Raw genomic sequence first — 227,198 nt, 5'->3', positions numbered from 1 at the left:
CCTGGCGCTGGTGACGGCGCTACAGGCGCTCAGAATCACGGGGGAGGTGATTACCACTCCCTATTCTTTCGTCGCGACATCCCATTCCTTATTATGGAACGGTATAAAACCCATATTCGTCGACATTGATCCTGTTACCTGCAATATCGATCCTGAAAAAATCGAATCCGCCATCACGCCTACCACCAGTGCAATTTTACCCGTTCACTGCTATGGCATTCCCTGCGATGTCGAACGCATTCAACGTATTGCCGACAACTACGGTCTGAAAGTCATCTACGATGCCGCGCACTGTTTTGGTGTTAAACAAAAAAACGTCAGTATCCTGAATCACGGCGATCTTTCTGTTTTAAGCTTCCATGCGACAAAGGTATTTAACACGTTTGAAGGCGGCGCCATTATCTGCCCGAATGAAAAAATCAAACGACGTATTGATTATTTAAAGAATTTTGGCTTTGCCGATGAAACCACGGTGGTTGCGCCGGGTATCAATGGCAAAATGAATGAAGTTCAGGCGGCATTTGGATTACTCCAGCTGAAGCATGTGGATTCAGCGCTGGCTAAGCGTAAAGTCATCTACGAAAAATATCAGCAGGCATTAGGGCATATACACGGACTTACGCTACTACCGCTCGTTGATGAAACCGACTGGAACTATGCGTATTGCCCGGTCTTTGTTCACGCGGGATTATTCCCGATGACGCGTGATGAACTGTATCATCACTTCAAAAGCCAAAATATTTATGTCAGACGGTATTTTTATCCGCTCATCTCCGATTTCCCGATGTACAAAGGCTATGAATCATCGGCTCCTTCAAATTTGCCGGTGGCCAGTCAAATTTCTCAGCAGGTGTTGTGTTTACCGGTGCATCCAAACCTGGCGGAAGCGGATCAGGATGAGATTATTAACATTATTATGCGCGCCAGCAATGTGAATGCTGCGTAAGGCTTCAATCCGGATCTTTACAAGCCCGTCAGGCAAAAGGGAACATGCGTTTGCCTGACGCTGCACATCTCACATGCTTTCCATCTGCACGATCTTGCTTTCTTAATCGTTTCTCATCTCAAAAAATCGTTGCTGACAGCGGTATATCGAAAAAGAAACGGGAAGGGCACAGACGACGGATACAGGTAATGAGAACAACTCTGCCCGGCTGATACGCGAGAGCCGGGCTGATGCAAAAAAATCAGGCAGGAATCGCGTACAACACCAGTTCAAAAGCATGAACAGGATGATGGGCGCGGAGATAAAATCGATACCCGGGCATAATGCTTTTGATATAAGCAGGAATCTTTATAAGATCATCCGGTTTGTGATAAGCGCTGATTGCCAACAGTGGGTAACAGCGTTGAATACTGTTTTTCGCCCCCTCCAGCGCAGAAAGCTCAGCGCCTTCAATATCCATTTTGATAAATGTCACCTTACTGTCCGCAATAACGCTATCGAGTGTGGTTAATGCGATACTGTTAGTCGTGACCTTTTCAGTAATTTTTGAATCCAACGCTTTTCCTGAGTCGAAATACAGCGTTGTCTCTTCACTCCATACGCCTGCCTGGTGGCATTCACAATACGCTTTATCCGCTGTAGCGGCACACAGCAACGGATAATTGACGTCGTCAGGTTCGAAGGCAAAGATTTTTTTCGGCGAAGGGAGTCCGCGGGTGGCCAGTGCGGCTTCGAAAGCATTCACGCTGTCACCATTATAAGCACCACAGTCAACAAAAACCTCGGACTTACTCAACGCGACAATATCGGTTGGGAAGTAATGGTTCTCATCATACACTGTTTTAATATAGTCAGGGCGTGCGCTAATACGCTGATTCATGAATGCGATAAACGTCTCGCGAGATTTATCATCACCAAGACTTTCATATAAGGAATGCAGGGCGTCAGCATGGGTCTGACAAAAATCATAGGAAATAATATCTTCGGTGTTTACGCCTGTAAAAGAGGGGTCATAGACCAGCACTTCAGATTGAACGTCTGATAATGAATTTAAAAACGCCTGCTCCACATACTGTAGTGCAATAATAAAATTATATTTTTTATTGGTGTTGAGCAAACTTTCCAGAGGGACAACAGTCAGTTCGTTTAACGTTTGACCAGGAGAAAAATACATTTCATTGACCGCTACATAATCGATATGCAAGTGATTACGCGCCATATATTCACTGGTCTTGGTAGCCAGACAGCCTGCGCCAATGAGGACTACCGGATTACCGTTTTGGTACATTTTCTCCAGCGTAACGAGAAAATGGTTATTTTTCTCGACTATTTCACTAAGAAAACTCATGAGGAACTCCGTTATATTTTATCTTTTTATTGTTTAAAGGGTACATTTTTGCTGACTTGTTGCACTTTTCGCGGCACTTTCAAGAAAGTGAAGCCCGCGAGCCGCAACGTCTGAACCCATCACGTAATCGTTAGGTTCCCCTCTCAATGCAGAGGCAATGTCAGCATAATAATTGGCAAATGCTTCAATAAAGCCAGCAGGGTGACCCGCTTTAAAACGGCAGTAACGTGCATCAGCAGCAACAATGTTGTCATTGGCTGTGCGATCAATAACAGAACGACTGCCTTGCAAACCGCTGACATACAGGAATTCAGGATCCATCTGGAGCCATTCTGCGCTGCCCTGACTTCCCATGACGCGAATCCGCAGGCCATTTCGGTATCCCAGAGCGGCTTTGCCATACCAGTAATTACACGTCATACCGCTTTGATAACGCGATAAGATATGAACGGTGTCGATAACGCCGGGAATTTTGGCGTACGTATCATTGATCGCATAAATATCGACGGCGTGATCCCCGGTGATAAATTCAATAAGCTGGTGAACATGAACGCCAAGATCGAGCGAAACGGTTGGAATGACGGCATCCTGCTGCCGCCATCTCTGCGGTTTTGGCACATCGCCATGCTGATTATGGCGTGCAAAACCTTCCTGAGGCATTTCAACCATGACCTGCTGAATGGCCCCGAAATCGCCGCGCTGTACGCGCTTTTGCAGTTCGCGCACCATGGGATAGCCACTGTAATTGTAAGTGACAAACAATTTTGCCTGATGTTGGTGCTCGCTGTTCATGATGTGCAAAGCGCTTTGATGGCTTTCAACCATTGCCTTTTCGCAAATTACAGCCAAACCGTTTTCGAAACAGGCGGTGATAATTTCATGATGGTCAGGGGTAGGTGTTAACACCGCAACTGCGTCAAGATGGTGGCGCTCCTGTAAAATAAACGCCTGAATACTGTCGTAAATGCGTTCAGGATGAATATTCCAGCTCTCACCCGTGTGACGATTCTGCTCAGGATTGCGACTAAAACAGCCCGCCACAAGCGTAAAATCCCCGTCGAGCTGTGAGGCAATTTTATGGGTAAGACCAATAGCCGAATTCGCGCCACCGCCAATAAAACCAAGTTGTAGTCGTTTTTTCATATCGGTTTCCTAGTACTTACCAAGCGTAAAAAAATTTTTTAACTGTGGTGTGAAGCGGGCCAGTTCATCACGTTGGTGGAATTCAGCAAAAATAAGCGCGGCGCGATCGTGAGGCGCGCGCTGGATTCTCTCGCCTGTTTTCTTAAGTGGCAGAAAAGAAAGGATATTGGCCGGTAATGCTGCGAAGCTGACGGAGGTAAAGGTTTGTTCCTGATCAACAGACACAGTATGGCGAGCGATTAATCTGACATGTTCGGGACGCCGATTGGCTGGCGTAAAAGGTGTGCCGGTAAAGGCATGGGTGAACCAGAGTGAATAAGGTGTGTCTGTAGAATATTCAATGAGTTGATTATACAGGTCACCCGGGCATCGGCGTGTCATTTCTATCAGAGAAAAGCTTTTACCATCCGAGATAAACTGAGTGTGCAGTAAACCATCACAAAGCCCGAGCTCATCAACGAGTGCCTGTATACAGTCGCTGACCTGGTCTTTTATCGACGCAGGAAGATTGAGGCTGAGGCTACTACTGTTTACCTGCCAGGGGTAAACGGTACAAAATTCATCGACAAAGTATTCGACCGCCACTTTTCCATTCACGATAAAAGCGGAGTGGCTGTGTAAATCACCGGCTATCCAGCGCTCTATAAGCGCCTGGCCACAGGATGATGCCGCACAGGCGTCTCGCCAGGCGGCGGAGATGTGTTCGCGCTCAGCCACCAGTGAAATCCCTAATCCGCTGTAGGAATCGACAGGTTTTATCATCAACGGTAACGGAAGTTGCGCCGCCTCTTCAGGACAGCTCACGGCCACAGGGACTGGATAACCCTTATTCTGTGCCCACTGGCGGAAGATGTCTTTTTTAAAAATAATTTCTGCTACATCAGGTCGATCAAAACCGCGTAAGCCCATTGCCTCAGCGACACTGGCACCCGTAAGGTAAGACACATCGGTAACACCAGGCAGAAGTGATGTAATATTGAGGGATTTCGCCAAGGTCAGTACGTCCTGTACATTGGCATAATTCAGGCAAAAAGAGTGGGCCGCGAGTTGATGACCCGGATCCTGCGGTTTGCCGCTGCATACGGCTGTTTCATAACCGGAATGCTTAAGTGCCATCAAAAGAGGCATGGCAGCAAAACCGGCATCCAGCATAAGTGCTTTTTTATTACTGCTCATTATGATTTGCCTGAGGTGGTGCAGCTAACACATTGTTTAGCTGGCAAAGTTTTTTCCTGGTATGGATGGGGTGCCAGGCGCGCTTTTATAGCAGATTGTAATCCCGGCAGGCCGAACTGATGCCGTAAATAAAGCCCTTTTTAGTGTGTATTTAACGCAAACGGGGACAGGCAGGCTCGTCAGGAACCGCGCTTCTTTCTGGCGGCAACGTGAATGTTTTATGCAGAGTCATAATGACCGGAATGGCAGAGACAGGCAGACGCCACAAAGCGATATAACGCTGTATTAATACAGTAAAGCAACATCGCAGTATTGATTGCATTGCCGCCGTGACTGAATGGTACTGTTTTGTGTGCTGACAAGCCTGATCGATAAGATGCATCTTCAGGCTTACAGCAAAGGCTCAGAGATTTTGATAGCCGGATTTCAGGCTACGATAATAAGTGGAACGCAGTAAGGCTTCTGAGAGTTGTTCACGCGGTTGTGAAGAAAAGAAGTGATAGTTAATTTTACAGGCCAGAGAAAGCCCTGTTTCGCGCATCATGAAATAATGCTGTTCGCCACTGCCTACCTCTGGAGCAATATAGTTTTTAAGCAAATCGTTGCCGCCAAGATCGAAGTTCTTATTCTCTTTAAATAAATCAAAAAAGATTGCACTAAAGAAAATGCTTAAATGTTTGTTATTGGGGTGGCTTACCGTGCTGTAGCAATGTTTATCTTTTAACAGGGCGTCCCGATAAAAGTCTGAATAATCAAACGCCACCTTACCTTCTTTGAACAACCGCTGGTAGCGATTAGCGTCGTCCATGATCATGTTATGCTGCCTGGCCTCGTCGTAACTGACATTGTGGTACGCAGCAACGGCATCCGCACAGGCATGTGCGGTCAAATAGAGATGCAAAAAACGGTAATCAACATACACCATTAAATCGGGCACGGCAGCAGAATAATACCCTAGCTGCGGTGCTGATACGCTTGATTCCATTGTGGGTAATATGCGGATATCGAAATACTCGGTCAGTTTCGCGGTTGACAGCAAACCCCAGCGTTCAGAATGAAACTGCATATAAATATGATCGCAGCTTTCAAGTTCGTGCATCAGATTGATAATGTCTCGCTGAGCATCAAGTTTATACAGAGGTGTATTAACAACGTGTGTTATTGCGCCACGATGAAGCTCAGAATAATTACTTAATAACTGACCAACGACTTCGAGCTGACAGTTACCAATCGTTGCTACTTTCATTACATTATCTCCTTATAAAGTATTCGCGTAGGGAAAGGGGGTCGCCAGGTGATTCAGACAGAGGCGAAGTTTATCCTGCCAGTCTGAGGGGGGGATGCCGATGGTGCTGAGAGCGTCGCTGTTCATCACACTGCGCGCCGGCCGAATCGCCGCAGACGGATAGTGCGAGCTGATAATGCCATGCACGACCACGTCCTGTTGCGCCGCGACAAAGATTGTCTGAGCGAATTCGCACCAGCTGACGGCAACGTCGCCACAATAATGGTAAAGACCGTGCTTTTCGGGCATGTCGGCGAGCGTGATCATGGCCTGGGCTAAATCACCCGCGTAGGTCGGACAACCATACTGATCGTTCACCACATGTAACTCGGAACGTGTCTGCGCCAGACGAAGCATGGTACTGACGAAGTTATTACCGTATTCGCTGAACATCCATGAAGTACGGATCACGATCGCCTCGGGCAGGACCTCAAAGACGCGCTTTTCACCTTCCCACTTACTCAGGCCGTAAAAATTAATCGGGCAGGGCGGATCCTGTTCGGTATAGGGCGTTTTTTTCACCCCATCGAAAACATAATCTGTGGAAATATGAATGAAACGCGCCCCGATCATTTTGGCGGCCTGAGCCAGATTTTCAGGGCCAATCGCATTGATCTTTAAGGCACGTGTCCGGTCGGTTTCTGCTTTATCAACGGCGGTATAAGCCGCTGCATTCATAATGACATCGGGCTTAAATTTTTTAACCACGCGCACAACGGCAACGCGATCGGTAATATCCAGTTCCGCCGAACCACACGCCAGCGTGATCCAGTCGGCGGGAAAACGATCCAGTAAACAGCGCCCCAACTGACCATAAGCACCTGTAAGTAAAACGCGCATTACACCAACTCCTGCAATGAGAGTCCTTGTTGATTTTTCACCGATAATATCGGCTGTTCGACAGACCATTGAATCGCAACATCAGGGGCATTCCACATCAGGCAGGCTTCATCCTTAGGATTGTCATAGTGAGGACAGGTATATTCAAAATCAGCAATGTCCGGGCGCGAGACGAATGGATGCAAGTGCATCAAGAGTGAAAGGCGAAGAGAGAGCATGGGCTTGTCATAGACCGGCAGCAGTTGCTCAGAGACGCCACAGGTCACCGGATGCAGTCGGGAACCGGTTCCGCCTGCCAGTACTATGCCTTTCATCATTCGCTTCCTTCATAACTCGTCTGCGCGTGCAGCGTGATGGTGAAAGAATACGAGTGTTCGAGTGAAAGTAATGGCACGAATAACCGACAAAAAAGCGGGTAAAGTCAAGGATAAGTCCGTCCCCGCATCCATAGCGGCTAATGAAATAAATCAGCATAAGCGAAGCGGGCACATTTTATCGCGTAGTAATGCAAATCGCGTCAGCCAGACGGAAGTGATTGTGGATTAGAGTTTTCGGCGCGATAAAAGTTGGATAAACGTTACAGTTCATACAGATGATGCCGATAACACTCTTCAGGATAAGTTTAATTTGGCTACAACTTCGCGTGTTCTGGGGTGGTTATGCGCTTCAACTATGACCTGCTACCGGGTGAACGGCTTTCCTTCGAGGAGATCGCCCGGCGCTATGCACAGCAATACCCTGATGAGAAAGAATTAACAGCGCGAGCGCTGCTGAGTCCTTCGACCAGCTTTCGGACGCTAAAGATTCGTGCTGTCTTCGCACAGGAAGAGAGCAACAGTCCGCTGGAAGACCTGTTATTTATTGCGAACGACAATGAACGTAAAAATTACCTGCGCCGTTTTGAGTATTACCTGAAGCAGCAGGCTCCTTTTCACTATTTCCGCCGGGGAGAGCAGGACAAAGCGGAGAATTTGTGGAAAGTGATTGGCCAAAGCTACGTATATGCCATGATCGATCCCCATTCAGCACAGGCGCAGAACCTGATTAACAGCCGGGGATACAAACTGGTGCTGATGCGAGAAGATGGCGACGATGCCTGGTGGCAGTTGTTTAACATGCACTCCAATCCGTGCTTTCCGCAATCACAGCGTATCCAGTTTATTGTGGTACTGAGTACACCCGGACATAAAACACCCGCCGCAGTGATGCCTGGTACTGAAGTCGGGCGGCGGGTAAAGGCTAAAGTGCTGCAGCGAGCCAGCCAGGCCGAATTTATGGCCGCCGTGAAAGCCCGTTATGGTGCCTGTGTCATTACCGGCACCAGCCTGATCGATCAGCATCCGTGGCCATGGGTGGAAGCCTGCCATATTGATACGCGAGAGAATGATGAAGGTTTTCTGGCGGATAACAGTGTGGATAACGGATTGTTCCTGCGCAGCGATTTACAGCGACTTTTTGTTAACCGAATGATTAGTATTGATGGTGATTCCGGCAAGGTCCGTTTTAATGGGGATGAAAAAACCCGCGAAAGCATTAGCCCTTTTTATCAGGAAATGGAAGGGCAGGTTTGTGCTTTATGGGACAGCGTGCCCTCCGCCACTCGTCAACGTTTACTGTCATTAGGTTAGCCTGTTGAGACAGAGCGGAATCTTCCGCTCTGAAACATCACAAATTTGAAATAACCTCGGTTTATCCCGCCTATTCTGCCAATCGAAAGTCCTACAGAATTGCATAATCATGCCGATAACTTCATTAACGCAGGGTAGTCAACGTGAACGATCTCTATACCGCCGAAGGCGTGATGGACAAACATTCGCTCTGGCAGCGCTACGTCCCACTGGTGCGTCATGAAGCACTGCGCTTGCAGGTTCGCCTGCCTGCCAGTGTGGAACTTGACGATCTGCTGCAAGCCGGGGGCATTGGTCTGTTGAATGCGGTGGAGCGCTACGACGCGCTTCAGGGTACCGCCTTTACCACGTATGCAGTCCAGCGCATTCGTGGCGCAATGCTTGATGAGCTTCGCAGCCGGGATTGGGCGCCACGCAGCGTCAGACGTAATGCACGTGAGGTAGCCGGAGCCATGCATCAGGTTGAGCAGATGCTGGGTCGGGCCGCTTCCGAGCAGGAAGTCGCGCAACAGTTGAATGTTTCGATAGAAGAGTACCGGCAGATTCTGTTGGATACCAACAACAGTCAGCTCTTTTCATACGACGAGTATCGGGAAGAACACGGTGACAGTGCGGAGCTGGTGACGGAAGGGCACGAAGAGGCCAATCCACTTCATCAGTTAATGGAAGGGAGTCTGCGTGAACGCGTCATAGAAGCGATCGAGGCGTTGCCTGAGCGCGAGAAAATGGTGCTGACACTGTACTACCAGGAAGAACTGAATCTTAAAGAGATTGGCGCGGTACTTGATGTCGGGGAATCCCGGGTCAGCCAACTGCACAGTCAGGCGATTAAACGCTTGCGTGCCCGACTTACGGGAGCGCGCTAGAAGGCTCAGTTCCTGGAGATCTATAAATATAAGAAATCGGGGACTCAACAGTGGGAGCCAAAACCAAAGCCAGACCTTTAAGTCGCTATCTTAAAGACTATAAACACAGCCAAACCAATTGTTCACACTGTGGCAAAGTACTAGACCGAATGGCGCTGGTTTTTCGTGGCCAGATCATCAATAAAGAGGCCATCGCACGGATGGACCAAATGATTGATGAGCCACTCTGGCTAAAACTGCAGCCAGAATTAACGGCACTTTGTCGTTTTTGCAGCGATATTTTTTGTAATACACATCCTAACTATTTTGACATTATGGCGTTTAAACAATATCTGTTCGAGCAGACGGAAATGAGCCCAAGCACGATTCGTGAGTATGTGGTTCGGTTACGTCGGCTTGACGATATGCTGAAGGCGCGAAATTTTCCGGCAGAAAAACTGAAAGGCAATAGCTGGCATCAATGCCTGGAACAAGATTTACCCGACGCAGGCAACAATAATTATCGAATTGCGCTGCGCAAATACGACCAGTTCTTAGGCTGGCAGCAACGTTAAGGGAAAAATGCCGGGCACAGGATGCACGGTCAGTCGATTTCCCGCCCCACGTTTCTTCTCACCATCGGAAGAAACGTGGGGATGTTGTGCATTCCCGTCTTCCACCTTCCTGACCTCAATTCAGGATGATCCTTTCTTCATCTTCTGTAACACTGTAATGATAACTGCTCTGTGCCTGACTGGAGGCCGCATTGTCTTTACATCTTATTCATCAGTTTCCCCGTATTGAACTTCTGGGTGCGCCCACGCCTCTGGAATTTTTGCCCCGTCTGTCGGACTTCTTAGGTCGTGACATTTTTATCAAACGCGACGATGTAACGCCGCTGGCGCTGGGCGGCAACAAACTGCGCAAGCTGGAGTTCCTGGCGGCCGATGCGCTGCGTGAGGGGGCCGATGTGCTGCTCACCGCCGGTGCGATCCAGTCCAACCACGTGCGTCAGACCGCTGCGGTCGCGGCCAAACTTGGGCTGAAATGCGTGGCATTACTCGAAAACCCCATCGCGACCCAGAGCGAGAATTACCTCACTAACGGTAACCGGCTGCTGCTGGAACTGATGGACGTTGAAGTAGTGATGGTTGATGCACTGACCGATCCTGCCGCACAACTGGCGGAACAGGCGGAACGCCTTGAGGCGCAGGGCTTTCGACCCTATACCCTGCCTGTTGGTGGATCAAACGCGCTAGGCGCGCTGGGTTACGTAGAGTGCGCCCAGGAGATCGTGCATCAAAGTGAAGGCGTGGTGGATTTTGCTGCGGTAGTTGTCGCGTCTGGCAGTGCCGGAACCCATGCGGGGCTGGCCATTGGGCTGGAACACCTCATGCCGCAAACCGAGCTGGTGGGCGTGACCGTATCGCGTCAGCGTGATGAACAGCTGCCGAAAGTGGACGCTATTCGTCAGGCGCTGGCATCGCAGTTGTCGGTAGAGGCAAAGGCGCCGGTGACGCTGTGGGATGACTACTTTGGGCCACGCTATGGCGAGCCTAATGAAGAGGGCACAGAGGCGATCAAGCTGCTGGCCCGGCTGGAAGGCCTCCTGCTCGACCCGGTTTATACTGGCAAAGCGATGGCGGGGTTAATTGACGGGATCAGTCAGAATCGTTTCCGCCGCGAAGGACCGCTCCTGTTTGTGCATACCGGCGGGGCGCCCGCGTTATTTGCTTATCACCCTTCGGTCTGAGACGTCGCGAAAAAAAGGTTTATAATCCGGCCGTTATTTTGCTGTCTCAGGTAAATAACGCCCATAATGACAGAGCGGCAAACGGGGTTTAGCCGCTCAACAGCACACTCACGAATAATAAATGGGGTACACATGGCTTTCTCACAGATTCGTCGCCAGCTGGTGACGGGAATGATGGCGGTTGCGCTGGTTGCTGGCGTTAGTGTTAAAACCTTTGCCGCAGAAGATTTGCTGCAGCAAGTGAAAAGTAAAGGCGAACTGCGTGTGGGCCTGGAAGGCACCTATCCGCCTTTCAGTTTCCAGGATGAAAAAGGCAAGCTGACCGGATTTGAGCTGGAGTTCGCCCAGGACCTGGCGAAACACATGGGTGTGAAAGCCGTGCTGAAACCGACAAAATGGGATGGCATGCTGGCCGCGCTGGATTCCAAACGTATCGATGTGGTGATTAATCAGGTCACCATTTCCGATGAGCGCAAAAAGAAATATGACTTCTCCACGCCGTACACCATTTCGGGCGTGCAGGCGCTGACGCTGAAGAAAAATGCCGGCAGCATCACCCGCCCCGAAGATCTGGCAGGTAAAAAAGTGGGCGTCGGTCTGGGCACCAACTACGAGCAGTGGTTACGTGCAAACGTGAAAGGTGTCGATGTTCGTACCTATGATGACGATCCTACCAAATACCAGGATCTGCGTTCAGGTCGCGTTGATGCGATTCTGGTGGACCGTCTGGCGGCACTGGATCTGGTGAAGAAAACCGGTGACACGATGGCCGTTGCTGGCCCTGCGTTCTCGCGTCTTGAAGCGGGCGTTGCACTGCGTAAAGGTAACGAAGATTTACTGAAAGCCATTAACCAGGCGATTGCAGAGATGCAGAAAGACGGCACGCTTAAAAAGCTGTCTGAGAAATGGTTTGGCGCGGACGTTACGCAATAATGCAGGAAAGTTTACAACTGGTGCTGGATTCAGCACCATTCCTTCTTAAAGGCGCGCTGTTTACGCTTCAGCTCAGTATTGGCGGGATGTTTTTTGGGCTGATACTGGGCTTTGTGCTGGCGCTGATGCGCTTGTCGCGCTTCTGGCCCATCAGCTGGCTGGCACGTATCTACGTGTCGATTTTTCGTGGCACGCCGCTTATCGCTCAGTTGTTTATGATCTACTACGGTCTGCCCCAGTTTGGCATTGAGCTGGATCCAATTCCTTCCGCGATGATTGGCCTGTCGCTGAATACAGCAGCCTATGCATCGGAATCGCTTCGTGGTGCCATTGCGGCGATTGAGCGCGGCCAGTGGGAAGCGGCGGCCAGCATTGGCATGACGCCGTGGCAAACGCTGCGCAGGGTTATTTTGCCTCAGGCTGCCCGTACCGCCTTACCGCCATTGGGTAACAGCTTCATCAGCCTGGTTAAAGATACCTCACTGGCGGCGACCATTCAGGTACCGGAGTTATTTCGTCAGGCCCAGTTGATTACCTCACGTACGCTGGAGGTATTTACGATGTATCTGGCGGCCTCGGTTATCTACTGGATCATGGCTACCGTGCTGTCTGCCTTACAGAACCGGCTCGAAGCTCACGTTAACCGTCAGGATCAGGAGGCGAAATGAGTGCCATTGAAGTACGCCAACTGGTGAAACAGTTTAACGGCCAAACGGTACTGCACGGCATCGATCTGGATGTTGCGCCGGGTGAAATTGTGGCGATTATCGGCCCGAGCGGATCCGGTAAAACGACGCTGTTGCGCAGCATCAACCTGCTTGAAGTGCCTGAGTCCGGGCGCATCAAAGTCGGCGATATTACGATTGACGCCAGTCTGGGGATCAATAAGCAGAAAGAACAGGTGCGCCAACTCCGTCAGCAGGTGGGGTTTGTGTTTCAGAACTTCAATTTGTTTCCGCATCGCTCGGTGCTGGAAAACATTATTGAGGGGCCGGTCATCGTCAAAGGCGAAACCAAAGCGGACGCGGTTGCGCGGGCGCGTGGCCTGCTTGAAAAAGTGGGATTGCAGGGTAAAGAAGACAGCTATCCACGTCGTCTTTCCGGCGGACAGCAACAACGTGTTGCCATTGCCCGCGCACTTGCCATGCGGCCTGAAGTCATTTTGTTTGATGAACCGACCTCGGCGCTGGATCCCGAGCTGGTGGGCGAAGTGCTGAATACGATCCGGGCGCTGGCGCAGGAAAAGCGCACGATGGTGATTGTGACCCATGAGATGAGCTTTGCCCGTGATGTCGCTGACCGGGCGATTTTCATGGATCAGGGCCGCGTGGTAGAACAGGGCCCGGCCAAAGCGTTGTTCAGCGCTCCTCAGCAGGCACGTACCCGACAGTTTCTGGATAAATTTCTTAATCAATAATCCCCAAAATGCCGCCCGACACGGGCGGCGTTTTATTTATTTTTTTCCTGCCTGCGCGCTCAGTTTCTTCTGAAAATTTACGGCTGGTCTTTCCTTAACCTGTTGTTATCGCTTCGGTTATACGGAGTGATGTTTCAATGACGTAACAGAGTGTAAATTTTAAGACCTCCCCGATTGAGGTGACAGTGAAAATATTAATAATTCTTCACAAATTCATCGCGCTGTCGGGACGTTATAATGACTCACCCCAGGAAGGAAATCCTCTGGATCAATACCCTCAAAGGAGGGTGCATTTTACTTGTCGTACTGCATCACGCCATCATCACCACGTTCGCACCCTCGCTTCATCATCTGACCGCGGGTCTGCTACCGGCACAAGGATGGGTGGCGTTTAATACCTGGCTCTCGCCGTTGCGTATGCCCGCTTTCTTCTTTGTGTCTGGGTTGCTGGCCGCTAACGCGGTCGTGAAGAAAAGCTGGCAGGAAGTGTTTACGAAAAAATTCAGCAATATTGTTTACCTCTACCTGCTGTGGGGCGTGATTCAGTGGCTGAGTATCCACTACATTTCCACCCATTTAGGCGAACGGCTGTCCAGTAGCAAAAATGCCGCCTATGCGGATTCGCCTCTTGAGTTTATTAAGCTGCTGATGCTGTCGATGACCAGCCTGTGGTACCTGTACGCGCTGGCAGGGTTTTTCCTGGTGACTAAGCTTTTCCATCAACAGAAAAGGGTTCTGCTGGCGGCGGCGATAGCGGCGAACTACGCTGCGCAGTTTAACCTGATCCCCGGATGGGGCCCGGCCAGCGTGGCGCAGAACTATCTGTATTTCCTGCTGGGCGTATTTTTCAGCGCGAGGCTAATTGAACTGAGCGCCCTCAAGGGACGTCACTGGCTGTGGCTTGGCGCGATTGCACTTGTCGGCATCGCCCATCATGCAGGTGGCATCTATAAAAACCCGTTTTACAGCCTGCTGACGATCGTGTTTGGCATCGTGCTGTGTCGTTTTCTCAATGCGCATTTCAGAATGACCTGGCTGAACGCTATCGGTCGAAATACATTACAAATCTATGTGTTACACCGCATTTTTATCGAACTGCTCGGACTGAGCGCTATCACACTGGCGCTGCATTTCGGCTGGTTCGGCAATGCCGGCTTTAGCTGGGCCTGGGCGCTGCTGATGCCGGTGACCGGTGTGGCGGTATGCACACTGCTGTCGCTGCTGGTCTGGTCGTTACTTAATCGCGGGCCAGGACGTATGTTGTTTCTCCATCCATGCCTGGTCAGTCAGCGTCAGCCTGAAACGCAAACCTTATCCTGAAGATCCGGGCCAGCGTGCTGGCCCCTTTTTTCATCCGCCAGATCACCTCTCCGTTGCCCGTCATGCCCGCGTGCCCGCGTGCCCGGAGCCAGGTCAGCGCACGCCTGACTGTGAATCCATTTTTTATCGGGAAAACGGTATAAAAGCGCCTACGTCAGTCCCAAAGGTACGCCTGTTGAAAGCAGAGCAGGGCCTCGGTTTATGTCATAAGGATAACCAGACAGGAAAGGAAAACGCGCTTGCCGGGCGCAGTGTCAATAAATCCTTTTAAGTGTAAAGTACGGTTCGAAACGCACCGCAACGCGGGTATTTAAGACTTTCGCTACATTCAGCAGAAAGAACATACGGAATACTTTTCGCACAAGAGAAGGCGATGTGAATTGCCGTTTCACCGCAGCGGAAATGTGCCGATGATGAGCAAAGAAAAAGAAGAAATTGCCTGGATTAATACACTCAAAGGCCTGTGTATACTGCTGGTTATTCTGTATCACACGGTATTACCCGGCTTTGATGATACGGTAACACATCTGACCGCGGGCCTGCTCCCGGCTGAACTGTGGGTCCGGTTTAACCTGCTACTGTCGCCGCTGCGCATGCCCGCCTTTTTCTTTGTATCGGGTCTGCTGGCCAGTCATGCCATTCTTCACCGGCCCTGGCAGTCTGTCGCCACCAGCCGCATTATGAATCTGTTTTACCTTTATCTGTTATGGGGCGTTATTCAGTGGGGATCCATTTCCGGCATCGCGACGGAAATTACCGGACAGCGTATTTCGCAAAATCTTAATGCGGCCTATGCAGGTTCGTTTTCAGAATTTCTCAGACTGACCTTTCTCGCCATGAGTACCGCCTGGTATTTATATGGTCTGGCACTCTATTTCCTGTGCGCCAAATGGTTTCAACATTACAAAATCCCGCTGCTTATCGTAGCCGCTGTGCTGAACTATCTGGCGGTCGAAAAGAGTATTCCGTTCTGGGGACCGCAAAGTCTGGCGCAGTATTTTATCTTTTTTGTATTGGGCGCATTTTGGTGGGCACCCATGCTACGACTGAGCGAAGGGCGACGGGAGAACAGGTTGCCGTGGCTGTTACTGGGACTGCTGGCTGTACTACAGGGCCTGCTTGATTTGAACAGCCGTCTTTTTCTCTGTCTGATTGCCATTCTGGCCAGCGTGGCCGCCTGCCGATGGTTAAGCCAACTGGGCTGTATGGCCTGGCTGAACTGGACAGGCCGCCATACCTTACCCCTTTACGTTATTCACCGTATTTTCATTGAATATTTCGGGATGACGGCGATTTTATATGCGCAACGTCACCAGCTTTTTGAGCTGACAGGCTTTTCATGGCTTTGGGCCTGTCTCTATCCTCCGGTGATGGTTACGATCTGCGCCTTGTGCTCCATGGCGGTCTGGTCATTGCTGAATCGGGGACCGGGACGCGCGCTGTTTCGCTTGCCACATCTGATGAAACGGCCTTCCATTCCGGCAGCCTGACCGTTGTACGCATGTCAGCCACCTGTCTCTGCGGCGCGTCCGGATTGCGTATGCGGGGGATGTGCGCGCAGAGACCACCTGATAGCGCGAATCCCTTCGCACTTCTCCACTGCTGAGGCGCTCAACGGCCGCGGGTTTTTCATCCGTCATAAAAAAGGTTCATGCCAGGCATGAACCTTGATCACAACCAGAATGAAACGCGCCGACAGTTAACCGATCGTCATCAGGCTGGCGTTACCGCCCGCGGCGGCGGTGTTGACGCTCAAAGAGCGTTCAATCAGCAGGCGTTCCAGTAACAGGTTGGTTTCACCGCGGGCAAATCCCTGTACCGAGACAATCGCACCTTCACGCGCCGCAATCTGCTCGCACAGGCTGCGGAGCTGGTCGGCATCACCATGATAAATCACGGCATCAAACTGCGCGGTCAGCGGATCCTTCGCCAGGGTAATACGGCTCTTCACCGCTGCCGGTAAGGTATTAAGCAGCGTACGATGCAGGTCATCATCCGGCCACAGGGCCTGACTGCCGACGCTGGTTACCGCAGCCAACTGAATCAGCGCATCGTCGTTGTTATCTGCCAGACAGAGCACCTGTTCGCGCGGGAGTAACAGGAAGGTGTTGCGCTCTCCTGTTGGGCCCGGCAGCAGACGAACCGTACCGGCCTGCGCCAGCTGTTCATAATGCTGACACAGCGCAGACAGCTGTGGCTTATCTTTTGCCCAGTCGGTCAGTGCCTGATGCGGCGCTAACAGGCGTTGACGCTGACTGTTGTCTGCGGGACGTTCCGCATCCTGACGGGCGAGGGTGGTGCTCAGCGCCTCATCCGGGCGGTGAGCCAGCAGACGATAAAGATACAGTGGGCCGCCCGCTTTTGGACCGGTACCTGAGAGGCCTTCGCCCCCAAAGGGTTGCACACCGACGACCGCGCCGACCATGTTGCGGTTAACATACAGGTTACCCACTTTGGCACTGGCGGTGACCTGCGTGATGGTTTCGTCGATGCGCGTATGAACACCCAGGGTCAGGCCATAGCCTGTGGCGTTAATCTGCTCAACGATCTGCGGCAGGTTGCTGCGGGTAAAACGCACCACGTGCAGGACAGGACCAAACACTTCCTGGGTCAGATCGCTGACCTTATCCAGCTCAATCAGCGTTGGTTTCACAAAGGTGCCTGTGGCCCATTCTTTGCTGTCCTGTGGGTTATCCTGTGCCGTCTGGTAGACCTTAAAGCCTTTATTACGCATGGCCTGAATATGGCGTTCGATGTTGGCTTTGGCTTCCTGATCGATCACCGGACCGATGTCGGTGGACAGGCGTTCCGGGTTGCCCATGCGGCATTCCGCCATCGCGCCACGCAGCATTTTTAACGTGTGGTCTGCGACGTCTTCCTGCACGCAGAGCAGACGCAGGGCGGAGCAGCGTTGTCCCGCGCTGTCAAAGGCCGATGCCACGATGTCGACAACCACCTGTTCGGTCAGCGCGGAGGAGTCCACAATCATGGCATTCATTCCGCCCGTTTCCGCAATCAGCGGTGTCGGACGGCCCTGCGGATCGAGTCTTCCCGCAAGATTGCGTTGCAGCAGCGTGGCAACGGCGGTGGAGCCGGTAAACATGACGCCGCGCACCCGTTCGTCGCCGGTGAGCTGTGCCCCCACGGTTTCGCCCTGACCCGGCAGCAGTTGCAGTACACCGGCGGGCACGCCAGCGCTCAGTAAAATATTGACGGCCTGTGCGGCAATTAACGGCGTTTGCTCGGCGGGTTTCGCCAGCACGCTGTTACCTGCCGCCAGAGCCGCGGCGATTTGGCCAGTAAAAATGGCCAGCGGAAAGTTCCACGGGCTGATGCAGACTACCGGGCCAAGCGGACGGTGGGTTTCGTTATCGAAATCATGGCGCACAATGCCGGCATAGTAATAAAGGAAATCGACCGCTTCACGCACCTCGGCAATGGCGTTGTTATAGGTTTTTCCGGCTTCACGCACCAGAAGACCCAGCAGTTGCTGTAGCTGGCTTTCCATCAGCTGTGCGGCGCGCTCCAGAATGGCGGCACGCTCCTGCGGCGGCGTGGCAAACCAGATAGGGCCGGCATTAACGGCGGCCTCAATGGCCAGGGAAACCTCCTGTTCGGATGCCTGGCGCACGGTGCCCACCACATCCGCAGGGACGGCCGGATTGAGCACTGGCTCGCTTTCCCCTCCCGTTAAAGGGCCGTCGATAAGCGGTTGCGCCACATACGTTTCGGTAGCACCGCTCAGCAGCGCGCTGGACAGTGACGCAAGACGATGTTCATTCGCCATATCAAGACCGGCGGAGTTCACGCGGTCCTCACCATACAGGTCACGTGGTAACGGAATTTTCGGGTGCGGCAGGCCCAGTGTTCCTTCGCTGAGACCCAGTTTTTCCACTTCGGCAACCGGATCGGCGACCAGTTCGTCGATGGGCAGTGACGTATCGGCGATGCGGTTAACGAAGGAGGTATTCGCGCCGTTCTCCAGTAAGCGTCGCACCAGATAGGCGAGCAGCGTTTCATGCGTACCGACCGGGGCATAAATACGGCAGGGACGATTAAGTTTACCGTCTGCGACCTTGCCGACCACCTGTTCATACAGCGGTTCACCCATGCCGTGCAGGCACTGGAACTCGTACTGACCCGGATAGTAGTTATTGCCTGCCAGCTGATAAATGGCGGCCAGGGTGTGCGCATTGTGCGTGGCAAACTGCGGATAGATCAGGTTCGGCACCGCCAGCAGCTTGCGCGCGCAGGCCAGGTACGAAATGTCGGTATACACTTTGCGCGTGTACACCGGATAGCCCTCCAGGCCTTCCATCTGGGCGCGTTTAATTTCGCTGTCCCAGTAAGCGCCTTTCACCAGACGAATCATCAAACGGCGGCGGCTACGTTGCGCCAGGTCGATCAGCTCATCAATAACAAACGGACAGCGCTTCATATAGGCCTGAATGACAAAGCCGATACCGTTCCAGCCCTCCAGTTCAGGCTCAAAACACAGCCTTTCGAGCAGATCAAGAGAGAGTTCCAGGCGGTCGGCTTCTTCTGCATCAATATTAATGCCGATGTCGTAAGAGCGGGCCAGTAGCGTCAGCGACTTAAGCAGCGGATACAGCTCATCCATCACCCGGTCGTACTGGGCACGGCTGTAGCGCGGGTGCAGGGCAGAGAGCTTAATTGAAATGCCCGGGCCTTCATAAATGCCGCGGCCATTGGAGGCTTTGCCAATCGCATGAATCGCCTGCTGATACGAAACCAGATAGGCTTTCGCATCGCTGGCGGTCAGGGCGGCTTCGCCCAGCATATCGTAAGAGTAACGGAAACCTTTCTCTTCAAGCTTACGGGCGTTAGCCAGTGCTTCGGCGATGGTTTCACCCGTCACGAACTGTTCACCCATCAGGCGCATCGCCATATCCACGCCTTTACGGATCAGCGGTTCACCACTCTTGCCAATGATCCGGTTGAGCGAGCGCGACAGATTCGCTTCGTTATGCGTTGAGACCAGGCGGCCGGTAAATAACAGGCCCCAGGTGGCGGCGTTAACAAACATGGACGGACTGCGGCCCAGATGCGACTGCCAGTTGCCGTTACTGATCTTGTCACGGATAAGCGCATCGCGCGTCGGTTTATCCGGAATACGCAGCAACGCTTCCGCCAGGCACATCAGCGCCACGCCTTCCTGTGAAGATAATGAAAACTCCTGAAGCAGACTTTGCACCATACCGGCGCGTCCGGTTGCCCCTTTTTGGTGCCTGAGCTTCTCTGCCAGGGTAAAGGCGAGCTGCCGGGTTTTTTCAGCCAGCGGAGCGGGAAGGCGGGCTTGCTCCAGCAACATGGGAACGGCATCGGTTTCCGGTCTACGCCAGGCGGCCGTCACGGCCGAACGGGCTACCGACTGCGGCAGGATGTGCTCTGCGAAGTCAAGGAACGGCTGAACCATCTCGTCCGCAGCGACCTCATCAGAAGCCGATTCGTTGAGCTGCAGGGGAATCTCTTCCACTGTTTCACCGGCTTCTAACTGCACGAGATAGTTAAAGATCGCTTGTTTAATCAGCCAGTGCGGCGTGCGATCCATTTTCTGTGCCGCCAGTTTAATGCGACTGCGGGTGGCTTCATCCAGCTTCACCCCCATGGTCGTTGTTCCCATGATTTCTGTTCCTTAAAACGTTTTTTACCAGAGCAAGGGCTGCACTATCACTCATGTTGCAACTTTGTGCAACCGTGTTAAATGTGACCTTGCTTCCACACTTTACCGCCGCTTTTGCCATTAACATTTAAAAGCGGCACAAATCTTGCTGCAAGAAACTCGCCAATGTTGCAACCCCCTTCAATTTAAACAGGGTTGTGGTGGTAAAGGTGCAACTTAAGTGTGAGCGGGCGCAACCTGTGAACATTTAAAACAGGGAGAGAGGTGAAACTGATGTAACGGATGTGTTAAATGCATTGTGTAGAACGTGCCTTTACGGCAGGATACCGCGCCTTAAGGGAAACGGGACTTTTATCGATGCGGTAATACGCTGACGCTACCCCGTTCCGGTGGCGCAGGAAAAGATTTCTCTTAAGAGATCGGATAATAACGGAGAAACACATGACAGTAAGTACACCCATGCTGGTGACCTTTTTAATTTATATCCTCGGGATGGTGCTCATCGGTTTTATTGCCTGGCGCTCAACCAAAAACTTTGATGACTACATTCTGGGCGGTCGCAGCCTGGGCAGTGTGGTTACCGCGCTGTCAGCGGGTGCCTCTGACATGAGCGGCTGGCTGCTGATGGGCTTACCCGGTGCCATTTTTCTCTCCGGCATTTCAGAAAGCTGGATCGCCATTGGTCTGATTATTGGTGCCTGGCTTAACTGGAAAATTGTCGCGGGTCGTTTACGCGTCCAGACAGAACATCATGATAACGCCTTAACCTTGCCCGACTTTTTCACCAGCCGCTTTGAAGATCGCAGCAAAATTCTGCGTGTGATTTCTGCGGTCGTCATCCTGATGTTTTTCACCATTTACTGTGCTTCCGGTGTGGTTGCCGGTGCTCGCCTGTTTGAAAGCACCTTTGGAATGGACTATGCCACGGCCTTATGGGCCGGTGCGGCGGCGACCATTCTCTATACGCTGGTGGGCGGATTCCTGGCGGTAAGCTGGACAGATACCGTTCAGGCCAGCCTGATGATCTTCGCCCTGATCCTGACGCCGCTTATCGTCATCATGGCCGTCGGCGGTTTAAGCGATTCGCTGGCAGTCATTCAGGCTAAAAGCACGGAAAACCTGGATATGTTCAAAGGACTGAATGTGGTTGCGGTCCTGTCGCTACTGGGCTGGGGATTAGGTTATTTTGGCCAGCCCCATATTCTGGCCCGCTTTATGGCGGCGGATTCACACCGGTCAATTCGTACCGCGCGCCGTATTGGTATGGCCTGGATGATTTTGTGTCTGGCCGGCGCCGTCGCGGTTGGCTTCTTTGGTATCGCCTATTTCCAGAACAACCCGGGCGAGGCCGCTGGTGTAACTCAAAACGGCGAGCGTGTCTTCATTGAGCTGGCACGTATTCTGTTTAACCCCTGGATTGCCGGGATTCTGCTGTCAGCCATTTTAGCGGCCGTCATGTCGACACTCAGTTGCCAACTGCTGGTGTGCTCCAGCGCCCTGACCGAAGACCTGTATAAAGGCTTTTTGCGCAAAAATGCCAGCCAGAAAGAACTGGTCTGGGTCGGTCGCCTGATGGTGCTGCTGGTCGCGCTGATTGCCATCGCGCTGGCCGCCAACCCTGAAAACCGGGTATTAGGCCTGGTCAGCTATGCATGGGCGGGCTTTGGTGCGGCGTTCGGGCCGGTTGTGCTGTTCGGCGTGTGCTGGAAACGTATGAACCGCAATGGCGCATTAGCGGGCATGGTTGTCGGTGCGGTGACCGTGGTGGTCTGGAAGCAGTATGGCTGGCTCGGTCTGTACGAAATCATCCCGGGCTTTATCCTGGCCAGTCTCGCCATCGTCGTCTTTAGCCTGGCGAGTCGCGCACCGTCAACCCAGGCGATGGCACGTTTCGATGCCGCTGAGGCCGAGTTCCAGACGAAGTAATCGCCTTCTTTTTTCCACCGCCTGCCCCCGTGAGGGCAGGCTTTTTTTTGCGCGTTATCTGGCACAGACAGTTACGAAATTATTTCGTTGTGGAACTTGTATTTTTTTGAGTGGTAATGATAATCGGTATCGTTCGTTTTTACGTAACTTTACGCGTCGTTGACGCCGGTTAACATTTAAGAGGTTGGCGATGTTCGTTCCGTTTCTCATTATGCTGCGCGAAGGGCTTGAAGCCGCGTTGATCGTCAGCCTGATCGCCAGTTATCTAAAGCGCACTCAGCGCACTCAGTGGTTTCCTGCGATGTGGGCAGGCGTCTTTATTGCCGCCGCACTCTGCCTTGGGCTGGGTATCTTTATCAACCAGACCACGGGTGAGTTTCCGCAGAAACAGCAAGAGCTGTTTGAAGGTATCGTGGCGGTAATCGCGGTCGTTATCCTGACCTCGATGGTGTTCTGGATGCGCCGGGTCGCGCGCAATATCAAACGGGAACTTGAACACGCCGTCGACGAGGCATTGCATAAATCGGCCGGCGGCGGCCTGGCGCTGGTGATGATGGTGTTTCTGGCCGTCGCACGCGAAGGGCTGGAATCAGTGTTCTTTCTGCTGGCCGCGTTCACACAGGATGTCGGTTATGCGCCGCCGTTGGGTGCGGTGTTGGGGCTGGCCACGGCGGTGGTGCTGGGCATGCTGATCTACTGGGGCGGCCTGCGGCTCAACATGGCGCACTTTTTCCGCTGGACCAGTATTTTCATTCTGCTGGTGGCAGCAGGCCTGGCGGCAGGGGCTATTCGCGCTTTTCATGAGGCAGGGCTGTGGAACCATTTTCAGCAGGTGGCCTTTGATATGAGCCCGATCTTGTCCACGCATTCGCTGTTTGGCACAGTGCTGGAAGGCATGCTTGGCTATCAGGAAGCGCCCAGCGTCAGTGAAGTCGCTGTCTGGCTGCTCTATCTGATCCCCGCTTTATTATTGTTTGTTATGCCTGCACGCGCTGATACCTCAGCAGCTGCGCGCTAACGCGTTTACCCGGCGCGTCAGCCGCGCCTCTGACTGAACAGGGAAAAAATATGATGATGCGTTTTAACCGTAATGCGGTACTGGCTTCTCTGCTGGCGTTTTCTGGCTCTTCACTGGCTGCAGCCATTCCGCAGGTCAGCGTCACTGTGACGGACAAACAGTGTGAGCCCATGTCAGTTACGGTACAGGCCGGTAAAACTCAGTTTCTGATTAAAAATAACAGCCAAAAAGCGCTGGAATGGGAAATTCTCAAAGGCGTGATGGTGGTCGAAGAGCGCGAAAATATTGCGCCGGGCTTTAGCCAGAAACTGACGGCCAACCTGGAAGCCGGGGAATATGACATGACCTGTGGCCTGCTGACGAACCCGAAAGGCAAACTGATCGTGCAGGGCACCGGGAGCAAAAGTGCGCAACAAGGCAAACCCGAACTGATGCAACTGGCGGGTCCCATTAATGCCTATAAAGCCTATGTCACTGAGGAAGTGAGTCAGCTGGTATCCGGCACGCAGGCGTTTACGGATGCGGTGAAAGCCGGTGATGTGGCTAAAGCCAAAGCGTTATTTGCGCCCACCCGTCAGCACTACGAGCGCATTGAGCCGATCGCCGAGCTGTTTTCTGACCTTGATGGTCGTATTGATGCCCGCGAAGATGATTACGAGAAAAAAGCCGACGATCCGAAATTTACCGGCTTCCATCGTCTCGAAAAAGCCCTGTTTGCAGATAACACGACGAAAGACATGGCAGGCTATGCCGACCAGTTAAATCACGATGTGCATGACCTGCAACAACGCGTGAGTGAACTGGCATTTCCTCCGGCGAAAGTGGTGGGCGGAGCCGCCGGGCTGATTGAAGAGGTGGCGGCGACCAAAATCTCTGGCGAAGAGGATCGCTACAGCCGCACGGATCTGTGGGATTTCCGCGCGAATGTGGATGGGGCACAAAAAATTGTCACACTTTTACGTCCGGTACTGCAGCAGGCGAACCCACAGCTTTTAGCAAAAATAGACGCTAACTTCAGTAAAGTGGATGCGATTCTGGATAAATACCGCACGCAGCAAGGTTATGAATCCTATGAAAAACTGACCCAGGCTGACCGCACGGCGCTGAAAGGGCCGATCACCGCTCTGGCGGAAGATCTTTCCCTACTGCGTGGCACACTGGGCCTGAACTAATCATGGACAAGGATCAGGAATTACAGCAGCCTGCGCGACGGCGTTTATTAAAAGGGCTGGGCATGCTGGGCGGCGCGGCTGCGGTAGGCGCGGGCTGTCCGTTTCATGCCGGGGCTGCTGAGCAGCCCGACAGTTTTGCACCGGGCACGGTCACGCCGAACGCGCGTCAGCAACGACAGCCTTTCTATGGCGTGCATCAGGCGGGCATTATTACCCCACAGCAGGCCGCCATGATGCTGGTGGCGTTTGATGTGCTGACCAGCGACAGGCGTGAGCTGCAGCGGTTGTTCCAACTGCTGACACAGCGCATCGCGTTTTTAACGGCGGGCGGCAAGGCCCCCGCCGTGGTCAACCCACAGCTGCCACCGATGGATTCCGGTATCCTGGGGGCCGAGATTGCCCCCGATAATCTGACCATCACGGTGTCAGTCGGTAACGCGCTGTTTGACGGACGGTTCGGTCTGGCTGCGCTCAAACCCGCGAAGCTGCAGCCGATGACCCGGTTCCCTAATGATTCGCTGGATGCCAGTCAGTGCCATGGCGATCTGCTGTTGCAGATTTGCGCCAATACCCAGGACACGGTGATCCACGCGCTGCGCGATATCATCAAACATACGCCGGATCTGCTGGGCGTACGCTGGCGGCGGGAAGGGTTTATCTCCGATCATGCCGCGCGCAGCGCGGGCAAAGAAACGCCCATTAATCTGCTGGGCTTTAAAGACGGCACGGCAAATCCGGACACGCACAATCACGCCTTGATGGATAAGCTGCTCTGGGTCACCGCGGATCAGCACGAGCCAGCCTGGGCGCGGAATGGCAGCTATCAGGCGGTAAGGTTGATTCGTTTCCACGTGGAAATGTGGGATCGCACACCGTTGGGCGAACAGCAGACCATTTTCGGTCGCGAAAAGCTGAGCGGCGCGCCGCTGGGTATGAAAAATGAACATGACGTTCCCGATTACCGTAACGATCCGGATGGCCAGATAATTGCGCTGGATGCGCATATTCGTCTGGCCAACCCCCGTACGCCCGCCACGGAAAGCAGCCTGATGCTGCGCCGGGGATACAGTTATTCGTCCGGTGTTTCCGCTTCAGGTCAACTGGAGATGGGATTACTCTTCGTCTGCTATCAGCATGATTTGGAATTGGGTTTCCTTACCGTCCAGAACCGCTTAAATGGCGAAGCGCTGGAAGAGTATATACGTCCGTTTGGCGGCGGTTACTTTTTTGTCTTACCCGGCGTGGTGAATGAAAACCATTATTTAGGCCAGTCCTTACTGGAAATTTGATTAAATTTTAGGCACGGCATTCTGTGTCTGACAGCGCAGCGTGCCGTGTTTTCATATTGCCGTTTTTTCCCCGTACGGCTTTTTTATCGCCCCGTTTAACACGCTTTTTAACGTGACGTAAAATATACTAACCCTCTGTAATAAATCCGTAATTTAATTTAAGTAAGGTCTTCGTTAACGGCCGGTTGAATATTTATTTTTCATGAAAGTGAAAATACTGTTGCAAAATACCAATAAGATGGTTCACTTTACTATGAAAGCGTAATCGGGCGTGTTGATGTCTCACACTGGAGTTCGCGCATGGATAGATGTTTTTACAGCCGTTTAGCAGTAAACAATATCGCACTCACCCGTGAGGGACGTTCTTCCTCAACCGCTTTTACATCTCAATGTGTTTTCTCTCTTCAACTTCACTCCTTTTTTACCGGTATACGGTCAGGCTGTTTTGCTGCCGGATATCAATCGTCATGGCCTGTCACGGCTCTAAAGGAAGCCAACTGAAACCTCTAAAGCGTTCACGTAATCGCAACGGGCGTATTGCCTGAAGCGGGAAATGAAACCAACTGTAAGGTGCCACTATGGGAAGACAGAAAGCAGTGATCAAAGCGCGTCGAGAAGCAAGACGAGTGCTTCGTAATGACTCACGCAGTCATCGTCAGCGTGAAGAAGAATCGGTCACTTCGCTGGTGCAAATGGGTGGGCTTGATGCAATTGGCATGGCACGCGATGTGCGTGACCGTGCGCCGATTGAAGCCCGAAATGAAGCTCAGGCGCATTATCTTAACGCCATAGAAACAAAACAGCTTATCTTCGCCACGGGCGAAGCGGGCTGCGGCAAAACCTGGATTAGTGCTGCGAAAGCAGCAGAGGCCCTGATTCATAAGGATATCGACAGGATTATCGTTACGCGCCCGGTGCTACAGGCGGATGAGGATCTGGGATTCCTTCCCGGTGATATCTCAGAGAAATTCGCCCCCTATTTCCGCCCGGTTTACGACATTCTGGTTAAACGTCTTGGCGCATCCTTTATGCAATATTGTCTGCGTCCGGAAATCGGCAAAGTGGAAATTGCGCCTTTTGCCTATATGCGCGGCCGCACCTTTGAAAATGCGGTAGTGATTCTGGACGAAGCGCAGAACGTGACGGCTGCGCAGATGAAAATGTTCCTGACCCGCCTTGGCGAAAATGTCACGGTGATTGTTAACGGCGATATTACCCAGTGCGATTTGCCCGCTGGGGTGCCTTCCGGTCTCGCAGACGCGCTGGCGCGTTTCGAAGAGGACGAGATGGTTGGCATTGTCCGTTTCGGCAAAGAGGATTGTGTGCGTTCCGCGCTGTGTCAGCGCACTCTGCACGCGTACAGCTAGCGTTCGATTGAGTCATGTAGCGACCAAACCCGGCTCCGGCCGGGTTTTTTTGTGTCTCAGATTCGCCGCCTGGCCGCGATCATTCACCGCTGCCGATCTGCCAGATAAAGGTCGGATCGCGCCGGTTCACTTCCCAGTCGCCGACATTTCGGCTCTTGTATATCACCGGATTGTGGGACGCGATGGTTCGGGCATTGCGCCAGTGCCTGTCCAGCGCGTTTATCACCCGCGTATCTGACGCGCCCAGCGCATTAAATAACTCGCTGGCCGCGCGGGTAATCCATTCAACGGCGACGACCTGCGCTTTGGCGGCCTCCACTTCGGCCTGCACGTTGGCGGCGTGAATCAGGCTTTCTGCTTGCCCTTGTTGGTGCGCATCAAACGCAAGCTGGAGCGACGGCGTGGCCTGCTGCACGGCGGCATCTGTCGCCCAGACCCAACTACTTATCTGGCCGACAACCTGCAACACCTGCACATCCTGTTTGACCTGGCGGGCATTACCGTGGCTGTAAATACGTTTTCGTTGTGCAACGCTCCGGGACACATCCCGCACAATAGCGCGACCAATGCCGGCCAGGGTCGCGAGTAAGACATGCTGATAAAAAGCCGTCTGATAGCGAAAGCGTTCACTAAAGTCATACACATGCGCAGGCTCCACGTGCGCCTCGCGAAAGCGCGTAGTGCCGCTACCGGTCAGGCGTTGCCCAAATCCATCCCAGTCATCGTCCCGCTCAACGCTGTCCTGATGAGTGCTCACCACCGCAATCACGTCGCGCTGGTTGTCGGTGCGCTTAGCGTACACATCAATCCAGTCGGCATAGAGTGTGCCGGTGCTGTAAAACTTTTCGCCCGTCAGTTGCCAACCGTGCCCGGTAGGGGAAACGGTGGTATTCACGTCTCCCAGCCTGACGCTGCCCGTTTCACTCCAGCCACTGCCGACGATGTCGCCATCAACAAAGCGGCGAAACCAGCGTTGACGGTCTTCGCTGTCAGGTTGATTGAGGCGATCCTCGACAAAGGCCATATGGGCGCGCAGAGCCTGAGGCAGATTGGAATCCGCTTCTGCCAGCTCGGTGAGCAAACGAAAAAGCTGCGGCAGCGAGGCTCCCAGGCCGCCATTAGCCGTTGGGATACGCAGCGTGCCAAAGCCCGCCGCCTTAAGCCAGTTTATCGGCTCATGCAACAGTGTCCGGTCGCGTTCGCGTGCAGCGGCCCCGTCGGCGATGCGGGCAAAAACAGGACGAAAGCGTTCTGCCAGACGGGTGTAATCAGGTTCAGACATGGTGTTCTCCTTGAGCTGACGGGTCATCAATATCGTGGCGCGTCGGTTCAAAGCGCACCACAAGCAGGAAAATGATGGGGATGAGAGCGGCCAGTGACACGATCCAGAACAGGTTGGTGCCATAAGCCGCCTGCAATATCGGCAGAATGAACAGCGCCAGTGCGCTTCCTGCACCAGAGATCGAACGGCTAAACCCGACGCCGGTGGCGCGAATAGATGTGGGATAGGCGAGGGCGGGATAGATCATTAACTGCGCACCGGGTCCGAACCCTTCGGCAAACAGCCACACTCCCAGCAGCAGAATGGCAAAGACCACACCGTAAGTGGCTTCAGGATGCCCGATCAAGGCCAGTGAAATCAGGGCGATAAACTGTAGCGCAAACCCCGCGATGGCCACATGACGAGAGGGAAATTTCCAGGCCAGTCGCATGCCCAGCAGGCCGCCGGTAAAGGCGAACAGCGCATTAAGTCCCAGTGAGGCGGCAATGGTTTCGAACACGCCCGCGCCCAGAAACTGCGCCAGAATCGAGGGGAGGAAAAATGCGATAGCCGTATATTCAAAAGCGATACAGGCGTTCATCACCGCTGCCACGATAGTGCGTTCGCGATATGGCTTCTGGAACAGCACGCGGAAACTGACCGCCGGTGCGACAGGCTCGATGGCAGGGGACTTATCTTCATGTGCCTGGATGCCATAGGACTCACGCAGAATACGGACCGCACCGCGTAAATCTCCCTGATTAGCCGCCCATAAAGGCGATTCGTTCATAAACTTGCTGCGCACGGCAATAATCAGCAGGGCAGGCACGGCACCAAACAACAGCGATGCCCGCCACAGCCAGTCAATGTGCTGGGCTGGCAACAGGAAGTAGAGGGCGAAGATGATGAAAAAGCAGACCGACGAGGCGGCATACCACATCGGGCACCAGGCCGCCAGTCGCGCAGCTTTGTTGCCTTTACCCGAAAACTTCGAGAATTCGGCCAGATAGGCCATGGCCACAGGCAAATCCATTCCCACACCAATGCCCATCAAAAAGCGCGCCCCGATCAGTACCCAGACATTCGGAGCCAGACCGGCAGCGAGGGCAGAAACGACGAAAAAAAGCATGTCTGCCATAAACACCGAATAGCGACCGTATTTATCGGTCAGCCAGCCGCCAGCCAGGTTGCCCACAATGGTGCCGATCATAATGGAGGAGGTGACCAGCCCGGTTAAGGTTGGCGTTAAGCTAAACGTCTTAACGACATCATCGATGCCGTAGGACAGCGTCGTGAGGTCATAGGCATCCAGAAAAACGCCCCCCAGCGCCAGAAACACGATCCAGCGCGCATAGCTGTTTTTGTCACTTTGCGTATTGATCAGTCGGGCCACATCGTTGACGGAGCGAACCGGTGTGGAAGGCGGCGAGGGGATCGCCACATCATCATCGATATTGAGAGTGCTCATGTTATCCTCGTTATTGTCTGTACAGGTGCTGCCTTTATAAGCAGTGCATACGCAGTAAACAAACAAGAAAAAGTGATAAGGATTGCTTTAATTTCAATAAGTTATTTTTTATTCTCAGGCATGAAAAAGACCGGAAACGTGGGCACGCTTCCGGTATGGATTGGGTGAATCAGGTTAACGAAGCCGTCTCGTTATGTTATGAGGCTTCAGCAGGGACGATCAGGCCCGCTGACGAGGGCGTGCGTCGGTAGCTGGCACCAGGATGAGGATGAGTAAGGCGATCGCCCAGCCCAAAAAGCTTCTCACGTAACGTGCCGGGCTGGTAATCCTGCTTATATACGCCGCGTTTTTGCAGTTCCGGCACCAGCAGGTTCACGACGTCAGCAAAGGTTTCATGAGTAACGGCATAAGCCAGATTAAAACCGTCAACGTCTGTTTCCTCCACCCAGCTCTGTAGTTCATCTGCCACGGTTTCGGTGCTGCCCACCAGCAACGGCCCAAAGCCGCCAATGCCTACCCAGTCGGCCATGTTTTGCACCGTCCATTCACGCTGCGGATCGGCGGTCGAGAAGCTCTCTACAACAGACTGAATCGCATCGGTATGAAGATGTTTAAACACCTGATCGGGTTGATACTGACTAAAGTCAATGCCGGTCCAGCCGGAAATCAGGGCAAGGGCACCTTCGTGGCTGACATAACGTTTGTAATCCTGCCATTTGGCCTGGGCCAGCTTATCGGTCTCGCCCACGATCACGGTTTGCATATTGAAAATGAGAATGCTGCGCGGATCGCGTCCGGCCTCCTCTGCGCGCCGACGAATATCGGCCACGGTTTTCCTGAGCAGCACCTTAGACGGCGCGGCAACAAACACGCACTCGGCATGTTGCGCGGCAAAAGCTTTACCGCGGCTGGAGGCACCCGCCTGATATAACACCGGCGTGCGCTGTGGTGACGGCTCACACAGGTGAATGCCCGGCACCTGGAAAAAGGTGCCCTGATGGTTGATCGGATGGACTTTGTTCGGATCGCTGAAGATATGGCGCTTCCGGTCGCGAATAACGGCGTCGTCTTCCCAGCTGCCTTCCAGCAGTTTATAAACCACCTGCAAATACTCATCTGCATAATCGTACCGGGCATCATGACGGGTTTGCGTGGCCTGGCCCAGATTGCGTGCGCCGCTTTCCAGATAGGAGGTGACGATGTTCCAGCCAATCCGCCCTTTGGTAAGATGGTCCAGCGTCGACATCCTGCGCGCAAACGGATAAGGATGTTCAAACGAAAGCGAGGCGGTCAGACCGAAACCGAGATGCTGAGTGACCATCGCCATTGGGGTGATCAGCGCCAGCGGATCGTTAACCGGCACCTGAGAGGCACTGCGAAGGGCGGCATCATTGTTGCCGTTAAAGACATCATAAATGCCCAGTACATCGGCGATAAACAGGCCGTCAAATTTACCGCGCTCCAGCAGCACGGCTAAGTCTGTCCAGTATTCCAGGTCTTTGTACTGCCAGGAGCGATCGCGCGGATGCGCCCACAGGCCGGGTGACTGATGACCCACGCAATTCATATCAAAGGCATTTAAGCGGATTTCACGTTGTTTAGGCATAGCAGGCTCCTGAGCGGATGCGGCACGCCGGTGCCGCCCACTTTTTAGGGGGATAATAAACAGGTAAGTGATTAGTCAGTCAGTGAAAGGGGACATCGCTCGTTTAGCGTAGCGGTTGTGAGATTCAGCAGTTGACGGGCAACCGCTTCCGCATGCATTGCCACCTGCGGCAGGCCCATCAGTTCACCAAACCGACCGCGGGCCGCGGGACCGACCACATACAGATGGGAATTGCTGTGGCCCTGTGCCGTTCGCGTCTGCGACAGGGCATTGACATCAATGCCAAGCGCTAAAGGATCGGGCCGGATGACGCCGTCATCACACAACTGGCGTAGCAGGGCATCATGTTGTACCAGTTTCCCGTGCGCCGGGCCGGTGGTCACGATCACCTTATCCACCTCCCGCGTCACGACTTCGCCCGAGCGAGTTTGCAGATGCAGCCGTACCGCAGAATGGCTGGACTCTGCCGCCGTCAGCCGCGCCGCCATCACCTGCAACGATCCGTTTTCCTGCCGCGCGTTCAGCACCTGGCCTGCCTGTGGCGCAATGCGGTAGCGGTGCACATCCCACCACGGCCGCAGATGGCGCAGAAAGCGCCGTTGCTCATTCAGTGGCAGGCTCTGCCAGAGGGTCTGGCCCTGCCGACGAACCTCATCAAAGACGACCTGCCACGGAAGCCCGCGCGCCGCCGCCTGACGCATGTCCTGGCGGATGCGCCGTAACCAGCAGCGCACACCCGCTGGCCTGGCAAGGTGCCCTTCAAGCGACCAACTGAGGTCATGCTGACTGATATTGGGCCGGGGAAGTTGTCCACGGCGTGAAAACACGGTGACAGGGCCGCGGTGCCCCTGGCGATCCAGCGTGGCCACCATATCCGCCATCGTTAAACCGCTGCCCACAATGGCGATGCGCTCCTCCGGACCGACAGAGGCGAGGGCGTTCTCCTGCCAGGGATCGGCGATGATGGCGGGATGGTCAGCCAGTGCGGTTAACGCGCCAGGCAACGACGGCGCGGGATGACTGACGGCCAGGACCACAATGTCGGCGGCAAGGTGTTTGCCGGCGGCGGTGCTGACCGTGCCGTCCCGGAAAGCCACAGCGCGATCATGCAGATGCGCCAGAACGACAGGCGACTCACGTTGTGCCGCCTCGAACTGTGCATTGACCCAACGGGCAAACTGCCTGCGCTGAGGATAGACATGACCATCGTGCCAGCGCGCGGCGGGATCGCTGACATATGCATCAGAGGCGCGATACCAGCGATCAAAGCTGCCTTCTTCCTCTCCCGCCAGCTGCATGCGTGACGCGGGTACATTAAGGCGGTGAGCCGGATCGGCCGTCGAGTAGGCAACGCCCTGCGCCAGCTGCGACCGGGGTTCGATGAGCGTGACGCGCAGTCCGGCCTGGCCCAGACGACCCAGATGCACGGCCAGCGCTGTCCCGCTAAATCCACCGCCCACGATGACAATATGCTGCTCTGACATAAACCGCCTCATTTCTTAGCTGGCACTGGCGCTTTTTTCGGGACGACGATCGCCACCGATAGTTTCACCAAAGGGACCTGTATTCACGCTGCGCTGTGCTTTCCCGGCGTGCGTCGACAGCGGCAGCAGTGGCATCAGTAACTCGGCTACCCGGTGCGCTTCTTCCAGATGCGGATAGCCCGACAGAATAAAGTTATCAATGCCCAGCGCCTGGTATTCCCGAATCCGCGCTGCCACCTGCTGAGGGTTGCCGACCAGTGCAGTGCCCGCGCCGCCGCGCACCAGTCCGACGCCTGCCCATAAATTGGGGCCGATGCGTAAGCCTTCGCGTGAACCGCCGTGCAGTGCACTCATGCGCGCCTGGCCCGTCGAATCCATACGGGCAAAGATCTTCTGAGCGGATGCGATGGTTTCATCATCCAGATGAGCTATCAGTTTATCGGCTGCCGCCCAGGCTTCCTCTTCGGTTTCACGCACAATAACGTGCAGTCGAATGCCGTAGGACAACGCCCGGCCAAGTTCCTGCGCCCGCTGGCGCACAACGTCCAGTTTGGCGGCAACCTGCTCAACGGGTTCGCCCCAGGTGAGATAAGTATCGACCTGACTGGCGGCCACGTCGACCGCATCGTCCGACGAACCACCAAAGTAGAGCGGTGGACCGTCGGCCTGCACAGGCGGAAACAGAATTTCAGCGCCCTCCACACGAATATGTTCACCGTGGAAGTCCACTTTCTCGCCTTTCAGCAAACGGGAATAGACCTCCAGGAACTCCCGCGTGACCTGATAGCGTTCGGCATGACTCAGGAAAATACCGTCGCCTTTATTTTCCACCGGATCGCCACCCGTCACCACATTGATCAGTAAGCGCCCGTCTGACAGACGGTCCAGCGTTGCCGCCATGCGCGCCGCCAGGCTCGGCGGCTGCAACCCCGGCCTGACCGCCACCAGATAACGCAGCTGTTTAGTGATGGGGGCCAGAGCCGCCGCCACCAGCCAGGAATCTTCACAACTTTTACCCGTGGGGATCAGTACGCCGTAGAAACCCAGATTGTCTGCCGCCAGGGCGACCTGTTGCAGATAGGGCAGATCGACCGCTCTTCCGCCCTGGGTGGTCCCCAGATAACGTCCGTCACCGTGGGTGGGTAAAAACCAGAACAGATTAATGTTTTTCTCAGAGGCTTCAGGCATTAGCAGATTCCTTTATAACGATATTTGAAATTGGCAAATGAAAAGCAATCTTTCAGTTATAAAGCCATTAGCAGAATACGTGCCAACTGTGTCTGGTCATTTTTTCCTTTGAATTTATAGCGTTATGATTTCAGCTTTCAGGTACGCGCTGTTGCACATGCAGCAGGCGTTGAACTTCAGTGCTGCATTTGCAGCACAGGGGCTCAGCCCGTGGCTCGTTTCCCTTCACGCTTAGCGTTATCGTGAGCGCTCAGTCACTTTGCAGGTATTCGCTATGGAACACGCTGGTCCCGATTTAATTGACCCGGCTTCTCTGGCCTTCAAAAGTATCCTGGATCGCCTGGCACCCACGGATGCCACGGTGTTAATCATTGGCGAAACCGGCACCGGTAAAGAGGTGATGGCGCGCTATCTGCATCACCACAGCCCGCGCCGCCGCGCGCCCTTTGTCGCCGTGAACTGCGGCGCACTGACGGAAAGTCTTGCCGAGTCAGAACTGTTTGGGCATGAGAAGGGCGCGTTTACCGGTGCCACGGAACGTCATCGTGGCTGGTTCGAGGCGGCGCAGGGCGGCACGCTGCTGCTGGATGAGATCGGTGAACTCAGTTTGCCGCTCCAGGTAAAACTGTTGCGCGTATTGCAGGAGAGAGAGATTACCCGGGTAGGTTCATCTCAGGCGATAAAGGTAAATGTTCGGGTGCTTGCCGCCACGAACCGCGACCTGACCGGTGCGATTGCCGAACGGCGCTTCCGCGAGGATCTCTATTACCGGCTGAATGTGGCCAGCGTGGCGCTGCCGCCTCTGCGCGAGCGCCGTGAGGATATACCGGTGCTGGCCGCGTATTTTCTGCAACACTATGCGCGCCGACTGGGCCGACCTCAGCTGCGTCTGAGTGAGGAGGCGATCGCGACGTTAAGCCGGTACGCCTGGCCGGGCAATATTCGGGAGCTGGAAAACACATTACATAATGCTGTTCTGCTCAGCCAGGAAACACTTATTGGCCCCCAGCATCTGCGTCTGGGCCGCGTGATTGAGGCTGAACCGGTGCCTGAACAGGATGTGATTGATCAGTTTATCCGGCAGCAACTGCAGCACAGTGAAACGCCCCTGTATCCCAGAATTATTGAATCCTTAGTGCGGAATGCCTATGCGCTGAGTCAGGGAAATCAGCTCCAGGCGGCAGCGCTGTTGGGGATCAGCCGTCACAGCCTGCGCACCCATCTGGGCCACTGCGGCATCATTAAGCCGCGCCGCAGCAGCGCCATCGCGCCATCGCGTGTTTTGACAGACTCTGTGGTGCAGGAGCGCGAGTTGCGTATTGGTTACCAGAAGTTCGGCAATCTTGGCATTCTCAAAGCCCGTCAGCATCTTGAGCAGCAGCTGGTGGGCCAGAATGTCCGCGTGTTGTGGAGTGAATTTCCTGCGGGGCCACAGTTGCTGCATGCTCTGCGCGATCAGGAAATTGACTTTGGTACGACAGGCGAAGTTCCGCCCCTGTTTGCCCAGGCCGATCAGGGCACCATGGTCTATGTGGCCTGGGAACCGCCTGCGCCGCAAAGTGTTGCCCTGATGGTCGCCAGACACAGCGCCATCACGACGATTGCCGATCTCAAAGGCAAGCGCATTGCGGTGAATAAAGGTTCTAACGTCCATTTTTTGCTGCTGCAGATCCTCGATGAAGCAGGCCTGACGCTGGACGACGTGCGTATCGTGTATGCCCCACCGAAATATCCGTTAACCGCCAGCGACCTGAATGCGGTCGATGCCTGGATGATGTGGGACCCTTTACTGAGTGAGGCCGAACGTGGCGATCAACTGCGCGTCATTGCCGATGGCGTGGGCCGGGTCAGCAACCATCAGTTCTATCTGGCGGATCGCCAGTTTGCTACGCATTCACCCGATTTACTGCGCCTGTTGATGACCGCGCTGGAGCAGACTGGCCAGTATATCGATGCCCATCCGGCCGAGGCTGCCGGGTTACTGGCAAAGGAGTTGGGCATGTCCGACAGCGCATTACGTCAGGCGCTGGCGCGGCGTAGTCATCGAACTCAGGCGATGAACTTAGCGATTATTCGCGAGCAGCAGAGAATCGCCGATCGTTTCTATGCGCTCGGTCTGTTTCCCCGCGCCATCAACGTCCGGGACAGAGTCTGGCCGCAATGACGTTTTATGACTAAGGACAGAACTTATACGCATTAAGCCCTCAGGCACGGATTTGTTATGTTGCGCTGACAACACCTTCGTTCAGGACAAAAAAATGAGAAAAATAGTGATAAGCGCACTGATTGCGCTCGCTCAACTTGGCACCTTCGTGACAGCACAGGCGGAAGACAAACCCCAGGTCGTGAATATCGGTTTCCAGAAAGCGAATATTTTTGCGCTGCTGAAATACCGTGGCACGCTCGACAGCGAATTTAAAAAGCAGGGCATTGATGTGCGCTGGGTGGAGTTCCCGGCAGGCCCGCAGATGCTGGAAGGGCTTAACGTAGGCAGTATCGATCTGGCGGCCACCGGCGATGCGCCACCTGTCTTCGCGCAGGCGGCACAGGCCGATCTGGTCTACCTTGGCCACTCGCCGGCCAACCCGCAGACCGAAGCCATTGTGGTGCCGGCCGATTCCACGATCAAAAGTGTCAAGGATTTGAAAGGCAAGCGCGTGGCGCTGAACAAAGGATCGGATGTTAATTATCTGCTGGTGACTGCGCTGGAGCAGGCGGGGCTGACGTATAAAGATATTACGCCGGTTTATCTTCCGCCTGCCGATGCCAGGGCCGCCTTCCAGCGCGGTGCTGTCGACGCCTGGGTTATCTGGGATCCGTATCTGGCCGAAGTCGAAACCACGGCCCATGCGCGCCTGCTGAAAAATGCCGAAGGCTTAGTGCCGCATTACACCTTTTTCCTGGCCAGCCGCAAATTTGCTGATGGTCATCCCGAGACGGCGAAACAGGTGCTGAACGCGCTGAGTCAGCTGAGCACCTGGGCAAACAGTCATCAGGCTGACGCCGCAAAAATCCTTTCCGGCTCCACGGGGTTGCCTGTACCCATCTGGCAGCGCGCGCTGGCCCGCATGCCGTTTGGGGCGGAACGTATGACGCCCAACGTGTTTAACGAACAGCAGGCGCTGGCCGATAAATTTACCCAGATCGGTCTGTTGCCGGTGAAGGTGAATGTCAGCAGCGCGACGTGGGCACGGGATAAGCAGTAACGCGTGAGCGCGAGTGCTTTAAGGGCCTGCGGGTGAACCAGCAGGCCTTTTTTATTGGGTGCGACAGAGGACGATAAAGAGGGATTCACTCGCTGCGCTCGCCCTTCGGGTGGCCTGGCGGTCATGCAAAACGGCGTTGCCGTTTTGTCGCCCCCCGGTCGGGGGTGCTCATCCCCCCTCTCAGGAGAATATGCAAAAAAAAAATCCAGAGGTGAGTCTGGACGCTTCTTCAAATCTGGCGGTGAGAGGGGGATTCACTCGCTGCGCTCGCCCTTCGGGTGGCCTGTCGGCCATACAAAACGGCGTTGCCGTTTTGTCGCCCCCCGGTCGGGGGTGCTCATCCCCCCTCTCAGGAGAATATGCAAAAAAAAAATCCAGAGGTGAGTCTGGACGCTTCTTCAAATCTGGCGGTGAGAGGGGGATTCACTCGCTGCGCTCGCCCTTCGGGTGGCCTGTCGGCCATACAAAACGGCGTTGCCGTTTTGTCGCCCCCCGGTCGGGGGTGCTCATCCCCCCTCTCAGGAGAATATGCAAAAAAAAGTCCAGAGGTGAGTCTGGACGCTTCTTCAAATCTGGCGGTGAGAGGGGGATTCACTCGCTGCGCTCGCCCTTCGGGTGGCCTGACGGCCATGCAAAACGGCGTTGCCGTTTTGTCGCCCCCACGTCGGGGGTTCTCATCCCCCCTCAGGAGAACAGGCAAAAAAAAAAGTCCAGAGGTGAGTCTGGACGCTTCTTTGAATGTGGCGGTGAGAGGGGATTCACTCGCTGCGCTCGCCCGGCGGGTGGCCTGGCGGCCATGCAAAACGGCGTTGCCGTTTTGTCGCCCCCCCGGTCGGGGGTTCTCATCCCCCTCTCAGGAGAACATGCAAAAAAAAAAGTCCAGAGGTTAGTCTGGACTCTTCTTTGAATGTGGCGGTGAGAGGGGGATTCGAACCCGCGAACAAACCTCCGCAATATATTGTAATAAATAGTATTTTTCATATCCCACTTTCCCACGTGCATTTTACGTGCACTTTCTTTTCCATAATGGTCTATTCGCTGCCTGACTTGAGTCCGGGCCGTGAAAGATTCCCGTCATAGTCTGCCAGATATGAGCCATAGTTTCTGAACAGCATATCCGGTCCCTTATGTCCCATCTGCTTACACAACCAGAAAAGGTTGACGCCTGCGCTGATATGCATCGTCGCGAACGTGTGCCGGGTCTGGTACGGATTGCGGTACCGGATTTTTGATGCCCTCATGATGTGGCGCCACGCTTTCTGTCGAATGTCGCCCGAACCTGACCAGGGCTGGCCGTTACTTGGATCCTCAAAGACAAATTCACTCTTCATCAGCGTGAACTGTTTTTGTTCGTTCAGTGCCTGGATTGCCTCGTCATTAAGCTCAATTTTGCGGGTACCGGATTTGGTTTTTGTCCCTTTGAAAATGCCTTCAACAATGGCGTTCTGAACAAAGGCGGTTCGTCTCTGAAAGTCGATGTCTGCCCATTTCAGCGCGCACAGTTCGGATGGCCGGACGCCGGTATTAAATGCAAACTGAAACGTGGTTTTCCACTGCAGGTATTTGCAATTCAGGTAGATGATCCGTATCTCGTCGGGCGTGAATGGGTCTACCTCGTACTCCTCTGTATTGCCGGACTCGACAGAGAAATATCGTGATGCGCTAATATGGGCGACAGGGTTATCAGGTATAAGGCCATCTGTAACGGCTTCATCGATGGCGCTGCGCAAAAATGACAGCCGGTTACGGATGGTCTTTAGTTTGGTTTTTCTGCTGGCCACCCAGTGTTTCAGTGCTGATGGCGTCAGGTCGGTTACACAGATTTTGTGCAGCTCACTGAGCGCGCGCAGGCATTTGCGATAACCGTCCATGGTGGAGGGTGAGAGGTTCCGGTTTTCGCAGATCACCAGATACTCTTCAAGATAATCCTTCACCGTCTTTTTCTTTTTTTCATGACCGAAAAGAGCCGCTTTTTTTGAGCGGGGGAAATAACTCAGGTAGTGAAATGCCCCCGTAGCGATCCGGTTTTGTATTTCCCCCAGGTACCTCTCAGCGTATTTTATATTGCGTGGGTTAACTTCCATTCCTGAAAGGGGCTCACGGCACAGAACCCCTTTATAAGTGAATGTCAGCTGAAGTGTGTCTCCGGTTTTGTGTTGCCGCACGGTTATTCCGCGCGGTAAAGCGGATCCTTGCTGTTTCTTGCCCATCTGTTCACCTCATCAAGATCAATCCAGCGTTCACGGACGCCGTCCACTTTTAATACGTGAACACCTTCCTGCCAGATCTTCCTTTGTATCCGTTTGTTAATGGCTTCGACCGATTCGCCGGTGTTTTTGCAGTAGGTGGAAAGGGGGACACAATGTAGGTTCATGCTACTTTCTCCACTTTAAATAGCTGCGCTGCTCTATTGATCTGTGCAATTAACGCGGCGCCACGTGATTCAAGATGGTCGCGACTGACATAATCAAATTTTTGACCTCTCCATAATTTATCGAAAACAGCTATAGCGGCCCCGAACCCGGCGGAAGATTCACTGGGTTGGCCTTCCTCAGGCCGGTACCAGGCGGGCAGGTCAAAGCTAATTCGGCCGCGAATGAATGCTATATGGTCGGCATCTTCTGGCCACCAGACTTCGCCAGTTGCCGCTTTAATCAAAAAGACATAGCGACCGCCAGCCTCACGCATTGCCAGCGTATGGGCCATTATCTGGCGCATGCCGGTAATGTACTGCCCGTCGTACTGCGAGGCGCGGGAATAGGGTGGGTTTGCGTATGCAGCGCCGTTTAGCTCTGCCAGGCGTTCCGACCAGTTCTGCGAAAGTGCGTTATCTTCGGCGCTGTAATACGCTTCGCATTTTGCATTACTCTCATCGGCGAATAGGTCCAGCACGCACGGGCCGAACATCGAATTTATGCCCCACCAGAGCGGATCAGGCGTGCGCCATTGATCGCCGATCTGCTTTAACTTATGGTTTGGTTGATTTCGGATGTTAGTTAAGGCAATACAGTAATTATTAACTTTTATATTTCCCATAAGATTATTATCCTTTTTGAATATTTAACTTGATGTTTTAACTATAAAATCGAGATAAGGTAGAGGAATATTTTTTTATTGAAAAGGTTATTTAATTTATTGTTATGAGATGGTAGCTTGACGAAGTTAAATTGGTCATGTTGAATTTCAGTAAGTAAGGTGTTGTCTGTGTAAATATAAATTCTATTTTTCTGAGTGATTTAAGGAAGGATTTATGAAGCGTTATGACATACCGCTCGTAGGTAATGAGTATTATTATGAAGGTTTCAGAGCTAATATTATGTCTTTCGTAGTGGCTCTTATTGGTGTCGTAATTTATTCGTTTATAAAACTATATCCAAGTCCAGACTTCACAAATAACCCATCATGGATAGCACTCGGAGGAGTAATATTATCATTATTGATAATTTTTGCGTGGACGAAAAAATTCTCGAATAGATTTTATGTTTTTAACAAATCAAAAGTTCCTACTTACAATCCTATGCGCGCTAAGTTTTGGTTCGGAATATATCAATTGACAATAGGGGTTTTTTGCTCTTTCTTCTTTGATATTTTGTTTTCTGAAGTGACTCTTAGATTGACCATAACCACTTTAGTATTTTTATTTATTTTTGCGATTAGTTTGAACGGATATTCTAAAAACGCTGTTAAGATGTCGAATCTTATTGAGTAGCCGATAGTAAATGCCATTTGTCCTCTGACTTATTCCTATACGGCCATGGTTTGATAGATGTCTGCGCTTACAGGAACGAGCAGTACAGAGGAAATGATAAGAAAGAAGCCGATCAGCATAGCGATCACTTATTTACGGGCGGTTTTACATAGCCCGCTCTTTCCAGTTCCAACAGCGACACGCCCAGCGCATCAGCATATTTTTTCACAGGTCGCGGTGCTGGGCGAATCACGTTTTATATTTTGGTAAACTGCACACTGTTTATCGCCACAGTTGACTGCCAACTGGTGGATAGAAAGGCCGTTTTTGCGACAGAGTTTTCGCACTCCCAGATTGAGCGAAAATTTCTCAGTCATGCTGCGCGCCCCTTTTTCTGTTGAGCTGCTGGATTAAGCCACAGGCATTCTGTGCGAACCTTTGTCCCTCTGCCTGCGCTGATACGTGACGATTTTTCAGTCTTGTTCCAGCCTTTGAGCATATCGTTGTAAACTTCAGAATCATACCCGCTGATCATTACCATTCCTGATAACGTACCGGCGACTGCCAAAAGCTGGGTGTGGCCTTCATCTGTCATTTCGTGGTTATAGTAACGATTGCCTGCAACACGGGTTTCGGGCATATAGGGCGGATCTAGATAGTGAAGGGTTGTTATCGCATCATGTGTACGCATGACCGTCAGTGCGTCTTTATTTTCGATAATTACACCTTTCAAACGCTGACAAATTGAAGACAGATGTGCCGGATAACGTTCCCAAAGATGCGCTGGAGTAGCATATTTACGCTTACTGTCACTGCGAAAACCGGAATTGCCGCCGACTCCAGCAGCGGATCCAAATCCCATACAAGCTCTGACAACCATTCTCCGAGCTCGCTCCACAGGTTCATCGTTGAAGTCATGGGCAGAGTAAAATTCATCGCGAGAATAGGGAGTTAGAAAGCAGGCATCTTGCAGTTTTTGATTCAAAACTGGATCACGAAGTACCCGAAACAAATTGACAATTTCACCATCCATGTCGTTATAGACTTCAGCATAAGAACGTGGTTTTTGTAGCAGCACGCTGGCCGCGCCCCCGAACGGTTCTACATAACAAACATGCTCTGGCATTTGACCGATAATCCATGGCGCCAGGCGGAACTTACCGCCGTGATAACGGATTACAGGATGTTTTATTTTATTATTCATAATTATCACCATTTCTAATTTTCAATACTGCTCTGAGCACGAAAGGACCGAACATCGAATTTATGCCTCACCAGAGCGGATCAGGCGTGCGCCATTGGTCACCAATCTGATTTAGTCGATGACTATGCTGTGTAATTAAATGATTCAGTTTTGCGCAATAACTTGTTCCCATAATCGCTACTCTTAGTTCTATTAACGACAAAATGTAGCTTGACAATTTCAATATAATTTGGCATTGATAATGAACTTATAAAGCCATGCTATTTAGGACGTTATTTTTGTGAAAGGTTTAAAAATAGAGTTCCCTGTTGCCGCATTTCTTACAGCAGCAATATATTTAAATGCTTATTTTTTTCAGGTTGGTGTTTTGGGTTTTTATGGCTATCCAAACATTACAGGTAATCTTAGTGTTTCAATGATTGTTGAAAATGTTGTTCCAGGCTTAATGTTTTATTTCTTTTCATTTGCCTTTTTTTTATCCACTTCTATAATTAGATATAAGTTTATTGTTTTTTTGTGGAGTTAATTCCAGCGGTTGTTTTCATGTTCTGGTTATATGTAATAAATGATTTTGAAAAAGCGATAGGTGTTGATAGATTTAGTGAAATGTTTAATGTAACTCTCCTATTGCTTGCATTTTATTCAGTTAGGTGGTGGGTTGCAGGATTTAAAATTATATCAATGCAGACATCGACATCTAATTACATATTTATCGGAATGCTTATGTCTTCTATCGTTTTTTCAGGGTCGGCGCTGGGCAGAATGTCCGCTTATTTTTTAAATGACGTGTATAAAGTTGATGGTAAAGATAATAGTTATATACTTAAAGTCTATAACGATAGAGTGATAATAGCTGAATGCGATATTTCTCACCTAAAATATACCCTTGAATCAGATTTATCTAAGTATAAAATGACTAGGCTACAGGATAAAGAAGAAAAATTAAAATTGAGGGGGTGCTTGTTAAAACATGTTAAAAACTTAGTTGTTTGAATTCAAAAGTAATGATTTCTAAAGAGTAAATTTTAGGGGGAAGGGTAAACCCCGACAGAGCAAGATTTAATATTTATCTTGATCGCGTTTATCTTGCTCTGGATTCCTCTCAGGTCCGCATATACCGTAGGACCATTTTCCACCAAGATTTTTATTGGCCCACAAAAGTGCAGAAGGGGCACGTTCTAGGTCTAGATGCTATTGGTCTTCCTCCTTCTCATCAAGATATGTACTCCCTTTAAATTGCTGTTTAGCATTGTTGTAATGCTTAGATTCTCCCTCTAGAGAGCCTGTCACATGTATAAGTTTTTTTCGCATCAACTGACAGGCTCTCTGAAAGCAGAATATTTTATCAATCCTAAAATCTTTATGTGTGATTTATCTCGTCTTAAGGAAAATTTTAGTTTTTTATTTTGTAAATGATAGAATTTAAAAAATAGTTGTCATTTACATTGATTTGATAAGCTTTTCTTATGTAAATTAAAGACTTGATATTCATTCTAGGTTATTAATATGGCAAATAAACAAAGCACAGACAATCAACTTTCTGCAGAGAATGAAGTAGTAAGACTACAGGACATTAAAATTGGCTATGTTATGCCGATTGCAAAAACTGATGGTTATCCTGACTCTCACTGGTCTGATGTCATGAATATTATTAGTGATACTTTGACGAGGATTGGAGCCAGGCCAGGACGCATGGTAAGTGATGGTGGTGAAATCACAACAATTCACTCAAGAATAGTTAATAATCTAAATGATGATGATCTGATTATTTGCGATGTAAGCTCAAGAAATCCGAACGTAATGTTTGAACTTGGAATGAGGATAGCATTTGATAAACCAGTCATAATAATAAAAGATGATGTGACAGATTATTGTTTTGACTCTGGGACCATTGAGCATATTGGCTACCCGAAAGATTTGAGACATGGTTTAATAAATAAATTTCAAAATAGTCTCGCTACTAAAATCAATGCTACTTTTGAGGCGTTCATAAAAAGCAAAGCGGTAAAAACCAGTCCTATCCTTAAGAATTTTGGCTCTTATGATAAAAAAGATATAAAGCTTGAAGAGTTGAGTGCTAACGAGATTCTTATAAAAGATATTCAGTCAATTAAGAATAGCTTAGTTAGCTTGCAGATGATGTCAAGTACAGCACCTAAGAATCAAAAAAGCACGCCGCGGTTTGCCGATGGAACTATTGCAATGTGGTCTGGTAATAATGCTAGTGTAAACTTATCTTATTTAAATCCTATAGCTACAGCTCGGTTAATAATATGGCTAGATGAAAAAAATTATGACTATATTATTGAGGATGGCAGGGAAGAATTAAATGTACGTATTATCAATAGAGAGCAATATAAAGAAATGATGGATGTGATAAATAGCGTGCGTAACTGAAAATTTATAAAAAGAGCTGAGTTGAAATCAGCTCTTTTAAATATTTTTTTAAAAAGGAATATCATCGTCGAAGTCAGGTGGAGGATTGCTATTATTACGAGGACCGCCACCAGCAGCCTGAGCTAATCGTGACTGTGGCTGTTGCGATTGGCCCCATCCATTGTTAACACCGCCACCTAACATTGAGCCCGTACCACTGTGTGTTTGCTGCGGCTGGCGTTCGTCTTTGTCAGTCAGTGAGGCAACGAGTTTATCCACCACCTCAGCGGGTAGGTTTTCTGTCGCTTCTTTATATGTTTTGCGGGTTTGTGGTCCAAATGCCTGGCGAATTTCGAAGCGGTAACCGTCTTTTCCGTCCTGTTTGGTATAGAGAACTTTTTGCAGAACAAATCCGATGGGTTTGCCTTCCAGATCCTTGCAGTGATATTCGACTTCATTTTTGTCGTTACGGACTTCTGTAGCGTGTAGGGCTTTTGTTTTGGTCAGGCCCATAATCGCCTGAATCATTGCGTTCCCGCTGCGTAAGGGATTGCCGTCACGACCAACATAAGAAACACGCAGAAAGTTGATAGTGCCAACATCAGAATCAAGGGAAAACTCCATGGACTCTGATTTCGATTCGGCGTCTCGCGCCTGGGTAAAAATGGCTGATTTGATGGTACCAGCGTAAGCGCCACCCTCAGTTGCGCCAGAAGATCCGGCCGTCTTGGCTGATTCAGGATCGAATGTGAAAATTGGTTGCTGCATTATGCGTTTACTCCGTCATTAAGTTCGTAATAGTCCCGGATCGCCGTATCAACAGCGTTCAGGTCGTTATCAATCTGGAATTGGTCAAACAGGCCGATCGGGGATTTAACCGGGTCTGTGCCGTCTGACTGGGTGGTAAAGTAATAGCGACCGTCAGACACGCCGGTGCGCAGGGCAATACTGAACATCCCCTCAACCGTGATTTTCTCGTCCAGCATTTTGCCGATCGTCTTCATCTTGATTCGGCCGGCTGGTGTCTCTTCCGTGTGAGCGAGGAAATACACAATTAAATCGTCTTCCGCTGCCTGTGCTGCGCGAATTACGTCCCAGGCACCGCCCCCGATCTCGGTGAACTTTTCGAACGACTTTTCACTGCGGCGCCGCATGAACTGATTACCCATCACATACTGAAAATCGTCAACCACAACGAATTTCTTACCGGCGCGGCGGGCGTGAGTGATGATCAGTACAATGTCGCCAGGCACATCAGTAAAAAAAACGTTGCCGGTTTTGGCGGTGAAATCGCGGGGTTTCCAGCCAGAAGATTTAAACGGGAGACGTTTGTTTTCCGGGTTAACCAGAAAACCATCGTCAGGTTTCAGGTGCATCAGGCTGGCTGACTTGCCGGAGCCGGAATCACCCAGGATAAGAACCGGAATGCCCATATCAGCCCTCCAGGTAATGTTGCATGGTAAATTTCTGGTCTTCATCCAGATCCATATTTGCCAGCGCCCAGCGAAGATAACCCTGGTCCTGTCCGGCAATCTCTTCGAAGGTTTTGCCCTTATGCTTGCCAAAGCGCATCGTGTGAAGCAGGGAAGGCCGTGCAGATATGTCGCGCATCTGGGCTATCGTCAGGCGCGCGTCACGGTTCAGACGTAGCAGAAGCGCCGCTGTAACGAAACAGTCGTACAGCGCCCGGTGCGCGTGAAGGTTTTCAGGCACATCAACATCGAGCATGAAGTGATAACGCAAATACTGGTTGGAATGGCTTTCCAGCTCCGGATAAAGCTTGCGGGCCAGTTTGAGCGTGCAGATCCACGGCGCGGTTATCTGTGGCAGCTTTGGCCGGTCAAACGCGGCGTTGTGCGCCACGTAAACGTCGGCTCCCAGATAACGGTCAATTACATCGCTGAGCGGCGGGGCATCGGCAACCATCGCATCAGTGATGTGATGCACTGCCATGGCGCCAACGGTAATCGGCTCGGGGGGCTTAACAAAATCGCTCATAGGGTTACACAGTTTGCCGCCAACGATGTCGATACTGGCCAGCTCACACACGCCGCCCTCAAAGCTGGTGGTTTCCGTATCAATTACTCTTATCAAAGCCATAATTTCATTTCACCCACGCGTATCGGGCGCCTGATTTGATGTTGGTGATTGCTGTGCGCGAAAGCCCGTATTGAATGCCAATAGCACGATGTGTATCAGTGCTCATCCTGATTGCCCGCACGTCATCTTCAGTAATTTTTTGCACACCATACATATTGACCGTCCTGCACTTACGAGAACGGTCAATCATATTTGCCTGGTGGTTGCCTAAAGACAGGTGATTCACATTGCAGCACCAAGGGTTGTCACATGAATGGAGAACGTCAGAATGCGGTGGTGCGTCAGCTATGACGCGGTGAACTTTGACTGTGATTTTGCCAAATCTGACATGACCGTATCCGTCTTTTGTTAAAGATCCTTGCCACTCAAGGCAACCTTCAGCAGAAGGAGTGCAACGGCTCAATATGTATGCTTTTAACTCATTGATGGTTCTTTGCATAAAAGTCCTTCAATGTTGAACGGTCCGCGTTTGCTTCACGCTGGGCCAGCTGGTGGGCCAGCATTTCCAGATCTGCCGGACTGATTTGATTTTGTTCGCACAGCGTGAGGATGGTACTCAGCGCCAGCGAACGCATGGCCTCGTTGAGGGCGAATTCAGTGGGGATGGTTGTCACTGTCATAGCAAACACATTCCCGCCACCACACACAGTGCGATAAGCAACGGCGTCAGCCAGTGGCGTGGCTTCGGGTGGAAATCAGCGCCCGTCAGGCGATGTTTGAACTGCAGGCGATCTACAGGGCTCATGAGATACGTCTCCTTGGTTTGCCCTGGCGCGCAGCCGGGACGCGGATTGTTTGCTGGTAAAGGTTTGCGCAGCCTTTGTCGCTGCAAAAGGACCGGACTTCGCTGCGGTTCCAGAACCGGATTACCGCCTGCTTTATGTCCGTGGGATGCCGGAACCGGGCGCAGTATTCGCACAGTTGTGACTCAATGAATTCGGTACCTGACTCGAGTAACAGCCATTCGAAATGTCGATGCCGCTTGCCGTCCGCATCGATGTAATAAACAAAGGTTTCATCCTCGCCCTTGTAATTGGGCTCAATGCTGCAGCCATCGAAAACGACGACGCTGTTACCGATGCGGATCGGTGTGCCCTCTGGCAGTTCGCTAATGCGCTGCCGGGTCAGTTTTGGTATGAATTTCATGGATACCTCGGAGCGCTGATGAGCAGTCAAAAAAATGCCCCCGAGGCGGGGGACAAAGACTACACAGCAATGTGGGGTTGTGGTGCCAGGTGCTGATCTTCTGGTTGTCTCGATGGACTGCAATTCACCACAACGGGGAGAGCGCTACCTTTGACCACCTTACGCCGCAAACCCGTAACGCTGCCTTTGCGACCTAACTACCACGCCGCCAGGGGAGGTTACACAGGGGCTGACACGCATATCCGGTGTAGCGCTCTTTCCGTTGTGTGCTGGCCCCATCCTCCAGCTTCAAGCCCGCGTTTACTTTTAAGTCCAACTAAACTGCTGCGGTATTCCGGACTTTGCCCTGGTGAGGCGTTAACCTTTCTTGGCTGGTGCTAGAGCTTCGCAAAACTCGGCAAAGCTCAGCACTTCTTCGCCTTCTTTCAGGCTTTCAAAATATTCTTCGTAGGCTTTATCCATCTTTAATTTCCTCATTCGATATGCTTGCCAGTTCGTTTTGATGCTGCGCCTGCTATCTCATGCAGCTCAAAAAAAACTGAATCACCACACTGTCCGCCGCATGCCTGGGATGCCTTTACCCCGTGAGGTCAGGGGATGCCAGGGTGCTGAGTTCGGGCCTCTCAGCCACCAGCGCGGTGATTACATGTTCATTTGTTAAAGAGCAGAACAGCTGTCTGCGGTGGGCTGCGTCTTGCTGTGATTGGAAGTTTATTAAACTATAAACAATATAGTCAAGTAAACACTAAACATAAAGGCGGAGTTAACTATTAACTAATTAAAAGTTAAGTGAATTTATTTTTGATTGAGGGGAAAAAGCAACACACCAGCCGAAGCTGGTATGTATTAAGGGAGGTTTGTTATTTTTGCATCAACAACAACACCAATGATACGGCAGTTGCCATCAATCTCTGTCATTGGGTACTGAGGATTAAGCGGTTTGAGAAATTTTCTACCTGCATCCATTACCAACTTCTTGAAAGTAGCTTCATTTTCAGAATCTAGTTTAGCTACCACGAGCTTGCCGCTTCTAGCTTCTACCTCAGGGTCTACTAGGATCATCATCCCTTCAGGAATGCTTAGGCCAACGGGTGATGTCATTGAATCGCCCTTCACCTCAAGCCAGAAGGAGTATTCAGAACAATCAACAGTGGTTTCATACCATCTATCAATACTTTTGCGATGGTAAGGCTCTATTGCCTCAGTCCACTCGCCAGCGCTAACCCAGCTGATCACCGGAAATTTCCCTTTAGGTTGGTTAGGTCCCTTATAAACCACGTTTGCGTATGGCGTCTCTACGGTCTCAGCCACCTCATCAAGATAACCTGATGGCATGCCATAAGTAGTCTCAATCCTACGCGCGGCTTTTTCTCCAAACGAGGCTTTTCCTCCCATTAACTGGGATAAATAGCTTTTCTCATTTGCTGGAAGCGTTTTGTTTGAAAACCACGCTTTAAGGCGCATTCGCCTGTTGTCAGTAATGTTCATTTCGCCATTTTGATTAGTAATAACTAAACAAGCAAATGCTTGACGTTAAGTTTAGTGTTTAATAAACTCCAACAAAAAATGAGGTGTCCTATGGATCTTAAAAATTACATTGATGCATTAGAACGTGGCGAAGCAAAGAAGTTAGCAACCGCTTTGGGCGTATCAAGTTCGTTCCTCTCTCAAATGGCTTCTGGTCGTAGTCCTATTTCACCTGCTCGGTGCGTTGAAATTGAGCAGGCAACAAACAAAGCAGTTACGCGCAGAGAACTGCGGCCGGATGACTGGGAACGGATCTGGCCTGAGCTTTCTGCATCTTAATTCACTGACTTAAAGGAAGAAAATAAATGGAATCGTCTGCAATTTCGAGCAATTCGGTACGTGTTAATTGTAAGCCGGAAACGCTGGAGAGCTTTTTTCACCGTGAGGCAATCACTCAAGGTAATAAGGCCCTGGCGCTCGATATGGGGATTCATCCTTCTGGTCTCAGTCGTCAGAAGATCCGCATCTGCCAACTGGCATGCCGAATGATTCACCAGCTGGGTTTGCCAGAGGGATGCATCGCGGCGCCGGGTTGTGAGCAAAACGTGATTTTGACGGGTGAAGAGGCGCGAACGCTCTTATCAATGCTTGAGCACATTCGTTTGAAAGAGGGGGGCGCTGGTGGATGAAAGGTTTGTTGAAACCGACAAGCGCTTTCGGGACAAGCGCGGCATTGTCGTGCGCATCATCAGTTACGACAGGCAGGAACGTAGGGTCATCTTCATGCGTCCTGACTACGAACACCTGTGCTGTGTACCGAAATGGTACTTCGAGAAGTATTTCACCGAGGTGGGAAAGAGCGACTGAACAGCGGGAACTGTCCAGTCGTGTACAGCGTTGCTTTTGGGAAGCGAGGTTGATTATGCGACAAAAACGCCGTAAGCCGCAACAGGAAACTACTGTACATAAAGACATGGCGCGGGATGAACTCGCACGCCAGTATTCACCTGATGCCTGTCGGCTGCTACGTCAGGCACTGGAGCAGGCGAAGCGGGAGAAGTCCGGCCATGAGTAATACCGCAGAAATAATCCAATTCAGCGCCCGTCCGGGGCGTGAGGAGCAGCGCGTGGCCGATACCGATGATGGCTTCATGCGTGTCGCTAATGAGCTTACAGATCAGCTACTACAGGCTGATCTTACTGCTCGTCAGTTAAAAATCATGCTGGCCGTGATGCGTAAAACCTATGGTTTCAACAAGTCTATGGACCGGATTACCAATACCCAGATCGCCGCAATGACGGGCATTCACCATACACACGTTTGCTCTTCTAAGCGTCAGCTTATCGAGCGAGGTTTTTTAGTCCAGGGTGGCTCGAAAGTGGGTATTAACAAGTATGTCTCAATGTGGGATATGAAGAAGATTAGCCAGGTCAGCGAATGTTTAGCTGAGTCAGCTAATAAAAGTTTAGCCGAAACAGCTAATGCCCATTCGCTAAAACAGCTAAACACAAAAGACAATATTCAAAAGACAATAAATACAGATCCCCCTAAGGCCCCCAAGGGGGAATTTTCGGAGGAAGTTTTATCACAGGCAAAACAGGTCCTGGAGTATTACAACGAGGTCACAGGCACCACCTGCCGCTCTGCAGAAGCTTTTGCCGTTTTACTTACTGAACGACCATCCCGCGAAGCCTACACCGTTGATGACCTCAAGCTGGTGGTGCGCTGGGTCGCGGAGACGTGGAAACGTCGTAACGGTACGGTCGCTAAGCCCGCGAACATCTGCCGTGTAAACCGCTTTGACGGCTATCTGGCTGACGCCACCCAATGGAATGAAAATCAGGTTGAAGTTGACTGCGATGCCGTGATCGATGCGTACAACGATTTAGCGGCCGGCCGTCTGATGTATGCTGAAATTGACGAAGACAGAGTGAAGGCTATCCGCCGTCTGGCAACACACTTCCCGCGCAGCAAGCCTGCTAACGAATGCTTTCGCCATTATTTCAGCGCTTTTTTTAATGAAGCCCGCGACTCGTACTTTGGCAAAAGCAACAGCGGCTGGCATGCCAACTTCGACTGGCTGATGAAGCCTGACACGCTGCTGTTGGTACGGAGGGGCAACCATGTCTGATCTGTATCTCGAAGCCAGTGTGCTGGGTTGCCTGCTTCATTCCGGTTTGACGCCTGATGCATACGACGTACTGGCTACCGTCGAGCCAGCAGCATTCACGAACCCGTTTTACTCAAGGCTGTATACCGAGATTAAGCGCCAGGCGACGCAGAAAAAAATGATTGATGCGCTGCTGGTGGCAGAGGCCATGGGCAGTGAAAACGGTATTTTTGCGGACGTCATGGAAACCATGAAGATGGTGCCGAGCGCGGCAAACATGAAGGGCTATGCAAAAAGCCTCAATGAAAAATACATGGTCCGGGGCTTTGTCAGCCTCATGGAGAGCCATTACGAGAAGATTACCAGCGCTTACAACCACGATACCGCGATGGAAGGTATCCAGGACTTTACGCGCCAGCTGATGAACATCAGTCGGCCAGATGAAGAAGTGCTGCCGATCCGCGCCAGTGAACTGCTTGACGGGTATATGGATACGCTGGAAAAACGTGTGGCCGATGATGAAGAGTCGAACACCATCAAAACGGGCATTGATGATCTGGACGAAATCACAGGTGGATTAAACGACACCGACCTGATTGTGATCGCTGCCCGGCCGGGAATGGGTAAGACCGAGCTGGCACTGAAAATCGCCGAGGGCATAGCCCAGCGCACTGTTTCGCTCGGTACTGAGCGGGTGCAGCGCGGTGTTCTGATTTTCAGCATGGAAATGCAGGCAGGCCAGATCATCGAGCGCCAGCTGGCGAATGCGTCCAACGTATCCGTTTCCAAACTGCGCAAAGCCAGCCACCTTGACGATGAGGACTGGGGCCGGATCTCCATGGGGCTGGCTGAGCTTGCGAATCTCGATGTCTGGGTTGTCGATGCAACAAACCTCAGCATTGAACAAATCAGAGCGATGGCCACACGTCATAAAAACCGTTATCCGGGCCTGTCGCTTATCCTGGCTGACTATCTGGGGCTCATCAAAAAGCCATCGGCAGAACGTAATGACCTGGCGATCGGTGAGATTACACGCGGCCTTAAAACCATGGCGATGGAGCTTAATACGCCCGTTATCTGCCTTAGTCAGCTGTCGCGCGAAGTGGAAAAGCGCCCAAACAAACGCCCGTTGAATGCCGATCTGCGTGACAGTGGCAGCATTGAGCAGGACGCAGACGGCATCTGGTTCATTTATCGGGATGGTGCCTATAACCCAGACAGCCCGGCCGCGCACCTGGCTGAAATCATTATCGGTAAAAACCGTCATGGCCCACAGGGCGGCGTGGTTTATCAGGAATTCCGAAACGGCCATTTCCGTGAAACGGATCAGGCTATAGCGGCGCAGCTTGCCCGCGAGAGACCGGCGCAGGCTGGCCGGGATAAATCATCACGCAACGGTAATGAACCAACGGGGAGACTATTTTGATCAAAATTTATGACATCACACCGCTGGGCAAGCCCCGTCAGACTCAACGTGACCGCTGGGCAAAGCGGCCGGCTGTTCTCCGGTACCGGGCATTTTGCGATGAGGTGTGCTTAAACCAAATCAAGTTGCCTGACAGCGGTTGTCACATCACGTTTGTATTGCCCATGCCCGACAGCTGGAGCAAAAAGAAGCGTGCGCAGTTCAGCGGCCAGCCCCACCAGCAAAGGCCCGATGTCGATAACCTGCACAAAGCGTTGATGGATGCCGTATTTGAAGAAGACAGTGCCGTATGGGATGCACGTATCACAAAAATCTGGGGAGAGAAAGGGCAGATAAGGATCGAGAGCATTGCCTAAAAGGACCACAAGAACACACAACAAAAGGGTGAAGAGATTATGATCTATCCATCAACTACCGGAAAAGCAGACGGAAAAGATTTACGCTTACGCACCATGGAAAGTGTCTGGCTACAGGGTAAGTTGAAAATGTGGGGGCGCTGGGCTACATACAGCGATATGCCGGAAGCAGTAAATATGTTTAAGCGCATGCTTTCGCGGGGGAAGGTGACCCACGATGATCTCGTTAAAGCTATGCAGAAGTTAAAAAAGCTGGTCTCAGCAATATCGAACTGGAGCAGTGGATGTTCCAAATGCAGGAGGAAAGTGTTGTCAGCAGCCTGGTATTTTGTAGCAATGAAGAAGGCGCATTGATGGACAGGATTATCGGGACCACACTGATAAATACGCCGGGACTGCTCAGCATCGTCAAGCAACGTTATCTTGGGCGCGGTAAAAAACAGTCAGAAATCGCGCGCGATTTAAATGAGTGCCATCCAGAGTTATCATTTCGCACGTGTGAAAGGCGAGTCAGCGCATGGCTTAACGCTGCAGAGTATTCTCTCTATCATCCTTTGAATGACGCGTTCAGTTTGAACAGCGAAAGATTTTCATTGCAGGCTGTCGTAAAAACTGGTTGAATCTCGTTATGCTTCGCAAAGCTGTATCGACAAGCAACAGAATTCATAGCCCCGCCATCGTGCGGGGCTTTTTGTTTTTGGCGGGTTTGTTGTATTGGTGCCTGCGCAATGAAGGAAAAATAGTGCCAGATAAAAAAATTCCCGCCAGCTACAGGCACGCAACTGGCAGGAAATGGACTGATTTGAGGTTACTTATATTTTTCATAGTGTTGTCTTTACCACGCACTGGAAGGGTAGATTATTTCAGTAGGTTTTAATCAAGTAAGTAGATTAGGTTTTTGAGTGATAATCACGCGATTGACGTTTTTAATGCGGCCTGAATCTTTTTTATACTGGTACTAATGCGGTGAATCCCCCTAAGCGGCGGGGCAAAACCAGTAAACCCTAAATGCTGCGGGTCAGGTGCTGGTTTTTCTGACTCACCGGGAGGCACCCGGCACCGCAGACATATAGCTACAATTTTCAGCACTCTAAGCCCCACTACGTTGGGCCTTTTGAAATGCTCGCAACAAATTTTCAACAATGTGATTTTTTGCCAAGCATCAGACGTTAGATGGTTGTAATTTTAATACGCCCCTTCAAGAGCTAAGCCATTGCGAGTGCCGGAGACAAGCGCCGGGTGGGGCAACTAACAAATTTAATATGCGTTTAAAACGCATCCATAAAAGGTCGCCTCGGGTGGCCTTTTTTATTTCCCCTCCTTCTACTGACAGCTTCCGTAATCAACGGAGGTACTCACATGGTCAAAATTATGCCTGACAAAATTTCGACAGCCACGAACTACAGCGTGACGGGCGGCTTGGTATATGGCGGTCTGCAGGGCTGGTTCGGCTGGCTGCACGGTCTCGACTGGAATCAGGTAGCGTTGATCGGTGGCTTCGTCATCGCGATCCTGACTTTTATCACGAACATGTACTTCAAGCGTCGCCAGACGAAGGCTTATGAGAAAGCGCTCGACAGGGGCTATGTCACTCCGCCACCGCAGGATGACTAATGATGGCTATTTCACCCGCTTTGCGTAAAAGCCTCATTACAGCTGCTGGTGGCGGTGCGTTAGCCATCGCGGCTGTTCTGATCCCGAACCTTGAAGGCAATTCCTATACGCCATACCGTGATGTGGGTGGCGTCTGGACAGTATGCAACGGCATAACTGGTCCGAACGTGATTCAGGGGAAAACATATACCCAAAAAGAGTGCGACGCGCTTCTGCAAAAGCACCTGCAGCCCTATGCCCGATCAGTGGAAAGGTCCGTAAAGGTTCCGTCAAATGCATATCAGAAAGCCGCTCTTATCAGTTTTAGCTATAACGTCGGTGTTAATGCATTCGAGCACTCATCGGTACTGCGCAATCTGAATGCCGGGCGCTATCAGCAAGCCTGTGATGGCCTTCGTAGCTGGGTATATGTTGACCGCGTGAGGATTCAGGGGCTGGCGAACCGCCGTGACGTTGAGCGGGAGATCTGCAACTGGAGCCTGAACCCATGACCTGGTTAATTATTAACTGGCGCGTTGTGCTGGCGTTCCTGCTGGTGGTGTTGATAGCGGCTTTATTGCTTGCTGCTGCCCACTACCGTGATTCAACACTCAGAGTGGAGCAACAGCGCGATGCGGCAATCCAGCAGACAAAATCAGCCGAGGCTGTCACCAACAATGTTATCTCTGCCGTTCGACTGTTTAACGACATTGCGGCCTCAACGCAGGGACAGAAACAGCAGGCCAACACCGACAGCGAAAACCGAATTGTTGTTATCCGTAAGGCGCTGGAGACAGATAAGTGCGCTGCTTTGCCTGTTCCTGCTACCGCTGCTAACGAGCTGCGCACGCACAGAAACCAGATTCGTTCAGGTTCCACCAGTCCCGATCCCGGTGGAATTAACCGCTGATTGTCCGGTACCGGAAATTCCCGATCCACTTACGTGGGGCAGCAGCCTGGAATTAAACGAAAGGCTGTTAACCGTGCTGGGAAACTGCAACAAGGACAAGGCCAGCATCCGCAAAATCGAATTATCCCGACAAGGTAAATAGCATCATGTTCACTACTACTGCACTCATTACGTGGGCGCTGATTGCGCTCGTCACTGGTTTCGCTTCTGGCTGGCTGGTGGGCCTGTTCCGCTGGAAAAACAGTCCTGTTAAAGCTGAGGCTGAATCAACAGCTATTCGTGACGGCTGGCACGATGTAGAGCAGCGCTTTCAGGCTCAGATTGACGAACTGAAAAGCAAACTGGATGAGCAGGCCATCGCTCAGCCGCAGGAGGCGCAGAGTGAAACGCCAAAAAAGAATTAAGCTACGCCTGGTTAAGTGACTGGGCTTTACTAAAAAAAGAGGAAGTAACGATGTCCGAACCACTGTATGAAGGTACTACCGTGACCACTGCACAGCCGGTCACAGCAACAACCGATAAAACTGATGCCGTACTGGCAAAGGTGAAAGAACTGCTGAAAGTTGCAGGCCATGACGTCGATACTGTATTCGATGATGTGGCTTCACTGGCTAAAAAGCTGGCGTAATTATCACAAGGCGCATTTGCGAGTGCGCCTGATGATGACAATTGCAAGGCTTGTGTTTATCATTCCTCAACATTGAGGAGGCCCAAATTGCTCACTTTAAGTCATATAAAAAACCCACTTACGATAATAGGCATTTTCGCCGGAATAGTTGAAATATCGGCTAATTCGGTTTTGCCCTTTCTGGAACCATCTCAACAATCTTTATACCTCTGGTTTTTGATGCTTTTCCCGGCAGGTTTGGTGTTGATTTTTTTTCTCACTTTAAATTTAAATCATGTGGTGCTTTATGCGCCAAGTGACTATAAGGATGACGGCGCTTTCATGGATGCCAGCGGCGTGGTGCGCAATAACACAGTTGAAAATACAGCACCAGTTAAGGGGTTTGAAATCTCATGAATAAAAGTATTCGTTCTATATATGAAGATACCACGGTAAAACTTGATAACACCGCTTTTGAAGATTGCACCTTTAAAAATTGCTTGTTGATATACGCTGGAACAACTGGTTTAAGCTTAACGGGTTGTAAGATCATCAATTGCAATTGGAAACTTGAAGGACCAGCATCAAATACAATAATGTTTTTAAAATCAATGTATAAAGACATGGGGCCTTTTGGTAAGCAAATGGTTGAAGCAACATTCGAAAATATTAAAAAATAACCGCCTTAGGGCGGTTTTTTATTGGAGCATATATGTCACGTCTTAGAGTCGATATCCTCCCCCCATCCAATGCCGCTATTAACAGCGTGCTGGGTGAGATGGAGCGTAAATATGCTGGTAAGCCTGCAACACCAGGAATGATTGCTGATATGGAGCGCGAAGCCGCCAGGCTGATTCGACGCCTCATTACCACCAAAGTGACTTTCGTCAGGAACTGATATGAGTGACCGACCTATTCCACCACAGGAATTGGTAGAGGAATTTAAGCCTTACATCTCTCTCATTCCGGCTAATGAGGTCCTGTATTGGGTGCAGGAGCAAATCATCAGCAGTGATGGCCGGTTGCATAATTCCGATCATGCACATCTTGCTGAGGCTGATATAGCATTTTTGTGGGCCGCTACTGCCTTTACTAAAAAAGGGCGCACCGTGCTTGGGCAGGCCGAAGAAGTGATGATGCGTGCCGGGGGCTGGCAAAAAGCCCGGATGGAACAGCAGTTGTATGAATGGTTTGGCCGCAAGCCTGATTTCATTATCACCCTTGCTGCTGACTTCTGCATGAACTGTAGCGATCTGGAGTTCTGCGCGCTGGTGGAGCATGAGCTTTATCACATTGCGCAAAAAACAGACGAATTTGGCGCGCCCGAGTTCACGCGGGATGGTCAGCCTAAGCTTTGCATGCGGGGGCATGACGTCGAAGAGTTCACGGGCGTTGTTCGCCGCTACGGCGCAAGCGAAGAAGTTAAGCAACTTATCGACGCTGCCAGCCAACCGGCAGAGGTGGCCAATATCGACATAGCCAGGGCATGCGGCACATGCATGTTAAAGCTGGCTTAATTCTTGACTGATTATGACGGGCAGGTATCACATGGCGACACTTAAAGGTGAGGTCAAAGCCTTCATCGTTCAGTCGCTTGCCTGTTTCGATACCCCATCAATGGTGGTGGAGTCCGTCAAAAAAGAATTTGGCATTTCCATCACGCGCCAGCAGGTGGAATCCCACGACCCCACAAAGTCGAACGGCAAGGGACTGGCAAAGAAATGGGTGGACATGTTCAACGACACCCGCAACAGGTTCCAGTCAGAAATAGCGGATATCCCGATCGCCAATAAGGCTTACCGTCTTCGGACGCTTGACCGCATGGCGACGCGCACCGAAACCATGAAAAACTTTGCGCTAACTGCCCAGTTGATTGAGCAAGCAGCGAAAGAGGTGGGCGACGCGTACACTAACAGGCTGAAGGTGGAAAGCACCGGGGCTAATGGTGGGCCTATCAAAACCGAGAACGTTTCGCTGACCTCTGACGAGGCCGCAGAGCTTTACCGCAAAATGATGGGATAACAGCCGGAAATAGCGGTTTCGTTACCTTTTACGCCTATGCATTTTCGGGCAGCTTTTATGCACCAATTATGCAGTCCGTTTTCAGCATATCCGCTATGAAATCATCAGGAAATACGCCTTTGACAGCTAACTGCGCGTGAGTGCTGTTTCGCCAGGGCGGGTAATGTCTCTTATGTTAAATAGGGCTGAATTCAGCCCTATTTATAAGTTTATTGATTAGGTTTCATCAATGATGGTTTTTGATGGTCCGTTAGCCTGTACAGAGGCAATTCCGGTTTCAGCGGCCTGTTTCGAAGAGTACATTTCACTTGTGGCAATCACTTTGTGATTCTCCGCCTTAAGAACGAAATAATATTCGCTATTAAGCATATGATTTTTTGGCACACTCTTTTTTATGACGTAATAACCCATGAGGTATCTCCTTTTTTGCCGTCGCACCATGCGTCGGTTAAACAATATTCAATCATTCACAAAACTGTTCAATTGATACACCTCATTATTTTGGGTAAATCTGATGCCGATCCCGTTCCCGTTCGATTTCAAGAACCCTGATTACACGCAGGTGTTTGAATGGCGCATGGAGAGGTTGCAGCGCATCAGGCAAAACCCCGGCATGCTGCCCGCAATGAAGGCTTTTTACCGAGACAATCCGGCCCAGTTTATCATCGACTGGGGCATGACGGTGGATCCGCGCAACGTTGAACGCGGCCTGCCAGCGCGAATTCCGTTCCTGCTTTTCCCCAAACAGGAAGAGTGGATAGAGTGGTTTGTGGAGCACTGGCGCACTTCAAAGCCTGGTATTACCGAAAAAACGCGTGATATGGGCATGTCCTGGCTGACCGTGGGTATGGCGGCATCGCTGTGCCTGTTCAATCGCGGCATCATTGCCGGCTTTGGTTCTCGCAAAGAGGAATACGTAGACAAAATCGGTTCGCCTAAGTCGCTGTTTGACAAGGCACGTAATTTCATTGGCCTGCTGCCCGTTGAGTTCCGGGGCGGCTGGAATCCCAAAGCACATGCGCCGCACATGCGGATCCTCTTCCCTGAGAATGACTCAGCGATGACGGGTGAAGCCGGTGACGGCATCGGGCGCGGTGACCGTACATCGTTCTATATCGTCGACGAGTCCGCGTTCCTTGAGCGCCCTTATCTGGTAGACGCCTCACTATCGGCAACCACAAACTGCCGTCAGGACATCTCAACGCCAAACGGTATGGCGAACTCATTCGCTGAGCGCCGCCACAGTGGCAAGGTGGACGTGTTTACTTTCCACTGGCGTGATGATCCGCGCAAAGATGATGCCTGGTATAAAAAGCAGTGCGAAGAACTCGACGCCGTGACCGTAGCGCAGGAAATCGACATCAATTACAGCGCGTCTGTGGAAGGCGTGCTGATCCCCTCCGCCTGGGTGCAGGCGGCTGTCGATGCTCACATTAAGCTGGGCATCCAGCCCACTGGCCAGCGTATGGGCGCACTCGATGTCGCTGACGAAGGCAAAGACACCAACGCCTTTACTTCGCGTCACGGCTTTCTGCTGGAAGATATCGAAGAGTGGTCAGGTAAAGGCGACGACATCTTTGGCACCGTCCAGAGGGCTTTCAGCATTTGCGATCAGCGCCGTCTTGAAATGTACCGGTTTGACTCTGACGGACTCGGGGCGGGTGCGCGCGGCGATGCCCGCGTCATCAACGAGCAGCGCAAAGAGCGGCGGGAGCGCCAGATTACCGCCACGCCATATCGTGGCAGCGGATCACCTGCCAATCCGGAAGATGAAGCGGTACCGGGTGAATATGGCCAGCAAGGGCGTCTAAATAAAGATTTCTTCGCGAATGCCAAGGCGCAGGGCTGGTGGCGGCTGCGCACCCTTTTCCGTAATACCTGGCGTGCCGTCGAAGAAAAGATGCCGTTCAGTCCTGACGAAATCATTTCGATATCAGGCAGCATGCCGCTCAAAAACAAACTTATCGTCGAACTCTCACAGCCCACCTATTCGGTGAACGGCGTGGGCAAAATCGTTGTGGACAAAAAGCCGGACGGCACCAAATCGCCGAACCTGGCTGACTCCGCGATGATTGCCTACGCCCCGATGGAGTTCACCTCGATGGATATCTGGGATTTACTGGCAAGGGGTAAAAATGGCTCGTAAGAAACGCCCGCGCCAGCACAGTGCGGCACCGACTAAGACGATCGACGGTTACGATAACTTTGTATCCCGCCTGGGCCTCCAGTCCGGCAACCTCAGCGGTCACGGCACCTATATGCCGAACTTCACATCACGTAACCGCGTGCTGCTGGAGTTCGCTTACCGCTCATCATGGATTGTGGGCGCGGCCGTGGACACCATTGCCGATGATATGACGCGCAAGGGCGTCACCATCACGTCGCAGATGGACCACAAGGCAAAAGCCCGACTGACCGGCCGCTGGGAAGAACTGTCACTGTGGGAAGGATTAAGCGACACGATCAAGTGGTCACGCCTTTACGGCGGGGCGGTGGGTGTGCTACTGATTGACGGTCAGGATATGTCCTCACCCCTTCGTATGGAAACCATCGGTCGCGATCAGTTCAAAGGCATGCTGGTGCTTGACCGCTGGATGCTGAACCAGACCATCACGGAAATTATCACCGAGCCCGGTCCCGACCTGGGCAAGCCAAAATATTATGAGGTGGTGGCCGCGCAAAACGGCATTCCAGCGTGGAAGATTCACCACAGCCGCCTGATCCGCATGGACGGTGTTGGCCTGCCTTACCAGCAGGCGTATACCGAAAACGGCTGGGGCATGTCGGTGGTTGAGCGTCTTTACGATCGCATCATGGCGTTCGACAGCGCATCAACTGGCGCGGCGCAACTGGTGAATAAAGCACATCTGCGCACCTACAGCATTGAAAATCTTCGTCAGATTCTGGGCTTTGCCGATGAACGCGAAGCGGTGCTGATGAAGCACATCGACATGATTCGCCTGTTTCAGTCCATCGAAGGCATGACGCTGATGGACAAAAACGACGAATTCCAGACGCACAGCTATTCGTTTGCGGGCCTGTCGGACATCCTTTCGCAGTTCGGTGAGCAGATTGCCGGTGCAACCGGTATCCCGCTGATCCGCATGCTGGGCCAGTCGCCAGCCGGTTTCAGTACCGGCGAATCTGACCTGGCTAACTACTACGACAACGTGGGGTCGCTGCAGGAACGGCGGGAGCGTCGCCCTGTCCGGCGACTGTTTGAAATCCTTCACCGCTCTGAGTTCGGCACGCCGCTGCCGGATGATTTCGACTTTGAGTTTAACCCGCTGTGGCAGATGTCAGACACTGACCGATCCACTGTGGCAAAAAACACGGTTGATACGCTTAATGCGGCCATCGACAGCGGCCTGATGCCGTTGCACGTTGCTATGGCGGAACTGCGCGAATCATCCCGCGTAACGGGCATTGGCTCAAACATCACCGATGAGGATATTGAGAATGCCAAAGGGGCCGAGCCGCCAGGGTTCACCGAAGAAAGTGATGACGACGCGCCGGATCCCGAAACAGGTGCAAATCAGCTACACCACACAGCTACGCAAGATAGCGCGGGCGGTGGGCGACATCGTAAATGGCCGCTACGATGGTTCAAATGACAGCGTCACCGAAATTATGGATGCGCTGGAGCGCTACAGCGAAACCATTGACGGCTGGGCTAATCAGGTCGCCACGGGCTTTGCGGCATCCGTAGCGCGGCACAGTGAAAGAGAGTGGCGCGAGAACAGCCAGCAAATCGGCGCTGAGCTGCGCCATATCATTAACAACACGCCTACCGGGCATGTCATGCGCAGCATCGTGACCGAGCAGGTGAAATACATCAAATCGCTGCCGCTCGAAGCCGCAGGCCGCATTTATGACATCCAGAACCGCGCGATTGAAACCATGGCGGCGGGTGGCCGTGCTGATGCGTTTGCGAAAGAAATCGCGGCATCCGGTGATGTGGCGGCTTCACGGGCGAAACTCATCGCGCGAACCGAGGTCGGGCGGGCTGTTACTGCGCTGACGCAGGCGCGAGCAACGGCCAGTGGTTCTGTGGGCTACATCTGGCGAACGGCTCATGATGGCGATGTCCGTCACTCCCACGCTGAAATGGAAGGTCAGTTCGTTTACTGGACCAGTCCGCCCACGCTGGACGGTATGACCGGCCATGCAGGAGCGTTGCCTAACTGCCGATGCTGGTGTGAGGTAGTTTTCAAAGATTCTGATACATTCTGAATTCCATGGAACATCAGAGGTTTGATTCACATGCAAACATGGTTCGTTGCTTACGAATATGAGGATGAATTAGGGAAGGTAATTAAAGACAGTCTTTTTATAGAAGCACGCGATGTAAATGGTTTGAGGTCTGAAATTAATGAGATGCAGTTCGATCATGCCAGGAAATATTCGAATTGTGGCAAATTAATCATAACCACTGTCAACTTAATCTGAACTTACCCACCGTACAAGGCCGCTAATCAGCGGCTTTTTTTATGCCTGAATTTCGCAGGTGGACAATGAAATATTTCTTTAATACCCGGCTCGGTCCTAACCGTTACCTGCTGGGCGATGGCTCGTTGCTGTGTAAAGACGTGCCGATCGCCCGCCTGGGTGACCAGGCCTACCGCGCAGAGGATTTACCGGAACTCACGCCCGACGATGACGGGGAAATTATCGTCACCCGCTCAGCCGATGAGGTGTTTTCGCCCGAGGCGATGGCGTCCTTTGAAGGCATGACCGTGGTGATCCTCCATCCCGAGGACGAGGCGGGCGACATTCTTTTTGTGGATCCGGTCAACTGGCGACAACTCGCCATTGGTCATGCTGCCAATGTCCGGCGCGGTCAGGGTGACCAGTCAGACCTACTGATTGCCGATCTCGTCATTAAAGACGCCCTGGGCATTCAGGCAATCAACGATGGCCTTCGTCAGGTTTCCTGTGGCTACAACGCAGAGTATGACGAAACCGCCCCCGGACGGGCTAATCAGTATGACATCCGGGGTAATCACATCGCGCTTGTTCCTAATGGGCGGGCCGGTATTCGCTGTTCAATAGGAGATGCAATAAGCATGGCAAGTAAAGCAAAGCAGTGGTTATCCAGCCTGCGTAAGGCGGTGAAAACCAGAGATTCAGCGGCTGCCGAAGAGTTGCTGAATAACGCACCGGCCAACATGGTCGGTGATGACGATGACGACGGCGTAACCACTGTGGTAGTGAAAGTAGAAGGGCTGGATACGGCTGTTCCGCCTGTCGCGCCCGCAAACGCTGTCACGGATGAAAGTAGCGACATCGAAACGCGCATTGCCGCTATCGAAGCCGCTGTGAAAGCGCTGACCGATAAGATGGCACCCCCAACGGGTGATGCTGATGACGACGACGAGAAAAAGGAAGAGAAGAAGATGACCGGCGATGCCGGCTATCAGCAGGACGTTCTCTCACGTGCAGAACTCATCCTGCCGGGTTTCTCGCTGCCGGAAGGCTCCAAAATGGGCACGCTCAAGCGCGAAGTGCTGGGCGCTGCGCTGCGCACCGCAGACGGCCTGAAACTTATCGAACCGCTGTCAGGTAAAAATCCTGATTTCGCCAAAATGAGCATGGCGACCGTGGACAGCATTTTTAACGGCGCATCTGAACTGGCAAAAAGCCGCAATAACAGCGGCCTGAGCCTGGCGGTGTTTACCGCAAATTCGCAGTCCGGCGATGTGGCCGCGCTGAATGAGAAAAACAAAGATTTCTGGGCTAAGAAGGGGGCCAAGTAATGACAGGTCAGTCCATTTATTTAACGCAGCCGTTCAGCTACGCCGGTGCGCTAACCCGTCCTAATCACTCAACGGTAGAGCCTGTCGTGATGGACACCACCAACCCGTTCGCCGGTGACGGCCTGCCGGGGAAAAAAGTGAACGGCAAATTTGTGCCTCTGGCGGCCGGTGACACCGCCGCCGTGCTGTACGGCATCCGCGTTCGCTCCTATCCGTTCACGTCTGACAAAGACCTGGCCCGCCAGCTGACTAACCCGGCGAACTACACCGGCGATGCGCTGGTGCGAGGGTATATCGGCGTCAAAGTGAATGCCGGTACCGTTGCGGACAACGGGGCGGTTTACATCCGCGTGGGCGGTGCAACGCCAACACAGCCGATCGGCGGTTTTGAAGCCGTGGCGGATGCCACCGCAGCCAATACCGTGCTGGTGACCAACGCGCACTTTATCGGTACCACCGACGCCAACGGCATCGCCGAACTGGCATTCAATATTTAAGGAAAGCACTGAATATGATCACCTACGACCGACAGACCATCGATAATTCTGGTGCGTTCCTGATTGGGCAACTGGAGCGTTTCGATCCGGTTCTCAACATGCCGCTGCTGGCGTACACGTGGAGCCGTGACGTTGACCTGCGCGAAGACGTCTCCATTGCTGACGAAATGTCGAGCTTCTCAAACAGCAGTTTCGCTGCACCCAGTTCAGTGGGTACCGAAGGCGAATCGTGGATCAGCAACAGCACTAACGTGATTGCCGGTGTGGATCTGGATATCCAGAAAACCACGCTGCCACTGACGCCCTGGTCGCGCCAGCTGTCATGGACGGTTTTCGAACTGGCCTCCGCGCTGCAGATGGGACGCCCGATTGACTCCCAGAAGCTGGAAGCGATGAACCAGACCTACCAGCTGAACGTTGACCGTCAGGTTTACGTGGGCAGCACCATCCTGGGTGTGAAAGGGCTGTTTAACCAGGCGGGCGTTAAGGTCATCAACGCCGCGAAGACGTGGGCCAGCAGCACGGCGATGGAAATTGTTAAATCCATCAATGACGGGCTCACCACGGCCTGGAAACAGACCGGGCGCGCCGTGGTACCGGATTCGCTGCGCCTGCCGCCTGACCAGTATGCGCTGTTATCCAGCCTCATCGTATCCGATGCCGGTAACCGCTCGCTGCTGGACTACCTGAGCGAAAACACCATCGCATACAAGCAGAACGGCAAGCCGCTGGACATTCAGCCGGTGAAATGGCTGGAAGCGGGCGCGATGCAGAACGTTAACCGCATGGTGTTCTACACCAAAGACCGGAAATACGTTCAGTTCCCGCTGGTGCCGCTGCAGCGTACCCCGATGGAATACCGCGACCTGCGCCAGCTGGTGACCTATTACAGCAAGGTAGGTGCGGTCGAGCTGCGTTACAGCGACACCATGCTGTACGTGGACGGTATCTGACAACCGGCCCCGCAGGGGGCCTTTTCTTTCAGGAAAATCCATGAAACGAATCCGCGTACATACCCCTTTTACGTTCAACGACACCGATTACACCAAAACGGATTTTGATGTCGGCGTTCATAACGTGAAAAACGACATTGCCGATCACTGGTTTACGCAGCGTCATGCCGAAGTGCTGGATAAGACAGACAACGGCGGTGACGGGGCGAACCAGGGTAAAATCGACGAGCTGAATGCCAAAATTGCTGAGCTGACCACTCAGAATACTGAGTTAACGGCTAAAAATGGAGATCTGACCGCGCAGGTCACAGCCGCTGCCGAAGGTCTGACCGAGCGTAATGCGCTTATCGAAGAGCAGAAGCAGAAAATTGCTGAGCTGACGGAGCAGGTCAATGGAGCTAAAAAACAGTAATCTCCCGACCGTCGAGCAGTTCCGCACCGATCTCCCGCAGTTCAATAACTCAACCCTCTATCCCGATACCCAGATCCAGTTCCGGCTGAATCTGGCTGATATTCAGCTGGATCAGAACCGGCTCGGGCGTCTTTTCCCGTATCTGGTGGAACTGTTCGTCGCGCATTACCTCACGCTGCAGGCGGGTGACAACCGTTCCGCAGCACTGGGGCGTGCGGGTGGCTCCAGCAACGGGATCGTTTCATCGAAATCCGTGGATAAGGTGAGCGTGAGTTATGACAACGCATCGACGCTCAACCCTGCCGCGGGCTTCTGGAACAACACACGTTACGGCGCTGAGTTTTACCAGACAATCTGCATGTTCGGTGCGGGAGGGCGGCAACTGTGAAATCCGGCCTTGTGCTCCGTGCGGACAATGCTCAGGCGGTGCTTGATGCGCTCAAAACGCTGGGCAACCGCGATGTGCTGGTCGGCATTCCGTCTGACCGTGCCGAACGTTCAGACGGGATGGAAATCAACAACGCCGAACTGGGCTACCTGCACAGCTTTGGCGGCACCATCCGCGTGCCGGAGCACATGACCACGGTTTACCGCCAGATTGCTGACGATGGCAGTTTCAAGCGCAACGGGCAGTTTGTGCAGCAGGCGAAAAGCAATTTTGCCACGCAGCATAAAGTCGCCGCCTACAGCGTTCAGCTGCCGCCGCGTCCTTTTCTGCACATGGGGGTGGCGCAGTCGCGCGAAAAGGTGGCTTCGCTGATGAAGCAGGCGGCCTTTGAAGTCCTGAGCGGTAATGCGTCCGCTGCCGAAGCGATGCTGAACCGCGCAGGGACTGAGGCGGTAAATGCTGCCAGAAACGTTATCACGGCCGGTGACCAGCTTACCCCGCTTGCCGAAGCCACGCTACGCGCCCGCCGCAGCCGGGGCCGCAGAGGCACAAAACCGCTGTATGACACCGGGCAACTGCTCCGCTCGATCACCTACGTTGTGAGGGATAAAAATGCCGGTTCTTGACGTAACAGACATTCTTTTCGATCCCGACTTCTGCGACACCACCTTGGTTGTAAAGCGCCGCAGCATGGCCGTTGATGATGACGGGTTCGGGAAAAATACCGTCACGAGTTCCCCTTTTGCTGGCGTGGTGACGGTAGATAAGTCGCTGGAAAGCCGCAGGCTTGAGGCGGGGCAGGTGGTGCATGGTGCAATCCTGATCGTCACCACCGAACGCCTGACGCAGGGCCAGACCGGACGGGATGCGGACATAGTGACGTACCAGGGGCGCGATTACCGCGTGTCGTTTGTCGATCCGTACACCGCATACGGCGCGGGCTTTGTTCAGGCGCACTGCGAACTGTTGCCGTTTGACGGAGGGACGCCCGTTGAGCAGTAACACCACGGGCCAGCCCGGCTGGCTCACCCCGCAGCAGGCCGCGACCGACTATGACACGCCGCTGGACGTGCACCTGAGCCAGTGGATCCGCAGCTTGTCGGGGCTGGCAGCCGGGCGCGTCATTGCCCGCTGGCAGCCTGACCAGCCCGCCATTCCCCCTGCCGATGTTAACTGGTGTGCATTCGGCATCACGGGCATTGCAGCTGATGCCGGTCCCGCGTTTGTTAACCAGACCGACGCTACCGCCGAACAGTGGCGGCATGAGCTGGTGGAATGCCTGGCCTCGTTTTACGGGCCAGCCGGCCAGCAGGTCGCCGCGCAGTTTCGGGACGGGCTCGCCGTTAACCAGAACAACGACACGCTGGGCCAGTGGGGATTAACGCTGGCGGACTGCGACAGCATCCGGCCCGCGCCGGAACTCATTAACAACCAGTGGGTACGCCGTTACGACGTGATGGTTCGCCTGCGCCGCAAAGTCATCAGCACCTGGGGCATCCAGTCGCTGACCGACGCCCCTTTCAGTATTTCAGGAGAATAACCCATGCCGCAGGGCTTACCCGTTTCAAACGTTGCCAGCGTGGACATCATTATGTCGCCGAGGGCGGCGGCGGGCCGTAACTTTGGCTCACTGCTCATCCTGGGTAGCGCAACCATCATTCCGCTGACCGAACGTATCCGCCTGTATACCTCGGCGGCCAGCATCGGAACTGACTTCGGTACCAGCAGTGAGGAATATCTTGCCGCCGTGGCGTATTTCTCACAGTCGCCGACGCCTTCGCAGGTGTATGTTGGTCGCTGGGCGAAAACGCTGGCGGCGGCCGAGGTCGGAAAAGTAGAGACGCTGCTCGATGGCGTCAACGCCTGCCTGGGCTTTACCAGCTGGTACGGTCTCGGGGTGACGTATGACGCCGACCGTAAAGACGACGACCTGCTGCCGGTATGCGCCGCGATTGAGTCCTCATCGTTAAGCCGTATCCTTGCCGTTACCACGAAAAACACCGATGCGCTGCTCATTACAGTGAACACCGATATCGCGTCAAAAGTGAAAGCGTCGAAATACAGCCGCACGTTCGTGCAGTATTCATCCACCAGCAATTACGGGGCAATTTCGGCGTTTGGCCGTGCCTTTACCGTGGACTTTAACGGATTCGGTACCACCATCACGCTGAAATTCAAGCAGGAGCCCGGCATCACCTATGAAAGCCTGACGCCTGCACAGGCGGCCGCGCTGGATGCGAAGAACTGCAACGTTTACGTGTACTACGCCAACGACACCGCCATTCTGCAGCAGGGCGTCATGGGCAACGGCGATTTCTTTGATGAGCGCCACGGCCTCGACTGGCTCCAGAACTACGTACAGACCAACCTCTTTAACCTGCTGTACACCAGCAGAACGAAGGTGCCGCAGACCGATGCGGGTAACACGCGCATCATGGCAAACGTGGAAGCCTCGATGGACCAGGCGGTGAACAACGGTCTGATCGCACCCGGTGTCTGGAACGGCGGCCAGATTGGCCAGCTTTCCCCGGGCGATACCCTGACCAAAGGATATTACGTCTACATGCCCGCTATTTCGTCTCAGGCACAGGCTGACCGCGAAGCGCGTAAGTCGGTACCGGTTCAGGTGGCCTGTAAGCTGGCGGGAGCAATCCACTATGCCAGCGTTCAGATTAACGTCATGCGCTGAGGAAAATAATCAATGAGTGGTGCATACAGTTTTATGGATATCACGGCCTCGCTGACGGGGCCGACCGGCATTATCGATCTGGGTTACGGTTCCGCAAACTCTGATGAGGGGATCGTGGTCACCATGTCGGAGGCCAAAAACACCATGACGATCGGCGCTGACGGTGAGGTAATGCACAGCCTGCATGCAGGTAAAGCCGGGACAGTAACCGTCAACCTGCAGAAAACGTCACCCGTGAACAAGAAACTGTCCCTGATGTACAACGCGCAGTCGGTTTCGTCCGCGCTGTGGGGCAATAACGTGATCGTCCTGCGTAACAAGGCATCCGGTGACATCGTGACCGCACGCGCCTGCGCGTTTCAGAAACAGCCAGACTGGAACAACCCGAAAGTGGCCGGCAACGTCTCCTGGGTGTTTGATGCGGGCAAAATCGACGAAATCTTAGGGGAGTTCTGATAATGCAGTTTGAAATTAAAGGCATCCGCTACAGCGCGTCAAAGCTTAGCGTGTTCGACCAGCTTAAAGTGTCCCGCAAGCTGCTGCCGGTGCTGGCCGGTATGCTGGGAGATTTTCAGGCGCTGCGCGAATCGTCACAGGGTGGCAACGTCAACAGCACCATCGAAACGGTGCTGCCAAAAATTGCCGATGCGGTGGCGGGGCTCAGCGAAGAAGACACCAACGCGATCATCTTTCCGTGCCTGGCAGTGGTACAACGTGCGCACGGCAAAGACCGCTGGGTGCCGGTAATGCAGGGCAGCGATCTGGCGTTCGATGATATCGACCTGTTCAGCATGCTGCAGATTGTCGGTCGCGTGGTGGGCGACAGCCTGGGAAATTTTTTGCCCGCACCCCCAGACAGCGTGACGGAGGGCCAGCCGCCGCAGGGCTGACGCTCGACACGTTGCCGGACGGCGAGGATTTTCTGATGCGCCCTGTCACTGAGGGCGTGTGTCGCTATGAATCCCTCACAGACGGTAAGTTAGACCTCGCCGATTTTGCCCGTATGAACGACTGGCTGGATATGAAGGCCGACAATGAAGCCCGTATAGCCCGCTGGAGAGCCGCGAATGAACGCTGATGTAATCAAGGATTTCCTGATCTCCCTGGGTTTTCAGGTGGACGAATCCGGCGCGAAAAAGTTTGACGCCACGATAGCGGCCACCACGCTACAGGCGGTAAAGCTGGGTGCGGCGGTCGAGGCGGCGGCGCTGTCGGTGGTGGCGTTTACGGCGAAAATCGCCAGCGGGCTGGATAACCTCTACTGGATGTCGCAGCGCACCGGGGCAACGGTGGCGGGCATTCAGCAGATCGGTTTTGCCGTGTCCCAGATGGGCGGTACCGTTGACGGGGCGCGCTCATCGCTTGAAAGCCTCGCGCACTTCATGCGTAACAATCCGGGCGCTGAGGGCTTTCTCAACCGCCTGGGCGTGCAGACGCGGGACGCCAGCGGCAACATGCGCGACATGGCCAGCATTTTTACGGGTGTCGGCGATAAGCTGCGCAATATGCCGTATTACCGCGCCAACCAGTACGCGCAGATGCTGGGCATTGATGAAAACACGCTGATGGCAATGCGCCGTGGCGTGGGCCAGTTCTCCGCGCAGTATACGCAGATGGCAAAAGCCATTGGCTATAACGCCGATGCGGCCGCCGTGAGTTCTAACCGCTTTATGACCTCTTTGCGGTCATTTGGTGAAATGGCGGGCATGGCGCGGGACAAAATCGGCTCAAACCTTGCGGGCGGTCTGGCGGGCTCCATCGACAGCCTGCGTAAACAGGTCATCGATAATTTCCCGAAAATTGAAGCGGCGCTGACGGGCGGCATAAAACTCATTCTGTGGCTGGCTGACACCATCGGAAAGGTGGTTTTCCGGCTCATTGAGGCTGCGGGCGACATCCGGGACTGGTGGAACACGCTGGACAAGAGCACGCGCCAGCTTATCGAAATTTTCGGCGGCCTGGTGGTTGCCTGGCGCGTGCTGAATTCTGCTTTTCTGATGTCGCCTGTGGGGATCGTCACCGCGTTAGGCCTGGCAATCTTCGCACTTTATGACGATTACAGGGTGTGGAAGGAAGGCGGCAAAAGCCTGATTGACTGGAAAAAGTGGCAGCCGGATGTTGACGCTGCCCTGAAAGCCATAAAGGAACTGAAAACGTCGCTCAGGGACGCGGGCGATCAGGTTGCGCGCCTGCTCAACATCGACCTTAAAAACTGGACGCTGAAAAGTGACATCGCCAGCCTGACAAAGCAGTTTGGCGAGTTCGGTAAAATGCTGTCGATGATCGGCGACCTGCTCAGCGCCATTAACGAGGGCCGATGGTCTGATGCCGCCCGCATTGGCAGTCACATACTGCACCAGGGTAAAGAAAATCCCGATGCGCTGCCTGTGGTGTCATCCAGCGCAAACAATGCCGCCGACTGGTTTAAAGACAAAACCGGCTTTGATCCACGCAGCATCGGCCAGACCGTTAACGGCTGGTTCGGTGATGGCAAACGTCCGCAGCCGACAAAAGACGGTGCCGTGCTGCTGGGCTGGATGCAACCGGCGATGCAAAGGCTGGAACAGCTTTACCGGCTGCCGGAAGGTTTGCTGCGCAGTGTGGCAATAGCCGAATCCTCCGGTAATCCCAACGCCGTTTCCGGTGCCGGTGCGCAGGGGCTTTTTCAGCTGATGCCGGGTACCGGCCGCGATATGGGGCTGGGCCGTGGTGAAGCGTTCGACCCGATGAAGGCCGCACAGGCGGCAGCAAAGTACCTTTCTCAGTTGCTGAAAGCCAACGGTGGTGACCTGACCAAAGCGCTGGCCTCGTATAACTGGGGCCTGGGCAACGTCCAGAAGTATGGCATGGCACTGATGCCGCAGGAAACGCGCAACTACGTTCCCCGTGTGCTCAGCAATATGCCAGGTGGTGGCCACACCGTTCATCAGCAGAACACCTATAACATTTATGGTGGCAACGCTCGCGAGATTGGCGATCAGGTAGGCCGATCAGTGAATGAGAAAGCGATAAATATTGGTAAAAATAAAGTGGGGGCTGGCTGATGGATATCCTTTCTACGCTGTTCCGGCTCCAGTCGCGCAAAATCGGCATTATCGTTCCCAGCGTCGTGGTGTCTGAAAAACACAGCGATCGCCTGGAGATAACCGAGCATCCTGTTGAGGTGGGCGCGTCCGTTTCTGACCACGCATACAAGCGACCGTCTGAGGTGGTGATGCAGGTGGGTTTTGCCGGTGGTGGTTCCTTGCTGGACTTTGCCAGTAACCTGACGGCCACATCGTTGCTCGGGATCAGCCCGCGTGAAGTGTACGAACAGCTGCTTAAGCTGCAGTCTGACCGGATGCCGTTTGACGTGGTAACCGGCAAGCGGCTGTACAGCAATATGCTGTTACAGAATCTGGAAGTCACCACCGACCGTTTTACCGAAAACGTGCTGTCTGCCACGCTAACCCTTCGAGAAATCATCATCACCAGCACGCAGAGTATCCAGGTAGCGGATAAGTCGGACATGAAAGCGGGCGCATCCACGTCCGCCGTAACCAATACCGGCTCGAAAACTCCCCAGCCTGTCAACGTGTCGATCCTCAAATCATCGGGTGCGCTTGACGGGCTGAAAGGTACCTCAGCCGGTAATCTGATAGGGATCCAGTAATGGCAATCAGTGAAATTCTGCTTTCGCCAGACAATCAGCAGTTCAGCATGGCGGTAAAAGGGAGAAGTTATTCATTTCGCGTTCTGTGGCGCGATATCTGCTGGGTGCTGGATATCTCAGACGGCACAGGGTCAGCCATTATTTCAGGCATACCGCTGGTCACCGGCACGGACCTTATGGAGCCGTTTAATTACCTCGGACTGGGATTTTCGCTACTGGTGGTCTGTGACGTACCCGGTCAGGACTACCCGACAGAAACCGATCTCGGTACACGCAGTCACCTTTACATCATTACGGAGTAAGCATGTCACAGAACTGGATGCGTCATTTTGAACTGCAGGTGGTGGACAAGGACGGCAAGGGTATTGACCTGGGCGACTTCAAGGTGACGTTTAATATCGACTGGTTCAACCTCAGCAGCCAGACGCGTGTCGGGACGTTTCGCATTTATAATCTTGCGCCGGATACCGTGCAGCGCATCATGGGTGAGGAATTTTCCCGCGTCCGGGCCATTGCCGGTTATGACGGGATAGCACCGGACGTCAGTGCGGATCAGGTTGGCGTGGCGCGGTCTGTCGATGCCAACAAGGTGGGCCAGCAGGACGGACGCAACTACGGCGTGATCTTCGATGGCGAAATCCGCTATTCGCTGACAGGCAAAGAAAACCCGGTTGATTCTTTCGTGCTCATCCAGGCAGTTGACGCGCACCAGGCGTATTCGACCAGCATAACCAGCATGACGCTGGCGGCGGGGTACACCACGGCGGATGTACAGAAAGCGCTGATGAAAGATTTTGCGGCCAAAGGCGCGGAGCAGGGCAACTTACCGGCAATGCCGCCCACTGTTTTCCCGCGTGGCCGCGTGCTGTTTGGCATGACGCGCGACCTGATGGACAACGTGGCGCAGCAGTGTACCGCAACCTGGATGTTCGTTGACGGCAAAATGGAAATGGTGGGCGATAATGAAGTGGTGCATGAGGCCATTGAGCTGAACAGCGATACCGGGCTTATCGGTATGCCGCAGCAGACTATCGGTAACGGCATCAACGTGCGCAGCCTCATCAATCCCAACATCCGGGTTAATGGCCTGATAAGGCTGAATCAGGGCGATGTGGTGATCAATCGCGCCGCATTGCCGGGCAGCGACATCAGCATGTCACCGGGAAGGATTACCGACCAGACCACCAACGGTAATACGACAACAAGCGGAACAGTTTCAAATCCTGCCAGTATCGCAACAGACGGCGTTTATAAAGTTGTCGCTATTATGTACACTGGCGATACCAGAGGTCAGGCGTGGTACATGGACTTAATGTGTGAAGCGCGCGGAGCTCAAGATTTGCGGTCAGCAGCGTCTTTACAGCAGAAAGGCTAAAAATGAAAAATTGGATCATCTTGGGGTTTTGTCTCATGTCGGGTGTTACATCCGCCTCAAATAATGGTGGATTAACATTAAGATGCGCTGGTTATAAGCTGGATCTGATCCCTAACTCGATGTTTAAAATTAATGGCGAGTATGTAACCTCTCAGAAAATAACTGACTTGGGTAAAGCTGGGCTGAGAGTCCAAATGGGGCTAATGCCAGCGCGTGACGGCAATAATTACGGATTTGAGTATGTCCATCCTGATGGTAGCGACTCACGCTTTCTAAACGTCCAGCTGCTGCAAGCCAGCATGGACGCACCGCGCGTGATCGGCTCGTTCCCGTGCGTGAAAGTGGCGGATTGATCCCTCTCTACAATATGCGATACTCTGGCGCCACTAAAGTATGCATCAATAATAGGTGAGTTTATGATTGGCTTGAGTGCAGCGTTGGCATTTACACCGCCGAATGCTCCAGCAGTCGATAAATTTATGGAATCCTTCTCCAGAAAGATTGAACGTTCTTTTGGGGAGTTTGACCGTGCTCACTCAGAATCCCTGTCAAAAAAACAAGTCAGGGACATAATGAAGATGGCTTACCAGCGTATCGACCTGGCTGCTTCTAAGGCAGAGGAAGGTAATGCTTATCTGCAAATATTACTGCATGGCTCTGCTGAAGAGATGCAGGAGTTGCGTATTGATGATGTAGATCAGGAACAATTAATCGATATTGCTCAAAGGCTTAATGTAGGAATAAAAAGGCTTAAGTATGCTTTTTTCATGGCCTCAGCCTCTCCTGCTTGGCGTCCGCATATGGCTACCTTGAAACATCTTGAGATTAAGACTCTTAAAGCATTTAGCGATTATTATAATGCAGTTAAGGGGTTAACGGAGATACTCCCTAATTTCATTGAATCTGATTATCCAGTTGGTATCCAGATTGATAAGATTGAGAATGCTCTATCTGAACCAATGGTGGAACACCCATCTTGGGTCAACTCGGGGGACGATTTCGTAAAATGGATTAAAGGAATGAAGGGGTAGGGATGCAGATCACTGTTTTGTATTCAAAAAGTTTCCTTAAGGAAATGGCTTCACTCTCTGATGATGAGTTGAAATTAATTGGTGATTTTACTGTTTCTTTAAATAATACGGGTTTTGATGATCTACCGGGACGGAATAAACCTTCTACCGGTGTGAGCAAAAGTCATGCGCAGCGTGAAAAGCTAATCCAATTTGCAATTAAAAACAGGCTCTGGCATTACCATATTGGTCATACTGAATACGATAAAAGTAGAAGTTTTGGGGACTGGACATCTAAGTATGTAGTTCAATATCAGAACAAAATTAATGAAGTACGTTTTGTTAGTTACGATGCACACCCCCCATTTAAGTTACCACCATCAACCTCCCTCGATTGAAAGATGACCATAACCCGCTTTGGCGGGTTTTTTTTATGCCCGGAGAAAAGCACATGACCGTATCCAGCCAGACCCGCAGCGGTGAACTGTCTGAAGTCCTAAAAACTGAGCGCAACGTGATAAACAATCAACTGCGTGTGGCATTACCTGGAATCGTACAGTCATTTGATCCCGATACTGTCACGGTGGTGGTGCAGCCTGCCATCCGGTATATCGAGAGGGACAGTGACGGGAATGAGTCTACACATGATTACCCGCTACTCACAGATGTGCCGGTGTACTTCCCGCGCGGCGGCGGCTGCACCATCACTTTCCCGGTTAAAGCTGGCGATGAGTGTACGGTAGTTTTTGCAGACCGGTGTATCGATTTCTGGTGGCAGAATGGCGGCGTTCAGGAGCCTGTCGATCCGCGTCAGCATGATTTATCCGATGCGTTTGCCTTCGTTGGCCCACAGTCACAGGCGCAGAAGATATCCGGCATCAGCTCCACGTCCGTGCAGGTTCGCACCGACGATGGCAGCAGCTTTATCGAACTGATGCAGGGCGGCAACGTGAACATCACCACACCACTGCTTACAGTGAATGGCAACGTTCAGGTTAACGGTACCGTGACATCAACCGGCGATCAGGTAGCGAAGGGCATCAGCCAGACCGGACACGTTCACTCTGGCGTGCAGTCGGGCAGCAGTCAGACGGGCGGCCCGCAATGAGATACCGTCGCGAAGACACTGACGGCGATTACACATTTGGCCGTGGCGATGATACCTGGCTGATTAACTCACCCGAGGCGGTGGCGCAGGCAGTGAAAACGCGCTTTCTGCTCTGGTACGGTCAGTGGTTTCTTGATACCACGGCTGGCACCCCATAGATACAGTCGGTACTCGGAAAGCAGAAGCCGGAAACGTACAGCCTCGCCATACGCCAGCGCATTCTTGAGACACGGGGCGTTAAATCCCTTATCTCTTTCGATACCAACCTGAACACCACCAGTCGCCGGGTAATCTTCACCGCGACGATCGACACCATCTACGGGACGACTACCGTTACAAGCGAGGCTTAATGGCTCTCAACCTAGACACGCTGGGGCTATCGGCAACGGTAACCGCCCAGGGAATCAGTGCGCCTGCTTATCAGACCATCCTCACCACCATCACCGGCTACTTTCAGCAGATTTACGGTACCGATGCCTATCTGGACCCGGACAGTAAAGACGGTCAGATGGTAGCTCTGGTGGCGCTGGCCATTCACGATGCCAACAACACCGCCATTGCGGTTTACAACTCGTTTTCGCCGTCAACAGGTATGACCGACGCGCTTTCACGTAACGTTAAAATTAATGGTATCAGTCGCCGGGCGGCCACGAACTCAACTGCTGACCTGACGCTGAGCGGTACGGCGGGTACCACGATTACCAACGGTTCGGTCAAGGACGCCAACGGCATTATCTGGAACCTGCCTGCCAGCGTGACCATCGGCCCGGGCGGTACCGTGATTGCCACTTCCACCTGTGCGATGTCAGGCGCTGTTGCCGCTGTGGCGGGCTCGGTCAGTAAAATTAACACGCCCACGCGCGGCTGGACGAGCGTTACTAATGCGTCAGCGGCCACGGTTGGAAGTGCAGCAGAATCGGATTCAGAACTTCGCATCCGCCAGCGGCAGAGTGTTGCGCTTCCGTCCCTGACGCCATTTGCAGCGCTGGACGGGGCGATCGCGAATGTTACCGGCGTGACGCGTCACAAACTCTATGAAAACGACACCGGGAGCCAGGACGCAAACGGACTGCCTGCGCACTCCGTAGCGGCAATTGTTGACGGTGGAGACGTGAACGCCATTGCTCAGGTGATCCAGAGCAAAAAGGGGCAGGGCGTCGCCACGTTTGGCAGTACCTCCGTTACCGTGCCTGACGCGTGGCAAAACCCCCACACCATCAGTTTTTCAAGGTCATCGCCGGTACCTGTTTTTGTGGCCATCACGCTTAAGGTGTTTCAGGGCTACACGACGCAGGTCGGTAATGATATCAAAAAGGCGATTGCGGATTACGTTAACTCGCTGGATATCGGCGATGATCTGCTGCTGAGCCGGGTTTACTCACCGGCAAACCTCGGCGTGGTGAGCGGGGGTGAGAGTCGGTATTACGACATCAACAGCCTGCAGATCGGGCGTTCGGCGGCAACGGTCGCACCGGCCAATATCGTGACGGCGTTTAACGAGGCCGTGACCTGTTCAGTGGACAAAATCACAGTTACGGTGGCGTCATGAGCAGATACACCGACCTGATAACGAATTATCACCGGACTAAGCCTCTTTTTACACAGCATGTCGATTTGTCCACACGCCCCCTCACGGATACCGGCAGTGCCATGGACGGGCTACTGACGGCCTTTGATATCGATCAGGCCGTGGGCGTTCAGCTGGACACCCTCGGGGAATGGATAGGCCGGAGCCGCACGGTGGCCATACCTATTTCAGGGGTTTATTTTTCCTTTGATACGGATGGTCTGGGCTGGGATCAGGGTGTCTGGCAGGGGCCGTATGATCCGGACAGCGGCTATACCCGTCTCAGTGATGAAACCTACCGGATTATCCTCAAAGCCAAAATCGCTATTAACAACTGGGACGGCACCAACGGTTCGTTAAAAGGAATTCTGGATAACGCGCTGGCCGGTTCCGGCCTGACAATGCAGATCGTAGACGGGCAGGACATGACTGTCGGGCTTTGGGTGTTTCCTGAAAAGGATATCAGCCTGGTGTCGAGAGAACTCATTGCGGCCATCCGTCAGGGCTATCTGACAGTAAAAGCAGCGGGCGTATTTGCCGGAAATATTCAAATCCCCTCGGTCATCACACCGTCTGAGGGAAGCACATTTTTTGGTTTCGATATGGAAAACGAGTTCATATCGGGCTTTGACAGCGGCGCATGGGAGACGAAACTCTGATGTCAGTGAACAATTTTAAAGCTTTCGCAACGGACGCAAGTGCGAACGTCACATCGCAGGGTGACTATGAAAATCTCCCTGCACTCCAGACGGGTTTTCAGTCGGGCAAGGCTTCCTCAGCACAAATCAACAAGGCGCTGAGGCAGTCCACAACAGTGGCTGCAATGGTAGGACAGATTATTGCTGCTGCCGGACTGGACGCAAAAGACAATGGCGACATTGCCACGCTGTTAACTAATTTCGTGTCCGCTCTTATTCCTGCTCTGGGGATCGACAGATATGAGCAGACACCCGACGAAACGCATATCCGTTCACCGGACAAAAAAAGCTACATTCTCGTAAATAACGGTGGCTGGGGCGCATGGAATACCGATACCGGTATTATTCCGCTGGCCCTGGGCAACGGCGGAACCGGCGCGAAAAACGCATCTGATGCCCGTAAAAATCTAAACTTACAGGGCTTCTCGTCAACCAATGACCAGTCTGCCGGCGCTTATAACTACATGCTGTCGCCCAATAACAATTACTCGCTTGTTATGGCCAACAGCGGGACGTGGGGCGCTCAGGATTCAACAGGCAAGACTATCCCCCTGCCAGTAGACCGGGGAGGCACGGGCGCGGTAAAACCGGCAGATGCGAGGACTAACCTCGGGCTGGGAGCGCTTTCAGTCCAGGATACAGCGCCTGTCGCAAACGGCGGTACAGGAGCAACAACAGCCGACGCCGCGAGAACTAATCTCGGGCTGGGTCCCGTCGCAACAATGACCACGGTTCCGGTAGCAAGTGGAGGGACTGGCGCGACAACGGCTGCGGATGCAAGGAATAACCTCGGACTGGGTAATGCCTCCACTTATACTGTGGGTTCTGGTCCGAATCAGATCCCGGACATGAATTCATTTACCAAAGGAAGTGGGTGGCAGAAATTGCCGGGCGGTAAAATCCTGCAGTGGTTTCAGGTTACCACAAGTACGTCAGCGGCTGTTCAGGTAAGTTTCCCCATCCCGTTCATGTCCGGTGCCAATATGATTGTTGCCTCTCCTGTCGATGTGAATGTGCCTAACTGGGCATCAGCAGCGATTTATAACGCCAGCTCATGCCTGGTTTCAGCGTATGACGGCAGCAAGGTTCGCGTCGCCACCACCGTTTATATTTTCGCCATAGGGGAATGATCGATGTACATGTACAGTGCCAAAAACAATGCCTTTTACCCTCTGTCACTGAAAGAAAATTACGAGGCTGCAGGTTCATGGCCGGATGACGGGAAAGAGGTAGATGAGGAAGTGTTCAGTACATTCACGAATGCACCGGCAGGAAAAATAAGGGTGGCAGGGGCAGACGGTTTGCCTGCCTGGGGAGATATTCCACCGCCTACAAAAGAGGAACTGGTGGCTGTGTCGGTGACGAAAAAAACAAACCTGATGGCTGCAGCGACTGTCGCAATCGATCCACTCCAGGATGCTGTCGATCTGGATATGGCGACGGGTGCGGAAAAAGCGCAGCTGAACGACTGGAAGAAATATCGCGTACTGCTCAACCGTGTGGATACGTCAACTGCACCGGATATTACCTGGCCGGTGAGTCCGGCAGAGGCATAATTTTTTGTTTCAATTAGACACAAACAGAAAAGCCTCTGACGTTAATCAGAGGCTTTTTCTTTGAGCCCAAAGTGCGCGTGCATTTCACGTGCATTATTTTGTGCTTTTTTTGTAGTGCCGTTGTCTCTGTGTAGTCTCGGAATCCAGTCTACACGGGACTTTGTCCCTGTAACGTCCTACTATATGTGGCGGTGAGAGGGGGATTCGAACCCCCGATACGTTGCCGTATACACACTTTCCAGGCGTGCTCCTTCAGCCACTCGGACACCTCACCGCAAATTGTTGCTGACCGCGCTGGGTCAACGGGGCGCTACTATAGGGAGTCGACCTGAAACGGTCAAGCACTATTTTTTTCTTTTTTTCTATTCGCTTAAGCTCTGAACGAATCGCGTTAAGGCTGCGCAAAATCGGGTTTTTTAATCACAAAACGCCCGTTTTTACGCAGTGTAAAGTCCGCTCAGCGGCAGGCGGTTACTGGGCGGTTTTAACCCGACTGGCAAAACTCTTACGCAGCTTTTGCAATTTAGGGGGAATCACCGCCGTGCAATAGCCGTTTCGCTGGCCGGCACCTTCCCAGTAGTCCTGATGATAACCTTCTGCCGGATACCAGGCCTTTAATGGCTCAATGGTTGTGACAATCGGTTTATCATGATCCTGCTGAGCGCGTGCAATCGCGGCACGGGCTTCAGCTTCCTGCTCGGGTGTTTCGGGGAAAATGGCGGAGCGATACTGAGTGCCGATGTCATTGCCCTGGCGATTAAGCTGTGTTGGATCATGCGTGGCAAAGCTGATGTCCAGCAAATCGCCATAGCTGACCTTCTCAGGATCAAAGCCAATGCGAATGGCTTCTGCATGACCGGTGGCGCCACTGCAGACCTGCTCATAGGTCGGATTAGGGCGCTCGCCGCCGGTGTAACCGCTTTCGACTGACTCAACGCCAATCACGTCTTTAAAAACCGCTTCTGTACACCAGAAACAGCCGCCTGCGATTACTGCATATTCGATTGCCATAAATGTTACTCCTGTCTGGTCTGAAGGAAAGAGGTGGGGATGACGTCAGGCATTTTCAACATCTCTGAAGACGTCAGCGTAAAGAGAGCCGCGTTAAACGCCGTCTGATGTGGGGCCTTTTTGTCACACGATGCGTTTAGCGTAGCAGGGAACAGGGCAAGCGGTGGGCACCCTGTCGGGAACGTTTAAGCCGCGACAGGGAATGTGGCGCTTAATGTTTCCTTAACACAGGGCAGCGATACTGAGGTGGATTCTACAGGAGACGCTATGAAAACCACGACTGTTACCGCCACCTCTTTCGTATCACGCCCATTCAGCGAGTACGTTGCCGTTATTCTTGCCGTCAGCGCTGTCATCAGCTTTCTGGCCTGCTGGTTTGTGAACTGAATCAGTCCACCGCGAAAAGGACCCTGGCCAGGCAACCTGAACGGTCAGGGCGATTTTCCAGCAGAAACTGTCCATGATGTAACTGCACAATCCGACTGACGATACTCAGGCCCAGCCCAATGCCACCATAGCGCGTGTCCATGCGGACAAAGGCTTTGCTTAACTCGCCGCGCCTGCTTTCATCAATGCCGTCACCTTCGTCTTCCACGATCAGCGCCGGGCCTGGTGTATTTTCAAGCCGCACGGTGATATTACTTTCAGATGGGCTGTAACGGTGGGCGTTTTCCACCAGATTGCGCAGAAGCATTCGTAACAGGATCGCATCGCCTTTCACCCTGAAGCTGTGCTCAACATCAAGGGTTAACGTTTGATGACGCACGGCAAGCATCGCACTCAACTCCGCTTCCATAGGCACAATCACTTCATCGATGAGGGCAACCTGCTGGTAGCTGCCCGAGGTAAACTGCTGGCCGGCACGGGTCAGCTGCAGCAACTGGGCGACATTTCCTGTCATCTGATCCAGACGATGTAATAAAGGTTGCGTATCGACGGCCTGATTTCGTTGTAGCAACTCAAGATGTAAGCGTAAACCTGCCAGCGGCGTTCGCAGCTCATGGGCCACATCGGCCGTAAACAGGCGTTCACGTTCCAGACTGTCTGTCAGACGTGCGACAAGGCGATTCACAGAGTGCGTAACAGCGTCAATCTCCTGCACCGATCCGGAAAAGGTGATAGGTTCCAGGTTTACCTCGCTCCGGTTCTCCAGTTCACGCTGCAACTGATAGAGCGGGCGGGTAATCCAGCGTACCGCCTGATAGCACAGGAGCAGCGTCAGCGTAATCATCACCAGACTGGGCAGGGCAAGACTCATCACGGCTTCGCGGACTTCTTTATGGACATGCCGGTCCATGTTGCGGTTCTGCAGATGCGCCTCAACTAAAAATTGCACCTGTTCCTGACTTTCATGCCAGAGCCAGGCCACGCTGATGAGCTGGAAAAACAGCATAATGAGGCCAATCGTGAGAAGCAGCCGAAAACGCATGGTCGTCCCGGTGCGGTCAGTATTCATGTCTCGGGCATCTCGTTATCAGTTTGGGAGGGGGACAGGGCATAGCCGAAGCCGCGAACCGTTCTGATCATGCTTTTGCCGATCTTGTCACGCAGGTTGTGGATATGCACTTCCAGCGTATTGGTCGAAGGCTCGTTATCAAAATTGTAGATATCCTGATACAGCAATTCGCGGTGCACCGGATGGCCCGCTTTGAGCATCAGGCGAGACAGAATCGAAAACTCTTTAGGGGTGAGATCAAGCAAGGCGTTATCCAGATGGATCTGGCGATGTGTCATATCCAGCGACAGGTTGCCCACCTCCACGCGCGTATCCCCCTGGTTAACATGACGTCTGATAAGGGCACGAATCCTTGCCAGCAGTTCATCCAGCGCGAAAGGCTTGATCAGATAGTCATCGGCACCTGCATCCAGCCCGGCGATGCGCTCATCAATCGTGTCACGCGCGGTAAGAATCAATACAGGCTGCATCTGCTTCTGACGGCGAAGACGCTGCAGAAAGTGCAGTCCATCCTCATCCGGCAGGCCGACATCCAGCACGATCAAACTGTAAAGCCCGCTGGCAAGATGAGCTTCCGCGGAACGGACCGTTGAAACCGCATCGCAGACATAGCCCGTGCCTTCCAGCGCCAGAACAAGACCTTGCAGCAGCAGAGCATCGTCTTCAACAATTAATATTTTCATAAGCGCTTAACAGGATACCTCTTTTGTATCAGTACCGATGACCGGACACAGCAATAGCGGGTCGCTCTTGCGCGAACTCACCTTGACAACCTTGTCCGGCAAGTGGATAAGGCAGGCCGTCCCGGTTTCGTCGGCTGTGCCTGCTTTGGGCAAACATGCCGGGATTGTTGCTGACATGACGAATGTTGTCACTCAACTTAGCTCAGCGGAAACGTTAATTAAAGATGAGATAAAGGGCTGCAAATCAGCCCCTTTTCGTCTCGCCCGGCATAATGCCTTAACCCGTAATAAGACGTTTTATCAAATGCGAAAGGGCAACATGACGGACTGACTATTAATATAAAGTCGGAATAATAAAAAATGTTATTTTATCCGGGTTGAATCATTAGTGAATGTCTCCATTATTATTGCGCTAATACATTCGCATTAACGCGCAACAATGAAAGTCAGACGGTAATAAGTGAACAGTATGGATAAGAAAGATTAGGAAAACCTTAAACAGGACCATTTATTACATTTTTATTTCTTTTTTGCGGGCGCAAAATAAGTCGGCGTGAGCAGGCCGTTAATCGCCGTTATTGCCAGCAGCAGAATTAAGCGTGACGGCTGGCACAGGAAATGCATATTTCTGGCAGAATGCAGGATTGCGTCTACACTTTATGGGGCGACAACGACAGTCAGTGAGTTTTTCAGCACTTAACGCGTATGTTTTTGGAGAAAGAGTTACCGAATTGCAGGGTTTTACCGCGCAGTCTCCTTACTTCATTCGGCCTTGCGCCGACCTCTTGCTGAACGCTCTCTGCTGCGATGTCCTGATGATGAACCCGTTTACAGGAGAAGACACGTGACCCAGACGGCAGAAAGTAATGCCTCGTTTCCGTCATTGAGCGGCGGTCTGTATGCCTTCTTTTTTGATGTTGATGGCACGCTGGCAGCGATACAGCCCCAGCCGGATGCCGCTTTCATTCCAGAACAGGTTGTAGCAGAGCTGCAACGCCTCTCTTCTTTATGCCACGGCGCGCTGGCGCTGGTATCAGGTCGTCCTGTTGAGCAACTGGATGCGCTTGCGGCACCGTTGCACGCGCCGGCTGCCGGCGTGCATGGCGCTGAGCGTCGAGACGCGGAGGGCAGGGTACACCGCGTGTCACTGCCCGAAGAGACTGAACGTCAGCTGAAACAGATGCTAGAAGCCGAAATGGCCCACTGGCCAGATACGCAGCTTGAAGCGAAAGGGATGGCGTTTGCCCTCCATTATCGTCGGGCGATGGCACATGAGCAGGACATATTGCACCTTGCGCAGGCCGCCGTCGAACGTTTCTCGGGTCTGACGTTGCAGCCCGGAAAGTGTGTGGTTGAAATTAAACCGACCGGCATTGATAAAGGCGCGGCTGTGCAGGCATTTATGCAGGAAGCCCCGTTCGCGGGACGTATTCCGGTGTTCATCGGTGACGATCTGACCGATGAGAAAGGCTTTGCCGCCGTCAATGCCATGCACGGGATTTCCGTGAAAGTGGGAGAAGGCGAAAGCCAGGCACGTTATCGTTTACATGACGTTACGGATGTCTATGCCTGGCTGGAAAGAACACGATTACAATTAGAGCAAGATAACGTTGGTAAGGAGTTTAGGTTATGAGTCGTTTAGTTGTTGTATCTAACCGTATCGCCATGCCAAATGGGAACAAAACCAGCGCGGGCGGCCTTGCCGTTGGCATCCTGGATGCGCTGAAAAGCACGGGTGGACTGTGGTTTGGCTGGAACGGTGAGATAAGTGAATTTTCGGGTGAGGAAGAAAACCCGGTATCGGTAACGGAGCATGATGGTATTGAATATGCCTCCTTCCCGCTGAGCCAGAACGAGTACGATCTCTATTATTGTCAGTTTTCTAATACCGTTATCTGGCCTGCTTTCCATTACCGCTTAGACCTGGTGCAGTTCCAGCGTGAAGCCTGGGAAGGATACTGCGAAGTTAATGATGCCGTCGCGCAGCGCCTGAAACCGCTGATCAAGCCTGACGACATTCTGTGGATTCATGACTACCACTTCCTGCCGTTTGCCGCCGCGCTGCGCCGGGCAGGCATCAACAACCGCATCGGTTTCTTCCTGCATATTCCTTTCCCGACGCCCGAAATTTTCAATGCGCTGCCGCCGCACAGAGAACTGCTGGAAATGTTGTGCGAATACGATCTGTTAGGATTCCAGACGGAATCTGATCGCGTCGCCTTCCTCGACAGTTTGAGCCAGCTGACGCAGTTGCAGAATAAAGGTGACAAAAAACATCGCGCCTATGGCAATACCTTTATGACGGAGGTGTACCCGATAGGGATTGAACCTGACAGCATTAAGGAGATGGCTGAAGGGCCATTGCCACCCAAAATGGCGGCGATGAAGAAGGAGCTGGGCGATGTGCGCAATATCATTGCCTGCGAACGTCTGGATTACTCGAAAGGCCTGCCGGAACGCTTCCTGGCTTATGAAGCGCTGCTGGAAAACTACCCGCAGCATCACGGCAAGATTCGTTACTCGCAGATTGCGCCAACGTCTCGTGGCGATGTGCAGGCCTATCAGGATATTCGTCATCAGTTAGAAACCGAGGCAGGGCGCATCAACGGGAAATACGGCACCCTGGGCTGGACGCCACTCTATTATCTTAACCAGCACTTTGACCGTCGTTTATTGATGAAAATTTTCCGTTTAACGGATGTCGGCTTAGTGACGCCGTTGCGTGACGGGATGAACCTGGTGGCGAAGGAGTACGTGGCGGCGCAGGATCCGGACGATCCGGGTGTGCTGGTACTGTCCCGTTTTGCCGGTGCGGCTAACGAGCTGACGTCCGCGCTCATCGTGAACCCTTATGACCGCGATGAAGTGGCCGCGGCGCTGGATAAAGCGATTACCATGCCCCGTACCGAGCGTATCTCACGCTATAACGATATGATGGCGGTACTGCGTAAAAACGACATCACCGCATGGCGCGAAAACTTCCTGCGTGATCTTGAGAAGATTGCCCCGCGGAGTGCCGATCACGGCATGGCAAATAAGGTTGCCACCTTTCCGAAACTCGCCTGACAGCAGAGCAAGCCAGGGACGGCTTGCTGTGCGTTACATCCCGCCGCTTTTGCATACACGCTGTTGCTAATGATTGTCCCCTAACTCAAAAGCGCTTTTGCGTCGCCAGGCGTCCGTCTGACGGCAAAGTGGCGTAAAAATGTGCAATTAACACCACCATTCACTTTCTTTACCTGGTTAAGCTAAAGTTCTCTTCATTCCTGCCGATAGTTAAAATGCATAAAACTCTCCTGCCTGCAATTCATTCATATCCTTAATGTAACTCCTTGTTACATCGGTGTACGCTCTCTAAACGGGTTGCTTTCAGCCTTTACGACGGATTGTCAGAAAGCGCGTAATCAGAATTGTCGGCCTTCTGCCCCTGTTTTCCCTTTTTTTTGTCTTATCACCTAACTGACTAATTTAAATACAAATAATGCGCGCCATGGGTAGCATATTCCACTGGTTTTATGGTTTTGGCTGGTTCTAAATAGGGTGCAAATTCCATTCATTGAGATAAACAGGAATTCTGCCTGCCTTACAGAATCATCCCTGATTTTTGTAGCCAATTAAGTCCAGCTCAGGACAAATCCCTGTAAAAAAAACGTCAAATTGTGCAAAAAACAGACAGTGAGGAAGGGATAATAAAGCGTTACTGAAGAAAATAGAGGCAAAAGTGTGATCTGCGTCACACTTTATCTAAAATTTCACCGAACTGTCGTTGTATGTAAGGATCATCCGATATAGATTTGCCTTGTTTTCGGATTAGTCTTAAAAAAAGCAAGCGAGCCTCAGGGAAGAAGGTTATCGACTTAAGAATAAGGTGGACTGAAAAGATTGACTTCTGACCGGACAGACAGGGTCGCAAAAAGAAGCAGAACTCAGAACCATTGCTTTTTATGTTTAATTATTTTGCCATCTTTAGATTTACCAACCAGCAGCTCGATACGCAGAGATGTCATCTGCGGTAAGTTACGTCGCGTCTCTCAGGATGGAAAAATGGGTACATCTGAATTACTAAAACATATTTACGATATCAACTTGTCATATTTACTGCTCGCGCAGCGATTAATTAACCAGGAAAAAGCTTCTGCGATGTTTCGCCTCGGGATCGATGAAAAGATGGCTGACGCATTGTCTGAATTAACCTTACCTGAAATGGTGAAATTAGCTGAGACCAACCAACTTGTGTGTCAGTTTCGTTTTACCGATAGTACCGTTATTAATCGCCTGACGCAGGAATCACGTGTGGATGATTTACAACAAATCCATACCGGGATTCTTTTATCCAGCCGTTTATTACGCAGTGCGTCGAAAGACGCCGCGCCTACTAAAAAGAGGGCGGTATAATGGGTGAGAAAAGTATTGTTCAGGAAGCGCGTGATATTCAGCTCGCTATGGAGCTGATCACACTGGGTGCGCGCTTACAAATGCTGGAGAGCGAGACGCAGCTGAGCCGCGGTCGCTTGATCAAACTCTATAAAGAGTTGCGTGGCAGTCCACCCCCTAAAGGTATGTTGCCATTCTCGACTGACTGGTTCATGACCTGGGAACAGAACATTCATGCCTCAATGTTCTGTAATGCCTGGACGTTTTTACTGAAAACCGGTTTGAGCAAAGGGATTGATGCGGTGATTAAAGCCTACCGCCTTTATCTCGAGCAGTGCCCGCAATCGGACGAGGGCCCGCTGTTGGCGCTAACACGCGCCTGGACCCTGGTGCGATTCGTTGAAAGCGGTATGCTGGAATTATCAGATTGTAAATGCTGCAGCGGCAGCTTTATTAATCATGCACATCAGCCTGTTGGCAGCTTTGTCTGCAGCCTGTGCCAGCCACCATCACGTGCCGTAAAAAGACGTAAACTTTCTGCAGATACTGCCGATATCTTTCCACAACTGCTGGATGAACAGGTTAAACACGCCGTTTAAATTTGTTCGCAATGTGGAAGTCATCCAGCAGCGGTTAATCCCGCTGCTTTTTTTTTGCCTCCACAGGGTGAACATCTCCGGTTTCTCTGGCTTAACGTCGACCAACACGTTACGGACGTAAGGATTTTTCTGTGCTGATAATTTTAGGTTACATCGTTGTATTAGGTTCCGTGTTGGGCGGATACGCTTTAGTGGGCGGCCATCTTGGCGCGCTTTACCAGCCTGCAGAACTGCTGATGATCGCCGGGGCGGGCGTCGGCGCGTTTCTGGTGGGCAACAACGGTAAATCGATCAAGAAGACCCTCAAAGCTCTGCCGCTGCTGTTCCGCGGCTCGAAATACAACAAAGCGGTGTACATGGATCTCATGGCACTGCTTTACCGGCTGATGGCGAAATCTCGCCAGCAAGGCATGTTATCGCTTGAGCGTGATATTGAAGATCCCGCCCAGAGTGAAATTTTTGCTAATTATCCCCGCATCTTAGCCGATAAACAGTTAGTCGACTTCATCACCGATTATTTACGCCTGATGGTGAGCGGCAACATGAATGCTTTCGAAATCGAAGCATTGATGGATGAAGAGATTGAAACCTATGAACACGAGTGTGAAGTGCCGGCACAAAGTATCGCTGCCGTCGGCGATGGCCTGCCCGCTTTCGGTATCGTTGCGGCGGTAATGGGCGTGGTTCATGCCCTGGCGTCAGCTGACCGTCCAGCCGCCGAGCTGGGCGCACTGGTGGCACATGCCATGGTGGGAACGTTCCTCGGGATTTTACTGGCATACGGTTTTATTTCGCCTCTGGCGTCGGTATTACGTCAGAAGTGTGCTGAAACGACCAAGATGATGCAGTGCGTGAAAGTGACATTGCTTTCCAGCCTTAACGGTTATGCACCGCAGATCGCCGTCGAGTTTGGTCGTAAAACGCTTTATTCAGCTGAGCGTCCATCGTTCAGCGAACTGGAAGAACACGTTCGCAACGCGAAGAACCCGGCTAAACAGACTTCGGATCAGACCTCATGAAACATGGCAATCGCCCAATTGTGCTGATTAGAAAGCGCAAACATAAAAAACATGAAGGAGGACATGGCTCATGGAAAATCGCCTATGCCGACTTTATGACGGCGATGATGGCATTTTTTATGGTGATGTGGCTGCTGTCGATCGCCAGCCCACAACAGCTTATCCAGATAGCAGAGTATTTTCAGACGCCCTTAAAAGTGGCGCTGACGGGTGGACAGAGAAGTAGCGACAGTAGCAGCCCGATCCCAGGCGGAGGAGACGATGCTACGAAGAAAGAAGGTGAAGTCAAAAAGGTTGTGGATATGGATGCGCAGAAACGCAAGCTGGATGAAATTCGCCTCAACCGCCTGCGTGAAAAGCTCGACCAGTTAATCGAAGCTGATCCGCGCCTGAAAGCGCTGCGTCCGCACCTGATTATTAATATGGTTGATGAAGGGCTGCGTATTCAGATCATCGACAGCCAGAACCGCCCGATGTTCAAGACCGGCAGTGCAGAAGTTGAACCTTATATGCGTGATATTTTGCGCGCGATTGCCCCGATTTTGAATGACATCCCTAACCGTATCAGTATCGCGGGCCATACGGATGACATTCAGTATGCGACCGGAGATAAAGGGTACAGCAACTGGGAATTGTCAGCGGACCGTGCCAATGCGTCACGTCGTGAACTGGTGATTGGTGGGCTGGATGGTGGAAAGATTCTGCGTATCGTCGGCATGGCGGATACCATGAAACTGAAAAATCGCGGCGGCGATGATGCCGTTAACCGTCGTATCAGTTTGCTGGTGTTGAACCATGATACCGAAGCCGCGATTGAGAAAGAGAACGCAGAAAGTGACGCGGTTCAGATTAGCGATCCCTCTGCCTTAGAAAAAGTGACCGCGCCGTCAGCACCCGGCAGTAATGCGGCTGATAAAACATCTTCCAAACCTGCAACTGCCACGTCGGCGGATGCAGTGAAAACAGCGAACTCCGCACCGTCAGCCGCATCGACGAGCGCAGAGAAAGCCGCGACCGCCGCCTCGTCAGCGTCATCGACGAGCGCGGTGAAAACAGCAGCCTCCGCATCGTCAGCCTCACCGGCGGTCGCGGCGAAAACAGCGACCTCCGCGACGTCAACCTCTTCGGTTCGTGCGGTAACAACAATAACGCCTGCACCGTCAGCCCTACCGGCGGATGCAACGAAAACAACCTCCGCACCGCCAGCGTCTTCGGCAGGTGCGGTGAATACAGCAGCCCCCTCACAGCCGAGGTGATTCCCGTGAGCATGGACATCAGCGATTTTTACCAGACGTTTTTTGATGAAGCCGATGAGCTGTTAGCGGATATGGAGCAACACCTGTTGGGACTCGATCCCCAGGAGCCAGACTCTGAACAGCTTAACGCCATCTTCCGCGCCGCCCACTCGATTAAAGGCGGAGCCGGAACCTTTGGTTTTACGGTTTTACAGGAAACAACCCACATCCTGGAAAACATTCTGGATGGTGCTCGTCGCGGCGAGATGCAGCTCAGCACCGACATCATCAATCTGTTTTTGGAAACTAAAGATATTATGCAGGAACAGCTAGATGCTTATAAAACCGCGCAAGAGCCTAACGCGGAAAGCTTCAAGTATATCTGTGAAGCATTACGCCAGCTGGCGTTAGAGGCGAAAGGTCAGCCGGTTGAAGCACCGGTTGTGGTTGCGCTTGAAACGCCTATCAGTCAGGCAGAATCCGCCTCCACTGATGCTGAAGGTGTTCACCTGCAGTTGGTCGACCTGAAAGAAAAAGATATCGACCTGATGCTGGAAGAGCTGGGTAATCTTGGCACGCTCAGCAACGTGAAGAAAGGCAGCAATACGCTTGAGTGCCACATTACCGGCGTAGGCAAAGACGACATTATTGCTGTGCTGTGTTTCGTTATTGATGAAGCGCAGATTCGCTTCCCGGGTGCTGATGCTGCCGCGGCGGTAGCCGAAAGCGTGGATGCGCCTGCGGTTGCCGATGTTCAGACTGCGACCGTGACCGAATTGCCGGTTGCCGCAGTGAAACGCGAAAGCAAACGCGCTGCCGCGCCCGCGAAGACCAGCGAATCAAGCAGCATCCGTGTTGCGGTTGAGAAGGTTGATCAGCTGATTAACCTGGTGGGTGAACTGGTGATTACCCAGTCAATGCTGGCACAACGTTCAGGTGAACTGGACCCGGTCGCGCACGGCGAACTGTTGAACAGCATGGGGCAGCTTGAGCGTAATGCGCGTGACCTGCAGGAATCTGTGATGTCGATTCGTATGATGCCTATGGAGTACGTCTTCAGTCGCTTCCCACGTCTGGTGCGTGATTTGGCCAGCAAGCTGGGCAAAGAAGTTGAACTGACGTTACTGGGTAGCTCGACGGAACTCGATAAGAGCCTGATCGAACGTATCATCGATCCGTTAACGCACCTGGTGCGTAACAGTCTTGACCACGGCATCGAAACCCCGGAAAAACGTATTGCGGCAGGTAAGGTTGCCACAGGTAATCTGACGCTGTCAGCAGAACACCAGGGCGGCAACATCTGTATCGAAGTGTCAGATGACGGTGCGGGCCTTAACCGCGAACGTATCCTGGCAAAAGCTCTGTCATCGGGCCTGCCGGTACATGAAAACATGAGCGACGAAGAAGTCGGCATGTTGATTTTCGCACCAGGTTTCTCAACGGCAGAGCAGGTCACCGATGTATCTGGCCGCGGTGTGGGCATGGACGTGGTGAAACGTAACATTCAGGAAATGGGTGGCCATGTTGAAATTGCCTCAAAACAAGGCAAAGGCACCACCATCCGTATTCTGCTGCCGCTGACGCTGGCGATTCTGGACGGCATGTCAGTGCGCGTAGCGAACGAAGTCTTTATTCTGCCGTTGAATGCGGTGATGGAATCGTTACAGCCGCGTGCTGAAGAGCTGAAACCCCTGGCGGGCGGCGAATGTGTTCTGGAAGTGCGCGGCGAATACCTGCCACTGGTTGAACTGTGGAACGTCTTTGACGTGAAAGAGGCGAAAACCGAAGCGACGCAGGGCATTGTGGTGATTCTGCAGAGCGCGGGCAAGCGTTACGCTTTGCTGGTGGACCAGTTAATCGGTCAGCACCAGGTTGTGGTCAAAAACCTGGAAAGCAACTATCGCAAAGTTCCAGGTATTTCAGCCGCCACCATCCTCGGCGATGGCAGCGTGGCGCTGATTGTAGACGTTTCGGCGTTGCAATCACTTAACCGTGAAAAACGTGTGGCCGGCGCTGCCGCCTGATTGATAACGAAAGGGTAAATAACATGAGTGGAATGGCAACCGTGACAAAAATTGCTGGCGAAACCGTTGGACAGGAGTTCCTGGTCTTCACGCTGGGTGATGAAGAGTACGGCATCGATATTCTGAAGGTTCAGGAAATTCGTGGTTACGATCAGGTAACCCGCATTGCCAACACGCCTGATTTTATTCGCGGCGTGACAAACCTGCGCGGCGTTATCGTGCCAATTATCGATTTGCGCGTGAAGTTTTCACAGCCAGACGTTGAGTACAACGAAAATACCGTGGTGATCGTGCTGAATCTCGAAAACCGCGTCGTCGGTATCGTGGTTGACGGTGTGTCGGATGTCCTGTCGCTGACGCAGGAACAGATCCGTCCTTCACCTGAGTTCGCTGTGACTATGTCAACAGAGTACCTGACAGGTCTGGGTGCACTGGGCGAGCGCATGTTGATTCTGGTCGACATCGAAAAGCTGCTGAGCAGCGAAGAGATGGCGCTGGTCGACAACCTGCGTACCGCGTAATCGTTAAACACGGGCCAGCCAACGCTGGCCCGTGTTGTTATTCTGCACGCCGAACCTGTCATCACCGCCTTTCCTTCACCCGTCGACCTTTCAAAAAACACGCTGTCTGTGATCCTGCTCCAGGATTAGCATATTGCTCTGGTTTCAATAATTACAAAAGTCATTTGAACCCCTTTTTAAAAGCGGAATGGCTAAAACATCCTGCGTTGCCGCCGATACAGCCCCTGCACGTTACTTATTTAGTCGGGGAAAAAGATGTTAAAACGGATAAAAGTGGTGACCAGTCTGATTACGGTACTGATGCTTTTCGGTGCCCTGCAACTGCTGTCAGGCAGCCTGTTTTGGTCAGCGCTCAATAATGATAAAGCGGCGTTTGCCTTGTCGCAGATTTCAACACGCAACGTGGCGGCCATGACGGATGCCTATATGGCTTTGAACCAGTCACGTACTACGCTCAACCGCGCCATGTTGCGGTTACAAACCAGTCTGGCATCGCAAATGAACGGCGGTCAGCTGGACAGCCTGACGGACAAAGCCATTAGCGAAGCCAATAAAGGTGAGCAGTATCTTGCCGAGTTTAATGCCATTCCGGAAACGCCAGGCGCGGATACCGAAATGCGCGATCAGTTACAAAACCATTTTGCCGCCTATCTGACCGGTCTGCGCGGGATGATCGCCAGCCTGAAAGCCAAAGATCTGGAAGGCATGTTCAAACAGAACATTGAACAGAAGCAACAGGCCATGCAGGCCACCTATACGGCCTGGCGTCTTAAGCAGAGCGAGCTGTCTTCCCACGGTGCAGAACAAAACCAGCAAGCCTTTACTCAGATGATGTGGTTGCTGGGCATGGTCGGCGCCCTGGTGGTCGTGGTGATCATCGGTTGCTGGTTTGGCCTGCGCCAGGTGCTGATTTATCCCCTGCAACGTCTGCTGGTGGATATCCGCACGATTGCCTCCGGTGATCTGACGCAGCCAGTGAAGGTAGAAGGCCGTAATGAGATGAGCCAACTGGCCGCCGGGATCCGTGAGATGCAACAATCTCTGGTGACAACGGTGGGTGAAGTCCGCAGCGGTTGCGATGCGATCTTTACGGGTGCCAGCGAAATCGCCGCGGGCAATAACGATTTGTCCGCACGCACGGAAGAGCAGGCGGCCTCGCTTGAGCAGACCGCCGCCAGCATGGAGCAACTGACCGCCACGGTGAAACAAAATGCGGATAATGCGCGTCAGGCTTCACAACTCGCCCATACCGCATCTGAAACCGCCTTGCAGGGTGGCAAAGTTGTGGATGGCGTCGTCAGCACAATGAAAGAAATTGCAGACAGTTCCAGGAAAATCGCTGACATTATCAGTGTGATCGATGGTATTGCTTTCCAGACGAATATCCTGGCGTTGAACGCCGCCGTCGAAGCGGCGCGTGCAGGCGAGCAGGGCCGTGGCTTCGCGGTTGTCGCCGGCGAAGTACGTAGCCTGGCGCAGCGCAGTGCGCAGGCCGCCAAAGAGATTAAAGGGCTGATTGAAGATTCTGTTGCTCGTGTTGACAGTGGTTCGCAGCAGGTCGAGAGCGCGGGTAGCACCATGAATAATATTGTGGGTGCCGTCACCCGCGTGACCGACATCATGGGTGAAATTGCCTCGGCATCGGATGAACAAAGCCGCGGTATCGATCAGGTGGGGCAGGCGGTGACAGAAATGGATCGCGTGACGCAACAGAACGCCTCGCTGGTGGAAGAGTCTGCCGCCGCCGCTGCCGCGCTGGAGCAACAGGCGAGCTCACTGTCCCAGGCCGTTTCCGTCTTCAAAATCTCCCGTACTTAAGCGTTCTGACAGTTTTTACTGCCAGCGTGATGATCAATTCACGCTGTCAGTAAAGTTCCGCCTGCGCGGGCCGATAAACAGAATCGAATTGCTAATGAATGAGGTTTCTATGTTTAGTCGAGTACGCGTTGTCACCGGCCTCCTGTGTGTACTGGGGCTTTTTGCCTTGCTGCAGGTTTTCTCGGGTGGGGTATTTTTCAAAACGGTTACGGAAGATAAAGAAAACTTTGCTTATAACCAGCGTCTTAGCACCTTGCAACGCGCCATGGGAACGTCATGGGTTGCGCTTGTCCAGGCACGTAATACCTTAAACCGTGCGGGCATTCGTTATTTGCAGGATGGGCAGATGGCAGGTTCGGGAGCTACCGTAAAAGAGCTGGTGGCGCTGGCTGACAGTGAGCTGAAACAGGCTGAAAAGGGCTATGAATTATTCAATGCCAACCTGTCAGAGAAAGGAAAAAGTGCGGCTAACGTGCTGACGCTACAGGCCAATTACAAACAATTCCACGATGGTCTGGCGGAACTGATTGTGTTTCTGGGCAACGGCAACTTTAAAGGGTTTGTTGATCAGCCGACACAAAGTTATCAGGACAAATTCCAAAAAGATTATGACGACTGGCTTAACTACAACCTGGTACTGAGCCAGAAAGGCATCGATGCCAATAATGCCGCTTATCAGCGCATGATTATGCTGGTTGCGGGGACGCTGGTCGTTACGCTGCTGGTGATCGTGCTGGTGTGGAATCTTATGCGCAGCCTGCTGATTCGCCCGTTAAAACAGAGCATCGATCATATCCAGCATATCGCACGGGGTGACCTGACGCAGCCTATCGCCATTACCGTACGTAATGAAATTGGCGATTTGCTGACGTCTCTGCAGGAGATGCAACGTGAACTGGTCCGTACGGTCAGCACCGTCCGTGATGGGGCCGATGCGATCTATACCGGCGCCAGCGAAATTGCCGTAGGGAATAACGATCTGTCGTCGCGAACAGAGCAGCAGGCGGCTTCGCTGGAGCAAACCGCTGCCAGCATGGAACAGCTTACCGCGACCGTGAAGCAAAATGCTGAAAATGCCCGTCAGGCGTCGACGCTGGCGCTGAATGCCTCTGAAACCGCACAGCAGGGCGGCAAAGTGGTGGACGGTGTCGTGACCACGATGAAAGAGATTGCGGGCAGTTCCAGAAAAATTGCCGATATCACCAGCGTGATTGATGGCATTGCTTTCCAGACCAATATCCTGGCACTGAATGCGGCCGTGGAAGCGGCACGCGCAGGTGAGCAGGGCCGTGGCTTTGCGGTGGTTGCCGGTGAGGTGCGCAATCTGGCACAGCGCAGTGCACAGGCGGCGAAAGAGATTAAAGGGCTGATTGAGGACTCCGTCAGTCGCGTGAATACCGGTTCAGTCCTGGTTGAAAGCGCAGGCGATACCATGAACGAAATCGTCAGCGCCGTCACGCGCGTCACCGACATCATGGGAGAGATTGCCTCTGCTTCAGACGAACAGAGCCGTGGCATCGACCAGGTTGGCCTGGCCGTGACCGAGATGGATCGCGTGACACAGCAGAACGCCTCGCTGGTTGAAGAGTCGGCCGCCGCCGCTGCGGCACTGGAAGATCAGGCCAGCAACTTAAAACAAGCGGTTTCTGTCTTCAATATTGGTAAAGAAATTGTCACGCAGGCCGTTAACAAGACAACGGCGGCAAAAAGTTTACGTTTAGAAAGTCCGTCAGAGGGCATTCGCCAACCCTCATCACGCAGTGATGAGAACTGGGAAACCTTCTAATTGCCTGGATGGCCCAACCGCTGATGTGCGGTTGGGCATAGCAGCAGACGTTTAACAGGTGTAGTTCAGGCCAGGTGCAAAGATGAAGAAATCGACGTTATTAGATCAACCAGAGGCGACAACGCTGCTCTCACAGATGGTGCAGCGGCTGCCCCTCTCCGATACCCATTTTCGCCGTATCAGCCAGCTCATCTATCAGCGCGCGGGTATCGTGCTGGCCGATCATAAGCGCGAGATGGTTTACAACCGTCTGGTACGTCGTCTGCGCACGCTGAATATTGATGATTTTGGTCGCTACCTGGCCCTGCTGGAGAACGATCCTAACAGTGCTGAGTGGCAGGCGTTTATCAACGCTCTGACCACTAACCTGACCGCTTTTTTCCGCGAGGCGCACCATTTTCCTATCCTGGCGGAACATGCACGTAAACGTCAGGGCAATTTCAGCGTCTGGAGCACGGCCGCCTCAACGGGCGAAGAACCTTACTCTATCGCGATTACCTTGGCCGAAACGCTGGGAACCGGACCCGGTAAATTCCAGGTCCATGCCAGTGATATCGATACCCAGGTTCTGGAAAAAGCCGTGGCGGGCGTTTACCGCCAGGAAGAATTACGGACGCTGTCGCCTGCACAGCTACAACGTTTCTTTTTACGGGGTACGGGCCCGCATGCTGGCATGGTGCGTGTGCGCCCCGAACTGGCGAATATGGTGAATTTCAGTCAGCTGAATTTGCTGGCCAACGACTGGAACCTGCCGGGTCCGTTCGATGCCATTTTCTGCCGTAACGTAATGATCTATTTCGATAAAGAAACACAAGAAAAAATTCTACGTCGTTTTGTTCCACTGCTTAAGCCTGGCGGCATCCTGTTCGCCGGACACTCAGAAAACTTTAGCCAGATTAGTAAAGAGTTCTGGCTGCGTGGGCAAACCGTTTATGGACTGACGAAGGAAAGATGATGAGCAAAATTACCGTGATGTGCGTAGATGACTCTGCGCTGATGCGGCAACTGATGACAGAAATCATCAACAGTCATCCTGATATGGAAATGGTGGCGACGGCCCCGGATCCATTAGTGGCCCGCGATTTAATTAAACAGTTTAATCCGCAGGTGTTGACGCTGGATGTTGAAATGCCGCGCATGGATGGACTGGATTTTCTTGAAAAACTGATGCGTCTTCGCCCGATGCCGGTCGTGATGGTGTCATCACTGACGGGACAGGGTTCAGAAATCACGCTGCGCGCGCTCGAGCTCGGTGCGGTGGATTTCGTGACCAAACCACAGCTAGGCATTCGTGAAGGTATGCTGGCTTACAGCCAGATGATTGGCGATAAAATTCGCGCGGCTGCCCGGGCACGTCTGCATGTGCGCACCACCATGCCTGCCCCGGTCACGCTGAAAGCCGGTCCGCTGCTGAGTAGTGAAAAGCTGATTGCGATTGGTTCATCGACGGGCGGTACAGAAGCCATCCGCCACGTATTGCAGCCGCTACCGGCCACCAGCCCTGCGCTGCTGATTACGCAACATATGCCACCGGGATTTACACGTTCGTTTGCCGAGCGGCTAAACAAGCTCTGCCAGATTACGGTGAAAGAGGCCGAAGATGGTGAGCGTATTCTTCCTGGCCATGCTTATATCGCGCCCGGCGCGATGCACATGGAGCTGGGTCGCAGTGGTGCGAACTATGTCGTGAAGCTGAACGACGGTCCGCCAGTTAACCGTCATAAACCGTCAGTCGATGTGTTGTTTAAATCGGTGGCGATCAACGCCGGGCGAAATGCCGTTGGCGTGATCCTGACCGGTATGGGTAACGATGGGGCAGCAGGCATGCTGGAAATGCATCGTGCCGGCGCCTGGACCATCGCGCAAAATGAAGCAAGTTGTGTCGTTTTTGGCATGCCACGCGAGGCGATAGCCAGCGGCGGTGTGAGCGAAGTAGTGGATTTAAGCAACATCAGCCAGCACATGCTGGCGAAAATTAGCGCCGGACAGGCATTGCGTATTTAACAGGCCCGTCCTGCCGGGCGAGATAACACAGGAGTAGATATGGCTGACAAAAATATGCGCTTTTTAGTGGTGGACGACTTCAATACGATGCGTCGTATTGTCCGTAACCTGCTGAAAGAGCTGGGCTTCAATAACGTAGAAGAAGCGGAAGACGGCGTCGATGCGTTAACCAAACTCAAGGCAGGTGGTTTCGATTTCGTTATCTCCGACTGGAACATGCCTAACATGGATGGCCTGCAACTGCTGCAGACCATTCGCGCAGATGCGGCCATGGCCAGTCTGCCTGTGTTGATGGTGACGGCTGAAGCGAAAAAAGAAAACATCATTGCTGCCGCTCAGGCGGGTGCAAGCGGCTATGTCGTTAAGCCGTTTACGGCCGCCACGCTTGAAGAGAAGCTGGGCAAAATTTTTGAAAAACTGGGTATGTAAGGAGATGTGATGAGCGACCTTCCGAAATCAGCTGAGCAAGCCGCGGCACAAGATATCATTTCCCGCATCGGTTCACTGACACGCATGCTGCGTGATAGTTTGCGTGAGCTGGGGCTGGATCAGGCCATTGCAGAAGCTGCTGAAGCCATTCCTGACGCCCGTGATCGTCTGGACTATGTAGTGCAAAAGACCGCTCAGGCGGCCGACCGGGCGCTGAACAGCGTCGAAGCAGCGCAACCGCACCAGGACAAAATGGAAGCGGGAGCGATTGCGCTTAAAGGACGCTGGGATGCATGGTTTGAGAATCCTATTGAACTTGCCGATGCGCGCGAGCTGGTGACGGATACGCGTCAGTATTTAGGGGAAGTGCCTGAGCACACCTCTTTTACTAACAAGCAGTTGCTCGACATCATGATGGCGCAGGATTTCCAGGACCTCACCGGTCAGGTGATCAAACGCATGATGGATGTGATTCAGGAGATCGAGCGCCAGCTGTTAATGGTGCTGCTGGAAAACATGCCAGAAGTGAGCGCCGAAAAACGTCAGGTTGGCACTACGCTGCTTAACGGTCCTCAGGTTAACGCTGCCGCCCCTGGCATTGTTGCGAACCAGGATCAGGTGGATGACCTGCTGGACAGCCTCGGTTTCTAATCACCTGGCTGTCTCGCCATCGCGACGTTGCGATGGTCCCTTCTGAAAAGTGGCCTGCTCACCGCGGGCCACTCCGCTTTTCTCTTTTGCTATCCGTGAAAGAGCACGTGTTTTTCACGTTTTATCCACGCTTTAACCAAACTCAAATTTGGCATTCTATGCTCAGAATTCCTGCCAACCGAGGTTTGTGGTGTCAGAAAACAGTGATGAGGACAAAACAGAATCGCCCACGGCCCACCGACTTGAAAAAGCGCGTGAAGAGGGCCAGATTCCGCGTTCGCGCGAGTTAACCTCACTATTGATGCTGTTGGCAGGCATCATGATTTTATGGGTTGGCGGAACGGCAATGGCCCATCGACTGGCGGCAATGGTGTCAACCGGACTCAGTTTCGACCACGGCATGGTGACCGATGACAAAATTATCATCGCCCATGTCGGTAATCTGATCATGCAGGCCATTGCCGCGCTTCTGCCGCTTCTGGGCGGGCTGGTTCTGGTGGCCATTGCCTCACCGATGCTGCTGGGCGGTGTGGTCATCAGCGGCAAATCTATTAAAGTGGATTTTAGCAAGCTGAACCCGTTGCCAGGCTTCAAACGCATGTTCGCCGCGCAGGCCTGGACGGAGCTGTTTAAAGGCATTCTGAAAACCATTTTGGTGGGCTGCGTGGCAGGCTGGTACATCTGGACGCACTGGCCCGATATGCTTCGGCTGATTGCCGAGTCGCCGACCACAGCCGTGATCCATGGCATGGACATGATCGCTATCTGTTGTGCGCTGGTCATGCTCGGCCTGATCCCCATGGTGGGATACGACGTTTTCTGGCAGCTTTACAGCCACTTTAAAAAATTGCGGATGTCACGTCAGGAAATTCGCGATGAGCACAAGCAGCAGGAAGGTGACCCGCACGTGAAAGGGCGCATTCGTCAGCAGATGCGCGCGGCAGCCCGTCGTCGCATGATGGCCGATGTGCCCAGGGCCGACGTGATCGTTACCAACCCAACACACTATTCGGTTGCGCTGCAATATAACGAGAAGAAAATGAGTGCGCCCAAGGTTATTGCCAAAGGCGCTGGCGAGATCGCCTTACGCATTCGTGAACTGGGCGCAGAACACCGCATTCCGGTTCTTGAAGCACCGCCGCTGGCGCGTGCGTTATACCGTCATACCGAAATCGGGCAACACATTCCTGGCGCCCTTTATGCGGCCGTCGCGGAAGTGTTGGCCTGGGTCTGGCAGCTTCGCCGCTGGAAGCGCGAAGGTGGCCTGGTGCCCGTAAAACCTAAAGACCTGCCGGTCCCGGCAGAGATGGACTTTGCAGGAGAGAGCAAAAACGATGGCTAATCTGGCCGCTAAACTACGCCTTCCAGGCAACTTCAAAGACATGCAATGGCAGGTCCTTGCGGGTCCGGTGCTGATCATCATGATTTTGTCGATGATGGTTCTGCCCTTACCGCCGTTTATCCTTGATCTGCTGTTTACTTTTAACATTGCCTTGTCGATTATGGTGCTGCTGGTCGCCATGTTTACCCAGCGCACGCTGGAGTTTGCGGCCTTTCCCACCATTCTGCTGTTTTCGACCCTGCTGCGCCTGTCGCTGAACGTAGCCTCTACGCGTATTATTTTGCTGGAAGGGCATACCGGTGCCGCGGCGGCGGGACGGGTGGTGGAAGCCTTTGGCCACTTCCTGGTTGGCGGAAACTTCGCCATCGGGATCGTGGTGTTTATCATCCTGGTGATCATCAACTTTATGGTTATCACCAAAGGTGCGGGCCGTATCGCCGAAGTGGGTGCGCGCTTTGTGCTTGACGGGATGCCGGGTAAGCAGATGGCTATCGACGCCGACCTGAATGCGGGTCTGATTGGCGAAGATGAAGCGAAGCGTCGTCGCGCCGAAGTGACTCAGGAAGCGGACTTTTACGGTTCGATGGACGGTGCCAGTAAGTTTGTACGCGGGGATGCCATCGCCGGTATTTTGATCATGGTCATCAACGTGATCGGTGGTTTACTGGTGGGGATCGTTCAGCATGGTATGGATGCGGGCCACGCGGCAGAAACCTATACGCTGTTAACCATCGGTGACGGTCTGGTCGCACAGATCCCTGCGCTGGTCATCTCTACCGCGGCGGGTGTTATCGTGACGCGCGTGGCAACCGACCAGGACGTCGGCGAGCAGATGGTCGGGCAACTGTTCAAAGATCCGCGCGTCCTCATGCTGAGTGCCGGCGTAATCGGTTTGCTGGGGCTTGTGCCTGGCATGCCTAACTTTGTGTTCCTGCTGTTTACGGCGGCCTTACTGGGGCTGGCGTGGTGGTTACGTGGCCGCGAGATGCAGCCGAAGAAGAATGTCGAATCGCCGAGCAGCATCGCAAAATCCATGGAAACGCCTGCCTCTGCCGAAGCCTCCTGGACTGATGTGCAGCTTGAAGACACGCTGGGCATGGAAGTGGGTTACCGCCTGATTCCGATGGTCGATCACAACCAGAACGGTGAGTTGCTTGGTCGTATCCGCAGTATCCGTAAAAAAGTGGCGCAGGATGTCGGCTTTCTGCCGCCGGTGGTGCATATCCGTGACAACATGGAATTGCCACCCGCGCGCTACCGCATTTTAATGAAAGGCGTGGAGATCGGCAGCGGTGATGCCTATCCCGGACGCTGGATGGCGATTAACCCCGGCACAGCCGCGGGTACCTTGCCGGGTGAAGCAACCGTCGATCCTGCCTTTGGCCTGGCGGCGGTGTGGATTGACGGTGCGCTCAAAGAGCAGGCTCAGATTCAGGGCTTTACCGTAGTAGAAGCCAGTACCGTTGTGGCGACGCACCTTAATCATCTGATTGGCCAGTACGCCAGTGAGTTGTTTGGCCGACAGGAAGCGCAGCAACTGCTGGACCGCGTCTCCTCAGAGATGCCGAAACTGACCGAAGATTTAGTGCCTGGCGTGATTACGCTGACAACGCTGCACAAAGTCCTGCAGAACCTGCTGGTTGAGCGCGTTTCGATTCGTGATATGCGCACCATTATTGAAACGCTGGCAGAGCATGCGCCGGTTCAAAGCGATCCGCAGGAACTCACCAGCGTGGTGCGCGTGGCGCTGGGCAGAGCGATTACGCAGCAGTGGTTCCCGGGCACGGGTGAAGTGCAGGTGATTGGCCTGGATGCGACACTGGAGCGCCTGCTGCTGCAGGCCTTGCAGGGCGGTGGCGGACTTGAGCCAGGCCTGGCCGATCGGCTGTTAGCCCAGACGCAGGAGGCCCTGCAACGGCAGGAAATGATGGGCGCGCCGCCTGTCCTGCTGGTCAATCATCCGTTACGCGCTTTACTGGCACGCTTCCTGCGCCGTAACATGCCGCAGCTGGTGGTGCTGTCCAATATGGAATTAAGCGATAACCGTCAGATTCGCATGACCGCAACCATCGGTGGCAAACAATGAGATCGCTAATGCTGTTTTCGCTGCTGCTTCCGCTGTTTGCTCAGGCCGCTGACGGTGCCTGGAGCGCCAGCGCGGCGGGTCCACTGATGGCGAACCGGGGAAGCTGGCAGTCGTCGCAGCCGCTGACCCCGCCAGGTCAGGTCAGTGGGGCGATCACCGTGGTGAACTGGCGTTATCAGTTTACCCAACCGGTGCCTTCCGGTTTACAGGTCCGGCTCTGTGCAGAACAGCGTTGTACCGAACTGGACGGTGCCAGCGGCAGCACACGCGGTCTGGCTGAGGTCGCCGCCGGTGAAACGTTACATATGGTGTTTGGTTTCGCCGGTGGCGGAAGTTTGCCGCCGGGGCTGAAGGTCGTCAGCACAGCGGTGACGGTCAACTACCACTAAGCCTTTTTCGCCCTGTTCATGGCAGACTGACAAGCATCATCAAGAGACTGATGCTGTCGGTCTGCCCGATCACTCCCGATGTCATAACGCGGTTCAGGCTACGCGTCTTTTTGCAGCAGAAAGCGGTAAAGCCATCCCCCCGCAACGCCACCGGCTATCGGTACCAGCCAGAAAACCCACAGCTGCCGTAACGCCCAGCCTCCCTGAAAAACAGCCATCGCGGTACTGCGTGCCGGATTCACCGAGGTATTGGTTACCGGGATACTGATTAAGTGAATGAGCGTTAATGCCAGACCAATCGCAATGGGAGCGAAACCCGCCGGCGCGCGTTTATCCGTCGCACCCTGAATAACCATCAGGAAGAACGCGCTGAGTACGAGTTCAGTGATGACGGCCGCGCAGAGGGAATAGCCGCCTGGCGAGTGCGCCGCAAAGCCGTTGGCAGCGAAACCCTTATCTGCCATCGTAAAGTCAGCCTGACCACTGACGATCAGATACAGCACGCCCGCCGCCGCAATACCGCCAGCCATCTGTGCCACGATGTAGGGCAAGATGGTCTTGCTGTCGATGCGGCCACCGGCCCATAAGCCCAGGGTGACGGCGGGATTAAAGTGACCGCCCGAAATGTGGCCTACCGCAAAGGCCATTGTCAGTACGGCGAGGCCAAATGCCAGAGACACGCCCACAAACCCAATCCCGGTTTGGGGAAAATTCGCGGCGAGCAGGGCGCTGCCGCAGCCTCCGAATACCAGCCAGAAGGTGCCGAACAGCTCGGCAAACGCTTTTCTTAACATCAACTTATTCTTCCTTTCTCGTTAACACGTTAAACCTGATAAAACGCGGGCTTATAGTAGAGCGCGGGAATAAGAAAAGAATTTTGTCCCGACAGGACCTTGATATACGCGACATCAGGGTTGCCTGAGCGGGTTTGCACGGCGCGTGCTGCGATCATCTCTGGTGCTGAAATACGAATTAACGCCTTTGTATCGTGGAGACAGGGAGGGCAATGTCAAAGATGACGCTACACGAAGGAAAATTGTGCGGGTGACGGGCAGAGCGGGAAGGGCGAGGTTGAGGCAGGCGCTGAGAACAGTCAGCTCTCAGCGCCTTAACAGATTACATGCGATCGACCGTTTTGATCCCCAGCGTATCCAGACCCAGTTTCAGGGTTTTTGCGGTCAGTGCCGCAATCTGTAAACGGCTCAGGCGCGTCACGTCGTCCTCTGCGGCCAGAATCGGACAGTGCTCGTAGAAACCGGAGAACAGGCCCGCCAGATCGTACAAATAGGCACACATCACATGCGGTGTGCCATCGCGTGCCACCTGGGTAATGACCTCTTCAAACTGCAGCAAACGCGTTGCCAGCAGGGCTTCACGGTCATCCGTCAGCACGATTTCTGCCTGAATCGCATCGGCGTCGATACCGGCTTTACGGAACACGGACAGCACGCGCGTATAAGCATATTGCATGTAAGGCGCCGTATTACCCTCAAACGCCAGCATATTATCCCAGTCAAAAATGTAATCAGTGGTGCGGCTTTTTGACAGATCGGCATATTTCACGGCGCTGATGCCGACGACTTCCGCGAGCGTGCTGACTTCCTCTTCCGTCATGTCCGGGTTTTTCTCGCGTACCAGCGTGTAGGCGCGTTCATAGGCTTCATCCAGCAAATCTGACAGCTTAATGGTGCCGCCACTGCGGGTTTTAAACGGACGGCCATCTTTACCCAACATCATACCGAACGCATGATGTTCAAGTGGAACGGACGCAGGCACATAGCCGGCTTTACGGACAATGGTCCACGCCTGCTGTAAATGCTGATGCTGACGTGAGTCGATGTAGTAAATTACGCGGTCCGCATGCAGGGTTTCATAGCGATACCTGGCACAGGCAATATCGGTGGTGGTGTAAAGATAGCCGCCATCCTTTTTCTGGATGATCACGCCCATCGGCTCACCTTCTTTGTTCTGGAATTCTTCCAGGAATACCACGGTGGCGCCTTCACTCTCGACGGCCAGACCTTTGGCTTTCAGATCGGCCACAATTTCCGGCAGCATGTCGTTATAGAGGCTCTCACCCATCACATCATCACGCGTCAGGGTGACGTTCAGACGGTTGTAGATATGCTGGTTTTGCGTCATGGTGATATCAACCAGCTTTTTCCACATCTGACGGCAGTAGTCGTCACCGCCTTGCAACTTCACGACATAGCCGCGCGCACGCTCTGCAAACTCAGGATCTTCATCGTAAGTGCGCTTGGCTTCACGGTAAAAACCTTCTAAATCCGCCAGCGCCATCTCCGCGTGGTTTTCATTTTGCTGTTTTTCAAGAAACGCAATCAGCATGCCGAACTGCGTACCCCAGTCGCCCACATGGTTCGCGCGGATCACGTTGTGGCCCAGGAACTCGAGGGTGCGCACCGCGGCGTCGCCAATGATAGTGGAACGCACATGGCCGACGTGCATCTCTTTCGCCACGTTGGGGGCAGAGTAGTCCACGACGATTGTCTGTGGTTCGACCGGGTTCACGCCAAGGCGCGGATGATTCAGCGCCTGCCGGGCATGGTCGGCCAGCCACTGACGATCCAGGAAAATGTTGATAAAGCCCGGCCCCGCGATCTCCACTTTGCTGGCAATGCCAGTGAGGTCCAGATGTTGAATCACGGTTTCAGCTAATTGTCGTGGCGCCTGGCCCAGTTTTTTCGCCACGGCCATGATGCCGTTAGCCTGATAATCACCAAACTGAACTTTAGCCGACTGACGAACCTGAGGTTCACAATCGGAGGGAGCACCAGCCAGCACCATTGCCTGACTGACTTTTGCGGAAAGAAGCGCCTGAATATTCACCGGGTTACCTTACATATGCAGAGAAAAGCACGCTATTTGGGCAGCGGGCTGTCGTCATGATTCTGCCGGGTGCAATGACCACAGGTCCTGGCCCGGCAAAAGGAAAAAATGAGGGAAAAAGTATACGTGAATTGTCAGCGTGAGTCAGTAGCGGGATAAAGGCAGGGAAACAGAGCCGAAGATGTTTCCCGCAGAGATTAGCGACGACGCGCGCGGCGCGCGTTTTTAACACTTTTGTCTGCACGCACCTTCCAGTGGCGCGCAAGGGCAAACCCCATCAGTGCAATTAAGATGGCAACTACGATGAGCATCGTCATAAAAACTTTCCTTATAATAGTGTTAATGCAAATTTAATAGAAAGCTATGCAGGCTGCAATCATGCCACTGTTAAGTAAGACTTATCTTATTGTTTTAATGATAACCAAACAAAACAGTAACTTAAGTTGCTTTTGTCAACGAAAAGGTGGATCTAACCAGAAGATTAATCTGAATTAAAAGCGTTAATTTTTTGCTTTTCTCGTAAAACGCCAGCCAAATAAGATGAATCTTACCCTTTTGTTCATTACGATAGTTCAGTAACAATGAGTTACGGCATTCCCTGGTCATAAAAAAGTGAGGAGACAGCTTACGGTGAGCATGATATTTCCACCCGAACTGGACGATTTACAGGCCGATTTAGCGGCTTTCGAAGAACGGTTACAAAATTTTTCACAGCGTCTGGGATTAAACCCCACAGACCTCGATGTCGATCATGTGGCCGTGCGGTGTCATCAGAATGCGACGGCCGAACGCTGGCAAAAAGGGTTTTTGCAACTCGGGGAGCAGTTCTCGGCGGCGATGATTAACGGACGACCGGTATGTTTATTTAAGCTGCACCAACCGTTAATGATTGCCGGCTGGGCGATAGACGTCGTTGAGCTGCCCTGGCCGGGTGAAAAACGCTACCGCCACGAGCGCTGGGAACATATTGAGGTGGTATTACGAGGCGAGCCTGAAACACTGGGCATGCGTGCCATGGCGCTGCTGTCCGATCAGGCACTCACACAGCCGGGTATTTCATTCAAAACCAGCTCACCGAAAGGGGAAAACGAGCGTCTGCCGAATCCTACGCTGGCAGTGACCGATGGGGAAACCACGATTAAGTTTCACCCATGGCGACTGGACGAGATTGTGGCCAGTGAACAGCGCTAGCCCCGGGCTTCAACCGCGCGTCTGAGCCGTCTGACGGCTTCTTCCAGCAAGGCGCGGGGACAACCGAAATTGATCCGTACAAAGCCGTCATCACCAAAGTCGCGCCCTGGCGAGAAGCCAAGCCCGTGTTTTTCAAAGTACAGCGCCGGGCTGGCAACCTGGAGTTCACGCGCATCGATCCAGCCCAGATAACTGCCTTCCGGAGAGGTCATTTTGAGGCCGGGCAGCGCATTGACTTCGGAAACCAGCCAGTCCCGGTTGCCGCGCAGATAATCAAGCTGGGCATCAAGCCAGTCATCACAGGCCCGCCAGGCGACTTCCGCCGCAACCAGGGCCAGAATATCGACTGAGGGCACAATGCCCTGGCGCACGGCGTTGAATCGCGCCCGTAGTTCAGGATCCGGGATCACAGCGACGGATGCGCCCAGCCCGGCAATATTGAAGGTTTTGGATGGCGAAAGCAGCGTAATGCTCCGTTGGGCCGCATCATCACTCAGGGAGGCAAAGGGGATATGTTGCAGCCCCGGCGTTAACAGTAAATCGCAATGAATTTCATCAGAGCAGACGATTAAATCATGGTGCTGCGCAAAGGCCAGCTGCGCTTCAAGTTCTTCCCGGCGGTAAACCGTGCCGCCAGGATTCTGCGGATTGCAAAGCATCAGCAAGGTTTTGTCCTGCATGTGGCCGTCTGCTGCAGTGAGATCCATGACCCAGCGGCCTTCCTGCAACGTCAGAGGCAGATTCAACTGATCTCGTTCAGCCAGCTTCGCGGCTGAACGGAAAGGGGGATAAATGGGATGCGGCGCGACGGTACCCTGGTGCGGCGCGGTAAACGCCCGCACGGCCAGATTTAACCCGCAGACTACGCCGGGCAACACGACCACCCATTCCGGTTTAACTTCCCAGTGATAGCGTGATTTACAGCGGGCAATCAGTGCATCGATAAATCCCTGAGGCTTATCGCCATAGCCGAAAACACCATGATCAACGCGGGCTTTAATGGCCTCAATGATGGGGGCAGGCGATCGGAAATCCGTATCCGCTACCCACAACGGCAGAATATCCTGGCCCGCATATTTGTGCCATTTAAGGCTATCACTGTGACGGCGGTCTATCCGTTGGTCAAAATTGAATGTCATAGTTAGTTTTCCACGTAAACTGTTCTAAGGGATAAGCATACCTGACGAATTTGGCGTGAACAGGACGTCATGTAAAGGAGAAGAGAATGACCACACTGGAAATTTGTTGCTATGGGGTGGATTGTGCCTTAACCGCTCAACAGGCGGGGGCCGATCGAATTGAACTCTGTGCGGCACCGCGTGAAGGCGGCCTGACACCTTCTGCTGGCATGCTGGAAGTCGCCCGTCGTGACATTTCTGTTCCGGTGCATCCTATTGTCCGCCCGCGCGGCGGAGATTTTTGCTATTCCAGCCGGGAGTTTGAGGCAATGAAATCGGATGTCGCGCGGATTCGCGAACTGGGCTTTCCGGGCGTAGTGTTAGGGATGCTGGATGAAGATGCCCATATTCATGTGGGGCAGATGCGGCAGATCATGGCGCTGTGCGACGGCATGGCGGTGACCTTCCATCGCGCCTTCGATCTCTGCCACCGGCCAAAACGTTCGCTCGATGTTTTAACCGATTTTGGCGTGAAACGTATCCTCACTTCCGGGCAGCAGCAGAGCGCAGAAAACGGAATTGCATTATTGAGGGAACTTAATGAATACAGCAGCGGTCCTATCATTATGGCAGGTGCTGGTGTTCGTTTAAGTAACCTGCAAAAGTTTCTTGATGCAGATATTCGTGAGGTACACAGCTCGGCAAGCCACCTGGTGGCATCACCGATGCGTTACCGCAAAGCGGGTGTTTCCATGTGTTCCGAAGCCGAAATTGATGAGTTCAGCCGTTACTGCGTCGATGGTGATGTTGTAGAGGCAATGAAAAGTGTCATGCAAATGAATACCGCCCGGGTGGCCTGACTCATAACCAGTTTTGCCGCGCAGCACGCCGATTGATGACGTGATGTTTGCAAGTACCAAACCCCAGCACATTTGCTGGGGTATTTTTTGTCCGGTATTCCGCTATAGTGGATGATGAAACAACGCATTGCGTGCATTCTGTGTCGCCGTTTGCCGTCAACGCGGCTTTGCTTTCCCTGTTCTGTTCCCCGGTTGCGGGTCATCAGCTTAACCCTAATCGACATTGATGTCAGAGGCCCTGCCATGCGATGCATTCTGCTTTCCGCTGTTCTCACCGTGATGGGATGCCATGCGCCCTTAACCTTTGCCGCGTGCAAATCAAACAGTAAAGCGGTCTCTGACAGTAATAACTGGATTCTGCTGGGCGGCAGTGCGAAAGGGGCGGTACGTCAGGTTGTCGCAGGGGAGTTTGGCAAAGACGTCAATTCGCAAAAGCGGGTGCTGGGGCAGTTTGATCCCTGTGGCGACCTGCTGGTGGCGGATATCAGTTATGACAAAAATGAGCGTAACGTCATTCTGAGCATGGAACAACATCTGGTGCGTGTGCAGGAAGGTTGGGTGGCCGAATATGCGTATCTGGTAAAAGTGCTGAAACAGGGAAAGGAAGTGGTGGTGGATAACCGACAAGGCACCATCAACTGGCATAAGGGAAAAAACGGCAATATTATCAGCGCTTCAGACAAATTCATCAGCATGGGCAAATCGGGATTCACGGACACCACGTACCGCTACGATAAACACTATCGTTTGCTGAAAAGCATTGCGCGCGGAACCGATCCCGTCAGCAACGGGGAATACCGTTACACGTGGAGTCCGCAGGGCCTCGTCACCCGCACCACCTCTGCCCGGCGAAAAGACACCTATACCTATGACGATAAAGGGCGGGAGCTGCGCCTGAACGGCACGGCATCAACCGACGTCAGCACTCTGCGCACCGTGGATGAATGCCAGTTCTGGGATGACAAGGGCAACTGCACCCTGAGTTACCTGAATGAAACCGAAGTTTTTGAGAAAGGCACGGTGCAGCGTCACCTCAGTGCGGTTTATAAGTATCAGTACTGGGACAAACCCACTGAGGCGACGGAATAGCCCCTATTTTACCGTTTTACTGAACGCATCCAGGCCCAGCAGCGCATGGGCGATCTGTTCCGGTGCCAGGTTAGGATTGAGGTTTTTCAACGTATCGCCTTCGCTGTTCGCCAGCGCGCCGATTTTTACCAGATCTTCCCAGCTCACCCCGTCCAGATGCATCTCTTTTAACGTGGTCGGCATATTGATCGAACGGTAGAAGCGGATGTAGCGGGCAATTTCTTCATCGGGACGCTGCTCAAGCACCATCTGAGTTAACGTACCGTAGGCCACTTTTTCACCGTGAGTAAGATGGTGGATATCGCCGTCAATCGCGGTGAATCCGTTATGAATCGCGTGCGCACCTGCCAGACCGGCGTTTTCAAAGCCTAAACCGGACAGCAATGTATTGGCTTCCACTACCGCTTCTACCGCTGGCGTGACGCGTTTTTCCGAGACGGCGATATAGGCACTGTAGCCCCACGTCAGCAGCGTCTCTTCACAGGCCCGTGCAATGGCAAGACCGGCAATAGTCGGATCGCCATTGACCATCGATTTCGCATGGCTACGGGCCACCGCCTGGGCTTCCACCCAGGTCGCCAGACCATCGGCGATGCCGGACGCGAACAGGCGGGCGGGCGCGGCGGCGCACACGGCGGTATCAATTAACACCAGATCGGGATTTTTACTGTAGAAACGGTAGCTTTCAAAAACGCCACTGTCGGAATAGATAACAGACAGCGCGCTACAGGGCGCATCGGTTGAGGCAATGGTGGGCACAATCACTACCGGCTGTTTGAGTTCATCGGCCACGGCTTTTACCGTATCCAGCGTTTTGCCGCCACCCAAACCAATCACCACGTTACAGCCCTGCTGCTGCGCATGCTGACTTAACCGGGTAATTTCATTACTGGAGGCTTCGCCATTGAACTGCTGACGGCTGAGGGTAATGCCTGCTTTTTCCAGCGTAGACTGCGCCCGCTCACCAATCAGCCCCCAGACGACATCGTCAGCCACCACGAAAGCGTGATTGCCCAATTCCGTGACATACTCTCCCAGTTCATCGAGCACGCCCGCACCCTGTACATATTTGCGAGGCGAAGAGAAAATAAATTTACTCATGATCGTAGCTCCTGGTTTTTCAATTGAGACCGTTACCGGCCCGCTAATAACGCCACTAAAAAGCGTAGCAGTTAATCGCGCCTGGCTGTCTGTACAGCGTGAAAAACGCTTGTTATTGTTAAGCACTTCTAATCAGGAGTACGCCTGTGACGACTTCATTCCTCTCTTTTCTGTTTGCGATCATTATTTTGACCCTGACGCCGGGGTTCGATACGGCATTAATTTTGCGATCGGCGGCGGCACAGGGCTGGCGACGAGCCAGTGCGACCGCGCTGGGCGTGGCGACGGGCTGTCTGTCGTGGGGCATTGCGGTCGGGCTGGGGCTGGGGGCGCTGCTGCTGGCATCGGAAACGGCGTATAACCTGCTGAAGTGGGCTGGCGCAGCCTATCTGCTCTGGCTGGGCGTCAGGTTACTGTGGCATCCGCGTCGCCAGAATGCAGCGCTGCCCGCCGAAACGCCGTCGCAGCAAACGCATCTGGCCTGCTTTCTGCGTGGGTTACTGGGGAATCTGTTGAATCCTAAAGTGGGCGTTTTCTACGTAACATTTTTACCGCAGTTTATCCCTCAGGGCGGCTCGGTCCCGGTCTGGTGCACCCTGATGGCCCTGACACATATGGTGACTGGATTGATCTGGAGCAGCGTGCTGATTGGCAGCAGTCACTATTTTGCGGCACAGCTCAGTAAGCCACGCGTGTTGACAATCATGGATCGTTTGACGGGCTGCGTCTTTATTGGCTTCGCGGCGAAACTGGCGCTGTCTCGCCGCTGAGCATTACGGCTTGGTGGCGACCAGCACCGCACGCAGCGGTGCGGGATAACCTTCAACGGTTTTGCTGCTGTCCGCAGGATCAAGGAATTCCGCCAGCGATTCGCTGGTCATCCAGTCGGTCCGGCGCTGTTCATCTGTGGTCGTTACGGCAAAGTCCACAATGCGCACATCGACAAAGCCGCATTTCTCCAGCCAGCTTTTCAGCGCCTCGGCGGAGGGGATAAAGTAGACGTTGCGCATCTGAGCATAGCGTTCGCCCGGCACCAGCACCTGATTCACATCGCCTTCAATCACCAGCGTTTCCAGGACCAGTTCGCCGCCGCTCACTAACTGATTTTTCAGCTGCATCAGATGATCCAGCGGCGAACGGCGGTGATAAAGCACGCCCATGGAAAACACGGTATCGAACGCCTGAAGCACCGGCAGCTGTTCGATGCCGAGCGGCAGCAGGTGGGCGCGGCGGTCGTCATTTAACAGCTTGCGGACGGCTTCGAACTGGCACAGAAACAGCTGCATGGGATCGATACCGACCACAAGGTGCGCGCCTGCCCCGATCATGCGCCACATATGGTAGCCACTGCCACAGCCCACATCCAGTACAGTGCGTCCGGCTAACGAGGAGATGTGTGGCAGCACGCGATCCCATTTCCAGTCTGAGCGCCATTCCGTATTAATTTCGGTGCCGTAAAGCGAATAGGGGCCTTTGCGCCAGGGCATCAGATTACGCAGCAGTTTCTCAATGCCCTGACGGTGCCGATCGCTGATATCGTCCCGATCGGCGCTGACGCTGTGCAGCAGGTCCAGCCGCTGAGGTTCCAGCTGGGGTAAATATTCCAGCGACTTGTACCAGTCACGGAAGTGCCCGTGCAGATTTTCACGCTGCCACTCGCTGATTTGCGCAGGCAGCATCTCCAGCCATTTTGCCAGGGGACCCACGGCGATTTGCTGATAAAAACGGCCAAAGTCGATCATTTTAATGCCACCAACGAACCAAAATTAAAACACTGAAACCACAGCTCAGCATGAGAAAAGCCGGCCTGTTTCAGGCGCGCCTTGTGCGTTTCTACGCTATCGGTGAGCATCACATTTTCCAGCATGCTGCGTTTCTGGCTGATTTCCAGTTCGCTGTAGCCGTTGGCGCGCTTAAAGTCATGATGCATGTTGAACAACAGTTCACCGACGTCACGATCTTCAAAGCTGAACTTCTCAGAGAGCACCAACGCGCCGCCGGGATTCAGCCCCTGCCAGATTTTGGTCAGCAACGTCAGGCGGGCTGGCGGTTCAAGAAACTGCAGGGTGAAATTGAGCACCACCAGTGACGCATTCTCAATGGCGATATCGCAGATATCCGCTTCGACGACCGTAACCGGCGTAGCCGCCCGAAACGCATCGATATGACGGCGGCAGCGCTCCACCATGGCCGGCGAATTATCCACAGCAATAATCTGACAGCCGGGCACATGAATATTGCGGCGCACCGAGAGCGTGGCAGCGCCTAGTGAACAGCCCAGGTCAAATACCTGGCTGTTGGGCTGGACGAAACGTTCTGCCAGCATGCCAATCATCGAAATGATGTTGGAATAGCCCGGCACTGAGCGCTGAATCATGTCGGGAAACACTTCAGCCACGCGCTCGTCAAACGTCCAGTCGCCCAGTTTTTCAATGGGCGCAGAAAAAAGTTGATCGCGATCAGACATAACGAAAATCCGAAGAGACGGCGGAAAGGGCGCTATTCTGGCAGAAACTGCCGCGGCCTGCACCCTTTACGCCGTTAACATTAACGCAAGCTGAGCAAGAGTGGCCAGGGCAGGTAAATCAGGTTAAAAATTACCATACCGGACAGCGAGAATAACGTCAGCATCATGCCATATTTGCGTTTGCTCATGACATCGTTGCGCAGGCCCTGTGCATGCAACACCCGGCCAATGAAAAACAGGATGCCGGTCAGGTGCACCATCCAGATATTCGCGCCGTTCATCTCCAGCACAATCAGCAATAATAACCCCAGCGGGATCGTTTCAATGGCATTGCCGTGAATCCGGATGGCCATGTGTAAATCGTGATGACCGCCATCGCCATAAGCCACATGATGCTGTCGCCGTAAGCGCACAACATTCAGGGTAAATTTCATGATCAGTAAGGCCCCGATCACCACATATAACGCGCTTATCATTATTGATTCCTTATTTTTACTTTTGCCAGAGGTGTGATGCTGCCGGTCGCTATCAGAATAGCGAATCCTGTTGCGGCCAGTCCGGCCCGGGACCGATGCTGGCATCAATTTTTTGCAGTTCAGGCCACAAGGCCTGCACCAGCGGAAAGACCTGGCCCATGTCGGGCGTGTGAATGAAGACCAGCGGTTCACTTTGCGTATGCCATTCAGCCAGTTTCGTCAGCCAGATGCGAAACAGCGGCAGGCTTTCTTCAAGACTATCGCTGCCGACAAAGCGGATCATCGGGCGCGGTCCTGTTAACAGCGCATGCGGCGGGACGCGCGGCTTTTGCTGGCGGGCGTGCAGCGCCGCCGCGCTTTGTGACGTTGAGGCGTGAACCGGACGACTGTCCAGCACCACACGATTGACGCCGCGCTGGAGCAGGCCACGATTCAGCGCGCGCTCAGCCTCACCTTTCGCGAAAAAAGCGGCATGCCGCACTTCCACGCCATAGGAGAAAGAGGCGGGCAGACTATCCAGAAAACGCCACAGATCGCTGAGTTGGGCGGGAGAAAAGCTGGCAGGCAACTGGAGCCAGTACTGACCGATGCGATCGGCAAGCGGATGCATCAGGCGAAAAAAGTCGGTCAGTAAGTCATCGGTGTTTTGCAGTGCTGCCTGATGGCTGATTGTGCTGGGGAATTTAAAACAGAAGCGAAACTGTTCGTGCGTCATATCCCGCCAGCGCAACACGGTTTCGGGATCCGGCAGTGCATACAGCGTGGTATTGCCCTCAACGGTCTGGAAATAACGCGCGTAGTCCGCCAGGGTTTCAATTCCCCAGCGTTTCCAGTGTGCGTGGTGCCATTGCGGCAAACCGATACGAAGTGTCACGCCTGACTCCTGTCGTTGAGTGTGATGGTAATTATCCTGTAAGGCAGTATATTGACGCAACCCGGTGAAAAGGGAACAGGAAATGCCGTGCTTTAGCGTGGCTCCACTTATCCTGTCAGCCTTTTTCAATTATAATAGCGGCCTTTTTTGCGACAGCACCTGATAAGGTTACGCGGCCTGGTGCTGTCTGCTGCAGCGGCGAAGTTAAAAGGATAGTGTTATGCGTACAGAGTATTGTGGACAGCTCAATCTGTCTCATGTGGGTCAGCAAGTTACGCTTTGCGGCTGGGTCAATCGCCGTCGCGATCTGGGAAGCCTGATCTTTATCGATATGCGCGACCGTGAAGGCATCGCCCAGGTGTTTTTCGATGCCGATCATCAAGAGGCGTTCCAGCTGGCATCTGAACTGCGTAACGAATTCTGTATCCAGATCACCGGTACCGTCCGTGCCCGTGACGAAAAGAACCGAAACAGCGACATGGCGACCGGCGACGTGGAAGTGTTCGCCCACGCGCTGACCATCATCAACCGTGCTGACCCTCTGCCGCTGGATTCTAACCAGACCAACAGCGAAGAAGCGCGTCTGACGTATCGCTATCTGGACCTGCGTCGTCCGGAGATGGCGCAGCGTTTGAAAACCCGTGCGAAAATCACCAGCTTTGTGCGTCGCTTTATGGATAACGAAGGCTTTCTGGATATTGAAACGCCGATGCTGACTAAAGCAACGCCAGAAGGCGCGCGCGACTATCTGGTGCCCAGCCGTGTGCACAAAGGGAAGTTCTATGCGCTGCCGCAGTCACCGCAGTTGTTCAAGCAGCTGCTGATGATGTCCGGCTTCGACCGCTATTATCAGATCGTTAAGTGCTTCCGTGATGAAGACCTGCGTGCTGATCGTCAGCCAGAGTTTACCCAGATCGACGTTGAAACCTCCTTCATGACCGCCGAACAGGTGCGTGAGAAGATGGAGCGTCTGATTCGTGAACTGTGGATGGACATCAAAGGGGTGGATCTGGGGGCGTTTCCACAGATGACCTTTGCCGAAGCCATGCATCGCTTTGGTTCGGATAAGCCTGACCTGCGCAACCCGATGGAGCTGGTGGACGTAGGCGATCTGCTGAAAAGCGTCGAATTCCAGGTCTTCGCGGGTCCCGCTAATGACCCGAAAGGCCGCGTAGCTGCGCTGCGTGTGCCCGGCGGTGCGGCGCTGACGCGTAAGCAAATCGACGAATACGGCAAGTTTGTTGAAATCTACGGGGCCAAAGGGCTGGCGTGGATGAAGATTAACGAACGTGCCAACGGCTTCGAGGGCGTGCAGAGTCCGGTGGCCAAGTTCCTCAGTGCCGACATCGTGGAAGCGATACTGAACCGCACGGGCGCACAGGATGGCGACCTGATCTTCTTCGGTGCCGATCGCGCGAAAGTCGTGGCGGATGCGCTGGGTGCGCTGCGCCTGAAAGTCGGCCGCGATTTGCGGATCACCGACGAAAACGCCTGGGCACCGCTGTGGGTAATCGACTTCCCGATGTTTGAGGAAGATGAAGAGGGCGGTCTGGCTGCGATGCACCATCCGTTCACCTCACCGAAAGACATGACCGCAGAGGCGCTGGCCAGCGATCCGGTTCAGGCGGTGGCAAATGCCTACGACATGGTGATTAACGGCTACGAAGTGGGCGGCGGTTCCGTGCGTATTCACAACAGCAAAATGCAGCAGACGGTGTTCAGTATCCTCGGGATCACCGAAGAGGAGCAGCGCCTGAAGTTTGGCTTCCTGCTTGACGCGCTGAAATACGGTACACCACCGCACGCGGGCCTGGCATTTGGTCTGGATCGCCTGACGATGCTGCTGACCGGCACCGATAACATTCGCGATGTTATCGCATTCCCGAAAACCACCGCCGCCGCGTGCATGATGACCGAAGCACCGAGCGAAGCCAATCCTGCCGCGTTGCTGGATCTGGGCATTCTGGTGGCGCCGAAGAAAGAAAAGTCAGAGAACAAGTAATGGGCAATAAACATCCGGTATCGGTGCTGGTGGTGATTTTTGCGCAAGATACTGGCCGGGTGTTAATGCTGCAGCGACGTGATGATGCCAGCTTCTGGCAGTCGGTCACAGGCAGCCTGGAAGTCGGGGAAACCCCGCGCCAGGCGGCCGAGCGTGAGGTGTCAGAGGAGCTGTCCATCAACATTGCGGACGAAAAGTTAGTGCTGGAAGACTGTCACAAACAGATCGAGTTTGAAATTTTCCCGCACTATCGCCACCGTTACGCACCGGGTATCACGCATAACCGTGAACACTGGTTCAGGCTGGCGTTACCCGCAGAGCGCGACCTGGTGCTTACCGAGCATCTTGCCGCGCGCTGGCTTGAGCCCGCCGCTGCTGCTGCCCTGACCAAGTCCTGGAGTAACCGCCAGGCGATTGAGGAATTTATCTGAATGCCTGCCGTAACGCGTTTTTCAGGCGGCAGTAACGTTAAATTTCACGAATTCGACGAAGCTCATCCTTCGTTCCCTAAACCGGGTGCCGGTGATAAACCGGCGCCGTTAAAATTGAAGAGTCGGGCATCATCGGTATCGCGAAGCCGCGACTGTCAGTGCAGCGCAACCGGAACGTTTATAACGACGTGAGGATGGCAGGCACTGTCGGGAGGCGGATCGTAAGTCAGATAGCCCGTGCGATTGTTAAGATCGGAGAATATGCAAGATGGCTGGACATAGTAAATGGGCGAATACCAAGCACCGCAAGGCTGCTCAGGATGCCAAGCGCGGTAAAATCTTTACCAAAATCATTCGCGAGCTGGTGACCGCCGCGAAACTGGGTGGGGGCGATCCCGGTTCTAACCCACGTTTACGTGCTGCCATGGACAAAGCGCTGTCTAATAACATGACACGCGATACCATGAACCGTGCGATTGCACGCGGTGTGGGCGGCGAAGATGATTCCAACATGGAAACCATCATCTATGAAGGTTACGGTCCGGGGGGATCGGCTATCATGATCGAGTGCCTGAGTGATAACCGAAACCGTACGGTGGGTGAAGTGCGTCATGCGTTCACCAAAACCGGCGGCAACCTGGGAACCGATGGCTCCGTGTCTTACCTGTTCAGCAAAAAAGGCGTGATTTCTTACGCGCCAGGTCAGGATGAAGATGCGGTGATGGAAGCCGCGCTGGAAGCCGGTGCAGAGGACGTGGTGGCGTATGATGATGGCGCTATCGATGTCTTCACCGCCTGGGAAGAGATGGGCACCGTGCGCGATGCGCTGGAAGCCGCCGGTCTGAAAGCGGATACGGCGGAAGTTGCGATGATTCCATCAACCAAAGCGGAAATGGATGCGGAAACCGCACCGAAACTGCTGCGTCTGATCGATATGCTGGAAGACTGCGACGACGTGCAGGAGGTTTATCACAATGGTGAGATCTCCGATGAGGTGGCGGAAACGCTGTAATGCTGTACCGCTTTCATCGCTGGCTGGAGACGCGTCATGTCTATTATCCTGGGGATTGACCCCGGTTCACGCGTCACCGGTTACGGGGTGATTCGTCAGACCGGCCGCCAGCTCACCTATCTGGGCAGCGGCTGTATCCGCACCAATACGACAGAATTGCCGGCGCGCCTGAAACTGATCTATGCTGGCGTTTGCGAAATTATCACGCAGTTTTCGCCTGATTTTTTCGCCATTGAGCAGGTGTTTATGGCGAAGAACGCCGACTCGGCGCTGAAGCTTGGCCAGGCGCGCGGTGCCGCCATCGTCGCGGCGGTAAACCATGACCTGCCGGTGTTCGAATATGCCGCACGTCAGGTGAAGCAGACGGTTGTCGGAACCGGCGGGGCAGAAAAAAGTCAGGTTCAGCATATGGTCAAATCCTTACTGAAGCTTGCAGCCAGTCCGCAGGCTGATGCCGCCGATGCGCTGGCTATCGCGATTACGCACTGCCATGTTGCACAGAATGCCGCGCGCATGAGTGAGAACACGCTGGTGCTGACCCGCGGCCGGCTGCGGCAGCGCTAACGGCAATCCCCGCAATATGCCCGTCAGGCTGGATATTCATCCAGCCTTTTTTATGGTATAAATTCCGCCACATACGTTGAATAAGGAAGGCATCAGGTGATAGGTCGTTTACGGGGAACCATTCTGGAAAAGCAGCCACCGCTGGTCCTGCTGGAGGCGCATGGCGTTGGTTATGAAGTCCATATGCCAATGACCTGTTTTTATGAACTGCCTGAGCTTAATCACGAAGCGATAATCTTTACGCAATTTGTGGTTCGTGAAGACGCGCAACTGCTGTTCGGCTTTAACAGCAAACAGGAACGTGCCCTGTTTCGTGAACTGATAAAAGTCAACGGCGTTGGGCCGAAACTGGCGCTCGCTATTCTGTCGGGCATGTCCGCTCAGCAGTTTGTCACGGCGGTGGAAAAAGAAGAGATTGCCGCGCTGGTCAAACTGCCGGGTGTGGGCAAGAAAACCGCCGAGCGTCTGGTTGTCGAGATGAAGGATCGCTTTAAAGGGATGCATGGCGATCTGTTTGGCGGTGACTCGGCCTTTACGCTGACCACGCCGGGCCCGGAACCCGAAACCAACGACGCCGAAGCGGAAGCGGTTGCAGCGCTGGTGTCCCTGGGTTATAAACCGCAGGAAGCGAGCCGCATGATCAGCAAAGTGGGTCGCCCTGACGCGGATTGTGAAACATTAATTCGCGAAGCGCTCCGCGCCGCTATTTGAGGTAATTCATGATTGAAGCCGATCGCCTGATCTCCGCCGCCAGCGTTAGCGAAGAAGAGAGCCTCGACCGCGCCATCCGGCCTAAGATGCTGACCGAGTATGTCGGCCAGCCGCAGGTGCGGGAGCAAATGGAAATTTTTATCAAAGCGGCCCAACTGCGTGGCGATGCGCTGGACCATTTGCTGATTTTTGGCCCACCCGGGCTGGGAAAAACCACCCTGGCGAACATTGTGGCTAATGAGATGGGCGTCAATCTGCGCACCACCTCCGGTCCGGTGCTGGAGAAAGCGGGCGATTTGGCGGCGATGCTGACCAACCTTGAGCCGCATGATGTGCTGTTTATTGATGAGATTCACCGCCTGTCACCGGTCGTTGAAGAAGTACTGTATCCGGCGATGGAAGACTATCAGCTGGATATCATGATTGGCGAAGGTCCGGCAGCGCGATCGATTAAGCTTGATCTGCCGCCGTTTACGCTGATTGGTGCCACTACGCGCGCGGGCTCACTGACGTCGCCCCTGCGCGATCGTTTTGGTATCGTGCAGCGGCTGGAATTCTATCAGGTGAAAGATTTGCAGCATATTGTCGGGCGCAGTGCCGCCTGTCTGGGCCTGGCGCTGAGCGAGGAGGGGGCCCTTGAAATCGCCCGTCGCTCTCGCGGCACGCCGCGTATTGCTAACCGACTGTTACGCCGGGTGCGTGATTTTGCAGAAGTGCGGGCAAACGGTAACTTAAGCGGCGAAGTCTCAGTGACCGCGCTGGACATGCTTAACGTTGACAGCGAAGGTTTCGACTATATGGATCGTAAACTGCTGCTGGCGATTATTGATAAATTCACCGGCGGGCCGGTGGGGCTGGATAACCTTGCGGCGGCGATTGGTGAAGAGCGGGAAACGATTGAAGATGTCATCGAGCCCTTCCTGATTCAGCAGGGCTTTATTCAACGCACACCGCGCGGCCGGATGGCCACGCAGCATGCTTACCGTCATTTCGGTATCACCAAAGAGGCGTAATCACAGCGCCGGTTTGCGCACCATACTGACGATAAACAGTATGGCTGCGCACAGCACCACAGACGGCCCCGCAGGTGTGTCATAGAACGCCGAGAAGGTTAACCCGCCGGTCACTGCCATTACCCCGATCAGCACCGCAATCGCGGCCATCATTTCCGGTGAACGTGCAAAGCGTCGCGCCGTCGCAGCCGGGATAATCAGCAGCGAGGTGATGATCAGCGCCCCGACAAATTTCATCGCCACGCCAATAGTCAGCGCGGTCACCAGCATCAGGATTAACCGGGTGCGTTGAATATTCACGCCATCGACCTGCGCCAGTTCGGGGCTGATGGTCATCGACAGCAACGGGCGCCACTGCCAGGCCATGACCGCTAAAACACAACCTACGCCTGCAGCCATTGCCCCGAGATCGGCAGGGGTGACCGCCAGCAAATCGCCGAACAGGTAGGCCATCAAATCGACCCGCACATTCGACATCAGGCTGACGACCACCAGTCCCAGTGACAGCGCACTGTGCGCCATAATGCCCAGCAAGGTATCAATGGCCAGATGCGGGCGGCGTTCCAGCCAGACCAGCCCCAGCGCCAGACAAACCGTGACCAGAATCACGGCATAATAAGGATTTACATCCAGCATTAAACCAAACGCAACGCCCAGCAGTGAGGCATGGGCCAGCGTGTCGCCAAAGTAAGACATCTTGCGCCAGACGACAAACGAACCCAGAGGACCGGCGGCCAGCGCCAGCATGACGCCGCCCAGCCAGCCCGGTAGCAATAATTCAATCATAGTGGACCCGGTCCCTTGCGAAGTACGATACGTCCCTTTAAGTCGTGACGATGATTATGGTGATGACGATAGATAGCCAGTTCCTGCGCGCCGCGTGGCCCAAACATGGCAATAAATTCCGGATGCTGAGAGACAGCCTCGGGCGTGCCGGAACAGCAGATATGATGATTTAGGCACAGCACTTCGTCTGTCTTGGCCATGACCAGATGCAAATCATGAGAGACCATCAATACCGCACAGTTCAGCTCATGACGAAGCTGGTTAATCAAATCATAGAGCGCGACCTGACCATTGACGTCCACGCCCTGTGTCGGCTCATCCAGCACCAGCAACTGTGGCTGATTAAGCAGCGCACGCGCAAGCAGGACGCGCTGCATTTCGCCACCGGACAGTTTCTGCAGGGGAGAGGTCAGCAGGTGACCGGCCTGAACGCGTTTGAGCGCAGGCAGAATGTCCTGATGACGTGCACCACGTGACAAACGCATAAAACGCTCGACAGTGACCGGTAACGTCGGATCGATGTGCAGTTTCTGGGGCACATAACCAATACGCAGGTTCGCACTGCGATGCACCTGACCGGATGAGGGCGCGAGCAGGCCGAGTACCACGCGCACCAGCGTCGATTTACCCGCGCCATTGGGACCCAGCAGCGTCAAAATTTTACCAGGATGAAGCGCCAGGCTCACGCCAGACAGGACGGTGCGTTGAGCAAACTGGATGGAGACATTTTCAAGTGTGACAAGTGATGGCATAAGATTTACAGGTTGCGCAGAATTTCGAATGTTATAATATCACATCCAATCTGTTGATGACGAAGGAATGACGCATTATGTTACATAATAAAAAAGGGGTGGGTTTTACCCTGGCTGCGCTTGCTTTTGCTACCGCCGTTGCTTTGCCCGCTCATGCCAATGTTGTGGCCTCCATTAAGCCTGTTGGCTTCATTGCCTCTGCGATTGCGGACGGGGTAACACCGGTGGAGGTCTTGCTGCCTGATGGCGCATCCGAACATGATTATGCCCTGCGCCCGTCTGATGTAAAACGCTTACAAAACGCGGACTTAGTGGTCTGGGTGGGACCAGAAATGGAAGCGTTTATGACCAAATCAGCCGCCGCCCTGCCAGAAAAAAAGAATCTTGAGATAGTACAAATTCCCGGCGTAAAAACGATGTTACTGCGGGGCGGTGAAGACGATGATCACGATGACCATGAGGCAGCAGAGCACGATCACGATGCAGAGCATCATCACCATCACGGTGAGTTTAATATGCACTTGTGGATGTCACCTGAAATCGCGCAAAAAACCGCGGTTGCAATCCATGAAAAATTATTGGAACTTATGCCGCAGGATAAAGCCAAACTTGACGCCAACCTGCAGCATTTTGAGGCAGAATTAGCGGACACAGATAAGCGCATTATCTCACAGCTTGCCCCCGTTAAAGATAAAGGGTATTTCGTTTTTCACGACGCTTACACGTACTTTGAAAAACACTACGGTCTCTCGCCCACCGGGCATTTTACCGTTAACCCAGAAATTCAACCGGGTGCACAGCGCTTACATCAAATTCGAACACAGTTGGTTGAGAAAAAGGCCGTTTGCGTCTTTGCTGAGCCACAATTCAGGCCGGCGGTCATCGATGCTGTTGCCCGTGGAACGCAGGTGCGTAAAGGCACGCTCGATCCACTGGGCACAGACATCAGCTTAGGAAAAGACAGCTATGTGAAATTCCTCTCACAGCTGTCGAGCCAGTATGAGACCTGCCTGAAAGGAGCATAGAGGAATAGTTTAACGTGCAGCAGATAGCCCGCTCTGTCGCCCTCGCATTTAATAATTTGCCGCGCCCCCACCGCGTTATGCTGGGATCGTTAACCGTTGTTACTCTGGCCGTCGCAGTCTGGCGGCCTTATGTTTACCATCCGAATGATGATGTTACGCCCATCGTCAAAGCCATTGAGTTAGACAAAAACGAGTTTCGCACACTGCTTCCTGAAGCCAGTGAACCTATCGATCAAACCACGCCCGAACCCGATGAAGAACTGCCTTCAGACGACGTCGATCAGGATGTCGCCGATACGGCAGGCACGCACGATTACACCGTCTCCTCGGGTGACACGCTCAGCAGCGCACTGAACCAGTATGGCATCGACATGAGCGACATTAATGCGCTGGTGGCTAGCGATAAAGATCTGCGTAATTTGCAGGTCGGTCAGCAGCTCAGCTGGACGCTCAATGATGCCGGCGCACTGGATACCTTTACCTGGGAAATCTCGCGTCGTGAAACCCGCACCTATACGCGCACCGATAAAGGTGGCTTTAGCATGCAGTCGCAGATGCAAAAGGGTGAATGGCGCAACAGTGTGATTCAGGGCGAAGTCCGCGGCAGCTTCGCCGCCAGCGCTATGCGTGCCGGTTTAAGCAGTGCAGAGGCCAGCAGCGTGATTAAAGCCATGCAGTGGCAGATGGATTTTCGTAAGTTACGCGCGGGCGATAAATTCAGCGTGCTGATGTCGCGCGAAATGCTGGAAGGTAAGAGCGCGCAAAGCCAGCTACTGGGTGTGCGTTTGCGCAGCGGCGGCAAAGATTATTACGCGTTTCGGGCCGAAGACGGCAAATTTTACGACCGCAGCGGTGCGGGCCTGGCGCGGGGCTTTATGCGTTTCCCCACCGTGAAACAGTACCGTGTCTCGTCGAACTTTAATCCGCGCCGTCTTAATCCGGTGACGGGCCGAATTGCACCGCACAAAGGTGTCGATTTCGCGCTGCCGGTTGGTACGCCTGTGCTGGCTGTGGGCGATGGCGAAGTCGTGGTGGCCAAAAACGGCGGTGCCGCCGGTAACTATGTGGCCATCCGTCACGGCCGTCAGTATATGACGCGTTACATGCACCTCAAAAAAGTGCTGGTGAAACCGGGGCAAAAGGTAAAGCGTGGCGATCGCATTGCGCTCTCCGGCAATACCGGCCGTTCAACCGGACCGCATCTGCATTTTGAGATCTGGATTAATAATCAGGCTGTTAATCCCCTGACGGCCAAGCTGCCGCGCATGGAAGGTCTGACGGGCAAAGATCGTTCGCAGTATCTTGCTCAGGTCAAAGGCTGGTTACCGCAGTTGGGGATGAAGTAAATACTTTGATAACGTCGACGGCATGGCCGTCGACTTTTTTATCTCTGGCGCAGGATGATTGCAAATTTACTCGTCGCCACTATCATTAGCCCGTCATTGATTGAGGCGAGTGCATGGAAACCCGTAAAAAAAATAACATTGAATTTATTCCCGTTTTTGAACGTTCTTTTTTAAAGCCAAAATACTGGGGCAGCTGGCTGGCCATTGGCGCGCTGGCGGGTATTGCATTGATGCCGCCTCGCGTGCGCGATCCGCTTCTGGGAGGGCTCGGCAAGTTTGCTGGTAAGCTGGCGAAAGGCGCGCGTCGCCGTGCGCTCATCAATCTCTATTACTGCCTGCCTGAATTAAGCGAATCTCAGCGTGACGCGATCGTCGATCAGATGTTTGCCACCGCACCGCAAGCCATGGCCATGATGGCCGAGCTGGGTATGCGCGATCCGGCACAGATCCGACAGCGGGTTGAGTGGCACGGTCGGGAAATCATTGATCAACTGCAGGCCGACAAGCAGAACGTGATTTTTCTGGTGCCGCATGGCTGGGCTGTGGACATTCCGGCCATGCTGCTGGCCTCAGAGGGACAGATGATGGCCGCGATGTTCCATAACCAGAGCGATCCGCTGGTGGACTATGTCTGGAACCGTGTCCGCCGTCGTTTTGGTGGTCGTATGCATGCGCGCAACGATGGCATTAAGCCGTTTATCAGTTCGGTCCGTCAGGGCTACTGGGGCTATTATCTGCCTGACCAGGATCACGGGCCGGAACACAGTGAGTTTGTCGACTTCTTTGCCACTTACAAAGCTACCTTACCCGCCGTTGGCCGGTTGATGAAAGTCTGTCGCGCCCGCGTCGTGCCGCTGTTTCCGGTGTATAACGGAGCAAGGCATAAGCTGGAAATTTACGTTCGTCCGCCGATGGATGACTTACTCGAAGCGGATGACCGTCAACTGGCGCGCCGGATGAATGAAGAGGTAGAAGTGTTTGTGCGTCCGCATCCGGAACAATATACCTGGATACTGAAACTGCTTAAAACCCGAAAAGCGGGTGATGTCGAACCCTACTCGCGAGACGAGCTTTATCCTCGTAAATAAAGAAAGGCCGCATGGCGGCCTTTCTGATTTATACGGGCGTTACTTTGGCGTGACGCCTGCGTTCCCGCAGAAACATCAGCACCAGGCCAAACCACAGGACACCACTGATAAAGTTGATCAGGCTAAACCAGATCACCCCACCGCTAAAATAGAAGTGCTTCGCCAGCTCAATGCCGGTAGCCAGTGTCAAAATGCTGATCATGCCCAGCATGGCCGCGACGCTGCCTTTCCCTTCATCGCTGGCATAGAGCGTCAGCCGGTAAAGTCCGGCATTCACCATCCCACCGCCGAACGCGTACAGGCTTAATCCTGCGGTAATCAACAAATAGCTGTGTGTGTTTATCAGCGTGGCAAATAAAGCAAGGCTTAACCCGAGTAATATGGGCCAGGCGGCAAATTTCACAGGTTGCTCAATCGGCATCCGGCCAACCAGTTTGCTCAGGGTCAGGTTACCGGCAATCATTGCCATAAATACCGGCAGCTGGAGCAGGGCGTACTCCATTCGTGAAAGTCCTTCATCACGCATCAGGATGACCGGGGACAGGGCCACCCAGGTCAGAATGGGAATGAAAACCAGTCCGATGGCAAAGGACCCAAACATCACCTGACGATCTTTTATCAGTCGGCCATAATTGCGCGCCAGCACCGGCAGCGCAATGGACTGGTGACGATCGCCGGCGGTTTCAGGCATGACCCGCCAGAGTACGATAAACGCCACGGCGCTGCAGGCGGCAAACAGCCAGAACATACTGCGCCAGCTTCCGACCGTGAGCCAGGCGGCGCCGGCCAGAGGCCCGGCGAGTGGTGCCAGCAGGGCGACATTCGCCATCAGCGCCATAATGCGCACGGCCAGTGCTTCCTCGAACGCTTCCTGAATGGCTGCATAGCCGACCGCACCAATAAAACACAGGCTAATTCCCTGCAGGAAACGCAGACTGACAAACTGCTCAATGTCGCTGACCCAGGTAGTCAGAATACAGGCGGCGGCAAAAAACAGAATGCCGGACAGCAGCACAGGCCTGCGGCCATATTTATCGGACAACGGGCCAAGCAGCCATTGTAAAACCACGCCACCCAGCAAATAGGCCGTGAGAGAGGTGGAAACCCACTGATCGCCTACGTCGAATTCGGCGGTGACCAGCAACATGCCGGGTTGGATCATATCGTGAGCAATATAGGTGGCGAACTCATAAAGCACCATCGCCAGCGGAAACAGCATCACGCGTCCGGTCAACTGGCGGATGGGTTGATAACGGGCCATCTGGCCTCCTTATGAAAAAACAAAAAACGCGACTGCAAGGCAGCCGCGTTTAAATGGTAATACAGATGTGTATGAAAAGCGGTATTAATCGACGCGCAGCACCCGGCCGGTGTTAGTCGTGCCGGTTGCCCCCATCACATCCCCTTGCGTGACGACTACTAAATCACCGGAGACGAGGAAGCCCTTGTCACGCAGCAGATTAACGGCGTCATGGGCGGTGGCCACGCCTTCGTTATCGCTGTCGAAAAACACGGGCGTCACGCCGCGATACAGCGCGGTGATATTCAGCGTACGTTCGTGGCGTGACATGGCAAAGATCGGCAAACCTGATGTGATACGTGAGGTCATCAATGGCGTACGACCGGATTCCGTCATGGTAATAATGGCGGTCACGCCCTGCAGGTGGTTCGCCGTGTACATGGCTGACATGGCGATCGCTTCTTCGATATTATCGAACTGCACATCCAGACGGTGTTTAGAGACATTTACGCTTGGGATTTTCTCGGCACCCAGACAGACTTTTGCCATGGCGGCAACGGTCTCCGCCGGATACTGACCGGCAGCGGTTTCGGCTGACAGCATTACCGCATCGGTGCCGTCCAGCACGGCGTTGGCGACGTCCATGACTTCAGCGCGCGTCGGCATAGGATTGGTGATCATTGATTCCATCATCTGTGTCGCGGTGATGATGGTACGGTTCAGCTGGCGCGCACGACGGATAAGGGCTTTCTGAATCCCGACCAGTTCCGGATCGCCAATTTCCACGCCCAGGTCGCCACGGGCAACCATCACCACGTCAGAGGCCAGAATGATGTCATCCATGGCTTCCTGCGAGGCGACCGCTTCGGCACGTTCTACTTTCGCGACCATTAACGCGTCACAGCCCGCATCGCGCGCCAGACGGCGGGCATAGTGCATGTCCTCACCACAACGCGGGAAGGATACCGCCAGATAGTCCACGTTGATTTTGGCGGCCGTAATAATATCGGCTTTGTCTTTCTCCGTCAGGGCTTCAGCCGACAGGCCTCCGCCCAGTTTGTTGATGCCTTTATTGTTAGAAAGCGGGCCACCTACTGTTACTTCGGTAAACACTTTGACGCCCTGAACCTCCAGCACCTTCAACTGTACGCGACCATCATCCAGCAGCAGGATATCGCCGGGTACCACATCCTCGGGCAGACCTTTATAGTCAATGCCAACGCGTTCTTTATCGCCTTCGCCTTTGCCCAGTGCCGCATCAAGCAGGAACCGGTCGCCCACGTTCAGGAAGACTTTACCTTCTTTAAAGGTGGATACACGAATTTTAGGGCCTTGCAAATCGCCCAGAATGGCCACATGTCGACCGAGTTTTGCCGCAATCTGACGCACTTTATCGGCACGCATCTGGTGATCTTCGGGCGTACCGTGTGAAAAGTTAAGACGCACAACGTTGGCACCAGCAGCAATGATTTTTTCGAGATTGTTGTCGCGGTCAGTGGCTGGGCCGAGAGTGGTTACGATCTTGGTTCTTCTTAAACGTCGGGACATAGAGATTCCTTTGAATTTTGGAACTGAGCTGAATCGTTACTTTTTAAGGTATTAGCCCGTCAGATACTGATTACCACACAGAGGTATTATTATACATTCGAGTGTGTCAGAACTGTGGCACTGCGCCCGGAAGACGTCCAGTAAAGGCGCTTTTGTCAGATACAATACTGAGACTCACCGAGGAAGTCATCCCCCCTTCGACGCTAGCGCCAGCTTAATTGACCAGACGCAAGTGACGCAGCCATTCTGCGTGTCACGACGCGGCAGGATGAACAGCCCGTTAATCTGTATCGTAGTTACAGCCGGGCCGCGCGTAACAGACCAGGCTGTTGCGGTCGTTCGTTTGCCGGTGGGGAAGGCATCGTCTGTTGTTTGGCCCACGAAACCGGTGTAAACAGCGAAAAGTGTAAAGCGGCAAGTGTTGCACCGGCGCATTATCCCGACCGGATAGGGAGTAAATATCTGTTAGAATGGATAAATGCTGAGAAGAAAGACAATGCTGCCGGGGTGACCCTGTAGAATCAGCCGCGGGGCAAGGTCTGATAAGTCGGCTGGCCCTTTTTTTGCCATAATCAGCGTCGCACTGGCTGCAGCCAGACAATTTTTGACACAGAAAAATAAGCAAAAGCGCACGGGTCAACCTACCACAGACGCGAATTACGCGCAGAGTAAGTAGGGTGACGCCGCGGGCTGGTTTACCTGGCCTGGGGAAAAAAGTACATTGTGCTGAAAGTAAATAACAACATGGACCCGGTGCTCAGGATGCATCGCCACCGGGACTATCCTGCAACGAGGAGAGGAAAATGGCGGTAACACAAATAGCCCAGGCATGCGATCTGGTAATTTTCGGCGCCAAAGGCGATCTCGCCCGTCGTAAACTGTTGCCCTCGCTGTATCAGTTAGAGAAAGCGGGTCAGATTCATGAAGAAACCCGGATTATCGGCGTTGGCCGTGCAGAGTGGGATAAAGCTGAATACACCAAAGTGGTGCGTGAGGCGTTAGAAACCTTCATGAAGGAAAAGATTGACGAAGCGCTCTGGGATAAGCTCAGTAACCGTCTCGATTTCTGTAACCTTGATGTCAACGATACTTCGCATTTCCCAAGACTGGGTAAGATGCTGGATCAGAAAAACCGCACCACGATTAACTATTTCGCCATGCCGCCCAGCACCTTCGGGGCCATTTGTCAGGGCCTCGGCATGGCCAAGCTCAATGCGAAACCGGCGCGCGTGGTGATGGAAAAACCGCTCGGCACGTCGCTGGAAACGTCAAAAGAAATCAACGACAGCGTAGGCGAGTATTTCGATGAGAGTCAGGTATTCCGTATTGACCACTATCTGGGGAAAGAAACGGTTCTGAATCTGCTTGCGCTGCGTTTCGCAAACTCCATCTTCGTGAACAACTGGGATAACCGCACTATCGATCACGTGCAGATTACCGTGGCTGAAGAGGTGGGCATTGAAGGCCGTTGGGGTTATTTCGATAAAGCCGGGCAGATGCGCGATATGATCCAGAACCACCTGTTACAGGTGCTGACCATGATAGCAATGTCTCCGCCTTCCGATCTCAGTGCCGACAGCATACGCGATGAGAAAGTGAAGGTGCTGCGTTCGCTGCGTCCTATCGATCAGACGAATGTCCGTGAGAAAACGGTGCGGGGTCAGTACACCGCCGGCTTTGTGCAGGGCAAAAAAGTCCCCGGCTACCTGGAAGAAGAGGGCGCCAACAAAACCAGCTCTACGGAAACCTTTGTGGCCATTCGCGTCGATATCGACAACTGGCGCTGGGCGGGCGTGCCCTTCTATCTGCGCACCGGTAAGCGTTTGCCGACCAAGTGTTCTGAAGTCGTGGTGTACTTCAAAAACCCGGAGATGAATCTGTTTAAAGACTCTTACTCCGAGTTACCGCAGAACAAACTGACCATCCGTCTACAGCCGGATGAAGGGGTGGACATTGAGATCCTGAACAAGGTGCCGGGTCTGGATCACAAACACAAACTGCAGACGACCAAGCTGGATCTGAGCTACTCAGAAACCTTTAACCAGTCTCATCTGGCGGATGCGTACGAGCGTTTACTGCTGGAATCGATGCGCGGCATTCAGGCACTGTTCGTGCGCCGTGACGAGGTGGAAGCCGCCTGGACTTACGTTGACTCCATCATCAACGCCTGGGCCGCAGATGGTGATTCCTCCAAACCTTATCAGGCCGGCACCTGGGGACCGGTGGCGTCCGTCGCGATGATCACGCGAGACGGCCGTTCCTGGAATGAATTCGAATAATCCCTTCCCAGCCCGCATAATGCGGGCTTTTTTTTGCACCACCTCTCAAAAATGAACTGCTGTTTTAAAAATTTTATCCGTTGATGGACGGTGAAACGGAGAATCCTGTATGGTAGTCGTGCTGTTAACCGGACTGGCGCTGTAAAGGCTTCGGCGCAGTGATCACAATGTTATTTACCAGGGGAAGTGATGAAAAACTGGAAAACGAGTGCAGAACAGATTCTGAAAACCGGACCGGTCGTGCCGGTAATCGTGGTTAACAAGCTGGAACATGCGGTTCCCATGGCTCAGGCGCTGGTCGCCGGCGGCGTCAGGGTGCTGGAAGTGACCTTACGCACGCCCGTGGCGATGGATGCCTTACGCGCCATTATCAAACAGGTGCCAGAGGCTATTGTCGGTGCGGGAACGGTGCTGAACACACAGCAGCTCCAGGAAGTGACGGAAGCGGGCGCACAGTTTGTAATCAGCCCTGGTATCACCGAGTCCTTACTCAAGGCCGCCGTTGAAGGGCCAGTTCCGCTTATTCCCGGCATCAGCACGGTGTCAGAATTAATGACCGGCATGGATTACGGTCTGCGAGAGTTTAAATTTTTCCCGGCCGAAGCCAACGGTGGGGTAAAAGCGCTACAGGCCATCGGTGGGCCTTTCCCTCAGGTGCGTTTCTGTCCGACGGGCGGTATCTCACCAGCGAATTACCGTGATTATCTGGCGCTGAAAAGCGTACTTTGTATCGGCGGCTCCTGGCTGGTGCCGAACGAGGCGCTGGAAGCAGGGGACTGGCAGCGTATTACGCAACTGGCCAGCGAGGCCGTCGCGGGGGCCCGCTAACGGGCAGACGGTGAGCCCGCAGGCTCACCGCACTCACTTAACCCTGAACGCTGACGGCAGCCGCACTGGCTACCGCGCGCGCAACAGCCTCTTCCGTTGTCTCGGCGCAGGCCAGAGCAACACCTAAACGACGCTGACCTTCAATTTCGGGCTTGCCAAACAGGCGCAACTGCAAACCCGCCCCCAGTGCTGCTTCTACATTCGCAAACCGGACATTCTGGCTGGTTAACTGCGGCAGAATAACGGCTGAAGCAGAAGGGCCGTACTGGCGAATGGCCCCTACAGGCAGCCCCAGAAACGCGCGGACATGCAGGGCGAATTCTGACAGATCCTGCGAGATCAGCGTCACCATGCCGGTGTCGTGCGGACGCGGAGAGACTTCACTGAATACCACTTCATCGCCGCATACAAACAGCTCCACACCAAATAATCCATAGCCACCCAGTGCGTTGACCACGGTTTCCGCGATATGCTGGGCACGCTGTAGCGCCAGGTCGCTCATCTGCTGCGGCTGCCATGACTCACGGTAATCGCCGTCTTCCTGGCGATGACCGATAGGGGCGCAGAAATGAATGCCGTCAACGGCCCTGATGGTCAGCAGGGTGATTTCAAAATCAAACTTCACCACGCCTTCAACGATAACGCGTCCCGCCCCGGCGCGACCGCCTTGTTGCGCATAATCCCAGGCCTTATCCAGCTGGCTGGCATCGCGAATAAAACTCTGGCCTTTGCCGGATGAACTCATAACGGGTTTGACGATGCAGGGAAAACCAATCCCGGCGGCGGCAGCGACAAAATTTTCTTTGCTGTCGGCAAAGCGGTAGGTTGAAGTGGGCAGCGCCAGCTCCTCTGCGGCCAGACGACGAATGCCTTCGCGGTTCATGGTGAGGCGGGCAGCGCGGGCAGTGGGCACGACGCGCTGACCTTGCTGCTCCAGCTCCAGCAGTTTCTCTGTTGCGATGGCTTCAATCTCAGGCACCACGAAGTCTGGTTTCTCCTGGGCAATAACGGCGGCCAGTGCGTCGCCGTCCAGCATATTTATCACATGGCTACGGTGCGCTACATGCATCGCAGGCGCATTGGCGTAGCGGTCAACCGCAATCACTTCCACACCCAGACGCTGACATTCCAGCGCGACTTCTTTGCCCAGTTCTCCTGAGCCTAACAGCATGACGCGCGTGGCAGCAGGGCGTAGCGCAGTTCCGAGAGTCGTCATCATTTCACCTAAGCAGTCAACCAGTCAAAATTCGCGCGCAGTATAAACGAAAACGTTTGCGTTCTCACCCCTTGCGCACATTTCATCTCGTTTGCGCTACTTTTCCTGCTCTGACGTTTCCTGACATCTTTTTGGTAATGATGATGTTTCTGGATGGTAACGGGAGTAAATAATGAATAACTGGCTGCAACAGATTCAATCAGTACTGGCAAAAAAGAGCGGTGACGGCAAATCCGGCGGCGGACTGAGTGAGATGCTGGCCCCCGGTGCGCTGGGTGGCCTGGCGGGATTGCTGGTGGCCAGTAAATCATCACGCAAGCTGTTAACTAAATATGGCGGCAAAGCCTTAATCATCGGCGGCGGGGCAGCAGCGGGCGCGGTGTTGTGGAACAAATACAAACAGCGGGTGCGTGAAACCCATCAGGACGAACCGGGTTTTGGTGAGTTACAGACGCCGGTTGATCAGCGCGCAGAACGACTGGTCACGGCCTTGGTGTTTGCCGCCAAAAGCGACGGGCATATTGATGACCGTGAACGTGCGACGATTGAGCAGAACATTCATCAGGCAGGCTATGGTCAGGATGCGGAGAAACTGATCCAGCAGGCCATGCAGCGGCCGCTGGACCCCGAATGGCTGGCGGCGGATGTTAAAAATGAAGAAGAAGCACTGGAACTCTATTTTCTCAGCTGTGCCGCCATTGATGTTGATCATTTTATGGAGCGCAGCTACCTGTCGGCACTGGGCGACGCGCTAAAAATTCCGCAGGATGTCCGAAAAGGTATCCAGCAGGATATTGATCAGCAGAAGGCCAGTTAACCCATGTCCGGGCCCGTAACAGGGCCCTGAACAAGCTCATACTCACTATCCCTGACTTGGCATCTGAAGACATTAGTGCCACCCTTAATGTTGATGATGTTCAGCAGGATGGATGATATGAAAGCACCTGACGCGAAAAAAATACCTTACGAGATGTCGCTGCATGGCGAGACGCGGGTCGATAACTACTACTGGTTGCGCGATGACAAACGCGAAAACAGCGATGTGCTGGACTACCTGCGTGCTGAGAACAACTATGGTCAGAAAATCATGGCGTCACAGGAGCCATTACAAAACCGTATTCTCCACGAGATCATTGACCGACTGCCGCCTCAGGACCATTCCGTTCCCTACGTAAAAAATGGCTACCGCTACCAAAGCCGTTATGAAAGTGGTAATGAATATGCCGCCTATTACCGGCAGCCTGCCAGTTATCAGGAAACTGATGAATGGACGTTGCTGCTGGATGCCAATCAGCGGGCTTCACACAGTGATTTTTATACTATGGGCGCGCTGCATATCAGCCCGGACAATCAGGTCATGGCCCTGGCTGAAGATTTCCTTTCCCGCCGCCAGTACGGCATTCGCTTTCGCAATCTGGAAAACGGGAGCTGGTATCCTGAGGTGCTGAATGATGCCTCTTCCAGCTTTGCCTGGGCGAATGATTCACGCACGCTCTACTATGTGCGCAAGCATCCGCAAACGTTGCTGTCTTACCAGCTCTGGCGGCATGAACTGGGCACGCCACAAAGCGATGACCAGCTGGTTTATGAAGAAAAGGATGATACCTTTCACCTCAGCATTCATAAAACCACCTCAAAACAGTTCATCCTGATCGTACTGGACAGTACCAATACCAGTGAAATTCAGCTGCTGGACGCCGATTTGCCGGACGCCCTCCCACAGGTCTTTCTGCCACGGCGACGCGATCACGAGTACAGCCTCGATCACTATGACTATACGTTTTTTATACGCTCAAACCGTGAAGGCAAAAATTTTGGCCTGTACCGCACGCGTTACCTCGACGAATCGCGTTGGGAAACCGTGATCCCCGCGCGTGACCATGTGGTGATGGAAGACTTTCAGCTCTTCCGTGACTGGCTGGTTGTCGAGGAACGCCAGCGCGGCCTCACCAGCCTGCGGCAAATGAACTGGCACACGGGCGAAACCAGCGGTATCGCATTTGACGATCCTACGTACGTGACCTGGCTGGCTTACAACCCCACGCCACGCACCAGTAAACTGCGCTATGGCTACTCCTCCATGACCACGCCTGCCACGCTGTTCGAACTGGATATGGACACGGGTGAACGCCGTATTTTAAAGCAGAGCAGCGTCAAAGACTTCAATCCGGATGAGTACAAAAGTGAACATCACTGGATTACCGTGACTGACGGCACCGAAGTGCCGGTCTCGCTGGTCTATAACCGCAAGTACTATCAGAAGGGACAGAACCCGATGCTGGTTTACGGTTATGGTGCCTATGGCAGCAGCATGGATGCGGACTTTAGCGTCAGCCGGCTGAGTTTGCTGGATCGCGGTTTCGTCTATGCACTTGTGCATGTGCGTGGCGGCGGTGAGCTGGGGCAACAGTGGTATGACGGCGGTCGTCTGCTCAATAAGATGAACAGTTTTACCGATTTTATTGACGTTACCCATGAACTGGTGGCAAGGGGTTTCGGGCACCCGGACCGGCTTTATGCCATGGGCGGCAGTGCGGGCGGACTGCTGATGGGGGCGGTCATCAATCTCGCACCGACGCTGTATCACGGCGTCGTTGCGCAGGTGCCGTTTGTCGATGTGTTAACCACCATGCTTGATGAATCAATTCCGCTGACCACGGGCGAGTATGACGAATGGGGCAACCCAAATGAGGCGAAGTATTACCACGCTATTCGTCAGTACAGCCCGTACGACAATATTGACGCCCGGCCCTGTCCTCATCTGCTGGTTACCACAGGCCTGCACGATTCACAGGTGCAGTACTGGGAACCGGCGAAATGGGTCGCAAAACTGCGTGAACATAAAACGGATGACACACTGCTCCTGCTCTGTACCGATATGGACTCAGGGCACGGGGGCAAGTCAGGGCGTTATAAAGCCTACGAAGGCGTCGCGCTGGAGCTGACCTTTATCATTGCACTGGCCCAGGGGAGTCTGCCCCCGCCTGACCTCAGGGAAGCTGACTGAGATATTTACGCAGCGCCTGTCGCAATGGCGGGCGCAAATCTTTAACGTTCTCAAGCATCCATTTCAGGTAACCCGGATCTTTGCGGGCAATGACGGCCAGCGCCTGGCCGCGATACTTACCAAACGGCAGTACATCATCGCGCTGGGCGGCAGGCTGAGAGCGCTGGCTCATTTCAGCGGCGCTCCAGCCAGACAGGTCCATAATGCGGATCAACAGGGCCGCCGTAACATAGCAGTCGTAAAGTGCGCGGTGAGCATGTAAATCTGCGGGCGGCGTCACTTCCAGCTTCAGACTGTGCCGCAGCGCCTGATTCCCGTATTTGATCCCTGGCCACAGCTGGCGTGCCAGCGTCATGGTGCAGATCCAGTCGCCGGCCATCTCAGGCAACATCCGGCGGTCGAAGCTGGCATTGTGCGCGACATAATATGCACTGCCGTGGTAGCGCGTAATGGCATCTTCAATCGGCGGCTTACCCAGCACCATCGCTTCAGTGATGCGATGAACGGCCATCGCCTGGCGGCTGATAGGGCGGTCGGGTGAAACCAAATCGCTCATAGGATTGACGATCTGGCCGTCAATCACATCCACGGATGCCACTTCGACAACGCCGCCTTGCAGCCCGCAGGTTTCTGTATCAATGACACGTAACATTATTTCTGTTTAGGCTCGTAGGGCAGGCGGGACAGATTCAGAGAGGCCTGGCGATAGTGCATCAAGCGCTGACGAAACCAGTCGCGCAGGGCTTCGGGTTGTTCACTGGCCACCATTTCAGCCACCACAGGCATGTTATAGCGTTCTTTAAATGCAACGCCTGCCGCCGCCAGATCAACGTTGACTTTGTCTTTCTCTTCCTGCGACAGCAAGGCAAGGTTATGACTCATGATATTCTCCTGATATGCGTGCGCAAAAGTAATGTTTTCCTCCGCCATACGCAAGGTAAAGGATAGCATTGCTGGCCTCGACAGTTAAATTGCAGCGGCGTATTCTTGCGCCACGTTTATGGCCTTACCAGGCGTTAACAGGATGATGTTATGAAGAAAACATTACTTTCGCATGGCGCAATGATCGCGTTTGCGACCTCGACACTGGCTTTTAGTCCGTTCGCGCTGGCGCACGCGCATCTTACGTCCTCTGTCCCCGCCGCAAAAGCCGAAATATCGCCCGCGCCGCAGCAGATAACCCTGAATTTTACGGAAGATGTTGAGCCCGCGTTCAGCGGCGTTGAGGTGGTGGATGCTCAGCATAAAACGATTGCGGGCAAGATCAGCCGCGATAAAGCCCGGCATAACCAGTTACGGGTTAACTTCGCTCAGCCGCTGACTCAGGGCGCGTATCAGGTAAACTGGCATGTGCTGTCCGTGGACGGGCATAAAACAAACGGAAACTATACGTTCACCGTGAAGTAATCCTGTGACGACACTGTGGGTGGTGCTGCGGGCACTGCATTTTACGGCGGTTATAGTACTGGTCGGCAGCCATTTCTGTACGACGCTGCTGGCACCCGTTTCGTTACGGGCGGCGCTGATATCGCGCCTGTCACGCCTGATGACAGGCAGTGCAATCCTGGCACTCCTGACTGCGCTGTGTATGCTGGCCGCGCAGACGGCATTGATGAGTGGCGACTGGCACAACCTGGCCGTGCCGGACGTATGGATGGCGGTGCTGTCTACACACTGGGGCGCGGTGTGGCAATGGCAACTCCTCTTTTCGTTGTGCAGCGTAGCCGCTATCCTGATGCGTGACCCGCAGCGGCAGTGGATCGGGTGGCTGACCAGTCTGCTACAGTGTGGTTGTCTGGCGCTCATCGGCCATGCCGCGATGAGAGAGGGGCTGGCTGGCATCGCGCAACAAGGTAATCACGTTGTACATCTGATCGCCGCATCTTTTTGGACGGGTGGCCTGGTGCCGTTACTGGTGTTGATGCAGATGGCACGGAACATTGCCTTCCGAACCACCGCAATCCGCACGATGATGCGTTTTTCCCGCTACGGGCATCTGGCTGTGGCCCTGACGCTGGTCACCGGACTCGTAAACAGCCTGCTGATTGCAGGCTGGCCGGGTGACTGGTCGCTTAACCGTTATGTTGTACTGTTGCTCTGTAAAGTCGCGCTGGTGGGCCTTATGGTGATGATTGCGCTCTGGAACCGCTACCGATTAGTTCCGCGTTTTCATGTCGCTGGCCTGGGCGCACAGCAGCAGTTTATTCGCATGACTCAGCTGGAAATTGTGCTGGCATGCGGCGTAGTGGGGTTGGTGAGTGTGTTTGCTACGCTGTCGCCAACCTGAAATGACCGACATTCAAGAAAGGAACGTTATGTTGCTGAAAAAAGCGATCCCTGCATTGCTGTTATTCACACTGGCTGGCCAGGCGCTGGCGGCACAAATTATCACCGTCAGCCGCTTCGAAATTGGCAAAGAGAAGTGGCCCTTTAACCGGGAAGAGGTGATGTTAACCTGCGAGAAAGACGGCGCGCTGTTTGCGATTAACCCCAGCACGCTGATGCAGTATCCCCTCAACGACAAAGCGGATGCGCAGTTCAAGGCCGGTCAGGTTAAAGCGCAGCCGATCAGCGTGATTCAGGCCCCGGATAAAGCCCATCCGGGTCAGATGATGAGTCTGCAGCCCATCGTCGATCGTGCTCAGGCGCTGTGCGCGAAATAACACGCGATACGGCAGGGTTGTCGGCAAAATTGTTTAGCCGATCACAAACCTGTCGGTTTTTTGCACAGCGCCGCTGCGCTGGCTGGAAAATCTCCTGTCTTGGCCTACGCTTTACAGGCAAGGCGAAAGCCTGAACGAATGCCAACTTTTAGCGCACGGCTCCTTGAGAGCCCTTTCCCTGGACCGAATACCTGGAATAGTGTTCGGTCTTTTTTTATACCCGACGCGTCTTAATATCTATCCCGGCCGCAAAACAGCCAAAACGCACCTGGCGCTGTCATCTTCCCGCCCTTGATCTCCCCGTGTAATCCCGCCACATTAGCGTTTCGCATTCTGATTTTCGTTACGGAGAGAAGCATGTCGTCTGAACAGCAAATCGCCTTACTGAAACGCATTGATGACCGCTACCGGATGCTGACTGGCAACGGATTATACTGTCCTGAGCACGTAGCCGATCGTTACCGCTGGCTCCACGAGGATGCGCCGTACAGTATTCTCGCGCATAACCGTGAGGCCGATCCGGTTTTTGTCTATGCCAACCGCTGTGCGCTGGATTGTTTTCACTACAGCCTGGCGGAGATGCTGCAACTGCCCTCACGGCTCAGCGCCGGGCCTGCCGACAGGGCGGAGCGGCAGCGTTTGCTGGACAGCGTGAGGCGCAATGGCATCGCCACAGGTTATAGTGGCCCGCGCGTCAATAAACAGGGTGAGACCTTCACCATCTACGAGGGTGAAGTCTGGCAGTCAGAAGAACACGAAGCGGACTGGGGGCAGGCTGCCTTGTTCTGGCCTCGTCCCCGTCAGTCCAGAAAGTAAAACAACGTTGTGCCACGTCATACCTTACCTGCGATGACGTGGCGCAATGGCGTTACACGCGGAAGGCTTCTACCATGCCGCGCAGCGCATGGGCCTGCTCGGACAGAGATTGTGAAGCCGAAGACGATTCTTCCACCAGTGCCGCGTTATTCTGCGTTACGCTGTCCATCTGACTCACCGCGACGCTGACCTGTGAAATGCCCTGCATCTGTTCGGCGGAGGCAAGGGAAATTTCATCCATCGCACTCGCGAGGTCGCCCACCATGCTGACAATTTTCAGGATACTTTCACCCGTACCGTTGGCCACTTTGACGCCGCTTCCCACTTGCTCCACCGCCTGCTCAATCAGGGATTTTATCTCTTTTGCGGCAGTGGCGCTGCGCTGGGCCAGCGTGCGGACTTCGCCTGCCACGACCGCAAATCCGCGTCCCTGTTCACCCGCCCGCGCGGCTTCAACGGCGGCATTCAGCGCAAGAATATTGGTCTGAAAAGCAATGCCTTCTATCACGCCGGTGATATCGCGAATTTTGGCGGCGCTCAGGGAAATATCGTTCATGGTTTCTGACATGCGGTGGACATCACTCTCACCGCTGCGGGCCAGCTCTGCCGTTTCACGCGCCGTTGAGGCCGTAGTTTGAGCACCGGCGGTATTACTTTTTACCGTCGCAGTTAACTGCTCCATGCTGGCCGCCGTTTCCTGCAAGGCAGCAGCCTGCTGTTCAGTACGCGAGGAGAGTTCGGTATTTCCCTGGGCGATTTCCTCTGCCGCCAGGGCAACATTGCCCGACGTTTGTTTAATTTCTGAGACCAGCCCGCGCAGCTTCGCCTGCATACCATCCAGGGACGCAAGCAGGCTGGTGGTGTCATGGCGACGCAGCGAAACGCTGGATGTCAGGTCACCCGCCGCAATTGCAGCGGCCAGCGCCTGCGCCTGGGCGGGCTCACCGCCCAGTTGACGCATCAGCACACGCGTAATCACATAGCCGGTTGCTACCGAGAACAGGACAGAAAGCACGGCTAACAGCACCAGCGTTACCGACGCCCGGCTGGTGGACTGGCTGTTAACTTCTACGGCGTTACGGCTGCTATACATCAGAATATCGGTGGCTTTATTAAGCGCATCCAGCATATTGCGCTGCAGTGGACGCAGGGTCGTCATGAGATAGCGCGTCGCTTCTGTTTGCTCATTTTTTAGTCCCAGTTGCCCGGCCGTCACGAAGGACGCCATCATCGGAGCTTCAAGTTCCCTGATATGATTCAGGGCAGCCTGTTCTTCCGCTGTAGACTGAGTCTGCATCATGGTTTCAAGTGTCTCGCGGTTTTGAATGAACAATGCTTTCTGCGTATTAAGGCGTTGTAACTCTGGCTGCATTTCTTTGTCGTCGGTGAGCAGGGCCAGATTTCGCACGGCTATCGCCAGATCGCGCAGTCCGCCACGCATATCCAGAATAAGTTGGTATTTTCTCATTTTGCTGTTCACGACATCGTCCATGCCCGTTTTGGCATGATGCAGGGAGGTCAGAGAAACGGCAGTACAGAGGATCAAAAGGAGAATGAGCAGGCCGAAACCCGTCGCAAGCCGTGTAGAGATTTTCATAATAAGATTCCTGATAAGGAGCGGTTTCGTTCTCTATCGGCATCAGAAGCATAAATAATTAATGGAAAATGCAAAATTTACATAAATATCGTTAATATTTTATTTTGCACCATTGAAAATGATCTTAATCAATAAATGGTCAGATAAAAGGATTTTATTGCGAAGAAGGGGGTAAATGATGAAAAAACAAAGAATTTATTTATGTATTACATCGGGAAAACATGTGTTTTTGAGGTGATAGATAAATATAAATGGTGATTCCCCCCTAACCCTGATGCGCCGCACAGCCTGGGCCGAATCCGGACCCGAAAAACGTTAAGCTCAGCACGTTTTTGCGATGCGTAAGGGGCACGCGCTTGTCTTTTTGCTGAAGTGTGAGGGGCGATTATCACGAGCCCGCACAGGGCCGCGACCGTCATGCGTGTCCCTGGATCACTGAAAATATGTGAGGCAGGTAACAATATTGACGAAAATTTTAAGTTTATCAGACACTCCCTTACCCTGATTTCTTCACCATAGCGACTCCATTCACAGCATGGGATAGCACAATGCGGAAATCATTAGCAGTGGCCTGGATGTTTTTGATTGTCTCGTTTGGTTCTGCCGCACAAAGCCTGGTACACAGCAGGCACGATCCGACGCATCTCGTAGGACTGAAAACGTACAGTAGCCTTGCCGATATGCCGGAATCACCGGATGAGCATGTGAGGGAAAAGCAGCATGATGTAGGCAATGCATTATGATGTGAGGATAAAAATGGCTCGCCCCGGCGAGCCATATTGGTATTACAGGGCAGGTTTGGGAGCCAGCACTTTTTTGCCCAGTCTGATGCCCGGTTTCTCAACATACTGGTACAGCAAAGAGGCCAGGCCATACGTCAGCGGCAGAGATACGGCACAGACAATCAGGAAACGCGTGACATCACTCTGGTAAGCAATATCCGTTTGTTTCAGCAACAGCGCGATAGCCGGAATCACAATCAACAGATGCAGCAAATACACGGAAAAAGAGACATCGCCCAGCCATGTACTCAGGCGGTTGTTTAACACCTTACGTGGAAGCTGAATGAGCCGCGCCATCAGACTGTTTTCCTGATACTGCCACAGCACCGCCGCCATGCCGATAATCATCAAGGCTTCCATCACCACCTGAAGTTTGATCGCGCCTAACCCGATAAACACACTGACCACCGGGCCAGCAAGGGCAAAGACCACATAGAGCAGGGACCTGCGCCGTACGGCCTCCGCCAGCAACATGCCCGAAATAAACATATTGAGTTTAATCAGAATCATGGACGGCATTTCAAAGGCTTCGTAATAGTCAGGCAGCAGATAACGGCCGGCACAGCTCAGCGCCATGATGCACAGCAATGCCGGGGCATAACCGAAGCGCATAACCGCCAGCATGATAAAGGGAAACAGCAGATAAAACTGCATTTCCAGCCCGATACTCCAGTCGGGCAGCGTGGTGTTAAAGCCATAGGCGGGCAGGACGCCAAACAGAAAAGAGAAATGCGTCACGACATTCATGAGTGACTGATCGGCATAGCGTGAGGCATCGGTCGCTGTGCCCGAATAAACATGTGCGATCGTGTCGCGCATCTCGCCAAACCAGGGGCCAGAGATGAGCGCGACCGCCAGCAGCAGATAGTAAAGCGGGGCGATGCGAAAAAAACGCCGTAGCCAGAATTTCTTGATGGTTTCCGGACTTTGCCACGGCTCTTTTTCCTGACGTTCGACATAGTTTTTTGCCATCAGGTAGCCCGAAAGCAGGATAAACAGATCCACGCCAATCCCCGGAGAAGAGAGTAAAGTGATATGGCAATGGATAAGCAAGCTTATGTGTCCCAGCAGTACCCAAAGAGAAGCAATCCCCCGTAACCCTTCCAGTTCCGTGGACCATCCTCGCGTTGCAGACATGGTAAAACCTCGTTAATCAATTATTTATACTGGATCCGAAGGCATCACTAAGCCCTAACAGTCGGATCAAGTCCACCTGCAATGATAAAAGTAAGAGGATTCTGACATTATGATGAATAATCGATCTGCGTGATAATACACACACCTTTGAGTGGCTCAGAAGTGACTGTCGATGACAAAGGTCAACCCCTTTCTCTGACGGGCCTGCCACTGCGGATAAGAGGGACGTATTTTCATAAACAGCAGGGCAGGACGGCATTGCAGACGTACGGGTAAAGGGCGGAAAGGGGACGTCTGCGTCCCCTGTTCTCAGGCCAGTTTCAGCATAACCATGCCCAGCAACAGCAGAGCCAGGCCCGCCCAGCCTTTGCGGTTCAGGCGCTGACCAAAGAGAATGCCGCCTGCAGCAACGGTGGCGACGAGACCAAACCCGCCCCAGAGCGCGTAAGCCACGGAAAGATCGATACCTTTCACGGCCTGCGACAGCGCACTGAATGCCAGCAGCACACAGCCCAACGACGCGATGCCGGGCAGGGGCTTTTTAAAACCGTTGCTGTACTTGAGCATGATATTGGCGGCAATTTCCAGCAGGACAGCCAGTGCCAGCCAGGCAAAATGAATCAGATCAGGCAGGGTCATGATCGGCCTCCTTCTTGCTGCCGGTTTTCATCAGCAGAATGCCGACAATCAAGGTGACCAGACCGCAGATTTTCAGCGGCGATACGGTTTCATCAAACAGATGCACGCTAAACAGCGTGATCAGCATAATGCCGATACCTTCCCAGAGGGCATAAGCGACCCCCAGTGCGATACGTTTGATGGCAAAACTCAGGAAGATATACGAACAGGCAATCATGCCCAGCATAATCAGATAGCCGCTCTGGCTTTGATTCAGGCTGGACCATTTCATGGTCAGGGTACCCATGATTTCCGCAACAATAGCGAGTGCTAATAATCCCCATGCGCGCATGGTTTTTTCTCCACAACTAGCATCGTAATTAACCCACCGTGATGCCACGGCAGAAAGGAATAAACGAGCGGAAAGAGGACTAAAGCGCGCTGCGCCAGTGCTGATCGAGGGCGTTAACGCTGAGTAATGCGAGGAACGAAAGGGCGGTAAAACGGGGAATGAACATCCTGCTCATAATTTCACAATGCATCCACGTTATTGCTTCTCTTCAGTGGACGGGTAAAGCCTCCGGTAATAAACACCCACACTTTATACCACCACCGGCGTTAAAAGCACAGCGCGATATTGTAAGTTGAATTGACATAAATCAGAGCAATCATGCTTATTATTCTGATTAATGTAGGTGATAAGTGCAGAAAAAAGAAATAAGCCGGACAGTTGTCCGGCTTAAGGTCAGGGAGGCGATCAGGCTGACCGCTCAGGTGCCTTACGCACTGGTGCATCGCCTGCAACATAGTAGTCTGCGGTACTGCGCGGCAGCGGTTGACGACCACGGATGCAGTCGGCGATTTTTTCACCGATCATGATGGTGGTCGCATTCAGGTTGCCCGTAATAATTAATGGCATTATGGATGCATCGACCACGCGCAAACCTTCCAGTCCATGTACGCGGCCTTCGCCATCAACCACCGCCATCTCGTCGTTACCCATCTTACAGGTTCCGCAAGGATGGTAAGCCGTTTCGCCATGGTTACGCACGAATTCATCCAGCTCCTCGTCCGTCTGGCATTCAATGCCCGGGCTGATCTCACGGCCACGGTATTTATCCAGCGCGGGCTGATTGATGATTTCACGTGTGATACGAATCGCATCACGGAACTCATGCCAGTCTTGTTCATGCGACATATAGTTGAACAGAATTGCGGGATGGCGACGCGGATCGCGGGACTTCAGGCGCACATGTCCGCGGCTGGGTGAACGCATTGAGCCTACGTGACACTGAAAACCGTGCGCATCGACCGCATTCGAGCCGTTGTAGTTAATCGCTACCGGCAGGAAGTGGTACTGAATATTCGGCCAGGTAAACTCTTCACGGCTGCGAATAAAGCCACCCGCTTCGAACTGGTTACTGGCACCCACGCCCGTGCCGTTAAACAGCCACTCTGCGCCGATCTTCGGCTGATTCCACCACTTCAGTGCGGGATACAGAGAGACGGGCTCCTTGCATTCATACTGCAGGTACATTTCAAGGTGATCCTGCAGGTTCTCACCTACGCCCGGCAGGTCATGGACGACCGGGATGTCAAACTGCTGTAACAGTTCGGACGATCCCACACCCGAGCGCTGTAAGATTTGTGGCGAAGCAATGGCACCCGCACACAGCAGCACTTCGCGTCGCGCATGAACGGTGTGCAGCGTATTACTGTCACCGATCATATATTCCACGCCAATTGCACGCTTGCCTTCAAACAAAATACGGTCAGTGGTGGCATGGGTCACGATTTTCAGGTTCGGTCGGCGTTTCGCCTGGTCAAGATAACCGCGCGCGGTGCTGGAACGTCGGCCTTCTGGCGTGACGAAGCGGTCCATCGGCCCAAAGCCTTCCTGCTGATAACCATTCAGGTCATCTGTGCGCGGATAGCCGGCCTGAACGCCTGCCTGAATCATTGCTTCAAACAGCACGTTGTTGCCTTTCTTCGGCGTGGTCACGCTGACCGGACCATCGCCGCCGTGGTAGTCATTGGCACCGGTATCGCGCGTTTCTGACTTGCGATAGTAGGGCAGACAGTCCAGATAGCTCCAGTTTTCCAGGCCGGGCATGCTTGCCCAGTTGTCCAGATCCATCGCGTTACCCCGGATATAACACATGCCGTTGATCAGCGAAGAACCGCCCAGGCCTTTACCCCGACCACACTCCATGCGGCGGTTGTTCATATACGGCTCAGGCTCAGTTTCATACGCCCAGTTATACCGTTTTCCCTGTAAAGGGTACGCCAGGGCCGCTGGCATCTGCGTCCGAAAATCGAAACGATAATCAGGCCCACCCGCTTCCAGCAGCAGTACATTCACGCTACTGTCTTCAGTCAGTCGGGTGGCCAACACATTCCCTGCGGATCCGGCTCCAATGATAATGTAATCAAATTCCATTCGTCGCTCCTCAGGTAAGGGGATTAAAAGACAGACTGAAAGCGCGTCAGCTCAACCTGAACCGACTTCACCTGGGTGTAATTCTGCAGCGTCATCAAGCCGTTTTCACGACCGACGCCAGAATGCTTGTAACCGCCGACAGGCATTTCAGCGGCAGATTCACCCCAGGTGTTAATCCAGCAGATGCCCGCTTCAATCTGATGAATGACGCGGTGCGCACGATTCAGATCCCGGGTCACCAGACCCGCGGCCAGACCATATTCGGTATCGTTAGCGCGACGTATCACTTCCTCTTCCGAGGTGTAACTCAGGATCGACATCACCGGCCCGAAAATTTCCTCACGGACAATTTTCATGTCGTCGCGGCAGTCGCTGAATACGGTTGGTGCCACCCACGCGCCCTGATCAAACCCGTCACCGGTTAAGCGTTTACCGCCACACAGCAGACGGGCACCTTCTGCAATACCGGACTCAATAAAGCGCATCACGTTGTCACGGTGGCTAAAGCTGACCAGCGGACCAAAGTTCGTCTCGGGATCGCGCAGATCGCCCGCTTTGATACGGGCAACACGTTCTACGATTTTGGCTTCGAACGCAGACTGCAATGCGGCCGGGACAAAAACGCGGGTACCGTTGGTACATACCTGGCCGGAACTGTAGAAGTTAGCCATCATGGCGATGTCGGCGGCTAAATCGAGATCGGCGTCATCAAAGATGATCAGCGGGGATTTGCCGCCCAGCTCCATGGTGACGTCCTTCAGGGTCGATCCTGCCGCATTTGCCATGACTTTTTTGCCGCTGACGACACCGCCGGTAAATGATACTTTATCGATACCCGGATGCTCGGTAAGCAGTTGACCGGTAACCGCGCCGGTACCGGGCAGCACGTTGAAAACGCCGTCCGGCACACCGGCTTCGGTGTAAATCTCAGCCAGTTTCAGGGCCGTCAGCGGTGTGACCTCGCTGGGTTTGAAAATCATGGCATTGCCTGCGGCGAGGGCCGGGGCAGATTTCCACAGGGCAATCTGAATCGGGTAATTCCACGCGCCAATACCGGCGACCACGCCTAAGGGTTCACGGCGGGTATACACAAACGCGGTATCACGCAGAGGAATTTGCTGGCCTTCCAGCGCAGGGATCAGCCCAGCGTAATACTCCAGCACATCGGCACCGGTAACGATGTCGACGCTGGCGGTTTCACTGAACGGCTTACCGGTATCAAGCATTTCCAGTTCAGCCAGCTCATCATTGCGCTCGCGCAGAATATCTACGGCCCGACGCAGAATGCGTGAGCGTTCCATGGCGGTCATGGCTGCCCAGACTTTTTGCCCTTTTCTGGCCGCCGCCACAGCGCGATCGACATCCTCGCGCCCGGCTATCTGGACATCAGCCAGTACTTCGCCGTTGACCGGATTAATCGTCTGGAAGGTTTCTCCAGACGTCGCGGCAACATAAGTACCATTGATGTAGAGGTGTTGTTCGGTGAATCGGGACATAATTTCTCCTGGTTCCGTTACGCGTGTTCGCCGGCTAACTGCTGGCGAATAAATTGAGTGGTCAGTGTCCGTGCTGTCGTCGGGTCAAAGGGCTTGCCGCTTAATGCTGCGCGTAGCCACAGGCCATCAATCATGGCGGCCAGCCCGTGAGCGGCAAGCCTGGCCCTGTCCCTGGGCAACTGGCGGCGAAACTCCACGGCCAGCGATGAAAAAAGACGGCGATGACTGACCCGTTCCAGACGTTGAAGCTGAGGCTGGTGCATACTGCTTGACCAAAAGTCCAGCCAGGCTTTCATCACTGCGCGTTCGACCTGACTTTCGTCGAAGTTTCCCTCAACGATTGCGCGCAGTCGTTCTTCGGCGGGGGCGTTGGCTAACGGCTGCAGGCGACGGGCAACTGCCTCACGTAGTTGCCGGGTGACGTCGCGCATCGTGGCTTCCAGCAATCCGTTCTTGTCCTTGAAATAGTGGCTGATGATGCCAGTTGACACGCCCGCGCGTCGGGCAATCTGAGCAATGGTGGCATCATTAATACCTACGTCATTTATCGTTGCCAGCGTCGCATCGATCAGCTGTCGACGTCGTATTGGCTGCATCCCTACCTTTGGCATTGCGTTCGCTCCCACCCAAAATCAGTCCCCTATTTAATCTTTTTTTGATTGGATGTTCAATATAAATAGAAACCTTGTTAGGATGCTGTGTCTTAAAAGTTGAGTAAGTGAAGCGGTAAGTGTGGCAGATTCGTTAGTTTTGACCAGAATGTAACGGCAGGAAACGAAGCGTAAAAAACACTTACCCCTCGGGACACCGGATGTTTTTACCGGTTTGAACTCTTGCAAAATTGATAAGCCAACAACCAGAGGTAAACGATGATGAGTCCACCAGCGAGTGAAAAAGACAGAATCAACCCCGTGGTGTTCTACACCTCCGCAGGATTGATTCTGACCTTTTCACTCATCACTATTTTATTCAGCAGCGAAGCCGCCAACTGGATACTGAGGGCGGTAAACTGGGTGTCCGAAGCGTTTGGCTGGTATTACATGTTGGCCGCCACGCTTTATATCGTGTTCGTGGTATATATCGCCTGTTCCCGTTTTGGCTCCATTAAACTCGGGCCTGAGCAGTCGAAACCGGAATTCAGCATACTGAGCTGGTCGGCAATGCTGTTTGCCGCCGGTATCGGGATAGACCTGATGTTTTTCTCGGTGGCGGAACCGGTTTCGCAGTATATGCAGCCGCCGGAAGGGACAGGGCAAACGCTTGAAGCGGCCCGTCAGGCGATGGTCTGGACCCTGTTCCACTATGGCTTAACCGGCTGGTCAATGTACGCCCTGATGGGGATTGCCCTTGGCTATTTCAGCTACCGCTACAATCTGCCCTTAACCATCCGTTCCGCCCTGTATCCCATTTTTGGTAAACGCATTAACGGTCCCATCGGCCACAGCGTAGACATTGCCGCGGTAATTGGGACGATCTTTGGTATCGCTACCACGCTGGGAATTGGTGTGGTGCAGTTAAACTATGGGCTGAGGGTCCTGTTCGATATTCCGGAAGGATTAACGGCGCAGACGGCATTGATTATTCTGTCGGTGATCATTGCCACCATTTCCGTGACGTCGGGCGTTGACAAAGGCATTCGTATTTTATCGGAACTGAATGTGGCGCTGGCTCTCGGCCTGATTCTGTTCGTCCTGTTCGCTGGCAATACCGGCTTCCTGCTTAACGCACTGGTGCTCAACGTAGGGGATTACATCAATCGCTTTATGGGCATGACGCTGAATACGTTTGCCTTTGACCGGCCAACAGAGTGGATGAACAGCTGGACCCTGTTTTTCTGGGCCTGGTGGGTGGCCTGGTCGCCGTTCGTGGGCCTGTTTCTGGCACGTATCTCCCGTGGCCGTACCATTCGTGAGTTTGTGCTCGGTACGCTGGTGATTCCTTTTACCTTTACGCTGCTGTGGCTGTCGGTCTTCGGTAACGCGGCCCTGTATGAAATCCTTCATGGCGATGCGGGTTTTGCACAGGAAGTGATGGGCCATGCGGAACGCGGTTTCTACAGTCTTTTGGCGCAGTACCCGGCCTTCAAGCTGAGTGCTTCCGTCGCGACCATTACCGGTATGTTGTTCTATGTGACCTCGGCGGATTCCGGTTCGCTGGTGCTGGGTAATTTCACCTCCAAACTGAAAGACATCAACAGTGATGCGCCGAACTGGCTGCGTATATTCTGGTCGGTCGCCATCGGCGTCCTGACGCTGAGTATGCTGATGACCAACGGCATTACGGCGCTGCAAAATACCACGGTCATCATGGGGCTGCCGTTCAGTTTCGTCATCTTCTTCGTGATGGCAGGGCTGTATAAATCGCTCAAGGTGGAAGATTATCGCCGCGTGAGTGCGACGCGGGATACGGCGCCTTATCTGGCACATGCTACTGACCGCCTGACCTGGAAAAAACGGCTGTCGCGTCTGATGAACTATCCTGGCTCGCGCTACACCCTGAAAATGATGGATGACACGATCTTTCCCGCCATGGAGGACGTGGCAAAAGAGCTGGAGCTGCGTGGCGCGCGCGTCACGCTGGACCGCGTGGCCGCCGACGGGGAGCATCCTCTGGGTTATCTGGACCTGCGCGTACAGCTGGGCGAGGAGCAGGATTTCCTCTATCAGGTCTGGCCACAGCAGTATTCCATTCCGGGCTTTACCTACCGTGCGCGCAGCGGGAAATCTACCTATTACCGGCTGGAGACGTTCCTGCTGGAGGGCAGTCAGGGTAATGACCTGATGGATTACAGCAAAGAGCAGGTGATCATCGATATACTCGATCAGTATGAGCGCCACTTGAACTTTATTCATCTGCATCGAGAGGCACCGGGCAGCAACATTACGTTCCCCAGCGCCTGAACCCACAGCCCGTTAGCCGCCAGGTTAACGGGTTTTTTATGGCTGACGGAAAACCCAGCCGCGTAAACATGGTCCACAGCCAGTCAGGTTTTGCCGGAGGCCTACGATACATCCGGGGACAGGGAAATGTGTCATCACTGCCGTCCACGTGACAACGGGAGTTTACTGTCGGAATTGTCCCGACCTAAAGCGGGGCAAATTCAACTATCTTTAAACTTTACAGGACACCAATGACTGTTGTGGACAGGGAGTCGTATGCGAAAAATTCTCAGAACATTTCTGCCGCTTTACACCACCACGTTGTTGATGCTGTTGGGCTCAGGGTTACTCACTACCTACGTGTCACTGCGTCTGGCCCATGATAAGGTTAATGGTGCGCTGATTGGGGCCATCATTGCGGCAAACTATATTGGCCTGGTGATCGGTGGCAAGGTGGGTCACAACCTGATTGCGCGCGTCGGTCATATTCGTGCCTATGTAGCCTGTGCCGGCATTATCACGGCGTCAGTGATCGGACACGGGCTGACAGATTTTATCCCCCTCTGGGTTTTCCTGCGCCTGATCATCGGGCTGTGCATGATGTGCCAGTACATGGTGCTGGAAAGCTGGCTTAACGACCAGGCGGAATCGTCACAGCGTGGGCTAATCTTTGGCTTCTATATGGTGGCGACCTACCTTGGCTTAAGTAGCGGTCAGGCGGTGCTGACCTTACAAAGTGACTTTGGTCTTCAGACGTTGTTAATCGTGGCGCTCTGTTTTGCCCTCTGTCTGGTGCCGATTGCGCTGACGACGCGCACGCATGTTCGCGCGATGTCACCTGCGCCGATGGAGCTGGGCTACTTTCTTCGCACCATTCCTAAATTGCTCAGCACCACCTTATTAACCGGTATGGTCGTCGGCGCCTTTTATGGCCTGGCGCCGGTGTATGCCAGCAGCAAGGGATTCAGCGATGCGCAGACCGGTATTTTTATGAGCCTGACGATCTTTGCCGGGCTGGTATCGCAGTTTCCTTTAAGCTGGCTGTCCGACCGTTACGATCGTCAGCGGCTGCTGTTTTATATTGCGGCGCTGCTGGCGCTGGCCTGTTTGCCGCTGGTGTTGCTGCCCAGGCTGTCATTTCACTGGGTGCTCGGCATCGCCTTTCTTGCCAGCATGGTGCAGTTTGCCCTCTATCCTTTGCAGGTGGCGCTGGCAAACGATCAGGTGGCGGCGGAGCAGCGCGTTTCACTGACGGCCTGTCTGCTGATGGCGTTTGGTATCGGAGCCAGTATCGGCCCGTTGCTGGTGGGCTCGCTGATGCAGCCTTTCGGCAGTAACATGCTTTATCTGTTCTTCACGGTGTGCACCCTGTTGATTGCTGTGCTGAGCTATGTGAAGAAAGCGCCGCTTCCGTTACCGACTACCGAGGTACCCTTGCCCCACGTGGTGTTACCGGACAGCCTGGCTACCTCGCCTTTAGGCGCGGCGCTTAACCCGGTGCTGGAAGACGAGGCGATTCAGGCGGCGATGGTCACCAGTGATGAGGAGGGCGCAGAGGACGAGGGTGAGAATGAGGACGAAGGCGACGTGACCCAGGCGCGCGACGATGAAAGCCGCAGCAGGGCCACGTCAGGTTCCACATCTTCTGACGGATAAGCGTTACGGGCGATGAAAATCCTCGACAAGCAGCATGGGTTTTGCCACGCTGAAAGCCGTTACCGCAAGGGGGAATGTCATGTTAGAACTGCGCCCAAACTGTGAACGTTGTGATATCGATCTGCCTGCGGCATCGCGTGATGCGCGCATCTGTTCGTTCGAATGTACCTTCTGCGCGACCTGCGCTGAGCAGCATCTGCAGGGGCATTGTCCCAACTGCGGGGGAGAATTAGTGCGACGTCCCATCCGGCCCGCCGCCAAATTGCTGACCCATCCGGCGAAAGCGCGCACCGCCTGAGTTATCAGCATGCATCGCGCCAGAATGCGCCGGCGCGATGCATGCCGCCTGTGCAGGTCCGTCCGCGCTGAACGACGGTTCTGGCGCTGCTATCAGCAAAACAGCGCCGCATGCGTGACAGTGTCACTTGCAGGATGTGACGGCTTAACGGAACAGCCGACCGTCGCGCACCAGTTCGCGCGGATAGCTGTTTTTAATCCGGCTACCAACCCGTTTTGCCAGCCCCAGCGGCTGAGCCTGATAGGTCACAATCATCTCATCAACGGTGGGCGGGTTTTCAGGGTAGATATCGCGACCGCGAAACCACGCTTCCGCTTCCGCCTCATTCAGTTCCACTGTCTGCGCTGGACGCGGTGACGCCAGCGCGACAACGGCCTCATGTTGCCAGCGATAACCCTTCGCAAAGGTTTCAGCCAGTTTCAGGCCAATCCGCGAGAAACGGACCTGCCCTAACAGCGGAACGATGTCGGCGGGAAACAGCCAAATTTCTTTATCGCGTTGCCACAGTTGCAGGCGCTCATCCCACTGAAGCGCCACCTTCGCGGCCGCCTGAACAATATCGTTTTCCAGTTTGCGGTTTACGGGGGTAAACGGGAGCTTGCCGACTTTGTATGTCGGCGCAGGCAGCCGCTCAACAGAGGCGATTTTGCGTAACCGCGCGACAAAGAAGCCTTCACTGTCAAACAGCTGAGGAAAGACGTGCAGGTAACCTTCGGGCGTGGCTGCCTGTTCTGCGCCTGGAAACAGCGTCGTCAGCGGCGCAACCTCGACGGCTGCGGGATAGCGCGCCAGCAGCCAGGCCACAACCTGTTGGTTTTCGATCGGATTGAGTGTGCAGGTGGAATACACCAGCGTACCGCCGGGCTTCAGGGCATGAAACGCGCTGTCAATCAGATCGCGTTGGGTCTGGGCGATATCGCGGGTGCTGGCAAGCGACCAGTTTTTCAGCGCATCCGTATCTTTACGTATCACGCCTTCGCCAGAGCAGGGCGCATCCAGCAGGATCGCATCGAACTGTTCCGGCAGCGCAGGCCCAAAGACGCGGGCGTCAAAGTGAGTCAGCGCGGTATTGGTCACGCCACAGCGGGTAATGTTCGCGTGCAGCACTTTTACCCGGCTGGAAGAGAACTCATTAGCAAGGACAATTCCCTGGTTGTGCATTCGGGCAGCAATCTGTGTTGTTTTCGAGCCGGGGGCGGCCGCCATATCCATGACATGCTGTGCATCGGGACAGGCATCAAACAGCGCCGTCACCGGCAGCATCGAGCTGGCTTCCTGAATATAAAACAGGCCACTCAGATGCTCTGCCACGCTACCCAACGGTAAACTTTCATCCTCCCGGCTGATCCAGAAGCCGTCTTCACACCACGGCACCGGCGTAAGCTGCCAGCCGTAGTGAGCCGTTTGGGCCAGAAACGCGCTGACGCTGATTTTTAACGTATTGACTCGCAGGCTGCGGCGTAACGGTTGCTGGCTGATGTCGATAAACTGCTGCAGGCTGGCCTCATCGGGCAGGCTCTGGCGCATAAGGTCAAGGAAATCGGCAGGAAAACGTGAAGCGGCGTCGGACACGGATAAGTTCTCTTTGAGGCAAAGGCGGGAGTGTAACACGCGGAAAGAAAACGGGCAGCCTGGCTGCCCGTTTTGGGAGGATTAAGGTTGGTTCGGGTCAGGAATGGCCGTACCCCAGTTACGCCACTCTTTCGGCGGTTCGTCCTGCAGCAGGAAGTGCTTGTTCGCATTCGCCTGCGGGGCCAGCGGGACCGTCTGTGGCGTAGCAAACTGAATGCCGCCGCGGATAAATTGCTGGAAGGTACCGGTTTTCACCACACCGCCAATCAGCCCAAAGTCCAGGTTATAGCCGGAGGCGAGCCAGAACACCGAGTTATTACGTACCAGATGCTGATATTTCTTACTGATGCGCAGGGCGATTTGCACGCGATCCGCCATATTACCCAACGAGGTGCCGGTCACGGTACCGACTTCGACGCCCCGGAACAGGACCGGCGTTCCTAATGACAGAGAACCCGCTTCGGTGGCATCCACATAGATGTTCAGGCCGTTGAGGTAACGCGAGTCGGTGATGGTGCTTTCCTGCAGCTCAAAGGTCCGCGCGCCGCGTCCTTTACCCGGGTCAACGTTAACGTAAGGCTGCAGGATCGTTTCCAGATGATTCACCCCGGCGGCCGAAATCTCGGGCGACACCACGGAGAAACGACTGTCGACGCGCGCGAAGTTCTGCACGTATTCCGGGTAAAGTACGGCTTTGGCCACCACCTGATTATTGTCATCACTCAGCGACAGCGATTCGATCTGACCCACGTTAATGCCCAGATAGCGAATCGGCATGCCCGCAGACAGTTTGCTGGCATCATAGGTGTGCAGGGTAATCTGGCTGCCCACCGCGCGAGCGGCCGTTTCGGACGGATAAAGCACGCGTTTTACGCCTTTATCCACTTTCGCCCCGGTCAGGTTGTCAAAGCTGATCGCGCCTTTTAAAGCCCGGTTCAGCGGGGAGGCCTGCACCGTTAATCCGCTGCCGTTAAGCTGCACGCGTGCGCCGCCTTCCGCCCAGAAGACACTTTCGTTGGTGAGGAGCTTACGGTATTCCGGTTTGATATGAACGGCAATATCAAACGCATCCGCGCGCGGTGTGACTTTCGTGATTTCGCCTACCTGGAACTTGCGGTACAGCACGACAGATCCCGCCTGAACATCCGGCAGACTTTTCGCGGTCAGCATCAGCGTGGTCGACGGACCGTCACCCACAATACCTTCCTCCGCACGTTCCGCATCCGCAAACAGCGGATAGGCGGCTTTTGGCGCGCCGCGCTTGCCGGGATCCAGACGAATACCACCATCGACCCATTCACGTGCGCTGGCTCCCAGCACCTGCATGCCGTCCAGACCGAATTTCACATCAAGACGACTGTTCACGATGAATTTACTGTCGCTGTGCACCAGTTGCCGGTGGTCAGGATTAATTGCCACAACAAAATTCACCCCATTTTCATCCAGATCGCGCGAGATGACCTGGCCGATTTTCATACCGTATAACATCAGCGGTTGCCCCGCATCGATGCCATAGCTCTCCGGCGCGCTGAGTTTTACGGTGAGCACATTGGGTTGCTGTAGCAGCGTTTTGTCAGGCGCAACCACGGTAAAATGCTGTGCGGGTGGACCGTCGCCGGGCACCAGTTCAAAGGTATTGCCGGTCAGCAGACTGCTCAGGCTGGTGTCAGTCAGGCTGAGTTTCGGACTGTGCATTTCAATGCGTGTGCCTTCGCGCATCAGGCCGACCACAGACGGATCAACCGTCATCTCGCCGGTGACTTTGCCGCCGTCCTGCAGATTCAGTTTGGTGAGCGTCCCGACTTCCAGACCCTGGTACATTAGCGGCGTTCGGTTAGCCGACAGGTTATCGCCGTTGGGCAGGTCGAGGCTAATCAGCACACCGCGCTGGCTGTGAGCCAGGTCAGGATAAAGGGTGTAATTCTGATCGCTCTTTGCGGCTTCCGCGCCTTCGGGCGAGTCAAAGGCAATCGCGCCATTGACCAGCGCCGCCAGGCTTTCCAGCTGCACTTTGGCACCGCTCAGGCTGACATCGGCGTTCAGGCCGGACACGTTCCAGAAACGGCTGTTGGTTTTCACCAGGTTGACGAAGCGACGTTCGATAAGCACGTCAATTGACACGCCGTTGTTTTGACCGTTGATACTGTAGTCGTACACGCGGCCTACCGGAATTTTGCGGTAATAAACCAGTGAGCCGGTATTCAGCGAGCCCAGATCCGGTGCATGAAGGTGGATCATCAGCTCGCCGGTATTGACACGGTATTTCGGTTGCGTATCCAGGGCGGTGAAGGTGTCGCTCTCTTTACCATCGCCCGGCATCATGCCGATGTAGTTACCGCCGACCAGCGCATCAAGGCCGGAAACCCCGGCCAGCGAGGCTTTCGGCGTCACCAGCCAGAATTGCGTATTCTCACGCAGCGCATCACGCATATCACTTTTGATACTGGCTTTGATCTGGATCTTGCGATAGTCGTCGCTCAGGTTGATGCCCTGCACGGTACCGACTTCCACGCCCTGATAGCGCACAGGCGTGCGCCCGGGCACAATCCCATCTGCCGTCTGGAAATTAATGGTGATTGTAGTGCCGCGCTCCTGAAAATTCGTCCATAGCAGCCAGCCCGCAATCAGCATGGCGATAACGGGCAGCAGCCAAAAAGGGGAAATTTTACGCTTATTACGCAGCGTAGCATTAGTCGGTGTAGTCGGCGTTTCCTGTTGCATGTGCATCCCAGAGCAGGCGGCTATCCAGCCACTCAACGGCCATAATGGTCAGGATCACAGCCGCGCCAAAGTAAAACGCGGCAGGTCCCATGGTAAAAGCCAGTAACTGGTCACGATTGACCAGTGACATGGTTAACGAAATGACAAACAGATCCAGCATAGACCAGCGACCGACCCAGGTTACAAAACGCAGGAGACGGATGCGGGTTTTCAGGCCTTGCTCGCAGCGAAAATGAATGCTGAGAAGCAGCGCCAGCATGACCAGAACCTTGGTAAAGGGCACTAAGATACTGGCGATAAAGACGATGGCGGCGACCGGAATATTACCGGATGCCAGGGAAAGAATGCCGGAGAAGATCGTATCTTCCCGCCGCGAGCCATTGAGGTACACCACCGAAATGGGCAGCAGATTGGCCGGGATCAGCAGCACAATGGAAGCGATGAGCGCAGCCCAGGATTTTTGCAGGCTGTGACGGCGACGGAAGTCGAGCGGTGTATGGCAGCGGGGGCAACGGCCTCGTGCGTCGGGAACATCGGTATAATGGCAGTTGAGACAAACCTGCAGATCCTCCCGTCGCGTCACCTGAGGCTGTTGCGGATAAAAGTGTTCCCATAGCTGCTCAATATTGAGATGAATCAGCGTCATCACGCTCAGGACGGTCAGGGCAATGTAAGCCACCAGACCGTAGCCCATTTCGAGATCGGCGTATTCCTGAACTTTAATCGACGCCACCGCGATGCCAATCAGGAAAATGTCCAGCATGACCCACTCTTTCAGCTTCTCCAGCATCAGCAGAACCGGGCGCAGATTCATGCCCAAACGCTGGCCCAGCGCCAGGTAGCCAATGCCGGCCACAAGCGTGACGGGCGCACCGATAGTGCAGAACGCCACCATGGAGGCCGTTAACACGTTGCCCTGTAGCGTCATCTGCACAATGCCTTCCAGCAGGCTGGCGTTAATGCGCATACCCAGCAGCCGGATATCAATCAACGGCATGCTGAAGGCGAACGGCATCAGGACCAGCATGGTGGCCGCCATCGCCAGCAGACGCGTCATCGACCAGTCATAGCCGCTGACAATTTGTGCATTACAACGGGGGCAATGTGCCGACTGATGCGATTTCACATCTGGTAAGGAAAAAAGGGTATCGCATTGCGGACAACGCTGATAACGTGCGTGGGGCAATGTCTCGCTAATCGCGTGAATTTTCATAAAGAGTGCAGGGTTCGCTTATTGTTATTTACGCAAAGGGTTGTTAAGACATTGCTGTGTACCTGTTTCGGGTATCACGCTTCGATCCACAGAATATTAAGGTTATAGTAACTAACGCTATGATTCACCTTATGGCTATGGATTTTTAGTGCTTATTTTTAACTGGCGGAGTGGTTAGCCGCCCGGATGTCACTGGTAACGGTTGAATAATGAACAAAACTGCCTTTTACGCCGATTTAGATCGCGATATGCGCGCCTTGCTGGCGGGAGAAACGGCGTTCCTCGCCGCGATGGGTAACTTTAGCGCGCTGTTGTATGAACGTCTCGAAGGCGTGAACTGGGCAGGCTTCTACCTGCTGACGGAAGAAGACACACTGGTGCTTGGCCCGTTCCAGGGTAAAATTGCCTGTGTGCGCATCCCCGTGGGTAAAGGTGTCTGTGGTACAGCGCTGGCGCAAAATCAGGTCCAGCGTGTAGATGATGTGCATGCGTTTCCGGGGCACATCGCCTGCGATGCGGCCAGTAATGCTGAAATTGTGATTCCTCTGAAAGTAAACGGTCACGTTGTGGGCGTGCTGGATATCGACAGTGTGGAATACAATCGCTTTGATAGTGATGATGAAAAAGGGCTGGTAGCCTTGACTGACGGGCTTTGCGACGTGCTCGCGAACACGGACTTAGAAAAATATTTGCAGCTGACGCGTAGCTAATCGACTGGATTGCATGGCATTTAGCGATGTTGTCATTATAATGTCGCCTGTTCATGCCTGCTCTGGTCGGCAAACCCGTAGTAATCAGGAAATTTCATGGAAAATCAACCTAAGTTGAATAGCAGTAAAGAAGTCATTAGCTTTCTGGCGGAGCGCTTTCCGCACTGCTTTAGCGCTGAAGGTGAAGCGCGTCCGCTCAAAATCGGTATCTTTCAGGATCTGGTCGAGCGCGTTCAGGGCGAAATGAACCTGAGCAAAACACAGTTACGTTCAGCATTACGTCTTTATACCTCCAGCTGGCGCTATCTGTACGGTATTAAAGCGGGTGCGACCCGCGTGGATCTCGACGGCAATCCGTGCGGTGTTCTCGATGAGCAGCACGTTGAGCATGCCCGCAAGCAGCTGGAAGACGCGAAAGCGCGTGTTCAGGCGCAACGCGATCAGCAGCGGGCCGCGCGTCGTGAAGCCGGTGAGGGCGAAGAAGGGGCCAGCGCGCCACGTCGTCCACGCAAACCTGCTCCGCGTAAATCCGCAGAGGGTGACGCCGCGCGTAAGCCGCGTCCGCAGTCTGCTGAGCGTCCTACTGCATCGCAGCATCGCAAACCGGCACCCCGTCCGGAGCAGCAGCAGGCTAAACCCATCACTGATACCTCAACTTTGCAACCCGGCCAGAGTATTAAAGTTAAAGCAGGCAAAAGTGCAATGGACGCAACCGTTCTGGAAGTTTCTAAAGACGGCGTCCGGGTACAGCTCGCTTCCGGCATGGCAATGATTGTGCGCGCAGAACACCTGCAGTTCTGAAACGGAGGCTGACCCCGGCATGAACACCTTGTTAAAAGTTGGATTGATCGCGGGCCTGCTGTTGTCAGGCCCTTCCTTTGCCGCCGAGAACATCACTCGTGCCGATCAAATTCCTCAGTTGCATGAAGATCCCCAGGATCCTACCGTCAGCGAGCGCGTCACCTCACGGTTCACGCGTTCTCACTATCGTCAGTTCGATCTGGACGGGGCGTTTTCCGCCAAAATTTTTGACCGCTACCTCAACATGCTCGACTACAGCCACAACGTGCTGCTGGCGTCGGATGTAGCACAGTTTGCCAGCAAGAAAACGCAGCTGGGTGACGAACTGCGTAGCGGTAAGCTGGATATTTTTTACGATCTTTATAATCTGGCCCAGAAACGCCGCTTCGAACGCTATCAGTACGCGCTCACGGTCCTGGCTCGCCCGATGAACTTTACCGGTAATGACACCATCGATATTGACCGTTCCAAAGCGCCCTGGCCGAAAGACCAGAACGAATTAAATGCGCTGTGGGATGCCAAGGTGAAATACGATGAGTTGAGCCTGAAGCTGGCCGGAAAAGACGAAAAAGAAATTCGTGACGTGCTGACCAAACGCTATAACTTCGCCATCCGTCGCCTGGCACAGAGCAACAGCGAAGATGTGTTCCAGCTGGCAATGAATGCATTTGCCCACGAAATCGATCCGCACACCAACTATCTGTCGCCGCGCAATACCGAGCAGTTCAATACTGAAATGAGCCTGTCGCTCGAAGGGATTGGCGCCGTACTGCAGATGGATGACGATTATACCGTGATCAATTCTATGGTCGCAGGTGGCCCGGCGGCGAAAAGTAAAGCCATCACCGTTGGCGATCGTATTGTCGGCGTCGGTGAGCCAGGCAAGCCAATGGAAGATGTGATTGGCTGGCGTCTGGATGATGTCGTCGCCAAAATTAAAGGACCGAAAGGCAGTAAGGTTCGCCTTGAAATCCTGCCTGCCGGTAAAGGTACTAAAACCCGCATTGTGACACTGACGCGTGAGAAAATCCGTCTGGAAGATCGCGCCGTTAAGATGAGTATTCACAATGTGGGCAAACAGAAAGTCGGCGTACTGGATATTCCGGGCTTCTACGTGGGCCTGACCGATGATGTCAAAGTGCAGTTGCAGAAACTGCAAAAGCAGAATGTCGACAGCATCGTGATTGATCTGCGGACCAACGGCGGTGGCGCACTGACCGAGGCGGTCTCACTGTCTGGCCTGTTTATCCCAAGTGGCCCCGTGGTGCAGGTGCGCGACAATAACGGTCGCATCCGTCAGGACAGCGATAACGACGGCATTGTGTACTATAAAGGGCCGCTGGTGGTGCTGGTTGACCGCTTCAGTGCGTCTGCCTCTGAAATCTTTGCGGCGGCAATGCAGGACTATGGGCGTGCGCTGATTGTTGGCGAGCCGACCTTTGGTAAAGGCACCGTTCAGCAGTATCGCTCGCTGAACCGCATTTACGATCAGATGCTGCGTCCGGAATGGCCTGCGCTGGGATCGGTTCAGTACACGATTCAGAAGTTCTACCGTATTAACGGTGGCAGTACACAGCGTAAAGGCGTCACCCCCGATCTGCTGATGCCTACCGGCGTTGAAGCGGCAGAGACAGGCGAGAAGTTTGAAGATAACGCCTTACCGTGGGACAGCATCACGGCTGCCACCTACGCGAAAACCGGGGATGTGAAAGCGCTGGTGCCGCAGTTGACGAAAGAACATGATGAACGTATCGCGAAAGATCGTGAGTTCCAGTACATCATGAAGGACATTGCCCGCTTTAATGCCATGAAGGACAAGCGCAATATCGTGTCGCTCAATCTTGCTCAACGCGAGAAAGAGAACCACGAAGACGATGCGCTGCGTCTGGAACGCATTAATGCGCGCTATCAGGCCGAAGGCAAAAAGCCGCTGAAGAGCCTGGATGACCTGCCTAAGGATTACAAAGAACCCGATCCTTATCTGGATGAAACCGTCAAGATTGCCAACGATCTGGCGCAGCTGGAAAAGACGCTTCCCGACGCGTCCGCAGCGAAAAGCAACTGATACGTTCTGGTTTAATAAAAAGCACCGCACTGCGGTGCTTTTTTTATGATAAGTCTGGCAAGGATGCGTTACGTTAATGTGTTGTACTGCGCGCATTCAGTAGGGTTGCGGTAAAGGTTATGTCATATTGTAAAGTTATGTCTTTTTAGGCACTTAAACGTTAAGGTCGCTTGAAAACCCGCACAATGCTCATAGGATATGTATCCGCGCATGAGCGCATGAACTACTGAGGATGATTAACCGTTATGATGCGTATTGCTCTTTTCCTGCTGACCAACCTGGCAGTGATGTTGGTATTCGGGCTGATTCTCAGCCTGACAGGAATTCAGTCAAGCAGTGTTCAGGGCCTGATGATTATGGCAGGTCTGTTTGGCTTCGGCGGTGCGTTTGTCTCACTGCTGATGTCGAAGTGGATGGCGTTGCGTTCGGTCGGCGGTGAAGTGATTGAACAACCACGCAACGAAACCGAGCGCTGGTTGTTAGAGACCATTAGCCAGCAGGCCCGGCAGGTCGGTATTGCGATGCCGCAGGTCGCGATTTACCACGCGCCTGACATCAACGCCTTTGCCACCGGTGCCCGCCGTAATGCGTCACTGGTGGCTGTATCGACCGGGCTGCTGCAAAACATGAGCCGCGACGAGGCTGAAGCGGTGCTGGCGCACGAAGTCGCGCATATTGCCAACGGCGATATGATCACCATGACCCTGATTCAGGGCGTCGTGAACACCTTCGTGATTTTCGTTTCGCGTATTCTGGCGCAGATTGCGGCAGGCTTCATGTCTGGTAACCGCGATGGGGAAGAAAGCAGCAACGGTAATCCGCTGGTATACTTTGCCGTTTCTATGGTGCTGGAACTGGTGTTTGGTATCCTTGCCAGCATCATTACCATGTGGTTCTCTCGTCACCGTGAGTTCCATGCGGATGCCGGTTCAGCGAAACTGGTGGGCCGTGAGAAGATGATTGCGGCACTGCAGCGCCTGAAAACCAGCTACGAGCCGCAGGAGCCCAGCAGCATGATGGCGTTTTGTATCAACGGTAAAGGGAAGTCATTCAGCGAGCTGTTTATGTCGCATCCCCCGTTAGATAAACGTATTGAAGCGCTGCGTAGCGGCGAATACCTGAAGTAACCCGGCAAAAAGGCGACTGAGAAGTCGCCTTTTTTTATCACTGTACGCGCGGTGTTTTTATGCGCGACAGACTGAGCAGGGCCGCTGCGGTTGAGAATCCAGCCGCCAGTAACAGCGCCGCATGGGTGCCGTCATTGCCCAGCCAGTTGAACATCAGCGCTACCAGTGCGGCACCGCTGCTCTGACCCAGCAACCGTGCCGTGCCCAGCATACCGCTGGCACCACCGCTGCGTTGACGCGGAGCGGAGGTAATAATGGTGTGGTTATTCGGGGACTGAAACAGGCCAAAGCCCGCCCCGCACAGCATCATGCGCCAGATAATGTCCATGTCGTCTGGCTTCGCAGGTAAGTGAGCCAGCAGAAAAAGCCCGATGGCAAACAGGGCCAGCCCTAATCCCCCGAGTAAGCCCGCATGCACTCGTTCAATTAAACGTCCCGCGACCGGCGAGAGCAGCATGGTGGCCAGCGGCCACGGCGTAAGCAATAAACCGGTTTCGACCTCTGTACGCCCCAGCACGCTTTGCAGGTAGAAGGGCAGTGATACCATCGCCAGCATCTGTGCGCAGAAAGAGCAGACGGAGGTGCACATCGACAGGGCAAAAATAGGGATGCGCAGCAAATCAACTGGCAGCAACGGCACGGCCATCGTCAGCTGGCGTCGGATAAAAAAGTAGCCCACCACAATCAGCGTGATAAGTTCTCCTGCGATAAGCCAGATCGATTGTCCCTGGGCAAAGCCACCCAGCGCCGAAATAAGCAGGCCGAAAAAGAGCGCATTCATTACCGCACTGGTGACATCAAACTTCTGTGTTTTGGCCCGTTGCGGGTTATCCGGCAGATAACGTAACGCCAGCCAGAGCGTGACAACGCCCAGTGGCAGGTTGATCAGGAACAACCAGCGCCAGCTGGCAAATGAGAGGATGGCTGCCGCAACCGTGGGGCCGGCTGCCGTCGAGATCGCCACCAGCAGGGCGTTGATCGCGATGCCGCGGCCCAGATAACGTGGGGGATAAATGATACGAATCAGAGCGGTGTTAACGCTCATGATCGCCGCACCCCCCAGGCCCTGAAGCACCCGGCCCAGCGTAAGCAGGGGAAGGGAGGGCGAAAGGGCGCAAAACACCGACGTGATGGCAAACACCACCAGCCCTGCCTGGTACACGCGGCGGTAGCCGACGATATCGCCTAAAAAGGACAACGACAGTAGCGAGGCGACAATGGCAATCTGATAAGCATTAATCACCCAGACTGACTGGGCCGGACTGGCCTGTAGCTCACGTGAGATGGTTGGCAGCGCGACATTGGCAATCGATCCATCCAGTACCGCCATGATAAGGCCGATGGCGATCGTCAGAATAGCCCAGTAGCGTTGGGGTACTGCGAGTCCGCCGTCAGAAGAGGAAAGTGACATAGAGGCTAATATTAAAGAGTGTGAATATCATCATGCTAATCAATTGGCCGCCAAATTGCATCGTACCCACGGAAAAAATATATTTTAGAGATGTTTCAAACTCGGAAGATTGCCGGGATCGGCGCTGTCACTCTATACTGCAACTCTGTTCCAGTTTTTTTGAAACACGTATTCAGGGTGACAAATGGCCGCTGACGAAAAGGATAAACAGCCGGATGCCGTCTCTTCGGTGCAAAAAGTATTCGGGATTTTGCAGGCGTTAAGCGAAGAGCGCGATCACGGTATTACCGAGCTGGCACAACGGCTGATGATGTCCAAAAGTACGGTCTACCGATTCCTGCAAACCATGAAAGCATTAGGTTATGTCGCGCAGGAAGGGGAAAGTGAGAAATATTCGCTGACCTTGAAACTGTTTGAGGTGGGATCCAACGCGTTGCAGCATAGCGATCTTATCCGCAGCGCCGATGTACACATGCGCGAGTTATCGCGTCTGACCAAAGAGACAATCCATCTGGGCGCGCTGGATGATGACAGCGTGGTCTATGTGCATAAAATTGACTCGCTGTATAACCTGCGTATGGCCTCACGTATTGGTCACCGCAATCCACTGCACTCCACCGCACTGGGAAAAGTGTTGTTGGCCTGGCGCAGTCGGGAGGAGGTGAATGCCATTCTGGAGCGTATGACGTTCACTATTAACACCGCTAACACCTTACCGGACGCAGGCGCGTTACGCGAAGCACTGGGTCAGGTCAGGGCGCAGGGTTATGGTGAGGATAACGAAGAACAGGAAGTGGGCGTGCGCTGCATCGCCGTGCCCGTTTTTGATCGCTTTGGTGTTGCCGTCGCCGGACTGAGCCTTTCCTTTCCCACGCTGCGCTTTTCTGCCGCGAACAAGCAACAGTATGTGACGCTGTTACGTGAAGCGGGCCAACGTCTTTCGTCAGAGCTGGGCTATACCGGCAATGACGGGGGTTAAAAAAAAGCGGGCCAGTTGGCCCGCTCCTCCGTTATCCGTTGTCGACCACTTCGCTACTTTTCTTTAGCAGCGGGCAATCCGTCACGCCCACCACGCCGCTGTCTGTATGCAGATATTGCGCGGTCACCATCCCTCTGGCGGTCAGATAGTTACATTTCAGCCCCAGTCCCGCGGCATTCTTGTTGCTGCCCGCCAGCACGCCGTAACCCGTGAACAGCATAGCCAGCCAGAGGATGCCGATAACGATAATCGCCCGAATGAAGAGTTTCATTGTATCTCCTTATGATACCCACGCAGCGTTCCAGTGACTGCTGCTTAACATGATGTACAGGATTAGCATGCCTCGCTTTCAGGCAGGATGCGATCAGAGATAACTGAAAGCGCAGAAAGCGCTATATCGCTGACGTCACCATTATCTTTTGCGGCGGCGCGGAGTAGAATAGACGGTCGTTCTTTTTTTGTGATTTCATCAGGTATCTTGAGGCAGTTATGAATGAGTTAGCCGCGAATGCGGGACCGGTAATCAGTTACGGCGTTTTTCTGCTGGCGCTGATTGTGGCATTAATGCTGTGGTTTTACGTTAATCGCGCCAGCGTTCGGGCGAACGAACAGGTTGCGTTATTGACGTCATTGTTAGAAGAGCAAAAGAAACAGAATGCACTGCTGAGGCGGATGATTGAGGCGCAGAATGGTGCAGATGAGCCGTCCCCCGAAGCGCCGTCGGAAAACGACGGACTGATTCGTTTAATCCCGGAACGTTAACCCTGCATGGAGGCCGGATGGCCTGGAAAAATCCCTGGTATGACAGCAGTAAACCCCATCACACCGCTGAGGGGTTTCGTAACCCTGAGCCCGACAGCCGCCAGCAAGGTGACCTGCAGCGCTGGCGACGTGAACGCAAAGCCCAGGGATTACCCCATCCGCCTCGTCAGGGCTATGACCAGTTTATTACGCAGTGGTGGCAACCTGCCGATCTGAACGGGGAGGATGACCGTCTCTGGTGGCTGGGCCATGCGGCGCTGCTGATGCGCATAAACCAACACTATATTCTGATTGATCCCGCGCTGTCCCGGCGGGCTTCCCCTTTGCCGTTTATCGGGCCTGAACGTAAAACGCCGTCTCCGCTGGCCATTGACCAGTTACCGCGGCTGGATTACGTCCTGATATCCCATAATCATTACGATCATCTGGATAAGCCTACCATCAAACAGATTGTGCGCCGCTTTCCGGACACTATTTTTCTGGTGCCGCTGGGGCTGGCGGAGTGGTGTAAGCGTCATGGGGTCAAACAGGTGCATGAGCTTGACTGGTGGCAACATAAAGTGTTTGCGGGAATACAGTTTGATGCGGTCCCTGCGCGCCACTGGAGCATGCGCACCGTTACTAATCGCAACCGAACCCTGTGGTGCGGTTGGGTGATCAGGACCGCTTCGCTGCGGTTTTGGTTTTCCGGTGACAGCGGCTACAGCGACAGTCTTCTGGCGATTGCGCAGCATTATGGCCCCTTTAATCTGGCCGCTTTGCCGATAGGCGCTTATGCTCCGCGCTGGTTTATGGGGGCACAACACATGGATCCCCAGCAGGCGGTGGCGTTGTGGCGCGCGATAGGTCAGCCACTGACCCTTCCCATTCACTGGGGCGTTTTCGAACTGGCGGATGAGTCACTGGATGCGCCCCCGGCTGAACTCCAGCGAGCACTCGCGCAGAGCGGCGAGGGTCAGCAAAATTTTGCGCCCTGGAAAATTGGGGCGAGCCACAGTCTGAGCGATCTCAATCCGACCTAATCCGAAATACGGGGCCCTGTGTTTGTGAAACGGCAAGGCTCCGGCGTATTCGCTTTTTATTTCTTTTATGCGCGCGGGGTAATTCAAACGTCAGCTGTCAAGAAAATGATTAGTGCGGAGGGGAAGTCTCAACTTTTGATTTTACTAATAATAATTTTTATATTTGTACGAAATAATAAAAGCTGTACAAGATGAAGCCGTCCGGGTTTACCGTTCCCCTTATCCATTCCTTTATTTGGTGCATTATTGCCATATTAGTGCAATGTAATTTATTTATTGTCATACATCATGATAAAAGCAGGAAAAGTAGTACGTTATCCCATCCGGGATGCAGGAAGCCTTTATTTTATCGTGAAGTTATGACGGTCGCTGGGTTTCGGTTCGCAGCATTTTGTACCATAAAGTACATTCTCTGGGAGCTACCCTGCAATTATGCAAAAACTAACGATCGACATATTAAAAATGGCTTGCCATTATTTAGCGGATATGTGATAACAATTCGTGGGTTAAACGAGGTACAGTTCTGTTTATGTATGGCATCTTCAGTAAAGAAGTTACGAGTAAAGACGTTGACGTTGAATACCGCTTCCTTGCCGAACTTTAATCAGTGCCTCATTCAGTAATGTCTCTGTTTTATCTGTAGGTTAGCCTCCGGGCAAATAAACACTTTAAGGAATTAGTAAAATGGCAAAGATTAAAGGTCAGGTTAAGTGGTTCAACGAGTCTAAAGGCTTCGGTTTTATCACTCCAGCTGACGGTAGCAAAGACGTGTTCGTACACTTCTCTGCTATTCAGGGCAACGGCTTCAAAACGCTGGCCGAAGGCCAAAACGTTGAGTTCGAAATTCAGGACGGCCAGAAAGGCCCGGCAGCTGTTAACGTTACTGCTATCTGATTTCGCCTCAGACGGGTGCCCTGCGCCCGGTCTCAGATATTAAAGCCTTGGCCTTCTGGCCGAGGCTTTTTTTACGCTTTCGCTCGGGTTCCCTGTCGAGTACACTGCTGCGCGTCGATAGATGCCGGAGCGCCTTATGTCCTTGATTTGCCCACTTTGTCACTCTTCCCTGAACCTGACCGAACGCAGCTGGTGTTGCGAAAATCGCCATCAGTTCGATCAGGCGAAAGAGGGCTATGTCAATTTGCTGCCCGTTCAACATAAAGGCTCCCGCGAGCCGGGCGACAGCGCGGAGATGATGCAGGCGCGACGTGACTTTCTGCAGGCCGGTTACTATCAGCCCCTGCGGGACAAGGTGGTTGACGTGCTGAATCAGCATCTGCAGGTACCGGCCGCTCAGATCCTGGATACAGGCTGTGGGGAAGGGTACTACACCGGTGCGCTGGCGGATAACTTTGCGCCAGCGGGCAAGGTCTTTGGCCTGGACGTGGCCAAAATGGCCATTCGGCTCGCGGCGAAGCGCTATCCGCAGGTCCTGTTCTGTGTCGCCTCCAGTCAGCGTCTGCCGTTTGCGGACCATTCCCTTGATGCAGTGGTTCGCATCTATGCGCCCTGTAATGAAGCGGAGCTTAATCGCGTCATCAAACCCGGTGGATACCTGTTAACGGTTACGCCGGGCCCGCACCATCTGGCGCAGTTCAAAGCGCTGATCTATCGCGATGTTCAGCTGCACGCACCGGAAGGGAAAGTGTATCAGGGCTTTCAGCAACGTGCCCGGCATGCGTTAACCTATCCGATGGCCCTTACCGGACAGGCCGCCACCACGTTATTGCAGATGACGCCCTTTGCCTGGCGCGCGCGGCCAGACGTCTGGCAGACGTTAGCCGAAAGCGCGCAGTTTCACTGCGAAGCGGATTTTGTGATAACCCTGTGGCAACGCGACTAACGCGCTTCGACCAGGGTTTGATAAATCCGCTCAAGATCGTCAAGCTGCTGCACGGCGATCAGTAAGCGCCGCTGTTCGAGCTGGATGACTAAAATGCCGTCTTCAGACAGATTCATGCTCTGGATACGGGAATAGGCGATCCAGATACCCGCGAAGAACAATCCCTCCCGTTTCATGACCAGCGTGGGGCGGCGGAGCCAGAACAGCCAGAAGGACAAAAAGCACAGCATCATCAAGAGTGTGGTGGTCAGCACGGGTCCCTGATGCGTGACGTTGTTCCAGAGCAGGATGACCAGTAAACCAATAAAAATCAGGCTGTCGGCTTTATGACGGCGCTGCAGCGGCACACGTAACAACGTCGAGCCTTTACGTCGTGGCAGAATCGCCTCGTCGTAGATCGCAAACACCAGCAGAGCAGCGATGCAGAGAGCGATGATGATGTTCGTCAATGACATGGGGCTTCCTTTCGAGCTTCAGTGGATGTTACCGCCAAAAAAATCGGGAGCCTTGCTCCCGATTGCGTCAGGATTACAGCCCAAGCAGGCCGATCCAGTAGCCGAAGATACCGATAGCAAAGAAACCAACGATGATCCACAGGGCATTGACCTTACGCCGCAGCAGCCACATACAGGCAAAGGTCAACAGGAGCGGGACGATGCCGGGCATTAACTGATCCAGAATCGACTGGACGGTAGTGACTGTGGTCTTGCCGGTCTGGTCGGTAATGCGTGACACCACCAGCGGAATATTGACGTGCGTCCACTTATTGACTAGCGCGCCCATGACAAACAGCCCAAGGATAGAGGCACCTTCGGTCAGTTTTTGCAGGAAGCCACCGCCCATATCGCTGACGATATCAATCCCTTTACGGTAACCGTAGGCCACACCGTAATAACGGGTGAGCAGACGGGCCAGGTTAAACAGGATGAAGAACAGCAATGGACCGAGCAAACTGCCGCTCATTGCGATGCCCGCACCCAGGGCGGCAAACACCGGACGAACCGTTCCCCAGAAAATCGGGTCACCTACGCCAGCCAGCGGCCCCATCAGGCCCACTTTGATGCCGTTTATTGCACCATCATCAATTGCGGCACCATTGGCGCGCTGCTCTTCCATCGCCATGGTCACGCCCAGGACCGGGGCCGCAACATAAGGATGTGTGTTAAAGAACTCAAGGTGACGTTTTATCGCCTGCTTGCGGTCATCGTTGTTTTCAGGATAGAGACGGCGAATCACCGGCACCATAGAAAAACAGAATCCCAGCGCCTGCATACGTTCGAAGTTCCAGGAACCCTGGAACAGGTTTGAGCGTACAAAAACAGCACGGACATCGCCTGGCGTCAGTTTCTTTTCGACTTTTGTTATATCAACCATGTTGTCACCTGTTCCTTAATCGAGTTCGTTGTCAAGATCGTTAGCTGACGGCGAGGCCGCAGGCGCACCGGCGGTACGGTTATATTTCGGACTGAGCTGGATATAAAGCACGGCCATCACCACGCCAATCACCCCCAGCGCAACCAGGTTGAAACTGGTGAAAGCCGCCGTCACGAAACCGAGATAGAAGAACGGCATCAGGTAACCGGCCCGCATCATATTGATGACCATGGCGTAACCCACCACCACAATCATGCCGCCCGCAATGTTGAGTCCGTTCGTCACGACTTTAGGAATCGAACTGAGCAGAGAGTGCACCGCGTCCGTGCCAACCGAAATCGCAACGATCAACGCCGGAATGGCGATGCGCATGGCCTGAAGCAGCAGGGCGGAGACATGGATCCACGAAATGGCCGTAAGATTGCCTTTCTCTGCGGCTTTGTCCGCCGCATGCTGGAATGCCACGGTCAACGTGCGCACGATAATGGTCAGCACCTGGCCGGCGGCGGCGAGCGGAATAGCCAGCGCGATACCGGCGCCGACGCTTTGCCCGCCTGCAATGACCAGAATGGTGGAGATAATGGACGCCAGCGCCGCATCAGGGGCGACCGCCGCGCCAATGTTCATCCAGCCCAGTGCAATCATCTCCAGCGTTCCGCCGATGATGATGCCTGTCTTCATGTCCCCCAGTACGATCCCAATCAGGGTACAGGCCACCAGAGGGCGGTGAAACTGGAACTCATCCAGGATGGATCCCATACCGGCAATACAGGCGATAATAAAGATCAAAATAATTTGAAGTGTGGTTATTTCCATCATACTTCGTGTCCTCTACAGGATAGAAAAGAGTGCTGGCCCGTTAAGCGCCTACTTTGGCTATCAGATCCATCATTTTCAGTTTGGGATCACCTGAAACCTTGCGTACCTCAAGCTCGATATTGCGCTCATTGAGCTTTTGGAACGCGGCGATATCTTTCTCATCAACGGACACGGCATTGTTGACCTGCGTTTTGCCCTGCCGGAAGGCCATGCCGCCAATGTTGACGCTTTTGATATCGACGCCCTGTTCCACAACCCGCAAGACATCGGTGGGATTGGTGAACAGCAGCATGACGCGCTCACGGGCATATTTGGGGTTATTCCAGACGCGCACCATTTTATCGACGCCAACCACATGCGCGGTCACGCCCGGCGGCGCGACCTGGGTTAAGAGTGTCTTGCGCACATTGTCGTTTGCCACCTCATCACTGACGACAATGATGCGGCTGACATTGGTCTCTTTGGTCCAGCGTGTGGCGACCTGGCCATGAATCAGGCGGTCATCAATACGGGCCAGGCAGATAATCATGTGTTCATCAGGCGAGAGGGGTCTGACAGCGGCAGGGGTGGGAGGTGGAGTCGGTGCGGCAGCAACGGGCGCGGGTTTGACTTCAGGTTGGGCTTTCAGCGCTTTGACGCCTTCACGGCCAGTTTCAACCGCAATCGCCACCAGCTCATCGAAGGTTGGATTGTCATCCCGCGCCATCAGGGTTTCCACTAACATGGGAATATTCACCCCGGCCACGACCTCATAGCTGTCGTGATCCATGACCAGCCGACTTGCCGCATTAAAAGGACTTCCGCCCCAGGTATCTACCAGAAAAAGCACCCCCTTTGAGGTATCCAGTTCGGCCAGCTTTGCCTGATATTTTTCAATCAGCGTTTCTGCATTTTCGCCCGGTACAAAATCAATCCATTTGACGTTTTCCTGTTCGCCTAAAAGCATCTCTGCCGTTTTAAGCAGCTGTTCTGCTGCCCAGCCGTGTGTACCAATGATCAGAGCAATGGTCACGTGCTACCTCCGTTCGCTTGTTGATTCCATAAGGTGAGGAACCGTTAAGAATTATCGCGTTAACAATGCTGACTTCTTTATTGAGCCTGCCGGCCCGATATCCACATTGCAGGGATAACCAACTCACTACGTGCATGCCGGATTTATTTTAGTGACCGAAAAAATAAATTTTGTGATGTCGGTTGGCTATTTACAGCATAAAAGCGTGAAATTACGTTTTAATGGCGCATAAACGAAGTGATGACAGAATGTAAAAATAAGAAAATTTTTTGACCTTGTTGACCGAACTGATACATTAGCGATCTGTTAATTATTCAGGAGTAATGGGCTTCAGCCCACCCTTATGGACCGTCACCGACGTTGCTTAACCTTGTCTTTGCGCTCCTCAGCGCGTCAATTTACGCCAGACCGCGTTTTCTTTGCTTTTACACCTTGCTCACCGTCATGTCGTCAGACGCTGGTACGTTTTAGCGTAATCACATCCTTTTTCAGGAGTCACTAATGGAATTTCTGTTCGACCCCTCAATCTGGGCGGGATTGCTCACGCTCATCGTGCTCGAGATTGTGCTCGGCATTGATAACCTGGTATTCATTGCCATCCTGGCCGATAAGTTACCGCCGAAGCAGCGCGATAAAGCGCGTTTGATTGGCCTCTCGCTGGCGCTGGTTATGCGTCTGGGCCTGCTGTCGCTGATCTCCTGGATGGTCACACTGACGCGGCCGCTGTTTAGCGTGGGCGGGTTTAGTTTCGCCGGACGCGATCTTATTTTGCTGGCGGGCGGTATCTTCCTGCTCTTTAAAGCCACGATGGAACTGCATGAGCGGCTGGAAAACCGTCAGCTGGAAAACAGCGGCAACCGCAGCTATGCCAGCTTCTGGGCCGTTGTGGCACAGATCGTCATACTTGATGCGGTCTTCTCACTGGATGCGGTGATTACGGCCGTGGGGATGGTGAATAACCTGCCGGTCATGATGACGGCGGTAGTGATCGCCATGATTGTGATGTTGCTGGCCTCTAAACCGTTAACAAAATTTGTTAACGCCCATCCTACGGTCGTTGTCCTGTGTCTCAGTTTCCTGCTGATGATCGGTCTGTCGCTGGTGGCGGAAGGGTTTGGCTTCCATATTCCTAAAGGCTATCTGTATGCGGCGATTGGTTTCTCGATCCTGATCGAGCTGTTTAACCAGATTGCGCGTCGCAACTTTCTTCGCCATCAGTCGCATCGTCCTATGCGTGAGCGTACCGCTGAGGCCATTTTGCGCCTGATGGGGGGCCGCAACCGCGTACAGACGGCCCCGGCCAGCACTGAAGAGCAGGCGATAGCCGTTGCGATCCCACAGGAAGCCTTTAAGGATGAAGAGCGCTATATGATTAACGGCGTACTGACGCTGGCTTCCCGTTCAATTCGCAGCATCATGACGCCGCGTGGCGATATCTCCTGGGTGGATGCCAGTCGTCCGGTAGACGAGATTCGTATCCAGTTGCTGGACACGCCGCACAGCCTGTTCCCGGTCTGCCGGGGAGAACTGGACGAGATTATCGGCGTTGTCAGGGCCAAAGAGCTGCTGGTCGCACTGGATCATGGTGTGGATGTTGCCACCTTTGCGGCAAACACGCCGATTATCGTGGTGCCGGAAACGCTCGATCCGATTAACCTGCTGGGCGTACTGCGTCGTGCCAAAGGGAGCTTTGTGATCGTCACCAACGAGTTTGGTGTGGTACAGGGCCTGATTACCCCGCTGGATGTGCTGGAAGCGATAGCAGGTGAATTCCCGGATGAAGACGAAACGCCGGATATCATCATGGACGGCGACGGCTGGTTAGTGAAGGGGGGAACCGATCTCCACTCGCTCCAGCAGCTGCTTGATTTTCATGAGCTGGTGAAACCGGACGACGATCATGCGTCACTGGCAGGGTTGCTGATTGCTCAGAAAGGACAATTACCGAAGCCGGGTGACGTCATTGATATCGCGCCGCTTCACTTCCAAATTATTGAAGCGACAGAATACCGCATTGATCTGGTTCGTGTGACGCGCGATCCGCAGCATGACGAGGACGAAGAAGGTTAACCTCCCCGGAAAACGCAAAACGCATCACACTGTGATGCGTTTTTTTTTCCCCAGGCATGGCACTACAGGTCGCTGGTCAGTTGATGTTGCCGTAGCCACGCGGGGAAATCCTCCAGCGGCATGGGGCGGGCAAAATAGTAGCCCTGCAGGTGATCCACGCCGCGGTCGCGCAGATAGTCAGCCTGCTCCGGGGTTTCCACGCCTTCCGCCACCAGGCTGATATTCAGCCGTTGCGCCAGTGAGATCACCATATCCGTTACGGTCGCGTTAATCGCATCCGTGCCAATCGAGGCGGTGAAGATTTTATCCAGCTTCAGCACGTCCGGTTGCAGGTCCTTCAGGTAAGACAGTGAACTGTGGCCTGTGCCAAAATCATCAATTGCCAGCCGTACGCCAATCTCATGCAGTTGTGAAATGACCGTTTGATCGACCACCGGCAGCGCATCACGTTCGGTAAGCTCGACGACCAGCTTTGGCACCGGATTGGCAGGCCACCAGATAGTTTGCAGATCTTCCAGAATGGCGCGGTCACGAAAATGACTGGCGGCGACGTTCACAGCAATGTGAAAATCCGGGCTGTGAGGCAGATCCGGCAAGGCTTCAACGACGCGATTTAACACGAAACGGGTTAAAGGCTTAATCAGATTCTGACGCTCAGTTAGCGGAATAAACACATCGGGCGGGATCCAGCCCTGGCGCGGGTTATGCCAGCGCAGCAGGATTTCAATGCCGTCACACTGACCGTTTCGGGCATTGATGAGCGGCTGGCAGTAAACAATAAACTCTCTGGCGGTGATGCCATAGCTGATTTGCCAGCTCAGACTCATGCGGTTGGCGGTTGCCAGCCACATGACATAGCCTATTAATAAACTCAGCATTAGCGCCAGCGGCAACTGAGAAGGCAACGAGGCCAGTGCCAGACGGGATGGGGAAGGGCCGTAAAGCGTTACCGTGTAGGGATAACGCAGTGACGCTTCATTATAGGTGACTTCATCTTCCGATGGGACCGCCGACTCAATAAGCGGATTGCCGTATTCCAGGCTCTTGCCGTTGACGTTAAAGATGGCGCGTTCCACCCAGGGCGACTGCGGCTCCAGCAGATAACTGCTCATCAGTTCAATGTTGATGGCCTGCAGGATGCCTGAGCGGTTATCCAGCGTTGTTGGCGTCCAGAGTAATAAGACCGGCGAACCTTTAAGCAGATAGTCATCTGTAGACAGGATCATGCGCTTATCGTTAAGCGCCAGTTCAGGGTAGGTCTGACTAAAGGTGATATCCCGTGAGCCGAAAATACTGGAGCAGTACAGTAAGTCATCGTTCACCAGCAGAATCGCCCGCACGGTTTGTAAGGACGCAATCTTTTCGATTAAGGGAAAACGCGCGTCCTCACAGGGCATGCCCACTAAACCCAGCGTGTTATTGGCTGCCACATCCAGCGGAGAAAACATGCGATCAAAACGCGTAATCGCGTTATCGGCAAAGCTAATTGCACGCTGCTGAATCCGTGATTTTTCTTCGAAATAGCGCAAAGCCAGCGTTAACGTAAGAACAATAGAAGCAATCACCACAGCAATAAGCAAACGCTTACGTCTGTACTGTCCAACATATTGCTGGGCCATGAACATCAAGAATCACCTTCCCAAAACCAGAAAAATAGATATAGCTGGGTTGTTATCGGCACGGCCTGGAGCAAATTTAGGACCGGTGCGTAAAATGAAAGGCTGTGAAGAACGCGCTAAAGCGACTGTCGGGTCGCTTTAGCGTCGTTAATATTTATATCAGGCAGGACTTGCTAATGCACTGTTTAACGGGCGCAATTTAAAAATAAACAGACTGAATGATTAGTCACATTGAACTTTTATCGCCAGTCCGCCCCGTGATGTCTCGCGGTATTTCGCGTTCATGTCTTTGCCGGTCTCGTACATGGTTTCAATGACCTTATCCAGTGAGACGCGCGGTTCGCTGGTACGGCGCAGGGCCATACGTGCCGCGTTGATCGCTTTCACCGAGGCGATTGCGTTACGTTCAATACAGGGCACCTGAACCTGGCCGGCAACCGGATCGCAGGTCAAACCCAGATTATGTTCCATCCCGATTTCGGCGGCCACGCACACCTGCTCAGGGCTGGCGCCCAGCAGTTCGGCCAGACCTGCCGCAGCCATTGAGCAGGCAACGCCGACTTCTCCCTGACAACCGACCTCCGCGCCGGAAATAGAGGCATTCATTTTATACAAAATGCCAATGGCACCGGAGGCGAGAAAATAGCGAATAAAAATGTCGGGCGTGACGGGTTCAATGAAGTGATCATAGTAAGCCAGGACGGCGGGGACGATACCGCAGGCTCCGTTGGTCGGTGCGGTCACCACCCGACCGCCCGCCGCGTTCTCTTCATTAACCGCCAACGCAAACATGTTGATCCAGTCAATCACCACCATCGGATCGTTAGAGTGTTTGGCTGAGGAGATCAGCAAACGCCGCAGTGACGCCGCCCGGCGCGGTACCCGCAACGGCCCGGGCAGCACACCTTCGGTATTCAGACCGCGGTCAATACAGGCCTGCATGGTTTGCCAGATGGTCGCAAAATATGCATTGATCTCTTCACGTGAATGCAGTGCCAGCTCGTTTTTCATCACCAGCCCGGACAGGGAAAGTCCGGTCTCGCGACAGTGGGCCAGCAGTTCTTTGGCCGAGTGGAAGGGCCAGGGCACCGTGACTTCGTCCAGGGCCGACTGACCAAAATGCTCTTCATCGACAATAAAGCCGCCGCCGACAGAGTAATAGGTTTTAGACAGCACCAGCAGGTCGCCGGAGAACGCCAGCAGGCGCAGGCCATTTTCGTGCAGGGAGAGATTTTCGCTACGGAACACCATACCGCCTTCACGCGGAAAATCGACTTCATGCGCGCCTTTGGCAAGGGGCAGGCGTTCACGTTGTTGCACATCCTTAATGAACGCGGGGATGGCGTCGATATCGACGCTGTCAGGCGATTCGCCGGCTAACCCCATAATAATCGCTATATCCGTATGGTGACCTTTACCGGTCAGCGACAGGGAACCATAGACATCGACCGCAATGCGTGTCACCTCATGCAGCTTGCCTTGTTCAGACAACAACTCTACAAACTGTTTACCCGCTTTCATCGGACCGACCGTATGAGAGCTGGATGGGCCGATGCCCACTTTAAACATGTCAAAAACCGAAATCATGGGTGACACTCCTCACAAAAACTTGCAGACTGCCGTGGCAGTTAATGGCGCTAATAGTAAACGGCGAGGCAGGGTAAACGTGCTGCTTTTCGCATGAAATAAACTAATTAACTCCACCAGAAAAAATTATAGTGTGACATGGCGCAAAAGGCTGAATTCAGGCGCAGAAATGGGCTCGCCCTCAACTAAAATGCAATTTGCTGGCTCAGGGCACGAATAATGCCTGCTGTCATTCCCCACACCAGATAGCCCTGATAATGAGAAAGCCACACCGGGTGGCGAATGCCGGCACGATAATAGTCAAGTTCGGCGTAGCGACTAAGACGAAGCGCTTCGGTCAGGGGCATTTCGAAGGCGCTCTGAACCTCGTCAGGATTAAGGCGCAATTCGAGGGTTGCAGGCACAATGCCGACCACCGGTGTGACCTGAAAACCTGTGCTGCTGGTCACCGGAGGCAGGCAGCCGAGCACCTCAACCCGATCGGGTGCGATGCCCACTTCCTCCTGCGCTTCTCGCAGCGCTGTCGCCACCAGTGAGCTGTCGTCGTGATCCTGCATCCCGCCGGGAAAGGCCACCTGACCGGCATGTTTACGTAAGGCGTGCGAACGTTGCGTCAGCAGCAAGCCGGGCTGTTGACGGGCAACGACGGGGATTAACACAGCGGCATGTCGCCCCGACAGCGGCTGGGCGTTATGCAGCGGCTGCTGCAGGAGAAAACGGGTGCGAAAATCAGCCAGCGTCAGCGCCATTCAGGCTCCTTTTTCCAGTGCAGGCAGAATGCGACTGACCTTATCCAGCGTTTCCTGATATTCCGAGGCCATATCACTGTCGGCGACCAGGCCGCCGCCCGCTGCGCAGTAAAGATGCTGACGCTCAGCAATCAGCGTACGAATGGTGATGCTGGTATCCATTCTGCCGCAGACACTGAGATAACCAATGCTGCCGCACCAGGCATTGCGGCGGTGAGGCTCCAGTTCATCAATGATCGCCATGGCGCGAATTTTAGGCGCACCGGTAATCGAGCCGCCGGGAAAACAGGCACGCAGCAGATCGCAGGCATGAAGATGATCCGGCAACGTGGCCTGAATAGTGCTGACCAGATGATGGACTGCCGGGAACGGCTCGACCACAAACAGTTCGGGCACGTGCACGGAGCCCGCGATGGCGACCCGACCGATATCGTTGCGCAGCAGGTCGACTATCATCAGGTTTTCTGCGCGGTCCTTCGCCGCCGTGCGCAGACTTTCAGCCTGGGCCGCATCCGCCTCAGGATCGGCCGCACGCGGACGCGTACCCTTGATGGGACGGGTGGTGATAACCTGCTGATCCAGTGCCAGGAAGCGCTCAGGAGACAGGCTCAGAATGGCGCTGTCGGGCAGGCGCAAAAATGCGCTGAACGGGGCGCGATTGGCCTGGTTGAGCATACAAAATGCCCGCCATTCATCCCCCTGATAGCTGGCGCTGAAGCGCTGTGCCAGATTGACCTGATAGCAGTCACCGGCCTGAATATAGGCCTGTACCTTATTAAAACGTTCCGCGTAGTCGTCTATGCTGAGGTTTGACCGCCAGTCACTGGTAAGGGAAAACGCCGCCGCGTCACGTTCGGGCCAGTTTTCCAGCCAGGCAAGGCGCGAGGCGATATCGTCCAGGGCGACCAGGGTGAGTTTACCGAGGTGATGGTCGGCAATCAGTGCCCAGTTATAGATGCCCACGGCCATGTCTGCCGTAGTCAGATCGTGAAGGGCGGTATCGGGCAGCGTTTCAAAGCGTCGCCCCAGATCATAGCCAAACAGCCCCAGCGCCCCGCCCTGAAAGGGCAAATCGGGGTGACGCGGTGGCTTAGCGCCCAGCGCATCACACTGCTGTTGTAATAAGGAGAGCGGATCGTCAGTACGCGTTTCAACGCGATCGCCCTGCTGAATTTCTGTTATGCTGCCACGGGTTGTCAGGGTGGTAAGCGGGTCCGCCGTCAAAATATCAAAACGGTTATCACTGTGACTGGCCTGGCCGGACGAAAGCAGCATCGCCCAAGGTAAATGCGCAATGCGCGAAAAATAGTGGGTGATAGCGTCGGGCGAATAACACAGGTTATGAGTTTGAACGATCATTGAGCACGAAATTTGACATCAGTAAGGCCGTTAGACTGACATATTTTTCCCTGACTGGCACCTGTTTGTTCCCCATGAAATAATGACAGCCCTTAACAGGAGAAAATGATGATGACAGGATTACCCGCACTCTCACACGATCAGCAGCAGCGCGCCGTAGAGCGCATTCAACAGTTAATGGCCGAAGGGATGTCCAGCGGTGAAGCGATTACCGTTGTGGCACAGGAGATACGTGAAAGCCACACAGGTGAAATGATCCGGGCGCGCTTCGAAGAGGACGATGAAGGCTGACGCCCGGGGCTCGGGATCAGCGGGCCGCGATAATTTTTATTTCAACTTTATACTTCGGATTCATCAACCCGGCCTGGACCGTACAGCGAACCGGGGCGTTATCGGGGGAAACCCACGCATCCCAGGCGCGATTCATCGCGGCGAAATCCGCCTTGTCGACCAGAAAAATGGTAGCGTCAAGGATTTTGCTTTTGTCGCTGCCTACGCGCGTTAGCAGGGCATCGATCACCGCTAACGCATTAGCCGTTTGCGCCTCGGCATCAGCGTCGAGGTTTTCGGGCACACTGGTGTAATAAATGGTGTCGTTATGAATAACGGCTTCGGACATACGGTGTTCGGGATCAACGCGCGTAATGCTCATTTTCTTCTCCTGATTTTCTGAACGCCTAGCCTGACATATTCCCGGTACGATTGTCATCCCTTGCAGAAGACGGTCGCCGTCAGTCGCGCAACCGTCAGCGAAAAGTGGTATAAAGCGTCGCTTACTTGTTCAGAACAATCAGGATTAACGCATGGCCAATACGCACTATCTCTTTTGGGTAATGTTCGGGGCACTGACGCTGCTGTTTATTGTGATCGCCACGTTTGTCGGTATGTCGCGTACCGCAAAACACGGTTTTTTTACGCTTGTCGTCCTGATGGCGATACTGGTTGCGGGTGCGCTCTACATCAGCCCGTGACGATAACGGGCGGCCTGGCCCGTCAGACTGACTGAACGCATCCGGTCAGCAGACTTCATGCAGAATGCTGCCGTTTGTGATTTCCTTCAGGGCTGCAATGCTGACATAATATACAGTGTTTTCGGCCGTAATTGAGAGGGTACGTGGCAGACGATTTTGCAATTGATGGCGCGCTGGCAAAAGGCATTGCGGGCTTTAAACCGCGTGAGGCCCAGCGTGAAATGGCGCAGGCGGTCACCGAGGCGGTACAGAATCAGGGTGAACTGGTCGTCGAAGCGGGGACCGGCACCGGTAAAACCTACGCTTATCTTGCTCCGGCGCTGCGGGCGAAGAAAAAGGTGATCGTGTCAACGGGCTCAAAAGCCCTGCAGGATCAGCTCTACGCGCGCGATCTCCCCACCATTGCGAAAGCGCTTACGTTTACCGGTAAAACTGCGCTGCTTAAAGGCCGGTCCAACTATCTGTGCCTGGAGCGTATGGAGCAGCAGTCCGCGACCGGGGACGATATGAGCGTTCAGGCTCTCACGGATTTTGTCACGCTCCGCAGCTGGGCCTCGCAAACCCCGGATGGCGATATCAGTACCTGTGCCGGCGTCACCGAAGACAGTCCGCTCTGGCCGCTGGTTACCAGCACCAACGACAACTGTCTGGGCAGCGACTGCCCCCTTTATAAAGACTGTTTTGTCGTTAAAGCACGTAAAAAAGCGATGGACGCCGATGTCGTCGTGGTCAACCACCATCTTTTCCTGGCCGATCTGGTGGTAAAAGAGGGCGGATTCGGGGAACTGATCCCTGAAGCGGACGTCATGATTTTTGATGAAGCGCACCAACTGCCGGATATCGCCAGTCAGTATTTTGGTCAGCAGCTGTCGAGTCGTCAGTTAGCCGATCTCGCCAAAGACATCATTATCGCCTACCGCACGGAAGTGCGGGACGTTCAGCAGTTGCAAAAATCCGCTGACCGTCTGGCCCAGTGTGCTCAGGACTTTCGCCTGACGCTGGGAGAACCGGGCTACCGCGGCAACCTGCGCGACCTCCTCAGCGATAACAACATCATGCGCATGTTTACGCTGCTGGATGATGCGCTGGAACTCTGTTACGACGTGATCAAACTTTCGCTTGGGCGTTCTGCCCTGCTGGATGCGGCCTTTGAGCGCGCGGCGCTCTATCGCACGCGACTGAAACGGATTCGTGCCATCAGCGAACCGGGCTTTAGCTACTGGTATGAATGTACATCGCGTCACTTTGTGCTGGCGCTGACGCCTTTGTCGGTTGCCGAACGTTTCCGCGAGGTCATGGATAACCGTAAAGCGGCCTGGATTTTTACCTCTGCCACCCTGGCTGTAGATGAAAAGATGGATCACTTTGCCGAGCGACTGGGCGTCAGTCAGGCAAAAAACCTGATTCTCAACAGCCCGTTTGACTATGCGCGGCAGGCGCTGCTTTGTGTGCCACGCAATCTGCCTGAGCCCAATCGCCCCGGTGGCGCGCGTCAGCTGGCAAAAATGATGAAGCCGCTGATCGAGGCGAACAAAGGCCGCTGCTTCTTTTTATGCACTTCTCATCTGATGATGCGTGAGCTGGCCGCCGAGTTCCGGGCCTCCATGACATTGCCGGTGCTGGTGCAGGGCGAAACCAGCAAAGGACAGTTGCTCAAAGAGTTTATCGATAAAGGGAATGCCTTGCTGGTGGCGACCAGCAGCTTCTGGGAAGGCGTGGATGTGCGGGGAGATGCGCTGTCGCTGGTCATTATCGATAAGCTGCCGTTTACGTCGCCAGAGGATCCACTGCTTAAGGCCCGGATGGAAGATTGCCGCATCCGCGGCGGCGATCCCTTCAGCGATGTGCAACTGCCGGATGCCGTGATTACGCTAAAACAGGGCGTGGGCCGGTTGATTCGTGATACGGACGACCGCGGCGTTCTGGTCATCTGCGACCAGCGGCTGGTGTCACGGCCCTACGGCGCACTTTTTCTGAGCAGTCTGCCGCCCACACCACGCACGCGTGATCTTGCGCAAGCTATTGCCTTTATTCATCAGCAACCTGGCGCGTAATTGTGTGCTAAGATGCGCGCCGTTTTGAATCTTCAGAGGTCGATATGTCGGTCCGAATTTTAGCGCTGGATACAGCGACAGAAGCCTGTTCTGCGGCATTGCTTAACGGGCAAGAGAGTGACGCACGTTTTGAAATTGCGCCGCGCGATCACACACAGCGCATTTTGCCGCTGGTCGCCGAGCTGCTGCAGGCTCAGCAACTGGAACTCACCGAACTCGATGTGCTGGCCTTTGGTCGCGGGCCCGGCAGTTTTACGGGCGTGCGTATCGGGATTGGTATTGCCCAGGGGCTGGCACTCGGCGCGGCGTTACCGATGGCGGGTATTTCCACCCTGGCCACGCTGGCGCAGGGCGCCTGGCGTCAGCACGGTGCCTGTCAGGTACTCACCGCGATTGATGCGCGCATGGGTGAAGTGTACTGGGCAGAATATCAGCGCGATGAGGACGGTATCTGGCAAGGTGAAGCAACGGAAAGCGTGCTTACGCCCGAGGCCGCGTTGGAGCGCATGCAGGCGCTGAGCGGGGAGTGGTATACCGCCGGTACCGGATGGCAGGCCTGGCCGGTACTGCAGCAGGGCCATGCACTCCAGCTCAAAGACAGCGGCGTTTTGCTGCCAGCGGCTGAGGACATGTTGCCCCTGGCGGCGCGCGCCTTAGCACAGGGGCAAACCGTGTTGCCCGAACAGGCTGAGCCAACCTATCTGCGTAATGAAGTGGCATGGAAAAAACTGCCGGGCCGCTGACAGGCAACGCAACTTATTGTTATCGGGGCACTCTAAACATCAACCTTCAGGAGAATGTCTATGTCAATGTGTCGTAGAGGCGTTGCCGGTGTGATGTTGGTCTGCGCCCTGGTGTTAAGTGGTTGTGTTTCCGTACCGGATACGATTAAAGGTCACTCAGCGTTGCCCCAGCAGGATTTACTGCGGGTGATGAGCAATCCGGCCCTCTATGTCGGCCAGGAGTCGCGCTTTGGCGGTAAAGTGGTCAACGTAATTAACCGCAATGGCAAAACCCGGCTGGAAATTGCGACCCAGCCGCTGGATGACGGCGCGCGCCCGGTGCTGGGGGCCAGCTCGGTAGGGCGTATCTATGCCGACATTCCCGGTTTTGTTGACCCGACGGATGTCAAAGACCAGTACGTCACCGTTCTCGGCACGATTAAGGGAACGGAGCCCGGTAAAATCGGCGAAGCAAACTACTCGTTTGTGGTCGTTGATGTTCGGGGTTACCAGCGCTGGCATTTGACCCGTCAGATCGTGTCACCGCCAGAGCCTCTCGATCCCTGGATCTGGTATGGCCCCACGCGCCATCGTGGTGGTTACTGGGGTCCGAATCCTTACTGGGGCATGTACAACCCCGGTCCGGCTCAGGTCGAGACCATCCTCACGCAATAGTGTGACATCCGTTTTGATCAGGCCCGGTCGCGGTGCTCGCAACCGGGCTTTTTATTTGCATCGTTAACCAACACGAAATTTAGTGATGGGCTTCGCAACCTCAACATGCCAATAAGAGCAAACTGGTACAATCAGTTAAAATATTGTTAACAAATACGATTGTTGAGGCGGCGATGAGTACACAACAAGATTATCGGGGTGAATCCTTGAATAAGGTTTGGCTGAAACGCTACCCGGCAGACGTCCCTGCCGAAATTAATGCTGATCGTTATACGTCTCTGGTCGATTTATTTGAGCAGGCTGTCGTGCGTTACGCCGGACAGCCCGCATTTTACAACATGGGTCAAAAAATGACCTACCGCCAGCTGGACGAGAAAAGCCGGGCGTTTGCGGCATATTTGCAACACGAACTCAGGTTACAACCGGGCGCGCGCGTCGCGCTCATGATGCCGAACCTGCTGCAATATCCGGTCGCGCTGTTTGGTGTGCTCCGGGCCGGCATGGTCGTGGTTAACGTCAATCCGCTTTATACCCCGCGTGAACTGAAGCATCAGCTAAATGACAGCGGTGCCAGTGCGATCGTCATCGTGTCGAACTTTGCACATACGCTGGAAAAAGTCGTCGCTGAGACGGCGGTCAAACATGTGGTGCTGACCCGGATGGGGGATCAACTGGCACCGGTAAAAGCCACGCTGGTGAATTTTGTGGTGAAGTATGTGAAGCGGCTGGTGCCCAAGTATCATTTGCCGGGGGCGATATCGTTTCGCCATGTGCTGGAAACGGGCGCGTCAATGCCGTATCGACGTCCACAGGTCAGTAATGATGATTTGGCATTCCTGCAATACACGGGCGGGACGACCGGCGTCGCGAAAGGTGCGATGCTGACGCACCGAAACATGCAGGCAAACCTTGAGCAGACCAAGGCGACGTATGGCAAGTTACTCCGCGACGGCAAAGAGTGCGTCGTGACGGCCTTGCCGCTCTACCATATCTTTGCGCTGACCGTGAACGGCTTGCTGTTCGTGGAACTGGGTGGGCAAAACGTATTGATCACCAATCCGCGCGACATTCCCGCTTTTGTGAAAGAAATGGCGAAGTATCCTTTCACGGCGATAACCGGCGTGAACACGCTGTTCAATGCCTTACTCAACGACGATAATTTTAACAAACTTGACTTCTCGACGTTACGTCTGTCCGCGGGCGGGGGGATGGCGGTGCAAAAAGCAGTGGCGGAACGTTGGGAAAAACTGACCGGGCACTATCTGCTGGAAGGCTATGGGCTGACGGAATGTTCCCCACTGGTGTCGGTTAATCCCTACGACATTAACTGCCACACCGGCAGTATTGGTTTGCCGGTTCCCTCAACGGATGTCATTATTCTGGATGAAAACGGTAATGAAGTCCCCACTGGTGAGCCCGGCGAATTATGCATTCGTGGGCCGCAGGTAATGTTGGGTTACTGGCAGCATCCGGAGGCCACGGCAGAGGTCCTGAAAAATGGCTGGCTCCACAGCGGCGATATTGTTACCGTTGATCACGAAGGATTTATCCGCATCGTTGACCGCAAAAAGGATATGATTCTGGTTTCGGGCTTCAACGTCTATCCTAATGAGATAGAAGATGTCCTGATGCAGCATCCGAAAGTGCGTGAAGCGGCAGCCATTGGTGTGCCGAGTGAGTTGTCCGGTGAAGCGGTGAAGGTTTGTGTGGTCAAGAAAGATCAGTCGCTGACCAAAGAAGAGCTGCTGGACCACTGTCGCCGTCAACTGACAGGCTACAAAGTGCCCAGGATTGTTGAGTTTCGTGAGGAACTGCCTAAAACGAATGTAGGAAAAATTCTGCGTCGTGAACTGCGCGACGAGGTGAAAACCAGCGCAAGCTGATTCGCCGTCAGGATTCAGGTTGAACGCCGGCACTGTCCGGCGTTTTTATTGCTTTTAACATGGAGCACCGCACGTTGTCAGCTGCGGTGGAAACTGAACGTGAACTATTCTCTGATCGATAACGATGATCACCTGGCCGAGGTGTGTCAAAAAGCACGCCAGCATACGGCTGTCGCCCTGGATACCGAATTTGTCCGTACCCGGACCTACTATCCTCAGCTGGGGTTAATCCAGCTGTTTGATGGCGAGCAGTTAGTCCTGATCGATCCGTTACCTGTCCGTGACTGGTCACCGTTTATTGCGCTCTTAACGGATACCCGCGTGACCAAATTTTTGCACGCCGGGGGGGAAGATCTGGAAGTGTTCCTGCACCGCTTTGGGGTACTGCCACAGCCCATGATCGATACACAGATTCTGGCGGCGTTCAGCGGTCAGCCACTTTCCTGGGGTTTCGCCTCAATGGTGGCGCATTTCACTCAGGTGGAATTAGACAAAAGTGAAGCCCGGACCGACTGGCTGGCCCGTCCGCTGACTGAGCGGCAGTGTCAGTACGCCGCAGCGGATGTGCATTACCTGCTGCCCATTGCGCATCAGCTGATGGCGCAGGTGGAGCAGGTGGGGAACGTGACGGCGGCACTGAGCGAATGTGAAAACCTGTGTCAGCGCCGTTTAGATGTGCTTGATCCCGAGGACGCATGGCGGGACATCACCAACGCCTGGCAACTGCGTCCGCGTCAACTGGCCGCGCTGCAGCGCCTGGCGGCATGGCGGCTTAACGTTGCCCGCGAAAAAGACATGGCGGTCAATTTTGTGGTGCGTGAAGAAAACCTGTGGAAAGTGGCGCGCTTTATGCCGGGCTCGCAAGGGGAGTTAGACCATCTGGGCCTGTCCGGCCACGAGATCCGTTTCCACGGCAGGGCAATGCTGGCGCGGGTTGCTGAAGCCGCCGCGCTGGAGGACAGTGCGTTACCGCCGCCGTTAGCGAATCTGGTGGATCACGTGCATTACAAACGGGCTTTTAAAGCGATTAAAGCACTGGTACAGCAGGTCAGTGAACAGAGCGGATTAAGCCAGGAACTGCTGGCATCACGTCGACAGATTAATCAGGTGTTGAGTCAGCACTGGGGATTAAAGCCACAGAACCGTGAGCCCGAACTGCTGGCAGGCTGGCGCGGTGCGCTTCTGAAACCCGGCATTAGCGAGATACTTGCCGAGATATAAAAAAAAAATTCCCCTGCTACTGCGCAGGGGAATCTCAGGAAACCAGACGCGTCATTTCGTTACGTCTTCCGTTTCAGGTAAGGTGACGTTCAGTTCCAGAATCGAGATATCATCTCCTTTCTGATCAAGCTGAACCGTCACCATGTCCGGATCAATCTTCACGTACTTGCAAATCACGTCCAGAATGTCGCGCTTGAGTTGCGGAAGATAGTGGGGCTCACTGTCGCCCCTTCTCCGTTCTGCCACAATAATCTGCAGCCGTTCCTTGGCTATGTTGGCAGTGTTCTTCTTCCGGGATAAAAAGAAATCGAGTAATGCCATGGTTTATCCCCCGAACAGGCGTTTCAGGAAACCCTTCTTCTCTTCTTCAATAAAGCGGAAGGGGCGAACTTCACCGAGCAACCGTTCAACGGTATCGGCATAGGCTTTACCCGCATCGGACTCCGCGTCCAGAATCACGGGTTCACCCTGGTTTGAGGCACGCAGCACAGACTGGTCTTCCGGGATGACGCCGACCAGCGGTATGCGCAGAATTTCCAGCACATCTTCCATGCTCAGCATATCGCCACGGTTAACACGACCCGGGTTATAGCGGGTCAGCAGCAGATGCTCTTTAACCGGCTCCTGGCTGGTTTCCGCACGGCGTGATTTGGACGAAATGATACCGAGAATACGGTCAGAGTCGCGAACCGAAGAGACTTCCGGGTTAGTGGTGATGATGGCTTCATCGGCAAAATAGAGCGCCATTAACGCACCGGTTTCAATGCCCGCAGGGGAGTCACAAACAATAAAATCGAACTCCATCTCCGCAAGATCATTCAGGACTTTCTCGACGCCTTCGCGGGTCAGCGCGTCTTTGTCACGGGTTTGTGAGGCAGGCAAAATATACAGCTGCTCAGTGCGCTTGTCGCGGATCAGGGCCTGATTCAGCGTGGCATCACCCTGAATAACATTCACGAAATCATAAACAACCCGGCGCTCGCAGCCCATGATCAAATCAAGGTTACGCAGGCCGATATCAAAGTCGATGACAACCGTTTTCTTGCCTTTCTGCGCTAAACCGGTGGCGATGGCCGCGCTTGACGTGGTCTTACCAACGCCCCCTTTACCGGATGTAACTACAATAATGCGTGCCATAAATATTGATTTCCTTAACGAAAGAAAAGGGGCCTAATTAAGTGTCTGGATAGTCAGCGCGCCATCCTGAAGGCAAAGCCGCGCTGCTTTAGCAAAATATTCTTCGGGGATCTGATCCATAATCCAGTACTCCCCGGCGATAGAAACCAACTCTGCGGACAGGTTGGTACAAAAAATCTGGCATTCTCTGTCGCCGCTGGCGCCTGCCAGCGCCCGACCACGCATCATGCCGTAAATATGGATATTGCCGTCAGCGACCAGTTCTGCACCGGCACTGACGCTACTGGTCACAATCAAATCCGCATTACGGGCATAGATTTGCTGGCCTGAACGGACCGGTGTATTGACGATGCGTGTCTTCGCGGCCAGAGGTTCCGCAGCAACCAGTTTGAGTTCAGGTTTTGGCTCCTCACGTTTCTGGCTCTCTTTCCCCTCTGCCAGCACCGGAAGACCGGCACGGGCGATCAGCTTTTTCAACGCCTCGTCTTTGCAGCCACTGACACCGACAATACGCAGTCCCGTAGCGCTTACCGCCTGCAGCATCTGTTTCCAGTTTACGGCGGCATTGAGTGCCGCAACATTCAGCACCACTGGTGCGTTTTTCAGGAAATCGGGTGCCTGGTCAATTTTGTCCTGAAGCGCTTTGCGGATCACCTCTGGCTCATGGTGATGCAAATGAACAACAGACAAGGTAAAACTGCTTCCCTTAAATTCGATTGGCGATTGCGGCATCTGTCCCGACTCAGTCCTGTTTTACTACCCTGTGCTAAGCGATGATAAAAGCATCGTTAAAGCGCGATCGGCGAATATTCGAAGTACTGCAAGCATGTTATAGTTAGCGCTATATTCAAACAAGCCTCAGCGCGGGTTAATTCGAGTAAAAAATATGTTTTGTGTGATCTACAGAAGTCCCGTCCGTGACCAGACTTATCTTTATGTTGAAAAAAAAGACGATTTTTCGCGCGTGCCTGACGCGCTGTTGAAAGGCTTTGGTAAACCGCAATTGGCCATGGTGATTAACCTTGCCCAACGCGACAAGCTGGCCAACGCCGACATCAATAAAGTTAAGCAGGGGTTAAGCGAGCAGGGATATTATTTGCAAATTCCTCCGCCGATTGAAAGTTTGTTAAAAACCCATCTTGAGGCGGACAAAAAAGATTAACTCGGATTGTTCCGTTAATATTATTGATGTGCGGCAGTGAACGGCAAATTTATATTTTGCATCCGCGCTGAATATTAATTGTGCAGCGCCGCTGTTTTCCCCTTCCCGGTAACCTGCCGCACCGCGTTTTCCTGTACTGACGCACAAATAGCCTGGCGGGCAGGTTGACAATTCCTGCGCATCTGTCAGGTTAAATCATCGCAATGGCTACGCAGGGGAGCGCTGTGCGGTGCTGCCCTGTATGCTTTTTAATCGTCGAAGACTGACCGTCCGGCATCATGAAACAGGGGATTAGCATGTATCAGCATCGTAACTGGCAAGGCGCTTTGTTAGATTATCCCGTCAGCAAAGTGGTTTGCGTGGGCAGCAACTATGCGAAACACATTAAAGAAATGGGCAGTGCGACGCCGACCGAACCGGTTATCTTTATTAAACCGGCTTCGGCCTTGTGCGATCTGCGGCAGCCTTTATCCATTCCTGATGCCTTTGGTGAAGTGCATCATGAAGTCGAGCTGGCGGTGTTGATCGGCACCACGCTAAAACAGGCCAGCGAAGCGCACGTGGCGAAAGCCATTACCGGTTATGGTGTGGCGCTGGATTTGACGCTGCGCGATCTGCAGGCGGGCTTAAAAAAAGCCGGACAACCCTGGGAAAAAGCAAAAGCGTTTGATAACGCCTGTCCGCTGTCAGGTTTCATACCGGTCGCGGAGTTTGCGGGCGATCCCCAGAATACCGATCTGAAGCTGGTAGTAAACGGGGAAGTCCGTCAGGATGGCAATACGTCAGATATGATTCACAAAATCCTGCCGCTGATTGCCCATATGAGTCAGTATTTTACGCTACATGCTGGCGACGTCATTTTGACCGGTACGCCAGAAGGGGTGGGCCCAATGCGGTCAGGCGACACGCTGGAAGTCTCCTTTGCCGGTCACGGAATCAGTACGCGCGTGCTGTAAAACTTGCATCAGCGTGCTGATCGCTTTATAAGGTGCGGTTTACGCTAAATCTGGACAATCATCATGACTGAAACCCCTTTCTGGCAACACAAACGCCTGGCACAAATGAGCGATGAGGAATGGGAATCCTTGTGTGATGGTTGTGGTCAGTGTTGTCTGAACAAACTTCAGGACGCGGACACGGATGAAATTTATTTCACCAATGTCGCCTGTAATCAGCTCAACATCAAAACCTGCCAGTGCCGTAACTATGCGCGTCGCTTTGAATATGAAGAAGACTGTATCAAGCTGACGCGCGAAAATCTGACCACCTTTGACTGGTTACCGCGCACCTGTGCCTACCGTTTACTGGGCGAGGGGAAGCCGCTGCCTGCCTGGCATCCGCTGCTGACGGGCTCAAAAAATGCGATGCATGCGCAGCGAATTTCTGTACGTTACATTGCAGTGCGGGAAAGTGAAGTGCGCGACTGGGAAGATCATATTATCGATCGCCCTGACCGGAATGGCTAAGTCCTGACGATAAAGGCTGCCCCTGGCAGCCTTTTAACGGATTAACGACCGAATAAGTCGCGGCGTTTAGGTTTAAACGGCTGAGCAAGCAACACCAGCACACCCACCAGCAGATAAGCCGCGAAGATGCCGATCATCCACTGTGGCATGGCGAGTGATAAGAAGCGCCAGGCCTGTTCCGAACAATCGCCGCTGGCGACAAATACCGATGGCAACCATTTATCCAGCGGCAACCAGGCGGGGAAGCGGGCGGCAAAGTCACAGGTTACAAAGGGATTCGGATGCAGCAGGATCATGGTGTGTTCGTAAGAAAGGCGCAGGCCTTCCCATGCGCTGTATATCCATAACACAATCGCCACCAGTCGAACCGGCGAACGTGGCATCAGGAAGCCAAGGATGCCTGCGCCCATCACGCCAAAAAGCGCGCAACGCACGTAAATACACATGACGCAGGGTTTATAGCCCAGACCATGCTGAAACCATAATGCTGTCAGTTCCAACGCCAGAGCGGAAAGGGCCAATAATAACCAGGCACCGCGACCCCGCGAACATTGGTTTAAATATCGCAACATAGTGCATTCCCTGTAAACGTTAATGCCCCGCAGTGTAAACCAAAAGACGCGGCGCGCCATCCTGTGGTAAGAAAAAATCGTGTGCAAACCTAACCTGGCCCTGATCCAGATTAATTCTTTGTTTGTTTGCGAATGCGGCTGACACCTTCTGCCTCATTCGGCGGATTATTCATCAACGCGCTGCTGCCCGAGGCGGTTTTCAGGGCTTAACCTAAGGCATCCTCGCACGTATGGCGCAGCACGGTAATCTGTCTTATTTTTGTGCTGAACCGCATTTTTAATCGTTGACAAGGCTATATCCGCTATAGGCGCTCTGGTATGATGAGTGCCCATTACGATCCAGAAAGCAATGAGAACACACAGTTATGGTTATTAAGGCGCAGAGTCCAGCCGGATTTGCTGAAGAGTATATTATTGAAAGCATCTGGAACAGCCGTTTTCCACCCGGATCGATCCTTCCTGCCGAACGTGAGCTTTCTGAACTGATTGGCGTAACGCGTACAACGTTACGTGAAGTGTTACAACGCCTGGCGCGAGACGGCTGGTTAACCATTCAGCATGGCAAGCCCACGCGCGTTAACGATTTCTGGGAAACGTCGGGTCTGAACATTCTGGAAACCCTGGCGCGTCTGGACCACGATAGTGTACCGGCTTTGATCGATAACCTGTTGTCGGTGCGCACCAATATTTCTTCTATTTTTATCAGCCGCGCGCTGCGCCACTATCCTGAGAAGGCGCGTGAGGTGCTGCAGGCCGTCGCGCAAACCGACGATCAGGTGGACAGCTATACGGAACTCGATTATCGGGTGTTTCGCGGCCTGGCGTTCGCCTCGGGCAATCCGATTTATGGCCTGATCCTGAATGGGTTGAAAGGACTGTATACGCGCGTTGGGCGGCACTATTTCTCCAATCCGGAAGCCCGTAAAGTCGCCCGCGAGTTTTATCTGACACTGCTCGACCTGTGTGACAAACAGCCTACTCAGGATGAAATCGTGGAGTGTGTCCGGCATTACGGACGCCAGAGTGGAGATATCTGGCATTCGATGCAAAAGAGTATGCCGAACGACTTAGGCGCTAAGCGCTAAAAAAAACCGGACTGCGCGTCCGGTTTTTTTATGCCTGTTTTAGAGGGGAACATTGCGCGGCGGATTGCGATCCAGCAGTTCGACGCTGCCATCTTCATTCTGCTGTTCCAGAATCACATCAAAGCCCCACAGGCGGTGCACGTGCTTAAGCACCTCCCGACGGCTCTTATCGAGTGGTGCACGGCTTTGTGGCACGTAGCGCAGCGTCAGGGAACGATCACCCCGTAAGTCCACATTGTAAACCTGAATATTGGGCTCCAGATTACTCAGGTTGTACTGTGCCGAAAGCTGCTGCCGAATGGCCCGATAGCCGGACTCGTCGTGGATCGCGGCGATTTCCAGATAATTGTTGCGGTCGTCGTCCAGCACAGTGAACAGCCGGAAGTCACGCATGACCTTAGGCGACAGGAACTGACTGATAAAGCTTTCATCTTTAAATTCACGCATCGCGAAATGCAGGGTTTTCAGCCAGTCAGAACCGGCAATATCCGGGAACCAGTAGCGATCCTCTTCCGTCGGCGACTGACAAATACGTTTAATATCCTGGAACATGGCAAAGCCCAGTGCATACGGATTGATACCGCTGTACCACTGGCTGTTGTAGGGCGGTTGATAGATTACGTTGGTATGGCTGTGCAGGAACTCCATCATAAAGCGTTCTGACACTTTGCCTTCATCATAGAGGTGATTCAGGATGGTGTAATGCCAGAAGGTCGCCCAGCCTTCATTCATCACCTGAGTTTGTTTCTGCGGGTAAAAATACTGGCTCACCTTACGCACAATGCGCAGAATTTCACGCTGCCACGGCTCCAGCAGCGGCGCGTTCTTTTCCATAAAGTAGAGCAGGTTTTCCTGCGGTTCAGAAGGGTAGCGCGCCGCTTCAAAATGCGCGGCTTCTTTTTCACGCCGCGGTAAGGTGCGCCATAAGGTATTGACCTGGCTTTGCAGATACTCTTCGCGGCTTTTTTGCCTGGCCTTCTCTTCCTGCAGGGAAATTTTTTGCGGGCGCTTATAGCGGTCCACACCGTAATTCATCAGGGCGTGACATGAATCGAGCAGGCGCTCCACTTCTTCAACGCCATAGCGCTCTTCGCAGTCAGCAATGTAATTTCTGGCAAATAACAGGTAATCCACAATGGAGCTGGCATCGGTCCAGCTGCGGAAGAGGTAGTTATTTTTAAAAAAGGAATTATGCCCATAGCAGGCGTGCGCCATAACCAGCGCCTGCATGGTCATGGTGTTCTCTTCCATCAGATAGGCGATGCAGGGGTTAGAGTTAATCACGATCTCATAAGCCAGACCCTGCTGCCCATGCTTGTAACGTTGCTCAGTCTCAATAAATTTTTTGCCAAACGACCAGTGCGAATAGTTGATGGGCATACCGACGCTGGAGTAGGCGTCCATCATCTGCTCGGAGGTAATCACTTCAATTTGGTGCGGGTAGGTATCCAGACCGTAGTGTTTCGCTACGCGGTCGATTTCAGCGAGATAGACATCCAGTAACTCGAATGTCCAGTCGGGCCCGTCGCTGAGTCGTTTGCTGTCCATGATGGAATCGTCAAAGATTGTTGTCATAGCGCACCTCTGTTTTGGCGAACGGACTCACCCTGACGCGTTGTCCGTTACGATTTATTTAAGGCTCTTCCTGAGAAAGGAACCCAAAAAAACTGAGTGAACAGATCAATGATAGTTCACTGTCGCTTATCCGATCCGGGAACTCAAACGAATTCTTTGGCAGAAAAATCATTTCAGGTTTACCGCGCTGGGATTAAATAGCTCCACACACTGAATAGCTGTCACTTTTCAGCATTAAATGCTGACTTTTTTCATAGGGGGAGATTATGAAGGATTCTCCTGTGAAAGGCATAATTAACCAGAACTGGTGTCATTTATGCCTGATTTTTTAATAAAGGACGCATAATTCTCTGAATTTGAGGGCGTGAAATGATTTTAGTTACCTGTAGGCGCAAAAAGAGGTGAAATGGATGGATTGTGTAAAGGATGTTTCCACTTTGTGATCACTCTGAATGTTAACCGGTGAATAGTGGATTATGCTTTTTATTTTCGCGGGGGACTTATGCACGTAGTTATTCTTGGTAGTGGCGTTGTGGGCGTAACCAGCGCGTGGTATCTGGCGCGCGCCGGCCATCAGGTCACCGTGATCGATCGTCAGCCTCAACCCGCCATGGAAACCAGCGCGGCAAATGCCGGGCAGATCTCGCCAGGCTATGCGGCGCCCTGGGCTGCACCCGGTGTGCCGCTTAAGGCGATGAAATGGATGTTTCAGCGTCATGCGCCTCTGGCCATCCGGCTGGATGGCAGCCGCTTTCAGCTTGAGTGGATGTGGCATATGCTGCGTAACTGTGACATGCAGCACTACCAGCAGAATAAAAGTCGCATGGTCCGGCTTGCTGAATACAGCCGCGATTGCCTGAAGGCCCTCCGCGCCGAAACGGGCATTGCCTATGAAGGCCGACAGGGCGGCACGCTCCAGCTATTCCGTACGCAACAGCAATTCGAGAGCGCAAGCAAAGACATTGCCGTTCTGCGCGAGGCCGGCGTGCCCTATGAATTACTGGAGTCGCATCAGCTGGCCAGCGTTGAGCCTGCCCTTGCGGCGACGCAGCATAAACTTACCGGCGGTCTGCGGTTACCAAATGATGAAACCGGCGACTGCCAGCTTTTTACCCAGCGTCTGGCCAAAATGGCCGAGGAAGCCGGTGTGGTCTTCCGCTTCAATACACCCATCGATCAGCTGCTGCGCGACGGTAACCGGATTTATGGTGTGAAGTGCGGCGATGAGGTGATTAAAGCCGACAGCTACGTCGTTGCGCTGGGCTCCTGGTCCACCGCGTTGATGAAAAATATTGTGGATATCCCGGTCTACCCTCTGAAAGGCTATTCCTTAACGATTCCGGTGACGAATGCCGATGCGGCACCCGTCTCCACCATCCTGGACGAAACCTACAAAGTGGCCGTCACACGTTTTGATAACCGTATTCGAGTCGGCGGTATGGCAGAAATTGTGGGTTTTAACACCAAACTGCCTGAAGCGCGTCGCGAAACGCTGGAGATGGTGGTTACAGATCTTTATCCTGAAGGGGGCGATGTCAGCCAGGCCAGTTTCTGGACAGGCCTGCGTCCTATGACGCCAGACGGTACGCCGGTTGTCGGGGCGACGCCGCTGTCCAATCTTTATCTGAATACCGGACACGGTACACTGGGCTGGACGATGGCCTGTGGCTCCGGACAGTTACTGGCTGACGTCATTTCCGGCACGTCGCCAGCGATTGCATCGGACGATCTCACGGTCTTCCGTTATTTGCCTGGTTTTGCGGCCAGCCGATCACCGCTTCGTAACGTTAACGCTACACGTTAAGCCTTCAGGGAGAGGAAGTATGTCACGTCCAATTGTCGCAACCATCAATCAACAGGCGTTGCGACATAACCTGGCCATTGTGCGTCGTGCGGCTCCCGCATCACGTGTCTGGTCTGTGGTGAAAGCCAATGCCTACGGCCATGGCATTGCCCGCGTGTGGGAAAGTCTGTCCAGCACCGATGGCTTCGCGTTACTGAATATGGAAGAAGCCATTCTGCTGCGGGAGCAGGGGTGGAAGAAACCCATCCTGCTGCTTGAAGGCTTTTTTCACCCTGACGATCTGACCTTAATCGATCGTTACCGTCTGACGACCAGCGTGCACAGCAACTGGCAGATTCATGCCCTGGCCAATGCGACGCTCTCGGCGCCTGTCGATATTTACCTGAAGATAAACAGCGGTATGAACCGACTGGGCTTTCGCCCTGAACAGGTAAATGGCATCTGGCATAAACTGCGTGCGCTGGAAAACGTCGGGGATATTACATTGATGGCGCATTTCGCTGATGCCGAGAATCCCGACGGCATTGTAGCGCCGCTACAGCGAATCGCCGACGCCACCGAAGGGCTGGACAGCCCGGTCTCGCTGTCCAATTCGGCCTGTACGTTGTGGCATCCTGAGGCGCACCGGGACTGGGTGCGACCGGGGATCATTTTGTATGGTGCGTCACCCAGCGGTGACTGGCAGGACGTGGCCAGCAGTGGACTTCAGCCGGTGATGACCCTGTCCAGTGAAATCATTGGTGTGCAGCAACTTCAGGCCGGAGATGGCGTGGGTTATGGCTATCGCTACCGGGCATCCCAGCCGCAGCGAATAGGTGTTGTCGCCTGTGGCTATGCCGATGGTTATCCTCGCCATGCGCCCAACGGGACGCCGGTTTTTGTTGATGGCGTGCTGACGCAGGTCGTGGGTGCGGTGTCGATGGATATGATTACCGTTGATTTAACACCCTGCCCACAGGCGGGCATTGGTTCACCTGTCGAGCTGTGGGGAAACAATGTCAAAATCGATCAGGTAGCAAAAGCGGCCGGAACGGTAGGTTATGAGCTGATGTGTGCCCTGGCCCCACGCGTTCCGGTGAACGTTATTTAATCGCTGTAATCCGGCTGTGCATGTTTTTACTGCAGCGCCAGGCGAGGAACGCCAGCGCTGCACCCAGCAGCATCATCAACGCCAGCGACATTTTCTCTGCCAGTGGCAGGGCGACAATAAGCAAACTCCCCGCTGCACCGCCTGCCATCTGAATAAAACCCTGTAACGCCGAGGCGACACCAGCCTGCTGTTGGTAAGGTTCCAGCGCATAGCTGGTGGCCGGGCCAACGGTGAAGGCCAGTCCGGCCACGGCTACGGCGACCGGGAACATATACAGCGCCCAGTGTGACTGCAGGCTGTCAGGCAGCAGTGTCATACCGGCCAGCAGCAGGCCAGCACCCAGTAGCATGGTCAGGCAACCCATCGCCAGGCAAAATGGCCTGCCCGCCTTACGAATCGCCTTGTTTACCACCACGCTCACCAGCATGATCCAAAAGCCATTCGCGCCAAAGGCAAAAGAGAATGCCAGAGGCGACAGGCCGCCCTCGGTCATCAGAATGTGGGGGGCCAGCGAAACATACGTCAGCACCATGCCCAGTGCGCCCGCATTCGCGAAGGCAAAGGCCAGAAAGCGCGGCTGACGTAAAATGGCGGCATACTGATTAACGGGAAGCCCTTTTACACGCAGCGTATCGGCCGGACGGGTTTCCGGCAGCCAGATAATGACCATCAGCATCACGACGGCGGCATAAGTACACAGGAACCAGAAGGGCGCGCGCCAGTCAAAGGCGCTGGCCAGCAGTCCACCCAGCAACGGTGCCAGTGCGGGCACGATATTCAGTGCGCCATTCAGAAAGCCATAAGCCCGGGCGGCATCATCACCACTTAACCGGTCGCGTACGCCGCTGAACGCAACGACGGCACTACAACATACCGCACAGCCCTGTACGACGCGGGCCAGCAGGAACAGCGGGAAGGAGGTGGCGGTGGCCGCAATGGCGCTGCCCGCTATGTAGAGCGTCAGGCCCAGCAGCGCAATAGGTTTGCGCCCATAGTTATCGACCAGCGGGCCGCTCACCAGCTGACCCAGTCCCATTATCAGCAGGAAAAGGGGGATCGTTGTTTGTATCAGCGTCACCGGTGTTGACAGACCGTCTGCGATCTGCGGCAGCGTGGGTAAATAGAGATCGATGCCTAAAGGCGCCAGGAGCACCAGGCTTAACAGCAACAGGGTATATTTTTGCATAGCAACCAGAGGGTAAACGTACGATAAAGCGAGGGAAGAGGGTAATGATTAATAAAGCAAAAGGAAAGCGAATTACCAGGGAAATGGCGATGCCTGTCTGAAACAGGCATCGCAGGCTAAATCAGTACGCGCCGTCGCGGCGTAATACCACACCGGCTGTTTTAAACAGGATGGCAATATCCGTCCAGAGCGCCCAGTTTTTGACATACCAGGAATCAAAGTAGACACGGGTATCGTAGTCAATGTCGTTACGTCCGCTCACCTGCCACAGGCCGGTCATCCCGGGCTTCGCCATCAGATAGTAATCCACGTCGCCGGCATAACGTTCCAGTTCCGCTTCGATAACCGGACGTGGGCCGACCAGGCTCATTTCACCCCGAATCACGTTCCAGAGCTGAGGTAACTCATCCAGGCTGGTTTTGCGCAGGAAGCCTCCGATGCGGGTAATGCGCGGATCATTTTTCAGCTTGAAGTCTTTGTCCCATTCGCGACGCGCTTCTTCGCTGGTCGCCAGCAGGTTTTCCAGCACCTCTTTGGAATTGGTGACCATCGAACGGAACTTCAGACATTTAAATTTCTTGCCATCCTGACCCACGCGCTCGTGACCATAAATGGCATTACCGCCATCACGCTTCACCATATAGCAAAGTAAGGCAAAAACCGGTGCCAGGAAGAGCAGCAGCAGCGAAGCTACCACAATATCAAATCCCCGTTTCAGGAAGCGTGACGAATGCTTCGCCAGGTTATTGCTGACGCGCAGAATCATCACTTCATGGCTGAAGATAAAGGACATGTCTGTGCCGTAAAGCGGTACACCGCGTAATGTTGGGATAACCGACACGGAACGGCAGTTCATTTTAGACAAGAATTTCAGCCAGCGGTCGCGCTCAGGCTGCTGTTCGTATTCCATTGCCACAATGAACTGCACATTGTCACGGTCGATGGTCTGCCAGTTAATATCGTTGGCGGAGATAACAGGCACACCATTAACGCTCTGCTGCAGCGGTGCGTCTTCAACGGAAATAAACGCCTGAACGTTATACCCGAGAATCTCCTCGCTTTGTAATGCGGCGTAAGCTTCGGTAGCGTTACGGCCCGAGCCAATGATAATGGTTTCTTTTTGCCATTGTCCGGCCCGGTTAATCGCGCTTTTCACGCCTGCACGCATTAACGGCAGCAACAGCAGGGCATAGCTCCAGCTGAACACCCAGACCATGCGGGAGAAGTCCCATTTGGAGAAGGCGATTAACGCCAGATCCAGCAGAGAGAACACGACGAGGGTTTTAACAATCTCTTTCAGTTCAAACCAAAAAGGTTTGCGGTAGGTATAGTGACGCAGGCGCATCCAGAACCAACCGGTGCAAAGCACCGACATAATAAACTGCGCAATAAAACGGTTCTCAATTTGATGGGGTGGAATAAAGGCATCAAGGTCGCCCCAAATTCCCTGCACGGTCGCGGCAGAGAGAAACAGCGCTAAATTCAGCGCAATGAGATCTGAAAAACTTAACGCAAGCTTTACAAGAATATTTTTACGAAGACCGCTCCACGAGCGAGTCGCATTGTTCATTACAATTGTACTTGCCATAAAACCTGCTCTCTTTAATGAAGTAAAAGATGGCCTGACCAGAATCAAGTACGCGTTCAGGGGTTAACGACTGAAAACCCGAAACCGGGACGTTTTCAGTTTGTTACAGTCATTAGAGCCATTGACGCTGCAAAAAACAGATTCTCTAAACGTGAGACAAGTCACGTAAAAATGCAGCACTGGAGAAGAGTATGCAGGAGATGTTTGACAGAGTTAATACGGAATAATTCTTAAAAAGTCAGGGGATAATCGCGCGGGTTTTGTTTAAGTTATTGATATGCAGAATATTGTATCAGAGATAAGCGTGATGCACGGAGATATTCAGGCCCATTTTTAGGAATTACCGCCAAACGGGCTGACTGGCGGTAATCCTCCGGGCTTACGCGGGTTTTTTTAATACCCAGCGGTCTTGTTGTTTATCGTAATGACCGATCGCTAATATCACTTCTTTACCGTCGATCCAGGCCGGTACGCTGGTTTCCTGATCCCAGCCGTCAAGCTGATAACTCAGGCCGGGATTGGTGTGGCAGGGAATACTCACCGTCACCGGGTCTTCGCTGCTGAATTCCGCATCAACAATTTCATAGCGACCAATTTTAACCACGTGACTCATGGATAACTCCCGTTTTAACTGAATGTTATAAAAGCGTAGTGCAATTCAGCTAATTAAACCGCGCTATTTAAATAAGATTATTCTTTGTCTTCATTGGGGCGTACGCCAATTTTAACAATATGATTATCTTCTTTCTCCGCCACCGTCCATGTCAGTTGATTCCATTCTATCTGGTCACCGACCACAGGTGCCCCGCCTAACATACTCATCATCAACTGACCCAGCGACTGTTGCGCGTTCGTATCTTCGTCGAGTTCAAGGCCATAAATCTGCGCGACATCATGAAGTCGCGCGTCGGCATCCAGAATAAAGTCGCCGAAGAAACGTTGATCCAGCGAGACAGGCGGCGACTGACTGAACATTTTGCCCAGCGCAGGCAGATCGCGCTCACGGCCAATCACACAAATCACGTCATTCTCTTTTAAACGCGTTGCGCCGTTGGGGTGCATTAACACGTTATCCCGAAACAGTGCGGCGATACGGGTTTCACGTGGCATCTGTAAATCCCGCAGCGCCGCGCCCACGCACCATTTGTCGGCGCTGAGCTGATAGACGAACTGCTCCCACGGATTCTCCGGATGAATATCCAGCCCGATACGGCTAATCGGAGAGGCGGTAGGCGGAACAACCACTTTGGCTTTCTTCGCCGCAAAGCCCAGCGAGGTGCCCTGTAGCATCAGGGAAACCAGCACCACGAAAAACGCAATATTAAAATAGAGCGAGGCATTCTCCAGACCGGCCATCATCGGGAAGACGGCCAGGATAATCGGCACTGCTCCGCGCAGACCGACCCAGCTGATAAAGATACGCTCCCGCGCCGTGAAGCCACGGAACGGTAACAGGCCGATAAACACCGACAGCGGACGTGCCACCAGAATTAACCACAGGGACAGAATCATCGCCGGAACAGCGATATGCCAGAGGTCGGAGGGCGTGACTAACAATCCCAGTACGATAAACATGCCGATCTGGCTGAGCCAGGCCATACCGTCAAAGGTCTGCAAAATGCCGAAACGGTTGCGGATAGGGCTGTTACCCAGTAAGAAGCCGCACAGATAGACGGCGAGGATGCCGCTGCCTTCCAGCACGGTGGTCAGCGCAAAGACCAGAATGCCGCCGCTCAGTGCCAGTAAGGGATACAGGCCGGGAGCCAGATTCATGCGGTTAATCAGTTGCTGCAGGGCCCAGCCACCGCCCAGACCGAGGACAATCCCCAGACCGAACTGCTGAATCAGATGCACCACGAACATCCAGTCCAGACCGGTTCGTCCCTGCTCAATCATTTCGATCAGCGTAATGGTCAGAAACACCGCCATCGGGTCATTGCTGCCGGACTCAATTTCCAGCGTGGCACTGACACGTTCATTCAGACCTTTGTCACCGAGCAGGGAAAATACCGCTGCCGCGTCGGTGGAGCCGATAATCGCACCAATCAGGAAGCCCTGCATCATATCGAGCCTGAACAGCCAGGCTGCGACCATGCCAGTCAGGCCTGCCGTAATGATCACGCCTACGGTTGCCAGTGATAAGGCCGGTCCGAGCGCCACCTTAAAGGAGCTGGCTTTGGTGCGCATGCCGCCGTCCAGCAGGATGATAGCTAGGGCAAGGTTAGAGATCAGGTAGGCCGCCGGATAGTTATCAAATGCGATGCCGCCAATACCGTCAATGCCGGCCAGCATGCCCAGCGCCAGAAAAATCACCAGGATAGGAATGCCCAATCGGGACGAAAAGGAACTGAGCAAGATACTCGATGCAACCAGCACGGACCCAATAATGAAAAGACTATAAACAATAGTGTGGTTCAAACGCGGTCTCCTGAGATACGGCAGACAATGTTAACTAAGGTGTAGAAACATCCATGCTATGTCTGCAAGATAATGTTTTATCAATGAGTTGTCATTGTCATTTTGCAATTTATCTTAATTGCTAATGCACTGGATAATCCCAGTTAACAAGGCTAATAGGGGAGTTAGATAGCTTGCAGCAGGCAAGACCGCATTTTAAGAGGTTATAAATACAATAAAAAAAGCCGACTGGGCGTCGGCTTAGTGTCTCAGGCTTCCATTGCCTGTTTGTGAAACAGCTCACGAAACACAGGATAAATATCTTCGGGCTCCCGGATGTGCTGGATCGCAAAGTTGTCGAACATTGACTGCAGATGTTCGTATTCGCGCCATAAGGTCTGATGCGCGCGACGTGTTATCTCGATGTAAGTGTAGTAACGCACCACCGGCAACAGATTTTTTGCCAGAATCTCGTGGCAGAGCGGTGAATCGTCTGCCCAGTTGTCGCCATCCGACGCCTGCGCGGCGTAGATATTCCATTGCGCCGGATCGTAGCGCTCCTTCACAACCTCATCCATCAGTTTCAGTGCGCTGGAGACGATGGTGCCGCCGGTTTCCTGCGAATAGAAAAACTCCTGCTCATCGACCTCTTTGGCCTGAGTATGATGGCGTATGTAGACCACCTCGACGTTTTTATAAGTCCGGCTGAGGAACAGATAGAGCAAAATATAAAAGCGTTTTGCCATATCTTTCGTCGCCTGATCCATCGAGCCGGAGACATCCATCAGGCAAAACATGACCGCCTGACTGGAAGGCTCGGGCCGCTTCTCGAAGTTTTTATAGCGCAGGTCAAAGGTGTCAATAAAGGGCACTCTGTCAATGCGCGCGCGCAGTTCGGCAATCTCCTTGCGCAGGCGTTCCTCTTCGAGTAACTGAGCGGGCTCTGACTTTTCTACTTCGCTGAGGGCATCCTCAAGCTCATGGAGCTGGCGGCGCTTACCTGCCGTCATCGCTGTACGTCGGGCCAGGGAATTTTGTAAAGAACGGACCACGCTGATGTTGGCGGGAACGCCATTCGAGGTAAATCCGGCACGGTGCGTTTTGTACTCATTCAACTGGCGGTGCTGATTTTTCCGCAGATTGGGCAGCGCCAGATCCTCAAACAGCAGATCCAGATATTCATCTTTGGAAATTTGAAAAACAAATTCATCCTCACCTTCACCGTCCTGACTGGCATTTCCCTGACCTGAACCGCTACCGCCCCCGCCTTGTGGGCGTTCAACACGGTCATTTTGCACGAAGTGATCATTGCCTGGATGAACGCGATGACGTTGTCCACCACGCCCCTGATGAAAAATGGGTTCATTGATATCATCTACGGGAATAGAGACGGATTCGCCACTGCTGACGTCGGTTACCGAGCGTTTGTTAATGGCCTCGGAAATCGACTGCTTAATCTGCGACTTGTAACGACGTAAGAAGCGCTGGCGATTAACCGCACTCTTGTTTTTACCGTTCAGTCGGCGATCGATAAAATAGGCCATGATGTTCCCCCAAACTACATTGCAAGCAGGCCGGGCTGACCCGACCTTAATATGACCGGTGCTGTCCCGCACCGGTTTGCTTACAGACTTTGATCAGGACGATTTACGCACGCGCAGATACCATTCACACAGCAGGCGAACCTGTTTGCGGGTATAGCCTTTTTCCATCATGCGATCGACAAAATCGTCGTGTTTCTTCTGCTCATCCGTAGAGGTTTTGGTGTTGAACGAGATAACCGGCAACAGCTCTTCGGTATTGGAGAACATCTTTTTCTCAATGACCGTACGGAGTTTTTCATAGCTGGTCCAGTTGGGATTTCTGCCATTATTATGCGCTCTTGCACGAAGCACAAAATTGACAATTTCATTACGGAAATCTTTAGGGTTACTAATCCCGGCAGGCTTCTCAATTTTCTCCAGCTCGGCATTCAGCGATTCACGGTCAAATAATTGTCCGGTATCCGGATCGCGATACTCCTGATCCTGAATCCAGAAATCCGCATAAGTTACATAACGGTCGAAAATATTCTGACCATATTCGGAATAGGATTCCAGATAAGCCGTTTGAATCTCTTTGCCAATAAACTCCGCATATTTAGGAATTAAATAGCCTTTGAGATGCTCAAGGTATTTTTCCGCCTGATCCTGTGGGAACTGCTCACGTTCAATCTGCTGTTCCAGCACATAGAACAGGTGCACCGGGTTGGCGGCAACTTCAGCATGGTCAAAGTTAAACACGCGTGACAGGATTTTAAAGGCGAAACGCGTCGACAGGCCATTCATGCCTTCGTCCACGCCCGCATAATCGTGGTACTCCTGCCAGGATTTCGCTTTCGGGTCGGTATCCTTCAGGCTTTCACCATCGTACACGCGCATTTTCGAGTAGATGCTCGAGTTATCCGGATCTTTCAGACGCGACAGGATAGAGAAGCGCGCCAGCGTCTCAAGCGTGCCAGGTGCACATGGCGCAGTGGACAGCTCACTGTGGTTCAGCAGCTTTTCATAAATCTTAATTTCCTCTGACACGCGCAGGCAGTAAGGCACTTTAACGATGTAAACACGGTCGAGGAAAGCCTCGTTGTTTTTATTGTTGCGGAAGGTCACCCATTCGGATTCGTTTGAGTGCGCCAGGATGATGCCGTTAAACGGCAGGGCTGAAATCCCTTCCGTACCGTTGTAGTTTCCTTCCTGCGTGGCGGTGAGGAGGGGATGCAGAACCTTAATCGGCGCTTTAAACATCTCAACGAATTCCATGATGCCCTGGTTGGCCCGGCACAGTGCGCCAGAGTAACCGTAGGCATCAGGATCGTTTTGCGCGTGGTTTTCAAGTTTGCGAATGTCGACCTTACCGACCAACGCAGAGATATCCTGGTTGTTCTCATCGCCCGGCTCTGTCTTGGCGATGGCTAACTGCTCAAGAATCGATGGCCAGACTTTAACGACTTTAAAGCGTGTAATATCCCCGCCAAAGTCATGCAGACGTTTGGCGGCCCAGGGCGACATAATGGTGCCAAGGTAGCGACGCGGTACGCCGTACTCTTTTTCCAGAATGTTAGCGTCTTCCTGCGGGTTGAACAGGCACAGCGGATGGTCGTTGACCGGACTGCGTTCGCCGTCGGCGCTGAGCACGTAGATAGGGACGCGTTGCATCAGGGATTTCAGGCGCTCAGCCAGGGAGGACTTACCGCCACCCACCGGACCCAGTAAATAGAGAATCTGCTTCTTCTCTTCAAGGCCTTGCGCTGCGTGTTTCAAATAGGACACGATCTGCTCAATCGCTTCCTCCATACCGTAAAACTCTTCGAACGCTGGGTAACGTCCCATAACCCGGTTAGAAAAGATTCTGGAAAGGCGTGGCTCCTGGGCAGTGTCGACCATTACTGGCTCACCAATAGCCATTAAGAGTCGCTCTGCTGCGTTGGCGTATGCACTGCGATCCTGTTTACAGATAGTCAGAAATTCCTGCAGTGTGAACTCTTCGTCCTTGGCAGCTTCATAACGCTGACGATAGTGATCGAATATATTCATAGCGATGCCCGTCCTTTCGTTTTTAGCACAGGTAAAGGAGCAATAATCAGTGCTCGTACAGCTCCCGGAAGATATTAATCTGTTTACTACAGCAACCCTTATGCCAACCTGATCGTTCTTATCGGGATGCACAACTTTTATGGTTACTTGGTAAGTACAAAAACTCGGGTATTAAGTTTAACTGTAGAAGGCATTCAGGAAATTTCATCATAGATTTTTGATTAGTGAGCCACATATCAATAACAAAATCATTTTGTTGCGAAACGTTTTTCCTCAGTTAACCCCCGTTCTGTGATGCCTTCAACCCGGTTATGCCACATTCTGCGGCAAACGCGGTAGATGATTTTGATATAAGGTTAATTCAGTCTGTAAAAAGCGTTAGACTCTATGTGTGATTGTTATATTTATGGAATGAATAAATTGTGAACCAATTCAAACTTAACGTGCTTATTGCACTTATCCCTTGTTATTTTCTGGGCCAGTCAGTACAAGCCGCACCCTTATCGCTCGGTGCATCAGTGATTTATGCGCAGTCACCTTATCGTGGTGGACAGGACCGCTATTTGCCTGTTCCCATCATCAATTACGAAGGGGAAAAATTCTGGTTTAACACGCTGCAGGGTGGCTATTACGTGTGGAAAGACCCACAGGATCAGCTCTCTCTGTCGCTGTTGGGTTCGCCGCAGCAATACGACCCGGATGACAACGATCTGGGGGATATGAAGGGGCTGGATAAGCGCCGAATGACGTTGATGGGCGGGGTGACTTACCGGCATACGGATGACTGGGGCATCATACGGACCTCATTGTTAGGCGATGTGCTTAACAACAGCAACGGTATCGTCTGGGATTTGACCTATCTTTACCGTTTCAGCTTTGGCGACTTTACCTTTACGCCGGGAATTGGTGCATTGTGGAACAGCGCGAATCAAAACCGCTACTACTATGGCGTATCGGGTAACGAAAGCGATCGGACCGGAATTCGTCGTTATCATCCGGATGACAGCTGGTCGCCTTATGTGGAAATGAACGCCAGCTACAGCATTACCCCGCAGTGGAATGCCAGTCTTTCAGGGCGTTACACCCGCTTTGCCAGCGAAATCAAAGACAGTCCGATGGTTGATAAAAGCGGACAGTTTACGGTCTGGACAGGCGTCAGCTATACCTTCTGATGCGGTGCACCCTGGGAGTGCAGGCTGTGCGCTCTCAGGGTGCATATGCCCCCATTCAGTGCAGGAGAACCCGATGACAAAATATATCGATATTGCAGGTCAGCGTCAGATTCCGGCAATCGGTCTTGGCACCTGGTATATGGGGGAGGATCCCGCCAGCCGGCAACAGGAAATCAGTGCGCTTCAGGCAGGGCTGGATGCCGGTTTGCGGCTGGTGGATACCGCTGAAATGTATGCAGAGGGTGGCGCCGAAGAAGTGGTAGGCGATGCCCTGAAGGGACGGCGTGATGAGGCCCTGCTGGTATCGAAAGTTTATCCATGGAATGCCGGAAAACAGGATGCCATCGCCGCCTGCGAGGCCAGCCTGCGTCGTCTGCAAACGGATCGAATTGATTTATATCTTTTGCACTGGCGCGGCAGTGTGCCACTCGACGAAACCATCAGCGCGATGCAGACCTTGCAGCAGCAGGGCAAAATTCGTGCGTGGGGTGTTTCAAACTTCGACAGCGAGGACATGGACGCCCTGTGGGCCGAAACGGGTGGCGAAAATTGTGCCACCAATCAGGTGCTTTATCATCTGGGTTCCCGCGGTATTGAATACGATTTGCTACCGCTCTGTCGCCAGCGCGCGATGCCCGTCATGGCGTATTGTCCCCTGGCACAGGCCGGTCGGTTACGCAGTCAGCTGTTTACCGACCCCGCTCTGAACGCAATTGCCCGCCAAAAAGGCATCACCGTGGCACAGCTTCTGCTGGCCTGGGCGATTCGGGATGGCGATGTCCTTGCCATCCCTAAAGCCAGTTCACTGGTACATGTTCGTGAAAATGCGGCTGCGCTGGACATTACCCTGAGCGAGGAGGACTGTCTCAGACTCGACAGGGTTTTTCCGCCGCCACAACACAAACTGCCGCTGGATGTGGTCTGAACGCGCCTCAGGCCTTATTTTTCAAACGTATTGTCGTCGCCAGTCGGGCAGGCTTGTCGCCTGCACTGCGCAACGGTTTACTAATGCGCGCGGTTTCAACACACACCATCGTTTTATAACCCTCATTTGGCATGTCCGCCATACTACACGACAGCGCCACACCGGGATTCCACGTGACAACGTCACTATGGTGATGGTGGTACACTTCAATTTGCCGTTTTCCAGCCAGATCGTTGATAACTGAACAGTCTTTTGGCGCAGTGAAGATACGATCCACGCGCTCGGTAAAGCGCTGTTTACCCTCGCTCTGACCCGGCTGGTTATCTTTGACCTTGTCGATGTAATGTTCACCCAGTCCGGTGACCTCAACGCTCGCACTGTCCGCCACGTTAAAATAGCTGTGTAGCGCGGCTGTCGATTCATAATCACCGTAGGCTTCCAGCTCAATTTCGCAATGCTGGCCCAGACGGAAGCGGGCAATAAGGGTAAAGTCATGCGGCCACAGCTTCAGCGTTTGTGGGGTACTTTCCAGCACAAATGTCAGCAGCACGCCGTCTTCGTTTTCATCATGCGCAGAGAGCGTCCATGACTGATTTCGGGCAAAGCCATGGGCAGGCTCTCCTGCCGGTCCAAACCAGGGCCAGCAAATCGGTACACCGCCGCGAATCGCCTTACCAGGCAGGAAAGGGCTCTTGTCGCTCAGCCAGATGACGGGCTTCTCACCGCTCGGTTGCCAGGCAATCAGATGCGCGCCCTGTAAGGTCACGGCCGCCCGTACACGCGGATGGCTGACAATCATAACCGGGAGTTCACCCACCTGACGTTGCGACAGATAAGGCGTGATTTGTTTAACCACGGGAAGGGAAAAGAGTTTGTCTTGCATGCCTGACTCCATAGTGAAGGGATCAAAAAAAGGGTGACCGAAGTCACCCTTATTGTCTCGTGTCTGGCTGCCTTATTTAGCAGCAACCAGCGCAATCAGGTCGAGAACTTTGTTTGAATAACCGGTTTCGTTATCGTACCAGGAAACCAGTTTAACGAAGTTGTCGTTCAGCGCGATACCGGCTTTGGCATCGAATACTGAGGTCAGGACTTCGCCGTTGAAGTCGGTAGAAACCACGTCATCTTCAACGTAGCCCAGCACGTCTTTCATCTCGCCTTCAGCCGCGGCTTTGATAGCGGCACAAATTTCTTTGTAAGACGCAGCTTTTTCCAGACGAACGGTCAGGTCAACAACAGAAACGTTAGGCGTAGGTACGCGGAATGCCATACCGGTCAGTTTGCCGTTCAGTTCTGGCAGCACTTTACCTACCGCTTTAGCGGCGCCGGTAGAAGACGGGATGATGTTCTGTGATGCACCACGACCACCGCGCCAGTCTTTGTGAGACGGGCCATCAACGGTTTTCTGCGTTGCGGTAGTGGCGTGTACGGTGGTCATCAGGCCTTCAACGATACCAAATTTATCGTTGATGACTTTTGCCAGCGGGGCCAGGCAGTTAGTGGTACAAGAGGCGTTAGAAACGATGTCCTGGCCCTGGTATTTGTCGAAGTTAGCACCACGAACAAACATTGGGGTGTCATCTTTAGATGGACCGGTCAGAACCACTTTTTTCGCGCCAGCAGTGATGTGCTTACGTGCGGTTTCGTCGGTCAGGAAGATACCGGTTGCTTCAGCAACGACGTCAACGCCCACTTCGCCCCACTTCAGGTTAGCCGGATCTTTCTCAGCGGTAACACGGATTTTCTTACCGTTAACAACCAGAGCGCCGTCCTGTACTTCAACGGTGCCGTCAAAACGGCCGTGAGTAGAGTCGTACTTCAGCATGTACGCCATGTAGTCAGCGTCCAGCAGGTCGTTGATAGCAACGATTTCGATGTCAGAGCGCTGTTGAGCAGCACGGAAAACGATGCGACCGATACGGCCAAAACCGTTGATACCTACTTTGATAGTCATATATTCCACCAGCTAGTTGTTAGTGAATAAAAGGTTGGCTGTAAAATTACAAAAACCTTACCAGGCGTCAAGCGGAATCGTGTCAATTGTTGCGACAGGTCAATCCACCGAACAGGAATTATTTGACGCGCAACCGCTTGCGCGCTTCCGCGAACATCGTGCTCTGTTGAAACCTTCGCCGAATATATAGGGATATGCCAGAGAAAAGGTGATCAAAATCACAAATCCACCTTGTAAGATACGGACCGAAGGGCAGAGCACAAAAAAAGACCCGACTAATGTTGATCATTTGTTAGAATACTAGTCGATTTTTTCAGAATGACATCCCGGAATTGCTCAAATGCCTAAAGAAACCGCACCCGACGCAAAAATCGCCCAGTTAACTGAGATGCAGCGCTATGTCACGCAACAGCGTGGCACGGAGCCGCCGTACAGCGGTGCGCTGCTGCATAACAAGCAGGAAGGGATTTATCACTGCCTGGTGTGCAACGCGCCCTTGTTTCTTTCAGAGACGAAATACGATTCAGGCTGTGGCTGGCCGAGTTTTTATGAGCCCGTCAGCGATGAGGCTATTCGTTATCTGGAAGATAACTCGCACGGTATGCAGCGTATTGAAATCCGTTGCGGCAACTGTGATTCTCATCTCGGCCATGTTTTCCCTGATGGGCCGCAGCCGACCGGTGAGCGTTACTGTGTGAACTCAGCCTCGCTGAACTTCACCAGTCCACAAGGCGACGAGATTAAGGGCTAACCATGAAACAGCAACTTGAAGCCATGCTTGATGCTATGACACCCGAAATTTATGAACGCCTGATGACGGCCGTTGAAACCGGAAAATGGCCGGATGGAGTGGCGCTGACGCAGCAACAGCGTGATAACAGCCTGCAGTTGGTTATGATGTGGCAGGCGCGCAATAATGATGCGCCACAGCATATGACCATCGGCAAAAATGGCGAAATGGTGACCAAATCGAAAAAGCAGTTAAAAGAAGAGTTTGGTATCGAACCGGACGTCACGCGCATTCATCTGCATTAATGGCGCGGTAAGTCGCCAGTCAGCCACGCGCAGGCGCGCATGGTATGGAAGAGCAAAAAGGGCTGGCGTATAGCCAGCCCTTTTTCAGATAATGACGGCGCCCTGAGCCGCCATCTGCGCCAGCGCGATGTCGCTGTCTTCTGGGTTGAGATTAACGCCACGGCAGCCTGCCGCCACGACCTCGACCTGATAACCCAGTTCAAGTGCATCCAGCACGCTGTACTTCACGCAGTAATCCGTCGCCAGGCCCAGCATGACCAGATGCGTGATATCGCGTGCGCGTAACCAACTGTCCAGTTCTGTCTTGCGTCGGTGTCCGTTGTCAAAAAAGGCGCTGTAGCTGTCTACGTCCTGATCTTGCCCTTTATGGAAAACCGCATCGAACAGGCTGCGATCAAGTCCGGGATGAAAATCAGCCCCCGCAGAATGCTGCACGCCATGATCCGGCCACCAGATCTGTGGCAGGCCGTTGAGTTCACCGAGGGTATAGACAGGTTCGCCGGATACGGAAGCAAAACTACCGTGATCGGCTGGATGCCAGTCCTGCAGGGCTACGACGCACTCACCATTCTCATGAAAAGCACGGGCGTAGCGGTTAGCAACCTCGACCGTATGATCGCCTTCTTTGACGGCCATTGGGCCGCCGGGGCAGAAGTCGTTCTGGATGTCGATAATGATTAATGCCCGTTTCATTGCCGTTGACTCCATCTTAGTCGTCTGTCAGTTCGCCACGCAGGTTCTGCTGCATTTTGGCGCGGATCTGATCGCTGGACAGATCCTGGCTCAACAGATAGTGAAGTTTCGTCAGCGCCGCTTCAACCGTCAGATCAAAGCCGCTGATGACGCCAGCGTGCTCCAGAGCATTCCCGGTGGCGTAGCCACCCATATTGACCTTGCCAGAAATACACTGGGTCAGGTTGACGACCACAATGCCGCGTTCGCTGGCCTGCTGAAGTTCAGACAGAAACTCGGCGTTTTGCGGCGCGTTACCGACACCGTACGAGCGTAAAATCAGCGCCTTAACCGGCTGACGTAAAAAGTTACGCACGACATCTGCAGAGATGCCCGGATAAATTGTCACCACGCCAATAGGTTGCGGGGTAATGGTATGAACAATCAGTTCGCCTTTGCCCTGAGGTGCAGGCGGCGTATTAAGACGACGGATATGAATCCCGGCTTCCAGCAAGGCTGACAGGTTGGGCGACGCAAAGGCGTTGAAACCGTCCGCGTGCGCTTTAGTGGTACGGTTACCGCGATAGAGTGTGTTGTTGAAAAACAGCGTCACCTCGTTGATGGGATAATTCGCAGCGACGTAAAGGGAATTAAGCAGGTTTTGTTGGCCATCGGAACGCAGTTCGGCTAACGGAATCTGTGAGCCCGTAACGATGACCGGCTTAGCCAGATTTTCGAGCATAAACGACAGGGCAGAGGCGGTAAATGCCATGGTATCCGTGCCGTGCAGAATGACAAAACCATCATAGCGATCATAGTTCAGCCGGATATCTTCGGCGATTGACTGCCAGTCCTGCGGGGTCATGTCAGAAGAGTCAATCAGAGGCTGATACTCATGAATCGTGAAGTCAGGCATTTCCGGGCGATGGAACTCAGGCATCTTCGCCAGTTCCTGCTGCAGATGACCAGAAACCGGAATATAACCTTGAGCAGAACGTTGCATACCGATGGTACCGCCCGTGTAGGCAACGTAAATATTTTTCTTTTGCATAGGTAAACTCAGACTTGCCGTAAAACGGGCAGTATAAGGGGAACAGCAGGGAAAAGCAGCCCGACAAGCAGTCGGGCTGAGAGGTTTATCGCACTTCGCCGCAGTTCAGGCAGAAGGCATAGCGGTTTTGCGGATCGTTCAGATTGTCAAACAGGCCGGGCTGATTCTTCATCGCGCTCATCACATCGTACATGGGCGCAGGCAGCCAGGCTTTCATCGTGTCAGGCAGTACGGCCTGAACAGACGCGTTCATCTGATTCAGCATCACGTCAAGGAAGCCGGGATCTTCCTGATACCAGTCAAGCTCTGGCTGGGAAACCTTCGCCAGCTCAGCCGCTTTTTTCACCGCATCGTCAAAATCGCCCAGCGCATCGACCAGACCATTGGCTTTGGCATCGCTGCCCGTCCAGACGTGCCCCTGCGCGATGGCATCGATCTGTTCCGGTGTTTTATGGCGCGATGTCGCCACCAGTCCCACGAAGTTGTGGTAGCCGTTTTCAATGGTCAACTGCATCAGTTGCTGCACTTCCTCAGGCAGCGCTTTGGTGCTTGCGACGTCTGCCAGGGGTGAGGTCGCGACGCCATCGGTATGCACACCAATCGAGGCCAGGCTGTTCTCCAGCGTGTTAATCACGCCAAAGATGCCGATAGAGCCGGTCAGCGTGCTGGGGCTGGCAATAATGTAGCTGGCTGGCGTCGAGATCCAGTAGCCGCCCGAGGCTGCCATACCGCCCATGGAGACCACAATCGGTTTGCCTGCCGCTTTCGCTGCGGCCAGTTCCGAACGAATCGCTTCGGACGCCGTAACGCTGCCGCCCGGGCTGTTCACCCGCAAAATAATGGCCTTGATTTTGGGATCCAGTCGCGCATCGCGGATCTGCGCCGCTGTCGTATCGCCGCCCACATTACCCGGTGTTTCATCACCATCAATGATGGCACCGCTGGCAAGAATCACGGCAATGTTGCCTTTTTGCTGGCTGGCATCCTGTTTAACGTTGTAATCATAAATGCTGACGTTACGGTAATCGTTGTTTTGCTTATCGAAGCCAAATGCCTGGATAAGCGCCTGGTCCGCGTCAGCGCGTGAGCCCAGCACATCGACCAGTTTGTTATCCAGCGCATATTTTCCGGTATCGCCCTTAACAGCCTGCAGACCTGCGATAATAGCGGCAGCGCCAGGGAACAGCTGCTCAGGCGTAATCTGGCGGTTAGCAGACACGGTATTCAGGTAATTTTGCCAGAGCTGGCCAATCCAGCGGCTATCTGCGTCACGCGCCGCTGGCGACATATCGTCACGCAGGAAGGGCTCAACGGCTGATTTATAGGTGCCCACGCGGAAAACGTGTGAATTGACTTTCAGCTTGTCGAGCAACGTTTTGTAGTAGAGACCGTTGGTGGCAAAGCCGTGCAAATCAACGGTGCCCTGTGGCGACAGATAGATTTTCGTCGCATAGCTGGCAAGGTAGTACTGCGCCTGGCTATAGCTGTCGCCTAAGGCGTAAACAGGCTTACCGCTGTCGCGGAACTCGCGTAACGCTTTACCTACATATTGCAGAGAAGGCTGATCGCCGCCAGCAAAATCACGCAGGTCTAAAACCAGACCTTTAATATTGCTGTCACCTTTGGCCTGACGAATAGCATCCACTACATCAAACAGGGAGTTTTCCTGCAGACGATCGCTACTGGTGCCTAATAACTGACGACCAATTTTGCTCAGACGGTTGCTGACGGAGGGTTTGTCGACCAGCACACCGGTCAAATCCACTTTTAGCGCACCTTGCTGTACCGGGGCGGAGGAACGGCTGCCTGAGCCGCTGATCTGAAGCCAGATCCCAACACAGACAATAATTAAGAAAACCAGAAACAGGTTGAGAATACATTCCCTGATAAAATTCAACACTCGCCAGGTCCAGCGGAACAGACCCGCAATTATTCGCCACAGTGTGCGCATCACATTCTCCATTTTGATATAGCCGGAAATAGCCACCAGGCGGGCCAGGTCTCCGTTAACGACCTCATCCTAAAGAGCAGCGAAACAAAAGTCAGCAGGAAATCACCCTGGACTGTTACAAAAAATCCACTTGTGCCAGGATTACCCGTGCTTTTACTGTCAGGAGAAAAACATGGACGCACTAGAATTACTGGTTAATCGTCGTTCGGCCTCGCGTCTGGCGGAACCGGCCCCCAGCGGTGAAGCGCTGGATAACATCCTGCGCGCGGGCATGCGCGCACCCGATCACGGCGGCCTGCAACCCTGGCGATTTATTATTGTTGAAAATGAAGGCCGCGATCGCCTGAGTCAGCTACTGGAAAAAGCGGCGCGGGACAACCAGATGGATGAGAAAGCCATCAATAAAGCCAGTCAGGCGCCGTTCCGTGCGCCCATGATCATCACCGTCGTGGCGCACTGCGAGATCAATCACAAGGTGCCGCACTGGGAACAAATCGCCTCTGCCAGCTGTGCCGTGATGGCGATGCAGATGGCTGCTGTCGCTCAGGGCTTTAATGGCATCTGGCGGAGCGGCGTCTGGACCGACGATCCGCAGGTGCGTGAGGCGTTCGGCTGCCGTGAGCAGGACGCGATTGTGGGCTTCCTCTATCTGGGCACGCCGCAGCTTAAGTCCAGCACCACCGTGGTTCATCCCGACACGGCACCCTTTGTCCGCTATTTCTGAACCTGTCTGAACCGCGCGATGCGCGGTAAACTGCGCACGTAATGAGCGAAGCGTTTCCTCGCAAATCCGGCACGCTTATCAGCAGCGTGCCGCCAGGCTACTATAGCGCTGTCTTCACTGGCAGCGCCGCGTGCTGTGTCCGGGGAAACCGGCTGCCTGCATCCGATGGCGCCAGGCCGTGATCCTGCACTGTCGTCGTGCACGGGGCAGGCGCTGCCATCATTGTTGTTCGCTGACGTTAAGGATTACCCGATTTAATGCGTTTGTTTATAGCAGAGAAACCCAGCCTCGGACGGGCCATTGCCGATGTGTTACCTAAACCGCACCGCCGCGGTGAGGGATTCATTGCCTGTGGCAATGATCAGGTCGTCACCTGGTGCGTAGGGCATTTACTTGAGCAGGCGCAGCCCGATGCTTATGACGGCCGTTATGCACGCTGGTCACTGGCCGATCTGCCCATTATTCCTGAAAAGTGGCGCCTGCAGCCGCGGCCCTCTGTCGCTAAGCAGCTTAAAGTGGTTGAGGGGTTGCTGGCGCAGGCGGACGAAGTGGTTCACGCCGGTGACCCGGATCGGGAAGGGCAACTGTTAGTGGACGAAGTGCTGGATTACCTGCAACTGCCCGCCGAGAAACGCAGTAAGGTGCAGCGCTGCCTGATCAACGATCTCAATCCTCAGGCGGTCGAACGCGCAGTCAGTCGCCTGCGTGAAAACCGTGAGTTTATCCCCCTGTGTGTTTCCGCCCTGGCTCGCGCCCGGGCGGACTGGCTGTATGGCATCAACATGACCCGCGCCTGGACGTTAATGGGCCGTAATGCCGGTTACGATGGCGTATTGTCGGTGGGGCGGGTGCAAACACCCGTGCTGGGGCTGGTGGTGCGCCGCGACGAAGAGATCGAAAACTTTGTGCCGAAAGACTATTTTGAAGTTAAAGCGCATATCGTGACGCCAGATGACATCCGCTTTGTTGCCAACTGGGTCCCCAGTGAAGCCTGTGAGCCCTGGCAGGATGAAGAAGGGCGCTTACTCAAGCGGAGTCTGGCAGAGCATGTGGTTGCCCGCATTACCGGTCAGCCTGCGCGTGTCACCGCATACAGTGATAAGCGCGAAAGCGACACTGCGCCACTCCCGTTTTCGCTCTCGGCACTGCAGATTGAGGCGGCAAAACGCTTTGGTCTCAGCGCGCAGGCGGTGCTGGATATCTGTCAGCGGTTGTATGAAACCCACAAACTGATTACCTATCCCCGTTCCGACAGTCGCTATTTGCCCGATGAGCATTTTGCTGGTCGTCACGCAGTGCTGAATGCCATTCAGGTTCACCAGCCCGATCTGACGTCGCCTGCGGAGTTTGATGCCGATCGTAAAAACCGCTGTTGGGACGACAAAAAAGTGGATGCGCACCATGCCATTATTCCCACAGCACGCGCCAGTGCTGTCAGGCTGAATGACAATGAACAGCAGGTTTATGGCCTGATCGCGCGTCAGTATCTGATGCAGTTCTGCCCGGATGCGATGTTTCGTAAATGCACTATTGAACTGGATATTGCGGGCGGTAAATTCGTGGCGAAGGCCCGCTTTCTGGCTGAGGCGGGCTGGCGTGCTTTGCTGGGCAGTAAAGAGCGTGATGAAGAAAATGACGGCATGCCGCTGCCGGTCGTGGCGGAAGGGGACGTCCTGCTGTGTGAGCACGGCGAGGTGCTGGCCAAGCAAACGCAGCCACCTCGCCATTTTACGGATGCCACGCTTCTGTCAGCCATGACCGGTATCGCGCGTTTTGTTCAGGATAAAGAATTAAAGAAAGTGCTTCGTGCGACCGATGGTTTAGGAACGGAAGCCACGCGCGCGGGGATCATAGAATTATTGTTCCGCCGATCATTTTTACAGAAGAAAGGGCGCTATATTCATTCTACCGACACGGGTAAGGCGTTGATCCATTCGTTACCGGATCTGGCAGCCCGGCCGGACATGACCGCCCAGTGGGAATCGACACTGACACGGATTAGTGAAAAGGCCTGCCGTTATGATGAGTTTATGCAACCGCTGGTGCACACGCTGAGTGGGCTTATTCATCAGGCACGGCAGCAACCGCCGGGACAGGCGTTTCGTGGGTTACCGTCCACCGGACAAAAACGTCCGCAGCGCAAAGCACGGCGTAAAACTAAGGAAACCGAATAATGCGTAAAACTGCACTGCTCATGCTGGCCGCACTGATTGTCTGTGGGCCGGCCCAGGCGAATTATCATCCGTCTACAGGCGGAACTAATACGGATGTGATTGTTGATATGCCGCGGGAAGCCTGGACTCAGGGACAAAATAATCAGCAGAACTGTATGCAGTGCTGTATTTTCGAAAACCGTAATTATACCGAGGGCGCAGTCGTGAAATCAGAAGGCGTCCTGTTACAGTGCGCGCGTGACGAAAAATCGCTGGGGACGAACAACCTGATCTGGAAAATAGTGAAATAGAAAACGCGTGGTGGGCGGGCGCACCACGCGTCAGCGCTATCAGAAGCGGAAGGTTGACCAGACCGGGGCATGGTCAGAGGGTTTTTCCATGCCACGAATATCGTAGTCGATACCGCTCTCAATGCAGTGCGAGGCCAGCCCGGTGCTGGCCAGCAGCAGGTCAATGCGCAGACCGCGATTGTCATCGAACCCTTTAGAACGGTAATCGAACCAGGAAAAACGGTCACAGGTATCGGGATTATGCGCACGCCAGGTATCGACCAACCCCCAGCTTAACAGCCTGTCCATCCATTCCCGCTCTTCGGGCAGGAAAGAACACTTACCGGTACGCAGCCAGCGTTTACGGCTGTCTTCGCCAATCCCAATATCCAGGTCGGTGCTGCTGATATTCATATCGCCCATGATCAGCACGGGCTTATCCGCCGTAAGACTCTCGCTCAGATAGCTTTGCAGATCGCGGTAAAATTTTTCTTTGGCCGGAAACTTTGTCGGGTGGTCGCGGCTCTCGCCCTGCGGAAAATAGCCATTTATCACGGTAATATCGCCAATCGGGCTGGGGATTTCAGCCATGATCAGGCGACGCTGCGCATCCTCGCCATCGCCCGGAAACCCCCGACGCACGGAGACCGGCTGAACCTTGGTCAACAGTGCCACACCGTAATGGCCTTTCTGACCGTGATAAAACACGTTGTAGCCCAGCTTAGCCACATCCTCGAGCGGGAACATATCATCATGGACTTTCGTTTCCTGCAGACCAATGACGTCAGGCTGATGCTTCTCGACCAGTGCTTCGAGTTGATGGGGACGTGCCCGCAAGCCGTTAATATTGAATGAAATAAATTTCATGAGATAACCTTCAGCGAATGATAGGCAGGATGGTAGCGATTTTTGCCGGAAATGTCATGACAGAGCAGGGCAATTTCAGCGAGTGGTGGACAGCACGGGCGAGAGAGCACGACACACGGTCAGCGGGAACAGAAAATCAGAGTGGTTTCCAGACGCGTTTACTCAGGCGATGCCCGCCACGAACGCTGAACAAAGGCTCTTATCCTTCTCCGCGCAGAACAGTTTTATAACGGCATGACGTGCTAAAGGGAAGAGAGTGGTGGGAGAAGGATGATTCGGCGCGTTGCGCCTCACCCTACTGGCCGCGCTAATGCGCGTTGTCTCGCGGTGCCCGACGCGAACGCTGAACAAAGGTCTTATCCCTTTCCTCGCAGAACAGGTTGACTGAGTTGCATGTCGGAATGAAGTTGCTAAATACGAGATGGTGGTGGGAGAAGGATGATTCGGCGCGTTGCGCCTCACCCTACGGGCCGCGCTAATGCGCGTTGTCTCGCGGTGCCCGACGCGAACCCTGGTCGAAGGTTCTCATCCCTCTCCATGCAGAACAGGCTGACTGAGTTGCATGTCGGAATGAAGTTGCTAAATGCGAGATGGTGGTGGGAGAAGGATTCGAACCTTCGAAGTCTGTGACGGCAGATTTACAGTCTGCTCCCTTTGGCCGCTCGGGAATCCCACCGGGGATGATTTGTAGGCTCAGGCAGCAGATTCAGATGGTGGTGGGAGAAGGATTCGAACCTTCGAAGTCTGTGACGGCAGATTTACAGTCTGCTCCCTTTGGCCGCTCGGGAATCCCACCAGGGACTGAATTGTTGTGCTCTGAAGCGGGGCGCATCATACCAAATGGATTCAGACTGTAAAGCGGACTCAGGCAAATCACGAACCGTTTGCCCACTTTTTACGCGTAGCGCTGGAATGTCAGCCAGTCCAGCGCCCGTGGCGGTTAAAGAATAATCGTGCGGTTGCCGTAAACAAACACACGCTGACCCAGCACTTTATCTAACGCGCGGCTCAGCACATTCTTTTCTACATCACGTCCGGCACGCATCATCTCTTCTGCTGTATAGCTGTGATCGACGTTGATGACGTCCTGCATAATGATCGGACCCTCATCCAGGTTGTCATTAACGTAGTGCGCCGTCGCACCAATGATTTTAACGCCGCGTTCATAAGCCTGGTGATAAGGGCGTGCGCCGATAAAGGCAGGCAGGAACGAGTGATGAATATTGATGATCTGATTCGGGTAGCGTTGGACGAAACCCGGCGTCAGCACGCGCATATATTTGGCAAGCACCACATAATCTGGCTGGTAACGATCAATTTCGTCCGCCATCTTATTATCATGCTCTTCCCGCGAAAGCCCTTCATGACTGACCAACACAAACGGAATATCAAAACGCTCGACCAGCGAGCGCAGCGTTTCATGGTTACCGATGACGGCGGCTATTTCCATATCCAGCCCGCCAAACGCGCTCTTCATCAGCAGGTCGCCCAGGCAGTGGGCTTCTTTGGTGACCAGAATAACGACGCGGCGACGGCCTGCGCTGTGCAGTTCACGTACCGAGCCCTGAGGAAGGGCACTGTCGAGATCGGCCAGTAAAGTATTGTCGTTAAAAATCCCTTCCAGCTCTGTGCGCATGAAAAAACGCCCGGTGCGATGATCAACAAACTCATTGTTTTGCACGATATTCAGTTCGTGCTTGTAACAAATATTGGTGATTTTGGCGATCAGACCTTTTGCATCGGGACAAATGGTTCGTAAAACTTTTCTTTGCATGGTTTGCGCTTGCATCTCAATCAGAGTCCTGTCAAAGCATTAAGGGTAAAACCGTTACGCAGGCAACTGCCTTAAACGCAACATTTTTTGTATTTTTTGTCGGCGCCACATGGACAGCGATCGTTGCGCCCGATGGCGGGCGTCATTCCGTCGACATAGTACCAGCGACTGTCCTCGCGAAGAAAGCGTGAACGCTCGTACATCGCCCGATTAACACCGTTTTCAGCAAAACGTGCAAAAAAAGTGACGAAAGATTCGTCTTTGTGGCGCCCCTCATCACAACGTGTGATGTTCAGGCTGAGCCATTCAGTACCCGCGAAACTTTCAGTCACTAAGTCAGCCAGCGCCGGAACGCGGCTGGCGGGATGCCAGGTGGCGACGAGGTAATCGACGTCTTGTTTGACATAAGCGCAGTAGCGGGAGCGCATAAGTTGTTCAGCTGATAAGGGAATTTCTGTTCCTTTAACAAAGGGCTGACAACATAGGCTATACTGCTTGCCGCTACAGCATGGGCAAGATTCGGACACACATTCTCCTGTTAATAACAGTGATTGTTAATGATATCGTTTACTTTATCCGACCCACGCGTGTGATGCCATGTATTGACGCCAGGACCCGAGTAAGATGAGAAAGCAAAAAATTGGATTGGCTCTGGGTTCCGGTGCCGCCAAAGGATGGGCGCATATTGGCGTTATCGAAGCGTTGGAGAGCGCAGGTATCAACATTGATGTCGTGGCAGGCTGTTCCATCGGTGCACTGGTGGGCGCAGCTTACGTCAATCATCGTCTCCCGCACATGAAAAAGTGGGTGAGTGCGTTTAGCTACTGGGATGTCATCCGTCTGATGGATCTGTCCTGGCAGCGAGGCGGACTGTTACGCGGAGAACGGGTATTTAACCATGTCCGGCAACTCATTACGCACGACGCGATTGAATCGTGCGGAAAGCCGTTTGGTGTGGTGGCAACCAATTTAAGTACCGGTCGCGAGCTGTGGCTGACCGAGGGTGAATTACATCAGGCGGTACGTGCGTCCTGCAGTATGCCAGGTTTATTACCGCCCGTCGGCTACAATGGATATTGGCTGGTGGATGGTGCGGTGGTGAATCCGGTACCGATCTCCCTGACGCGCGCGCTGGGGGCGGATGTCGTGATTGCTGTCGATCTTCAGCACGACGCGCATCTGATGCCGCAGAATGCGATGGCGCTGACGCCGCAGAGTTCAGAAGAACATGCGGCAGCTGTGGCGCTCAATCTCGACTGGCGTGGGAAACTGCGACAGCGTCTGGTCAATTTTACGCAGCGCCGGGCCTCGCAAATGCCGGGCGCCATGGAGATCATGGCCACGTCCATCCAGGTGCTGGAAAATCGCCTGAAGCGAAACCGGATGGCAGGCGATCCGCCTGATGTGCTTATCCAGCCATTTTGTCCACAGATATCCACGTTGGATTTTCATCGTGCAGAAGAAGCAATTGCGGCTGGGAAGGTTGCCGTTGAGAAACAAATGGATGAATTATTACCGCTGGTCCGTAGAAGATAATCTGGTTGTTCACGCACAGATGTTACTTCGGTCTATTCTGAAAGGCGCAACTGCGTTTTATGAACCACTATTGATTTATCGGGTACGCAGGGGGATGGAATGGAAAAACCACTGATCGGCAAAAAGATACTCATTGTCGAAGATGAGGCCGTTTTCCGTTCGCTTTTAAACCAGTTTTTAACATCAATGGGGGCTGTCACTGTTGAGGCTGAAGATGGTCTGGAAGCTATTGCGCAACTGGATAAACATGCCGTCGAACTGGTGATTTGTGACCTGGAAATGCCGCGCATGAACGGAATTCAGTTTGTCGAACATCTGCGCAGCCACGGCAATACCTTGCCCATTCTGATAATTTCCGCGACCGAAAATATGTCCGACATCGCGCAGGTTTTACGTCTGGGCGTACAGGATGTGTTGCTAAAACCCCTGAAGAATTTTGAACGTTTCCGTGAAGCGGTATACGAATGCCTCTATCCGTCGATGTTTACCTCGAAAGTCGAGGAAGATGAACAGCTGTTTCAGGACTGGGATGCATTGGTGCGCGATCCTTCCGCTGCGGCAAAATTACTGAAAGAACTGCAGCCCCCGGTCCAGCAACGCATTGCCCATTGTCGGGTAAATTATCGCCAGTTAACCATGGCGGAGCAGCCCGGGCTGGTGCTGGATATTGCGGCGTTATCTGACAAAGATTTGGCGTTTTATTGTCTCGATGTCACCCGTGCGGGCGACAATGGCGTGCTGGCGGCTTTATTATTGCGCGCCCTGTTTAACGGATTATTACAAGAACAGTTATCAGGACAGAAACAGCGATTACCTGAGTTAAGCAGTTTACTCAGACAAGTTAATCTGCTGCTACGGCAGGCGAATTTAACCGGACAGTTCCCTCTGTTAGTTGGGTACTACCATCGCGGATTAAAAAACCTGGTGCTGGTTTCTGCTGGCCTGAATGCCACCTTACATGTTCAGGCCCATCAAATTCAACTCAGTAATGGCGTTCCGCTTGGCACTATGGGCAGTACGCATATTAACCAGATTAGCCAGCGTGCGGACGACTGGCAGTGCCATATTTGGGGCGCCGGGGGCCGTATACGACTGATGTTATCGTCTGAGCAATAAACACCGAAGGGTAATTTATACTTACCCGCAAGACAGTGCCAGAAGTTAGCTTTACACTTGGGTAATAGTCTTAAATTCTACGGATAGATGCCTTCCAGGATAAATCCGTTCGCGAGTAACTGATATACTCATTTCCGAATTTAAACCGACATATCAAGCATTAAAACTTGAACGGCCTATAAGAGAGGTATTTTGATGTCTGCCTATAAGACCAAAGTTAAAAAAGCGGTAATCCCGGTAGCAGGTTTGGGTACGCGTATGCTTCCTGCGACGAAAGCGATTCCAAAAGAAATGTTACCGCTGGTTGATAAGCCGTTAATTCAGTATGTCGTTAACGAGTGTATTGCTGCGGGTATCAATGAAATTGTGCTGGTAACCCACTCGTCTAAGAACGCCATTGAAAACCATTTTGATACCAGTTTCGAACTGGAGTCGATGCTGGAAAAACGCGTTAAGCGTCAGCTGCTGGATGAAATTCAGTCCATCTGTCCTCCACACGTGACCATCATGCAGGTCCGTCAGGGCATCGCTAAAGGCCTGGGCCACGCGGTAATGTGCGCGCACCCCCTGGTCGGCGATGAGCCTGTTGCCGTCATCCTGCCTGATGTGATCATCGACGAATATGAGTCAAACCCAACCAAAGATAACCTGGCAGAAATGCTGAGCCGTTATGAAGAGTCTGGCCGCAGCCAGATCATGGTTGAGCCTGTCAGTGATGTAACCGCTTATGGTGTTGTTGACTGCAAGGGCGCAGAACTGAACCCGGGCGACAGCGCACCGATGGTCGGTGTGGTTGAGAAACCAAAAGCGTCTGAAGCGCCTTCTAATCTGGCTGTGGTGGGGCGTTATGTTCTGTCCGCAGATATCTGGCCACTGCTGGCAAAAACGCCTCCAGGTGCAGGCGGTGAAGTACAGCTCACGGATTCTATCGCCATGCTGATGGAAAAAGAGACCGTTGAAGCTTACCACCTGAAAGGGGTCAGCCATGACTGCGGTAACAAACTGGGATACATGCAGGCTTTCGTCGAATATGGTGTTCGCCATCCGGTGCTGGGCAAAGAGTTCTCTGAGTGGCTCAATAAAACCGTTAGCGATTAAAAATTTAAAACACAGGATAGCGTAATGAAAGTCACTGTATTTGGTATCGGCTATGTCGGTCTGGTTCAGGCTGCGGTGTTGGCCGAAGTCGGACATGACGTTCTCTGTATTGATGTCGATGAAAAAAAGGTTGAGAACCTCAAAAAGGGTCAGATTCCTATTTTTGAACCGGGCCTGACGCCGCTGGTTAAGTCTAACTATGAATCCGGTCGCCTGAAGTTCAGCACCGATGCTGCACTGGGCGTTAACCATGGCGTGATGCAGTTCATCGCCGTAGGCACACCGCCTGATGAAGATGGTTCGGCCGATCTGAAATATGTTACTGCCGTGGCACGCACCATTGCTCAGCATATGACCGATCATAAAGTGGTCATCGATAAATCTACCGTACCGGTTGGAACGGCTGACAGAGTCCGTGCGGTCATGACGGAAACCCTGCAGGCGCGTGATGCCAATATCAGCTTTGATGTAGTATCCAACCCCGAGTTCCTGAAAGAAGGGGCGGCGGTTGCTGACTGTATGCGTCCCGAGCGCATCGTTGTCGGCACGGATAATGATGCTGTCGTGGAACTGTTGCGTGAGCTCTATGAGCCCTTCAACCGCAACCACGATCGTATGATCCTGATGGATATTCGCAGTGCAGAGCTGACGAAGTACGCTGCCAACTGTATGCTGGCGACCAAAATCAGCTTTATGAATGAAATTTCCAATCTCGCGGAACGTTTAGGTGCGGATATCGAAAAAGTGCGCCAGGGGATTGGTTCTGACTCACGTATCGGCTATCACTTTATCTATCCTGGCTGCGGTTATGGCGGTTCCTGTTTCCCGAAAGATGTGCAGGCGCTCATTCGTACGGCGGAATCCATTGGCTATACACCACGTCTGTTAAAAGCGGTGGAAGACGTCAATGACAGCCAGAAAACTAAGCTGCCCGCCTTTATCAAACGTCATTTTGGTGACGATCTGAAAGGGAAGACGTTTGCGCTGTGGGGACTGTCGTTCAAACCGAATACCGACGATATGCGTGAAGCATCGAGCCGTGTATTGATGGAAGCGCTGTGGGAAGCAGGTGCGTCTGTACAGGCTTTCGATCCGGAAGCGATGGATGAAGCACAACGCATCTACGGTCACCGCGACGATTTGAGGCTGATGGGCACCAAAGAATCAGCATTACAGGGCGCAGATGGCCTGGTAATTTGCACTGAGTGGCAAAATTTCCGTGCCCCTGACTTCGACGTGATCAAAAATGCACTGAAACAACCCGTGATTTTTGATGGACGTAACCTGTATGATCCAGAGCGTCTCAGCAAACGCGGCTTCGTTTATTACGCTATTGGCCGCGGAGCGTCCATCCAGGCTGTGTGATTAATGAGGGATTTATGAATTTTCTGGTAACCGGCGCAGCAGGCTTTATTGGCTTCCATGTGAGCCAACGCCTGTTGGCCGCCGGTCACCAGGTTGTCGGTATTGACAACCTGAATGACTATTATGATGTCAGCCTCAAACAAGCCCGTCTTGATTTGATCGGCGACAACCCATCTTTTACGTTTGTTAAAACCGATTTGGCCGACCGTCAGGCCATTGCAGCACTTTTCGAACAGCACAAATTTCAGCGCGTTATCCACCTGGCCGCTCAGGCTGGTGTGCGCTATTCACTTGAAAACCCGCATGCGTATGTGGATGCCAATGTTATTGGGCATCTGAATATTCTTGAAGGGTGCCGTCATCATCGTGTTGAACATCTGCTCTATGCGTCGTCCAGCTCCGTTTATGGACTGAACAGTAAGCTGCCGTTCTCTACGGAAGACAGTGTCGATCATCCGGTGTCATTGTATGCCGCGACCAAAAAAGCCAATGAGCTGATGTCGCACACCTATTCGCATCTGTATCAGTTACCCACCACCGGTTTACGTTTCTTCACTGTATACGGTCCCTGGGGACGCCCCGATATGGCCTTGTTTAAATTTACCCGGGCTATGATTGCGGGTGAGGCAATTGACGTCTATAACCAGGGTAAAATGCAACGCGATTTCACCTATATCGATGATGTTGTCGAGGCCATTATTCGTCTGCAGGATCGTATTCCGCAGCCGGATGAAAGTTGGACAGTAGAGAGCGGGTCTGCCGCGTCGAGTTCAGCGCCGTATCGTATTTACAATTTAGGCAATAGTCAGCCGATGAGCCTGATTCGCTATATTGAAGCGATTGAAAAAGCATTAGGTGTAACGGCAAATAAAAATCTGATGCCAATGCAACCCGGTGACGTGTTAGCTACCAGCGCAGATACCAGCGATTTATTTAACGCTGTCGGCTTTAAACCGCAAACAGGCGTGGATGAAGGTGTCAGACGTTTTGTTGACTGGTACCGAAACTTTTATTCGGTATAAAAACAAAAAGGAAGCGACCGCTTCCTTTTTTTTCTGGTATTGGTAATCAGGTCGCTAAAATGAAGCCAGCAAAGCCTAAAGCACGCCAGGATTTACAGCAAAAAGTCGTCTAACTGCTTACCATGTTGTTCCATGGCTTTTTTGATTGCTGCTGGTGTACGTCCCTGACCGGTCCAGGTTTTGGTCTCCCCGTTTTCATCAACAAACTGATATTTGGCAGGGCGGGCAGCACGTTTGGCTTTGCCAGACGTTTTGGACTCTGACAATGCGTTGAATAACTCATTGGGATCGATTCCATCCGCTAAAAGCATATCGCGATATTGCTCAAGTTTACGCGCACGCTCTTCCGTTTCTGCTTTAGAATGTGACGCTTCATCGCGGCGTTCATTTACTACGACTTCAAACTTTTCCAGCATTTCTTCCAGTGTTTCCAAAGAACACTCTCTGGCCTGGGCACGCAGCGTGCGGATATTATTAAGATTTTTTAGTGCTTCGCTCATTGTCCTGATCTCTGAATAATGAATAGGAGAGTTGTTCTGCCCGCTAATAGTAGTGGTGGGGGGAAATAACTTCAACATTAAATTAATTTTTAGCTTTAAAAGTTCAAAGGTGAATTTATTAAATTATAAATTCCGCCAGATAAAGCGCGATGTAAGGACCAATGAAACGTTGATGTTTAACCGGCAACCTAAAAAGCCCTGACACGGTTCAATGAAAATAAAGCTTAACGCTATACTGTCTTTAATATTCATTTAGTCAAAAATAATGCGCTGCCGTTGCAGGACAGGCAATACCCGACGCTGGCTCTCGTCTGAACGTAACGGGCTGAAAATCAACACGGCATCGCCGGTCAGATATGGTAAAATCGCACTTATTTTGTTTCATCCACACCGGGATACCGTGCCAATGGC

The 227,198-nt window shown here is 53.4% G+C and carries 228 protein-coding genes, 3 tRNA genes, 2 other RNA genes and 4 pseudogenes (2 of these 237 cut by a window edge); 147 read left to right on the top strand and 90 right to left on the bottom strand.

The window, feature by feature from the left end:
• Positions 1–946, top strand: partial view of a DegT/DnrJ/EryC1/StrS family aminotransferase gene (locus G5574_RS04055; RefSeq protein ID WP_164482095.1) — the 3' portion only. The gene continues 197 nt to the left of window position 1, outside the view; the window shows 946 of its 1,143 coding nt (coding positions 198–1,143); the start codon falls outside the window, past its left edge; it ends in the stop codon at positions 944–946.
• Between the two features lie 241 nt (positions 947–1,187).
• Here G5574_RS04055 and G5574_RS04050 read toward each other — a convergent pair whose 3' ends face one another.
• From G5574_RS04050 to G5574_RS04020, 7 genes and pseudogenes are all read right to left on the bottom strand, one after another.
• Positions 1,188–2,294, bottom strand: coding sequence for an FkbM family methyltransferase (locus G5574_RS04050; protein ID WP_164482094.1), 1,107 nt, complete (start codon positions 2,292–2,294; stop codon positions 1,188–1,190).
• A 33-nt stretch (positions 2,295–2,327) separates the two neighbouring features.
• A complete protein-coding gene (locus tag G5574_RS04045; RefSeq protein WP_006118881.1) occupies positions 2,328–3,437 on the bottom strand; it encodes a Gfo/Idh/MocA family protein in 1,110 nt (369 codons plus the stop codon).
• A gap of 9 nt (positions 3,438–3,446) precedes the next feature.
• On the bottom strand, positions 3,447–4,613 hold the full coding sequence (locus tag G5574_RS04040) for an ATP-grasp domain-containing protein (RefSeq protein WP_164482093.1): 1,167 nt from the start codon (positions 4,611–4,613) through the stop codon (positions 3,447–3,449).
• A gap of 403 nt (positions 4,614–5,016) precedes the next feature.
• A complete protein-coding gene (locus G5574_RS04035) occupies positions 5,017–5,859 on the bottom strand; it encodes a WcbI family polysaccharide biosynthesis putative acetyltransferase (protein WP_164482092.1) in 843 nt (280 codons plus the stop codon).
• Between the two features lie 12 nt (positions 5,860–5,871).
• Positions 5,872–6,738 carry a dTDP-4-dehydrorhamnose reductase gene (gene rfbD, locus G5574_RS04030; protein WP_039342611.1) on the bottom strand — a complete coding sequence of 289 codons (867 nt, stop codon included), beginning with the start codon at positions 6,736–6,738 and terminating at the stop codon, positions 5,872–5,874.
• Entirely contained in the window at positions 6,738–6,929 is a 192-nt protein-coding gene (locus G5574_RS04025; RefSeq protein ID WP_226374530.1) for a dTDP-4-dehydrorhamnose 3,5-epimerase family protein, read from the bottom strand. Before G5574_RS04025 ends, rfbD begins: the two co-directional genes overlap by 1 nt.
• A pseudogene (locus G5574_RS04020) lies at positions 6,927–7,055 on the bottom strand (sugar phosphate nucleotidyltransferase); the annotation flags it as partial. The pseudogene G5574_RS04020 and the gene G5574_RS04025, both read right to left, overlap by 3 nt.
• Positions 7,056–7,397: 342 nt before the next feature.
• Here G5574_RS04020 and G5574_RS04015 point away from each other — a divergent pair.
• From G5574_RS04015 to G5574_RS03975, 9 genes are all read left to right on the top strand, one after another.
• Positions 7,398–8,366, top strand: a complete 969-nt coding sequence (locus tag G5574_RS04015) for an HNH endonuclease signature motif containing protein (RefSeq protein ID WP_006118886.1) — start codon at positions 7,398–7,400, stop codon at positions 8,364–8,366.
• Positions 8,367–8,509: 143 nt separating this feature from the next.
• A complete protein-coding gene (locus G5574_RS04010; protein WP_006118887.1) occupies positions 8,510–9,232 on the top strand; it encodes an RNA polymerase sigma factor FliA in 723 nt (240 codons plus the stop codon).
• Positions 9,233–9,282: 50 nt separating this feature from the next.
• A complete protein-coding gene (fliZ, locus tag G5574_RS04005) occupies positions 9,283–9,786 on the top strand; it encodes a flagella biosynthesis regulatory protein FliZ (protein ID WP_164482091.1) in 504 nt (167 codons plus the stop codon).
• Between the two features lie 191 nt (positions 9,787–9,977).
• On the top strand, positions 9,978–10,964 hold the full coding sequence (locus tag G5574_RS04000; protein ID WP_058707979.1) for a D-cysteine desulfhydrase: 987 nt from the start codon (positions 9,978–9,980) through the stop codon (positions 10,962–10,964).
• A 132-nt stretch (positions 10,965–11,096) separates the two neighbouring features.
• Positions 11,097–11,897, top strand: coding sequence for a cystine ABC transporter substrate-binding protein (tcyJ, locus tag G5574_RS03995; protein ID WP_164482090.1), 801 nt, complete (start codon positions 11,097–11,099; stop codon positions 11,895–11,897).
• Positions 11,897–12,565: a cystine ABC transporter permease gene (gene tcyL, locus G5574_RS03990; protein WP_033742036.1), complete on the top strand. Its 669-nt coding sequence runs from the start codon at positions 11,897–11,899 to the stop codon at positions 12,563–12,565. Before tcyJ ends, tcyL begins: the two co-directional genes overlap by 1 nt.
• Complete coding sequence (tcyN, locus tag G5574_RS03985; protein ID WP_039342600.1) at positions 12,562–13,314, top strand: L-cystine ABC transporter ATP-binding protein TcyN; 753 nt, start codon at positions 12,562–12,564, stop codon at positions 13,312–13,314. The genes tcyL and tcyN overlap by 4 nt, the downstream gene beginning before the upstream one ends.
• 237 nt (positions 13,315–13,551) lie before the next feature.
• Positions 13,552–14,634, top strand: a complete 1,083-nt coding sequence (locus G5574_RS03980; protein ID WP_164482089.1) for an acyltransferase family protein — start codon at positions 13,552–13,554, stop codon at positions 14,632–14,634.
• A gap of 410 nt (positions 14,635–15,044) precedes the next feature.
• Entirely contained in the window at positions 15,045–16,124 is a 1,080-nt protein-coding gene (locus G5574_RS03975) for an acyltransferase family protein (RefSeq protein ID WP_164482088.1), read from the top strand.
• A 209-nt stretch (positions 16,125–16,333) separates the two neighbouring features.
• Here the strand turns inward: G5574_RS03975 and putA are convergent, their stop codons facing one another.
• On the bottom strand, positions 16,334–20,278 hold the full coding sequence (putA, locus tag G5574_RS03970) for a trifunctional transcriptional regulator/proline dehydrogenase/L-glutamate gamma-semialdehyde dehydrogenase (protein WP_164482087.1): 3,945 nt from the start codon (positions 20,276–20,278) through the stop codon (positions 16,334–16,336).
• 441 nt (positions 20,279–20,719) lie between these two features.
• On the opposite strand from putA, the gene putP reads away from it, so the two are divergent.
• The 5 genes from putP to phoH all read left to right on the top strand — a co-directional run bounded on the left by putP (position 20,720) and on the right by phoH (position 27,050).
• Positions 20,720–22,204, top strand: a complete 1,485-nt coding sequence (gene putP / locus G5574_RS03965) for a sodium/proline symporter PutP (protein ID WP_033742030.1) — start codon at positions 20,720–20,722, stop codon at positions 22,202–22,204.
• A gap of 190 nt (positions 22,205–22,394) precedes the next feature.
• Positions 22,395–23,222, top strand: coding sequence for an iron uptake transporter permease EfeU (gene efeU / locus G5574_RS03960; protein WP_033742028.1), 828 nt, complete (start codon positions 22,395–22,397; stop codon positions 23,220–23,222).
• Between the two features lie 50 nt (positions 23,223–23,272).
• Complete coding sequence (gene efeO, locus G5574_RS03955) at positions 23,273–24,394, top strand: iron uptake system protein EfeO (protein WP_033742027.1); 1,122 nt, start codon at positions 23,273–23,275, stop codon at positions 24,392–24,394.
• Between the two features lie 2 nt (positions 24,395–24,396).
• On the top strand, positions 24,397–25,683 hold the full coding sequence (gene efeB / locus G5574_RS03950) for an iron uptake transporter deferrochelatase/peroxidase subunit (protein ID WP_164482086.1): 1,287 nt from the start codon (positions 24,397–24,399) through the stop codon (positions 25,681–25,683).
• Between the two features lie 578 nt (positions 25,684–26,261).
• The gene (phoH, locus tag G5574_RS03945) at positions 26,262–27,050 is read left to right on the top strand and encodes a phosphate starvation-inducible protein PhoH (RefSeq protein WP_006120221.1); all 789 of its coding nucleotides are present in this window, start codon (positions 26,262–26,264) and stop codon (positions 27,048–27,050) included.
• Positions 27,051–27,129: 79 nt separating this feature from the next.
• On the opposite strand, the gene G5574_RS03940 is transcribed toward phoH, so the two are convergent.
• The 5 genes from G5574_RS03940 to ssuD form a co-directional block, all read right to left on the bottom strand.
• On the bottom strand, positions 27,130–28,332 hold the full coding sequence (locus G5574_RS03940; RefSeq protein WP_006120222.1) for an acyl-CoA dehydrogenase family protein: 1,203 nt from the start codon (positions 28,330–28,332) through the stop codon (positions 27,130–27,132).
• Positions 28,325–29,779 carry an MFS transporter gene (locus G5574_RS03935; RefSeq protein WP_054633624.1) on the bottom strand — a complete coding sequence of 485 codons (1,455 nt, stop codon included), beginning with the start codon at positions 29,777–29,779 and terminating at the stop codon, positions 28,325–28,327. Before G5574_RS03935 ends, G5574_RS03940 begins: the two co-directional genes overlap by 8 nt.
• A 196-nt stretch (positions 29,780–29,975) precedes the next feature.
• Entirely contained in the window at positions 29,976–31,385 is a 1,410-nt protein-coding gene (locus G5574_RS03930) for an LLM class flavin-dependent oxidoreductase (protein WP_164482085.1), read from the bottom strand.
• A 71-nt stretch (positions 31,386–31,456) separates the two neighbouring features.
• Positions 31,457–32,869, bottom strand: a complete 1,413-nt coding sequence (locus G5574_RS03925) for an FAD/NAD(P)-binding protein (RefSeq protein ID WP_164482084.1) — start codon at positions 32,867–32,869, stop codon at positions 31,457–31,459.
• 15 nt (positions 32,870–32,884) lie between these two features.
• Positions 32,885–34,057, bottom strand: a complete 1,173-nt coding sequence (gene ssuD, locus G5574_RS03920) for an FMNH2-dependent alkanesulfonate monooxygenase (RefSeq protein ID WP_164482083.1) — start codon at positions 34,055–34,057, stop codon at positions 32,885–32,887.
• A gap of 274 nt (positions 34,058–34,331) precedes the next feature.
• On the opposite strand from ssuD, the gene G5574_RS03915 reads away from it, so the two are divergent.
• Positions 34,332–36,221, top strand: a complete 1,890-nt coding sequence (locus G5574_RS03915; RefSeq protein WP_164482082.1) for a sigma-54-dependent Fis family transcriptional regulator — start codon at positions 34,332–34,334, stop codon at positions 36,219–36,221.
• A gap of 94 nt (positions 36,222–36,315) precedes the next feature.
• Entirely contained in the window at positions 36,316–37,263 is a 948-nt protein-coding gene (locus G5574_RS03910) for a sulfonate ABC transporter substrate-binding protein (RefSeq protein WP_039343199.1), read from the top strand.
• A gap of 1,031 nt (positions 37,264–38,294) precedes the next feature.
• On the opposite strand, the gene G5574_RS03905 is transcribed toward G5574_RS03910, so the two are convergent.
• The 3 genes from G5574_RS03905 to G5574_RS03895 are packed head-to-tail and all read right to left on the bottom strand — an operon-like array spanning position 38,295 to position 40,299.
• A complete protein-coding gene (locus G5574_RS03905; protein WP_164482081.1) occupies positions 38,295–39,473 on the bottom strand; it encodes a site-specific integrase in 1,179 nt (392 codons plus the stop codon).
• Entirely contained in the window at positions 39,431–39,637 is a 207-nt protein-coding gene (locus G5574_RS03900; protein ID WP_164482080.1) for an excisionase, read from the bottom strand. Before G5574_RS03900 ends, G5574_RS03905 begins: the two co-directional genes overlap by 43 nt.
• Positions 39,634–40,299, bottom strand: coding sequence for a phage N-6-adenine-methyltransferase (locus G5574_RS03895; protein WP_164482079.1), 666 nt, complete (start codon positions 40,297–40,299; stop codon positions 39,634–39,636). Before G5574_RS03895 ends, G5574_RS03900 begins: the two co-directional genes overlap by 4 nt.
• A gap of 214 nt (positions 40,300–40,513) precedes the next feature.
• Between G5574_RS03895 and G5574_RS03890 the strand changes: the two genes are divergently transcribed.
• Positions 40,514–40,972 carry a hypothetical protein gene (locus G5574_RS03890; RefSeq protein ID WP_164482078.1) on the top strand — a complete coding sequence of 153 codons (459 nt, stop codon included), beginning with the start codon at positions 40,514–40,516 and terminating at the stop codon, positions 40,970–40,972.
• A 352-nt stretch (positions 40,973–41,324) separates the two neighbouring features.
• Here G5574_RS03890 and G5574_RS03885 read toward each other — a convergent pair whose 3' ends face one another.
• Positions 41,325–42,155 (bottom strand): DNA adenine methylase, encoded by an 831-nt coding sequence (locus tag G5574_RS03885; protein WP_164482077.1) that lies wholly within the window; start codon positions 42,153–42,155, stop codon positions 41,325–41,327.
• A gap of 280 nt (positions 42,156–42,435) precedes the next feature.
• Here G5574_RS03885 and G5574_RS03880 point away from each other — a divergent pair, with 280 nt between their 5' ends.
• The 3 genes from G5574_RS03880 (at position 42,436) to G5574_RS03870 (ending at position 44,552) form a co-directional block, all read left to right on the top strand.
• A complete protein-coding gene (locus G5574_RS03880) occupies positions 42,436–42,681 on the top strand; it encodes a hypothetical protein (protein ID WP_164482076.1) in 246 nt (81 codons plus the stop codon).
• Positions 42,682–42,698: 17 nt separating this feature from the next.
• Positions 42,699–43,148 carry a hypothetical protein gene (locus G5574_RS03875; protein WP_164482075.1) on the top strand — a complete coding sequence of 150 codons (450 nt, stop codon included), beginning with the start codon at positions 42,699–42,701 and terminating at the stop codon, positions 43,146–43,148.
• A gap of 513 nt (positions 43,149–43,661) precedes the next feature.
• Positions 43,662–44,552: a hypothetical protein gene (locus tag G5574_RS03870; protein WP_164482074.1), complete on the top strand. Its 891-nt coding sequence runs from the start codon at positions 43,662–43,664 to the stop codon at positions 44,550–44,552.
• A 48-nt stretch (positions 44,553–44,600) separates the two neighbouring features.
• Here G5574_RS03870 and G5574_RS03865 read toward each other — a convergent pair whose 3' ends face one another.
• The 8 genes from G5574_RS03865 to G5574_RS03835 form a co-directional block, all read right to left on the bottom strand.
• Positions 44,601–45,299 (bottom strand): hypothetical protein, encoded by a 699-nt coding sequence (locus tag G5574_RS03865; RefSeq protein ID WP_164482073.1) that lies wholly within the window; start codon positions 45,297–45,299, stop codon positions 44,601–44,603.
• Positions 45,299–45,964: an ATP-binding protein gene (locus G5574_RS03860; protein WP_164482072.1), complete on the bottom strand. Its 666-nt coding sequence runs from the start codon at positions 45,962–45,964 to the stop codon at positions 45,299–45,301. The genes G5574_RS03865 and G5574_RS03860 overlap by 1 nt, the downstream gene beginning before the upstream one ends.
• Position 45,965: 1 nt before the next feature.
• On the bottom strand, positions 45,966–46,631 hold the full coding sequence (gene exoX / locus G5574_RS03855; RefSeq protein ID WP_174250594.1) for an exodeoxyribonuclease X: 666 nt from the start codon (positions 46,629–46,631) through the stop codon (positions 45,966–45,968).
• Positions 46,632–46,635: 4 nt separating this feature from the next.
• A complete protein-coding gene (locus G5574_RS03850; protein ID WP_164482071.1) occupies positions 46,636–47,070 on the bottom strand; it encodes an HNH endonuclease in 435 nt (144 codons plus the stop codon).
• The gene (locus G5574_RS03845) at positions 47,051–47,251 is read right to left on the bottom strand and encodes a hypothetical protein (protein WP_164482070.1); all 201 of its coding nucleotides are present in this window, start codon (positions 47,249–47,251) and stop codon (positions 47,051–47,053) included. Before G5574_RS03845 ends, G5574_RS03850 begins: the two co-directional genes overlap by 20 nt.
• A complete protein-coding gene (locus G5574_RS23860) occupies positions 47,248–47,376 on the bottom strand; it encodes a hypothetical protein (protein ID WP_257793782.1) in 129 nt (42 codons plus the stop codon). The genes G5574_RS03845 and G5574_RS23860 overlap by 4 nt, the downstream gene beginning before the upstream one ends.
• Complete coding sequence (locus G5574_RS03840) at positions 47,373–47,777, bottom strand: hypothetical protein (protein WP_164482069.1); 405 nt, start codon at positions 47,775–47,777, stop codon at positions 47,373–47,375. Before G5574_RS03840 ends, G5574_RS23860 begins: the two co-directional genes overlap by 4 nt.
• Positions 47,778–48,623: 846 nt before the next feature.
• Complete coding sequence (locus tag G5574_RS03835) at positions 48,624–49,241, bottom strand: LexA family protein (protein ID WP_244964686.1); 618 nt, start codon at positions 49,239–49,241, stop codon at positions 48,624–48,626.
• Positions 49,242–49,355: 114 nt separating this feature from the next.
• Between G5574_RS03835 and G5574_RS03830 the strand changes: the two genes are divergently transcribed.
• The 19 genes and pseudogenes from G5574_RS03830 to G5574_RS03740 all read left to right on the top strand — a co-directional run bounded on the left by G5574_RS03830 (position 49,356) and on the right by G5574_RS03740 (position 58,269).
• Positions 49,356–49,583, top strand: a complete 228-nt coding sequence (locus G5574_RS03830; RefSeq protein ID WP_072005080.1) for a transcriptional regulator — start codon at positions 49,356–49,358, stop codon at positions 49,581–49,583.
• Positions 49,584–49,609: 26 nt separating this feature from the next.
• On the top strand, positions 49,610–49,933 hold the full coding sequence (locus G5574_RS03825) for a hypothetical protein (protein WP_029570154.1): 324 nt from the start codon (positions 49,610–49,612) through the stop codon (positions 49,931–49,933).
• Positions 49,926–50,111 (top strand): DUF4222 domain-containing protein, encoded by a 186-nt coding sequence (locus G5574_RS03820; protein ID WP_110957206.1) that lies wholly within the window; start codon positions 49,926–49,928, stop codon positions 50,109–50,111. Before G5574_RS03825 ends, G5574_RS03820 begins: the two co-directional genes overlap by 8 nt.
• A gap of 55 nt (positions 50,112–50,166) precedes the next feature.
• Complete coding sequence (locus G5574_RS03815; protein WP_155270046.1) at positions 50,167–50,319, top strand: hypothetical protein; 153 nt, start codon at positions 50,167–50,169, stop codon at positions 50,317–50,319.
• Entirely contained in the window at positions 50,312–51,376 is a 1,065-nt protein-coding gene (locus G5574_RS03810) for a replication protein (RefSeq protein WP_164482067.1), read from the top strand. Before G5574_RS03815 ends, G5574_RS03810 begins: the two co-directional genes overlap by 8 nt.
• Positions 51,369–52,781 (top strand): replicative DNA helicase, encoded by a 1,413-nt coding sequence (locus G5574_RS03805; protein ID WP_164482066.1) that lies wholly within the window; start codon positions 51,369–51,371, stop codon positions 52,779–52,781. The genes G5574_RS03810 and G5574_RS03805 overlap by 8 nt, the downstream gene beginning before the upstream one ends.
• Entirely contained in the window at positions 52,778–53,137 is a 360-nt protein-coding gene (locus G5574_RS03800; RefSeq protein WP_244964663.1) for a RusA family crossover junction endodeoxyribonuclease, read from the top strand. Before G5574_RS03805 ends, G5574_RS03800 begins: the two co-directional genes overlap by 4 nt.
• Positions 53,138–53,176: 39 nt before the next feature.
• Positions 53,177–53,757, top strand: a pseudogene (locus tag G5574_RS23970) (DUF1133 family protein).
• A 739-nt stretch (positions 53,758–54,496) separates the two neighbouring features.
• Positions 54,497–54,751 carry a phage holin gene (locus G5574_RS03785; protein WP_105088779.1) on the top strand — a complete coding sequence of 85 codons (255 nt, stop codon included), beginning with the start codon at positions 54,497–54,499 and terminating at the stop codon, positions 54,749–54,751.
• Positions 54,752–54,753: 2 nt separating this feature from the next.
• On the top strand, positions 54,754–55,242 hold the full coding sequence (locus G5574_RS03780) for a lysozyme (protein WP_164483189.1): 489 nt from the start codon (positions 54,754–54,756) through the stop codon (positions 55,240–55,242).
• A complete protein-coding gene (locus tag G5574_RS03775; protein ID WP_164482064.1) occupies positions 55,239–55,640 on the top strand; it encodes a DUF2570 domain-containing protein in 402 nt (133 codons plus the stop codon). The genes G5574_RS03780 and G5574_RS03775 overlap by 4 nt, the downstream gene beginning before the upstream one ends.
• Positions 55,528–55,782 (top strand): Rz1-like lysis system protein LysC, encoded by a 255-nt coding sequence (gene lysC / locus G5574_RS23965; RefSeq protein ID WP_425325403.1) that lies wholly within the window; start codon positions 55,528–55,530, stop codon positions 55,780–55,782. Before G5574_RS03775 ends, lysC begins: the two co-directional genes overlap by 113 nt.
• 4 nt (positions 55,783–55,786) lie before the next feature.
• A complete protein-coding gene (locus tag G5574_RS03770) occupies positions 55,787–56,044 on the top strand; it encodes a hypothetical protein (RefSeq protein ID WP_164482063.1) in 258 nt (85 codons plus the stop codon).
• Between the two features lie 50 nt (positions 56,045–56,094).
• Complete coding sequence (locus G5574_RS03765) at positions 56,095–56,268, top strand: hypothetical protein (protein ID WP_164482062.1); 174 nt, start codon at positions 56,095–56,097, stop codon at positions 56,266–56,268.
• 87 nt (positions 56,269–56,355) lie between these two features.
• Entirely contained in the window at positions 56,356–56,664 is a 309-nt protein-coding gene (locus tag G5574_RS03760) for a hypothetical protein (RefSeq protein WP_164482061.1), read from the top strand.
• Entirely contained in the window at positions 56,661–56,927 is a 267-nt protein-coding gene (locus tag G5574_RS03755) for a hypothetical protein (RefSeq protein ID WP_164482060.1), read from the top strand. Before G5574_RS03760 ends, G5574_RS03755 begins: the two co-directional genes overlap by 4 nt.
• A 32-nt stretch (positions 56,928–56,959) precedes the next feature.
• Positions 56,960–57,145: a hypothetical protein gene (locus tag G5574_RS03750; RefSeq protein WP_164482059.1), complete on the top strand. Its 186-nt coding sequence runs from the start codon at positions 56,960–56,962 to the stop codon at positions 57,143–57,145.
• Between the two features lies 1 nt (position 57,146).
• Positions 57,147–57,764 carry a putative metallopeptidase gene (locus tag G5574_RS03745; RefSeq protein ID WP_164482058.1) on the top strand — a complete coding sequence of 206 codons (618 nt, stop codon included), beginning with the start codon at positions 57,147–57,149 and terminating at the stop codon, positions 57,762–57,764.
• A gap of 31 nt (positions 57,765–57,795) precedes the next feature.
• Entirely contained in the window at positions 57,796–58,269 is a 474-nt protein-coding gene (locus G5574_RS03740; protein ID WP_164482057.1) for a DUF2280 domain-containing protein, read from the top strand.
• 216 nt (positions 58,270–58,485) lie between these two features.
• Here G5574_RS03740 and G5574_RS03735 read toward each other — a convergent pair whose 3' ends face one another.
• Positions 58,486–58,680, bottom strand: a complete 195-nt coding sequence (locus G5574_RS03735; protein WP_164482056.1) for a YegP family protein — start codon at positions 58,678–58,680, stop codon at positions 58,486–58,488.
• Between the two features lie 103 nt (positions 58,681–58,783).
• Between G5574_RS03735 and G5574_RS03730 the strand changes: the two genes are divergently transcribed.
• From G5574_RS03730 to G5574_RS03595, 28 genes and pseudogenes are all read left to right on the top strand, one after another.
• Positions 58,784–60,415 carry a TerL protein gene (locus tag G5574_RS03730; RefSeq protein ID WP_164482055.1) on the top strand — a complete coding sequence of 544 codons (1,632 nt, stop codon included), beginning with the start codon at positions 58,784–58,786 and terminating at the stop codon, positions 60,413–60,415.
• A complete protein-coding gene (locus G5574_RS03725) occupies positions 60,405–61,883 on the top strand; it encodes a DUF1073 domain-containing protein (RefSeq protein WP_164482054.1) in 1,479 nt (492 codons plus the stop codon). Before G5574_RS03730 ends, G5574_RS03725 begins: the two co-directional genes overlap by 11 nt.
• Complete coding sequence (locus G5574_RS03720) at positions 61,771–62,502, top strand: phage head morphogenesis protein (RefSeq protein ID WP_174250593.1); 732 nt, start codon at positions 61,771–61,773, stop codon at positions 62,500–62,502. The genes G5574_RS03725 and G5574_RS03720 overlap by 113 nt, the downstream gene beginning before the upstream one ends.
• Positions 62,503–62,783: 281 nt before the next feature.
• A complete protein-coding gene (locus G5574_RS03715) occupies positions 62,784–64,025 on the top strand; it encodes a DUF2213 domain-containing protein (RefSeq protein WP_164482053.1) in 1,242 nt (413 codons plus the stop codon).
• Entirely contained in the window at positions 64,025–64,522 is a 498-nt protein-coding gene (locus G5574_RS03710) for a structural cement protein Gp24 (RefSeq protein WP_164482052.1), read from the top strand. Before G5574_RS03715 ends, G5574_RS03710 begins: the two co-directional genes overlap by 1 nt.
• Positions 64,523–64,536: 14 nt before the next feature.
• Entirely contained in the window at positions 64,537–65,475 is a 939-nt protein-coding gene (locus G5574_RS03705; RefSeq protein ID WP_164482051.1) for a DUF2184 domain-containing protein, read from the top strand.
• A gap of 40 nt (positions 65,476–65,515) precedes the next feature.
• A complete protein-coding gene (locus tag G5574_RS03700; RefSeq protein WP_164482050.1) occupies positions 65,516–65,887 on the top strand; it encodes an STY1053 family phage-associated protein in 372 nt (123 codons plus the stop codon).
• On the top strand, positions 65,868–66,275 hold the full coding sequence (locus G5574_RS03695; protein ID WP_164482049.1) for a DUF4054 domain-containing protein: 408 nt from the start codon (positions 65,868–65,870) through the stop codon (positions 66,273–66,275). The genes G5574_RS03700 and G5574_RS03695 overlap by 20 nt, the downstream gene beginning before the upstream one ends.
• Positions 66,272–66,901, top strand: coding sequence for a hypothetical protein (locus G5574_RS03690; RefSeq protein ID WP_164482048.1), 630 nt, complete (start codon positions 66,272–66,274; stop codon positions 66,899–66,901). Before G5574_RS03695 ends, G5574_RS03690 begins: the two co-directional genes overlap by 4 nt.
• Complete coding sequence (locus G5574_RS03685) at positions 66,888–67,277, top strand: head-tail adaptor (protein WP_164482047.1); 390 nt, start codon at positions 66,888–66,890, stop codon at positions 67,275–67,277. Before G5574_RS03690 ends, G5574_RS03685 begins: the two co-directional genes overlap by 14 nt.
• Positions 67,267–67,815: a phage neck terminator protein gene (locus G5574_RS03680; protein WP_164482046.1), complete on the top strand. Its 549-nt coding sequence runs from the start codon at positions 67,267–67,269 to the stop codon at positions 67,813–67,815. Before G5574_RS03685 ends, G5574_RS03680 begins: the two co-directional genes overlap by 11 nt.
• Positions 67,816–67,818: 3 nt before the next feature.
• Positions 67,819–68,964, top strand: coding sequence for a DUF3383 family protein (locus tag G5574_RS03675; RefSeq protein ID WP_164482045.1), 1,146 nt, complete (start codon positions 67,819–67,821; stop codon positions 68,962–68,964).
• 12 nt (positions 68,965–68,976) lie between these two features.
• Positions 68,977–69,420, top strand: a complete 444-nt coding sequence (locus G5574_RS03670; protein WP_110957637.1) for a DUF3277 family protein — start codon at positions 68,977–68,979, stop codon at positions 69,418–69,420.
• Positions 69,421–69,422: 2 nt separating this feature from the next.
• The gene (locus tag G5574_RS03665; RefSeq protein ID WP_164482044.1) at positions 69,423–69,854 is read left to right on the top strand and encodes a phage tail assembly chaperone; all 432 of its coding nucleotides are present in this window, start codon (positions 69,423–69,425) and stop codon (positions 69,852–69,854) included.
• 35 nt (positions 69,855–69,889) lie between these two features.
• A complete protein-coding gene (locus G5574_RS03660; RefSeq protein WP_164482043.1) occupies positions 69,890–70,042 on the top strand; it encodes a DUF6889 family protein in 153 nt (50 codons plus the stop codon).
• Positions 70,032–72,008 (top strand): transglycosylase SLT domain-containing protein, encoded by a 1,977-nt coding sequence (locus G5574_RS03655; protein WP_164482042.1) that lies wholly within the window; start codon positions 70,032–70,034, stop codon positions 72,006–72,008. Before G5574_RS03660 ends, G5574_RS03655 begins: the two co-directional genes overlap by 11 nt.
• The gene (locus tag G5574_RS03650; protein ID WP_064352513.1) at positions 72,008–72,616 is read left to right on the top strand and encodes a phage baseplate protein; all 609 of its coding nucleotides are present in this window, start codon (positions 72,008–72,010) and stop codon (positions 72,614–72,616) included. Before G5574_RS03655 ends, G5574_RS03650 begins: the two co-directional genes overlap by 1 nt.
• Positions 72,616–72,918 (top strand): phage baseplate plug family protein, encoded by a 303-nt coding sequence (locus tag G5574_RS03645; protein ID WP_164482041.1) that lies wholly within the window; start codon positions 72,616–72,618, stop codon positions 72,916–72,918. The genes G5574_RS03650 and G5574_RS03645 overlap by 1 nt, the downstream gene beginning before the upstream one ends.
• A gap of 2 nt (positions 72,919–72,920) precedes the next feature.
• Entirely contained in the window at positions 72,921–73,991 is a 1,071-nt protein-coding gene (locus tag G5574_RS03640; RefSeq protein ID WP_164482040.1) for a hypothetical protein, read from the top strand.
• A 2-nt stretch (positions 73,992–73,993) separates the two neighbouring features.
• A complete protein-coding gene (locus tag G5574_RS03635; protein ID WP_164482039.1) occupies positions 73,994–74,344 on the top strand; it encodes a hypothetical protein in 351 nt (116 codons plus the stop codon).
• A 63-nt stretch (positions 74,345–74,407) separates the two neighbouring features.
• Entirely contained in the window at positions 74,408–75,022 is a 615-nt protein-coding gene (locus tag G5574_RS03630; protein WP_064352517.1) for a hypothetical protein, read from the top strand.
• Between the two features lie 2 nt (positions 75,023–75,024).
• Positions 75,025–75,399, top strand: a complete 375-nt coding sequence (locus G5574_RS03625) for a hypothetical protein (protein ID WP_164482038.1) — start codon at positions 75,025–75,027, stop codon at positions 75,397–75,399.
• Positions 75,400–75,452: 53 nt separating this feature from the next.
• Positions 75,453–76,109 (top strand): Gp138 family membrane-puncturing spike protein, encoded by a 657-nt coding sequence (locus tag G5574_RS03620; protein ID WP_164482037.1) that lies wholly within the window; start codon positions 75,453–75,455, stop codon positions 76,107–76,109.
• A pseudogene (locus G5574_RS03615) lies at positions 76,106–76,459 on the top strand (contractile injection system sheath initiator). Before G5574_RS03620 ends, G5574_RS03615 begins: the two are co-directional and overlap by 4 nt.
• Positions 76,459–77,658, top strand: a complete 1,200-nt coding sequence (locus G5574_RS03610; protein WP_164482036.1) for a baseplate J/gp47 family protein — start codon at positions 76,459–76,461, stop codon at positions 77,656–77,658. Before G5574_RS03615 ends, G5574_RS03610 begins: the two are co-directional and overlap by 1 nt.
• Positions 77,655–78,335 carry a baseplate wedge 1 family protein gene (locus G5574_RS03605; RefSeq protein ID WP_164482035.1) on the top strand — a complete coding sequence of 227 codons (681 nt, stop codon included), beginning with the start codon at positions 77,655–77,657 and terminating at the stop codon, positions 78,333–78,335. Before G5574_RS03610 ends, G5574_RS03605 begins: the two co-directional genes overlap by 4 nt.
• Complete coding sequence (locus tag G5574_RS23960; RefSeq protein ID WP_164482034.1) at positions 78,335–79,504, top strand: gp53-like domain-containing protein; 1,170 nt, start codon at positions 78,335–78,337, stop codon at positions 79,502–79,504. Before G5574_RS03605 ends, G5574_RS23960 begins: the two co-directional genes overlap by 1 nt.
• A 3-nt stretch (positions 79,505–79,507) precedes the next feature.
• Positions 79,508–79,930 carry a tail fiber assembly protein gene (locus G5574_RS03595; protein WP_164482033.1) on the top strand — a complete coding sequence of 141 codons (423 nt, stop codon included), beginning with the start codon at positions 79,508–79,510 and terminating at the stop codon, positions 79,928–79,930.
• A 186-nt stretch (positions 79,931–80,116) separates the two neighbouring features.
• On the opposite strand, the gene G5574_RS03590 is transcribed toward G5574_RS03595, so the two are convergent.
• The 4 genes from G5574_RS03590 to pmrA form a co-directional block, all read right to left on the bottom strand.
• Positions 80,117–80,204, bottom strand: a tRNA-Ser gene (locus G5574_RS03590).
• Between the two features lie 197 nt (positions 80,205–80,401).
• Positions 80,402–80,941: a peptide-methionine (S)-S-oxide reductase MsrA gene (gene msrA, locus G5574_RS03585; RefSeq protein WP_164482032.1), complete on the bottom strand. Its 540-nt coding sequence runs from the start codon at positions 80,939–80,941 to the stop codon at positions 80,402–80,404.
• Between the two features lie 388 nt (positions 80,942–81,329).
• Complete coding sequence (gene pmrB / locus G5574_RS03580) at positions 81,330–82,397, bottom strand: two-component system sensor histidine kinase PmrB (protein WP_033742011.1); 1,068 nt, start codon at positions 82,395–82,397, stop codon at positions 81,330–81,332.
• On the bottom strand, positions 82,394–83,080 hold the full coding sequence (pmrA, locus tag G5574_RS03575) for a two-component system response regulator PmrA (RefSeq protein ID WP_033742008.1): 687 nt from the start codon (positions 83,078–83,080) through the stop codon (positions 82,394–82,396). Before pmrA ends, pmrB begins: the two co-directional genes overlap by 4 nt.
• Positions 83,081–83,924: 844 nt before the next feature.
• Here pmrA and otsB point away from each other — a divergent pair.
• From otsB to flhE, 17 genes are all read left to right on the top strand, one after another.
• Positions 83,925–84,713: a trehalose-phosphatase gene (gene otsB / locus G5574_RS03570; protein ID WP_054633632.1), complete on the top strand. Its 789-nt coding sequence runs from the start codon at positions 83,925–83,927 to the stop codon at positions 84,711–84,713.
• A complete protein-coding gene (gene otsA, locus G5574_RS03565) occupies positions 84,710–86,146 on the top strand; it encodes an alpha,alpha-trehalose-phosphate synthase (RefSeq protein WP_058701775.1) in 1,437 nt (478 codons plus the stop codon). The genes otsB and otsA overlap by 4 nt, the downstream gene beginning before the upstream one ends.
• 978 nt (positions 86,147–87,124) lie before the next feature.
• Positions 87,125–87,475 (top strand): flagellar transcriptional regulator FlhD, encoded by a 351-nt coding sequence (gene flhD / locus G5574_RS03560; protein WP_006120236.1) that lies wholly within the window; start codon positions 87,125–87,127, stop codon positions 87,473–87,475.
• Entirely contained in the window at positions 87,475–88,053 is a 579-nt protein-coding gene (gene flhC / locus G5574_RS03555; protein ID WP_033742000.1) for a flagellar transcriptional regulator FlhC, read from the top strand. Before flhD ends, flhC begins: the two co-directional genes overlap by 1 nt.
• 131 nt (positions 88,054–88,184) lie before the next feature.
• A complete protein-coding gene (motA, locus tag G5574_RS03550; RefSeq protein WP_006120238.1) occupies positions 88,185–89,072 on the top strand; it encodes a flagellar motor stator protein MotA in 888 nt (295 codons plus the stop codon).
• Positions 89,069–90,328: a flagellar motor protein MotB gene (motB, locus tag G5574_RS03545; protein WP_033741999.1), complete on the top strand. Its 1,260-nt coding sequence runs from the start codon at positions 89,069–89,071 to the stop codon at positions 90,326–90,328. Before motA ends, motB begins: the two co-directional genes overlap by 4 nt.
• An 11-nt stretch (positions 90,329–90,339) precedes the next feature.
• Positions 90,340–92,331, top strand: coding sequence for a chemotaxis protein CheA (gene cheA / locus G5574_RS03540; protein WP_174250613.1), 1,992 nt, complete (start codon positions 90,340–90,342; stop codon positions 92,329–92,331).
• 23 nt (positions 92,332–92,354) lie between these two features.
• Complete coding sequence (cheW, locus tag G5574_RS03535; protein ID WP_006120241.1) at positions 92,355–92,852, top strand: chemotaxis protein CheW; 498 nt, start codon at positions 92,355–92,357, stop codon at positions 92,850–92,852.
• Positions 92,853–93,107: 255 nt separating this feature from the next.
• Positions 93,108–94,670 (top strand): methyl-accepting chemotaxis protein, encoded by a 1,563-nt coding sequence (locus tag G5574_RS03530; protein ID WP_054633636.1) that lies wholly within the window; start codon positions 93,108–93,110, stop codon positions 94,668–94,670.
• Positions 94,671–94,779: 109 nt separating this feature from the next.
• Positions 94,780–96,456, top strand: a complete 1,677-nt coding sequence (locus tag G5574_RS03525) for a methyl-accepting chemotaxis protein (RefSeq protein WP_039343223.1) — start codon at positions 94,780–94,782, stop codon at positions 96,454–96,456.
• Positions 96,457–96,538: 82 nt separating this feature from the next.
• Entirely contained in the window at positions 96,539–97,411 is an 873-nt protein-coding gene (gene cheR / locus G5574_RS03520; protein ID WP_006120244.1) for a protein-glutamate O-methyltransferase CheR, read from the top strand.
• On the top strand, positions 97,411–98,460 hold the full coding sequence (locus G5574_RS03515; protein WP_006120245.1) for a protein-glutamate methylesterase/protein-glutamine glutaminase: 1,050 nt from the start codon (positions 97,411–97,413) through the stop codon (positions 98,458–98,460). Before cheR ends, G5574_RS03515 begins: the two co-directional genes overlap by 1 nt.
• Before the next feature lie 39 nt (positions 98,461–98,499).
• The gene (gene cheY, locus G5574_RS03510) at positions 98,500–98,889 is read left to right on the top strand and encodes a chemotaxis response regulator CheY (protein ID WP_006120246.1); all 390 of its coding nucleotides are present in this window, start codon (positions 98,500–98,502) and stop codon (positions 98,887–98,889) included.
• A gap of 9 nt (positions 98,890–98,898) precedes the next feature.
• A complete protein-coding gene (cheZ, locus tag G5574_RS03505; RefSeq protein ID WP_006120247.1) occupies positions 98,899–99,540 on the top strand; it encodes a protein phosphatase CheZ in 642 nt (213 codons plus the stop codon).
• A 190-nt stretch (positions 99,541–99,730) separates the two neighbouring features.
• Positions 99,731–100,882, top strand: a complete 1,152-nt coding sequence (gene flhB / locus G5574_RS03500; RefSeq protein ID WP_164482030.1) for a flagellar biosynthesis protein FlhB — start codon at positions 99,731–99,733, stop codon at positions 100,880–100,882.
• Positions 100,875–102,968: a flagellar biosynthesis protein FlhA gene (gene flhA, locus G5574_RS03495; protein ID WP_033741997.1), complete on the top strand. Its 2,094-nt coding sequence runs from the start codon at positions 100,875–100,877 to the stop codon at positions 102,966–102,968. The genes flhB and flhA overlap by 8 nt, the downstream gene beginning before the upstream one ends.
• Positions 102,965–103,357, top strand: a complete 393-nt coding sequence (gene flhE / locus G5574_RS03490; RefSeq protein WP_033741996.1) for a flagellar protein FlhE — start codon at positions 102,965–102,967, stop codon at positions 103,355–103,357. Before flhA ends, flhE begins: the two co-directional genes overlap by 4 nt.
• 98 nt (positions 103,358–103,455) lie before the next feature.
• Here flhE and aqpZ read toward each other — a convergent pair whose 3' ends face one another.
• Together aqpZ and argS are read right to left on the bottom strand one after the other, a co-directional pair.
• Positions 103,456–104,151: an aquaporin Z gene (aqpZ, locus tag G5574_RS03485; RefSeq protein ID WP_164483187.1), complete on the bottom strand. Its 696-nt coding sequence runs from the start codon at positions 104,149–104,151 to the stop codon at positions 103,456–103,458.
• 322 nt (positions 104,152–104,473) lie between these two features.
• Positions 104,474–106,204 carry an arginine--tRNA ligase gene (argS, locus tag G5574_RS03480; RefSeq protein WP_006120253.1) on the bottom strand — a complete coding sequence of 577 codons (1,731 nt, stop codon included), beginning with the start codon at positions 106,202–106,204 and terminating at the stop codon, positions 104,474–104,476.
• 630 nt (positions 106,205–106,834) lie between these two features.
• Here argS and G5574_RS03475 point away from each other — a divergent pair.
• Positions 106,835–107,395: a VOC family protein gene (locus tag G5574_RS03475; RefSeq protein ID WP_006120255.1), complete on the top strand. Its 561-nt coding sequence runs from the start codon at positions 106,835–106,837 to the stop codon at positions 107,393–107,395.
• On the opposite strand, the gene G5574_RS03470 is transcribed toward G5574_RS03475, so the two are convergent.
• Complete coding sequence (locus G5574_RS03470; RefSeq protein WP_058708044.1) at positions 107,392–108,534, bottom strand: MalY/PatB family protein; 1,143 nt, start codon at positions 108,532–108,534, stop codon at positions 107,392–107,394. The two genes, G5574_RS03475 and G5574_RS03470, sit on opposite strands and share 4 nt — an antisense overlap.
• An 86-nt stretch (positions 108,535–108,620) precedes the next feature.
• Here G5574_RS03470 and cutC point away from each other — a divergent pair, with 86 nt between their 5' ends.
• Together cutC and G5574_RS03460 are read left to right on the top strand one after the other, a co-directional pair.
• Positions 108,621–109,373 carry a copper homeostasis protein CutC gene (gene cutC, locus G5574_RS03465; RefSeq protein ID WP_033741990.1) on the top strand — a complete coding sequence of 251 codons (753 nt, stop codon included), beginning with the start codon at positions 108,621–108,623 and terminating at the stop codon, positions 109,371–109,373.
• A 243-nt stretch (positions 109,374–109,616) separates the two neighbouring features.
• A complete protein-coding gene (locus G5574_RS03460; protein WP_054633639.1) occupies positions 109,617–110,462 on the top strand; it encodes a hypothetical protein in 846 nt (281 codons plus the stop codon).
• A 3-nt stretch (positions 110,463–110,465) separates the two neighbouring features.
• Here G5574_RS03460 and G5574_RS03455 read toward each other — a convergent pair whose 3' ends face one another.
• A complete protein-coding gene (locus G5574_RS03455; RefSeq protein WP_033741989.1) occupies positions 110,466–111,563 on the bottom strand; it encodes a glycerol dehydrogenase in 1,098 nt (365 codons plus the stop codon).
• 146 nt (positions 111,564–111,709) lie between these two features.
• Here G5574_RS03455 and G5574_RS03450 point away from each other — a divergent pair, with 146 nt between their 5' ends.
• Positions 111,710–112,333 (top strand): LysE family translocator, encoded by a 624-nt coding sequence (locus tag G5574_RS03450; protein ID WP_164482029.1) that lies wholly within the window; start codon positions 111,710–111,712, stop codon positions 112,331–112,333.
• 3 nt (positions 112,334–112,336) lie between these two features.
• Here G5574_RS03450 and cmoB read toward each other — a convergent pair whose 3' ends face one another.
• The 4 genes from cmoB to G5574_RS03430 form a co-directional block, all read right to left on the bottom strand.
• The gene (gene cmoB / locus G5574_RS03445) at positions 112,337–113,305 is read right to left on the bottom strand and encodes a tRNA 5-methoxyuridine(34)/uridine 5-oxyacetic acid(34) synthase CmoB (RefSeq protein WP_164482028.1); all 969 of its coding nucleotides are present in this window, start codon (positions 113,303–113,305) and stop codon (positions 112,337–112,339) included.
• Positions 113,302–114,030 (bottom strand): carboxy-S-adenosyl-L-methionine synthase CmoA, encoded by a 729-nt coding sequence (cmoA, locus tag G5574_RS03440; RefSeq protein ID WP_039343163.1) that lies wholly within the window; start codon positions 114,028–114,030, stop codon positions 113,302–113,304. Before cmoA ends, cmoB begins: the two co-directional genes overlap by 4 nt.
• Before the next feature lie 80 nt (positions 114,031–114,110).
• Positions 114,111–114,506 carry an MAPEG family protein gene (locus tag G5574_RS03435; RefSeq protein WP_033741986.1) on the bottom strand — a complete coding sequence of 132 codons (396 nt, stop codon included), beginning with the start codon at positions 114,504–114,506 and terminating at the stop codon, positions 114,111–114,113.
• Between the two features lie 52 nt (positions 114,507–114,558).
• Positions 114,559–115,380: a DUF72 domain-containing protein gene (locus G5574_RS03430; protein WP_058701781.1), complete on the bottom strand. Its 822-nt coding sequence runs from the start codon at positions 115,378–115,380 to the stop codon at positions 114,559–114,561.
• Between the two features lie 220 nt (positions 115,381–115,600).
• Between G5574_RS03430 and aspS the strand changes: the two genes are divergently transcribed.
• From aspS to ruvB, 6 genes are all read left to right on the top strand, one after another.
• Positions 115,601–117,382 (top strand): aspartate--tRNA ligase, encoded by a 1,782-nt coding sequence (gene aspS / locus G5574_RS03425; RefSeq protein ID WP_033741983.1) that lies wholly within the window; start codon positions 115,601–115,603, stop codon positions 117,380–117,382.
• Complete coding sequence (gene nudB, locus G5574_RS03420) at positions 117,382–117,813, top strand: dihydroneopterin triphosphate diphosphatase (protein ID WP_162285805.1); 432 nt, start codon at positions 117,382–117,384, stop codon at positions 117,811–117,813. Before aspS ends, nudB begins: the two co-directional genes overlap by 1 nt.
• Before the next feature lie 268 nt (positions 117,814–118,081).
• Complete coding sequence (locus G5574_RS03415) at positions 118,082–118,825, top strand: YebC/PmpR family DNA-binding transcriptional regulator (RefSeq protein ID WP_006120268.1); 744 nt, start codon at positions 118,082–118,084, stop codon at positions 118,823–118,825.
• Positions 118,826–118,861: 36 nt separating this feature from the next.
• A complete protein-coding gene (ruvC, locus tag G5574_RS03410; protein ID WP_033741979.1) occupies positions 118,862–119,389 on the top strand; it encodes a crossover junction endodeoxyribonuclease RuvC in 528 nt (175 codons plus the stop codon).
• Between the two features lie 96 nt (positions 119,390–119,485).
• Positions 119,486–120,100, top strand: a complete 615-nt coding sequence (gene ruvA / locus G5574_RS03405) for a Holliday junction branch migration protein RuvA (RefSeq protein WP_006120270.1) — start codon at positions 119,486–119,488, stop codon at positions 120,098–120,100.
• An 8-nt stretch (positions 120,101–120,108) separates the two neighbouring features.
• Positions 120,109–121,113 (top strand): Holliday junction branch migration DNA helicase RuvB, encoded by a 1,005-nt coding sequence (gene ruvB, locus G5574_RS03400; protein WP_006120271.1) that lies wholly within the window; start codon positions 120,109–120,111, stop codon positions 121,111–121,113.
• On the opposite strand, the gene znuB is transcribed toward ruvB, so the two are convergent.
• Positions 121,114–121,899 carry a zinc ABC transporter permease subunit ZnuB gene (gene znuB, locus G5574_RS03395; RefSeq protein WP_054633643.1) on the bottom strand — a complete coding sequence of 262 codons (786 nt, stop codon included), beginning with the start codon at positions 121,897–121,899 and terminating at the stop codon, positions 121,114–121,116. It abuts the gene before it with no gap.
• Positions 121,896–122,651, bottom strand: coding sequence for a zinc ABC transporter ATP-binding protein ZnuC (gene znuC / locus G5574_RS03390; RefSeq protein ID WP_033741975.1), 756 nt, complete (start codon positions 122,649–122,651; stop codon positions 121,896–121,898). The genes znuB and znuC overlap by 4 nt, the downstream gene beginning before the upstream one ends.
• Positions 122,652–122,728: 77 nt before the next feature.
• On the opposite strand from znuC, the gene znuA reads away from it, so the two are divergent.
• The 3 genes from znuA (at position 122,729) to lpxM (ending at position 126,110) form a co-directional block, all read left to right on the top strand.
• Positions 122,729–123,676 carry a zinc ABC transporter substrate-binding protein ZnuA gene (gene znuA / locus G5574_RS03385; RefSeq protein WP_039343147.1) on the top strand — a complete coding sequence of 316 codons (948 nt, stop codon included), beginning with the start codon at positions 122,729–122,731 and terminating at the stop codon, positions 123,674–123,676.
• A gap of 14 nt (positions 123,677–123,690) precedes the next feature.
• A complete protein-coding gene (gene mepM / locus G5574_RS03380; RefSeq protein WP_164482027.1) occupies positions 123,691–125,022 on the top strand; it encodes a murein DD-endopeptidase MepM in 1,332 nt (443 codons plus the stop codon).
• A 113-nt stretch (positions 125,023–125,135) separates the two neighbouring features.
• Complete coding sequence (gene lpxM / locus G5574_RS03375) at positions 125,136–126,110, top strand: lauroyl-Kdo(2)-lipid IV(A) myristoyltransferase (protein WP_039343145.1); 975 nt, start codon at positions 125,136–125,138, stop codon at positions 126,108–126,110.
• A 28-nt stretch (positions 126,111–126,138) separates the two neighbouring features.
• On the opposite strand, the gene G5574_RS03370 is transcribed toward lpxM, so the two are convergent.
• Positions 126,139–127,371 carry an MFS transporter gene (locus G5574_RS03370; RefSeq protein ID WP_033741967.1) on the bottom strand — a complete coding sequence of 411 codons (1,233 nt, stop codon included), beginning with the start codon at positions 127,369–127,371 and terminating at the stop codon, positions 126,139–126,141.
• 84 nt (positions 127,372–127,455) lie between these two features.
• Positions 127,456–128,898 (bottom strand): pyruvate kinase, encoded by a 1,443-nt coding sequence (gene pyk / locus G5574_RS03365; protein ID WP_033741964.1) that lies wholly within the window; start codon positions 128,896–128,898, stop codon positions 127,456–127,458.
• A gap of 803 nt (positions 128,899–129,701) precedes the next feature.
• Here pyk and zwf point away from each other — a divergent pair.
• Positions 129,702–131,177 carry a glucose-6-phosphate dehydrogenase gene (gene zwf, locus G5574_RS03360; protein ID WP_006120280.1) on the top strand — a complete coding sequence of 492 codons (1,476 nt, stop codon included), beginning with the start codon at positions 129,702–129,704 and terminating at the stop codon, positions 131,175–131,177.
• A gap of 189 nt (positions 131,178–131,366) precedes the next feature.
• Positions 131,367–132,005: a bifunctional 4-hydroxy-2-oxoglutarate aldolase/2-dehydro-3-deoxy-phosphogluconate aldolase gene (locus G5574_RS03355; RefSeq protein ID WP_033741962.1), complete on the top strand. Its 639-nt coding sequence runs from the start codon at positions 131,367–131,369 to the stop codon at positions 132,003–132,005.
• Positions 132,006–132,042: 37 nt separating this feature from the next.
• Here G5574_RS03355 and purT read toward each other — a convergent pair whose 3' ends face one another.
• The gene (gene purT, locus G5574_RS03350) at positions 132,043–133,221 is read right to left on the bottom strand and encodes a formate-dependent phosphoribosylglycinamide formyltransferase (protein ID WP_039343220.1); all 1,179 of its coding nucleotides are present in this window, start codon (positions 133,219–133,221) and stop codon (positions 132,043–132,045) included.
• 172 nt (positions 133,222–133,393) lie between these two features.
• On the opposite strand from purT, the gene G5574_RS03345 reads away from it, so the two are divergent.
• Together G5574_RS03345 and G5574_RS03340 are read left to right on the top strand one after the other, a co-directional pair.
• A complete protein-coding gene (locus G5574_RS03345; RefSeq protein ID WP_033741961.1) occupies positions 133,394–134,038 on the top strand; it encodes a tellurite resistance TerB family protein in 645 nt (214 codons plus the stop codon).
• 117 nt (positions 134,039–134,155) lie between these two features.
• Positions 134,156–136,228 carry a prolyl oligopeptidase family serine peptidase gene (locus tag G5574_RS03340; RefSeq protein WP_033741960.1) on the top strand — a complete coding sequence of 691 codons (2,073 nt, stop codon included), beginning with the start codon at positions 134,156–134,158 and terminating at the stop codon, positions 136,226–136,228.
• Here the strand turns inward: G5574_RS03340 and exoX (G5574_RS03335) are convergent.
• Positions 136,212–136,880 carry an exodeoxyribonuclease X gene (gene exoX, locus G5574_RS03335; protein WP_039343143.1) on the bottom strand — a complete coding sequence of 223 codons (669 nt, stop codon included), beginning with the start codon at positions 136,878–136,880 and terminating at the stop codon, positions 136,212–136,214. The genes G5574_RS03340 and exoX (G5574_RS03335) overlap by 17 nt on opposite strands.
• Entirely contained in the window at positions 136,880–137,110 is a 231-nt protein-coding gene (locus tag G5574_RS03330) for a DNA polymerase III subunit theta (protein WP_006120290.1), read from the bottom strand. Before G5574_RS03330 ends, exoX (G5574_RS03335) begins: the two co-directional genes overlap by 1 nt.
• 150 nt (positions 137,111–137,260) lie before the next feature.
• Between G5574_RS03330 and copC the strand changes: the two genes are divergently transcribed.
• From copC to G5574_RS03310, 4 genes are all read left to right on the top strand, one after another.
• Positions 137,261–137,635, top strand: coding sequence for a copper homeostasis periplasmic binding protein CopC (copC, locus tag G5574_RS03325; RefSeq protein WP_033741957.1), 375 nt, complete (start codon positions 137,261–137,263; stop codon positions 137,633–137,635).
• Between the two features lie 4 nt (positions 137,636–137,639).
• The gene (gene copD / locus G5574_RS03320; protein WP_033741956.1) at positions 137,640–138,515 is read left to right on the top strand and encodes a copper homeostasis membrane protein CopD; all 876 of its coding nucleotides are present in this window, start codon (positions 137,640–137,642) and stop codon (positions 138,513–138,515) included.
• Between the two features lie 28 nt (positions 138,516–138,543).
• On the top strand, positions 138,544–138,891 hold the full coding sequence (locus tag G5574_RS03315) for a YebY family protein (RefSeq protein WP_006120293.1): 348 nt from the start codon (positions 138,544–138,546) through the stop codon (positions 138,889–138,891).
• Positions 138,892–139,248: 357 nt separating this feature from the next.
• On the top strand, positions 139,249–139,707 hold the full coding sequence (locus G5574_RS03310; protein WP_058701798.1) for an MEKHLA domain-containing protein: 459 nt from the start codon (positions 139,249–139,251) through the stop codon (positions 139,705–139,707).
• Between the two features lie 52 nt (positions 139,708–139,759).
• On the opposite strand, the gene G5574_RS03305 is transcribed toward G5574_RS03310, so the two are convergent.
• Positions 139,760–141,304: a methyl-accepting chemotaxis protein gene (locus G5574_RS03305; RefSeq protein WP_033741952.1), complete on the bottom strand. Its 1,545-nt coding sequence runs from the start codon at positions 141,302–141,304 to the stop codon at positions 139,760–139,762.
• A gap of 548 nt (positions 141,305–141,852) precedes the next feature.
• Between G5574_RS03305 and G5574_RS03300 the strand changes: the two genes are divergently transcribed.
• A complete protein-coding gene (locus tag G5574_RS03300) occupies positions 141,853–142,047 on the top strand; it encodes a hypothetical protein (protein ID WP_164482026.1) in 195 nt (64 codons plus the stop codon).
• A gap of 42 nt (positions 142,048–142,089) precedes the next feature.
• On the opposite strand, the gene G5574_RS03295 is transcribed toward G5574_RS03300, so the two are convergent.
• The 6 genes from G5574_RS03295 to betI all read right to left on the bottom strand — a co-directional run bounded on the left by G5574_RS03295 (position 142,090) and on the right by betI (position 148,388).
• Positions 142,090–143,223 (bottom strand): acyltransferase family protein, encoded by a 1,134-nt coding sequence (locus tag G5574_RS03295; protein WP_058701800.1) that lies wholly within the window; start codon positions 143,221–143,223, stop codon positions 142,090–142,092.
• Positions 143,224–143,532: 309 nt separating this feature from the next.
• Complete coding sequence (gene mdtI / locus G5574_RS03290) at positions 143,533–143,862, bottom strand: multidrug/spermidine efflux SMR transporter subunit MdtI (RefSeq protein WP_033741950.1); 330 nt, start codon at positions 143,860–143,862, stop codon at positions 143,533–143,535.
• Positions 143,849–144,193 carry a multidrug/spermidine efflux SMR transporter subunit MdtJ gene (mdtJ, locus tag G5574_RS03285; RefSeq protein WP_006120299.1) on the bottom strand — a complete coding sequence of 115 codons (345 nt, stop codon included), beginning with the start codon at positions 144,191–144,193 and terminating at the stop codon, positions 143,849–143,851. Before mdtJ ends, mdtI begins: the two co-directional genes overlap by 14 nt.
• Before the next feature lie 405 nt (positions 144,194–144,598).
• Positions 144,599–146,281: a choline dehydrogenase gene (gene betA, locus G5574_RS03280; protein WP_054633655.1), complete on the bottom strand. Its 1,683-nt coding sequence runs from the start codon at positions 146,279–146,281 to the stop codon at positions 144,599–144,601.
• A gap of 23 nt (positions 146,282–146,304) precedes the next feature.
• On the bottom strand, positions 146,305–147,777 hold the full coding sequence (gene betB, locus G5574_RS03275; RefSeq protein ID WP_164482025.1) for a betaine-aldehyde dehydrogenase: 1,473 nt from the start codon (positions 147,775–147,777) through the stop codon (positions 146,305–146,307).
• A gap of 17 nt (positions 147,778–147,794) precedes the next feature.
• Positions 147,795–148,388 carry a transcriptional regulator BetI gene (gene betI, locus G5574_RS03270; protein WP_006120302.1) on the bottom strand — a complete coding sequence of 198 codons (594 nt, stop codon included), beginning with the start codon at positions 148,386–148,388 and terminating at the stop codon, positions 147,795–147,797.
• Between the two features lie 258 nt (positions 148,389–148,646).
• Between betI and G5574_RS03265 the strand changes: the two genes are divergently transcribed.
• From G5574_RS03265 to G5574_RS03255, 3 genes are all read left to right on the top strand, one after another.
• The gene (locus G5574_RS03265) at positions 148,647–150,677 is read left to right on the top strand and encodes a choline transporter (RefSeq protein WP_164482024.1); all 2,031 of its coding nucleotides are present in this window, start codon (positions 148,647–148,649) and stop codon (positions 150,675–150,677) included.
• Positions 150,678–150,932: 255 nt separating this feature from the next.
• Entirely contained in the window at positions 150,933–152,312 is a 1,380-nt protein-coding gene (locus G5574_RS03260; protein WP_164482023.1) for an MFS transporter, read from the top strand.
• A 79-nt stretch (positions 152,313–152,391) separates the two neighbouring features.
• Positions 152,392–152,610, top strand: coding sequence for a DUF1272 domain-containing protein (locus G5574_RS03255; RefSeq protein ID WP_054633659.1), 219 nt, complete (start codon positions 152,392–152,394; stop codon positions 152,608–152,610).
• A 144-nt stretch (positions 152,611–152,754) separates the two neighbouring features.
• Here the strand turns inward: G5574_RS03255 and rsmF are convergent, their stop codons facing one another.
• The 3 genes from rsmF to yebS form a co-directional block, all read right to left on the bottom strand.
• Positions 152,755–154,182, bottom strand: a complete 1,428-nt coding sequence (gene rsmF, locus G5574_RS03250; protein WP_164482022.1) for a 16S rRNA (cytosine(1407)-C(5))-methyltransferase RsmF — start codon at positions 154,180–154,182, stop codon at positions 152,755–152,757.
• 81 nt (positions 154,183–154,263) lie between these two features.
• Positions 154,264–156,903 (bottom strand): PqiB family protein, encoded by a 2,640-nt coding sequence (locus G5574_RS03245; RefSeq protein ID WP_164482021.1) that lies wholly within the window; start codon positions 156,901–156,903, stop codon positions 154,264–154,266.
• Positions 156,872–158,116 carry a membrane integrity lipid transport subunit YebS gene (yebS, locus tag G5574_RS03240; RefSeq protein WP_033741942.1) on the bottom strand — a complete coding sequence of 415 codons (1,245 nt, stop codon included), beginning with the start codon at positions 158,114–158,116 and terminating at the stop codon, positions 156,872–156,874. Before yebS ends, G5574_RS03245 begins: the two co-directional genes overlap by 32 nt.
• Before the next feature lie 209 nt (positions 158,117–158,325).
• On the opposite strand from yebS, the gene G5574_RS03235 reads away from it, so the two are divergent.
• From G5574_RS03235 to htpX, 4 genes are all read left to right on the top strand, one after another.
• Positions 158,326–158,826, top strand: coding sequence for a GAF domain-containing protein (locus G5574_RS03235; protein WP_164482020.1), 501 nt, complete (start codon positions 158,326–158,328; stop codon positions 158,824–158,826).
• A 96-nt stretch (positions 158,827–158,922) separates the two neighbouring features.
• Positions 158,923–159,627 (top strand): RNA chaperone ProQ, encoded by a 705-nt coding sequence (gene proQ, locus G5574_RS03230; RefSeq protein WP_033741938.1) that lies wholly within the window; start codon positions 158,923–158,925, stop codon positions 159,625–159,627.
• A 19-nt stretch (positions 159,628–159,646) separates the two neighbouring features.
• The gene (prc, locus tag G5574_RS03225; RefSeq protein WP_033741935.1) at positions 159,647–161,692 is read left to right on the top strand and encodes a carboxy terminal-processing peptidase; all 2,046 of its coding nucleotides are present in this window, start codon (positions 159,647–159,649) and stop codon (positions 161,690–161,692) included.
• Positions 161,693–161,937: 245 nt separating this feature from the next.
• Entirely contained in the window at positions 161,938–162,819 is an 882-nt protein-coding gene (gene htpX, locus G5574_RS03220; protein WP_033741934.1) for a protease HtpX, read from the top strand.
• A gap of 37 nt (positions 162,820–162,856) precedes the next feature.
• On the opposite strand, the gene G5574_RS03215 is transcribed toward htpX, so the two are convergent.
• Positions 162,857–164,230: an MFS transporter gene (locus G5574_RS03215; RefSeq protein WP_033741933.1), complete on the bottom strand. Its 1,374-nt coding sequence runs from the start codon at positions 164,228–164,230 to the stop codon at positions 162,857–162,859.
• 184 nt (positions 164,231–164,414) lie between these two features.
• Here G5574_RS03215 and kdgR point away from each other — a divergent pair, with 184 nt between their 5' ends.
• A complete protein-coding gene (gene kdgR / locus G5574_RS03210; protein ID WP_006119473.1) occupies positions 164,415–165,209 on the top strand; it encodes a DNA-binding transcriptional regulator KdgR in 795 nt (264 codons plus the stop codon).
• 31 nt (positions 165,210–165,240) lie between these two features.
• Here kdgR and G5574_RS03205 read toward each other — a convergent pair whose 3' ends face one another.
• A complete protein-coding gene (locus G5574_RS03205) occupies positions 165,241–165,480 on the bottom strand; it encodes a YobH family protein (protein ID WP_033741931.1) in 240 nt (79 codons plus the stop codon).
• Positions 165,481–165,698: 218 nt separating this feature from the next.
• Here G5574_RS03205 and G5574_RS03200 point away from each other — a divergent pair, with 218 nt between their 5' ends.
• The 5 genes and pseudogenes from G5574_RS03200 to rlmA all read left to right on the top strand — a co-directional run bounded on the left by G5574_RS03200 (position 165,699) and on the right by rlmA (position 168,833).
• Positions 165,699–165,971, top strand: coding sequence for a YebO family protein (locus G5574_RS03200; protein ID WP_006119471.1), 273 nt, complete (start codon positions 165,699–165,701; stop codon positions 165,969–165,971).
• 17 nt (positions 165,972–165,988) lie between these two features.
• Positions 165,989–166,993 (top strand): MBL fold metallo-hydrolase, encoded by a 1,005-nt coding sequence (locus G5574_RS03195; protein ID WP_110267433.1) that lies wholly within the window; start codon positions 165,989–165,991, stop codon positions 166,991–166,993.
• A gap of 529 nt (positions 166,994–167,522) precedes the next feature.
• Positions 167,523–167,641: pseudogene (locus G5574_RS03190) on the top strand (DUF2627 domain-containing protein).
• A 36-nt stretch (positions 167,642–167,677) separates the two neighbouring features.
• Positions 167,678–167,887: a transcription antiterminator/RNA stability regulator CspE gene (gene cspE / locus G5574_RS03185; protein WP_001062678.1), complete on the top strand. Its 210-nt coding sequence runs from the start codon at positions 167,678–167,680 to the stop codon at positions 167,885–167,887.
• A gap of 136 nt (positions 167,888–168,023) precedes the next feature.
• Entirely contained in the window at positions 168,024–168,833 is an 810-nt protein-coding gene (gene rlmA, locus G5574_RS03180; RefSeq protein WP_006119468.1) for a 23S rRNA (guanine(745)-N(1))-methyltransferase, read from the top strand.
• Here rlmA and G5574_RS03175 read toward each other — a convergent pair.
• From G5574_RS03175 to manX, 4 genes are all read right to left on the bottom strand, one after another.
• Positions 168,830–169,288: a DUF986 family protein gene (locus G5574_RS03175; protein WP_164482019.1), complete on the bottom strand. Its 459-nt coding sequence runs from the start codon at positions 169,286–169,288 to the stop codon at positions 168,830–168,832. The genes rlmA and G5574_RS03175 overlap by 4 nt on opposite strands.
• Before the next feature lie 73 nt (positions 169,289–169,361).
• Entirely contained in the window at positions 169,362–170,207 is an 846-nt protein-coding gene (locus tag G5574_RS03170) for a PTS mannose transporter subunit IID (protein WP_006119465.1), read from the bottom strand.
• Between the two features lie 15 nt (positions 170,208–170,222).
• A complete protein-coding gene (locus G5574_RS03165) occupies positions 170,223–171,023 on the bottom strand; it encodes a PTS mannose/fructose/sorbose transporter subunit IIC (RefSeq protein ID WP_164483186.1) in 801 nt (266 codons plus the stop codon).
• Between the two features lie 43 nt (positions 171,024–171,066).
• Complete coding sequence (gene manX, locus G5574_RS03160) at positions 171,067–172,038, bottom strand: PTS mannose transporter subunit IIAB (protein WP_039343077.1); 972 nt, start codon at positions 172,036–172,038, stop codon at positions 171,067–171,069.
• A gap of 501 nt (positions 172,039–172,539) precedes the next feature.
• Here manX and G5574_RS03155 point away from each other — a divergent pair.
• Positions 172,540–174,108: a TerC family protein gene (locus G5574_RS03155; protein ID WP_033741917.1), complete on the top strand. Its 1,569-nt coding sequence runs from the start codon at positions 172,540–172,542 to the stop codon at positions 174,106–174,108.
• Between the two features lie 62 nt (positions 174,109–174,170).
• Here G5574_RS03155 and G5574_RS03150 read toward each other — a convergent pair whose 3' ends face one another.
• The 4 genes from G5574_RS03150 to pabB form a co-directional block, all read right to left on the bottom strand.
• Positions 174,171–175,733, bottom strand: a complete 1,563-nt coding sequence (locus G5574_RS03150) for an EAL domain-containing protein (protein ID WP_033741915.1) — start codon at positions 175,731–175,733, stop codon at positions 174,171–174,173.
• A 216-nt stretch (positions 175,734–175,949) separates the two neighbouring features.
• The gene (locus G5574_RS03145; RefSeq protein ID WP_033741913.1) at positions 175,950–177,314 is read right to left on the bottom strand and encodes an L-serine ammonia-lyase; all 1,365 of its coding nucleotides are present in this window, start codon (positions 177,312–177,314) and stop codon (positions 175,950–175,952) included.
• A gap of 185 nt (positions 177,315–177,499) precedes the next feature.
• Entirely contained in the window at positions 177,500–178,063 is a 564-nt protein-coding gene (locus G5574_RS03140; protein WP_006119458.1) for a CoA pyrophosphatase, read from the bottom strand.
• Positions 178,064–179,422, bottom strand: a complete 1,359-nt coding sequence (pabB, locus tag G5574_RS03135) for an aminodeoxychorismate synthase component 1 (RefSeq protein WP_164482018.1) — start codon at positions 179,420–179,422, stop codon at positions 178,064–178,066. It lies immediately after the preceding gene.
• A 108-nt stretch (positions 179,423–179,530) separates the two neighbouring features.
• On the opposite strand from pabB, the gene G5574_RS03130 reads away from it, so the two are divergent.
• On the top strand, positions 179,531–179,713 hold the full coding sequence (locus G5574_RS03130; protein ID WP_006119456.1) for a YoaH family protein: 183 nt from the start codon (positions 179,531–179,533) through the stop codon (positions 179,711–179,713).
• Between the two features lie 16 nt (positions 179,714–179,729).
• Here the strand turns inward: G5574_RS03130 and G5574_RS03125 are convergent, their stop codons facing one another.
• Positions 179,730–180,074 carry a RidA family protein gene (locus tag G5574_RS03125; protein ID WP_006119454.1) on the bottom strand — a complete coding sequence of 115 codons (345 nt, stop codon included), beginning with the start codon at positions 180,072–180,074 and terminating at the stop codon, positions 179,730–179,732.
• 151 nt (positions 180,075–180,225) lie between these two features.
• On the opposite strand from G5574_RS03125, the gene G5574_RS03120 reads away from it, so the two are divergent.
• The 6 genes from G5574_RS03120 (at position 180,226) to rnd (ending at position 186,948) form a co-directional block, all read left to right on the top strand.
• The gene (locus G5574_RS03120) at positions 180,226–180,393 is read left to right on the top strand and encodes a hypothetical protein (protein WP_006119453.1); all 168 of its coding nucleotides are present in this window, start codon (positions 180,226–180,228) and stop codon (positions 180,391–180,393) included.
• A 143-nt stretch (positions 180,394–180,536) separates the two neighbouring features.
• The gene (gene yoaA, locus G5574_RS03115; protein WP_164482017.1) at positions 180,537–182,447 is read left to right on the top strand and encodes a DNA repair helicase YoaA; all 1,911 of its coding nucleotides are present in this window, start codon (positions 180,537–180,539) and stop codon (positions 182,445–182,447) included.
• A 44-nt stretch (positions 182,448–182,491) separates the two neighbouring features.
• The gene (gene tsaB, locus G5574_RS03110; RefSeq protein WP_164482016.1) at positions 182,492–183,190 is read left to right on the top strand and encodes a tRNA (adenosine(37)-N6)-threonylcarbamoyltransferase complex dimerization subunit type 1 TsaB; all 699 of its coding nucleotides are present in this window, start codon (positions 182,492–182,494) and stop codon (positions 183,188–183,190) included.
• Between the two features lie 60 nt (positions 183,191–183,250).
• Positions 183,251–183,844: a Slp family lipoprotein gene (locus G5574_RS03105; protein WP_058701809.1), complete on the top strand. Its 594-nt coding sequence runs from the start codon at positions 183,251–183,253 to the stop codon at positions 183,842–183,844.
• Between the two features lie 206 nt (positions 183,845–184,050).
• Positions 184,051–185,727 (top strand): long-chain-fatty-acid--CoA ligase FadD, encoded by a 1,677-nt coding sequence (fadD, locus tag G5574_RS03100; RefSeq protein ID WP_164483185.1) that lies wholly within the window; start codon positions 184,051–184,053, stop codon positions 185,725–185,727.
• A gap of 99 nt (positions 185,728–185,826) precedes the next feature.
• Positions 185,827–186,948: a ribonuclease D gene (rnd, locus tag G5574_RS03095; protein WP_033741901.1), complete on the top strand. Its 1,122-nt coding sequence runs from the start codon at positions 185,827–185,829 to the stop codon at positions 186,946–186,948.
• 51 nt (positions 186,949–186,999) lie between these two features.
• Here rnd and minE read toward each other — a convergent pair whose 3' ends face one another.
• Genes minE through minC form a run of 3 tightly spaced genes read right to left on the bottom strand, consistent with a single transcriptional unit; the run spans position 187,000 to position 188,817 of the window.
• On the bottom strand, positions 187,000–187,269 hold the full coding sequence (minE, locus tag G5574_RS03090; protein WP_006119446.1) for a cell division topological specificity factor MinE: 270 nt from the start codon (positions 187,267–187,269) through the stop codon (positions 187,000–187,002).
• A gap of 3 nt (positions 187,270–187,272) precedes the next feature.
• Complete coding sequence (minD, locus tag G5574_RS03085; protein WP_006119445.1) at positions 187,273–188,085, bottom strand: septum site-determining protein MinD; 813 nt, start codon at positions 188,083–188,085, stop codon at positions 187,273–187,275.
• Positions 188,086–188,118: 33 nt separating this feature from the next.
• On the bottom strand, positions 188,119–188,817 hold the full coding sequence (gene minC / locus G5574_RS03080) for a septum site-determining protein MinC (RefSeq protein ID WP_006119444.1): 699 nt from the start codon (positions 188,815–188,817) through the stop codon (positions 188,119–188,121).
• A gap of 154 nt (positions 188,818–188,971) precedes the next feature.
• Here minC and G5574_RS03075 point away from each other — a divergent pair, with 154 nt between their 5' ends.
• The 3 genes from G5574_RS03075 to G5574_RS03065 all read left to right on the top strand — a co-directional run bounded on the left by G5574_RS03075 (position 188,972) and on the right by G5574_RS03065 (position 190,713).
• Positions 188,972–189,247 carry a YcgL domain-containing protein gene (locus G5574_RS03075; protein ID WP_006119443.1) on the top strand — a complete coding sequence of 92 codons (276 nt, stop codon included), beginning with the start codon at positions 188,972–188,974 and terminating at the stop codon, positions 189,245–189,247.
• A 296-nt stretch (positions 189,248–189,543) separates the two neighbouring features.
• Entirely contained in the window at positions 189,544–190,203 is a 660-nt protein-coding gene (locus tag G5574_RS03070; RefSeq protein ID WP_164482015.1) for a fumarylacetoacetate hydrolase family protein, read from the top strand.
• Between the two features lie 63 nt (positions 190,204–190,266).
• Positions 190,267–190,713 carry a YcgN family cysteine cluster protein gene (locus tag G5574_RS03065; protein ID WP_033741898.1) on the top strand — a complete coding sequence of 149 codons (447 nt, stop codon included), beginning with the start codon at positions 190,267–190,269 and terminating at the stop codon, positions 190,711–190,713.
• 41 nt (positions 190,714–190,754) lie between these two features.
• Here G5574_RS03065 and dsbB read toward each other — a convergent pair whose 3' ends face one another.
• Entirely contained in the window at positions 190,755–191,285 is a 531-nt protein-coding gene (dsbB, locus tag G5574_RS03060; protein WP_039343052.1) for a disulfide bond formation protein DsbB, read from the bottom strand.
• A 365-nt stretch (positions 191,286–191,650) separates the two neighbouring features.
• Between dsbB and fadR the strand changes: the two genes are divergently transcribed.
• Positions 191,651–192,370: a fatty acid metabolism transcriptional regulator FadR gene (fadR, locus tag G5574_RS03055; protein WP_033741897.1), complete on the top strand. Its 720-nt coding sequence runs from the start codon at positions 191,651–191,653 to the stop codon at positions 192,368–192,370.
• A 39-nt stretch (positions 192,371–192,409) separates the two neighbouring features.
• Here fadR and G5574_RS03050 read toward each other — a convergent pair whose 3' ends face one another.
• Positions 192,410–193,945, bottom strand: a complete 1,536-nt coding sequence (locus G5574_RS03050; protein ID WP_033741895.1) for a SpoVR family protein — start codon at positions 193,943–193,945, stop codon at positions 192,410–192,412.
• A 502-nt stretch (positions 193,946–194,447) separates the two neighbouring features.
• Here G5574_RS03050 and G5574_RS03045 point away from each other — a divergent pair.
• Both G5574_RS03045 and dadX read left to right on the top strand, forming a co-directional pair.
• Positions 194,448–195,749 carry a D-amino acid dehydrogenase gene (locus G5574_RS03045; protein ID WP_006119433.1) on the top strand — a complete coding sequence of 434 codons (1,302 nt, stop codon included), beginning with the start codon at positions 194,448–194,450 and terminating at the stop codon, positions 195,747–195,749.
• A 19-nt stretch (positions 195,750–195,768) separates the two neighbouring features.
• On the top strand, positions 195,769–196,839 hold the full coding sequence (gene dadX, locus G5574_RS03040; RefSeq protein WP_006119432.1) for a catabolic alanine racemase DadX: 1,071 nt from the start codon (positions 195,769–195,771) through the stop codon (positions 196,837–196,839).
• Here dadX and G5574_RS03035 read toward each other — a convergent pair.
• From G5574_RS03035 to yeaG, 6 genes are all read right to left on the bottom strand, one after another.
• On the bottom strand, positions 196,832–198,025 hold the full coding sequence (locus G5574_RS03035) for a multidrug effflux MFS transporter (RefSeq protein ID WP_164482014.1): 1,194 nt from the start codon (positions 198,023–198,025) through the stop codon (positions 196,832–196,834). The genes dadX and G5574_RS03035 overlap by 8 nt on opposite strands.
• 121 nt (positions 198,026–198,146) lie before the next feature.
• Positions 198,147–199,613, bottom strand: coding sequence for an undecaprenyl-phosphate galactose phosphotransferase WbaP (gene wbaP, locus G5574_RS03030; protein ID WP_033741889.1), 1,467 nt, complete (start codon positions 199,611–199,613; stop codon positions 198,147–198,149).
• Between the two features lie 379 nt (positions 199,614–199,992).
• The gene (locus tag G5574_RS03025) at positions 199,993–200,226 is read right to left on the bottom strand and encodes a DUF1480 family protein (protein ID WP_033741887.1); all 234 of its coding nucleotides are present in this window, start codon (positions 200,224–200,226) and stop codon (positions 199,993–199,995) included.
• A 77-nt stretch (positions 200,227–200,303) separates the two neighbouring features.
• Positions 200,304–202,031 (bottom strand): potassium/proton antiporter, encoded by a 1,728-nt coding sequence (locus G5574_RS03020; RefSeq protein ID WP_033741886.1) that lies wholly within the window; start codon positions 202,029–202,031, stop codon positions 200,304–200,306.
• 248 nt (positions 202,032–202,279) lie between these two features.
• Positions 202,280–203,554, bottom strand: coding sequence for a YeaH/YhbH family protein (locus G5574_RS03015; protein ID WP_006119424.1), 1,275 nt, complete (start codon positions 203,552–203,554; stop codon positions 202,280–202,282).
• A gap of 93 nt (positions 203,555–203,647) precedes the next feature.
• Positions 203,648–205,582, bottom strand: a complete 1,935-nt coding sequence (gene yeaG, locus G5574_RS03010) for a protein kinase YeaG (protein WP_006119423.1) — start codon at positions 205,580–205,582, stop codon at positions 203,648–203,650.
• 422 nt (positions 205,583–206,004) lie between these two features.
• Between yeaG and G5574_RS03005 the strand changes: the two genes are divergently transcribed.
• Entirely contained in the window at positions 206,005–206,754 is a 750-nt protein-coding gene (locus G5574_RS03005) for a MipA/OmpV family protein (RefSeq protein ID WP_006119421.1), read from the top strand.
• 73 nt (positions 206,755–206,827) lie between these two features.
• Positions 206,828–207,679, top strand: a complete 852-nt coding sequence (locus G5574_RS03000) for an aldo/keto reductase (RefSeq protein WP_164482013.1) — start codon at positions 206,828–206,830, stop codon at positions 207,677–207,679.
• A gap of 7 nt (positions 207,680–207,686) precedes the next feature.
• On the opposite strand, the gene G5574_RS02995 is transcribed toward G5574_RS03000, so the two are convergent.
• Both G5574_RS02995 and gapA read right to left on the bottom strand, forming a co-directional pair.
• Positions 207,687–208,562: a D-hexose-6-phosphate mutarotase gene (locus tag G5574_RS02995; protein WP_164482012.1), complete on the bottom strand. Its 876-nt coding sequence runs from the start codon at positions 208,560–208,562 to the stop codon at positions 207,687–207,689.
• A 72-nt stretch (positions 208,563–208,634) separates the two neighbouring features.
• Complete coding sequence (gene gapA, locus G5574_RS02990; protein WP_006119418.1) at positions 208,635–209,633, bottom strand: glyceraldehyde-3-phosphate dehydrogenase; 999 nt, start codon at positions 209,631–209,633, stop codon at positions 208,635–208,637.
• Positions 209,634–209,973: 340 nt separating this feature from the next.
• Between gapA and msrB the strand changes: the two genes are divergently transcribed.
• Both msrB and G5574_RS02980 read left to right on the top strand, forming a co-directional pair.
• On the top strand, positions 209,974–210,384 hold the full coding sequence (gene msrB, locus G5574_RS02985; RefSeq protein ID WP_006119417.1) for a peptide-methionine (R)-S-oxide reductase MsrB: 411 nt from the start codon (positions 209,974–209,976) through the stop codon (positions 210,382–210,384).
• Positions 210,385–210,386: 2 nt separating this feature from the next.
• On the top strand, positions 210,387–210,668 hold the full coding sequence (locus G5574_RS02980; RefSeq protein WP_006119416.1) for a YeaC family protein: 282 nt from the start codon (positions 210,387–210,389) through the stop codon (positions 210,666–210,668).
• A gap of 84 nt (positions 210,669–210,752) precedes the next feature.
• Here G5574_RS02980 and pncA read toward each other — a convergent pair whose 3' ends face one another.
• From pncA to sppA, 3 genes are all read right to left on the bottom strand, one after another.
• Positions 210,753–211,361, bottom strand: coding sequence for a bifunctional nicotinamidase/pyrazinamidase (gene pncA, locus G5574_RS02975; RefSeq protein WP_006119415.1), 609 nt, complete (start codon positions 211,359–211,361; stop codon positions 210,753–210,755).
• 16 nt (positions 211,362–211,377) lie between these two features.
• Positions 211,378–212,391, bottom strand: a complete 1,014-nt coding sequence (gene ansA / locus G5574_RS02970) for an asparaginase (RefSeq protein WP_033741878.1) — start codon at positions 212,389–212,391, stop codon at positions 211,378–211,380.
• Positions 212,392–212,476: 85 nt separating this feature from the next.
• Complete coding sequence (sppA, locus tag G5574_RS02965; RefSeq protein WP_164482011.1) at positions 212,477–214,342, bottom strand: signal peptide peptidase SppA; 1,866 nt, start codon at positions 214,340–214,342, stop codon at positions 212,477–212,479.
• A 172-nt stretch (positions 214,343–214,514) separates the two neighbouring features.
• On the opposite strand from sppA, the gene G5574_RS02960 reads away from it, so the two are divergent.
• The 3 genes from G5574_RS02960 to G5574_RS02950 all read left to right on the top strand — a co-directional run bounded on the left by G5574_RS02960 (position 214,515) and on the right by G5574_RS02950 (position 217,530).
• Complete coding sequence (locus G5574_RS02960) at positions 214,515–215,066, top strand: NAD(P)H nitroreductase (protein WP_164482010.1); 552 nt, start codon at positions 214,515–214,517, stop codon at positions 215,064–215,066.
• Between the two features lie 257 nt (positions 215,067–215,323).
• Positions 215,324–217,240, top strand: a complete 1,917-nt coding sequence (locus G5574_RS02955; protein ID WP_164482009.1) for a DNA topoisomerase III — start codon at positions 215,324–215,326, stop codon at positions 217,238–217,240.
• Positions 217,240–217,530 carry a YnjH family protein gene (locus G5574_RS02950; RefSeq protein WP_006119407.1) on the top strand — a complete coding sequence of 97 codons (291 nt, stop codon included), beginning with the start codon at positions 217,240–217,242 and terminating at the stop codon, positions 217,528–217,530. The genes G5574_RS02955 and G5574_RS02950 overlap by 1 nt, the downstream gene beginning before the upstream one ends.
• Before the next feature lie 39 nt (positions 217,531–217,569).
• Here the strand turns inward: G5574_RS02950 and xthA are convergent, their stop codons facing one another.
• The 7 genes from xthA to G5574_RS02915 form a co-directional block, all read right to left on the bottom strand.
• Positions 217,570–218,376, bottom strand: coding sequence for an exodeoxyribonuclease III (gene xthA, locus G5574_RS02945; protein WP_054633684.1), 807 nt, complete (start codon positions 218,374–218,376; stop codon positions 217,570–217,572).
• Between the two features lie 254 nt (positions 218,377–218,630).
• A non-coding RNA gene (locus G5574_RS02940) (RtT sRNA) lies at positions 218,631–218,757 on the bottom strand.
• 41 nt (positions 218,758–218,798) lie between these two features.
• Positions 218,799–218,926: non-coding RNA, RtT sRNA (locus tag G5574_RS02935), on the bottom strand.
• 41 nt (positions 218,927–218,967) lie between these two features.
• A tRNA-Tyr gene (locus G5574_RS02930) sits at positions 218,968–219,052 on the bottom strand.
• Between the two features lie 35 nt (positions 219,053–219,087).
• A tRNA-Tyr gene (locus tag G5574_RS02925) sits at positions 219,088–219,172 on the bottom strand.
• A 144-nt stretch (positions 219,173–219,316) separates the two neighbouring features.
• The gene (gene purU, locus G5574_RS02920) at positions 219,317–220,165 is read right to left on the bottom strand and encodes a formyltetrahydrofolate deformylase (protein ID WP_006119405.1); all 849 of its coding nucleotides are present in this window, start codon (positions 220,163–220,165) and stop codon (positions 219,317–219,319) included.
• Between the two features lie 56 nt (positions 220,166–220,221).
• Entirely contained in the window at positions 220,222–220,677 is a 456-nt protein-coding gene (locus G5574_RS02915; RefSeq protein ID WP_164482008.1) for a YchJ family protein, read from the bottom strand.
• Positions 220,678–220,774: 97 nt separating this feature from the next.
• On the opposite strand from G5574_RS02915, the gene rssA reads away from it, so the two are divergent.
• The 5 genes from rssA (at position 220,775) to G5574_RS02890 (ending at position 226,287) form a co-directional block, all read left to right on the top strand.
• Positions 220,775–221,686: a patatin-like phospholipase RssA gene (gene rssA / locus G5574_RS02910; protein ID WP_039343037.1), complete on the top strand. Its 912-nt coding sequence runs from the start codon at positions 220,775–220,777 to the stop codon at positions 221,684–221,686.
• 99 nt (positions 221,687–221,785) lie between these two features.
• The gene (gene rssB, locus G5574_RS02905) at positions 221,786–222,802 is read left to right on the top strand and encodes a two-component system response regulator RssB (protein ID WP_006119402.1); all 1,017 of its coding nucleotides are present in this window, start codon (positions 221,786–221,788) and stop codon (positions 222,800–222,802) included.
• A 195-nt stretch (positions 222,803–222,997) separates the two neighbouring features.
• A complete protein-coding gene (gene galU / locus G5574_RS02900) occupies positions 222,998–223,900 on the top strand; it encodes a UTP--glucose-1-phosphate uridylyltransferase GalU (RefSeq protein ID WP_006119401.1) in 903 nt (300 codons plus the stop codon).
• Positions 223,901–223,924: 24 nt separating this feature from the next.
• Positions 223,925–225,265: a UDP-glucose dehydrogenase family protein gene (locus G5574_RS02895; protein WP_164482007.1), complete on the top strand. Its 1,341-nt coding sequence runs from the start codon at positions 223,925–223,927 to the stop codon at positions 225,263–225,265.
• Between the two features lie 14 nt (positions 225,266–225,279).
• Positions 225,280–226,287 (top strand): NAD-dependent epimerase, encoded by a 1,008-nt coding sequence (locus tag G5574_RS02890; protein ID WP_006119398.1) that lies wholly within the window; start codon positions 225,280–225,282, stop codon positions 226,285–226,287.
• A gap of 92 nt (positions 226,288–226,379) precedes the next feature.
• Here G5574_RS02890 and hns read toward each other — a convergent pair whose 3' ends face one another.
• Positions 226,380–226,787 carry a histone-like nucleoid-structuring protein H-NS gene (hns, locus tag G5574_RS02885; RefSeq protein ID WP_033741865.1) on the bottom strand — a complete coding sequence of 136 codons (408 nt, stop codon included), beginning with the start codon at positions 226,785–226,787 and terminating at the stop codon, positions 226,380–226,382.
• Between the two features lie 406 nt (positions 226,788–227,193).
• Between hns and tdk the strand changes: the two genes are divergently transcribed.
• A protein-coding gene (gene tdk / locus G5574_RS02880) for a thymidine kinase (protein ID WP_006119396.1) crosses the window boundary here: on the top strand, positions 227,194–227,198 show its 5' end (the start). 616 nt of this gene lie beyond the right edge of the window; 5 of the gene's 621 nt are visible here — the first part of the coding sequence; it begins with the start codon at positions 227,194–227,196; the stop codon falls past the right edge of the window.

This window comes from Pantoea stewartii (assembly GCF_011044475.1).
Taxonomy (GTDB): domain Bacteria; phylum Pseudomonadota; class Gammaproteobacteria; order Enterobacterales; family Enterobacteriaceae; genus Pantoea; species Pantoea stewartii.
Note: the sequence above shows the minus strand (reverse complement) of the source record. Positions and strands in the feature narration are given on the sequence as shown.

What these genes read in the sequence shown, in the direction of transcription:
- G5574_RS04050 (WP_164482094.1), bottom strand. Translation starts at nt 2,294, where the DNA reads ATGAGTTTTCTTAGTGAAATAGTCGAGAAAAATAACCATTTTCTCGTT.
- G5574_RS04045 (WP_006118881.1), bottom strand. Translation starts at nt 3,437, where the DNA reads ATGAAAAAACGACTACAACTTGGTTTTATTGGCGGTGGCGCGAATTCG.
- G5574_RS04040 (WP_164482093.1), bottom strand. Translation starts at nt 4,613, where the DNA reads ATGAGCAGTAATAAAAAAGCACTTATGCTGGATGCCGGTTTTGCTGCC.
- G5574_RS04035 (WP_164482092.1), bottom strand. Translation starts at nt 5,859, where the DNA reads ATGAAAGTAGCAACGATTGGTAACTGTCAGCTCGAAGTCGTTGGTCAG.
- rfbD (WP_039342611.1), bottom strand. Translation starts at nt 6,738, where the DNA reads ATGCGCGTTTTACTTACAGGTGCTTATGGTCAGTTGGGGCGCTGTTTA.
- G5574_RS04025 (WP_226374530.1), bottom strand. Translation starts at nt 6,929, where the DNA reads ATGCACTTGCATCCATTCGTCTCGCGCCCGGACATTGCTGATTTTGAA.
- G5574_RS04015 (WP_006118886.1), top strand. Translation starts at nt 7,398, where the DNA reads ATGCGCTTCAACTATGACCTGCTACCGGGTGAACGGCTTTCCTTCGAG.
- tcyJ (WP_164482090.1), top strand. Translation starts at nt 11,097, where the DNA reads ATGGCTTTCTCACAGATTCGTCGCCAGCTGGTGACGGGAATGATGGCG.
- tcyL (WP_033742036.1), top strand. Translation starts at nt 11,897, where the DNA reads ATGCAGGAAAGTTTACAACTGGTGCTGGATTCAGCACCATTCCTTCTT.
- tcyN (WP_039342600.1), top strand. Translation starts at nt 12,562, where the DNA reads ATGAGTGCCATTGAAGTACGCCAACTGGTGAAACAGTTTAACGGCCAA.
- G5574_RS03980 (WP_164482089.1), top strand. Translation starts at nt 13,552, where the DNA reads ATGACTCACCCCAGGAAGGAAATCCTCTGGATCAATACCCTCAAAGGA.
- G5574_RS03975 (WP_164482088.1), top strand. Translation starts at nt 15,045, where the DNA reads ATGATGAGCAAAGAAAAAGAAGAAATTGCCTGGATTAATACACTCAAA.
- putA (WP_164482087.1), bottom strand. Translation starts at nt 20,278, where the DNA reads ATGGGAACAACGACCATGGGGGTGAAGCTGGATGAAGCCACCCGCAGT.
- putP (WP_033742030.1), top strand. Translation starts at nt 20,720, where the DNA reads ATGACAGTAAGTACACCCATGCTGGTGACCTTTTTAATTTATATCCTC.
- efeU (WP_033742028.1), top strand. Translation starts at nt 22,395, where the DNA reads ATGTTCGTTCCGTTTCTCATTATGCTGCGCGAAGGGCTTGAAGCCGCG.
- efeO (WP_033742027.1), top strand. Translation starts at nt 23,273, where the DNA reads ATGATGATGCGTTTTAACCGTAATGCGGTACTGGCTTCTCTGCTGGCG.
- efeB (WP_164482086.1), top strand. Translation starts at nt 24,397, where the DNA reads ATGGACAAGGATCAGGAATTACAGCAGCCTGCGCGACGGCGTTTATTA.
- phoH (WP_006120221.1), top strand. Translation starts at nt 26,262, where the DNA reads ATGGGAAGACAGAAAGCAGTGATCAAAGCGCGTCGAGAAGCAAGACGA.
- G5574_RS03940 (WP_006120222.1), bottom strand. Translation starts at nt 28,332, where the DNA reads ATGTCTGAACCTGATTACACCCGTCTGGCAGAACGCTTTCGTCCTGTT.
- G5574_RS03935 (WP_054633624.1), bottom strand. Translation starts at nt 29,779, where the DNA reads ATGAGCACTCTCAATATCGATGATGATGTGGCGATCCCCTCGCCGCCT.
- G5574_RS03930 (WP_164482085.1), bottom strand. Translation starts at nt 31,385, where the DNA reads ATGCCTAAACAACGTGAAATCCGCTTAAATGCCTTTGATATGAATTGC.
- G5574_RS03925 (WP_164482084.1), bottom strand. Translation starts at nt 32,869, where the DNA reads ATGTCAGAGCAGCATATTGTCATCGTGGGCGGTGGATTTAGCGGGACA.
- ssuD (WP_164482083.1), bottom strand. Translation starts at nt 34,057, where the DNA reads ATGCCTGAAGCCTCTGAGAAAAACATTAATCTGTTCTGGTTTTTACCC.
- G5574_RS03915 (WP_164482082.1), top strand. Translation starts at nt 34,332, where the DNA reads ATGGAACACGCTGGTCCCGATTTAATTGACCCGGCTTCTCTGGCCTTC.
- G5574_RS03910 (WP_039343199.1), top strand. Translation starts at nt 36,316, where the DNA reads ATGAGAAAAATAGTGATAAGCGCACTGATTGCGCTCGCTCAACTTGGC.
- G5574_RS03905 (WP_164482081.1), bottom strand. Translation starts at nt 39,473, where the DNA reads ATGGGCAAGAAACAGCAAGGATCCGCTTTACCGCGCGGAATAACCGTG.
- G5574_RS03900 (WP_164482080.1), bottom strand. Translation starts at nt 39,637, where the DNA reads ATGAACCTACATTGTGTCCCCCTTTCCACCTACTGCAAAAACACCGGC.
- G5574_RS03895 (WP_164482079.1), bottom strand. Translation starts at nt 40,299, where the DNA reads ATGGGAAATATAAAAGTTAATAATTACTGTATTGCCTTAACTAACATC.
- G5574_RS03890 (WP_164482078.1), top strand. Translation starts at nt 40,514, where the DNA reads ATGAAGCGTTATGACATACCGCTCGTAGGTAATGAGTATTATTATGAA.
- G5574_RS03885 (WP_164482077.1), bottom strand. Translation starts at nt 42,155, where the DNA reads ATGAATAATAAAATAAAACATCCTGTAATCCGTTATCACGGCGGTAAG.
- G5574_RS03875 (WP_164482075.1), top strand. Translation starts at nt 42,699, where the DNA reads ATGTTCTGGTTATATGTAATAAATGATTTTGAAAAAGCGATAGGTGTT.
- G5574_RS03870 (WP_164482074.1), top strand. Translation starts at nt 43,662, where the DNA reads ATGGCAAATAAACAAAGCACAGACAATCAACTTTCTGCAGAGAATGAA.
- G5574_RS03865 (WP_164482073.1), bottom strand. Translation starts at nt 45,299, where the DNA reads ATGCAGCAACCAATTTTCACATTCGATCCTGAATCAGCCAAGACGGCC.
- G5574_RS03860 (WP_164482072.1), bottom strand. Translation starts at nt 45,964, where the DNA reads ATGGGCATTCCGGTTCTTATCCTGGGTGATTCCGGCTCCGGCAAGTCA.
- exoX (WP_174250594.1), bottom strand. Translation starts at nt 46,631, where the DNA reads ATGGCTTTGATAAGAGTAATTGATACGGAAACCACCAGCTTTGAGGGC.
- G5574_RS03850 (WP_164482071.1), bottom strand. Translation starts at nt 47,070, where the DNA reads ATGCAAAGAACCATCAATGAGTTAAAAGCATACATATTGAGCCGTTGC.
- G5574_RS03845 (WP_164482070.1), bottom strand. Translation starts at nt 47,251, where the DNA reads ATGACAGTGACAACCATCCCCACTGAATTCGCCCTCAACGAGGCCATG.
- G5574_RS23860 (WP_257793782.1), bottom strand. Translation starts at nt 47,376, where the DNA reads ATGAGCCCTGTAGATCGCCTGCAGTTCAAACATCGCCTGACGGGCGCT.
- G5574_RS03840 (WP_164482069.1), bottom strand. Translation starts at nt 47,777, where the DNA reads ATGAAATTCATACCAAAACTGACCCGGCAGCGCATTAGCGAACTGCCA.
- G5574_RS03835 (WP_244964686.1), bottom strand. Translation starts at nt 49,241, where the DNA reads ATGCGCCTTAAAGCGTGGTTTTCAAACAAAACGCTTCCAGCAAATGAG.
- G5574_RS03830 (WP_072005080.1), top strand. Translation starts at nt 49,356, where the DNA reads ATGGATCTTAAAAATTACATTGATGCATTAGAACGTGGCGAAGCAAAG.
- G5574_RS03825 (WP_029570154.1), top strand. Translation starts at nt 49,610, where the DNA reads ATGGAATCGTCTGCAATTTCGAGCAATTCGGTACGTGTTAATTGTAAG.
- G5574_RS03815 (WP_155270046.1), top strand. Translation starts at nt 50,167, where the DNA reads ATGCGACAAAAACGCCGTAAGCCGCAACAGGAAACTACTGTACATAAA.
- G5574_RS03810 (WP_164482067.1), top strand. Translation starts at nt 50,312, where the DNA reads ATGAGTAATACCGCAGAAATAATCCAATTCAGCGCCCGTCCGGGGCGT.
- G5574_RS03805 (WP_164482066.1), top strand. Translation starts at nt 51,369, where the DNA reads ATGTCTGATCTGTATCTCGAAGCCAGTGTGCTGGGTTGCCTGCTTCAT.
- G5574_RS03785 (WP_105088779.1), top strand. Translation starts at nt 54,497, where the DNA reads ATGGTCAAAATTATGCCTGACAAAATTTCGACAGCCACGAACTACAGC.
- G5574_RS03780 (WP_164483189.1), top strand. Translation starts at nt 54,754, where the DNA reads ATGGCTATTTCACCCGCTTTGCGTAAAAGCCTCATTACAGCTGCTGGT.
- G5574_RS03775 (WP_164482064.1), top strand. Translation starts at nt 55,239, where the DNA reads ATGACCTGGTTAATTATTAACTGGCGCGTTGTGCTGGCGTTCCTGCTG.
- G5574_RS03770 (WP_164482063.1), top strand. Translation starts at nt 55,787, where the DNA reads ATGTTCACTACTACTGCACTCATTACGTGGGCGCTGATTGCGCTCGTC.
- G5574_RS03765 (WP_164482062.1), top strand. Translation starts at nt 56,095, where the DNA reads ATGTCCGAACCACTGTATGAAGGTACTACCGTGACCACTGCACAGCCG.
- G5574_RS03755 (WP_164482060.1), top strand. Translation starts at nt 56,661, where the DNA reads ATGAATAAAAGTATTCGTTCTATATATGAAGATACCACGGTAAAACTT.
- G5574_RS03750 (WP_164482059.1), top strand. Translation starts at nt 56,960, where the DNA reads ATGTCACGTCTTAGAGTCGATATCCTCCCCCCATCCAATGCCGCTATT.
- G5574_RS03745 (WP_164482058.1), top strand. Translation starts at nt 57,147, where the DNA reads ATGAGTGACCGACCTATTCCACCACAGGAATTGGTAGAGGAATTTAAG.
- G5574_RS03740 (WP_164482057.1), top strand. Translation starts at nt 57,796, where the DNA reads ATGGCGACACTTAAAGGTGAGGTCAAAGCCTTCATCGTTCAGTCGCTT.
- G5574_RS03735 (WP_164482056.1), bottom strand. Translation starts at nt 58,680, where the DNA reads ATGGGTTATTACGTCATAAAAAAGAGTGTGCCAAAAAATCATATGCTT.
- G5574_RS03730 (WP_164482055.1), top strand. Translation starts at nt 58,784, where the DNA reads ATGCCGATCCCGTTCCCGTTCGATTTCAAGAACCCTGATTACACGCAG.
- G5574_RS03725 (WP_164482054.1), top strand. Translation starts at nt 60,405, where the DNA reads ATGGCTCGTAAGAAACGCCCGCGCCAGCACAGTGCGGCACCGACTAAG.
- G5574_RS03720 (WP_174250593.1), top strand. Translation starts at nt 61,771, where the DNA reads ATGACGACGCGCCGGATCCCGAAACAGGTGCAAATCAGCTACACCACA.
- G5574_RS03715 (WP_164482053.1), top strand. Translation starts at nt 62,784, where the DNA reads ATGAAATATTTCTTTAATACCCGGCTCGGTCCTAACCGTTACCTGCTG.
- G5574_RS03710 (WP_164482052.1), top strand. Translation starts at nt 64,025, where the DNA reads ATGACAGGTCAGTCCATTTATTTAACGCAGCCGTTCAGCTACGCCGGT.
- G5574_RS03705 (WP_164482051.1), top strand. Translation starts at nt 64,537, where the DNA reads ATGATCACCTACGACCGACAGACCATCGATAATTCTGGTGCGTTCCTG.
- G5574_RS03700 (WP_164482050.1), top strand. Translation starts at nt 65,516, where the DNA reads ATGAAACGAATCCGCGTACATACCCCTTTTACGTTCAACGACACCGAT.
- G5574_RS03695 (WP_164482049.1), top strand. Translation starts at nt 65,868, where the DNA reads ATGGAGCTAAAAAACAGTAATCTCCCGACCGTCGAGCAGTTCCGCACC.
- G5574_RS03685 (WP_164482047.1), top strand. Translation starts at nt 66,888, where the DNA reads ATGCCGGTTCTTGACGTAACAGACATTCTTTTCGATCCCGACTTCTGC.
- G5574_RS03675 (WP_164482045.1), top strand. Translation starts at nt 67,819, where the DNA reads ATGCCGCAGGGCTTACCCGTTTCAAACGTTGCCAGCGTGGACATCATT.
- G5574_RS03670 (WP_110957637.1), top strand. Translation starts at nt 68,977, where the DNA reads ATGAGTGGTGCATACAGTTTTATGGATATCACGGCCTCGCTGACGGGG.
- G5574_RS03665 (WP_164482044.1), top strand. Translation starts at nt 69,423, where the DNA reads ATGCAGTTTGAAATTAAAGGCATCCGCTACAGCGCGTCAAAGCTTAGC.
- G5574_RS03660 (WP_164482043.1), top strand. Translation starts at nt 69,890, where the DNA reads ATGCGCCCTGTCACTGAGGGCGTGTGTCGCTATGAATCCCTCACAGAC.
- G5574_RS03655 (WP_164482042.1), top strand. Translation starts at nt 70,032, where the DNA reads ATGAACGCTGATGTAATCAAGGATTTCCTGATCTCCCTGGGTTTTCAG.
- G5574_RS03650 (WP_064352513.1), top strand. Translation starts at nt 72,008, where the DNA reads ATGGATATCCTTTCTACGCTGTTCCGGCTCCAGTCGCGCAAAATCGGC.
- G5574_RS03645 (WP_164482041.1), top strand. Translation starts at nt 72,616, where the DNA reads ATGGCAATCAGTGAAATTCTGCTTTCGCCAGACAATCAGCAGTTCAGC.
- G5574_RS03640 (WP_164482040.1), top strand. Translation starts at nt 72,921, where the DNA reads ATGTCACAGAACTGGATGCGTCATTTTGAACTGCAGGTGGTGGACAAG.
- G5574_RS03635 (WP_164482039.1), top strand. Translation starts at nt 73,994, where the DNA reads ATGAAAAATTGGATCATCTTGGGGTTTTGTCTCATGTCGGGTGTTACA.
- G5574_RS03630 (WP_064352517.1), top strand. Translation starts at nt 74,408, where the DNA reads ATGATTGGCTTGAGTGCAGCGTTGGCATTTACACCGCCGAATGCTCCA.
- G5574_RS03625 (WP_164482038.1), top strand. Translation starts at nt 75,025, where the DNA reads ATGCAGATCACTGTTTTGTATTCAAAAAGTTTCCTTAAGGAAATGGCT.
- G5574_RS03620 (WP_164482037.1), top strand. Translation starts at nt 75,453, where the DNA reads ATGACCGTATCCAGCCAGACCCGCAGCGGTGAACTGTCTGAAGTCCTA.
- G5574_RS03610 (WP_164482036.1), top strand. Translation starts at nt 76,459, where the DNA reads ATGGCTCTCAACCTAGACACGCTGGGGCTATCGGCAACGGTAACCGCC.
- G5574_RS03605 (WP_164482035.1), top strand. Translation starts at nt 77,655, where the DNA reads ATGAGCAGATACACCGACCTGATAACGAATTATCACCGGACTAAGCCT.
- G5574_RS23960 (WP_164482034.1), top strand. Translation starts at nt 78,335, where the DNA reads ATGTCAGTGAACAATTTTAAAGCTTTCGCAACGGACGCAAGTGCGAAC.
- G5574_RS03595 (WP_164482033.1), top strand. Translation starts at nt 79,508, where the DNA reads ATGTACATGTACAGTGCCAAAAACAATGCCTTTTACCCTCTGTCACTG.
- msrA (WP_164482032.1), bottom strand. Translation starts at nt 80,941, where the DNA reads ATGGCAATCGAATATGCAGTAATCGCAGGCGGCTGTTTCTGGTGTACA.
- pmrB (WP_033742011.1), bottom strand. Translation starts at nt 82,397, where the DNA reads ATGAATACTGACCGCACCGGGACGACCATGCGTTTTCGGCTGCTTCTC.
- pmrA (WP_033742008.1), bottom strand. Translation starts at nt 83,080, where the DNA reads ATGAAAATATTAATTGTTGAAGACGATGCTCTGCTGCTGCAAGGTCTT.
- otsA (WP_058701775.1), top strand. Translation starts at nt 84,710, where the DNA reads ATGAGTCGTTTAGTTGTTGTATCTAACCGTATCGCCATGCCAAATGGG.
- flhD (WP_006120236.1), top strand. Translation starts at nt 87,125, where the DNA reads ATGGGTACATCTGAATTACTAAAACATATTTACGATATCAACTTGTCA.
- flhC (WP_033742000.1), top strand. Translation starts at nt 87,475, where the DNA reads ATGGGTGAGAAAAGTATTGTTCAGGAAGCGCGTGATATTCAGCTCGCT.
- motB (WP_033741999.1), top strand. Translation starts at nt 89,069, where the DNA reads ATGAAACATGGCAATCGCCCAATTGTGCTGATTAGAAAGCGCAAACAT.
- cheA (WP_174250613.1), top strand. Translation starts at nt 90,340, where the DNA reads ATGGACATCAGCGATTTTTACCAGACGTTTTTTGATGAAGCCGATGAG.
- cheW (WP_006120241.1), top strand. Translation starts at nt 92,355, where the DNA reads ATGAGTGGAATGGCAACCGTGACAAAAATTGCTGGCGAAACCGTTGGA.
- G5574_RS03530 (WP_054633636.1), top strand. Translation starts at nt 93,108, where the DNA reads ATGTTAAAACGGATAAAAGTGGTGACCAGTCTGATTACGGTACTGATG.
- G5574_RS03525 (WP_039343223.1), top strand. Translation starts at nt 94,780, where the DNA reads ATGTTTAGTCGAGTACGCGTTGTCACCGGCCTCCTGTGTGTACTGGGG.
- cheR (WP_006120244.1), top strand. Translation starts at nt 96,539, where the DNA reads ATGAAGAAATCGACGTTATTAGATCAACCAGAGGCGACAACGCTGCTC.
- G5574_RS03515 (WP_006120245.1), top strand. Translation starts at nt 97,411, where the DNA reads ATGAGCAAAATTACCGTGATGTGCGTAGATGACTCTGCGCTGATGCGG.
- cheY (WP_006120246.1), top strand. Translation starts at nt 98,500, where the DNA reads ATGGCTGACAAAAATATGCGCTTTTTAGTGGTGGACGACTTCAATACG.
- cheZ (WP_006120247.1), top strand. Translation starts at nt 98,899, where the DNA reads ATGAGCGACCTTCCGAAATCAGCTGAGCAAGCCGCGGCACAAGATATC.
- flhA (WP_033741997.1), top strand. Translation starts at nt 100,875, where the DNA reads ATGGCTAATCTGGCCGCTAAACTACGCCTTCCAGGCAACTTCAAAGAC.
- flhE (WP_033741996.1), top strand. Translation starts at nt 102,965, where the DNA reads ATGAGATCGCTAATGCTGTTTTCGCTGCTGCTTCCGCTGTTTGCTCAG.
- aqpZ (WP_164483187.1), bottom strand. Translation starts at nt 104,151, where the DNA reads ATGTTAAGAAAAGCGTTTGCCGAGCTGTTCGGCACCTTCTGGCTGGTA.
- G5574_RS03470 (WP_058708044.1), bottom strand. Translation starts at nt 108,534, where the DNA reads ATGACATTCAATTTTGACCAACGGATAGACCGCCGTCACAGTGATAGC.
- cutC (WP_033741990.1), top strand. Translation starts at nt 108,621, where the DNA reads ATGACCACACTGGAAATTTGTTGCTATGGGGTGGATTGTGCCTTAACC.
- G5574_RS03460 (WP_054633639.1), top strand. Translation starts at nt 109,617, where the DNA reads ATGCGATGCATTCTGCTTTCCGCTGTTCTCACCGTGATGGGATGCCAT.
- G5574_RS03455 (WP_033741989.1), bottom strand. Translation starts at nt 111,563, where the DNA reads ATGAGTAAATTTATTTTCTCTTCGCCTCGCAAATATGTACAGGGTGCG.
- cmoB (WP_164482028.1), bottom strand. Translation starts at nt 113,305, where the DNA reads ATGATCGACTTTGGCCGTTTTTATCAGCAAATCGCCGTGGGTCCCCTG.
- cmoA (WP_039343163.1), bottom strand. Translation starts at nt 114,030, where the DNA reads ATGTCTGATCGCGATCAACTTTTTTCTGCGCCCATTGAAAAACTGGGC.
- G5574_RS03435 (WP_033741986.1), bottom strand. Translation starts at nt 114,506, where the DNA reads ATGATAAGCGCGTTATATGTGGTGATCGGGGCCTTACTGATCATGAAA.
- aspS (WP_033741983.1), top strand. Translation starts at nt 115,601, where the DNA reads ATGCGTACAGAGTATTGTGGACAGCTCAATCTGTCTCATGTGGGTCAG.
- nudB (WP_162285805.1), top strand. Translation starts at nt 117,382, where the DNA reads ATGGGCAATAAACATCCGGTATCGGTGCTGGTGGTGATTTTTGCGCAA.
- G5574_RS03415 (WP_006120268.1), top strand. Translation starts at nt 118,082, where the DNA reads ATGGCTGGACATAGTAAATGGGCGAATACCAAGCACCGCAAGGCTGCT.
- ruvC (WP_033741979.1), top strand. Translation starts at nt 118,862, where the DNA reads ATGTCTATTATCCTGGGGATTGACCCCGGTTCACGCGTCACCGGTTAC.
- ruvB (WP_006120271.1), top strand. Translation starts at nt 120,109, where the DNA reads ATGATTGAAGCCGATCGCCTGATCTCCGCCGCCAGCGTTAGCGAAGAA.
- znuB (WP_054633643.1), bottom strand. Translation starts at nt 121,899, where the DNA reads ATGATTGAATTATTGCTACCGGGCTGGCTGGGCGGCGTCATGCTGGCG.
- znuC (WP_033741975.1), bottom strand. Translation starts at nt 122,651, where the DNA reads ATGCCATCACTTGTCACACTTGAAAATGTCTCCATCCAGTTTGCTCAA.
- znuA (WP_039343147.1), top strand. Translation starts at nt 122,729, where the DNA reads ATGTTACATAATAAAAAAGGGGTGGGTTTTACCCTGGCTGCGCTTGCT.
- lpxM (WP_039343145.1), top strand. Translation starts at nt 125,136, where the DNA reads ATGGAAACCCGTAAAAAAAATAACATTGAATTTATTCCCGTTTTTGAA.
- G5574_RS03370 (WP_033741967.1), bottom strand. Translation starts at nt 127,371, where the DNA reads ATGGCCCGTTATCAACCCATCCGCCAGTTGACCGGACGCGTGATGCTG.
- pyk (WP_033741964.1), bottom strand. Translation starts at nt 128,898, where the DNA reads ATGTCCCGACGTTTAAGAAGAACCAAGATCGTAACCACTCTCGGCCCA.
- zwf (WP_006120280.1), top strand. Translation starts at nt 129,702, where the DNA reads ATGGCGGTAACACAAATAGCCCAGGCATGCGATCTGGTAATTTTCGGC.
- G5574_RS03355 (WP_033741962.1), top strand. Translation starts at nt 131,367, where the DNA reads ATGAAAAACTGGAAAACGAGTGCAGAACAGATTCTGAAAACCGGACCG.
- purT (WP_039343220.1), bottom strand. Translation starts at nt 133,221, where the DNA reads ATGACGACTCTCGGAACTGCGCTACGCCCTGCTGCCACGCGCGTCATG.
- G5574_RS03345 (WP_033741961.1), top strand. Translation starts at nt 133,394, where the DNA reads ATGAATAACTGGCTGCAACAGATTCAATCAGTACTGGCAAAAAAGAGC.
- G5574_RS03340 (WP_033741960.1), top strand. Translation starts at nt 134,156, where the DNA reads ATGAAAGCACCTGACGCGAAAAAAATACCTTACGAGATGTCGCTGCAT.
- exoX (WP_039343143.1), bottom strand. Translation starts at nt 136,880, where the DNA reads ATGTTACGTGTCATTGATACAGAAACCTGCGGGCTGCAAGGCGGCGTT.
- G5574_RS03330 (WP_006120290.1), bottom strand. Translation starts at nt 137,110, where the DNA reads ATGAGTCATAACCTTGCCTTGCTGTCGCAGGAAGAGAAAGACAAAGTC.
- copC (WP_033741957.1), top strand. Translation starts at nt 137,261, where the DNA reads ATGAAGAAAACATTACTTTCGCATGGCGCAATGATCGCGTTTGCGACC.
- G5574_RS03315 (WP_006120293.1), top strand. Translation starts at nt 138,544, where the DNA reads ATGTTGCTGAAAAAAGCGATCCCTGCATTGCTGTTATTCACACTGGCT.
- G5574_RS03310 (WP_058701798.1), top strand. Translation starts at nt 139,249, where the DNA reads ATGTCGTCTGAACAGCAAATCGCCTTACTGAAACGCATTGATGACCGC.
- G5574_RS03305 (WP_033741952.1), bottom strand. Translation starts at nt 141,304, where the DNA reads ATGAAAATCTCTACACGGCTTGCGACGGGTTTCGGCCTGCTCATTCTC.
- G5574_RS03300 (WP_164482026.1), top strand. Translation starts at nt 141,853, where the DNA reads ATGCGGAAATCATTAGCAGTGGCCTGGATGTTTTTGATTGTCTCGTTT.
- G5574_RS03295 (WP_058701800.1), bottom strand. Translation starts at nt 143,223, where the DNA reads ATGTCTGCAACGCGAGGATGGTCCACGGAACTGGAAGGGTTACGGGGG.
- mdtI (WP_033741950.1), bottom strand. Translation starts at nt 143,862, where the DNA reads ATGACCCTGCCTGATCTGATTCATTTTGCCTGGCTGGCACTGGCTGTC.
- mdtJ (WP_006120299.1), bottom strand. Translation starts at nt 144,193, where the DNA reads ATGCGCGCATGGGGATTATTAGCACTCGCTATTGTTGCGGAAATCATG.
- betA (WP_054633655.1), bottom strand. Translation starts at nt 146,281, where the DNA reads ATGGAATTTGATTACATTATCATTGGAGCCGGATCCGCAGGGAATGTG.
- betB (WP_164482025.1), bottom strand. Translation starts at nt 147,777, where the DNA reads ATGTCCCGATTCACCGAACAACACCTCTACATCAATGGTACTTATGTT.
- betI (WP_006120302.1), bottom strand. Translation starts at nt 148,388, where the DNA reads ATGCCAAAGGTAGGGATGCAGCCAATACGACGTCGACAGCTGATCGAT.
- G5574_RS03265 (WP_164482024.1), top strand. Translation starts at nt 148,647, where the DNA reads ATGATGAGTCCACCAGCGAGTGAAAAAGACAGAATCAACCCCGTGGTG.
- G5574_RS03260 (WP_164482023.1), top strand. Translation starts at nt 150,933, where the DNA reads ATGCGAAAAATTCTCAGAACATTTCTGCCGCTTTACACCACCACGTTG.
- G5574_RS03255 (WP_054633659.1), top strand. Translation starts at nt 152,392, where the DNA reads ATGTTAGAACTGCGCCCAAACTGTGAACGTTGTGATATCGATCTGCCT.
- G5574_RS03245 (WP_164482021.1), bottom strand. Translation starts at nt 156,903, where the DNA reads ATGCAACAGGAAACGCCGACTACACCGACTAATGCTACGCTGCGTAAT.
- yebS (WP_033741942.1), bottom strand. Translation starts at nt 158,116, where the DNA reads ATGAAAATTCACGCGATTAGCGAGACATTGCCCCACGCACGTTATCAG.
- G5574_RS03235 (WP_164482020.1), top strand. Translation starts at nt 158,326, where the DNA reads ATGAACAAAACTGCCTTTTACGCCGATTTAGATCGCGATATGCGCGCC.
- proQ (WP_033741938.1), top strand. Translation starts at nt 158,923, where the DNA reads ATGGAAAATCAACCTAAGTTGAATAGCAGTAAAGAAGTCATTAGCTTT.
- prc (WP_033741935.1), top strand. Translation starts at nt 159,647, where the DNA reads ATGAACACCTTGTTAAAAGTTGGATTGATCGCGGGCCTGCTGTTGTCA.
- htpX (WP_033741934.1), top strand. Translation starts at nt 161,938, where the DNA reads ATGATGCGTATTGCTCTTTTCCTGCTGACCAACCTGGCAGTGATGTTG.
- G5574_RS03215 (WP_033741933.1), bottom strand. Translation starts at nt 164,230, where the DNA reads ATGTCACTTTCCTCTTCTGACGGCGGACTCGCAGTACCCCAACGCTAC.
- kdgR (WP_006119473.1), top strand. Translation starts at nt 164,415, where the DNA reads ATGGCCGCTGACGAAAAGGATAAACAGCCGGATGCCGTCTCTTCGGTG.
- G5574_RS03205 (WP_033741931.1), bottom strand. Translation starts at nt 165,480, where the DNA reads ATGAAACTCTTCATTCGGGCGATTATCGTTATCGGCATCCTCTGGCTG.
- G5574_RS03200 (WP_006119471.1), top strand. Translation starts at nt 165,699, where the DNA reads ATGAATGAGTTAGCCGCGAATGCGGGACCGGTAATCAGTTACGGCGTT.
- G5574_RS03195 (WP_110267433.1), top strand. Translation starts at nt 165,989, where the DNA reads ATGGCCTGGAAAAATCCCTGGTATGACAGCAGTAAACCCCATCACACC.
- cspE (WP_001062678.1), top strand. Translation starts at nt 167,678, where the DNA reads ATGGCAAAGATTAAAGGTCAGGTTAAGTGGTTCAACGAGTCTAAAGGC.
- rlmA (WP_006119468.1), top strand. Translation starts at nt 168,024, where the DNA reads ATGTCCTTGATTTGCCCACTTTGTCACTCTTCCCTGAACCTGACCGAA.
- G5574_RS03175 (WP_164482019.1), bottom strand. Translation starts at nt 169,288, where the DNA reads ATGTCATTGACGAACATCATCATCGCTCTCTGCATCGCTGCTCTGCTG.
- G5574_RS03170 (WP_006119465.1), bottom strand. Translation starts at nt 170,207, where the DNA reads ATGGTTGATATAACAAAAGTCGAAAAGAAACTGACGCCAGGCGATGTC.
- G5574_RS03165 (WP_164483186.1), bottom strand. Translation starts at nt 171,023, where the DNA reads ATGGAAATAACCACACTTCAAATTATTTTGATCTTTATTATCGCCTGT.
- G5574_RS03155 (WP_033741917.1), top strand. Translation starts at nt 172,540, where the DNA reads ATGGAATTTCTGTTCGACCCCTCAATCTGGGCGGGATTGCTCACGCTC.
- G5574_RS03150 (WP_033741915.1), bottom strand. Translation starts at nt 175,733, where the DNA reads ATGTTCATGGCCCAGCAATATGTTGGACAGTACAGACGTAAGCGTTTG.
- G5574_RS03145 (WP_033741913.1), bottom strand. Translation starts at nt 177,314, where the DNA reads ATGATTTCGGTTTTTGACATGTTTAAAGTGGGCATCGGCCCATCCAGC.
- G5574_RS03140 (WP_006119458.1), bottom strand. Translation starts at nt 178,063, where the DNA reads ATGGCGCTGACGCTGGCTGATTTTCGCACCCGTTTTCTCCTGCAGCAG.
- pabB (WP_164482018.1), bottom strand. Translation starts at nt 179,422, where the DNA reads ATGATCGTTCAAACTCATAACCTGTGTTATTCGCCCGACGCTATCACC.
- G5574_RS03130 (WP_006119456.1), top strand. Translation starts at nt 179,531, where the DNA reads ATGATGACAGGATTACCCGCACTCTCACACGATCAGCAGCAGCGCGCC.
- G5574_RS03125 (WP_006119454.1), bottom strand. Translation starts at nt 180,074, where the DNA reads ATGAGCATTACGCGCGTTGATCCCGAACACCGTATGTCCGAAGCCGTT.
- G5574_RS03120 (WP_006119453.1), top strand. Translation starts at nt 180,226, where the DNA reads ATGGCCAATACGCACTATCTCTTTTGGGTAATGTTCGGGGCACTGACG.
- tsaB (WP_164482016.1), top strand. Translation starts at nt 182,492, where the DNA reads ATGTCGGTCCGAATTTTAGCGCTGGATACAGCGACAGAAGCCTGTTCT.
- G5574_RS03105 (WP_058701809.1), top strand. Translation starts at nt 183,251, where the DNA reads ATGTCAATGTGTCGTAGAGGCGTTGCCGGTGTGATGTTGGTCTGCGCC.
- minE (WP_006119446.1), bottom strand. Translation starts at nt 187,269, where the DNA reads ATGGCATTACTCGATTTCTTTTTATCCCGGAAGAAGAACACTGCCAAC.
- minD (WP_006119445.1), bottom strand. Translation starts at nt 188,085, where the DNA reads ATGGCACGCATTATTGTAGTTACATCCGGTAAAGGGGGCGTTGGTAAG.
- minC (WP_006119444.1), bottom strand. Translation starts at nt 188,817, where the DNA reads ATGCCGCAATCGCCAATCGAATTTAAGGGAAGCAGTTTTACCTTGTCT.
- G5574_RS03075 (WP_006119443.1), top strand. Translation starts at nt 188,972, where the DNA reads ATGTTTTGTGTGATCTACAGAAGTCCCGTCCGTGACCAGACTTATCTT.
- G5574_RS03070 (WP_164482015.1), top strand. Translation starts at nt 189,544, where the DNA reads ATGTATCAGCATCGTAACTGGCAAGGCGCTTTGTTAGATTATCCCGTC.
- G5574_RS03065 (WP_033741898.1), top strand. Translation starts at nt 190,267, where the DNA reads ATGACTGAAACCCCTTTCTGGCAACACAAACGCCTGGCACAAATGAGC.
- dsbB (WP_039343052.1), bottom strand. Translation starts at nt 191,285, where the DNA reads ATGTTGCGATATTTAAACCAATGTTCGCGGGGTCGCGGTGCCTGGTTA.
- fadR (WP_033741897.1), top strand. Translation starts at nt 191,651, where the DNA reads ATGGTTATTAAGGCGCAGAGTCCAGCCGGATTTGCTGAAGAGTATATT.
- G5574_RS03050 (WP_033741895.1), bottom strand. Translation starts at nt 193,945, where the DNA reads ATGACAACAATCTTTGACGATTCCATCATGGACAGCAAACGACTCAGC.
- G5574_RS03045 (WP_006119433.1), top strand. Translation starts at nt 194,448, where the DNA reads ATGCACGTAGTTATTCTTGGTAGTGGCGTTGTGGGCGTAACCAGCGCG.
- dadX (WP_006119432.1), top strand. Translation starts at nt 195,769, where the DNA reads ATGTCACGTCCAATTGTCGCAACCATCAATCAACAGGCGTTGCGACAT.
- G5574_RS03035 (WP_164482014.1), bottom strand. Translation starts at nt 198,025, where the DNA reads ATGCAAAAATATACCCTGTTGCTGTTAAGCCTGGTGCTCCTGGCGCCT.
- wbaP (WP_033741889.1), bottom strand. Translation starts at nt 199,613, where the DNA reads ATGGCAAGTACAATTGTAATGAACAATGCGACTCGCTCGTGGAGCGGT.
- G5574_RS03025 (WP_033741887.1), bottom strand. Translation starts at nt 200,226, where the DNA reads ATGAGTCACGTGGTTAAAATTGGTCGCTATGAAATTGTTGATGCGGAA.
- G5574_RS03015 (WP_006119424.1), bottom strand. Translation starts at nt 203,554, where the DNA reads ATGGCCTATTTTATCGATCGCCGACTGAACGGTAAAAACAAGAGTGCG.
- yeaG (WP_006119423.1), bottom strand. Translation starts at nt 205,582, where the DNA reads ATGAATATATTCGATCACTATCGTCAGCGTTATGAAGCTGCCAAGGAC.
- G5574_RS03000 (WP_164482013.1), top strand. Translation starts at nt 206,828, where the DNA reads ATGACAAAATATATCGATATTGCAGGTCAGCGTCAGATTCCGGCAATC.
- G5574_RS02995 (WP_164482012.1), bottom strand. Translation starts at nt 208,562, where the DNA reads ATGCAAGACAAACTCTTTTCCCTTCCCGTGGTTAAACAAATCACGCCT.
- gapA (WP_006119418.1), bottom strand. Translation starts at nt 209,633, where the DNA reads ATGACTATCAAAGTAGGTATCAACGGTTTTGGCCGTATCGGTCGCATC.
- msrB (WP_006119417.1), top strand. Translation starts at nt 209,974, where the DNA reads ATGCCTAAAGAAACCGCACCCGACGCAAAAATCGCCCAGTTAACTGAG.
- G5574_RS02980 (WP_006119416.1), top strand. Translation starts at nt 210,387, where the DNA reads ATGAAACAGCAACTTGAAGCCATGCTTGATGCTATGACACCCGAAATT.
- pncA (WP_006119415.1), bottom strand. Translation starts at nt 211,361, where the DNA reads ATGAAACGGGCATTAATCATTATCGACATCCAGAACGACTTCTGCCCC.
- ansA (WP_033741878.1), bottom strand. Translation starts at nt 212,391, where the DNA reads ATGCAAAAGAAAAATATTTACGTTGCCTACACGGGCGGTACCATCGGT.
- sppA (WP_164482011.1), bottom strand. Translation starts at nt 214,342, where the DNA reads ATGCGCACACTGTGGCGAATAATTGCGGGTCTGTTCCGCTGGACCTGG.
- G5574_RS02960 (WP_164482010.1), top strand. Translation starts at nt 214,515, where the DNA reads ATGGACGCACTAGAATTACTGGTTAATCGTCGTTCGGCCTCGCGTCTG.
- G5574_RS02955 (WP_164482009.1), top strand. Translation starts at nt 215,324, where the DNA reads ATGCGTTTGTTTATAGCAGAGAAACCCAGCCTCGGACGGGCCATTGCC.
- G5574_RS02950 (WP_006119407.1), top strand. Translation starts at nt 217,240, where the DNA reads ATGCGTAAAACTGCACTGCTCATGCTGGCCGCACTGATTGTCTGTGGG.
- xthA (WP_054633684.1), bottom strand. Translation starts at nt 218,376, where the DNA reads ATGAAATTTATTTCATTCAATATTAACGGCTTGCGGGCACGTCCCCAT.
- purU (WP_006119405.1), bottom strand. Translation starts at nt 220,165, where the DNA reads ATGCAAGCGCAAACCATGCAAAGAAAAGTTTTACGAACCATTTGTCCC.
- rssA (WP_039343037.1), top strand. Translation starts at nt 220,775, where the DNA reads ATGAGAAAGCAAAAAATTGGATTGGCTCTGGGTTCCGGTGCCGCCAAA.
- rssB (WP_006119402.1), top strand. Translation starts at nt 221,786, where the DNA reads ATGGAAAAACCACTGATCGGCAAAAAGATACTCATTGTCGAAGATGAG.
- galU (WP_006119401.1), top strand. Translation starts at nt 222,998, where the DNA reads ATGTCTGCCTATAAGACCAAAGTTAAAAAAGCGGTAATCCCGGTAGCA.
- G5574_RS02895 (WP_164482007.1), top strand. Translation starts at nt 223,925, where the DNA reads ATGAAAGTCACTGTATTTGGTATCGGCTATGTCGGTCTGGTTCAGGCT.
- G5574_RS02890 (WP_006119398.1), top strand. Translation starts at nt 225,280, where the DNA reads ATGAATTTTCTGGTAACCGGCGCAGCAGGCTTTATTGGCTTCCATGTG.
- hns (WP_033741865.1), bottom strand. Translation starts at nt 226,787, where the DNA reads ATGAGCGAAGCACTAAAAAATCTTAATAATATCCGCACGCTGCGTGCC.